204 protein-coding genes, 11 tRNA genes and 3 pseudogenes (3 of these 218 running past the window's edge) are annotated in these 230,686 nt (G+C 66.7%); 83 read left to right on the forward strand and 135 right to left on the reverse strand.

The features are described from left to right. On the reverse strand, positions 1-5 hold the start of the coding sequence (locus WI26_RS08900; RefSeq protein ID WP_069225771.1) for an anti-sigma factor family protein. 895 nt of this gene lie to the left of the window's left edge; only the first 5 of its 900 coding nucleotides appear in the window; it begins with the start codon at positions 3-5; its stop codon lies beyond the left edge, outside the window. Then, a protein-coding gene (locus tag WI26_RS08905; RefSeq protein WP_069225772.1) for an RNA polymerase sigma factor crosses the window boundary here: on the reverse strand, positions 1-642 show its 5' portion. The gene continues 6 nt to the left of window position 1, outside the view; the window shows 642 of its 648 coding nt (coding positions 1-642); the start codon lies at positions 640-642; the stop codon falls past the left edge of the window. The genes WI26_RS08900 and WI26_RS08905 overlap by 11 nt, the downstream gene beginning before the upstream one ends. A gap of 162 nt (positions 643-804) precedes the next feature. Continuing rightward, positions 805-1,716: a LysR family transcriptional regulator gene (locus WI26_RS08910; protein WP_059449916.1), complete on the reverse strand. Its 912-nt coding sequence runs from the start codon at positions 1,714-1,716 to the stop codon at positions 805-807. 171 nt (positions 1,717-1,887) lie between these two features. Here WI26_RS08910 and gcl point away from each other — a divergent pair, with 171 nt between their 5' ends. From gcl to lysM, 4 genes are all read left to right on the forward strand, one after another. Then, positions 1,888-3,663, forward strand: coding sequence for a glyoxylate carboligase (gene gcl, locus WI26_RS08915; RefSeq protein ID WP_059511179.1), 1,776 nt, complete (start codon positions 1,888-1,890; stop codon positions 3,661-3,663). Positions 3,664-3,707: 44 nt separating this feature from the next. Then, positions 3,708-4,517 carry a hydroxypyruvate isomerase gene (gene hyi / locus WI26_RS08920; protein WP_011657073.1) on the forward strand — a complete coding sequence of 270 codons (810 nt, stop codon included), beginning with the start codon at positions 3,708-3,710 and terminating at the stop codon, positions 4,515-4,517. Positions 4,518-4,557: 40 nt separating this feature from the next. After that, positions 4,558-5,451 carry a 2-hydroxy-3-oxopropionate reductase gene (locus WI26_RS08925; protein WP_059464358.1) on the forward strand — a complete coding sequence of 298 codons (894 nt, stop codon included), beginning with the start codon at positions 4,558-4,560 and terminating at the stop codon, positions 5,449-5,451. Positions 5,452-5,909: 458 nt separating this feature from the next. Continuing rightward, positions 5,910-6,380: a peptidoglycan-binding protein LysM gene (gene lysM / locus WI26_RS08930; protein ID WP_021162125.1), complete on the forward strand. Its 471-nt coding sequence runs from the start codon at positions 5,910-5,912 to the stop codon at positions 6,378-6,380. An 82-nt stretch (positions 6,381-6,462) separates the two neighbouring features. Here the strand turns inward: lysM and WI26_RS08935 are convergent, their stop codons facing one another. After that, the gene (locus WI26_RS08935; RefSeq protein ID WP_069225773.1) at positions 6,463-7,485 is read right to left on the reverse strand and encodes an asparaginase; all 1,023 of its coding nucleotides are present in this window, start codon (positions 7,483-7,485) and stop codon (positions 6,463-6,465) included. A gap of 270 nt (positions 7,486-7,755) precedes the next feature. On the opposite strand from WI26_RS08935, the gene WI26_RS08940 reads away from it, so the two are divergent. The 3 genes from WI26_RS08940 (at position 7,756) to WI26_RS08950 (ending at position 9,651) form a co-directional block, all read left to right on the forward strand. Continuing rightward, positions 7,756-8,046 carry a PsiF family protein gene (locus WI26_RS08940; RefSeq protein ID WP_044843641.1) on the forward strand — a complete coding sequence of 97 codons (291 nt, stop codon included), beginning with the start codon at positions 7,756-7,758 and terminating at the stop codon, positions 8,044-8,046. Between the two features lie 319 nt (positions 8,047-8,365). Beyond that, positions 8,366-8,827, forward strand: coding sequence for a hypothetical protein (locus WI26_RS08945; protein WP_059464355.1), 462 nt, complete (start codon positions 8,366-8,368; stop codon positions 8,825-8,827). Positions 8,828-9,063: 236 nt separating this feature from the next. Continuing rightward, on the forward strand, positions 9,064-9,651 hold the full coding sequence (locus WI26_RS08950) for a YSC84-related protein (protein ID WP_069225774.1): 588 nt from the start codon (positions 9,064-9,066) through the stop codon (positions 9,649-9,651). 97 nt (positions 9,652-9,748) lie between these two features. On the opposite strand, the gene WI26_RS08955 is transcribed toward WI26_RS08950, so the two are convergent. The 9 genes from WI26_RS08955 to mltG form a co-directional block, all read right to left on the reverse strand. After that, positions 9,749-10,813, reverse strand: a complete 1,065-nt coding sequence (locus WI26_RS08955; protein ID WP_059464354.1) for a glycosyltransferase family 4 protein — start codon at positions 10,811-10,813, stop codon at positions 9,749-9,751. Positions 10,814-11,098: 285 nt separating this feature from the next. After that, complete coding sequence (locus WI26_RS08960; protein WP_069225775.1) at positions 11,099-12,274, reverse strand: AAA family ATPase; 1,176 nt, start codon at positions 12,272-12,274, stop codon at positions 11,099-11,101. A 33-nt stretch (positions 12,275-12,307) separates the two neighbouring features. After that, the gene (locus WI26_RS08965; RefSeq protein ID WP_059464352.1) at positions 12,308-13,480 is read right to left on the reverse strand and encodes a mechanosensitive ion channel family protein; all 1,173 of its coding nucleotides are present in this window, start codon (positions 13,478-13,480) and stop codon (positions 12,308-12,310) included. Positions 13,481-13,576: 96 nt separating this feature from the next. Next, positions 13,577-13,933: a Rap1a/Tai family immunity protein gene (locus tag WI26_RS08970; protein ID WP_011885036.1), complete on the reverse strand. Its 357-nt coding sequence runs from the start codon at positions 13,931-13,933 to the stop codon at positions 13,577-13,579. A gap of 119 nt (positions 13,934-14,052) precedes the next feature. Beyond that, entirely contained in the window at positions 14,053-14,763 is a 711-nt protein-coding gene (locus WI26_RS08975) for an ankyrin repeat domain-containing protein (protein ID WP_069225776.1), read from the reverse strand. Between the two features lie 43 nt (positions 14,764-14,806). Next, positions 14,807-15,586, reverse strand: a complete 780-nt coding sequence (locus tag WI26_RS08980; protein WP_059538079.1) for a TatD family hydrolase — start codon at positions 15,584-15,586, stop codon at positions 14,807-14,809. A 79-nt stretch (positions 15,587-15,665) separates the two neighbouring features. Then, a complete protein-coding gene (locus tag WI26_RS08985; RefSeq protein ID WP_059538077.1) occupies positions 15,666-16,694 on the reverse strand; it encodes a DNA polymerase III subunit delta' in 1,029 nt (342 codons plus the stop codon). 18 nt (positions 16,695-16,712) lie between these two features. Then, positions 16,713-17,333 (reverse strand): dTMP kinase, encoded by a 621-nt coding sequence (gene tmk / locus WI26_RS08990; RefSeq protein WP_059449930.1) that lies wholly within the window; start codon positions 17,331-17,333, stop codon positions 16,713-16,715. Further along, positions 17,333-18,352 (reverse strand): endolytic transglycosylase MltG, encoded by a 1,020-nt coding sequence (gene mltG, locus WI26_RS08995; RefSeq protein ID WP_069225777.1) that lies wholly within the window; start codon positions 18,350-18,352, stop codon positions 17,333-17,335. Before mltG ends, tmk begins: the two co-directional genes overlap by 1 nt. A 77-nt stretch (positions 18,353-18,429) precedes the next feature. Between mltG and WI26_RS09000 the strand changes: the two genes are divergently transcribed. Further along, positions 18,430-19,464, forward strand: coding sequence for a YgfZ/GcvT domain-containing protein (locus WI26_RS09000; RefSeq protein WP_059538073.1), 1,035 nt, complete (start codon positions 18,430-18,432; stop codon positions 19,462-19,464). Positions 19,465-19,540: 76 nt separating this feature from the next. Then, positions 19,541-20,386: an NRDE family protein gene (locus WI26_RS09005; protein WP_060189960.1), complete on the forward strand. Its 846-nt coding sequence runs from the start codon at positions 19,541-19,543 to the stop codon at positions 20,384-20,386. Between the two features lie 16 nt (positions 20,387-20,402). On the opposite strand, the gene WI26_RS09010 is transcribed toward WI26_RS09005, so the two are convergent. The 5 genes from WI26_RS09010 to WI26_RS09030 all read right to left on the reverse strand — a co-directional run bounded on the left by WI26_RS09010 (position 20,403) and on the right by WI26_RS09030 (position 23,796). Beyond that, complete coding sequence (locus WI26_RS09010; RefSeq protein ID WP_059464345.1) at positions 20,403-20,843, reverse strand: GNAT family N-acetyltransferase; 441 nt, start codon at positions 20,841-20,843, stop codon at positions 20,403-20,405. 34 nt (positions 20,844-20,877) lie between these two features. After that, positions 20,878-21,837 carry an alpha/beta hydrolase gene (locus tag WI26_RS09015; RefSeq protein ID WP_060189958.1) on the reverse strand — a complete coding sequence of 320 codons (960 nt, stop codon included), beginning with the start codon at positions 21,835-21,837 and terminating at the stop codon, positions 20,878-20,880. A 61-nt stretch (positions 21,838-21,898) separates the two neighbouring features. After that, positions 21,899-22,897: an NADP-dependent oxidoreductase gene (locus WI26_RS09020; protein WP_069225778.1), complete on the reverse strand. Its 999-nt coding sequence runs from the start codon at positions 22,895-22,897 to the stop codon at positions 21,899-21,901. 108 nt (positions 22,898-23,005) lie between these two features. Continuing rightward, entirely contained in the window at positions 23,006-23,485 is a 480-nt protein-coding gene (locus WI26_RS09025; protein ID WP_006753420.1) for a PaaI family thioesterase, read from the reverse strand. After that, positions 23,482-23,796 carry a Dabb family protein gene (locus tag WI26_RS09030; RefSeq protein ID WP_059464341.1) on the reverse strand — a complete coding sequence of 105 codons (315 nt, stop codon included), beginning with the start codon at positions 23,794-23,796 and terminating at the stop codon, positions 23,482-23,484. Before WI26_RS09030 ends, WI26_RS09025 begins: the two co-directional genes overlap by 4 nt. 101 nt (positions 23,797-23,897) lie before the next feature. On the opposite strand from WI26_RS09030, the gene WI26_RS32950 reads away from it, so the two are divergent. Further along, the gene (locus tag WI26_RS32950; protein ID WP_069225779.1) at positions 23,898-24,377 is read left to right on the forward strand and encodes an Arm DNA-binding domain-containing protein; all 480 of its coding nucleotides are present in this window, start codon (positions 23,898-23,900) and stop codon (positions 24,375-24,377) included. Between the two features lie 32 nt (positions 24,378-24,409). Here the strand turns inward: WI26_RS32950 and WI26_RS32955 are convergent. Together WI26_RS32955 and WI26_RS09040 are read right to left on the reverse strand one after the other, a co-directional pair. Further along, positions 24,410-24,646 (reverse strand): annotated as a pseudogene (locus tag WI26_RS32955) (beta-ketoacyl-ACP synthase II); the annotation flags it as partial. Positions 24,647-24,704: 58 nt separating this feature from the next. Beyond that, positions 24,705-25,841: a sensor histidine kinase gene (locus WI26_RS09040; protein WP_069226389.1), complete on the reverse strand. Its 1,137-nt coding sequence runs from the start codon at positions 25,839-25,841 to the stop codon at positions 24,705-24,707. Positions 25,842-26,586: 745 nt separating this feature from the next. Between WI26_RS09040 and WI26_RS09045 the strand changes: the two genes are divergently transcribed. Further along, positions 26,587-28,728: a hypothetical protein gene (locus tag WI26_RS09045; RefSeq protein WP_069226390.1), complete on the forward strand. Its 2,142-nt coding sequence runs from the start codon at positions 26,587-26,589 to the stop codon at positions 28,726-28,728. A 143-nt stretch (positions 28,729-28,871) separates the two neighbouring features. On the opposite strand, the gene WI26_RS09050 is transcribed toward WI26_RS09045, so the two are convergent. The 5 genes from WI26_RS09050 to WI26_RS09070 form a co-directional block, all read right to left on the reverse strand. Next, positions 28,872-30,272 carry a GGDEF domain-containing protein gene (locus tag WI26_RS09050; protein WP_059595165.1) on the reverse strand — a complete coding sequence of 467 codons (1,401 nt, stop codon included), beginning with the start codon at positions 30,270-30,272 and terminating at the stop codon, positions 28,872-28,874. Between the two features lie 296 nt (positions 30,273-30,568). Next, positions 30,569-31,747 (reverse strand): acetyl-CoA C-acyltransferase, encoded by a 1,179-nt coding sequence (locus tag WI26_RS09055; RefSeq protein WP_069225780.1) that lies wholly within the window; start codon positions 31,745-31,747, stop codon positions 30,569-30,571. Between the two features lie 49 nt (positions 31,748-31,796). After that, a complete protein-coding gene (gene pncA, locus WI26_RS09060; RefSeq protein ID WP_069225781.1) occupies positions 31,797-32,429 on the reverse strand; it encodes a bifunctional nicotinamidase/pyrazinamidase in 633 nt (210 codons plus the stop codon). 43 nt (positions 32,430-32,472) lie between these two features. Next, entirely contained in the window at positions 32,473-34,557 is a 2,085-nt protein-coding gene (locus tag WI26_RS09065; RefSeq protein ID WP_069225782.1) for a 3-hydroxyacyl-CoA dehydrogenase NAD-binding domain-containing protein, read from the reverse strand. 182 nt (positions 34,558-34,739) lie between these two features. Next, complete coding sequence (locus WI26_RS09070; RefSeq protein WP_069225783.1) at positions 34,740-36,383, reverse strand: 3-(methylthio)propionyl-CoA ligase; 1,644 nt, start codon at positions 36,381-36,383, stop codon at positions 34,740-34,742. A gap of 164 nt (positions 36,384-36,547) precedes the next feature. Here WI26_RS09070 and WI26_RS09075 point away from each other — a divergent pair, with 164 nt between their 5' ends. From WI26_RS09075 to WI26_RS09095, 5 genes are all read left to right on the forward strand, one after another. Then, complete coding sequence (locus WI26_RS09075; RefSeq protein WP_069225784.1) at positions 36,548-38,116, forward strand: protein adenylyltransferase SelO; 1,569 nt, start codon at positions 36,548-36,550, stop codon at positions 38,114-38,116. 38 nt (positions 38,117-38,154) lie between these two features. Then, positions 38,155-38,586, forward strand: a complete 432-nt coding sequence (gene msrB, locus WI26_RS09080) for a peptide-methionine (R)-S-oxide reductase MsrB (protein WP_059464334.1) — start codon at positions 38,155-38,157, stop codon at positions 38,584-38,586. A gap of 124 nt (positions 38,587-38,710) precedes the next feature. Then, complete coding sequence (locus WI26_RS09085) at positions 38,711-39,241, forward strand: septation protein A (protein ID WP_059464333.1); 531 nt, start codon at positions 38,711-38,713, stop codon at positions 39,239-39,241. A gap of 1 nt (position 39,242) precedes the next feature. Beyond that, a complete protein-coding gene (locus WI26_RS09090) occupies positions 39,243-39,551 on the forward strand; it encodes a BolA family protein (RefSeq protein WP_059464332.1) in 309 nt (102 codons plus the stop codon). A gap of 18 nt (positions 39,552-39,569) precedes the next feature. Further along, positions 39,570-40,352 (forward strand): peptidylprolyl isomerase, encoded by a 783-nt coding sequence (locus tag WI26_RS09095; RefSeq protein WP_059464331.1) that lies wholly within the window; start codon positions 39,570-39,572, stop codon positions 40,350-40,352. Between the two features lie 164 nt (positions 40,353-40,516). On the opposite strand, the gene WI26_RS09100 is transcribed toward WI26_RS09095, so the two are convergent. Both WI26_RS09100 and purL read right to left on the reverse strand, forming a co-directional pair. After that, on the reverse strand, positions 40,517-41,059 hold the full coding sequence (locus WI26_RS09100) for a GNAT family N-acetyltransferase (RefSeq protein ID WP_069226391.1): 543 nt from the start codon (positions 41,057-41,059) through the stop codon (positions 40,517-40,519). Then, positions 41,059-45,123 carry a phosphoribosylformylglycinamidine synthase gene (gene purL / locus WI26_RS09105; RefSeq protein WP_069225785.1) on the reverse strand — a complete coding sequence of 1,355 codons (4,065 nt, stop codon included), beginning with the start codon at positions 45,121-45,123 and terminating at the stop codon, positions 41,059-41,061. The genes WI26_RS09100 and purL overlap by 1 nt, the downstream gene beginning before the upstream one ends. Before the next feature lie 330 nt (positions 45,124-45,453). Here purL and WI26_RS09110 point away from each other — a divergent pair, with 330 nt between their 5' ends. The 3 genes from WI26_RS09110 to pgi all read left to right on the forward strand — a co-directional run bounded on the left by WI26_RS09110 (position 45,454) and on the right by pgi (position 50,084). Further along, positions 45,454-46,755, forward strand: coding sequence for an FAD-dependent oxidoreductase (locus tag WI26_RS09110; RefSeq protein ID WP_069225786.1), 1,302 nt, complete (start codon positions 45,454-45,456; stop codon positions 46,753-46,755). A 51-nt stretch (positions 46,756-46,806) separates the two neighbouring features. Beyond that, positions 46,807-48,351, forward strand: coding sequence for an NAD(P)H-hydrate dehydratase (locus WI26_RS09115; protein ID WP_069225787.1), 1,545 nt, complete (start codon positions 46,807-46,809; stop codon positions 48,349-48,351). A 110-nt stretch (positions 48,352-48,461) separates the two neighbouring features. Next, positions 48,462-50,084, forward strand: a complete 1,623-nt coding sequence (gene pgi, locus WI26_RS09120; RefSeq protein ID WP_069225788.1) for a glucose-6-phosphate isomerase — start codon at positions 48,462-48,464, stop codon at positions 50,082-50,084. A gap of 75 nt (positions 50,085-50,159) precedes the next feature. Here pgi and WI26_RS09125 read toward each other — a convergent pair whose 3' ends face one another. After that, a complete protein-coding gene (locus WI26_RS09125) occupies positions 50,160-50,861 on the reverse strand; it encodes an ABC transporter ATP-binding protein (protein WP_059464326.1) in 702 nt (233 codons plus the stop codon). On the opposite strand from WI26_RS09125, the gene WI26_RS09130 reads away from it, so the two are divergent. After that, the gene (locus tag WI26_RS09130) at positions 50,860-51,534 is read left to right on the forward strand and encodes an arylesterase (protein WP_059511116.1); all 675 of its coding nucleotides are present in this window, start codon (positions 50,860-50,862) and stop codon (positions 51,532-51,534) included. The two genes, WI26_RS09125 and WI26_RS09130, sit on opposite strands and share 2 nt — an antisense overlap. A gap of 113 nt (positions 51,535-51,647) precedes the next feature. Here WI26_RS09130 and WI26_RS09135 read toward each other — a convergent pair whose 3' ends face one another. The 7 genes from WI26_RS09135 to tig form a co-directional block, all read right to left on the reverse strand. After that, positions 51,648-53,582 (reverse strand): SurA N-terminal domain-containing protein, encoded by a 1,935-nt coding sequence (locus tag WI26_RS09135; RefSeq protein ID WP_069225789.1) that lies wholly within the window; start codon positions 53,580-53,582, stop codon positions 51,648-51,650. Between the two features lie 137 nt (positions 53,583-53,719). Continuing rightward, a tRNA-Asp gene (locus WI26_RS09140) sits at positions 53,720-53,796 on the reverse strand. Between the two features lie 23 nt (positions 53,797-53,819). Next, a tRNA-Val gene (locus WI26_RS09145) sits at positions 53,820-53,895 on the reverse strand. Between the two features lie 204 nt (positions 53,896-54,099). Further along, on the reverse strand, positions 54,100-56,523 hold the full coding sequence (gene lon / locus WI26_RS09150; protein ID WP_044843675.1) for an endopeptidase La: 2,424 nt from the start codon (positions 56,521-56,523) through the stop codon (positions 54,100-54,102). A 197-nt stretch (positions 56,524-56,720) separates the two neighbouring features. Then, positions 56,721-57,992: an ATP-dependent Clp protease ATP-binding subunit ClpX gene (gene clpX, locus WI26_RS09155; RefSeq protein WP_006489345.1), complete on the reverse strand. Its 1,272-nt coding sequence runs from the start codon at positions 57,990-57,992 to the stop codon at positions 56,721-56,723. Between the two features lie 164 nt (positions 57,993-58,156). Further along, positions 58,157-58,810, reverse strand: coding sequence for an ATP-dependent Clp endopeptidase proteolytic subunit ClpP (gene clpP, locus WI26_RS09160; protein ID WP_006496351.1), 654 nt, complete (start codon positions 58,808-58,810; stop codon positions 58,157-58,159). A 140-nt stretch (positions 58,811-58,950) separates the two neighbouring features. Further along, positions 58,951-60,297 carry a trigger factor gene (gene tig, locus WI26_RS09165; RefSeq protein ID WP_069225790.1) on the reverse strand — a complete coding sequence of 449 codons (1,347 nt, stop codon included), beginning with the start codon at positions 60,295-60,297 and terminating at the stop codon, positions 58,951-58,953. Between the two features lie 387 nt (positions 60,298-60,684). Between tig and WI26_RS09170 the strand changes: the two genes are divergently transcribed. Next, positions 60,685-61,830, forward strand: a complete 1,146-nt coding sequence (locus tag WI26_RS09170; RefSeq protein ID WP_069225791.1) for a glycerate kinase — start codon at positions 60,685-60,687, stop codon at positions 61,828-61,830. Positions 61,831-61,892: 62 nt separating this feature from the next. Continuing rightward, positions 61,893-62,342: a MarR family winged helix-turn-helix transcriptional regulator gene (locus WI26_RS09175; protein WP_059464321.1), complete on the forward strand. Its 450-nt coding sequence runs from the start codon at positions 61,893-61,895 to the stop codon at positions 62,340-62,342. Positions 62,343-62,601: 259 nt separating this feature from the next. On the opposite strand, the gene WI26_RS09180 is transcribed toward WI26_RS09175, so the two are convergent. Then, a complete protein-coding gene (locus WI26_RS09180; RefSeq protein ID WP_069225792.1) occupies positions 62,602-63,600 on the reverse strand; it encodes a 2-dehydropantoate 2-reductase in 999 nt (332 codons plus the stop codon). Between the two features lie 101 nt (positions 63,601-63,701). Then, entirely contained in the window at positions 63,702-64,847 is a 1,146-nt protein-coding gene (locus tag WI26_RS09185) for a helix-turn-helix transcriptional regulator (RefSeq protein ID WP_069225793.1), read from the reverse strand. A 302-nt stretch (positions 64,848-65,149) separates the two neighbouring features. On the opposite strand from WI26_RS09185, the gene WI26_RS09190 reads away from it, so the two are divergent. The 4 genes from WI26_RS09190 to WI26_RS09205 all read left to right on the forward strand — a co-directional run bounded on the left by WI26_RS09190 (position 65,150) and on the right by WI26_RS09205 (position 68,885). Continuing rightward, positions 65,150-66,196, forward strand: coding sequence for a porin (locus tag WI26_RS09190; RefSeq protein WP_069225794.1), 1,047 nt, complete (start codon positions 65,150-65,152; stop codon positions 66,194-66,196). 23 nt (positions 66,197-66,219) lie between these two features. Continuing rightward, positions 66,220-67,437: an MFS transporter gene (locus WI26_RS09195; RefSeq protein ID WP_069225795.1), complete on the forward strand. Its 1,218-nt coding sequence runs from the start codon at positions 66,220-66,222 to the stop codon at positions 67,435-67,437. 15 nt (positions 67,438-67,452) lie between these two features. Then, positions 67,453-68,562 (forward strand): class II histone deacetylase, encoded by a 1,110-nt coding sequence (locus WI26_RS09200; protein WP_069225796.1) that lies wholly within the window; start codon positions 67,453-67,455, stop codon positions 68,560-68,562. Between the two features lie 92 nt (positions 68,563-68,654). After that, positions 68,655-68,885: a hypothetical protein gene (locus tag WI26_RS09205; RefSeq protein ID WP_059538032.1), complete on the forward strand. Its 231-nt coding sequence runs from the start codon at positions 68,655-68,657 to the stop codon at positions 68,883-68,885. 91 nt (positions 68,886-68,976) lie between these two features. Here the strand turns inward: WI26_RS09205 and WI26_RS09210 are convergent, their stop codons facing one another. Continuing rightward, entirely contained in the window at positions 68,977-69,270 is a 294-nt protein-coding gene (locus WI26_RS09210) for a hypothetical protein (RefSeq protein WP_059913844.1), read from the reverse strand. 197 nt (positions 69,271-69,467) lie between these two features. Continuing rightward, positions 69,468-69,554, reverse strand: a tRNA-Leu gene (locus WI26_RS09215). A gap of 235 nt (positions 69,555-69,789) precedes the next feature. Between WI26_RS09215 and hpnD the strand changes: the two genes are divergently transcribed. After that, positions 69,790-70,623, forward strand: a complete 834-nt coding sequence (gene hpnD / locus WI26_RS09220; RefSeq protein WP_059464313.1) for a presqualene diphosphate synthase HpnD — start codon at positions 69,790-69,792, stop codon at positions 70,621-70,623. Positions 70,624-70,640: 17 nt separating this feature from the next. Here the strand turns inward: hpnD and WI26_RS09225 are convergent, their stop codons facing one another. The 3 genes from WI26_RS09225 to WI26_RS09235 all read right to left on the reverse strand — a co-directional run bounded on the left by WI26_RS09225 (position 70,641) and on the right by WI26_RS09235 (position 73,833). Further along, on the reverse strand, positions 70,641-71,864 hold the full coding sequence (locus tag WI26_RS09225; RefSeq protein ID WP_069225797.1) for a DUF1501 domain-containing protein: 1,224 nt from the start codon (positions 71,862-71,864) through the stop codon (positions 70,641-70,643). Between the two features lie 67 nt (positions 71,865-71,931). Further along, a complete protein-coding gene (locus WI26_RS09230; RefSeq protein WP_069225798.1) occupies positions 71,932-73,434 on the reverse strand; it encodes a DUF1800 domain-containing protein in 1,503 nt (500 codons plus the stop codon). Positions 73,435-73,554: 120 nt separating this feature from the next. Further along, on the reverse strand, positions 73,555-73,833 hold the full coding sequence (locus WI26_RS09235; RefSeq protein ID WP_069225799.1) for a hypothetical protein: 279 nt from the start codon (positions 73,831-73,833) through the stop codon (positions 73,555-73,557). 258 nt (positions 73,834-74,091) lie between these two features. Here WI26_RS09235 and ompR point away from each other — a divergent pair, with 258 nt between their 5' ends. From ompR to WI26_RS09255, 4 genes are all read left to right on the forward strand, one after another. Then, positions 74,092-74,826, forward strand: a complete 735-nt coding sequence (ompR, locus tag WI26_RS09240; RefSeq protein WP_004192636.1) for a two-component system response regulator OmpR — start codon at positions 74,092-74,094, stop codon at positions 74,824-74,826. 40 nt (positions 74,827-74,866) lie between these two features. After that, complete coding sequence (locus WI26_RS09245) at positions 74,867-76,228, forward strand: ATP-binding protein (RefSeq protein WP_059464309.1); 1,362 nt, start codon at positions 74,867-74,869, stop codon at positions 76,226-76,228. Between the two features lie 188 nt (positions 76,229-76,416). Then, on the forward strand, positions 76,417-76,965 hold the full coding sequence (locus tag WI26_RS09250) for a peroxiredoxin (protein WP_009691824.1): 549 nt from the start codon (positions 76,417-76,419) through the stop codon (positions 76,963-76,965). A gap of 76 nt (positions 76,966-77,041) precedes the next feature. Further along, a complete protein-coding gene (locus tag WI26_RS09255) occupies positions 77,042-77,569 on the forward strand; it encodes a carboxymuconolactone decarboxylase family protein (RefSeq protein ID WP_044843722.1) in 528 nt (175 codons plus the stop codon). Between the two features lie 113 nt (positions 77,570-77,682). On the opposite strand, the gene ispF is transcribed toward WI26_RS09255, so the two are convergent. Continuing rightward, positions 77,683-78,174 carry a 2-C-methyl-D-erythritol 2,4-cyclodiphosphate synthase gene (gene ispF / locus WI26_RS09260; RefSeq protein WP_059464307.1) on the reverse strand — a complete coding sequence of 164 codons (492 nt, stop codon included), beginning with the start codon at positions 78,172-78,174 and terminating at the stop codon, positions 77,683-77,685. A 28-nt stretch (positions 78,175-78,202) separates the two neighbouring features. Then, positions 78,203-78,913 carry a 2-C-methyl-D-erythritol 4-phosphate cytidylyltransferase gene (gene ispD, locus WI26_RS09265; protein WP_059464306.1) on the reverse strand — a complete coding sequence of 237 codons (711 nt, stop codon included), beginning with the start codon at positions 78,911-78,913 and terminating at the stop codon, positions 78,203-78,205. Positions 78,914-79,021: 108 nt separating this feature from the next. Between ispD and mfd the strand changes: the two genes are divergently transcribed. The 4 genes from mfd (at position 79,022) to WI26_RS09285 (ending at position 85,492) form a co-directional block, all read left to right on the forward strand. Then, the gene (gene mfd / locus WI26_RS09270) at positions 79,022-82,492 is read left to right on the forward strand and encodes a transcription-repair coupling factor (RefSeq protein WP_059511105.1); all 3,471 of its coding nucleotides are present in this window, start codon (positions 79,022-79,024) and stop codon (positions 82,490-82,492) included. Positions 82,493-82,588: 96 nt separating this feature from the next. Then, a complete protein-coding gene (gene argE, locus WI26_RS09275) occupies positions 82,589-83,809 on the forward strand; it encodes an acetylornithine deacetylase (protein ID WP_069225800.1) in 1,221 nt (406 codons plus the stop codon). A gap of 59 nt (positions 83,810-83,868) precedes the next feature. Then, a complete protein-coding gene (locus WI26_RS09280; RefSeq protein ID WP_069225801.1) occupies positions 83,869-84,888 on the forward strand; it encodes a threonine/serine dehydratase in 1,020 nt (339 codons plus the stop codon). Positions 84,889-85,021: 133 nt separating this feature from the next. Continuing rightward, positions 85,022-85,492 (forward strand): DUF3574 domain-containing protein, encoded by a 471-nt coding sequence (locus WI26_RS09285; RefSeq protein WP_069225802.1) that lies wholly within the window; start codon positions 85,022-85,024, stop codon positions 85,490-85,492. A gap of 84 nt (positions 85,493-85,576) precedes the next feature. Here WI26_RS09285 and WI26_RS09290 read toward each other — a convergent pair whose 3' ends face one another. Beyond that, positions 85,577-88,099 carry a penicillin-binding protein 1A gene (locus tag WI26_RS09290; protein WP_059464301.1) on the reverse strand — a complete coding sequence of 841 codons (2,523 nt, stop codon included), beginning with the start codon at positions 88,097-88,099 and terminating at the stop codon, positions 85,577-85,579. Positions 88,100-88,536: 437 nt separating this feature from the next. Between WI26_RS09290 and WI26_RS09295 the strand changes: the two genes are divergently transcribed. The 4 genes from WI26_RS09295 to WI26_RS09310 all read left to right on the forward strand — a co-directional run bounded on the left by WI26_RS09295 (position 88,537) and on the right by WI26_RS09310 (position 91,948). Next, entirely contained in the window at positions 88,537-89,217 is a 681-nt protein-coding gene (locus tag WI26_RS09295; protein ID WP_044843730.1) for a PspA/IM30 family protein, read from the forward strand. Between the two features lie 78 nt (positions 89,218-89,295). Continuing rightward, a complete protein-coding gene (locus WI26_RS09300; protein WP_069225803.1) occupies positions 89,296-90,486 on the forward strand; it encodes a tetratricopeptide repeat protein in 1,191 nt (396 codons plus the stop codon). A 252-nt stretch (positions 90,487-90,738) separates the two neighbouring features. After that, positions 90,739-91,170, forward strand: coding sequence for a large conductance mechanosensitive channel protein MscL (gene mscL / locus WI26_RS09305; RefSeq protein ID WP_006752022.1), 432 nt, complete (start codon positions 90,739-90,741; stop codon positions 91,168-91,170). Between the two features lie 331 nt (positions 91,171-91,501). Next, positions 91,502-91,948: a hypothetical protein gene (locus WI26_RS09310; protein WP_027784713.1), complete on the forward strand. Its 447-nt coding sequence runs from the start codon at positions 91,502-91,504 to the stop codon at positions 91,946-91,948. A 77-nt stretch (positions 91,949-92,025) separates the two neighbouring features. Here the strand turns inward: WI26_RS09310 and WI26_RS09315 are convergent, their stop codons facing one another. Further along, a complete protein-coding gene (locus tag WI26_RS09315) occupies positions 92,026-92,919 on the reverse strand; it encodes an NAD(P)-dependent oxidoreductase (RefSeq protein ID WP_069225804.1) in 894 nt (297 codons plus the stop codon). Positions 92,920-93,055: 136 nt separating this feature from the next. On the opposite strand from WI26_RS09315, the gene WI26_RS09320 reads away from it, so the two are divergent. Continuing rightward, entirely contained in the window at positions 93,056-93,265 is a 210-nt protein-coding gene (locus WI26_RS09320; protein ID WP_006755984.1) for a dodecin, read from the forward strand. A 220-nt stretch (positions 93,266-93,485) separates the two neighbouring features. Next, positions 93,486-94,415, forward strand: a complete 930-nt coding sequence (locus WI26_RS09325; protein WP_006402708.1) for a LysR substrate-binding domain-containing protein — start codon at positions 93,486-93,488, stop codon at positions 94,413-94,415. Between the two features lie 127 nt (positions 94,416-94,542). On the opposite strand, the gene WI26_RS09330 is transcribed toward WI26_RS09325, so the two are convergent. Next, on the reverse strand, positions 94,543-95,955 hold the full coding sequence (locus WI26_RS09330) for an 8-oxoguanine deaminase (RefSeq protein ID WP_069225805.1): 1,413 nt from the start codon (positions 95,953-95,955) through the stop codon (positions 94,543-94,545). Positions 95,956-96,465: 510 nt separating this feature from the next. Here WI26_RS09330 and uraH point away from each other — a divergent pair. Both uraH and WI26_RS09340 read left to right on the forward strand, forming a co-directional pair. Next, positions 96,466-96,819, forward strand: a complete 354-nt coding sequence (gene uraH / locus WI26_RS09335) for a hydroxyisourate hydrolase (protein ID WP_059464296.1) — start codon at positions 96,466-96,468, stop codon at positions 96,817-96,819. A 53-nt stretch (positions 96,820-96,872) separates the two neighbouring features. After that, positions 96,873-98,066, forward strand: coding sequence for a urate hydroxylase PuuD (locus WI26_RS09340; protein ID WP_059464295.1), 1,194 nt, complete (start codon positions 96,873-96,875; stop codon positions 98,064-98,066). A gap of 97 nt (positions 98,067-98,163) precedes the next feature. Here the strand turns inward: WI26_RS09340 and WI26_RS09345 are convergent, their stop codons facing one another. From WI26_RS09345 to WI26_RS09400, 12 genes are all read right to left on the reverse strand, one after another. Then, positions 98,164-98,574, reverse strand: a complete 411-nt coding sequence (locus tag WI26_RS09345; RefSeq protein ID WP_069225806.1) for an ACT domain-containing protein — start codon at positions 98,572-98,574, stop codon at positions 98,164-98,166. Positions 98,575-98,749: 175 nt separating this feature from the next. Further along, positions 98,750-99,262, reverse strand: coding sequence for an ureidoglycolate lyase (locus WI26_RS09350; RefSeq protein ID WP_059511098.1), 513 nt, complete (start codon positions 99,260-99,262; stop codon positions 98,750-98,752). Continuing rightward, complete coding sequence (gene alc / locus WI26_RS09355; protein ID WP_059464292.1) at positions 99,259-100,272, reverse strand: allantoicase; 1,014 nt, start codon at positions 100,270-100,272, stop codon at positions 99,259-99,261. Before alc ends, WI26_RS09350 begins: the two co-directional genes overlap by 4 nt. Positions 100,273-100,333: 61 nt before the next feature. Then, complete coding sequence (uraD, locus tag WI26_RS09360; protein ID WP_059464291.1) at positions 100,334-100,855, reverse strand: 2-oxo-4-hydroxy-4-carboxy-5-ureidoimidazoline decarboxylase; 522 nt, start codon at positions 100,853-100,855, stop codon at positions 100,334-100,336. Then, on the reverse strand, positions 100,852-101,805 hold the full coding sequence (puuE, locus tag WI26_RS09365) for an allantoinase PuuE (RefSeq protein WP_059464290.1): 954 nt from the start codon (positions 101,803-101,805) through the stop codon (positions 100,852-100,854). The genes uraD and puuE overlap by 4 nt, the downstream gene beginning before the upstream one ends. 150 nt (positions 101,806-101,955) lie before the next feature. Next, positions 101,956-102,792, reverse strand: a complete 837-nt coding sequence (locus WI26_RS09370; protein WP_069225807.1) for an aspartate/glutamate racemase family protein — start codon at positions 102,790-102,792, stop codon at positions 101,956-101,958. Between the two features lie 10 nt (positions 102,793-102,802). Beyond that, positions 102,803-104,287: an NCS1 family nucleobase:cation symporter-1 gene (locus WI26_RS09375; protein ID WP_059464288.1), complete on the reverse strand. Its 1,485-nt coding sequence runs from the start codon at positions 104,285-104,287 to the stop codon at positions 102,803-102,805. Between the two features lie 149 nt (positions 104,288-104,436). Beyond that, on the reverse strand, positions 104,437-105,141 hold the full coding sequence (locus WI26_RS09380; protein WP_059511094.1) for a GntR family transcriptional regulator: 705 nt from the start codon (positions 105,139-105,141) through the stop codon (positions 104,437-104,439). Between the two features lie 308 nt (positions 105,142-105,449). Beyond that, positions 105,450-106,388 carry a muramoyltetrapeptide carboxypeptidase gene (gene ldcA, locus WI26_RS09385; RefSeq protein ID WP_069225808.1) on the reverse strand — a complete coding sequence of 313 codons (939 nt, stop codon included), beginning with the start codon at positions 106,386-106,388 and terminating at the stop codon, positions 105,450-105,452. A 103-nt stretch (positions 106,389-106,491) separates the two neighbouring features. Beyond that, positions 106,492-107,073: a tRNA adenosine(34) deaminase TadA gene (gene tadA, locus WI26_RS09390; RefSeq protein WP_069225809.1), complete on the reverse strand. Its 582-nt coding sequence runs from the start codon at positions 107,071-107,073 to the stop codon at positions 106,492-106,494. After that, positions 107,070-107,471 carry a DnaJ family domain-containing protein gene (locus WI26_RS09395; protein WP_060189914.1) on the reverse strand — a complete coding sequence of 134 codons (402 nt, stop codon included), beginning with the start codon at positions 107,469-107,471 and terminating at the stop codon, positions 107,070-107,072. Before WI26_RS09395 ends, tadA begins: the two co-directional genes overlap by 4 nt. A 271-nt stretch (positions 107,472-107,742) precedes the next feature. Beyond that, on the reverse strand, positions 107,743-108,954 hold the full coding sequence (locus tag WI26_RS09400; RefSeq protein ID WP_069225810.1) for an MFS transporter: 1,212 nt from the start codon (positions 108,952-108,954) through the stop codon (positions 107,743-107,745). Between the two features lie 301 nt (positions 108,955-109,255). Here WI26_RS09400 and WI26_RS09405 point away from each other — a divergent pair, with 301 nt between their 5' ends. From WI26_RS09405 to WI26_RS09430, 5 genes are all read left to right on the forward strand, one after another. Further along, positions 109,256-110,026 carry a GntR family transcriptional regulator gene (locus WI26_RS09405; protein ID WP_069225811.1) on the forward strand — a complete coding sequence of 257 codons (771 nt, stop codon included), beginning with the start codon at positions 109,256-109,258 and terminating at the stop codon, positions 110,024-110,026. Then, a complete protein-coding gene (locus WI26_RS09410) occupies positions 110,023-111,762 on the forward strand; it encodes a fumarate reductase/succinate dehydrogenase flavoprotein subunit (protein ID WP_069225812.1) in 1,740 nt (579 codons plus the stop codon). Before WI26_RS09405 ends, WI26_RS09410 begins: the two co-directional genes overlap by 4 nt. Before the next feature lie 17 nt (positions 111,763-111,779). Next, positions 111,780-112,025, forward strand: coding sequence for a 4Fe-4S dicluster domain-containing protein (locus WI26_RS09415; RefSeq protein WP_006755644.1), 246 nt, complete (start codon positions 111,780-111,782; stop codon positions 112,023-112,025). Between the two features lie 261 nt (positions 112,026-112,286). Beyond that, on the forward strand, positions 112,287-113,282 hold the full coding sequence (locus tag WI26_RS09425) for a HEAT repeat domain-containing protein (RefSeq protein WP_069225814.1): 996 nt from the start codon (positions 112,287-112,289) through the stop codon (positions 113,280-113,282). Continuing rightward, positions 113,279-113,620, forward strand: coding sequence for a gamma-butyrobetaine hydroxylase-like domain-containing protein (locus WI26_RS09430; RefSeq protein ID WP_069225815.1), 342 nt, complete (start codon positions 113,279-113,281; stop codon positions 113,618-113,620). Before WI26_RS09425 ends, WI26_RS09430 begins: the two co-directional genes overlap by 4 nt. Positions 113,621-113,880: 260 nt before the next feature. Here WI26_RS09430 and WI26_RS09435 read toward each other — a convergent pair whose 3' ends face one another. The 6 genes from WI26_RS09435 to WI26_RS09465 all read right to left on the reverse strand — a co-directional run bounded on the left by WI26_RS09435 (position 113,881) and on the right by WI26_RS09465 (position 120,310). Beyond that, positions 113,881-114,477 (reverse strand): 2'-5' RNA ligase family protein, encoded by a 597-nt coding sequence (locus WI26_RS09435; RefSeq protein WP_069225816.1) that lies wholly within the window; start codon positions 114,475-114,477, stop codon positions 113,881-113,883. 153 nt (positions 114,478-114,630) lie between these two features. Then, positions 114,631-116,250 carry a glutamine-hydrolyzing GMP synthase gene (gene guaA, locus WI26_RS09440; RefSeq protein WP_069225817.1) on the reverse strand — a complete coding sequence of 540 codons (1,620 nt, stop codon included), beginning with the start codon at positions 116,248-116,250 and terminating at the stop codon, positions 114,631-114,633. A 107-nt stretch (positions 116,251-116,357) separates the two neighbouring features. Further along, entirely contained in the window at positions 116,358-116,945 is a 588-nt protein-coding gene (locus WI26_RS09445; RefSeq protein WP_059464275.1) for a hypothetical protein, read from the reverse strand. A gap of 6 nt (positions 116,946-116,951) precedes the next feature. Further along, on the reverse strand, positions 116,952-118,412 hold the full coding sequence (gene guaB / locus WI26_RS09450) for an IMP dehydrogenase (protein WP_059464274.1): 1,461 nt from the start codon (positions 118,410-118,412) through the stop codon (positions 116,952-116,954). A gap of 277 nt (positions 118,413-118,689) precedes the next feature. Then, positions 118,690-119,517 carry a DUF2182 domain-containing protein gene (locus WI26_RS09460; RefSeq protein WP_069225818.1) on the reverse strand — a complete coding sequence of 276 codons (828 nt, stop codon included), beginning with the start codon at positions 119,515-119,517 and terminating at the stop codon, positions 118,690-118,692. Positions 119,518-119,545: 28 nt separating this feature from the next. Next, on the reverse strand, positions 119,546-120,310 hold the full coding sequence (locus tag WI26_RS09465; RefSeq protein ID WP_069225819.1) for a DUF899 domain-containing protein: 765 nt from the start codon (positions 120,308-120,310) through the stop codon (positions 119,546-119,548). Positions 120,311-120,423: 113 nt separating this feature from the next. Between WI26_RS09465 and WI26_RS09470 the strand changes: the two genes are divergently transcribed. The 3 genes from WI26_RS09470 (at position 120,424) to WI26_RS09480 (ending at position 123,286) form a co-directional block, all read left to right on the forward strand. Next, positions 120,424-121,401 (forward strand): DNA-binding protein, encoded by a 978-nt coding sequence (locus WI26_RS09470; RefSeq protein ID WP_069225820.1) that lies wholly within the window; start codon positions 120,424-120,426, stop codon positions 121,399-121,401. 30 nt (positions 121,402-121,431) lie between these two features. Further along, complete coding sequence (locus tag WI26_RS09475) at positions 121,432-122,115, forward strand: glutaminyl-peptide cyclotransferase (RefSeq protein WP_069225821.1); 684 nt, start codon at positions 121,432-121,434, stop codon at positions 122,113-122,115. Between the two features lie 181 nt (positions 122,116-122,296). Further along, positions 122,297-123,286: a DMT family transporter gene (locus tag WI26_RS09480; protein ID WP_069225822.1), complete on the forward strand. Its 990-nt coding sequence runs from the start codon at positions 122,297-122,299 to the stop codon at positions 123,284-123,286. Positions 123,287-123,350: 64 nt separating this feature from the next. Here the strand turns inward: WI26_RS09480 and WI26_RS09485 are convergent, their stop codons facing one another. Further along, complete coding sequence (locus WI26_RS09485) at positions 123,351-123,674, reverse strand: RnfH family protein (RefSeq protein ID WP_059450006.1); 324 nt, start codon at positions 123,672-123,674, stop codon at positions 123,351-123,353. Positions 123,675-123,678: 4 nt separating this feature from the next. Continuing rightward, complete coding sequence (locus WI26_RS09490) at positions 123,679-124,116, reverse strand: type II toxin-antitoxin system RatA family toxin (protein ID WP_059450007.1); 438 nt, start codon at positions 124,114-124,116, stop codon at positions 123,679-123,681. Positions 124,117-124,214: 98 nt separating this feature from the next. On the opposite strand from WI26_RS09490, the gene smpB reads away from it, so the two are divergent. Then, positions 124,215-124,661, forward strand: a complete 447-nt coding sequence (smpB, locus tag WI26_RS09495) for an SsrA-binding protein SmpB (protein ID WP_059464267.1) — start codon at positions 124,215-124,217, stop codon at positions 124,659-124,661. Between the two features lie 225 nt (positions 124,662-124,886). On the opposite strand, the gene WI26_RS09500 is transcribed toward smpB, so the two are convergent. The 3 genes from WI26_RS09500 to ppsA all read right to left on the reverse strand — a co-directional run bounded on the left by WI26_RS09500 (position 124,887) and on the right by ppsA (position 128,911). Next, complete coding sequence (locus WI26_RS09500) at positions 124,887-125,822, reverse strand: SPFH domain-containing protein (protein ID WP_059464266.1); 936 nt, start codon at positions 125,820-125,822, stop codon at positions 124,887-124,889. Between the two features lie 35 nt (positions 125,823-125,857). Then, entirely contained in the window at positions 125,858-126,292 is a 435-nt protein-coding gene (locus tag WI26_RS09505) for an NfeD family protein (protein WP_059464265.1), read from the reverse strand. A gap of 219 nt (positions 126,293-126,511) precedes the next feature. Then, positions 126,512-128,911 (reverse strand): phosphoenolpyruvate synthase, encoded by a 2,400-nt coding sequence (gene ppsA / locus WI26_RS09510; protein ID WP_069225823.1) that lies wholly within the window; start codon positions 128,909-128,911, stop codon positions 126,512-126,514. 377 nt (positions 128,912-129,288) lie between these two features. Between ppsA and ppsR the strand changes: the two genes are divergently transcribed. Next, positions 129,289-130,104, forward strand: coding sequence for a pyruvate, water dikinase regulatory protein (ppsR, locus tag WI26_RS09515; RefSeq protein ID WP_059450011.1), 816 nt, complete (start codon positions 129,289-129,291; stop codon positions 130,102-130,104). Between the two features lie 110 nt (positions 130,105-130,214). On the opposite strand, the gene WI26_RS09520 is transcribed toward ppsR, so the two are convergent. From WI26_RS09520 to rpsB, 16 genes are all read right to left on the reverse strand, one after another. After that, entirely contained in the window at positions 130,215-130,997 is a 783-nt protein-coding gene (locus WI26_RS09520) for a TrmH family RNA methyltransferase (protein ID WP_069225824.1), read from the reverse strand. Next, on the reverse strand, positions 130,994-131,638 hold the full coding sequence (gene rnhB / locus WI26_RS09525; protein ID WP_069225825.1) for a ribonuclease HII: 645 nt from the start codon (positions 131,636-131,638) through the stop codon (positions 130,994-130,996). The genes WI26_RS09520 and rnhB overlap by 4 nt, the downstream gene beginning before the upstream one ends. After that, positions 131,635-132,804, reverse strand: a complete 1,170-nt coding sequence (gene lpxB / locus WI26_RS09530; protein WP_069225826.1) for a lipid-A-disaccharide synthase — start codon at positions 132,802-132,804, stop codon at positions 131,635-131,637. Before lpxB ends, rnhB begins: the two co-directional genes overlap by 4 nt. A gap of 3 nt (positions 132,805-132,807) precedes the next feature. Beyond that, on the reverse strand, positions 132,808-133,596 hold the full coding sequence (gene lpxA / locus WI26_RS09535) for an acyl-ACP--UDP-N-acetylglucosamine O-acyltransferase (RefSeq protein ID WP_059464260.1): 789 nt from the start codon (positions 133,594-133,596) through the stop codon (positions 132,808-132,810). A gap of 67 nt (positions 133,597-133,663) precedes the next feature. Continuing rightward, complete coding sequence (gene fabZ, locus WI26_RS09540; RefSeq protein ID WP_006495559.1) at positions 133,664-134,131, reverse strand: 3-hydroxyacyl-ACP dehydratase FabZ; 468 nt, start codon at positions 134,129-134,131, stop codon at positions 133,664-133,666. Positions 134,132-134,257: 126 nt separating this feature from the next. Beyond that, positions 134,258-135,337: a UDP-3-O-(3-hydroxymyristoyl)glucosamine N-acyltransferase gene (gene lpxD / locus WI26_RS09545; RefSeq protein WP_069225827.1), complete on the reverse strand. Its 1,080-nt coding sequence runs from the start codon at positions 135,335-135,337 to the stop codon at positions 134,258-134,260. A gap of 16 nt (positions 135,338-135,353) precedes the next feature. Continuing rightward, complete coding sequence (locus WI26_RS09550; protein ID WP_040144479.1) at positions 135,354-135,851, reverse strand: OmpH family outer membrane protein; 498 nt, start codon at positions 135,849-135,851, stop codon at positions 135,354-135,356. 64 nt (positions 135,852-135,915) lie between these two features. Beyond that, positions 135,916-138,222 carry an outer membrane protein assembly factor BamA gene (gene bamA / locus WI26_RS09555; protein ID WP_044843770.1) on the reverse strand — a complete coding sequence of 769 codons (2,307 nt, stop codon included), beginning with the start codon at positions 138,220-138,222 and terminating at the stop codon, positions 135,916-135,918. A 64-nt stretch (positions 138,223-138,286) separates the two neighbouring features. After that, complete coding sequence (rseP, locus tag WI26_RS09560; RefSeq protein WP_059464258.1) at positions 138,287-139,675, reverse strand: RIP metalloprotease RseP; 1,389 nt, start codon at positions 139,673-139,675, stop codon at positions 138,287-138,289. An 11-nt stretch (positions 139,676-139,686) separates the two neighbouring features. Further along, the gene (locus WI26_RS09565; RefSeq protein WP_059450019.1) at positions 139,687-140,883 is read right to left on the reverse strand and encodes a 1-deoxy-D-xylulose-5-phosphate reductoisomerase; all 1,197 of its coding nucleotides are present in this window, start codon (positions 140,881-140,883) and stop codon (positions 139,687-139,689) included. Positions 140,884-140,898: 15 nt separating this feature from the next. Then, positions 140,899-141,720, reverse strand: coding sequence for a phosphatidate cytidylyltransferase (locus WI26_RS09570; RefSeq protein WP_059913828.1), 822 nt, complete (start codon positions 141,718-141,720; stop codon positions 140,899-140,901). Continuing rightward, complete coding sequence (gene uppS / locus WI26_RS09575; protein ID WP_006758563.1) at positions 141,714-142,496, reverse strand: polyprenyl diphosphate synthase; 783 nt, start codon at positions 142,494-142,496, stop codon at positions 141,714-141,716. The genes WI26_RS09570 and uppS overlap by 7 nt, the downstream gene beginning before the upstream one ends. A 49-nt stretch (positions 142,497-142,545) precedes the next feature. Further along, on the reverse strand, positions 142,546-143,106 hold the full coding sequence (gene frr, locus WI26_RS09580) for a ribosome recycling factor (RefSeq protein WP_006483822.1): 561 nt from the start codon (positions 143,104-143,106) through the stop codon (positions 142,546-142,548). A 102-nt stretch (positions 143,107-143,208) separates the two neighbouring features. Next, positions 143,209-143,922 carry a UMP kinase gene (pyrH, locus tag WI26_RS09585; RefSeq protein ID WP_011885142.1) on the reverse strand — a complete coding sequence of 238 codons (714 nt, stop codon included), beginning with the start codon at positions 143,920-143,922 and terminating at the stop codon, positions 143,209-143,211. A gap of 156 nt (positions 143,923-144,078) precedes the next feature. Beyond that, a complete protein-coding gene (gene tsf / locus WI26_RS09590) occupies positions 144,079-144,960 on the reverse strand; it encodes a translation elongation factor Ts (protein ID WP_059464426.1) in 882 nt (293 codons plus the stop codon). 162 nt (positions 144,961-145,122) lie between these two features. Beyond that, entirely contained in the window at positions 145,123-145,863 is a 741-nt protein-coding gene (gene rpsB, locus WI26_RS09595) for a 30S ribosomal protein S2 (RefSeq protein ID WP_006483818.1), read from the reverse strand. A gap of 390 nt (positions 145,864-146,253) precedes the next feature. Here rpsB and map point away from each other — a divergent pair, with 390 nt between their 5' ends. Genes map through WI26_RS31030 form a run of 3 tightly spaced genes read left to right on the forward strand, consistent with a single transcriptional unit; the run spans position 146,254 to position 151,555 of the window. Further along, positions 146,254-147,069, forward strand: a complete 816-nt coding sequence (gene map / locus WI26_RS09600) for a type I methionyl aminopeptidase (protein WP_012328760.1) — start codon at positions 146,254-146,256, stop codon at positions 147,067-147,069. A 57-nt stretch (positions 147,070-147,126) separates the two neighbouring features. Beyond that, positions 147,127-149,703 (forward strand): [protein-PII] uridylyltransferase, encoded by a 2,577-nt coding sequence (locus WI26_RS09605; protein ID WP_059537959.1) that lies wholly within the window; start codon positions 147,127-147,129, stop codon positions 149,701-149,703. 16 nt (positions 149,704-149,719) lie between these two features. Then, the gene (locus tag WI26_RS31030; RefSeq protein WP_081334251.1) at positions 149,720-151,555 is read left to right on the forward strand and encodes a pseudouridine synthase; all 1,836 of its coding nucleotides are present in this window, start codon (positions 149,720-149,722) and stop codon (positions 151,553-151,555) included. 96 nt (positions 151,556-151,651) lie between these two features. Here WI26_RS31030 and def read toward each other — a convergent pair whose 3' ends face one another. From def to WI26_RS09635, 5 genes are all read right to left on the reverse strand, one after another. Further along, positions 151,652-152,185 (reverse strand): peptide deformylase, encoded by a 534-nt coding sequence (gene def / locus WI26_RS09615; protein WP_069225828.1) that lies wholly within the window; start codon positions 152,183-152,185, stop codon positions 151,652-151,654. Next, on the reverse strand, positions 152,182-154,257 hold the full coding sequence (gene ligA / locus WI26_RS09620) for an NAD-dependent DNA ligase LigA (protein WP_069225829.1): 2,076 nt from the start codon (positions 154,255-154,257) through the stop codon (positions 152,182-152,184). Before ligA ends, def begins: the two co-directional genes overlap by 4 nt. A 170-nt stretch (positions 154,258-154,427) precedes the next feature. Then, positions 154,428-155,723 carry a cell division protein ZipA C-terminal FtsZ-binding domain-containing protein gene (locus tag WI26_RS09625; protein ID WP_069225830.1) on the reverse strand — a complete coding sequence of 432 codons (1,296 nt, stop codon included), beginning with the start codon at positions 155,721-155,723 and terminating at the stop codon, positions 154,428-154,430. Between the two features lie 85 nt (positions 155,724-155,808). Next, positions 155,809-159,435, reverse strand: a complete 3,627-nt coding sequence (gene smc / locus WI26_RS09630; RefSeq protein ID WP_420480782.1) for a chromosome segregation protein SMC — start codon at positions 159,433-159,435, stop codon at positions 155,809-155,811. A 25-nt stretch (positions 159,436-159,460) separates the two neighbouring features. Further along, entirely contained in the window at positions 159,461-160,402 is a 942-nt protein-coding gene (locus WI26_RS09635) for a DMT family transporter (RefSeq protein WP_069225832.1), read from the reverse strand. Positions 160,403-160,561: 159 nt separating this feature from the next. On the opposite strand from WI26_RS09635, the gene dapC reads away from it, so the two are divergent. The 6 genes from dapC to cls all read left to right on the forward strand — a co-directional run bounded on the left by dapC (position 160,562) and on the right by cls (position 166,735). Continuing rightward, positions 160,562-161,794 (forward strand): succinyldiaminopimelate transaminase, encoded by a 1,233-nt coding sequence (gene dapC / locus WI26_RS09640; RefSeq protein ID WP_069225833.1) that lies wholly within the window; start codon positions 160,562-160,564, stop codon positions 161,792-161,794. A 45-nt stretch (positions 161,795-161,839) separates the two neighbouring features. Next, complete coding sequence (dapD, locus tag WI26_RS09645; RefSeq protein WP_006478479.1) at positions 161,840-162,667, forward strand: 2,3,4,5-tetrahydropyridine-2,6-dicarboxylate N-succinyltransferase; 828 nt, start codon at positions 161,840-161,842, stop codon at positions 162,665-162,667. Continuing rightward, a complete protein-coding gene (locus WI26_RS09650; protein WP_059464248.1) occupies positions 162,667-163,035 on the forward strand; it encodes an ArsC family reductase in 369 nt (122 codons plus the stop codon). Before dapD ends, WI26_RS09650 begins: the two co-directional genes overlap by 1 nt. 88 nt (positions 163,036-163,123) lie before the next feature. After that, positions 163,124-164,263, forward strand: coding sequence for a succinyl-diaminopimelate desuccinylase (gene dapE, locus WI26_RS09655; RefSeq protein WP_069225834.1), 1,140 nt, complete (start codon positions 163,124-163,126; stop codon positions 164,261-164,263). A gap of 10 nt (positions 164,264-164,273) precedes the next feature. After that, on the forward strand, positions 164,274-165,182 hold the full coding sequence (prmB, locus tag WI26_RS09660; RefSeq protein ID WP_059464246.1) for a 50S ribosomal protein L3 N(5)-glutamine methyltransferase: 909 nt from the start codon (positions 164,274-164,276) through the stop codon (positions 165,180-165,182). Between the two features lie 113 nt (positions 165,183-165,295). Beyond that, on the forward strand, positions 165,296-166,735 hold the full coding sequence (cls, locus tag WI26_RS09665) for a cardiolipin synthase (RefSeq protein ID WP_069225835.1): 1,440 nt from the start codon (positions 165,296-165,298) through the stop codon (positions 166,733-166,735). A 120-nt stretch (positions 166,736-166,855) separates the two neighbouring features. Here cls and WI26_RS09670 read toward each other — a convergent pair whose 3' ends face one another. Beyond that, positions 166,856-167,335 (reverse strand): glutathione peroxidase, encoded by a 480-nt coding sequence (locus WI26_RS09670; protein WP_059595124.1) that lies wholly within the window; start codon positions 167,333-167,335, stop codon positions 166,856-166,858. Between the two features lie 136 nt (positions 167,336-167,471). On the opposite strand from WI26_RS09670, the gene WI26_RS09675 reads away from it, so the two are divergent. Next, a complete protein-coding gene (locus WI26_RS09675) occupies positions 167,472-169,403 on the forward strand; it encodes an ATP-binding cassette domain-containing protein (RefSeq protein WP_069225836.1) in 1,932 nt (643 codons plus the stop codon). 192 nt (positions 169,404-169,595) lie between these two features. Here the strand turns inward: WI26_RS09675 and WI26_RS09680 are convergent, their stop codons facing one another. The 3 genes from WI26_RS09680 to alr form a co-directional block, all read right to left on the reverse strand. Next, positions 169,596-169,862, reverse strand: coding sequence for a DUF2866 domain-containing protein (locus tag WI26_RS09680; protein ID WP_059464242.1), 267 nt, complete (start codon positions 169,860-169,862; stop codon positions 169,596-169,598). A 149-nt stretch (positions 169,863-170,011) separates the two neighbouring features. Then, positions 170,012-171,388, reverse strand: a complete 1,377-nt coding sequence (gene radA, locus WI26_RS09685; protein ID WP_059464241.1) for a DNA repair protein RadA — start codon at positions 171,386-171,388, stop codon at positions 170,012-170,014. An 11-nt stretch (positions 171,389-171,399) separates the two neighbouring features. After that, complete coding sequence (alr, locus tag WI26_RS09690) at positions 171,400-172,470, reverse strand: alanine racemase (protein ID WP_069225837.1); 1,071 nt, start codon at positions 172,468-172,470, stop codon at positions 171,400-171,402. Positions 172,471-172,688: 218 nt separating this feature from the next. Between alr and lplT the strand changes: the two genes are divergently transcribed. Continuing rightward, positions 172,689-173,996 (forward strand): lysophospholipid transporter LplT, encoded by a 1,308-nt coding sequence (gene lplT, locus WI26_RS09695; protein ID WP_059464239.1) that lies wholly within the window; start codon positions 172,689-172,691, stop codon positions 173,994-173,996. A 58-nt stretch (positions 173,997-174,054) separates the two neighbouring features. Beyond that, a complete protein-coding gene (thiD, locus tag WI26_RS09700; protein ID WP_059464238.1) occupies positions 174,055-174,864 on the forward strand; it encodes a bifunctional hydroxymethylpyrimidine kinase/phosphomethylpyrimidine kinase in 810 nt (269 codons plus the stop codon). A gap of 18 nt (positions 174,865-174,882) precedes the next feature. Here the strand turns inward: thiD and WI26_RS09705 are convergent, their stop codons facing one another. Genes WI26_RS09705 through tsaB form a run of 4 tightly spaced genes read right to left on the reverse strand, consistent with a single transcriptional unit; the run spans position 174,883 to position 178,136 of the window. Then, positions 174,883-175,842 carry a DUF1853 family protein gene (locus tag WI26_RS09705; RefSeq protein WP_069225838.1) on the reverse strand — a complete coding sequence of 320 codons (960 nt, stop codon included), beginning with the start codon at positions 175,840-175,842 and terminating at the stop codon, positions 174,883-174,885. Further along, complete coding sequence (locus tag WI26_RS09710) at positions 175,839-176,885, reverse strand: uracil-DNA glycosylase (protein ID WP_069226393.1); 1,047 nt, start codon at positions 176,883-176,885, stop codon at positions 175,839-175,841. The genes WI26_RS09705 and WI26_RS09710 overlap by 4 nt, the downstream gene beginning before the upstream one ends. Continuing rightward, positions 176,872-177,372, reverse strand: coding sequence for a ribosomal protein S18-alanine N-acetyltransferase (rimI, locus tag WI26_RS09715; protein ID WP_059464236.1), 501 nt, complete (start codon positions 177,370-177,372; stop codon positions 176,872-176,874). Before rimI ends, WI26_RS09710 begins: the two co-directional genes overlap by 14 nt. After that, positions 177,369-178,136 (reverse strand): tRNA (adenosine(37)-N6)-threonylcarbamoyltransferase complex dimerization subunit type 1 TsaB, encoded by a 768-nt coding sequence (tsaB, locus tag WI26_RS09720; protein WP_069225839.1) that lies wholly within the window; start codon positions 178,134-178,136, stop codon positions 177,369-177,371. The genes rimI and tsaB overlap by 4 nt, the downstream gene beginning before the upstream one ends. A gap of 147 nt (positions 178,137-178,283) precedes the next feature. On the opposite strand from tsaB, the gene WI26_RS09725 reads away from it, so the two are divergent. From WI26_RS09725 to aceA, 3 genes are all read left to right on the forward strand, one after another. Beyond that, the gene (locus WI26_RS09725) at positions 178,284-178,553 is read left to right on the forward strand and encodes an acyl-CoA-binding protein (protein ID WP_059464234.1); all 270 of its coding nucleotides are present in this window, start codon (positions 178,284-178,286) and stop codon (positions 178,551-178,553) included. A gap of 358 nt (positions 178,554-178,911) precedes the next feature. Next, positions 178,912-180,450: a DEAD/DEAH box helicase gene (locus tag WI26_RS09730; protein WP_059464233.1), complete on the forward strand. Its 1,539-nt coding sequence runs from the start codon at positions 178,912-178,914 to the stop codon at positions 180,448-180,450. Between the two features lie 379 nt (positions 180,451-180,829). Further along, positions 180,830-182,137, forward strand: a complete 1,308-nt coding sequence (gene aceA, locus WI26_RS09735; protein WP_069225840.1) for an isocitrate lyase — start codon at positions 180,830-180,832, stop codon at positions 182,135-182,137. A gap of 220 nt (positions 182,138-182,357) precedes the next feature. Here aceA and WI26_RS09740 read toward each other — a convergent pair whose 3' ends face one another. Together WI26_RS09740 and WI26_RS09745 are read right to left on the reverse strand one after the other, a co-directional pair. Beyond that, the gene (locus WI26_RS09740) at positions 182,358-182,792 is read right to left on the reverse strand and encodes a universal stress protein (RefSeq protein ID WP_059464423.1); all 435 of its coding nucleotides are present in this window, start codon (positions 182,790-182,792) and stop codon (positions 182,358-182,360) included. 159 nt (positions 182,793-182,951) lie between these two features. Further along, the gene (locus WI26_RS09745; protein ID WP_059464231.1) at positions 182,952-183,857 is read right to left on the reverse strand and encodes a LysR family transcriptional regulator; all 906 of its coding nucleotides are present in this window, start codon (positions 183,855-183,857) and stop codon (positions 182,952-182,954) included. A 153-nt stretch (positions 183,858-184,010) separates the two neighbouring features. On the opposite strand from WI26_RS09745, the gene WI26_RS09750 reads away from it, so the two are divergent. Both WI26_RS09750 and aceB read left to right on the forward strand, forming a co-directional pair. Further along, positions 184,011-184,772, forward strand: coding sequence for a haloacid dehalogenase type II (locus WI26_RS09750; RefSeq protein WP_059510888.1), 762 nt, complete (start codon positions 184,011-184,013; stop codon positions 184,770-184,772). Positions 184,773-184,839: 67 nt separating this feature from the next. Beyond that, entirely contained in the window at positions 184,840-186,432 is a 1,593-nt protein-coding gene (aceB, locus tag WI26_RS09755; RefSeq protein WP_069226394.1) for a malate synthase A, read from the forward strand. Between the two features lie 110 nt (positions 186,433-186,542). Here aceB and WI26_RS09760 read toward each other — a convergent pair whose 3' ends face one another. Then, positions 186,543-186,956 carry a gamma-glutamylcyclotransferase family protein gene (locus WI26_RS09760; RefSeq protein ID WP_059464229.1) on the reverse strand — a complete coding sequence of 138 codons (414 nt, stop codon included), beginning with the start codon at positions 186,954-186,956 and terminating at the stop codon, positions 186,543-186,545. Between the two features lie 305 nt (positions 186,957-187,261). Between WI26_RS09760 and WI26_RS09765 the strand changes: the two genes are divergently transcribed. Then, the gene (locus WI26_RS09765; protein WP_069225841.1) at positions 187,262-188,140 is read left to right on the forward strand and encodes an AraC family transcriptional regulator; all 879 of its coding nucleotides are present in this window, start codon (positions 187,262-187,264) and stop codon (positions 188,138-188,140) included. 37 nt (positions 188,141-188,177) lie between these two features. On the opposite strand, the gene WI26_RS09770 is transcribed toward WI26_RS09765, so the two are convergent. The 9 genes from WI26_RS09770 to gltX all read right to left on the reverse strand — a co-directional run bounded on the left by WI26_RS09770 (position 188,178) and on the right by gltX (position 191,354). Beyond that, positions 188,178-188,642, reverse strand: coding sequence for a GNAT family N-acetyltransferase (locus WI26_RS09770; protein ID WP_059464227.1), 465 nt, complete (start codon positions 188,640-188,642; stop codon positions 188,178-188,180). 134 nt (positions 188,643-188,776) lie between these two features. Next, positions 188,777-188,853: transfer RNA gene (locus WI26_RS09775), tRNA-Asp, on the reverse strand. Between the two features lie 73 nt (positions 188,854-188,926). Next, positions 188,927-189,002, reverse strand: a tRNA-Glu gene (locus WI26_RS09780). Positions 189,003-189,067: 65 nt separating this feature from the next. Next, positions 189,068-189,144 (reverse strand) — tRNA-Asp (locus WI26_RS09785). A gap of 83 nt (positions 189,145-189,227) precedes the next feature. Further along, positions 189,228-189,303, reverse strand: a tRNA-Glu gene (locus WI26_RS09790). A 63-nt stretch (positions 189,304-189,366) separates the two neighbouring features. Beyond that, positions 189,367-189,443 (reverse strand) — tRNA-Asp (locus WI26_RS09795). A gap of 83 nt (positions 189,444-189,526) precedes the next feature. Further along, positions 189,527-189,602, reverse strand: a tRNA-Glu gene (locus WI26_RS09800). Between the two features lie 137 nt (positions 189,603-189,739). Next, positions 189,740-189,815 (reverse strand) — tRNA-Ala (locus WI26_RS09805). Between the two features lie 129 nt (positions 189,816-189,944). Continuing rightward, entirely contained in the window at positions 189,945-191,354 is a 1,410-nt protein-coding gene (gene gltX, locus WI26_RS09810) for a glutamate--tRNA ligase (protein ID WP_059537936.1), read from the reverse strand. A 281-nt stretch (positions 191,355-191,635) separates the two neighbouring features. Between gltX and WI26_RS09815 the strand changes: the two genes are divergently transcribed. After that, complete coding sequence (locus WI26_RS09815; RefSeq protein ID WP_069225842.1) at positions 191,636-192,562, forward strand: patatin-like phospholipase family protein; 927 nt, start codon at positions 191,636-191,638, stop codon at positions 192,560-192,562. Positions 192,563-192,704: 142 nt separating this feature from the next. Here WI26_RS09815 and WI26_RS09820 read toward each other — a convergent pair whose 3' ends face one another. The 6 genes from WI26_RS09820 to WI26_RS09845 all read right to left on the reverse strand — a co-directional run bounded on the left by WI26_RS09820 (position 192,705) and on the right by WI26_RS09845 (position 199,826). Beyond that, positions 192,705-193,379, reverse strand: coding sequence for a C40 family peptidase (locus WI26_RS09820; protein WP_069225843.1), 675 nt, complete (start codon positions 193,377-193,379; stop codon positions 192,705-192,707). A 128-nt stretch (positions 193,380-193,507) separates the two neighbouring features. After that, a complete protein-coding gene (locus WI26_RS09825) occupies positions 193,508-195,133 on the reverse strand; it encodes an ABC transporter ATP-binding protein (protein ID WP_069225844.1) in 1,626 nt (541 codons plus the stop codon). Continuing rightward, complete coding sequence (locus WI26_RS09830; protein ID WP_059464142.1) at positions 195,130-196,227, reverse strand: ABC transporter permease; 1,098 nt, start codon at positions 196,225-196,227, stop codon at positions 195,130-195,132. Before WI26_RS09830 ends, WI26_RS09825 begins: the two co-directional genes overlap by 4 nt. Positions 196,228-196,302: 75 nt before the next feature. After that, entirely contained in the window at positions 196,303-197,346 is a 1,044-nt protein-coding gene (locus tag WI26_RS09835) for a microcin C ABC transporter permease YejB (protein ID WP_069225845.1), read from the reverse strand. 52 nt (positions 197,347-197,398) lie between these two features. After that, complete coding sequence (locus tag WI26_RS09840; RefSeq protein WP_059537931.1) at positions 197,399-199,261, reverse strand: extracellular solute-binding protein; 1,863 nt, start codon at positions 199,259-199,261, stop codon at positions 197,399-197,401. A gap of 202 nt (positions 199,262-199,463) precedes the next feature. Further along, positions 199,464-199,826 carry a hypothetical protein gene (locus tag WI26_RS09845; RefSeq protein WP_059464222.1) on the reverse strand — a complete coding sequence of 121 codons (363 nt, stop codon included), beginning with the start codon at positions 199,824-199,826 and terminating at the stop codon, positions 199,464-199,466. Positions 199,827-200,138: 312 nt separating this feature from the next. On the opposite strand from WI26_RS09845, the pseudogene WI26_RS32965 reads away from it, so the two are divergent. Next, positions 200,139-200,381: pseudogene (locus WI26_RS32965) on the forward strand (efflux RND transporter permease subunit); the annotation flags it as partial. A gap of 74 nt (positions 200,382-200,455) precedes the next feature. Here the strand turns inward: WI26_RS32965 and WI26_RS09855 are convergent. Genes WI26_RS09855 through WI26_RS09865 form a run of 3 tightly spaced genes read right to left on the reverse strand, consistent with a single transcriptional unit; the run spans position 200,456 to position 203,218 of the window. Further along, positions 200,456-201,121, reverse strand: coding sequence for a response regulator transcription factor (locus tag WI26_RS09855; RefSeq protein ID WP_059510879.1), 666 nt, complete (start codon positions 201,119-201,121; stop codon positions 200,456-200,458). A gap of 19 nt (positions 201,122-201,140) precedes the next feature. Continuing rightward, complete coding sequence (locus WI26_RS09860) at positions 201,141-202,532, reverse strand: sensor histidine kinase (RefSeq protein ID WP_069225847.1); 1,392 nt, start codon at positions 202,530-202,532, stop codon at positions 201,141-201,143. An 11-nt stretch (positions 202,533-202,543) separates the two neighbouring features. After that, positions 202,544-203,218, reverse strand: a complete 675-nt coding sequence (locus WI26_RS09865; protein ID WP_069225848.1) for a response regulator transcription factor — start codon at positions 203,216-203,218, stop codon at positions 202,544-202,546. Positions 203,219-203,435: 217 nt separating this feature from the next. Here WI26_RS09865 and WI26_RS09870 point away from each other — a divergent pair, with 217 nt between their 5' ends. Continuing rightward, positions 203,436-203,738, forward strand: a complete 303-nt coding sequence (locus tag WI26_RS09870; protein ID WP_069225849.1) for a DUF4148 domain-containing protein — start codon at positions 203,436-203,438, stop codon at positions 203,736-203,738. Between the two features lie 106 nt (positions 203,739-203,844). Here WI26_RS09870 and cyoD read toward each other — a convergent pair whose 3' ends face one another. From cyoD to WI26_RS09915, 8 genes are all read right to left on the reverse strand, one after another. Continuing rightward, the gene (gene cyoD / locus WI26_RS09875) at positions 203,845-204,177 is read right to left on the reverse strand and encodes a cytochrome o ubiquinol oxidase subunit IV (protein WP_011352504.1); all 333 of its coding nucleotides are present in this window, start codon (positions 204,175-204,177) and stop codon (positions 203,845-203,847) included. Continuing rightward, positions 204,178-204,786 carry a cytochrome o ubiquinol oxidase subunit III gene (gene cyoC / locus WI26_RS09880; protein WP_069225850.1) on the reverse strand — a complete coding sequence of 203 codons (609 nt, stop codon included), beginning with the start codon at positions 204,784-204,786 and terminating at the stop codon, positions 204,178-204,180. It lies immediately after the preceding gene. Continuing rightward, a complete protein-coding gene (cyoB, locus tag WI26_RS09885) occupies positions 204,786-206,792 on the reverse strand; it encodes a cytochrome o ubiquinol oxidase subunit I (protein ID WP_059464151.1) in 2,007 nt (668 codons plus the stop codon). The genes cyoC and cyoB overlap by 1 nt, the downstream gene beginning before the upstream one ends. A 3-nt stretch (positions 206,793-206,795) precedes the next feature. Continuing rightward, positions 206,796-207,683, reverse strand: coding sequence for a ubiquinol oxidase subunit II (cyoA, locus tag WI26_RS09890; RefSeq protein WP_059464152.1), 888 nt, complete (start codon positions 207,681-207,683; stop codon positions 206,796-206,798). 280 nt (positions 207,684-207,963) lie between these two features. After that, positions 207,964-209,490, reverse strand: coding sequence for a complex I subunit 4 family protein (locus WI26_RS09900; RefSeq protein ID WP_059464153.1), 1,527 nt, complete (start codon positions 209,488-209,490; stop codon positions 207,964-207,966). A 448-nt stretch (positions 209,491-209,938) separates the two neighbouring features. Continuing rightward, complete coding sequence (locus WI26_RS09905) at positions 209,939-211,312, reverse strand: hypothetical protein (protein ID WP_069225851.1); 1,374 nt, start codon at positions 211,310-211,312, stop codon at positions 209,939-209,941. Positions 211,313-211,497: 185 nt separating this feature from the next. After that, positions 211,498-211,591, reverse strand: a tRNA-Ser gene (locus tag WI26_RS09910). A 110-nt stretch (positions 211,592-211,701) separates the two neighbouring features. Further along, complete coding sequence (locus tag WI26_RS09915) at positions 211,702-212,955, reverse strand: aspartate kinase (RefSeq protein WP_040144529.1); 1,254 nt, start codon at positions 212,953-212,955, stop codon at positions 211,702-211,704. Here WI26_RS09915 and WI26_RS33395 point away from each other — a divergent pair. Continuing rightward, positions 212,938-213,175 (forward strand): annotated as a pseudogene (locus tag WI26_RS33395) (hypothetical protein); the annotation flags it as partial. The gene WI26_RS09915 and the pseudogene WI26_RS33395 overlap by 18 nt on opposite strands. A gap of 122 nt (positions 213,176-213,297) precedes the next feature. Here WI26_RS33395 and tilS read toward each other — a convergent pair. The 4 genes from tilS to cysS form a co-directional block, all read right to left on the reverse strand. Beyond that, complete coding sequence (tilS, locus tag WI26_RS09920) at positions 213,298-214,719, reverse strand: tRNA lysidine(34) synthetase TilS (RefSeq protein WP_069225852.1); 1,422 nt, start codon at positions 214,717-214,719, stop codon at positions 213,298-213,300. 43 nt (positions 214,720-214,762) lie between these two features. Then, entirely contained in the window at positions 214,763-215,734 is a 972-nt protein-coding gene (locus tag WI26_RS09925; RefSeq protein WP_006478433.1) for an acetyl-CoA carboxylase carboxyltransferase subunit alpha, read from the reverse strand. Between the two features lie 99 nt (positions 215,735-215,833). Beyond that, positions 215,834-216,703, reverse strand: a complete 870-nt coding sequence (locus tag WI26_RS09930; protein WP_069225853.1) for a DNA-3-methyladenine glycosylase family protein — start codon at positions 216,701-216,703, stop codon at positions 215,834-215,836. Positions 216,704-216,746: 43 nt separating this feature from the next. Continuing rightward, positions 216,747-218,144 carry a cysteine--tRNA ligase gene (cysS, locus tag WI26_RS09935; RefSeq protein ID WP_059464157.1) on the reverse strand — a complete coding sequence of 466 codons (1,398 nt, stop codon included), beginning with the start codon at positions 218,142-218,144 and terminating at the stop codon, positions 216,747-216,749. A 234-nt stretch (positions 218,145-218,378) separates the two neighbouring features. Between cysS and WI26_RS09940 the strand changes: the two genes are divergently transcribed. From WI26_RS09940 to WI26_RS09955, 4 genes are all read left to right on the forward strand, one after another. Continuing rightward, positions 218,379-219,101: a tetratricopeptide repeat protein gene (locus tag WI26_RS09940; protein ID WP_059450415.1), complete on the forward strand. Its 723-nt coding sequence runs from the start codon at positions 218,379-218,381 to the stop codon at positions 219,099-219,101. 39 nt (positions 219,102-219,140) lie between these two features. After that, positions 219,141-219,716 (forward strand): peptidylprolyl isomerase, encoded by a 576-nt coding sequence (locus tag WI26_RS09945; protein ID WP_059450416.1) that lies wholly within the window; start codon positions 219,141-219,143, stop codon positions 219,714-219,716. An 88-nt stretch (positions 219,717-219,804) separates the two neighbouring features. Further along, positions 219,805-220,296, forward strand: a complete 492-nt coding sequence (locus WI26_RS09950; protein ID WP_059450417.1) for a peptidylprolyl isomerase — start codon at positions 219,805-219,807, stop codon at positions 220,294-220,296. A 27-nt stretch (positions 220,297-220,323) separates the two neighbouring features. Then, complete coding sequence (locus WI26_RS09955) at positions 220,324-221,124, forward strand: UDP-2,3-diacylglucosamine diphosphatase (RefSeq protein ID WP_069225854.1); 801 nt, start codon at positions 220,324-220,326, stop codon at positions 221,122-221,124. Positions 221,125-221,163: 39 nt separating this feature from the next. On the opposite strand, the gene cysE is transcribed toward WI26_RS09955, so the two are convergent. Both cysE and WI26_RS09965 read right to left on the reverse strand, forming a co-directional pair. Then, positions 221,164-221,937 (reverse strand): serine O-acetyltransferase, encoded by a 774-nt coding sequence (gene cysE, locus WI26_RS09960; RefSeq protein ID WP_059535780.1) that lies wholly within the window; start codon positions 221,935-221,937, stop codon positions 221,164-221,166. Positions 221,938-222,251: 314 nt separating this feature from the next. Further along, a complete protein-coding gene (locus WI26_RS09965; protein WP_069225855.1) occupies positions 222,252-223,073 on the reverse strand; it encodes an RNA methyltransferase in 822 nt (273 codons plus the stop codon). A 279-nt stretch (positions 223,074-223,352) separates the two neighbouring features. Here WI26_RS09965 and WI26_RS09970 point away from each other — a divergent pair, with 279 nt between their 5' ends. Both WI26_RS09970 and WI26_RS09975 read left to right on the forward strand, forming a co-directional pair. Further along, positions 223,353-224,156: an inositol monophosphatase family protein gene (locus WI26_RS09970; RefSeq protein WP_069225856.1), complete on the forward strand. Its 804-nt coding sequence runs from the start codon at positions 223,353-223,355 to the stop codon at positions 224,154-224,156. Between the two features lie 110 nt (positions 224,157-224,266). Further along, a complete protein-coding gene (locus WI26_RS09975; RefSeq protein WP_059593428.1) occupies positions 224,267-225,889 on the forward strand; it encodes an NAD(P)/FAD-dependent oxidoreductase in 1,623 nt (540 codons plus the stop codon). Between the two features lie 308 nt (positions 225,890-226,197). On the opposite strand, the gene WI26_RS09980 is transcribed toward WI26_RS09975, so the two are convergent. After that, entirely contained in the window at positions 226,198-227,088 is an 891-nt protein-coding gene (locus WI26_RS09980) for an amino acid ABC transporter substrate-binding protein (protein ID WP_069226395.1), read from the reverse strand. 455 nt (positions 227,089-227,543) lie between these two features. On the opposite strand from WI26_RS09980, the gene mutS reads away from it, so the two are divergent. Beyond that, positions 227,544-230,201, forward strand: a complete 2,658-nt coding sequence (mutS, locus tag WI26_RS09985) for a DNA mismatch repair protein MutS (RefSeq protein ID WP_069225857.1) — start codon at positions 227,544-227,546, stop codon at positions 230,199-230,201. After that, positions 230,182-230,686, forward strand: partial view of a hypothetical protein gene (locus tag WI26_RS09990; RefSeq protein ID WP_069225858.1) — the beginning only. 767 nt of this gene lie beyond the right edge of the window; 505 of the gene's 1,272 nt are visible here — the first part of the coding sequence; its start codon is at positions 230,182-230,184; its stop codon lies beyond the right edge, outside the window. The genes mutS and WI26_RS09990 overlap by 20 nt, the downstream gene beginning before the upstream one ends.

A 230,686-nucleotide genomic window follows, 5' to 3' on the forward strand; every position in this document is an offset into this window, starting at 1 on the left:
TCCATCGATCGCCTCCGATGCGGTTCCGCTTGCCGACGCACTTCCCGGCGCGGGTTTGGACGTCGACGCCGGCGCCGCCGTGTCGCCCAGCAGCGCGGCGAGCCTGCGCCGGCCGCGCGCAAGCCGCGACATCACGGTGCCGACGGGCACGTCGGCGATCGCCGCGATCTCGCGGTAACTCAAATCCTCCATCTCGCGCAGCACCAGCACCTCGCGATATTCGGGCGGCAGCTTCGCGAGCGCCGCGTTCACCAGCCGCACGTTCTCGCCGCGCAGCAGGCGCGCGAGCGGATCCTCGGTCGCCGGCTGCCAGTCGTCGGGCGCGTCCGTGTCGTCGAGCGTGTCGGGCAGCGCCACCTCGTGCGCGTGGGTGCGGCGGCGCCACTCGGTGTACCAGGTGTGGCGCACGATCGTCAGCAGCCACGGCCGCGCGTTGTCGCCGCGACACGAATCGACGAAGCGCAGCGCGCGCATGCACGCATCCTGGACGACGTCGTCGGCATCGCCCGCGTTGCCGCTCAGCCAGCGCGCGAGGTTGTACGCGGCGTCGAGATGCGGCAGCACGAGCGCGCGAAACCGCTCGCCGCGCGCGAGCGCGTCGTTCTCCGTCCGTTCGTCGACCGCCTGTCCGGCTTGCCCCACGTGGCCTCCCTGGTCCCGGCGGCCGAAGCCGCGCCCGTTCCGCGCCCGGTGCCCGGACAGACCGGCAGCGTGCGCACTCGATGACCTTACCGCCGCTGCGTCGAGTTTATTCCCGCAGGAAGCCGACGATGCGCAAAAAAATGCGGGAACCTGCCGCGTCCGTCACGGCGTGCTGCTCCAGTAACCGGGACGCGCATACGCTTCGCGCAGGTAGTCGATGAAGTAGCGCACGCGCGCGGGCACGTAGCGCTGCTGCGGATAGACCGCGAGGATGTCGTAGTCGGGCAGCGCATATTCGTCGAGCACCGTCTCGAGTTCGCCCGTTTCGAGCTGGGCGGCGATTTCCCAGGTCGAGCGCCAGCCGAGCCCGAGGCTTTCGGCAACCCAGCGGTGCAGCAGCTCGCCGTCGTTGCAGTCGAGATTGCCGGTCACCCGCATCGTCACGATCTTGCCGTGGCGCTGGAAATACCAGCCGCGATTCTGGCCGCCCTGCAGGTTGAAGGCGAGACAGTTGTGCTTGAGCAGGTCGTCGAGCGACTTCGGCCGGCCGTGGCGGCGGAAGTACTCGGGCGTGCCGCACACGACGCGCCGGTTCGACGCGAGCTTCACCGCGACGAAGTTCGGGTCGACCGAGCCGCCGATCCGGATCGACAGGTCGTAGCCTTCGCGCACGAGATCGACGACGCGATCGGTCAGATTGAACGACAGCTGCATTTCCGGCTTGTCGGCGAGGAAACCGGGCGCGTGCGGCGCCACGTGCTTGCGGCCGAACGCGGCCGGCGCCGACACGATCAGGTGCCCGCTGACCGCGCGGCGGCCGGCGGCCAGTTCGTTTTCGGCCTGATCCCATTCGGACAACAGCCCGCGGCAGCGCTCGAGGAACGCGGCGCCCTCCTCGCTGACCACCAGCCGCCGCGTCGAGCGGTACATCAGCTTCACGCCGAGGCGCTTCTCCAGCGCGTCGATGCGCCGCCCGAGCACCACCGGCGACACGCCCTCCTCGAGCGCGGCCGCCGCGAGGCTGCCCGCGTCCGCAACGCGCACGAACGTCTCGATCTGCTTGAAACGATCCATCTCCCGCCTCCGTCCCGGCTCCGACACCGGCGGGAAACCCCGTCCGGCCGTCATTCCATACTTTTAGTTTCGAAATAAGCGACTTCGGCTGATCTTATCAAACCTTTCCTGCATCCCTAAAGTGTTCCCAACAGACCGATTCGCAAGATCCGCACATTCAAGGAGACATTCATGGCCAAGATGAGAGCCGTCGACGCAGCCGTACTCGTGCTCGAGAAGGAAGGCATCCAGACCGCGTTCGGCGTGCCGGGCGCGGCAATCAACCCGTTCTATTCCGCGATGCGCAAGTCGGGCGGCATCAGCCACGTACTGGCCCGCCACGTCGAGGGCGCGTCGCACATGGCCGAAGGCTTCACGCGCGCCGCACCGGGCAACATCGGCGTGTGCATCGGCACGTCGGGCCCCGCCGGCACCGACATGATCACCGGCCTCTACTCCGCATCGGCCGACTCGATTCCGATCCTCGCGATCACGGGCCAGGCGCCGCGCGCACGTCTGTACAAGGAAGACTTCCAGGCCGTCGACATCGAGTCGATCGCCAAGCCCGTGACCAAGTGGGCCGTCACCGTGCGCGAGCCGGCGCTCGTGCCGCGCGTGTTCCAGCAGGCATTCCACCTGATGCGCTCGGGCCGCCCGGGCCCGGTGCTGGTCGACCTGCCGATCGACGTGCAGCTCGCCGAGATCGAATTCGACATCGACACGTACGAACCGCTGCCGGTCTACAAGCCCGCGGCGACCCGCGCGCAGATCGAGAAGGCGCTCGCGATGCTCAACGACGCGGACAAGCCGCTGATCGTGTCGGGCGGCGGCGTGCTCAACGCGGCGGCCGAAGACCTGCTCGTCCAGTTCGCCGAAACGATCGGCGTGCCCGTGATCCCGACGCTGATGTCGTGGGGCGCGATTGCCGACGACCACCCGCTGATGGCCGGCATGGTCGGCCTGCAGACGTCGCACCGCTACGGCAACGCGACGATGCTTGCGTCCGACTTCGTGCTCGGCATCGGCAACCGCTGGGCGAACCGCCACACGGGCAGCGTCGAGGTCTACACGAAGGGCCGCAAGTTCGTGCACGTCGACATCGAGCCGACCCAGATCGGCCGCGTGTTCGGCCCGGATCTCGGCATCGTGTCCGACGCGAAGGCCGCGCTCGAGCTGTTCGTCGCCGTCGCGCAGGAATGGAAGGCCGCGGGCAAGCTGAAGGATCGCAGCGCGTGGGTGTCCGAGTGCCAGGAACGCAAGCGCACGCTGCAGCGCAAGACCCACTTCGACAACGTGCCGGTCAAGCCGCAGCGCGTGTACGAAGAGATGAACAAGGTGTTCGGCCGCGACACGTGCTACGTCAGCACGATCGGCCTGTCGCAGATCGCCGCCGCGCAGTTCCTGCACGTGTTCAAGGCACGCAACTGGATCAACTGCGGCCAGGCCGGCCCGCTCGGCTGGACGATCCCCGCCGCGCTCGGCGTGCGCGCGGCCGACCCGCGCCGTCCGATCGTCGCGCTGTCCGGCGACTACGACTTCCAGTTCATGATCGAGGAGCTGGCCGCCGGCGCGCAATTCAAGCTGCCGTACGTGCACGTCGTCGTGAACAACTCGTACCTCGGGCTGATCCGCCAGGCGCAGCGCGCGTTCGACATGGACTACTGCGTGCAGCTCGCATTCGACAACGTCAACGCACCGGAGCTGAACGGCTACGGCGTCGACCACGTGGCGGTCGCCGAAGGCCTCGGTTGCAAGGCGCTGCGCGTATTCAAGCCCGAAGAGATCGAGCCGGCGCTGAAGCAGGCGCAGGCGCTCGCGGAAGAGTTCAGCGTGCCGGTCGTCGTCGAAGTGATCCTCGAGCGCGTGACGAACATCTCGATGGGCACCGAAATCGACGCGATCAACGAGTTCGAGGAACTCGCCGAGAAGGCCGAGCACGCGCCGACCGCGATCTCGATGCTCGACTGATCCGCACGACATCTTTTGACTGACCGACCGAAGAGGCTTAGCTCATGCCGAAGTTTGCTGCAAACCTGACCATGCTGTTCAACGAAGTGCCGTTCCTCGACCGCTTCAAGGCGGCCGCCGACGCGGGCTTCGACGCCGTCGAGTTCCTGTTCCCGTACCCGTACGCGAAAGAGGAACTCGCCGAGCGGCTCGAGACGCACCGCCTGCGCCTCGTGCTGCACAACCTGCCTGCCGGCAACTGGGACCAGGGCGAACGCGGCATCGCGTGCCTGCCCGATCGCGTCGGCGAGTTCCAGGAAGGGGTCGGCCGTGCGATCGAGTATGCGAAGGCGCTGAAGGTGCCGCAGCTGAACTGCCTCGTCGGCATCCCGTCGGCGAGCACGGCGCGCGACAAGACGTTCGTCACGATCGTCGACAACCTGCGCTTCGCCGCCGATGCGTTGAAGCGCGAAGGCATCCGTCTGCTGGTCGAGCCGTGCAACAGCTTCGACATCCCGGGCTTCGCGCTGAACCGCTCGTCCGAAGGGCTCGACGTGATTCGCGCGGTCGGCTCGGACAACCTGTTCCTGCAGTACGACATCTATCACATGCAGCGCATGGAAGGCGAACTGGCCGCGACGATCGAACGCAACCTCGCATCGATCGGCCACGTCCAGCTCGCGGACAATCCGGGCCGCAACGAGCCGGGTACGGGCGAGATCAACTACGCGTTCCTGTTCGCGCTGCTCGACCGGCTCGGCTACGCCGGCTACGTCGGCTGCGAATACAAGCCCCGCACCACCACGACGGAAGGGCTCGGCTGGCTGCAAAGCGTCGCCGGCTGCGCACCGGGCTCGGCGCGTCGCGCCGCCTGAGATCCGCCCTTCCCTTTCGCCCCCTATAGGAGACTTTCACATGGCAACCATCGGTTTCATCGGCCTCGGCATCATGGGCGCGCACATGGCGCGCAACCTGCTCAAGGGCGATCATCAGCTCGTCGTGAACGGTGCGTTCCCGATCCCCGACGACCTGCGCGCCAGCGCAAAGGTCGTCGCGAACTCGACCGAAGTCGCGCAGCACGCCGACATCATCATCTCGATGGTGCCGGACACGCCCGACGTGCGTAACGTGCTGTTCGCCGACGACGGCGTCGCGAAGGGCCTGACGGCCGGCAAGCTCGTGATCGACATGAGCTCGATCTCGCCGCTCGACACGCAGGAGTTCGCGAAGCAGATCAACGCGCTCGGCTGCGACTACCTCGACGCGCCGGTGTCCGGCGGCGAAGTCGGCGCCCGCGAAGCGACGCTGACGATCATGGTCGGCGGCCCGGAGAAGGCCTTCGAGCGCGCAAAGCCGCTGTTCGAGAAAATGGGCAAGAACATCACGCTCGTCGGCGAGAACGGCGCGGGCCAGACCTGCAAGGTCGCGAACCAGATCATCGTCGCGCTGAACATCGAAGCGGTCGGCGAAGCACTGCTGTTCGCCGCACGCTCGGGCGCCGATCCGGAGCGCGTGCGCCAGGCGCTGATGGGCGGCTTCGCCGCCTCGCGCATCCTCGAAGTGCACGGCGCGCGCATGACGAAGCGCACGTTCGATCCCGGCTTCCGTATCGAGCTGCACCAGAAGGACCTGAACCTCGCGCTGGACGGCGCACGCAAGCTCGGCCTCGCACTGCCGCACACGGCGAGCGCGCAGCAGCTGTTCAGCGTGTGCGCATCGCACGGCGGCAAGGCGTGGGATCACTCGGCGCTCGTGCGTGCGCTCGAAATCATGTCGAACTTCGAGATCGGCCAGACGCCGGCCGCGTAACGCCGACGCAACGACGCGCGTTTCGCTGCAACGGCGAACGCGCGACGCACACACGCGATCCGGCTGCGGCCGGTCGCATCGATGCGCGCCTGCGTGCGTGCATCGCGATGGGGCGCCCCGCCGTGCATTGCCGACATGCATGCGCGGCGGGGCGAAAAACGCCGCTCTGGGCTGAGAGCGGCGTGGTGGGGTCCGCAGCGGCACCCGGCGGCGCCGGGGAAGCCTTGGTCGGTCAGACGTCGTCGTCGGGTGTCCGCCTGTCGGATTTCGCGTATTACATTTCTTTACGTTCGGGCGTGCGATTTTTCATGCAATCGTCGCGATGAACGCCTACACTTTCGCCACGCCTTTCGAGAAATCCGCCGCGCTTGCGCTCACTGCCGTGAGCGCCCCCAGCGCGGTGTTTTTTTCGCCACTTCACGGCGCGTTTTCTTTTCAACCACCTAGGGAGTGCAGCGATGGGTCTTCTTTCGTTTATCAAAGAGGCGGGTGAAAAACTGCTGGGTCACGCCGATGCGCAGGCAGCGGAAGATCCGAATGCCGCGAACCAGACCGCGGCCGATGCGATCAAGAACTACATCAACACGCAAGGTCTCGATACGTCGAATCTGACCGTCGCGTTCGACGGCGCATCGCGCACCGTCACGCTGTCGGGCAGCGTCGCCGACCTCGACACGAAGGCGAAGGTCAAGGTCGCGGCCGGCAACGTGCAAGGCGTCGCGGGCGTCAATGACGACGATCTGCAGCCGGACGATCCGGAAGTTCAGTACCACGACGTGAAGCCGGGCGACACGCTGTCGGCGATCGCCAAGGAAGTGTATGGCGACGCGAACAAGTACCCGGCAATCTTCGAGGCGAACAAGCCGATGCTGTCGAGCCCGGACCGGATCTATCCGGGCCAGAAGCTCGTGATTCCGCCGCAGTCCTGAGCATTCGCGCAGGATTGACGCAAAAAGGCAGGCCGACTGGCCTGCCTTTTTTCATGCGCGCCGCCCGATCGACGGCGTGCGCTCACAGCGTATCGAATGCGCGTTGCAGCGCGCCGCGCCCTTGCACGCCGTTCGCGAGCGCGAGCATCAGCAGCACGCGTGCCTTGAACGGACTCAGCGACCCGGCGCTCACGAAACCGAGCGCGTCATCGTTCGCGGCGCCGTTGCGCATCACGTGCCCCGAGCCGACGCGCGACGCACGCACCACGGCAACACCCGCTTTCACCGCATCGGCGAGCGCCGCCTGCAGCGTCGCATGGATCGACCCGTTGCCGGTGCCCGCCACCACGAGGCCGCGCACGCCGGCCGCGACGAGCGCGTCGACGGCTGTGCGCGTCACGCCCGCATAGCTCGCGACGACTTCGACCGGCGGCCACGCGGCGGCAATCGCCAGGTGCGCATCGCGCGAGCGCGTCACGCGGCGCGCGAACTCGACGCGGCCGTCCTGCACCCAGCCGAGCGCACCCAGCTCCGGCGACTGGAATGCGTCGACCGCGTAGGTGCTCGTCTTCACGACGTCGCGCGCGCCGTGGATCCGGTTGTTGAACGCGACGAGTACGCCCTGCCCGCGCGCAGCCGGGTGAGCGGCAACCGTCACCGCGTTCAGCAGGTTCAGTGGACCGTCGGACGACAGCGCGGTGGCCGGCCGCATCGCGGCCGTCAGCACGACCGGCTTGTCGCCGGTCACGACCAGATGCAGCGCGTATGCGGTTTCCTCTAGCGTGTCGGTGCCGTGGGTGATCACGATGCCGTCGATCGCCGGATCGGCCATCAGCGCGTCGACGCGCGAGGCGAGCGTATTCCAGAGCGGCAGCGCGAGATCCTTGCTGTCGATGTTGGCGACCTGCTCGGCATCGATGCGTGCGACCGACGCGAGCGCCGGCACCGCGTCGAGCAGGAAATTGACGCCAAGCGCGCCGGCCTGATAGCCGGCCGTGCTGGCGGCGTCCGGCGCGGCGCCGGCGATCGTGCCGCCGGTGGCGAGTACGGCGATGCGCGGCAGTGCCGGCGCGGACGAGGGAGTTGCGGAGTTCGGAGTATTCATGGCCGCGATTGTAATGGCTCGCGGCCAGCATCCGGTAGGTCGCGCGCGCGACCGGCGCCGAATGCGTCGCCTCATGGTTTGTCCCGATCGCCGGCGCACGCATGCCGTCAACGGCCACGCCGCCCGCCGCGTTATAGGAATGCCGTTTTGGTGTTTTCACATTGATTTGCCATAATCGGAGCGCGCGGTGCGATGTGACCCTGTTCCCGTTGCACCGGGCTTCGTGACGGCGTCGATATAAAACGCAATTCACCCCATGGGAGTGTCGAAATGAAGATCCAATCGCTCGTAGCCGCAGTGCTTCTCGGCGGCATGCTGGCTTCCCCCGCTTTCGCGGCGAACAGCCAGCAGGACAAGATGAAGGCCTGCAACACCCAGGCAGCCGGCAAGACGGGCGACGAACGCAAGGCGTTCATGAAGGACTGCCTGTCGGCCAAGCCTGCAAAGAAGATGTCGCAGCAGGAAAAGATGAAGGCCTGCAACACCCAGGCCGCCGACAAGAAGGGCGACGACCGCAAGGCGTTCATGAAGAGTTGCCTGAGCAGCCAGCCGGCCGCCTGAGTTCCGGCGCTCCCGCGCGAATGCCGCGCACCGCTTCGGCGGGCGCGGCATTTTTATTTTCGTTGCGCGCGCATCGACGCGCGCGATGACGCCGGATGCATCGCCGCGCTGCCCGGCCAACGGCGCCGTTGCCGTTGCGAGATGCGCCACCGCCCTCCCGCCCCCGCTTCCCCCGTGCGCCGTACGAATGCCGCCACACGGTGCGGCAATTCGCCGCGATTTCTTCTATGATGGCTGCAACGCGGCCCATCCAAGTACAAGAAGCGCCATCGGGCCGCCCTCGAGACGGACGCGCACACCGCGTCAAACGGAGGCATGGATGGCATGGAGACAACACCGCTGGTTCCGCCGCTGGCTGATCGTGATCGTGTTCTGGGCCGTGCCCGTCGCGATCGTCGCCGTGCGCGAGATCCGCGAGGAAATGGCGTACAACAAGGCCGACCTGCAGCTCGCGCTGACCACCTGGCAGCTCACCGATGCGCAGCAGGCAGCAGGCGCCGCCGCGAAGTGCCACGGCGATCCTGATGCGGCGCGCGCGGCCGGCTGCCCGGCCGACGTGCTGGCCGCCAACGCGGCGCGCCAGCAGGCGGCCCGGGACGAATACGTGGTGCGCCGCAATACGCTCGCCGGTTATCTGTGGCATGCATTCGTCGGCTACTGGGTCGTGCCGGCCGCGTTCCTGTTCGCGTGCGGGGTCGTGATCGCGCTGATTCGCCGCGCGCTGCGGCGCCCCCCGATCAAGCCGCCCGCGCCGCCGGCACCGCCCGTCACGCCGCACTGACGCGCGGCGACCGCCCCGCTTTCCCGCTTCCCTTTCCTGCCGTCCGCCGGCCGGCCGCGCGACGTATCGCCGTACGCGCGCCGGTCCGTCCGTTGGCGCGCCGCGACACCCCAAAACGATTTGACGCTTTTTCACGCGCGAACGAAAAGGGGTTGTAATCCGCTGTGATATAACTGCCGACGTGATCCGCTCCGTGAGCGAGACTCACTCCGAACGTCATCCGATGGAGAAGAACGATGCAAAAACGGAACCTCGTGCTGAAAGCCGCCGCTGCGCTCATCGTCGGCAGCCTTGCGCTCACCGGTTGCACCACCACCCCCGACAAGCCCGACAATGCCGCGACCAACGCGTCGAAGCGTCAGGCGATCGATTCGAGCGTCGACGCAACGCTGTCGCGCATGTATTCCACGGTCAAGGGTTCGCGCGAACTCGTCGCGAAGTCACGCGGCGTGCTCGTGTTCCCGGACGTGATCCAGGCAGGCTTCATCGTCGGCGGTCAGACGGGCAACGGCGCGCTGCGCGTCGGCGGCAGCACGGTCGGCTACTACAACACGTCGTCGCTGTCGGTCGGCCTGCAGGCCGGCGCGCAGTCGAAGGCCGTCGTGTTCCTGTTCATGACGCAGGAAGCGCTCGACGAATTCCGCGGCTCGGACGGCTGGGCAGCCGGCGCCGGTGCATCGGTCGCGCTCGTGAAGATGGGCGCGAACGGCGCGGTCGACACGACCACGGCCACCGCGCCGGTCCAGGTCATCGTGCTGACCAACGCCGGCCTGATGGGCGACGTGTCGATCAACGGCACGAAGGTCACGAAGCTGAAGATCTGACGCCGAGGCGTCCTCGCTCGTGCGCACCGCGCGAGCGACGTGCAAACGGCGATGTCCTTGCGGGCATCGCCGTTTTTTTATCCGCGCGCGTTGCGCGTCAGGTCGTCGAATCGATCACCTTGAAGCGCGAGCGCTTCTGCGCGCGGATCAGCGACTGGTACACGTCGACGTACTGCTGCGCCATCCGCCGCGACGTGAAGCGCTCCTCGAAGCGCTGCCGCACCCGTGCGCGCGGCAGCAGGTGCAGCCGGTTCACGGCGGCCACCGCGCTGATCTCGTCCTCGACGATGAAGCCCGACACACCCTCGTCCAGCACCTCCGGCACCGCGCCGCGATTGAACGCGATCACCGGCGTGCCGCATGACATCGCCTCGATCATCACCAGCCCGAACGGCTCCGGCCAGTCGATCGGAAACAGCAGCGCATGCGCGCCCGACAGGAATTCGGCCTTCTGGTGGTCGGCGATCTCGCCGATGTATTCGACGTGCGGCAGGGCGAACAGCGGCTTGATCTCGCGTTCGAAGTATTCCTGGTCCGCCGCGTCGATCTTCGCTGCGATCCGGATCGGCAGCCCGCACTGGCGTGCAATGCGGATCGCCGTGTCGACCCGCTTCTCCGGCGAGATGCGACCGAGGAACGCGAGATAGCGCGGCTCGACGGACTGCGGCAGGTACAACGCATCGGGCAGCCCGTGGTACACGGTCGTCAGCCATTTCGCCTGCGGCAGCGGCTGGCGCTGCGAATTCGAGATCGAGATCACCGGCGCGGTGTTGAACGTGTCGAACACCGGTTGCTGCTCGGGCAGATCGAGACGGCCGTGCAATGTCGTCACGAATGGCGTGTCCTGCCGGTTGAAAACCGAAAAGGAGTAGTAATCCATGTGGAAATGGAGCACGTCGAAATCCTTCGCGCGGCGCGCGACCGTCTCCATCAGCAGCATGTGCGGAGCGACGCGATCGCGGATCGACGAGTCGAGCCGCAACGCGCGCGGCCACACCGGTTCGAGCCTGGCCCGGGTCGTCGAATCGCCGCTGGCGAACAGCGTCACGTCATGGCCGAGGTCGACGAGCGCCTCGGTGATGTAGGACACGACGCGCTCCGTGCCGCCGTACAGCTTCGGCGGCACGGATTCGGTCAGCGGGGCGATCTGGGCAATTCTCATGGTCCACGTCTCCTGTGTCCTCGGTCGACCGGCACGGCGGCTGGCGCACACCGCGCATGCGTGCGGCATGCGGCCGGCATCGCGCCGGCCGAATATCTCATTATTATTCGCGATCCCGATGCCCGGAGGCACCGGGCTTTCATTTTATGGGCGTTGTTACAGACAGGATACATTCGCCCGCGGGCCGCCCGTACCGCTTCGGGGCGGCCGCACCGGCGCGGCGGGTGTCCGACGTCGGGAATCCTACGGTCCACCGCTGGCGGGCCGCGCGCACCGTCCCGCCCGTCAGCGCGACGGCCATTTCCACGGCGGCAGGTCGCGCGTATCCGCGTCGACGAGCACGGTCGCGCCGAGTTGCTTGTCGAGCACCAGCGACTCGCAGCCGGCCTCGCGTTCGAGCGTCGCGATGAGCCGCGCCGCATGCGACACGACCAGCACCTGCGAACGTTGCGCGGCCTGCGCGATCAGGCGGCCGAGCGCCGGCAGCAGATCGGGGTGCAGGCTCGTTTCGGGTTCGTTCAGCACCATCAGCGCAGGCGGCCGCGGCGTCAGCAGCGCGGCCGCGAGCAGCAGGTAGCGCAGCGTGCCGTCCGACAGCTCGGCGGCCGACAACGGCCTCAGCAGCCCCGGCTGGCGCATCAGCACGTCGAAGCGGCCGCGGCCGCCCGGATTGTCGATATCGATCGATGCGCCGGGAAACGCGTCGTCGATCGCCGCATCGAGTGCGGCGGCATCTCCAATTTCGCGAATCGTCTGTAGCGCGGCGGCCAGATCGGCACCGTCGTCCGCGAGCACCGGCGTGTGAGTGCCGATGTGCGACTGCCGGGCCGGCGCCTGCGCATCGGTGCGGAAATGGTCGTAGAAACGCCACGACCGGATCCGCTCGCGTACCGCGATCATCTCCGGCGCGCCGACCGGATCGGCGAACTCGGTCATCATGCTGTCGAAGCTTGCGACCGGCTGCGGCACCGTGCGCCACTCACCCGACCCGGTGCGCGCGCGAATCTGCGCGCCCTGCCGGTCGACCAGCAGCGTCGACGGACGCAGCAGCGCGCCGCCCCAGATGCATTCGCGCTTCACGACGGGATCGAGCGCGAACTGCGAACGGCTCGGCACCGGCAGGCCGAGATCGATCGCATAACCGAAATCGTCGCCCGCGAAGCCAAGCTTGAGGCTCACGGGCCCGTTGCGCACCGTGCCGGTCACCGGGACATCGCCATTCAACATCGCGCGCGAAAAGCGCTCGGGCCCGGCCCACAGCGTCGACGGCAGCCCGCCTTCGCGTGCGAGCGACGGAATCACGCGCCCCTGCGCGGTGTCGGCGAGCAGCCGCAACGCGCGGTACACGCTCGACTTGCCGCTGCCGTTCGGCCCCGTGACGACGGTGAGCGCCGCGAGCGGCACGATCAGCTCGCGCAGCGAGCGGTAGTTGGCAATGGCGAGCGTGTTCAGCGCGGTCATGGAAGGGAAATGGCGGCGGGTACCGGCACGCGCTCAGCGGCCTTCGGTGGCCTTCGGATCGGCCGCGGTGTTGGCCGCCGTGCTGGCGGCTGGCGGCCGCGCATGCGGCCGTTCGGGACTCGGCTCGCCCAGCGCCGAATCGTGCGGATACAGTTCCATCCGGCTACGCGGCAGGCATTGCGGAAAGCGCGTCTGCAGATAGGCGATCAAGCCCTCGCGCACGCGGCAGCGCAGATCCCAGCACGCCGACGAGTCGGCCGCGCTGACGAGCGCGCGCAACTGCATCGTGCGCTCGGTCGCGTCGGTCACCTGCAGCACCTGCACGCGGCCGTCCCACTCGGGCGCCGCATGGACGAGCCGCGCGAGCTCCTCGCGCAGCGGCGCGAGCGGCGTGCGGTAATCGACGGACAGGTACACCGTGCCGATGATCTCCGAGCTGCTGCGCGTCCAGTTCGTGAACGGATTTTCGATGATCCACTGCAGCGGAACGACAAGCCGGCGCTGGTCCCACAGCCGCACCGACACGAACGAGCCGGTGATTTCCTCGATGCGGCCCCACTCGCCCTGGATCACGACGACGTCGTCGAGCCGGATCGGCTGGGTGAGCGCGATCTGCAGCCCGGCGATCAGGTTGCCGAGCACCGGCCGCGCGGCGATGCCGGCAACCAGCCCCGCGACGCCGGCCGATGCCAGCAGGCTCGCGCCGACCTGGCGCACGTTCGGGAACGTCATCAGCGCGGCGCCGGTGCCGATGATCACGATCAGCACCATGATGGTTCGCACGAGCACCTTGGCCTGCGTGTGCACGCGCCGTGCGTGGAGATTGTCGGCCGCGTCCATCGGATGGGCCTGGATGATCGCGTCGCCGACGCCGGCCGCGAGCCGCACCAGCAGCCAGGTCAGCGACACGATGGAGCCGACCGCGGCGGCGGTGCGCATCCCGCGCACGAACGACATGCCTTCGTCCGCCTGGATCCACAGGAACTCGAGCGCGAGCAGCGCGAGCGTGACGAGCGACGGTTTGTCGATGTAGCGCAGGATCACGCTCATCAGCGGATACGGCTGCGCGATGCGCTTGACAATGCGTGCGCCGACACGGTGCACGATCGCGACGACAAGCACGACGATGACCGACACGCCCAGCGTGCCGAGCCACGCATGCAACGGCGCATCGGCGATGCGCTGCAATTCCTCGATTGAAATCATCGGCGCCCGGGATGCTTCGGTTATGAGGCGCGGCGGCCTCGTCCTGGATGCGTCGGCGACGTCCGGGCAATGCGCGCGCCCGGACCCGGCGTCAGATCAGTTGCCCCCCCTGCAGGGGAACGCCTTGCCGAGACCGAGCGACACCGCGGTGCTCGCGTTGTAGTCGGCCAGCTTCGGGTTCTCCGCGATGTACTTGCGCACCGCGTCGGTCATCTGCTGCGCCCGGATGTCGGGCGGCAGGCAGAAATACTGCCCGACGCGCGGCCCCGTGGTGCCGCCGATCGCATCGATCGTGTTGTAGACGCCGTCGGCGGCGCCTTCGATGTAGGCCGCGCACGACGCCCGCGACTTGACGTCCGTCTTCGCGCACAGCCGGTCGAGATCCGCGCCCGTGAAAGCCGCCGCCGACAACGGCACGGCGAACGCCGCGGCACAAAACATAGCCCGCAACATGGTGTTCCTTATGTCAATGCGGCGCGAGGCCGCCCAATGCGCTGACCGGCGCGGCGGCCGCCCGCCCGCTGCCGGCCGGGTTGCGGCCGGCCGGGCGCTGCGCCACCGCGCCGAAACCGTCATTTTGCACTCTTTTGGGCATCTGCCGGCGCCGACGCGCCGATGCGCACCGTCCGCTTGCTCAGGATGTCGATCGCGTCCGGCGCCTTGTAGTGCTTCGCGAACTCGAGCGCGGTGATACCGAGCTGGTTCTTCACCTGCGGATCGGCACCCTGGTCGAGCAGCAGGTTGACCGTCGACGCGTGGTTGCCGCGCGCGGCCATCATCAGCGGCGTCGTGCCGTTCGGCGATGCGGTGTCGATATACGCGTCGTGGTCGAGCAGGATCTTGACGACCTCGTCCTGGCCGTTGGTCGCCGCGTAGTGCAGCGGCGCCCAGCCCTTCTTGCTGACTTCCGCGCCCTTGTCGATCAGCAGCTTGACGAGCCCGACGTCGCCGTTCAGCGACGCGAGCATCAGTGCGTTCTCGCCGGCCTTGTCTTCCTTCTCGAGATCGACGTTCGGCGTCGTCGCGATCGCGGCGGCCACCTTGTCGGACTTCTCGCGCGCGGCGATCACCAGGATCGGGTCGCCGTTCGGCGCGAGCGTGTTCGGATCGAGCTTGCCGCTCTTGAGCTGCTTGCCGATGTCGGCGATGTCGTCGAACTTGACCGCCTTGACGATCGCGTCGAGCGACTCGGCATGCGCGCCGGCGGCGGCCAGCAGGCCGCTCGCGACGAGCGCGGCGGCGACGAGTGCGCGCTTGGGCAGGTATGTGGTCGGCTTCGTCATTGTTGTGGGCTCCTTCCCTGGGTTGTCGGCTGGCCGCGCGTCGTTAGCGGGCGATCTTGAACAGCCGGAAAAAGTTCTGTGTCGTCGCATCGGCGAGCGCCTCGACGGCGATCCCGCGCTCGGATGCGATAAAGCGTCCGACATGGCTGACGTACGCAGGTTCATTCGGCTTGCCGCGATACGGCACCGGCGCGAGGTACGGCGAGTCGGTTTCGATCAGCAGCCGGTCGAGCGGCACGCGCCGCGCGACGTCCTGCACGTCGGTCGCGTTCTTGAACGTGACGATCCCCGACAGCGAGATATGGAAGTTCTGCGCGAGCGCCTGCTCGGCGACGGGCCACGGCTCGGTGAAGCAGTGCATCACGCCGCCCGGCACGTCCGCGCGCTCCTCGGCCATGATCCGCAGCGTGTCCTCCGACGACGAGCGCGTATGGATGATCAGCGGCTTCATCGTCGCGGTCGCCGCGCGGATGTGCGTGCGAAAGCGCTCGCGCTGCCATTCCATGTCGGCGATCGAGCGCCCTTCGAGGCGGTAGTAGTCGAGGCCCGTCTCGCCGATCGCGACGACCTTCGGGTGTGCGGCGAGCTCGATCAGCTCCGCGAGCGTCGGCTCCCGTGCGTCCTCGTGATCGGGGTGCACGCCAACCGACGCATACACGTTGTCGTGCGCCTGCGCGATCGCGAGCACGTCCGGCAGCGTCTCGAAGTCGACCGACACGCACAGCGCGTGCGTGACGTCGTGCTCGCGCATGTTCTCCAGCACGGCCGGCAGGCGGTCGGCGAGACCCTTGAAATTGATGTGGCAGTGAGAATCGACGAACATCGTGTTTCCTGAATACGGTGGGCGGGCGCTCATGCGCTCGCCGGCAATCGTTTCCTTACTCGAAGGAAGCAATACTCGTTCACGCGAACATTTCCCGATAACCGAGAAACAGTTCCTCGAATACGAGCCGGGCATTGAGCGGATGGTTCTCGACCGTCCGCTGGCGCGTCACGGCCTTCATGAAGCGTGCGAGTGCATTCGCATCGACCGCGTCCGCACACCGCGCGAGCGCGGCCGCCTGCATCGGGAAATAGCGCGGCGCGCCCGCCATCCGCTGCGCGAGCAGATCGTACAGCCAGCGCTGAAGCCAGCCGAGCACCAGCGGCACCGGCAGCTTCTGCAGCGTCTCGCCGCACGCGAACGGATCGCACGCGGCGCCGGCGGCGAGCTGGCCGAGCGTGAAATCGCGCAGCGGGCGGTTCTCGTCGCTCGCGAGCGCCAGCGCGGCGAGCGGCGCGCCGCCGGCTTCGGCGAGCAGCGCGCGCGCATCATCGACACCCTGCGCCGCGAGCCACGCCGCGGCGGCGTCGGGCGCCGGCACGGTCATCGGCCACTGCCGGCAGCGGCTGATGATGGTCGGCAGCAGCCGGTCGATACGCGCCGACACCAGCAGGAACACGACGCCGGACGGCGGCTCCTCCAGCGTCTTCAGCAGCGCGTTCGACGCGGCGACGTTCAGCGCCTCGGCCGGGTACAGCACGACGACGCGCGCGCCGCCGCGGTGCGAACCGACTCCGCAGAAGTCGAGCAACGCACGCACCTGCTCGATCTTGATTTCCTTGCTCGGCGTGCGCGTTTTCTTGCCGCCTTCGTCCGCGTCGGCCGGCTTCGCATCGTCGGCAGCGCCCGGTGCCTCGCCCGCGAGCGCCTCGGGCAGCACGATCCGGTAGTCCGGATGGTTGCCCTGCGCGAACCACGTGCAGGCCGCGCAGGTACCGCACGGCTCGCCGTTCGGCTGTGGCGCCTCGCACAGGAAGCCCTGCGCGAGATGCTGCGCGAACTGCAGCTTGCCGATCCCGGCCTGGCCGTGCAGCAGCAGCGCATGCGGCCACTGCGCGCGCAGTTGCTGCAGGCGAGTCCAGTCGTCGGTCTGCCACGGATAGATCATGTGGTGCGTTCCTTCGTGTTACAGCGTGGCGAGCACGCGTTCGAGCTGCTCGCGGATCTCGGGAATCGTCTGCGTCGCGTCGATGATCGCGAAGCGGTGCGGCGCCTCTTGCGCACGCCGCAGGTATTCGCCGCGGGTGCGCGAGAAGAATGCGTCCGACTCGCTTTCGAACTTGTCGGGCATGCGCGCGGCGCCGCGGCGCTCGCTCGCCACCTGCGGCGCGACGTCGAACAGGACCGTCAGGTCAGGCTGGAAACCGCCCTGCACCCAGCGCTCGAGCGTCTCGAGCTTGTCGCGCGGCAGCCCGCGGCCGCCGCCCTGGTACGCGAACGTGGCATCGGTGAAGCGATCTGACACGACCCAGTCGCCGCGCGCGAGCGCGGGCTCGATCACGAGCGCGAGGTGCTCGCGGCGCGCGGCGAACATCAGCAGCGCCTCGGTCTCGAGGTCCATCGGCTGGTTCAGCAGGATCTCGCGCAGCTTCTCGCCCAGTTGCGTGCCGCCCGGCTCGCGGGTGACGACGACCTGCCGACCGCTCGCGGCCAGCCTGGCCTGCAGGCGTTCGCAGAACCATTGCAGGTGGGTGGTCTTCCCCGCTCCGTCGATACCTTCGAACGTGATGAATTTACCGCTCGCCATTATTGACCTCGTATGTACTTGTCCACGGCCTTGTTGTGGTCGCCGAGCGTGTCCGAGAACACGCTCGTGCCGTCGCCCTTCGCGACGAAATAGAGCGCGCTCGTCTGGGCCGGATTGATTGCCGCCTGCAGCGCGGCGACGCCCGGCAGCGCGATCGGCGTCGGGGGCAGCCCGCGGCGCGTGTAGGTATTGTAAGGAGTGTCGGCCTGCAGGTCGCGCTTGCGCAAACGGCCGTCGTATGCGTCTCCCATGCCGTAGATTACGGACGGATCGGTCTGCAGCGGCATCCCGATGCGCAGCCGGTTCGCGAACACGGCGGCGACGAACGCGCGATCGGCCGCATGGCCCGTTTCCTTTTCGACGATCGACGCAATCGTCAGCGCTTCGTAAGGCGTCTTGTACGGCAGCCCCGGCACGCGCGCGGACCATGCTTCGTCGAGACGCGTCTGCATCAGATGGTACGCACGACGGTAGATGTTCAGATCGCTCGTACCCTTGTCGAACAGGTAAGTGTCGGGAAAGAACAGCCCTTCGCCGCTGCCGCGCTGAATCGCACTTTCCGGCGCACCGATCGCGCGCAACAGTTCGGCGTCGCTCATGCCGGCCGTCGCGTGCGCGAGATCGGGATTGCCGTCGAGTTCCGCGCGCATCCGCTTGAAGGTCCAGCCTTCGATCACAGTCGCGACGTACTCGTTCACGTCGCCCCGCGCGATCTTCTGCAGCACGTCGTACGGCGTGATGCCGGTCTTGAATTCGTAGTTGCCGGACTTGAGCCGGCTCGACAGCCCGAGCACGCGCGTCATCGCGACGAAGCCGAGCGGCTCGACCGGCACGCCGCCGCGCTTGAGCTGCAGCGCGACACTCTTCACGCTGCTGCGCGGCTTGATCGTGACGTCGAGCGACGCGGCGCCCAGCAACAGCGGCCGGGTCGCCCAGTAATACCCGCCGCCCGCGCCGGCAGCGGCCACAACGACGGCCAGCGCCACGACAGTCGCGGCGCATTTCTTCAGTAGGGACATGGAAACGAGACTCAGGTAAGACCCATATAATACTTGCTCGCCTTCGTCAAAGTCAGGGTTGACTGTTCCCTCATTCCATGAGCACACCGTTCGCTTCACCGGCTGCCCAGCCAGCATCCGTCTCGCTCCCCGTTTTCCCCCGCCCGCCCGCCGCCGATTTCGACGCGCCGGGCGCCTGCATGCCGCTTGCGCAGTTCGGCGTGATCGACGTGGCCGGCGACGACGCCGCGACGTTCCTGCACAGCCAGCTCACCAACGACATCGAGCATCTCGATGCCGCGAGCGCACGCCTGTCCGGCTATTGTTCGCCGAAGGGCCGCCTGCTCGCGTCGTTCCTCGCGTGGCGCGCCGGTCACGACGTGCGCCTGCTTGTCTCGAAGGATGTCCAGGCCGCCGTGCAGAAACGGCTGTCGATGTTCGTGCTGCGCGCGAAGGCGAAACTGACGGACGCGAGCGACGCGCTCGCGGTGGTCGGCTTCGCGGGCGACGTGCGCGACGCGCTGTCGGGCATCTTCGATGCACTGCCGGACGGCGTGCACGTGAAGGTCGACGGCCCGGCCGGGGCGCTGATCCGCGTGCCGGATGCGGCCGGCCGCAAGCGCTACCTGTGGATCGGGCCGCGCGCGGAAGTCGATGCGCGTCTCGCCACGCTCGCCGGCACGCTGCCGGTCGTATCGCCGGCCGTATGGGACTGGCTCGACGTGCGCGCGGGCGAGCCGCGCATCACGCAGCCGGCCGTCGAACAGTTCGTGCCGCAGATGGTCAACTTCGACGTGATCGGCGCCGTTAACTTCCGCAAGGGGTGCTACCCGGGCCAGGAAATCGTCGCGCGCAGCCAGTACCGCGGCACGATCAAGCGTCGCACCGCGCTCGCGCACGTCGCCGGCGAGACCGACACCGTGCATGCCGGCGTCGAGCTGTTCCACAGCGACGACCCGGGCCAGCCGTGCGGGATGATCGTCAACGCGGCGGCCGCGCCCGCGGGCGGCGTCGATGCGCTCGTCGAGATCAAGCTGGCCGCCCTCGACAACGGCACGGTGCACCTCGGTTCGGCCGACGGCCCGGCGCTCGCATTCGACGCGCTGCCGTACGCGTGGCCGACGGACGCGTAACGCACTGACAACCCGTTCGCACGCCGGCTCGCACATCGCGGCCGGCGCACGATGTTTCCTGCGAGAGATTCGCCCGATGTGTCTGATTGCCTTCGACTGGCAGCCTGATGCCGCCGCCGGTCCCGTCTTTACCCTGACCGCCAACCGCGACGAATTCTTTCGCCGTACGAGTGCACCGCTTTCATGGTGGGAGGATGTGCCCGGCGTGCTCGCCGGCCGCGATCTCGAAGCGGGCGGCACCTGGCTCGGCGTGTCGCGCGACGGGCGCTTCGCGGCGCTGACGAATTACCGCGCGCCGTTCGACATTCGCGCGGGCGCGCCGACCCGCGGCAAGCTCGTGTCCGATTTCCTCCGCAGCTCGTCCGTCGCGCCGCTCGACTACCTCGGCGAGCTGGCCGAGCACGCGGCCGTGTACAACGGCTTCAACCTGCTGGTCGGCGACTGGAAGCGGCGCGAGCTCGCGTGGTTCTGCAATCGCGCGGCCGACGGCGAAACCGGCGTCGCCGCGCCGGTCGCGGTCAGCGCCGGCGTGCATGCGCTGTCGAACGCGCGGCTCGATACGCCCTGGCCGAAAGTCGTGCGCAAGCGCGCGGAGCTCGGCACGCTGCTGACCGACAACCCCACCCCGTCGCTCGACGAGCTGATCGAGCTGATGCGCGATCCGCATGTCGCGGACGACGACGCGCTGCCGCACACCGGCATTCCGATCGAGCGCGAGCGGGCGCTGTCGGCCGCGTTCATCGAGACGCCCGAATACGGCACGCGCGGCACGACCGCGCTGCGCGTGACGATGAAGGAAGGCGTGCGGCTGACGGTCGACATCAAGGAACGCTGCGACGATGACGGCTCGCACCGCACCGTGCGGCCGGGCAGTTTCGAGCGCGCGTTCACGTTCGACATCGACGCGACTCAGCCGCGCTGAGCCCGCGGTGCGCGCCTTATGGCGCGCGCGCCATCTCGACGTGCGGCACGCCGACTTCGACGAACGGTTCGCCGATCGCCGCGAAGCCGTGCCGCATGTAGAACGACACCGCGGCATCCTGTGCGTAGAGCCGCACGATCGGCTCGCCGCGATGCCGCGCCGCGTCCAGAAGCGCATGCAGCACCGCCGATCCCGCGCCCTGCCCGCGCGCGTCGGCCAGCACCGCGACGCGGCCGATCGTGCCGGAGCGCAGCAGCCGTCCCGTCGCGACCGCGCGGCGCGCGCCGGTCGCCGCATCGACGCGGTACACAACCGCGTGCAGCGACAGCGGATCCTCGTCGTCGAGTTCCCATTCCGGCGGAATCCGCTGCTCGCGCACGAATACCGCATCGCGAATCCGTGCGGCATCGCCGCCCAGCACGGCCCAGTCACCCGTTTCCACCCAGCCGTCGGTCATCGCTTCCTCCGCGCGGCGCCGGGCGCCGCCGCCGTCAAACGTCGTCGAATGCGGCCTTGAGCGCCGCCACCGCATCGGCATGCGCGGCCCGCACCTCCGGCACGTAGCCACCCATCTTGAAGAACTCGTGGATCATCCCCGGATAGCAGACCAGCGTAACCGCATTGCCGGCCGCGCGCAGCTTGTCCGCGTACGCGGCGCCCTCATCGCTCAGCGGATCGTATTCGGCCGTCGCGATCCAGGCCGGGGCCACACCGGCGAACGACGGCGCGCCGCGCGTGCCGTCGAGCGGCGCGAAGCGCCAGTCGTCCCGGTCGGATGCATCGCGCACGTACTGCGTGAAGAACCATTGGATCGTGTCCTGCGTCAGCAGGTAGCCGTTCGCGAGCCGTGCGTGCGATTCGGTGTCCTGGTGGCCCGTCACGCCCGGATAGATCAGCAACTGCAGTGCAAGGTCGATGCCCGCGTCGCGCGCGAGCACCGCGCAGACGGTCGCGAGCGTGCCGCCCGCGCTGTCGCCGCCGACCGCGAGCCGTGCCGCATCGATGCCGAACCCGGCGGCCTCGCGATGCAGCCAGCGCAACGCGTCGTCGGCGTCGTTCACCGCGATCGGGAACCGGTGTTCGGGTGCGAGCCGGTAGTCGACCGACAGCACCGCGCACTGGGCGTCGCGCGCGAACATGCGGCACAGCGCGTCGTGCGTGTCGACGCTGCCGACCGTGAAGCCGCCGCCGTGGTAATAGACGAGCGCCGGCAGCGGTTCGGCGAGGCTCGGCGCAATCGGCAGATAGAGCCGCGCGCCGATCGTGCGGCCATCGCGCGTCGGCACGACGCAGGTCTCGACCGAATGCATCGGCGCGGGCGCGACGTCGAGGATGGGTGCGCTCTTCTCGTACGCGGCGCGCGCCTGCTGCGGCGTCTGATGGTGATAGGACGGGCGTTTCGCGCGCTCGACCATGTCGAGTATCTGGGCGATCTTCGGATTCAGCGGCATCGGTAAGGACGGCGCGTGCGGCGCCGTGAACGGACAAGCGTCACATGATGCCACGCGCGGATCAGACGAGCTGCACGAGCTGCTTGCCGAAATTGCGGCCTTTCAGGAGCCCGAGGAACGCTTCCGGCGCACGCTCGAGTCCGTATGCGATCGTCTCCCGGTAATGCAGCTGCTTCGTCGCAACGAGTTCGCCGAGCTCGGCCAGCGCGGGCGGCCATGCGTCGGGGTACTCGAACACGATGAAGCCCTGCACCGTCAGCCGCGCGCGCAGGACCAGGCCCGGATTCGCGAGCGGCACGGGCACGCCGTCGTAGCCAGCGATCATCCCGCACACGGCGATCCGGCCGAACGCGTTCATCCGCGTCATCGTCGTGTCGAGCACGGCGCCGCCAACGTTCTCGAAGCAGCCGTCGACACCGTCCGGCGTCGCAGCGGCCAGATCGTCGGCCAGCCTGCCGGCCTTGTAATCGATGCACGCGTCGAAGCCGAGCGTGTCGACCACGTAGCGGCACTTGTCGGGGCCGCCCGCGATACCGACCGCGCGACATCCGGCGCGTTTCGCGAGTTGGCCGACGACGCTGCCGACCGCGCCGCTCGCCGCACTGACGACGACCGTTTCGCCGGCCTTCGGCGCGATGATCCGGTTCAGCCCGACCCACGCCGTCACGCCCGGCATGCCGGCCACGCCGAGCCAGGCGGACAGCGGCACCCGCGATGTGTCGACCTTGCGGAGCGCGCCGCCGTTCGACGTTCCGTACTCCTGCCAGCCGAACTGACCGACCACGTGCTCGCCGACAGCGAAATCCGGGTGACGCGACTCGATCACCTCGCCCGCCGTGCCGCCGATCATCACTTCGTTCAACGGCTGCGGCGCCGCGTACGATTTCGCATCGTTCATGCGTCCGCGCATGTACGGATCGAGCGACAGGAAATGATTGCGGACCCGCAGCTCGCCGTCCGTGAGCGGCACGAGCGGCGTTTCGACGAGCCGGAAATTGTCGACGCTCGCAGCGCCTTGCGGGCGTGACACGAGCAGGATCTGGCGGTTGATCGTGTTCATGGCTGTCTCCTTGGCTTCTTTCACATCGTGACGCCGTCCCGTTGGGAATTCGTGCCGCAAAACAAAACGGCCCTGCCTGTGACCAGGCAGGGCCGCGCGTCCCGGCGCTTACGCGTCGCTCGGGCCGGGCTGGGCATCCGGCGCCGTACGCGTGCGTTGCCGCTTGATGTCGCGCCCCACCGCGAGACGCCGCATGTACTTGAACGTGCCGAGCGCCTTCGCGACGAAGTTGCCGTCGCTGTCGCGCACTTCGCCTTCGCAGTACGCCATCGTCGTAGAACGATGCATCACGCGTCCGTATGCGCGCAACTCGCCGCGCCCGGGCTGCATGAAATTCACCTTCATCTCGACCGTGACGACGCCGACGCCGTCGTCGGTCAGGCTGCGGGCGGCCATCGCGAGCGCAATGTCCGACAGCGTCATCGTCACACCGCCGTGCGCGATGCTCCAGGTGTTCATGTGCCGCTCGTCGAGCGGCAGCACGATCTCGCTCGCCCCATCCTTCGCGGACACGAGCCGCACGCCGAGCAAGTCGACGAACGGGCTTTCGATCGACGGGCCATCCGTCGGGGATGCCGCGTCGCTCATCGTGCGCTGTCGGACAGGTAGTCGACGCACTGGCGCGATTCCGCCACTGCCACGACGAATTTCTTCACCTCCTGGTGAACCGGATGCACCTGGTACGCATCGAGCGCGGCCCGGTCCGTGAAATCGGACACGAGCACGACGTCCGACGTGGCTTCGAGGCCCGGCGTCGCGATGCCGACGTCGAGTTGCAGGATGCCCGGCACGATGTCGCGGCAGCCTTCGAGCTTTTCCTTCAGCTTCAGCGCGTTCTGCGCGCGCGTACCGCCTTCCGCCGATTCCTTCAGCTTCCACATGACGATATGTCTGATCACTTCGTTCGCTCCTGTTCGTGTTGGTTCGGCGATTGGCGCAAACGCCTTGCCGGTTGTGCGTTCAACACCCTTCCACCGTTCGCTTGGGTTCGCCGGAAATCATGTCCAGCCGAGAAAAAAAGGGGTGGAAAAGGGGGTATTCATTTCGACAATCCAAAGACGATACCCCCTTTTTCACCGCGCCACTCACCGACATCAAGATCCGACAAGCGCAGGCAGGCAACAAGCCTACCAAACTTACCGACGGCAATGGACTGTATCTGTTGGCGAAGCCGTCCGGCTCCAAGTTCCGGCACTACAAGTACCGAATTGCCGGGAAGGAGAATCTCTGCGCGATCGGCGAATATCCAAAGATCAGCCTCCAAGCCGCACGTGCAGCGCGTGACGATGCCCGCGAGCTCGAAGGAGGGATTGCAGAATCAAAGTCCACGAAACACCAGGCTGGCATTGACACCCCAAAACCAAAACCATTCGAGATCGCGTATTCCGTCGATATCTTGCGGGGCGATCCGCCGACGATGTCGATGCCTTCCGCCGCCGAATCCGGCTGCGCCAAATTGAGCGTAGGAGGCGCGAGCTGATCGCGCAGTGCGAGCGCGGTGAAAATGGCTTCTACGCCGCCGGCTGCCCCAAGCAAATGGCCTGTCGACGACTTGGTGGCTGATACGGCGGGACCTCGACCTGTACCGAATATCGCCTTGATGGCCGCGAGTTCGCTGATGTCGCCTACGGGTGTGGATGTCGCGTGTGCGTTCAAGTGCCCGATCATTCCGGGTTCAAGATTCGCTTGCCGGATAGCCAGCTCCATCGCGCGCCGCCCGCCCGCGCCGTCATCGGGCGGAGACGTCATGTGGTGTGCGTCGGCGCTCGTGCCATAACCAAGTACTTCCGCGATCGGAGACGCGGGCTCAGGAACGCTCACTTCCCTCACCTCTTGGCAGGTGCACCGCGAATACCGTTTCAGTCTGATCGGAGCGCGCGTCAATTCGGCCGTGGTGTGCTTTAGTAATCTCGCTGGCGATGTATAAGCCGAGCCCCAATCCAACATCCTCATCGGTTCTTTCCGATTGGTCGACTCCACGCTGAAGCGGGTCGAAGATACGGTCGAGCACGAGCGGATCGATGGCAGCCCCGCCATTCCCCACCTCGATATGCACCTCTGTGTCGTCCGACGTTACCGCCACCCGCACCGGCGTATCGGGCGCACCGTACTTGACGGCGTTGCTCACCAGATTACTCAGGAGTTGCTGCAGCCGCTGATCATCCCAGTCGCCCCGTAGGTCGCCCCTCGTGTCAACCTTGATCTCACGATTCGGATGAACGGCTCGCAATTCATCGACCACATTCGTGAGGACATGAGCGAGATCCGTATTGCGAGGAACAATGCTGATGCCTAACCCGAGCTGGGTCCGATTGAAATCGCAGAGATCGTCGAGGAGACCTTGCATGCGGCCACCACTCCTGATCAGCCGGGCCGCGGCCTCCGATATTTCCTCGCCCGCGTTGAGCGCCGAAAGATACGAGGCCGTTACCTGAATGGTCTGCAGCGGCGTGCGCATGTCGTGACCCAGCATACCCAGCAACAAGTCGCGAGCCTGCTCGACCTGCGCGGTAAAAAAAGCAACTGATTCTGCGAGCGCCTGGTCGATCGCCTCATTGAAGCGAATCATGTCATCCAAGTGCGGTGCGCTCGGCTGGCACTCGTCGATCCACAAGCGCAGCACGCTGGCACGCAGAGCCCGATACTCGGCCGCCAACTGATTGATGTTGAAGCCTCGTCGGGCGCGCAGAACGGCATGCGTCTGCGCCGCCGTCTCGTTGGCGTTCGCCGGTTCGCGAGCGCGCCCAAGCGATTTGTCGTGTTGCTCTTCCCTTGTTTGCGGGGTACGTAGGTCTTTGGCCACGGCCTCCAGGATCTGGCGCGCGTGGTCGCGTAGCCCTCGCGAGTCCATGCTTTTCGCAGCCGGTAGCAGCGTGGCAGCGAACGCTTCCCACTGCACCAGGATCGGTTCCATGTTCCAAACGATGAAATCAGCTAGACGCATGTCGCCCCCCCCAAACGGAATGAACGGTGGATGCTTTTGTCTCTTCGCGACGATATCACGTGAATACCGGCGATCGAAGGCGATCACATCGAAAACCGACCGCAGTTCCGTCGTCAGGTAACGCCACCTCATGACAGCCCCCATAGGTCGTCCCGAAGCGGCAACGACATCCGTTTGCAGCCGAATGACAGGAACGCGTATTGCTCGGCCGTATCGCCCGGCTTCATGCTCTCGACAACTCAACTCCGATCCGGCATCAATCCGCGGATCGCCGGATTGAAGTGCCATCGCCAACCATTCGATCGATCGTTATCCGGATTCGTTATCGATATTTTCACAATCGCAGCTTTTACCGATTCACCGAGTAATAATTGCAATTTAAAAAGCAATTGAATATTAAAAAATCCGCAAACAGCATTGACTTTTACTTTCATCGAAATTTAGAATCCCATACAACATATTTCGTCTGAGCCTTCAGCACCTGCGAACGGCGCCGTTCGCAGGTACGACAACGTTCTCAACTGACTGCGCCCGCATCACACCGGGCGGCGCGTCCTTTTGCCTTCACTTTTCGGCATTCATCGTTCAATCGATTAAAAGCCGTTCAATTCGCCCCGGGCATCACACCACGATTAATTCCGGGCATTTTCAGAATGCCCGCGACGCAGCACAAAGCGAATCAAGCCGTCCGCTCACCCAGGCATTCCGATAAAAAAGCACATGCATCAGGAGGGTCGTCATGAACATGCACCGCTTCACGAAATCGCTGTGTCTCGGATTCGTCTGCGCCGGCCTGCTTTCAGCCTGCAACGACAATGACGTGCAGTCGGGCGGTACGCCGTCGAACAGCGCCGCCCTGTCGTTCCGTATGGACACCGGCGGGCAGATCAACGCGTTCTACCGGCAGGACAAGGTAGCCGCGCACCTGCTGGTGCGCTCGTCGACGAAACCGCGTCTGCTCGTGGTGTTTCCGGCCGGCAACAGCGGAACCGGGCTGTGGTTCGACGACACCGCCCAGCCGGTGAACTGGAGCCTCGGCACGCCGCCGTCCGCGCTGTCGGCGCCCGATACGCACGGTCGCCCGCTGTACGGCATCGGCGCTGACGTGTCGGTCGACACCGACACGCTGACGATCCGCCAGGGCCTGCTGGGTAACGTGCGCTTCCTGCGCGACTTCAACGGCGGCGCGACGATTCCGCCGGAAATCGTCACCGCCCCGTCGATCCTGGGCAGCACCGCGCAATGGCAGCGCGACCGGATCGATGGCGCGCCCGGCCAGATGCTGCGCATCACGCTGCGCGATGGCGGCAGCGTCACGACAGCCGCGGGCGGCAAGCTCGTGCTGCGCGCGGCAGCCGGCGCGCGTACGCTGAAACTGCACGTCGACGCGCTGTCGGGCGAGACGCCGTTGTCGCCGATCCTGCGCGCGGACCTGCTTGCGCCGTCCGTGAATCCCGACCCGGTCAGCCAGAACGTACTCGAATTCCTGAGCTTCCACGACAAGCTGCTGGCTGGCTCGTGGCAATACGACACCTACTTCGGCCGCGACACGCTGATCTCCGTGCGCATGCTGATGCCGGTGCTCGAGCCGGCGGCGATCGAGGCCGGCCTGACGTCGGTGCTGAGTCGCCTGTCGAACGACGGCAAGGTCGCGCACGAGGAAGGCATCGGCGAATTCGCGCTCGTCGACAACGCAAAGCACGGCCGGCCGAACGATGCAACGCCGACCTACGATTACAAGATGATCGACAGCGACTACCTGCTCGCGCCGATCGCGGCGGCCTGGCTGATCGACGACCCGCGCGGTCAGGCGCGCGCGGCCGCGTATCTCGCGCAACGCGGCGGCGACGGTCAGACGAACGGCAGCCGGCTCGTCGTCAACCTGCTGCACGTCGCGGCGACCGCGCAGCCATTCGCGCAGCAGCCGTCGGTCGCGAACCTGATCCACCTGCGACCCGGCGAGATCGTCGGCAACTGGCGCGACAGCACCGACGGGCTCGGCGGCGGCGTCTATCCGTACGACGTGAATGCGGTGCTCGTGCCGGCCGCGCTGCGCGCGGCGAATGCGTTTCTCGCGCACGGCCTGCTTGATCCTTACCTGGACGCCGGGCAACGTGCGACGCTCGCGAACACGGCGGCCGAGGCGGCTACCTGGGAGCAGCAGGCGCCACCGCTGTTCCAGGTGAGCGTGCCGGCCGCGCAGGCGGCGACCGACGTGTCGGCCTATGCGCCGTCCGCCGGTGTGCCGGCCGGCACCGCGCCGAACGCGCCGCTGACGTTCTACGCGCTGTCGCTCGACCAGCAAGGCACGCCGATCCCCGTGATGAATTCCGACGGCGGCTTCGCGCTGTTGTTCGGCACACCGCCGGACGACCAGCTCCAGCGGATCGTCACCGACGTCACGCGGCCGTTCCCGACCGGGCTCGTCACCGATGCCGGGATGCTGATCGCGAACCCCGCGTATGCGAATCAGGCGCTGTGGCCCAAGTTCACCAGTTCCGCCTATCACGGCACGGTGATCTGGTCGTGGCAGCAGGCGATGTGGGTCGCCGGGCTCGACCGCCAGCTCGCGCGCCAGGATCTATCCGACACGACGCGCACACTGCTGACGCAGGCACGGCAGACGATCTGGCAGGTGATCTCGAACGGACGCGACATGCGCACATCCGAAATGTGGACTTGGTCGTATGTGAACGGCCAGTACCAGACCGATGCATTCGGCACGCGCAGCGCAGATGCGACCGAGGCCAACGCGGCGCAGCTGTGGAGCACGACGTATCTCGCGATTCGCGATCCGCAACTGCGCACGGGCAAGTACTGGTGGCAGGCGTCGCAGCGGATGCAGGACGCGCAGCCGGAGCGTGCGTCGGCCATCGCGTCGCGATAGCCGACGCCAGTGAAACGAAAGCCCCGCACGCTCATGCTCGTGCGGGGCCTCATTCTGGGCACATGCGAGACGGACATACCTCGCGTCGCGCCATAGCGTGGCGGCCCCGCGCGCCGCGTCATCGAATCCGCGGCCGCCGCTCGTCAGTGCGCGACCACGCGATTGCGCCCGTCGCGCTTCGCCTGGTACAGCCGCTCGTCGACCGCCCGCAGCAACGCATCGACCGTGCTCCCGTCGACACCGTACTGCGCGACGCCGACGCTGACCGTCACCTGCACGCGTTTGAAATCCAGCCCGAACGGCGAACTCGCGATCGACGAACGCACGCGCTCGGCCGTCATGCGCGCGCCTTCGAGCGGCATCTCGGGCAACAGCGCCATGAACTCCTCGCCGCCGACCCGCGCGAGCGCTCCGGCCGGACGAATCGCCTCGAGACACTGGCGCACGACGCCGCGCAGCACCTCGTCGCCGATCTGGTGCCCGTACGCGTCGTTGATGTTCTTGAAGTTGTCGAGATCCAGCGCGAGCAGACAAAACGGCGTGCCGTCGCGCTCCGCGCGCACGATCTCGCGCTCGACCTGCGCGATGAACTGGCGGCGGTTCGACGCGCCCGTCATCGGATCAGTCGCAGCCATGTATTCGAGCTTCTGGTTCGTGCGGCGCAACTCCTGCAGTGCACTCTCGGTGCGCGCCATCGATTCCGACAGCCGGCTCATCAGGTCTTCCTGGCTGTAGATCGCCGAGAACGAGCGCGTCGTCTGCAGCGCCTGCACGACACCGTAGCTGAGCAGGAAGAAACCGCCCGCGAAGATCGCATGCGCGAGCCACCACATGTGATTCCAGGGCTTGCCGAGGATGAACGCGAGCGACGACAGCGCGAACGCCATGATCGACACGCCGTAGATCACCATCAACGGCGAACGGATGCGCCGCGCGAGCAGCACGCCGACGTTGAGCAGCGAAAACACCAGCGCGCCGCCTTCCATCGACAGTCGCGTGCCCAGCGCGCCCGCGACCGGCGAATACGCGATGTAGGCGACCGCCGCGTTGACGGCCACGAACAACACGATCCACGGCAGCCACGTTCGCGCGCGCGTACGCTTCTCGACCCGATCGGGCGGCTGCGAGTACGACAGCAGGCCCGTCAGCAGCAGGATCGACATCACGAGGCGCGATGCGGGCCCGTACAGCAGGAACAGCCAGATGTTGTGATGCGCCATGCCGGTGAAGAGACCGTGCAGCGCATAGATCATCGCGAAACCCAGAAAGCCAAGTGTCAGCCAGCGCAGCAGTGGCTCGCCGGACGATCGGTAGCACACCCACGTCACGTAGGTGACGAATGCACCTTCGAGGGTCGCGGCCGCGATCGCGATTTCATGGAAAGCGTGGCTCTCGAACACGACGTGCGGGTCGCTGAAGATCCACAGATAGGCAATCAGATAGGCTGGCAGCAATGCGAAACCGACCAGCAGGCATTTCGCATAGAGCTTCGCGGCCGCGGTGACGACACGCGGCGGTTCCCCGGCTGCATAGGTCGTGCTCAATTCGGTCCCCGTTCGGTCTGCTGCGTGGTTCGAACGTTCACGGTGCCGAATGCGCGCGATGCATCGACTGCGCCGGCTACCGGAAACGCATCACGTACGCCGGTGCGACGCACGCGTTGCCCCATCCCGCCGAAAGGCAAATGTCAGAGCAAGTATAGGTGCGGCAATTCGTTTGACAAGTAAGGGGAAACGGCAGCATCGAACCGGCGCCGTTTGCTTCCCGATCCTTTCGAATCACATGCGACGGCCGCAGCTTGCGTCAATGCAAGCGGCGGCCGTCGGCCGGCAAGCAAAAATCAGACGATTTCGAACAGCCCGGCGGCACCCTGCCCGCCGCCGATGCACATCGTGACGACCACGTACTTCACGCCGCGCCGCTTGCCTTCGATCAACGCATGGCCCGTCAGGCGCGCACCCGACACGCCATACGGGTGGCCGACCGCGATCGCGCCGCCGTTCACGTTCAGCCTGTCATCAGGAATCCCGAGCGTATCGCGGCAGTACAGCACCTGTACCGCGAACGCTTCGTTCAGCTCCCACAGGCCAATGTCGTCTACCTTCAGCCCCGCCTGCTTCAGCAGCTTCGGCACCGCGAACACCGGGCCGATGCCCATCTCGTCCGGCTCGCAGCCGGCGACCGCGAAACCGCGGAACACGCCGAGCGGCTGCAGCCCTTCGCGCTGGGCCACATCCGCGTTCATCACCACGCACGCCGACGCGCCGTCCGAGAACTGGCTCGCGTTGCCCGCGGTGATCACGCCGCCCGGCACGGCGGAACGGATCTTCGACACGCCGTCGAGCGTCGTGTCGGGCCGGATGCCTTCGTCTGCCGATACCGTCACCTCCTGCGTGAACAGCCGGCCCGTCGCCTTGTCGGCAATGCCCGCGCGAACGGTGATCGGCACGATCTCGTCGTCGAAGCGCCCTGCTTCCTGCGCGGCCGCGGCGCGCAGTTGCGACTGCACGCCGTACTCGTCCTGCCGCTCCTTCGCGATCCCGTAGCGCTTCGCGACGTTTTCCGCCGTCTGCAGCATGTTCCAGTAGATCTCGGGCTTGTGATCGACGAGCCAGCTCTCCTGGATCATGTGCCGGTTCATCTCGTTCTGCACGCACGAGATCGATTCGACCCCGCCCGCGACGTACACGTCGCCCTCGCCCGCGATGATCCGCTGCGCGGCGAGCGCAATGGTCTGCAGCCCTGATGAACAGAAACGGTTCACCGTCATCCCCGGCACGCTCACCGGCAACCCCGCGCGCAGCGCGATCTGCCGTGCGATGTTCGCGCCGGTCGCGCCTTCAGGGTTCGCGCAGCCCATCATCACGTCCTCGATGCGCGCGGGGTCGAGCTTCGCGCGTTCGAGCGCGGCCGCGACCACGTGGCCGCCGAGCGTCGCGCCGTGCGTCATGTTGAATGCGCCACGCCACGATTTCGCGAGCGGCGTGCGGGCGGTCGATACGATTACGGCTTCGGTCATGCGAGTCTCCTTCGGTCCTGCTTCATGTCCTGAATCGGATGGGAATGCGCTACGCCGTCGGGCGCGCGCCCGCGGACGTCACATGTGCGACGCCCGCAGCCTGCATCTGTTGCCATGCGTGCGCGAGCGACCCGTTCAGGTCGATCGCACGGCACGCATCGTTGATCACGGCGGCCTCGAAGCCGGCCGCGCGCGCATCGAGCGCGGACCACGCGACGCAATAGTCGGTCGCGAGCCCGCAACACCACACGCGCTTCGCGCCGAGCTCGCGCAGATAGCCGGCGAGCCCCGTGCGCGTCGTGCGATCGGCTTCGACGAACGCGGAATAGCTGTCGACCTGCGCGTCGCCGCCCTTGCGGATCACGAGCCTCGCATGCGGGACGTCGAGGTCGCGATGCAGCGCCGCGCCTTCGGTGTCCTGCACGCAATGCACGGGCCACAGCACCTGCTCGCCGTACGACAGCGCGAGCATCGAGAACGGCTCGCGCCCCGGGTGATTCGCCGCGAACGATACGTGCTCGCGCGGGTGCCAGTCCTGCGTCAGCACGACCTGGTCGAAGCGTCGCGCGAGCGCGTTGATCACCGGCACGACCGCGTCGCCGTCCGGCACCGCGAGTGCGCCGCCCGGCATGAAGTCGTACTGCACGTCGATCACGAGCAACACGTCGTCAGTGCGTTTCATTGTGTTTCTCCTTGCAAGCCGGGCCGCGCCGTCACGCACGGCGTCAGCCGTTGAACCCGCGTCCGGCCTTTGCCAGTTCCACGATCGACGATGCGAGCTGCCACGCGTCGCCGTTCGGCGCGGCCGCATAACGGCGAATCGCGCGCTCGACGTTGTAGAGGCCGACCATGTCCGCATACAGCATCGGGCCGCCGCGCCACAGCGGGAAGCCGTAGCCGGTCAGATAGACCATGTCGATGTCGGACGCCTTCGACGCGATCTTCTCCTCGAGGATCTTCGCGCCTTCGTTGACGAGCGCGAACACCAGCCGCTCGACGATCTCGTCATCGCCGATCTTGCGCCGCTCGACGCCGCGCTCCTTCGAATACGCGACGACCATCTCGTCGACGAGCGCCGACGGCTTCGCCTTGCGCTCGCCCGGCACGTAGTCGTACCAGCCGCCGCCCGTCTTCTGGCCGAAGCGTCCCTGTTCGCACAGACGGTCGGCGATCTTCGAGTAATGCAGATCGGGCTGCTCGACGTAGCGGCGCTTGCGGATCGCCCAGCCGATGTCGTTGCCGGCGAGGTCGCTCATCCGGAACGGGCCCATCGCGAAACCGAACTTCTCGATCGCGCGATCGACCTGCGCGGGCAGCGCGCCTTCCTCGAGCATGAAGAGTGCCTGACGGATGTATTGCTCGATCATCCGGTTGCCGATGAAGCCGTCGCACACACCCGACACGACCGCCGTCTTGCGGATCTTCTTGGCCACCGCCATCACCGTGGCGAGCACGTCCTTCGCGGTCTGCGCGCCGCGCACGACCTCGAGCAGCTTCATCACGTTGGCGGGGCTGAAGAAGTGCATGCCGACCACGTCCTGCGGCCGCTTCGTGAATGCGGCGATCTTGTCGATTTCGAGCGTCGACGTGTTCGATGCGAGGATCGCGCCGGCCTTCGCCACCGCATCGAGCCGGCCGAACACCTGCTCCTTCACGCCGAGTTCCTCGAACACGGCCTCGACGATCAGGTCCGCATCCTTCAGGTCGTCGTAGGACAGCGTCGGCGTGATCAGCGCCATACGCGCGTCGAGCTTCTGCTGCGTAAGCTTGCCCTTCTTCACCTGCGCGTCGTAGTTCTTGCGGATCGTGGCCAGCCCGCGGTCGAGCGCGTCCTGCTTCGTCTCGAGCAGCGTGACGGGCAGGCCCGCGTTGATGAAGTTCATCGCGATCCCGCCGCCCATCGTGCCCGCGCCGATCACGCCGACGCGGCGGATCTCGCGCACCGGCGTATCGGCCGGCACGTCGGGAATCTTGCTCGCCGCGCGCTCGCCGAAGAACGCGTGCCGCAGCGCGCGGCTTTCCGGCGTCATCATCAGCGCGACGAAACCGTCGCGCTCGGCGACGCTGCCCTTGTCGAAGCCGTTCAGCACGCCGGCCTCGATAGCGTCGATGCACTTGTGCGGCGCGGGGAAATTCGGCGCGGCGGCCCGCGCGGAATTGCGCGCGAACTGGATGAACCCCGCCGCGTTCTCATGCACGATCTTGCGATCCCGCACCCGCGGATGGGGCCCTTTCTGCACACCGACCTTGCGCGCGAACGCGACGGCCGCGTCGAGCAGGTCGCCGTCGGCCATCTCGTCGAACAGCCCGCTCGTCGCGAGCTGCGCCGACGGCACCGGCGCACCCGACACGATCATGTTCAGCGCGGTTTCGAGGCCCACCGCACGCGGCAGGCGTTGCGTGCCGCCCGCGCCCGGCAGCAGGCCGAGTTTCACTTCGGGCAGCGCGATCTGCGCGCCCGGCGCCGCGACGCGATAGTGCGCACCGAGCGCGAGCTCCAGGCCGCCGCCCATCACGACGCTGTGCAGCGCCGCGACGACCGGCTTCGCGCTCGCCTCCACCGCGCGGATCACGGTGTGCAGCGTCGGTTCCTGCAGGGCCTTCGGCGTATTGAATTCGGTGATGTCGGCGCCGCCCGAGAATGCGCGGCCCGCGCCGGTCAGCACGATCGCCGTGATCGACGGATCCTGCGCGGCGCGATCGAGCGCGTCCATGACGCCCTGGCGTGTCGACAGGCCGAGCCCATTGACGGGCGGATTGTTGAGCGTGATGACGGCCACGCCGTCGCGAGTCGAGTAATCCACTGCCATCTGCCTGCCTCCATGCATCGCGCGCCGGGGTGGCTGCGCTTCATTGTGCGCGGTCGAACGGCCGCATGTCCGAATCGAACGGAGGCAGCATACAACGAAAAAGCACGGTCGTTCAATTTGATTTTTTCCCGATCCGGGGCCGGATCGGGGAGACCGCGCGGCTGGCCGTCGCCAGCTGCAACTTACGCGTGGCCGACCGCCGTCGGCAACACGTAGTCGCGGAACGCCTCGCGCAACTTCAGCTTCTGCAGCTTGCCGGTCGCGGTGTGCGGCAGCGATTCGACGAACACGACGTCGTCGGGCACCCACCACTTCGCGACCTTGCCCTCGTAGAACGCGAGCAGCGCGTCGCGCGTCAGGTTGGCCCCCTCGCGCGGCACCACGACGAGCAGCGGACGCTCGGTCCATTTCGGGTGTGCGCAGGCAATGCAGGCGGCTTCGGCGACGCCCGGATGCGCGATCGCGACATTCTCGATGTCGATCGAGCTGATCCACTCGCCGCCGGACTTGATCACGTCCTTGCTGCGGTCGGTGATCTGCAGGAAGCCGTCGGGATCGATCGTCGCGACGTCGCCGGTCGGGAACCAGCCGTCCGACAGCGGGGACGTATCGCTCCTGAAGTAGCGGTCGATCACCCAGGGCCCGCGCACCTGCAGCTCGCCAAACGCGACGCCGTCCCAGGGCAATTCGTTGCCGTCGTCGCCGACGATCCGCATGTCGACACCGCAGATCACGCGCCCCTGCTTCTCCAGCAACCGGCGCTGCACGTCGAGCGGCCGCTGCGACTGCGCCCAGTTCAGCTTCGCGAGCGTGCCGAGCGGCGACAGTTCGGTCATCCCCCATGCGTGGATCACGCGCACGCCGTATTCGTCCTCGAACGTGCGCAGCATCGCGGGCGGGCACGCGGAGCCACCGATCACCGTGCGGTTCAGCGTCGAAAAACGCACGCCGGCCTCGCGCATGTAGTTCAGCAGCCCCAGCCAGACCGTCGGCACGCCCGCGGAGAACGTCACGCGTTCGGCCTCCATCAGTTCGTACAGCGACTTGCCGTCGAGGTCCTTGCCGGGCAGCACGAGCTTGCCTCCCGTGAGTGGCACCGCATACGGCAACCCCCACGCGTTCACATGAAACATCGGCACGACGGGCAGCACGGCGTCGAGCGCCGACAGGTTCATCGCGTCCGGCAGCGCGGCGCCGTATGCGTGCAGCACCGTCGAGCGATGCGAATACAGCACGCCCTTCGGGTTGCCGGTCGTGCCCGACGTGTAGCACAGGCCGCACGCCTGCAACTCGTCGAGGCGCGGCCAGTCGTAGCGGCCGTCCTCGGCCTCGACGAGCGTTTCGTAGCACAGGAACGGTGTCGCGCCGGACGGCAGATGCGCGGCGTCGGTCATCGCGATCCAGCCCTTCACGTGCGGACACTGCGGCGCGATCGCATCGACCAGCGGCGCGAAATTGATGTCGAAGCAGACGAAGCGGTCTTCCGCATGATTGACGATGTAGGCGATCTGCTCGGGAAAGAGGCGGGGGTTGATCGTATGGCACACGGCGCCCATCCCGCCGATCCCGTAGTACGCCTCCAGATGCCGGTAGCCGTTCCAGGCAAGCGTGCCGACGCGGTCGCCCGATTCGACGCCGAGACGCGCGAGCGCCTGCGCGAGCCGCTTCGCGCGCTGCTCGCAGTCGCGGTACGTGTAGCGATGCAGGTCGCCTTCCACGCGCCTCGACACGATCTCCGTGTCGCCCGCGTAACGCGCGGCATGCGCGATCAGCGACGACACCAGCAACGGCATGTCCATCATCTGGCCCAGCAACGGCTTACCCATCGTCTTGTTCTCCCGGAAGGACGCGAATCGGTGACCAGCCTCGAAGCGGTGCGCCAGCCTGCAGCCCGTCCACGGCCCGGACAGCGCTTGCGCAAGGCGCGCGGGCCGCCATGCGGGCGGCGCGGCGCCGCCTTACAATATCGGCTTACCCAGAGGCGCTCAACATGTCGTTTTCCCGAAGCGCAGCCGCTACGGCTGACACTCTTCCCGACCTCGCCGCGACGCTCGGCGCGCCCGCCGCCGACGCATTCGTCACGCTCGGCGACGCGTTTCATACGCGGCTGCCGGCCGCGCCGCTGCCCGCACCGTACGTCGTCGGCTTTTCCGACGAAGTCGCGCACCTGCTCGGTCTGCCGGTGTCGCTTGGCCAGCAGCCCGGATTCGCCGAGCTGTTCGCCGGCAACCCGACGCGCGACTGGCCCGCGAGCGCGATGCCGTATGCGTCGGTATATTCCGGTCACCAGTTCGGCGTGTGGGCGGGCCAGCTCGGCGACGGCCGCGCGCTGACGATCGGCGAACTCCCCGGCACCGACGGCCGGCGCTACGAACTGCAGATCAAGGGCGGCGGCCGCACGCCGTATTCGCGGATGGGCGACGGTCGCGCGGTGCTGCGTTCGTCGATCCGCGAATTCCTGTGTTCGGAAGCCATGCATCACCTTGGCATCCCGACCACCCGCGCGCTCACGGTGATCGGCTCCGATCAGCCCGTGGTGCGCGAGGAGATCGAGACGTCAGCCGTCGTCACGCGTGTTTCGGAGAGCTTCGTGCGCTTCGGCCATTTCGAGCATTTTTTCTCGAACGATCGCCCGGACCTGCTGCGCCAGCTCGCCGATCACGTGATCGACCGCTTCTATCCGGCGTGCCGCGCCGCCGACGATCCGTACCTCGCGCTGCTCGAAGCCGCGACGCTGCGCACCGCCGACCTCGTCGCGCAATGGCAGGCGGTCGGCTTCTGCCACGGCGTGATGAACACCGACAACATGTCGATCCTCGGCATGACGATCGACTACGGCCCGTTCGGCTTCGTCGACGCGTTCGACGCGAACCACATCTGCAACCACTCCGACACGAGCGGCCGCTACGCGTACCGGATGCAGCCGCGCATCGCGCACTGGAACTGTTACTGCCTCGCGCAGGCGCTCCTGCCGCTGATCGGGCTGCAGCACGGGATCGCCGACGACGATGCGCGCGCCGAGCGCGCGGTCGACGATGCGCAGGCCGTGCTCGCGAAGTTTCCCGAACGCTTCGGCCCCTCGCTCGAACGCGCGATGCGCGCGAAGCTCGGCCTTGAACTCGAGCGCGAGAACGACGCCGAGCTCGCGAACAAGCTGCTCGAAACGATGCACGCGAGCCACGCGGACTTCACGCTGACGTTCCGCCGTCTCGCGCAGCTGTCGAAACACGACGCGAGCCGCGACGCGCCGGTGCGCGACCTGTTCATCGATCGCGACGCCTTCGACGCGTGGGCGAACCGCTATCGCACGCGGCTGTCCGAGGAAACGCGCGACGACGCCGCCCGCGCGGCCGCGATGAATCGCGTGAATCCGAAATACGTGCTGCGCAACCATCTGGCAGAAGTCGCGATCCGGCGCGCGAAGGAAAAGGATTTTTCCGAAGTCGAGCGACTCGCGCAGGTGCTGCGCCGGCCGTTCGACGAACAGCCGGAACACGAAGCGTATGCGGCATTGCCGCCCGACTGGGCCGGGTCGCTCGAAGTGAGCTGCTCGTCGTGACCCGCACGACCCGACCGACCAATCAGGAGAACCTCCACATGTCACACGATTCCGACGACAAGACCTTTCCGTATCAGAAGGACGACGCCGAACTGCGCCGCCGGCTCACGCCGCTTCAATACGAAGTCACGCAGCATGCGGCGACCGAGCGCGCCTTCACCGGCGAATACACGGACACCGAGGACGCCGGCATCTACAAATGCGTCGTCTGCAGCACGCCGCTGTTCGAGTCCGGCGCCAAGTTCCATTCGGGCTGCGGCTGGCCCAGCTACTTCAAGCCGCTCAACGGCGAGGTGATCGACGAGAAGATCGACCGCTCGCACGGCATGGTGCGCGTCGAGGTGCGCTGCAACCATTGCGGCGCGCATCTCGGCCACGTGTTCGAGGACGGCCCGCGCGACAAGACCGGTTTGCGGTACTGCATCAATTCGGCTGCGTTAAACTTCGAGTCCCGACCCGAAAACGAATGAGCGGCGCCGGACGAATCGGTCGGACAGCCTTCGCGGCTGCCCCGATCCCGGACGGTGGCGCCTGGCGGGTCCCCACAACGGTGAAAGGCCGCGCGATGCGGCCTTTCACGCAGCTGCGAGCGCCATGAAATTCCTGTTCGATCTGTTTCCGATCATCCTGTTTTTCGCCGCCTTCAAGGTCTGGGGCATCTTCACCGCCACCGCCGTCGCGATCGCCGCGACATTGGCCCAGGTCGCGTGGGTCGCCTTCCGGCACCGGAAGGTCGACACGATGCTGTGGGTCAGCCTCGGCGTGATCGTCGTCTTCGGTGGCGCCACCCTCGTCCTGCATGACGAGAAATTCATTCAATGGAAACCGACTGTGCTGTACTGGCTGTTTGCGATCGGGCTGCTCGCCGCGCGCTATGCGTTCGGCAACAACCTGATCGAGAAGATGATGGGCAAGCAGCTCACGCTGCCGCACCCCGTGTGGGACAAGCTGAACGTCGCGTGGGCGCTGTTCTTCGCGGTGCTCGGCGTCGCGAACCTGTACGTGGTGCACAACTACACTGAATCGCAGTGGGTGAACTTCAAGCTGTTCGGCACGACGGGCGCGATGGTCGTGTTCATCATCCTGCAGAGCCTGTGGCTCACGAAGTACCTGAAGGACGAATGACATGACCGACGCTTTCCTCAACGCCTCGCCCGACGAACGCATCGCGCTGATCGAGGCGCGCCTCACCGCCTCGCTCGCACCGCTGTCGCTCGCGGTTCGCGACGACAGCGCGCAGCACGCGGGCCACGCCGGCGCGGCCGCCGGCGGCCATTACACGGTGACGATCGTGTCGGCCGCCTTCGCGGGCAAGCCGCGCGTCGCGCGGCACCGGCTGGTGTATGATGCGCTCGCTGATGCGATGCAGCGCGGCATTCATGCGCTCGCGATCGTGGCTTATACGCCCGAAGAATTCAACGAATCTTCAATCTAGTCTCAACAGGAATTCCCGATGATCCTGAAATCCCCCCGCCTGTGGGTCGCGGCAGCTGCATTCGCAGCGGCACCGGCATTTGCCCAGAACATCGCCGTCGTCAACGGCACGCCGATTCCTAAGTCGCGCGCCGATGCGATGGTCGCGCAGCTCGTCCAGCAGGGCCAGACCGACAGCCCGCAGCTGCAACAAGCCGTGCGCCAGGAACTCGTGAATCGCGAAATCCTGATGCAGGAAGCGATCCGCGAAGGCATCCCGAACCGCCCGGACGTGAAGGCGCAGGTCGCCGTCGCGCAGCAGACGGTCGTGCTGCGCTCGATGATCGAGAGCTTCCTGAAGAAGAACCAGCCGACCGACGCCGAAGTGAAGGCGCGCTACGACGATCTCGTGAAGGGTGCCGGCGGCAACCGCGAGTATCACCTGCACCACATCCTCGTCGACAACGAGCAGCAGGCGAAGGACCTGATCGCGAAGATCAAGGCCGGCGCGAAGTTCGAGGATCTGGCAAAGCAATACTCGAAGGATCCGGGTTCGGGCAAGAACGGCGGCGACCTCGACTGGTCCGATCCGAAGGCGTACGTGCCGGAATTCGCGGCGGCCGCGCAGAAGCTCCAGAAAGGCCAGATGACCGACACGCCGGTGAAGACGCAGTTCGGCTGGCACATCATCCGCGTCGACGACGTCCGCGATATCGCCCCGCCGCCGTTCGACCAGGTGAAGGCGCAGATCGCGCAGCAGCTCGTGCAGCAGAAGCTGCAGGCGTTCGAGGAAGGTCTGCGCCAGCAGGCGAAGATCCAGTAACGCCGGCGCTCGTCGCCTATGCAAAGGCCGCTCCCGGGAGCGGCTTTTTTTTGTCACGCATGCGTACGGTGGGCCGGCCCGACGCGGCGGCCGCGCAAGAAAAAAGCCGCTGCGGGGCGGCTTTTCAGGACTGCGGGATCGCGTACCGGCAGCGGGGCGAACCGCTATGCCGGATGGAACGCATCGTGGTAGCGGACCTCGCCCGACGGCCGCGGCGCGGCTTCGTCGAGCGGCAGCGCGAGGAAATACTCGGGCGGCGCATCCGTGAACACCAGATCGCCGGACTGCACGAAGCCGAAACGCGCGTAATACGCCGGATCGCCGAGCACGACGCAGCCGCGCGCACCGAGCCGGCGCAATGCGTCGAGCCCCGTGCGCACGAGCCCCGCGCCGATGCTCTGCCGTTGGCATTCGGGCAGCACCGCGAGCGGCGCGAGCCCGTACCACTGCTGGCTGCCGGCCGGCTCGCCGCCGATCGACACAGGCGAGAACGCGACATGACCGATCACGCGCTCGTCGCGCTCGGCGACGAGTGACACGCTGAGCATACCCTCCGCGCGCAGCGTATCGACGATCCGCCGTTCGAGCTGACCGTGCTGCGGCTCGCTCGCGAACGCGGCCACGATCACGCGACCGATCGCATCGACGTCGCTCGCGCGTTCGTCGCGCAGCGTGACGATCTCGACCGGTGCGTGCGGATCGAACATCAGCCGATCCAGCGGCGTGCGTTGCGGAACACGCGCATCCACGGGCTCGCTTCACCCCAGCCTTCCGGATGCCAGCTCATCGTCACCGTGCGGTGCACGCGCTCCATGTGCGGCATCAGCACCGTGAAGCGGCCGTCGGCCGTCGTGACCGACGTGATGCCGGCAGGCGACCCGTTCGGGTTGAACGGATAACGCTCGGTCGCTTCGCCGCGGTGATCGATGTAGCGCATTGCGACCGCGACGCGATCGATGTCGCCCTGCTGCGAGAAGTCCGCATAGCCTTCGCCGTGCGCGACCGCCACCGGAATCCGCGAGCCTTCCATCCCCGCGAAGAAGATCGACGGCGACTTCTCCACTTCGACGAACGAGAAGCGCGCCTCGAACTGCTCGGACTTGTTGCGCGTGAACTTCGGCCACGCTTGCGCACCCGGAATCATTGACGCGAGGCTCGACAGCATCTGGCAACCGTTGCAGATGCCGAGCGCGAACGTGTCGGGACGCGCGAAGAAGGCCGAGAACATGTCGGCGAGATTCGCATTGAAGCGGATCGTCTTCGCCCAGCCTTCGCCCGCACCCAGCACGTCGCCGTACGAGAAGCCGCCGCAGGCCACCGCGCCCGCGAAATCGGCGAGCGTCGCGCGGCCGGCCAGCAGGTCGCTCATGTGCACGTCGTGCGCGTCGAAGCCCGCGCGGTCGAACGCATATGCCGTTTCGAGATGCGAGTTCACGCCCTGCTCACGCAGGATCGCGACACGCGGGCGCGCGCCCGTCGCGATGAACGGGGCGGCGATGTCCTCGGCCGGATCGAAGGTGAGCACCGGCGAGATGCCAGGGTCGGCCGCGTCGAGCAGCGCGTCGTACTCGGCGTCCGCGCAAGCGGGGTTATCGCGCAGGCGTGCGATGCGCCAGCTCACTTCGCCCCACGCGCGATGAAGTTCCGCGCGCGGCGCGTCAAATACCTTCTTCGCGTCGCGGTACACCTCGATCACGTCGCGATCGTTGACCGTGCCGATCACGTGCGAGCATGCCGACAGGCCGAACTCGCGCAGCGCGCCGAGCACCGCGTCGCGATCGGCCGCACGCACCTGCACGACGGCGCCAAGTTCTTCCGAGAACAGCGCGCGCAGCGTGCGATCCTCGCGCCGGCCGCTCGTCTGCTTCGCCCAGTCCTTCGCGTCGCCGTAGTCCGATTCGTGATTCGGGTCGAGCGTCAGCATGTCGACGTTCAGCGACACGCCCGCGTGACCCGCGAACGCCATTTCGCACACCGCTGCCCACAGGCCGCCGTCCGAGCGGTCGTGGTACGCGAGCAGCTTGTCTTGCGCATTGAGCGACTGGATCGCGTTGAAGAAGCGCTTGAGGTCTTCAGGATCGTCGACGTCCGGCGTCGCGTCACCGACCTGCTGCGTAACCTGCGCGAAAATGCTGCCGCCCATCCGGTTCTTGCCGCGGCCGAGATCGATCGCGATCAGCACGCTGTCGCCCGCGTCGGCGATGCGGCGCAGTTGCGGCGTCAGGTGGCGGCGCACGTCCTCGACCGGTGCGAACGCGGAGATGATGAGCGACACCGGCGACACCACTTCCTTCGCGACGCCCTGCTCGTCCCACTTGGTCTTCATCGACAGCGAATCCTTGCCGACCGGGATGCCGATCCCGAGCGCCGGGCACAGCTCCATGCCGATCGCCTTGACCGTGTCGAACAGTGCGGCATCCTCGCCGGCCGTGCCGCACGCGGCCATCCAGTTCGCCGACAGCTTCAGCTTGTCGAGCGACGCGATCGGCGCGCTCGCGATGTTCGTGATCGCCTCGCCGACGGCCATGCGGCCCGATGCCGGCGCGTCGATCACCGCAAGCGGCGTGCGCTCGGCCATCGTCATCGCCTCACCCTTGAAGCCCGCGTAGTCGAGCGCAGTCACCGCGCAGTCGGCCACCGGCACCTGCCACGGGCCGACCATCTGGTCGCGCACCGACGTGCCGCCGACCGAACGGTCGCCGATCGTGATCAGGAACGACTTGCTGCCGACCGTCGGATGCTTCAGCACGTCGACCGCGACTTCCGACAGCGCGATGCCCGTCACGTCGACCGGCGCGCGCTCGGTCGTCACGCGCGTGACGTCGCGGTGCATGCGCGGCGGCTTGCCGAGCAGCACTTCCATCGGCATGTCGACGGGGAATTCCTCGATACCGGTGGCTTCGTCGTCGACGAGCTGCAGCTGGCGCTCATCGGTCGCGACGCCAACCACCGCGAACGGGCAGCGCTCGCGTGCGCAGATCGCCTCGAAGCGCGGCAGGTCGGCCGGCGCGATCGCCAGCACGTAGCGCTCCTGCGCCTCGTTCGACCAGATTTCGCGAGGCGACAGGCCCGATTCCTCGAGCGCGACCTTGCGCAGTTCGAAGCGCGCGCCCTTGCCCGCGCCGTCGACGATTTCGGGGAACGCGTTAGACAGGCCGCCCGCCCCGACGTCGTGGATGCTCAGGATCGGGTTTTCCGCGCCGAGCTGCCAGCAGCCGTTGATCACTTCCTGCGCGCGCCGCTCGATTTCCGGGTTGCCGCGCTGCACCGAGTCGAAATCGAGTTCGGCCGTGTTCGCGCCGGTCGCCATCGAGCTCGCCGCGCCGCCGCCCATGCCGATCCGCATGCCCGGGCCGCCGATCTGGATCAGCAGGGAACCGGCCGGCACGTCGTGCTTGTGCGTGTGTTGATCCGCGATGTTGCCGAGGCCGCCCGCGATCATGATCGGCTTGTGATAGCCGCGCACCTGGCCGCCCACGTTCTGCTCGTACACGCGGAAGTAGCCGCCGAGGTTCGGACGGCCGAATTCGTTGTTGAACGCGGCGCCGCCGAGCGGGCCGTCGATCATGATCTGCAGCGGCGACGCGATGCGGTCCGGGCGGCCGTACGGGCCGTGCGCATCGTTCGGGTTGCGCTCGCCGAGCGGCTGAGCCGCGTCGCGCGCGTTTTCCCACGCCTGGCGCGCGTCCGGCAGATCGAGGTTCGACACGGTGAAGCCCGTGAGGCCGGCCTTCGGACGCGCACCGCGGCCCGTCGCGCCTTCGTCGCGGATCTCGCCGCCCGCGCCGGTCGCCGCGCCCGGGAACGGCGAGATCGCCGTCGGGTGGTTGTGCGTCTCGACCTTCATCAGCGTATGGGTGAGCTCGGTGTGACGACCGTAGCGTTCGCCCGGCTCGCCGGCCGCGCCCGCGTTGCGCGGAAACCAGCGCTCGGCTTCGGCGCCCATCATGATCGACGAGTTGTCCGAATACGCGACGATCGTGCCTTGCGGGCTCAGCTTCTCGGTGTTGCGGATCATCGCGAACAGCGACATGTCCTGCGCTTCACCGTCGATGGTCCACTGCGCGTTGAAGATCTTGTGGCGGCAATGCTCGCTGTTCGCCTGCGCGAACATCATCAGCTCGACGTCGGTCGGGTTGCGTTCGAGTTTGCGGAATGCGTCGACCAGATAGTCAATTTCGTCGTCGGCGAGCGCGAGGCCCAGTTCGACGTTCGCGCGCTCGAGCGCGGCGCGGCCGACGCCCAACACGTCGACTGTCGCGAGCGGCTTGGCCGGCAGTTCGTCGAACAGGTGCTTCGCGTCGTCGCGCGCGGCAACCACGCTTTCGGTCATCCGGTCATGCAGCGCGGCCGCGACGGCTGCGCGCGCCTCGTCGGACAGCGCCTTCTTGCCGCCGAGCAGGCCCGACTTCAGCGTGACCGTGAATTCGACGCCACGCTCGATGCGGCGCACTTGCGTGAGGCCGCAGTGCTGCGCGATGTCGGTGGCCTTGCTCGCCCACGGCGAAACCGTGCCGAAGCGCGGCAGCACGACGAAGGTCTCGGCCGTGCCCTTCTCGGCCGCCGGCTCGAACGGCGCGCCGTAGTGCATCAGCGCGTCGATGCGTGCGCTGTCGTCGGCCGACAGCGGCTCGGACGCATTGACGAAGTGCAGGAACTGGCCGCGCACCGCGACGATGTTGGCGTCGATTTGCCTGAGCGTGTCGAGCAGACGGGTTTGACGGAAATCGGAGAGGGCCGAAGCGCCGGGAAAACACGAGAAGTGAGCCATGGGCTGGACTGACGTCGATGAGTCGCGCGAGGTGGCGACGTGGGGCGAAAGGAAGGCCGTAATTATAACCGGAAGTCAGTCGTCCCAGACCGGCTGATCGGCACCCGTCACGCACCGCGACGGTGCACCGGCATCCGCCGCGCACAGCCGCCTGTCTGGCCGCCCTGTGCGGCCGCGGCAGCCGGCGAGCGCACGATGGCCGAATCGGATGGGGTCGCGCGACGCCGGTTCGCGCGATTTTGGCGCTATCATTGCCGATTCACCGGGCCGGGAGCCCGTCAGCGAATCCTCACCGGGCGGCATGCATGCCACCCGTCATCGAAGCAATCCATGGATGTCATCGTCATCGGCGGCGGAATCAGCGGCGTCGCCACCGCCTACCAGCTGCGCGCGGCCGGCCATCGCGTGTGCGTGGTCGAACGCCACGCGACCGTCGCGCAGGGCGCGACCTACGGCGACGGCGGCACGCTGCTGCCGAGCCCGCTCGACGTCTGGTTCGGCCCGACCTTCATGCGCCAGCGCCAGCCGCGCGACACCGGCATCGTCTACAAGCCCGGCTTCAACGGCGGCGTACGCCGCTTCGTCAAGCAGCTCGCCGCGTTGCGCGAGCCCGACGCCTTCGCCGCGCAATATGCGCGGCTGCGCCCGCTGATCGACGCGTCGCGCGAGTCGCTCGCCGACATCGAGGCGCGCTTGCAGCTCGAATTCGAGCAGAAACCCGGGATCCTGCACGTCGTGCGCGACCCGCGCGACTGGGAAGCGCTGCAACCGGCACTCGACCTGCTGCGTACGCTCGACCAGCCGTACCGCGTGCTCACGGCCGACGAATGCGCGGCGCTGGAACCGTCGGTGCCGGCCGAGCCCGGCTTTGCCGGCGGCGTGCTGCTCGAGGGCGAGCGCACCGGGAACTGCCCGCTGTTCGCGAAACTGGTCAAGCAGACGCTCGACGAGCACGGCGTGCAGTTCCGCTTCAGCGCGGACGTCGCCGCGATCCGCGTCGACGCCGGCCGCGCCGCGATCGAGCTCACGCCCGCCGGCGGCAGGCACGCGGCGAAGGCGCACGAGGTCGACGTGATGTCGGCCGACGCGATCGTGGTCGCCGCGGGCGCCGGCAGCCTGCCGCTGCTGGAGCGGCTCGGCTGGCGAGTGCCGCTGCATCCGGTGCGCGCGCATACGCTGACCGCCCCCGTTGCGTACGAAGAACATGCGCCGCACCTGAGCGTCGTCGACTCGATCAAGCGCATCTCGATCACGCGCACCCACCAGCGGTTGCGCATCGGCGGCGGCGCCGTGCTGCAGAGCCTCGCAGACACCGCGAAACCGCTCCCCGAGCCGCTGTCCGAGGCCGCGCTGGCGCTGCTCGGCCAGGCCGTCCATGACTGGGTGCCGGGCGCCGCGAAGATTTCCGCCGCGCTGTCGTGGCAAGGCACGCAACTGCTGTCCCCGGACGGCCTGCCGGTCGTCGGTCCGACCCCGCATCCGCGCGTGTTCGTCAATTTCGGCCATGGCCCGGCCGGTTGGGGTCTCGCGTGCGGGTCTGCTAAAGTGGTGACCGACTGTCTGAGCGGCAACACGCAGCAGTGGCCCGCCGACACGCTCGCCGCGCTGAGCGCCGCGCGCTTCACGACCTGACCGCCACGGGCCCGTCCCGGGGCGGCTTCCTCCCGCCGCCATGACCCCGCGATGACGAATCCCCGCCCGCTTCCCGACTCCGCCCCGCTCGCGCTGCTGCGCGTCGCCGACCTGCGCGCGGCCGAGGCCGCCGCGATCGCCGAACTGCCGCCGCACACGCTGATGGGCCGCGCGGGCGCCGCCGCCGCGCGCTGGCTGTCCGAACGGGTGGCCGGCGACGACCGCCCGGTCTGGTTCGCGGTCGGCCCCGGCAACAACGGCGGCGACGCGCTGGTGGCCGCCGCACAGTTGCAACAGCTCGGCGTCGCGACGCAGGCCTGGATGCCGGTGCCGGTCAAGCCGGACGATGCGCAATGGGCGCTTGGCCTCGCGCGCGCGGCGGGCGTGCCGCTGTCGGCCGAACCGCCCGCCTCGCTCGGCGATTACGCGTGGGTCGTCGACGGGCTGTTCGGCATCGGCCTCACTCGCGCACTCGACGGACCGTTCGCCGCTCAGGCCGCACGCATCGCAGCCCATGCCCGAAGCGGCGGCCGCGTGCTCGCGCTCGACGTACCGAGCGGGCTCGACAGCGACACGGGCCGGATCGTCGGCGCGGGCGTCGCAGTCACCGCGACGCACACGCTCACGTTCATCGGCGCGAAGCCCGGCCTTTATACCGGCGACGGTCGCGACCTCGCCGGCGAGATCGACATCGCGTCGCTCGACGTCGCACCGCCCGCCGCGCCAGCCGTCGTGCTGAACGCGCCGGCACGGTTCGCGGCCGCGCTGCCCGCCCGCGCGTTCGCTTCGCACAAGGGCACGTTCGGCAGCCTGGCGGTGCTCGGCGGCGATACCGGCATGTGCGGCGCACCGATCCTCGCCGCGCGTGCCGCGCTGTTCGCGGGCGCCGGCAAGGTGCATGTCGGCTTTCTCGGTGCCGGCGCGCCGCCGTACGACCCGCCGTTTCCCGAACTGATGCTGCATCCTGCGGACAGCCTCGATCTCGATGCGATGTCCGCGATCGCGGCAGGCTGCGGCCTCGGCGCGCGCGAGGCCGCGGTTGCCCTCGTGCGCGACGTACTCGCGCACGACGCCGCGACGCTGCTCGACGCCGACGCGCTGAACCTCGTCGCGACGCACGCCGACCTCGCGGCCGCCGTTGCCGCGCGCGCCGCACGAGGCGACGCGTGCGTGCTGACGCCGCATCCGCTTGAGGCAGCGCGGCTGCTCGGCAGCGATACCGCGACGGTGCAGCACGACCGGCTGGCTGCGGCCCAGGCGCTTGCCTCGCGCTACGCAAGCATCGTCGTGCTGAAGGGTTCGGGCACGGTGATTGCGGCGCCCGACGGCCGCGTGACGATCAACCCGACCGGCAATGCAGCGCTCGCCACCGGCGGCACCGGCGACGTGCTCGGCGGCCTGATCGGCGCGTTGCTCGCGCAGCGCGTCGCACCGTACGAAGCCACGCTCGCGGGCGTATACCTGCACGGCCTCGCGGCCGACACGCTGACCGCGAACGGCACGGGTCCGGCCGGCCTCACCGCTGGCGAACTCGCACCGATGGTGCGCACGCTGATCAATCGCCTTTTTTACCCGGCGGCGCGCGCCGACATATAACGCCGCTATACTGGGTGCCCCGCCGCACGGCGGGCCCGCTCGTCCGCCGGCGTTCCGATCCGATGCGCCGGCGCGGCATTCCTCCCGATTCACGCTTCACTCGAACCGCCATGACGCTGAATTCGCTCCCCGCCTGGACTGCCCTTCAATCCCACTTCGAACAGATCCGCCACGCGCGGATGCGCGACTGGTTCGCGCCGGAAAACGACCGCGCGCCGACCCGCGCCGAACGCTTCACGGTCCCCGGCGGCGGCCTCGCGGCCGACTTCTCGAAGAACCGCATCAACGACGACACGCTGCGCCTGCTCGTGCAGCTCGCACGCGAAGCGGGTGTCGAGGCGCGCCGCGACGCGATGTTCGCCGGCGACATCGTCAACCCGACCGAAGGCCGCGCCGCGCTGCACACCGCATTGCGCGCGACCGACCCGCACGCGCCGTTCCATGCGCAGGTCAGCGCCGAGCGCGCGAAGATGGCGACCTTCGCGCGCGCCGTGCGCAGCGGCGCGTGGACCGGCTACACCGGCAAACGCATCCGCCATGTGATCAATATCGGCATCGGCGGCTCGGATCTCGGACCGAAGATGGTCACTCACGCGCTGCACCATGTCGCGACGCCCGACATTTCGACCCACTTCGTGTCGAACGTCGACGGCGCCGATCTCGCGCGCGTGCTCGAACAGGTCGACCCGGAGGAAACGCTCGCGATCATCGTGTCGAAGACCTTCACGACGCTCGAGACGATGACGAACGCCCGCTCGCTGCGCGACTGGTTCATCGCGCGCGGCTGCCCCGAGGACGCGCTCGCGAAGCACTTCGTCGGCGTGTCGGCGAACCCGGCCGAAGTCGTGAAGTTCGGCATCTCCGCCGACAACGTGTTCGAAATGTGGGACTGGGTCGGCGGCCGCTATTCGCTGTGGTCGGCGGTGGGCCTTTCGATCATGATCGCGATCGGGCCCGAGCAGTTCGACGAACTGCTCGCCGGCGCGAACGACATGGACCGCCATTTCCGCGAAGCGCCGCTCGACCGCAACCTGCCGGTGCTGCTGGGCCTGATCGGCATCTGGTACCGCAACTTCTTCGGCTCGCAGAGCTATCTCGTCGCACCGTATTCGGAAGCATTGCACTACCTGCCGTCGTACCTGCAACAGCTCGAGATGGAAAGCAACGGCAAGTCCGCACGCCTGGACGGCACGTTCGTCGACTACCCGACGTCGGCCGTCACGTGGGGCGAGCCGGGCACCAACGGCCAGCACGCGTTTTTCCAGATGCTGCACCAGGGCCCGACGATCGTGCCGATCGACTTCATCGCGGTGCTGACGCCCAAGCATCCGCTTGCGAGCCATCACCCGAAGCTGCTCGCGAACTGCTTCGCGCAGAGTGAAGCGCTGATGCTCGGCCGCACGCTCGACGAAGCGCGCAAGGTCGCCGGCCCCGGCAAGGAAGCACTCGCGCCGCACCTGACGTTCCCCGGCAATCGCCCGACGACGACGTTGCTGGTGGATGCGCTGACGCCGCGCACGCTCGGCGCGCTGATCGCACTCTACGAGCACAAGGTGCTGGTGCAGGCAACGGTGTGGGACATCAATCCGTTCGACCAGTGGGGCGTCGAGCTCGGCAAGATTCTCGGCAAGGTCGTCGAAGCCGACCTGTCGGCCGAATCGGTCGATCCCGCGAAGCACGATTCGTCGACGACCGCGCTGATCGAGCGCGCGCGTGCGGCACTCAAGCGCTGACGCGACAGCGTCGAGCACATGCCGGTCGCGCCGGGCAATGCGCCCGCTGCGGCCGGCAAGAAATTCGGCGTCGCGCTATGCTGCGTGCGGCGCGACGATGCGCCCGGCGTCGATGGTGACCGTCGTCGTGCAGCGCCGCGCGAGTTCGGCATCGTGCGTGACGAGCACGAGCGTCGCGCCGTGCGTGCGGTTCAGTTCGAACATCAGGTCGATGACGGCGTGGCCCGTGGCTGCATCGAGACTGCCGGTCGGTTCGTCGGCGAACAGGATCGCGGGATGCGTGACGAACGCGCGCGCGAGCGCGACGCGCTGCTGCTCACCGCCCGACAGCAGCTTCGGATAATGCGCGGTGCGCTCGCCGAGACCGACCTGCACGAGCAGCGCGCGCGCCCGATCGGCCGCGTCGCGCGCGTTGATGCCGCCCTGCAGTTCGAGCGGAAGCATCACGTTCTCGAGTGCCGTCAGGTGCGGCATCAACTGAAACGACTGGAACACGAACCCGACCGCGCCGTTGCGCAGCGCGGCGCGCTCGTCCTCGTCGAGCTGGTCGAGCGCGCGGCCGAGCAGGCGAACCGTCCCGCTCGTCGCGCTGTCCAACCCCGCAAGCAGGCCGAGCAGCGTCGATTTGCCCGACCCCGATGCGCCGACGATCGCGAGGCTGCTGCCAGGCCGCACCGCGAACGTGATGCCGTCGAGGATCGTCAGCTCGCCCGTTGCATCGGCGACCCGCTTGCACACGTCATGGACTTCGATGATCGGATCGGTAATCTTGAACATGGACACGACATTCCGCTGGAAAGGACGCGCGGCGCTCGCCGCGTTGCTGGCTACCCTGCTCGCAGCAAACGTGCCCGCACGCGCCGCGACGGCGGCGGCCCCGACATCGGGCCAGCCCGCGCTCGTCGTGCTCGGCGACAGCCTGTCGGCCGAATACGGGTTGCCGCGGGACACCGGCTGGGTTGCGCTGCTGCGGCAACGGCTTGCGACCGAGCGGATCGATTATAGCGTCGCGAACGCAAGCGTCAGCGGCGACACCACGAGCGGCGGCCGCGCGCGGCTGCCTGCGGTGCTGCGACGGCTCAAGCCGTCGATCGTCGTCGTCGAGCTCGGCTCGAACGATGCGCTGCGCGGCGTGCCGCTCGCAACGACCGAACAGAACCTGCGCGACATCATCGCCGATGCGCGGCAGGCGCGCGCGAAGGTCGTGCTGGTAGGCATGTACGTGCCACCCAACTACGGGCCCGACTACACGCAGAAATTCCACGCAGTCTATACGCGCCTGTCGAAGGAACTCGGCGTACCGCTCGTGCCGTTCCTGCTGGCCGGCATCGAGAACAAGCCGGAGATGTTCCAGTCGGATCAGATGCATCCCGCGCAGCAGGCACAGGGCATCCTGCTCGACAACGTCTGGCCGACGCTGAAGCCGCTGCTCGGCAAGCCGCACGGCTGATCTCGCGACGCATCTTCGTCACGCGAAAGCAAAAAGCCCCGCTTCGAGCGGGGCTTCTTGTTGCTGCACGCGAAACCGTGAACGGCGCTTCGCATGCTTGGCTTGGTCGTGGCTTAGTTGCCGCCGTCCTGCGACTGGCTCTGCGTGGTGCCGTACAGCTTCACCTTCGAGCGGTCGCGCAGCGCGGCGAGATACGCCTCGCCTTCGCTTTGCGCTTCGACCTGCGCCATCTGCTGCTGCGCGGCCGCAAGCTGTTGCGGATCGACGGCCGTACCCGGGATCACCGCATTTACGCGATAGATCGCATAGCCGTCCGCGCCGAGATCGACGCCGACGTATGCCGGCAGCGTCTTCGCATCGATCTTGTAGACGGCGCTCAGCGCCGCCGGCGTCAGCCCCTGCGACTGCGTGCGCGACACCTTCTGAGCGGCCGTGAAGCCATCCGCCGATTTCGACTTCTGCAGCTCGGCCAGCTTCGCCGCGCCGTCCTTCTTCGCGAGTTCCGCGGCCTGCTCGGCGATGACCTTCTGACGCACCGCATCCTTGATCGTGTCGAGTGCCGGCACGGCAGCCGGCTTGTAGTCGGTCACGCGCGCCGAGATCAGCGTGTTGTTGCCCACGTCGATGGCCTGCGTGTTGTTCCGGTTCTTCACCGAGTCGTTCGCGAACACGGCGGCGAGGAACTTCGGATTGTTCAGCGGGCTCGTCGGCGGCAGTTGCGGATTCGGCACCGGTGTGACGGTGGCCGTCTGGATCGTCAGCTTGTACTTGTCGGCGGCCGGCTGCAGCGTCTTCGCCTTTTCATAGACGGTCGACGTAAAACCTTCCGCGTTGTCCGAGAACGCCTTCGCCGCGTACTGCTGCTTCAGGTCGACTGCGATCTGGTCCTTCACGTCCGCGAACGGCTTGACCACCGACGGCTTCACTTCCGTTGCCTTCAGGATGTGGAAGCCGAGATCCGATTGAACGACACCGCTCACGTCGCCCTGCTTCAGCGCGAATGCGGCATCGTCGAACGCCTTGCCGCCCGCGGTCGAGCCGCGCGTGATGAAGCCCAGATCGCCGCCCTTCGCCGCCGACGGCGCGTCCTGCGAGTTCTTCTGCGCGATCTGCGCGAACTGGTCGGGATGCGCCTTCACGTCGGCCAGCAGTTGCTCGGCCTTCGCCTTCGCGGCCGCCTTGTCGGCGGCGCTCGCGTCGCTCGCCGCGGCGATGAAGATGTGGCTCACGCGCACCTGCGCTTCCGAGCGGAAGTGCGTCGGGTTGTCGTCGTAGAACTTCTTGATGTCGGCATCGGTCGGCTGCGCGCTCGCGGCAGCAGCCGCCGGCGAATAGACGAGATACTGGATCGTCGCGGTTTCCGGCGTCGCGAAGTTCTGCTTGTGCGCGTCGTAGTACGCGGCGAGCTGTGCGTCGGTCGGCTGCACTTTCGCCGCATAGTCGCTCGCCTTCAGCACGAGCGCCTGCACTTCACGCTGCTGCGCCGCCAGTTCCGACAGCCGTTGTGCCGGACCCTTCGGCGTGAATGCGCTTGCCACGATGCTCGCCGGAATCTGCTGCAACGCGAGGCTGTAGCGCACGCGTTCCTGGTACTGCTCGGGCGTCATCCCCTGGAACGACAACAATTGCGCATAGCGCTGGACGTCGATCGTACCGTCGGGTTTCTTCAGCGACGCGATCATCGGGTCGCTCATCAGCGCGTCGCGCACTGCGTTGTCGGATGCGGTCAAGTGCAGGCGCTGCGTCTCGTCGGCCAGCACACGTTGCTGGATCAGGCCATCGAGCACTTGCTTGCGATGTTCAGGCGTGTCGAACGCCTTGATGTCGAACTGCCCGCCGAGCGCCTGGCGCGCCTGGTCGATCTGCTGGCGGAACGCGCCGTCGAATTCGACCCGCGTGATCTTGTGCCCGTTGACCGCCGCGACGTTCGCGCTGTCGTCGAAGAAGCCGCGGAAACCTTGGATCCCCACGAAACCCAGCCCCGGCAATACGATCAGGAGCAGGAGCGCCATCATCAGGCGCTGGTGATTACGAAAGAAATCGAGCATGCGTGACGGGAAAATTGGACAAAACGTCCGATATTACAACATACGGGGTGGCACGGGAGAAAAGCAGGTGCGCAACGAACGGGCGCAACCGACGACGCGAATGAAAAAGCCCGCACGAGGCGGGCTTTTTCATTTTCTGGCGGAGCGGACGGGACTCGAACCCGCGACCCCCGGCGTGACAGGCCGGTATTCTAACCGACTGAACTACCGCTCCTTGGTCTGGCTGAATCAGGAAACTGGTGGGTGCTGAGGGGTTCGAACCCCCGACCTACGCCTTGTAAGGGCGCCGCTCTACCAGCTGAGCTAAGCACCCGTTTCCGATTCGTTCTGGCTGCGATCTGCGTTTCGGCATCAACAACCAGCGAGCCCGCAAGTTTAATTCATCCCCGATCATTTTGCCAAGCCCGCTGGCAAAAAATTTTAATGGCGGCTCAACACTCAATGCCGACGCACATAAAAAAACCCGCGGACGCGCCGCGGGTTTCGTGAACAACCGTCAGAGACGGCGTTCAGGTTTTCAGTGCTTCACGACTTCCGTCGAGCCGGCATCCTTCGCCGCTTCGCCGACCGGTGCCGCAGCCTTCGCCTCTTCTTCCGGCGGCAGCGGGGTCGGCGTACGTTCGAGCGCGAGCTCCAGCACCTTGTCGATCCAGCGGACCGGCACGATCTCGATCGCGTTCTTCACGTTGTCCGGAATGTCCGCGAGATCCTTCACGTTCTCTTCCGGAATCAGCACGAGCTTGATGCCGCCGCGATGCGCAGCCAGCAGCTTTTCCTTCAGCCCGCCGATCGGCAGCACTTCACCACGCAGCGTGATCTCGCCCGTCATCGCGACATCGGCACGCACGGGAATGCCCGTCAGCACCGACACCAGCGCGGTCGTCATCGCACCGCCGGCGGACGGACCGTCCTTCGGCGTCGCGCCTTCCGGCACGTGGATGTGGATGTCCTGCTTCTCGAACGCCTCGTCCTTGATACCCAGACGGCGCGAACGCGAGCGCACAACCGAACGCGCGGCCTCGACCGACTCCTTCATCACGTCGCCGAGCGAACCGGTGCGGATCACGTTGCCCTTACCCGGCATCACCGCGGCTTCGATCGTCAGCAGATCGCCGCCGACTTCCGTCCACGCGAGGCCCGTCACCTGACCGACCTGGTTTTCCTTCGCCGCGAGGCCGAAGTCGTACTTGCGCACGCCGAGGAACGTATCGAGGTTCTCGCCATCGACCTTGATCGCTCCCGATGCCTTCTTCAGCAGCAGCATCTTCACGACCTTGCGGCAGATCTTCGACACTTCCCGCTCGAGCGAGCGCACACCGGCTTCGCGCGTGTAGTAGCGGATGATGTCGCGGATCGCTTGCTCGGTGACCTCGATCTCGCCGTCCTTCAGGCCGTTGTTCTTCTTCTGCTTCGGCAGCAGATAGCGCTGCGCGATGCTGACCTTCTCGTCTTCCGTGTAACCCGACAGACGAATCACTTCCATCCGGTCGAGCAGCGGCGGCGGGATGTTCAGCGAGTTCGACGTCGCGACGAACATCACGTCCGACAGGTCGAAATCGACTTCGATGTAGTGGTCGGCGAACGTGTGGTTCTGTTCCGGATCGAGCACTTCGAGCAGCGCCGACGACGGATCGCCGCGGAAATCCATGCCCATCTTGTCGACTTCGTCGAGCAGGAAGAGCGGATTGCGCACGCCGACCTTCGCGAGGCTTTGCAGGATCTTGCCCGGCATCGAGCCGATGTACGTACGGCGGTGACCGCGGATCTCGGCTTCGTCACGCACGCCGCCGAGCGCCATCCGGACGAACTTGCGGTTCGTCGCACGAGCGATCGACTGACCGAGCGAGGTCTTGCCGACGCCCGGGGGCCCGACGAGGCACAGGATCGGCGCCTTCACCTTGTCCACGCGCTGCTGCACAGCGAGGTACTCGAGAATGCGTTCCTTCACCTTCTCGAGGCCGAAGTGATCCTCGTCGAGCACCTGCTCGGCGTTCGACAGATCATTGTTGACCTTGCTCTTCTTGCGCCACGGCAAGCCGATCAGCGTGTCGATGTAGTTGCGCACGACCGTCGCTTCGGCCGACATCGGCGACATCAGCTTCAGCTTCTTGAGCTCGGCATCGGCCTTCTTCTTCGCTTCCTTCGGCATGCGCGCGGCGTTGATGCGCTTCTCGAGCTCCTCGAGATCCGCACCCTCTTCGCCTTCGCCCAGTTCCTTCTGGATCGCCTTGACCTGTTCGTTCAGGTAGTACTCGCGCTGGCTCTTTTCCATCTGGCGCTTCACGCGCCCGCGGATGCGCTTTTCGACCTGCAGGATGTCGATCTCGGCTTCGAGCTGCGCGAGCAGGTGCTCGAGACGCTCGATGACCGGGAACATCTCGAGGATGTGCTGCTTCTGGTCGAGCTTGAGCGGCAGGCGCTCGGCGATCATGTCCGCGAGGCGACCGGCTTCATCGATGCCCGACAGCGACGTGAGAATCTCCGGCGGGATCTTCTTGTTCAGCTTCACGTACTGGTCGAACTGCGACACGATCGCGCGGCGCAGCGCTTCCGTTTCCGCGCTGTCGGCGTGATCGGGCTCGAGCGGCATGACTTCACAGGAGAACTGCGTCTCCTGCTCTTCGATCGACAACGCCTTCGCACGCTGCAGACCCTCGACGAGCACCTTCACGGTGCCGTCCGGCAGCTTCAGCATCTGCAGGATGTTGGCGATACAACCGACCTCGTACATGTCCTTTTCGGTCGGCTCGTCCTTGGCCGCAGTTTTCTGGGCGACGAGCATGATGTGCTTGCCGCCTTCCATCGCTGCTTCGAGGGCCTTGATCGATTTCGGCCGGCCGACGAAGAGCGGAATGACCATGTGCGGGAAAACGACGACATCCCGCAGCGGCAGCAGCGGGAGCGTGATGCGTTCCGGCGGGAGAAGTTGGGTGCCTGACATTTCATTTCCCCATGAGTGGAATCAATTGTTCGGTAATTGAGGCCGCCACAACGAATTGCAAGCCTTCAAGTGCGGGAAATATTCGGTAAGAAAGTAACCACCGCGTGTCGAGTCAGAGTTACCCACAAGATAAACGAAAAAAAGCCGCCCACGGACTCATGAACGGCCTTTTTCGCAGAACATCGTCGGCAAGCCGGTCAGTTCGAACCCGCCACTTTCGGCGTGTCCTCGTAGATCAGCAGAGGCTTGCCATCGCCATCGATGACGTTCTCGTCGATGATGACCTTGCTGACCCCTTTCATCGTCGGCAGCTCGTACATCACGTCGAGCAATGCCTGTTCGATGATCGAACGCAAACCGCGCGCGCCGGTCTTGCGGCGGATCGCCTTGCGGGCGACTGCCTGCAGCGCGCCCGGCCGGATTTCCAGCTCGACGCGCTCCATCGCGAACAGCTTGTGATACTGCTTGACGAGGGCATTCTTCGGCTCGACGAGGATCTTCATCAACGCGGCTTCATCGAGCTTGCCGAGCGTCGCGACCACCGGCAGACGGCCGATCAATTCGGGGATCAGACCGAATTTGATGAGGTCTTCCGGTTCGGTTTCGCGCAGCACTTCGCCCGCGTCGCGCTCCTGCTTGCTCTTGACCGTCGCGCCGAAGCCGATGCCCGTCTTTTCCGTGCGATCGGTAATCACCTTCTCGAGGCCGTCGAACGCACCGCCGCAGATGAACAGGATGTTGGTCGTGTCGACCTGGATGAAATCCTGGTTCGGGTGCTTGCGCCCGCCCTGCGGCGGCACCGACGCCATCGTGCCCTCGACGAGCTTCAGCAGCGCCTGCTGGACGCCCTCGCCCGACACGTCGCGCGTGATCGACGGGTTGTCCGACTTGCGGCTGATCTTGTCGATTTCATCGATGTAGACGATCCCGCGCTGGGCCTTGTCGACCTCGTAGTTGCAGTTCTGCAACAGCTTCTGGATGATGTTCTCGACGTCCTCGCCGACATAGCCGGCTTCGGTCAGCGTCGTCGCGTCGGCGATCACGAACGGCACGTTCAGCAACCGCGCGAGCGTCTGCGCAAGCAGCGTCTTGCCGGAGCCCGTCGGGCCGATCAGCAGGATGTTGCTCTTCGACAGCTCGACGTCGTCCTTCTTGTCGAGATGCTTCAGGCGCTTGTAGTGGTTGTACACGGCCACCGCGAGGATCTTCTTCGCGCGCTCCTGGCCGATCACGTACTGATCGAGGATGTCGCGAATTTCCTGCGGGCTCGGCAGATCCGACCGGGACAGGCTGGCCTCGACGCCGGCGGCAGCCGCCTCGTCGCGAATGATCTCGTTGCAGAGGTCGATGCACTCATCGCAGATGAATACCGACGGGCCCGCAATGAGTTTCTTCACCTCATGCTGGCTCTTCCCGCAAAACGAGCAATACAACAGCTTCTCGCTGTTCGAACCTTTTTTGTCCGCCATGAATGTAGAGCCTCCGGACAGGTAAATGACATGATACGCCGAATGCTCCGAACGCCGCGCCTAGGGCGCGACCGGAGCCGGCTGGATGCGCTTGCCGCAGATGCTCAGGGCACTCGGGACATTGCGACGGCGCCGCCCGAATCGGGGCGGCACCCCACTTAAGCTTACGGGCGCTTCAGCAGCACCTGATCGATCAGCCCGTACGCCTTCGCGTCCTCGCTCGACATGAAGTTATCACGGTCGGTGTCGCGCGCGATGCGCTCGACGTCCTGGCCCGTATGCTGCGCGAGCAGGTTGTTCAACCGTTCCTTCAGGTAAAGGATTTCGCGTGCCTGGATCTCGATGTCGGACGCCTGGCCGCGCGCGCCACCGAGCGGCTGGTGAATCATCACGCGCGAGTTCGGCAGCGCGAAACGCTTGCCCTTCGCGCCCGACGCGAGCAGGAACGCACCCATGCTGGCCGCGAGGCCCATGCAGAGGGTCGACACGTCCGGCTTGATGAACTGCATCGTGTCGTAGATCGCCATCCCGGCCGACACCGAGCCGCCCGGGCTGTTGATGTAGAGGCTGATGTCCTTGTCGGGATTCTCGCTCTCGAGAAACAGCAATTGCGCGACCACGAGGTTGGCGGTCTGGTCGTTCACTTCGCCGACCATGAACACCAGACGCTCCTTCAGGAGACGCGAATAGATATCGTACGAACGCTCGCCGCGGCCGCTCGTTTCGACGACGATCGGCACCAGCCCCAGCGCTTGCGCCTCGAAACCCTGCGGCGCGTTCGAAGCAAGCATGTCCAGCAATTCAGCGCGAGTGATCATTCAATGAACCTTGTTCGAATGGAAAATTGAACGGAGGGAAGCCGCCCGCTCAATCGCCATATTAATGGCAACCGTGCGCTTGACGTAAAAACGGCGTGCGGGCCGTCGCTCCGACAGCCGGCACGCCGCTAGAGCGACACTTACGCTTGCGCCGATGCGCTCGCGAGTGCCTCGAAGCTCACTTCCTTGTCCGTCACCTTTGCCTTGCCCAGCACGAAGTCGACGACGTTGCTTTCAACGACGAACGCTTCCATCTCGGCGAGGCGCTGCTGGTTCGAATAATACCAGCGGACCACTTCCTTCGGGTCTTCGTAGCTCTTCGCGAACTCGTCGACTTCCGCGCGGATCTGCTCCGGCTTCGCTTCGAGGCCGTTCGACTTCACGAGCTCGGCCAGCACGAGGCCCAGCTTCACGCGACGCTCTGCCTGCTCGGCGAACATCTCGGCCGGGATCGGTGCGTCCTTCGCGTTCGGCACGCCGCGCTGCGCCAGATCCTGGCGAGCCATTTCAACGAGGCGTTGCTGATCCTGCTCGATCAGCGCCTTCGGCACGTCGAGTTCGGAAATTTTCAACAGCGCGTCCATCACCTGGTTCTTGACGATGGCTTGCGTGCGGCGCTTCGCTTCGCGCTCGAGGTTTTCCTTGATTTCGGCGCGCATCTTCGTCAGGTCGCCGTCTTCGATGCCGAGCGACTTCGCGAATTCCGCGTCGATTTCCGGCATGTGCGGCCACTCGATCTTCTTCATCGTGACCGTGAATTGCGCCGTCTTGCCCGCCACGTCCTTGCCGTGGTAGTCGTCCGGGAACTTCAGGTCGAACGTACGCTGTTCGCCGACCTTCAGGCCCAGCGCAGCCGTTTCGAATTCCGGCAGCATGCGGCCTTCGCCGAGCACGAACGGGAAGTCTTCAGCCGTGCCGCCCTGGAATGCGACGTCGTCGATCTTGCCGACGAAATCGACCGTCACGCGGTCGCCGTTCTTCGCTGCGGTGTCCGCACCGCCGTCGCCGTGCTCGCCGGCTTCGCCGCGCGCGTGGAAGTGCACGCGCTGCTTGCGCAGGATTTCCAGCGTGCGGTCGATTTCGGCGTCGCCGATCGACGTCGTCGAGCGCTCGACTTCGGCCGTGGCCAGATCGCCGATCTTCACTTCCGGGTAAACCTCGAACGTCGCGTCGAACGCGTATGCATCCTCAGCCTGCTCCTGCTTCGGCTCGAAGCTCGGCTGACCGGCGACGCGCAGGTTCTCCGCGCGGCTGATCGTGAAGAATTCCTGGCCGATCTTGTCGCTCAGCACTTCCGCCTCGACCTGACCCGAGTACTGCTGGGCGACCATCTTGAGCGGCACCTTGCCCGGGCGGAAACCCGGCATGCGAACGTTCTTCGCGAGTTTCTGGATACGGGCGTCGATTTCCTTCTGCACGGTGTCCTTCGGCAGGGAAATCGTCACGCGGCGTTCAAGCTTGCCGAGGTTCTCAACAACGTTAGCCATGGCTTCAATCGTCCTAAAATTATTCGAGCGAATCGGGTTTTCCTTGCCGTGCCTGCCTGCAGCGTGAGGTGCATCGCATGCCCACGCCGCGCCGGAGCGCCACGCCATCCCTGCACGCGCCGGATGGCTAGCGCAAGCGGCTCGGAGCACGGCTTTGGCCGGAAGAATCGACTATTCTAGCAAACAATTTTCCTCGCACCGCCAGATCGGCACGACAACGACGCGGACCGACCATGCCGCGCGCGCGCCTGTACGGCGATGCGTGCGGATCGCCGCTATGCCGAACGGCATATCCCCCGCGACCCCGCCATCCTGTAAGCTCCGATTGAGGGTGCGCCGTAGTCGCGGCCGCCATTTTTCATACCAATCACGCCTTCCGGAGACACCATGCCGCAACACCCGTCCGCGCCTGTCGTCGTCATCGCGCCCGATTCGTTCAAAGGCTCGCTTTCCGCCGAGCAGGTGGCGGATGCGATCGCCACCGGCATCCGCCGTGCCCGTCCCGACGCGGTCGTGCGCTGCTGCCCGATGGCCGACGGCGGCGAAGGCACGCTCGATGCAATGCTGGCGGGCGGTGGCGCGCGGCGCGCGCTGCGGGTGGCCGGCGCGTCGCTCGCGGCACGCGATGCGGCGGTCGGCGTGATCGACGCGCGCACCGCGATCATCGAGACGGCCGAAATCGTCGGGATCACCGACCCGATCGGCATGAGTGTGCCGGTCGACGCGCGCAGCACGCGCGGCATGGGCGAGGCGATCCGTACGCTGCTCGACGAAGGCGTGCGCCGCTTTTTCGTCGCGCTGGGCGGCAGCAGCACCAACGACGCCGGCGCGGGGTTGCTCGCGGGCCTCGGCCTGCAGTGCTTCGACGCGGCCGGCCAGCCGATCGAACCCGTCCCGGCGCGGCTCGCCGATATCGCGCGGATCGACGCGTCAGGGCTCGATCCGCGCCTGAAGGAAGCGGAATTCATCGGCATGTCCGACGTCGACAACCCGCTGACGGGCGCGCACGGCGCGACCGCCGTTTTCGGTCCGCAAAAGGGCGTGACGCACGAGCAGGTTGCGACCCTCGATGCCGCGCTCGGTCGTTTCGCCGACCTGCTCGAGGCAGCACTCGACCGGCATGGCCGCGATCTGGCCGGCGCTGGCGCCGCAGGAGGCCTCGGATTCGCGCTGCACATGCTTGGCGCGCAGTTCGAAGCCGGCGCGGAAGTCGTCGCGCGCCAGATCGGGCTCGATGCCGCACTCGCAGGCGCCGACTGGCTGATCACCGGCGAAGGCCGCTCCGACGTGCAGACACTGCATGGCAAGGCACCGTTCATCGCCTGCCGTCATGCGCAAGCGGCGGGCGTGCCCGCGTCGCTGCTGTCGGGCGCCGTCGACCCGGCCGCGCTGCCACGCCTTTCCGAATACTTTTCCGGCTGCTTCTCGCCCGCGCCTGGCCCGATCACGCTCGACGCGGCGATCCGCGATGCGGCGAACCTGCTCGCGAACGAAGCCGAACAGTTGACACGGCTGAAGTACGGCGCACACTGACCGTTGACCCGAGCGCGCGATACAGGAACAATCGGGCCCGCCCTTTTTCTTCAGGATTCGACATGAAAGGCCGCCAAGCCGGGCTCGATCAGTTTCTGACCTACCGCCTCCATGCGCTCACGAAGCGATCCGACCGCGGGATCGCCGAGGTGTACCGGCACAAGCTGGACATCTCGCTTCCCGAAGCGCGCGTGATCGCCGCCGTCGGCGCCTTCGGTCCGTTTTCGATCATGGATCTCGCGCGCCATACCAACCTCGACAAGAGCCAGGCGAGCCGCGCGGCGGAAGCGCTCTTGCGCCAGGGGCTGCTCCAGCGCAGCGCGAGCGACGAAGACGGCCGGATCGTGCTGATCGCGCTGACCGGCGACGGCCGCGCGCTGCATCGCAAGATCATGCCGATCGTGCGCAAGTGGAATGACGGCCTGCTCGCGTGCCTGTCCGACAGCGAGCGCCAGACGTTCGAGCGACTGCTCGACAAGGTCGTCGCGAACGCGGTAGAACGCGACGACTGAGTCGCGCCCGCGCGGGTGCAATCGGTGCCGCGCCAGTGTCGCGACGGCGCGGCATGCGCCGGAATCGCCGCGGTGGCTCCGCACATGCCTCAAGCGCGACACACGGCCACGGCCTGCCGCTTTCTTCAGATGACGCGTGCAGGCGCGCGAGTTACGCCAGTGCACGGCCAGCGTGTCCGGCTTCCCAGCCGGCCCGCCCGGCTGCTCACCGCTTTTTCGCCCTTCTCCGCATGCCGGCCACCGCCGCGCGCCCCTTCCGCTACAGCCCGCTGTTCGCCGCACGCTGACGCAACAACCCCAGCACCGCGTCGCAATATGGCGTCGGCACGCCGAGCTTGCGTCCCAGTTCCGGAAACACGCCGAGGATCGGTCCGATTTCCAGTGCTCGCCCGGCCTCGAAATCCTGCAGCATCGACGTCCTGAACGCATCGAGCCTGCGCGTCACGGCGATCCGCTCCGGCCCGCTCATCCCCGTATCGAGACCAAGCTTCGCGCCGATCGCGGCCGCCTCTTCCATCATCCGCAACGCGAGGCCCTGCGTGAACGGATCGTCAAGCAGTTGGTCGGCGGTCGAACCCGTCAGCGCGCTCAACGGATTCATGTTCATGTTGCCCCACAGCTTTGCCCAAATCTCCGTGCGGATCGCCGGCGTCGACTCGACGTCGAAGCCACCCGCGCCGAGTGCCGCCGCGAATCGCGCGGTCGCCGCATCGAGCCGCGAATTCGGCGAGCCGATGATCAGGCGGTTGCCGCGGCCGCGGCGCACGATACCCGGCGCATCGGTGCTCGACGACAGGTGCACCACGCAGCCGATCGCCTGCGCGGGTGGCAGTGCAGCCGACACCACCCCGGCCGGATCGACCGCATCAAGCGGCACGCCGTCTAGCGAGCCCGCGAGCCCATGCGTGAACCACCACGGCAGCCCGTTCATCGCGGCGACGATCACCGTGCCGGGACCGACCAGCGGTGCGATGCGCGCGGCCAACGCCGGCAATGCCTGCGCTTTCAACGCGATCACCACGTAGTCCTGCACGCCGAGCGCGGCCGCGTCGTCGCTCGCGCGCACCGGAACCGAAGACTCGGCGCCCGCCTCGTCGATCACGCGCACGCCGTGCGCGCTCAGCGCATCGAGCGTCGCGCCGCGCGCGAATGCGCTCACAATCATGCCGGCCCGCGACAGCGCGGCCGCGAGCAACCCGCCGATCGCGCCGACGCCGACCACCGCCGCGCGCACCGACCCTGAATTCGTATCGTTCATGATGGAAATCCGTGTACCGGAAGCTGACGAGCATAACGCTCAATGGTTGCGGATACAACCATTCGTGCAAGCACCTGCGTGCCTGAGTTCGCACGAGCAATTCAGCGCGGCGCAGTGCCCGACGCCACGGTTTCGTCGTCGACCGTGCCGCCCGTCGCGCCGAGCACGCCGGCGATCTGGCTCTTGTCGTGCATGCCGAGCTTGCGGTATGCGCAGCGCAGATAGTGACGCACGGTCGTCGGCGAAATCGCCATCTGCTGCGCAACCTCCTTGTGCGAACGGCCGGCACCGTAATAGCGGATCGCCGCCAACTCGCGCGGGCTCAGCCGGTCGAGCAGCGACCGCGGCCGCGCCTCGATCTGGAATAGTCCCGCGACGGGCACGCACTGGATGCGCAGCGCGTCGCCGATATACGGCTGGCCCGACTGGCGCCGCACATGCGCGACCAGCGGCTCCGGCACGCGCGTGCCGGTCCACGTCGGCCATTCAGTCCGCAGCACGTCGTCGAAGCCGTGATCCGCGTGGTGCAGCACGCCGAAGTTGTCGCACAGCGCGCGGGCCGCCGGCGCCGTCGCATCGGCACGCTCGCGCGTGAGCTGTGCCGCACGGTTGATTGTCAGCGCGGCCGCCAGATGCGGAACCACTTCCTCGAAGCGACTCGCGTCGTCGTCGCCGAACGGACGATTCAGGCCCTGGCGGTAGATCGACATGAACGTTGTCAGCCCGAAGCGGCGATCGAGCGTACACACGCACATCAGTTGCGCCAGCCCGTACTTCACGCACCAGTCGCGAAACCGCGCGTCGAACCCCGGTTCGACGACCGACAGGCGCACCGCGCGGCCATGCGCGCCGAGCAGCGTGCGTTGCGCGAGCGGATCGCAGTCGCGCACGCGTTTCCAGTCGCTGAAGAACGCGTGCGGAAGACGGTACAGGAAACTGTTGTGCATCACGGGGCCGGTCGGCACGTGCGTCGCGACGCCGGTCCACGCGGCATCGAACGGGATGAGCCCCTGCAGCAGCGAAAAGAAGCGGCACTCGAATTCGCCGATACCCGACTGCGCGGCGACCGCGTACAGGTCGAGCAGCATCAGGCCGAGTTCGCGTCGCGCCGCGTCGCCGCGCGTCACGCCATCGAAATCGGCGCGGCGGGACGGCAGCGGCGGCCATGCGGATTCGTCGAGCACGATCGCGGCCGGCACGTCGCGCAGCGCATCGAGATCCTGTTCGATATCCGTCGTGATCCTCACCTTCCGCTCCCCTGCCCGATCGGGCCGCTGATGCGCGCAACGCAGACCGGCCGATTATAGCGACCGCCTTTTTTGGCGGGCTCCGCCGCCGGAACACGCGGCAACCCCATCCATTTGAACGGTGCGCTGCCCGTTGCTGCCGTGCAGCACGCCGCGCCAGGGCGCCGCGGCATATCCATGCCGCGCACCGCGGGTTTTCCATACCGTTCATCTGCACGACTGTTCAGCGGTTTTCCTGCTGCCGACACTGCGTCGCGACAACACCAACGACAAACGATGTACGACGGTATGGAGAACCCCACGTGATGACACCCCGCTTCATCCGCACAGCCACGGCCGCCGCGACGCTTGCCGCGTGCAGCGCCGCCGCGTATGCGCAGTCGGCCCTCACGCTCTACGGCGCGCTCGACGCCGGCGTGCAGTACCTGTCGCACGCCGACGGGCACCGCTCGGCCGTGCAGTTGCAGAACTACGGCATCCTGCCTTCGCAGGTCGGAATCAAGGGCCACGAGGATCTCGGCGGCGGCTGGCGCGCGCTGTTCAAGCTCGAACAGGGTCTCAACATCAACGACGGCACGGCGACCGTCCCGGGCTACGCGTTCTTCCGTGGCGCGTACGTCGGCATCGCGGGGCCCGTCGGAACGGTGACACTCGGCCGGCAGTTCAGCGTGCTGTTCGACAAGACGCTGTTTTACGACCCGCTGTGGTACGCGTCGTACAGCGGCCAGGGCGTACTCGTGCCGATGAACGCGAACTTCATCGACCATTCGATCAAGTACCAGTCTCCGACGTTCGCCGGCTTCGACGTCGAGGCCCTCGCCGCGACCGCCGGAGTCGCGGGCAATACGCGCGCCGGGCGCGTACTCGAACTCGGCGGACAGTACACGAGCAACGGGCTGTCGGTCAGCACGGTGCTGCATCAGGCGCACGGCGATGCGTCGGCCGCGGACGACGCATCCGCGCGCCGCCGCGAACTCGGCGCGCTCGCCGCGCGTTACGCGTTCGCGGTGCTGCCGCTCACCGTCTACGCGGGCATCGAACGCCTGAGCGGCGACCTCGATGCGGCGCGCACGATCGTCTGGGGCGGCGCGCGATATCTGACCTCGGGTGGAATCGGGCTGAACGCGGGCGTCTATCACACCGATTCTCATACGCCGGCGATCGGCCACCCGACACTGTTCATCGCGAGCACCACCTACGCGCTGTCGAAACGCACCGTCGCCTACGTGAACCTCGGTTATGCGCGCAACAGCGGCCAGAGTTCACAGACGGTCTACGAATACGACCCGACACCGCTCGCCGGCGCATCGCAGTGCGGCGCGATGGTCGGCATGTATCACCTGTTCTGATTCCCTTCCAGCGAGATCCCGCTATGAAAACCCTTTGTTCCGATGCCGCGCTGCCGTCCGACGGCTGCGCGTCGCCTTTCGCGCGCTCGACGCTCGTCGCACTCGTCGTATTCGCGGCCATCACGCCGCTGCTGCTGCTCGTCGCGCCGGCCGTCGCCGGTCAACTCGCGACGCAGCTCGGGCTGTCCGCGTCGCAGATCGGCACCTACTTCTTCGTCGAACTCGGCGCGTTCAGCCTCGCAACCGTGCCGTCGTACCTGTGGCTCGGCCGCATCGACGCGCGCCGCGTCGCTGCATGCGCAATCGCGCTGTTCGGCGCGGGCAATCTGCTGACCGCGTTCTGGATGCCCGGCTTCGTCACGCTGCTCGCGCTGCGAGCCGTCACCGCGCTCGGCGGCGGCTCGCTGATGGTGCTCTGCATGACCAGCGCGGCGACGAGCGAAAACAGCGATCGCGTGTATGGGCTGTGGGTCGTCGGCCAGTTGATCGCCGGCGCAATTGGCCTGTTCGTGCTGCCGCATGTATTCGTCGCGTTCGGGCTGCGCGCGCTGTACGTCGCGCTGGCCGTGCTCGCGCTGCTTGCCGCACCGCTGTCGCGCGGCTTTCCGGCGACGCTCGGGATACCGAACGTATCGACAACGGCCGCGCGCGGCGCGGCGACGCGTGCATCCCGGCGCTTCGTCGCGCTCGCGATCGGCGCGGTGCTGACCTTCTATCTTGCGATCGGCAGCGTGTGGACGTTCGCGAGCCGCGCGGCGACGGAGGCCGGACTCGATCCGCAGTCGACCGGCAACGTGCTCGCGATCGCGAGCGTGATGGGGATCGCCGGTGCGGCGCTCGCATCGTGCGCGGGCGGCCGGCTTGCTCGGCGCGCGATGCTGGCCGCCGGATACGCGTTGCTTGCGGCGTCGCTCGTCGCACTCGCCGCGCTACCGCATGCGAGCGGCTACAGCGCCGCGATCTTCGCGTTCAAGTTCGCGTGGACGTTCGTACTGCCGTTCATTCTCGCGACCGTCGCGCAGATCGATACGTCCGGGCGCCTCGTCGCGACGCTCAATTTCGTGATCGGTGCAGGCCTTGCGGCAGGCCCGCTCCTTGCCGGGCTGTTGCTGGATGCCGGCGGCACGATGCACGTGCTGTTCGCGGTCGCAGCAGCCGTCGCGATCGCGTCGTTCGCCGCGCTGCGCCATATCGATCGGCGCGCGCGGATTTCCATGACTTCCGTTTCTTCCCAACCGTGACAGGTCAGCCTATCCATGAATCGCACTGCCTTCTTCACCGACGAACGCACCTTCTGGCACACCGGCGGCACGCACGCGCTGTTCTTCCCGGTCGGCGGCTGGGTCCAGCCGCCGTCGAGCGCCGGCTACGCCGAATCGCCCGATTCGAAGCGCCGCTTCCTGTCGCTCGTGCAGGCGTCGGGCCTGGCCAACCACCTCGACATGCGCGGCGCGGCGCCAGCCACTGCCGACGATCTGCTGCGCATTCATCCGGCGAGCTATCTCGACGCGTTCCGCGCGCTCAGCAATGCGGACGGCGGCGACCTCGGCGATCTCGCGCCGTTCGGCAAGGGGAGCTACGAGATCGCCGCACTGTCAGCGGGTCTCGCGATCGCGGCGGTCGACACCGTCGTCGCCGAGCGCGCGGCCAACGCGTTCTCGCTGTCGCGACCGCCCGGCCATCACTGCCTGCGCGATCGCCCGATGGGTTTCTGCCTGCTCGCGAACATCCCGATCGCGATCGAGGCCGCACGCGCGAAGCATGGCATCGACCGCGTCGCCGTGATCGACTGGGACGTGCATCACGGCAACGGCACGCAGTCGATCTACTACGACGATCCGGACACGCTGACGATCTCGCTGCACCAGGACCGATGCTTTCCGCCCGGCTATAGCGGCACGGGCGATCGCGGCGAAGGCGCGGGCGTCGGCGCGAACCTGAACGTGCCGCTGCTCGCGGGCAGCGGCGACGACGCGTATCGCCATGCGTTCGAGCGGATCGTGTTGCCGGCGCTGGAGCGGTTCCGGCCGGAACTGATCGTCGTCGCGAGCGGCCTCGACGCGAGCGCGGTCGATCCGCTCGCGCGCATGCAATTGCATACGGGCAGTTACCGGTACATGACGCGCGCGATGAAGGACGCCGCGCAGCACCACTGCGGCGGGCGGCTCGTGATCGTCCACGAGGGCGGCTATTCGGAGGCGTACGTGCCGTTCTGCGGACTCGCGATCATCGAAGAGCTGGCCGGCATCCGCACCGATGTCGCCGATCCGATGCTCGATCTCGCGATCGCGCAGCAGCCGGGCGAGCGGTTCGTCACGTTCCAGCGCGAGCTGCTCGACGAACTGGCCGTGTCGTTCGGCTTGTAACGCGCGCTCACCAACGATACGGGGCCGGCCCTTGCGCGATCGGTGCGGATGGGGTTACCTGTGCCTTTACACCTGCCCGGCCCCCTCTTTCGATGAAATCGTCTTCGCGCGACCCCGACACCAACAACAAAACGCGCCGCCAGCCCTCCAGGCTCGCACTGAATATCGCGGCCGTGCTGGTCGGCCTCATCACGTTCGCGATCGGAGCGGCGTGGTTGATCTATAGCTGGATCGTCGATCGCGAAGCGCAGTATTTCGCGATTCCGCTGGTGTTCTCGGTGCCGGTGATCGTGGCGGTCGCGGTGCGGAGTTTCTGGGACTAGGCACGCTCGCAACGACAAAGCGCCGCGGTCAGTGGATGCGCGGCGCTTTTTGTTCCATGCATAGCAACATTCGTGGTCGGCCCCCGGCCGCTCACAGGCCGGCGTGCCTGCATGGGTTGGGAACCGAACCCTGATATCCGCCAACGAAACCCAACGCGGAGCCGAGGAGTGCCGTGCCGACCGATTTCAGGACGGTTTCGCCCGACATCGGCGCGCCGCTGGCGATCAGCCGACCCGAATAGGCCGAGCACTCCGGCGACGACACATCGAGCTGCACGGGCCTGGCGCTCCGCGCGACGTTGTCGGCGGCCGTGGTGGCGAATGCGGGCGCGGCCAGCGCGAACGTCAGCACGGCAATTGATGTATGCACGATGTTTTTCTTCATGTATGGCCCTCGGCACGATGCGTTGCGCGCAAGCATTGTAATGAGGAATTGCATTCCATACGCGATCTGAACTGCGCCAAAGCTCGACGGCCCGGTGTATGAGCGGGCGAAAAACGGGCGGCAACAAAAAAGCGCTGCGGTCGACCGACCGGCAGCGCTTTTCAGGAATGGCCCTTGGGGCGGCACATTCGACTTCGTGGTGCGTGAGGCCGGACTCGAACCGGCACACCCTTGCGGGCGTCAGGACCTAAACCTGGTGCGTCTACCAATTTCGCCACTCACGCGCATGTCTGTCGCCTGACTGCGCGGCACGCAAGATGCGTTCTCCACGCGCCCGGGCGTCATGCCGGCCCGAAAACCGGCACGCCCGATCAGGCGAGCGCGAGATTCTACCCGATCTCCGCAGCATTGTCTCGCCTCACCGGCGCCCATTGAAGAGCGGTGCTAGAATGCCGCGCTCGACGTGCCGGCCACGCGCCGGCGCGCGTCCCCAAATCCGCCTCCGCCACGATCCCACCCGTGAACTTCGACGATTACTGTCAGCAAAAGGCCGCCCCCGCGGGCTCCAGCGTCTACTACGCGCTGCGCCAGGCACCGCTCGCCGCCGCACCGCGCCTGACGGCGTTGTTCGCGCTGCGCCGCGAACTCGAGGAAACCGTCAAGGAAACCAGCGATCCGACCGTCGGACATACGAAGCTCGCGTGGTGGCACAAGGAACTCGCGGCGCTCGCCGCCGGCGAACCGTCGCACCCGGTCACGAAGGCGCTCGCGCAACATCACCCTGCGATCGGCGCAGAGTCCGACGCGCTGCGCACGCTCGTCAACGGTTACGGGATGGATCTCGAACAGGCGCGTTACCTCGATTTCGCGAACCTGCAGCGCTACATCGCGCAGGTCGGCGGCACCTTCGCGTCGCTGGTCGCACGCGCGAGCGCCGCGAACCTGGCCGACCCGCAACCGTGGGCCGCGAATGCCGGCCACGCGCTGATGCTCGCGCAATTCGTGCAGGAACTCGGCAACGACGCGCGCCATGGCCGCATCTATCTGCCGATCGACGAACTTCAACGCTACAACGTGACCGCTGCCGACCTGCTGAACCGCCGCTACAGTCCAGCCTTCACCGAACTGCTGCAGTTTCAGACGAGCCGCGCGCGCGAAGCGCTCGCCGCTGCCGACACAGCGATCCCCGCATCCGAACGCCGCGCGCAACGCACGCTGCGTGCACAGATCGCACTGGCCGGCGCGCTGCTCGACGAAATCGAGCGCGACGGCTACCAGGTGCTGCACCAGCGCATCGCGCTGACGCCAATCCGCAAGCTGTGGATCGCGTGGCGCGCCGCGCGCCGCCGCTGACCGACGCCGTCACGACCTCACACCTTCAGCAGCGGCAGCGTGTCGAAGCGCTGCTGCAGCACATGCGTCGCATCGAGCCCCCACCACGGCCCGAGCACGGTCGCATACAGCTGGCGGAAATCGACCGCGACCGGCAGGTTGCCGTTGCCGTCGAGACGCCCTAGTGCCGGTGCCGCGCCGTACAGCCCGCCGGCCACGCGGCCGCCCATCACGAAATGCGGCGCAGCGGTACCGTGATCGGTACCGTTGCTCTGGTTCTCGCGCACGCGCCGCCCGAATTCCGCATACGTCATCACAAGCGTCTGGTTCCAGCGCCCGAGTTCGACCAGTGCGCCGCGCATCGCACTCATCCCTTCCGCAAACTGCCTGAGCAGCGCAGCCTGCTGCCCCGGCTGGTTCTGGTGCGTATCGAAGCCGTTGAGCGTGAGCCGCAACACCGCGACGCCGTCCTGCGCACCGGGCCTCGAGGCCTCGCATGCCGCGAGCACCTGCATCGCGGTCTTCACCGATGTCCCGAACGTACCGGCCGGAAAGGCCGTCCTGAACTCGCGCATCCCGCTGCGCGGGCGCAGCCGGTCGGCCGCCTTCACGATGTCGTTCTCGACGTCGATGATGTGCGCGAGCGCCGGGTTCCGTTCGCGCAGCGACGACGGTTCGGCCAACCGGGCCGCGCGGATGAACTGCGCGGGATTCACGAGCGCGATCGCGCGCGCGCCGTTCGCGAGCGGCCCCATCTCCGCGCTGCCGAGCACGACGCCGTCCGCCGCGAAGCCGGGCGGCACCGGCGCCTGCGCGAAGGTGCGCGTGAGCCAGCCTTCGTGCAGGTACTGGTCCGAGCGCGACGCGGTATCCCAGATTTCGATCGAGCGGAAATGCGACAGGTTCGGCTGCGGATAGCCAACGCCCTGCACGATCGCGACCTGCCGGTCGCGCCACAGCGGCATCAACGGCGCAAGCGACGGGTGCAGCCCCGTCTGCGCATTGAGCTGCAGCACCTGATCGCGCTTGATGCCGATGCTGCGGCGGAACTGGTAGTAGAGCGGATCCGCATACGGCACCACCGTGTTGAGGCCGTCGTTGCCGCCCTTCAGCTCGACGAGGATCAGCACGTTCGCATAGCCCGGCGCCGGGTGACGACCCGCCGCGGCCATCGATGTCGCTGCCTGCGCGGGCGGCTGCCACAACGACACGCCCGCCGCGGCCGCGGCGCCCGTGAGCGTCAAAAAATCACGTCGGTTCATCGTGCATCCTTTGGTTCGCCGCGCGGTATGGCTACCGCGGCAGCGCGCCTGATCGTCGTCGTTTCGGTCATTTCAGTTGATAGGCCGGATCCATCAGCAGCGCCTCGAGATACGCGCTGCCGGTCGAGTCCGTATCGATCGCCGCGACGGGCGACACCGGCAGCACCGCATGCTGCAGTTGAAGCTCGATCGACAAACCGGCAATCGCCTGCGGCCGCGCACGATACTGCGCGAGCCAGCGCTCGAGGTCGAATCGCAGGCCGCCGCGCGCGGGCCCGGCCGGCACGCCGCGCATGCCGGGAACCGACGCGGCGTCGGCAACCGGTATTGCTTGCGCGTGCGCATTCGGCAACGGCGGCGCCATCGCATGCGCGGGCGTCCGCATGCCGGCGGTCTCGGTCGCGCGAAACAACTGCTCGACGAACTGCTTGCGCGCAAGCAGCGTGGTGCTGTTGATCCACATCGCGCCACCCGGCCAGCCCTTCACGTTCGGCGGATAGAACAGGTTCTGTCCGAGCGTGCGCACGGTATTCGCGAGCATCTGCGGATCGCCGTACGCGACGTCGAACAGCCGCACCGACCCGACGACGAACTCGGCCGGCGACTTCACGAGCACGCCGCGATTGCGAGGATCCCAGAATTCGTCGGTCGACCAGAGCGCGGCAAGCGCCGCACGTATGTCGTAGCCGCTCGCGCGAAACCGTTCGGCGACGTCCTCGAGCGCGCCGGTGTCGGGCGTATCGGACACGAACTCGCGCCACAGTTTGCCGGCGATGAAGCGTGCGGTGTCGGGGCGCTTCAACAGGATGTCGAGAAAGCCGTCGCCGTCGAACGCCCCGGTCTCGCCGAGTATCGTCTTGTCGCCGGCGTCGTGCCATTCGGACCGCACCACAAAGCGCAGCGTGTCGGGATCGACGCTCCAGCCGGTCATCGCGCGCGCGGCCTCGGCCACGTCGCGCTGCGTGTAATGTCCTTCGCCGAGCGTGAACAGCTCCATCACCTCGCGCGCGAAGTTCTCGTTCGGACGGCCCTTGCGATTGCTCGCCCCGTCGAGATACTGAAGCATCGCCGGATCCTTCGCGACCGCATGCAGCAGCGTGCCGAAGTTGCCGAGCGCCTCGCGGCGAAACAGCGCATTCTGCGAGGCCATCGTCTGCGGATACGGAACCTTGTCCTGCCCGGAGGTGAAGTGCCCGTGCCAGAACAGCGTCATGCGCTCGGTAAGCGGCGACGGCGTCGCGATCATCTCGTTGACCCACGCCGCGCGCAACGCATCGTAGCGGCGATTGCGTTCGCGCTGTTCGTCGCGCCGCATGTCGGGCGTCAGCGCCTGTCGCTGTGCGCGGGTCGGCGGCGGTTCGGCCAGCCAGTCGGGCCAGGTCGTCACGGGGTCGCGGCGCACGTTGCCGAGCGTATCGGCCACGACTTGCGCGCGCGTCATCCCGACGATGCGGGCGACCTCGGCCGGTGCGGGAGAAAAGCCAGTGCGGCTCAGGAAGAACAATGCATCGTCGGCGTCGAGCGGCGCCTGCATCGCGGGCGATGCCGGGGAGGCAGCGTTTGCTTTCATCGTCGTGGACTCCCGGAACGCACCGGCGGTGCGGATGCCGGTACAACGGCAGCAGCCATCCGAAAGTTGACGGAAAAATTGCTACGGAATCTTTCCGTGCCGCGCGAATGCGTGCGCGGGTCAGCGCTTGTACAACTCGCGAACGGCGTCCTCGATGTGCTGGCGCAACAGGTGGCGTTCCTCGGGCGTCATGTGCCCGTCGCGGCGGCGCTGTTCGAGATCGGGAGGCACGGCGGAACGGACCGCCATGTCGGTGGCGCGGTCGGACTGCGGCGCTTTGCCGCGCTGCAGCTTGCGCGACGAGGCGCCCTGCTCGGGGCGCTGCGCATACGCGAAGTTCGACGCATATGGACCGGCAAGTGCGATCGTCAGCATCAGTGCAATCCGGGCAGATCGCATGACCGTCCTCGCTTCTTTGGTCGATTTGTTCCCTTCGTCACGCGGCAACCGGTTACCTCTGGTACTTGAAAAACCCTGCGGAATTCGGGCGTACAAAGATGAAAGATGGAGTGCAGGGGAGTATCTACCGAATTTCGGCTTCGAGTAAAGGAATCTCTATAGCCTGCCTTTACTCCGCGCGACACTACGGGTAAATTTTGTAACGGACTGTAACGCGCGAAAATTCGCGAGCGTGCGTGATTTCCCATTCGCGATAAGATGCCGCTCATGGAAACGAAAAACCCCTCCAAGATTCTCGTCGTCGACGACGACCCGCGCCTGCGCGATCTGCTGCGCCGCTATCTCGGCGAGCAGGGCTTCAACGTATACGTCGCCGAAAACGCCACCGCGATGAACAAGCTCTGGGTGCGCGAGCGCTTCGACCTGCTCGTGCTCGACCTGATGCTGCCGGGCGAGGACGGCCTGTCGATCTGCCGTCGCCTGCGCGGCAGCAACGACCGCACGCCGATCATCATGCTCACCGCGAAGGGCGAGGACGTCGATCGCATCGTCGGCCTCGAGATGGGCGCCGACGACTACCTGCCGAAGCCGTTCAATCCGCGCGAGCTCGTCGCGCGCATTCACGCGGTGCTGCGCCGCCAGGCGCCGGCCGAACTGCCGGGCGCGCCGTCGGAAACCACCGAGGTGTTCGAGTTCGGCGAGTTCTCGCTGAACCTCGCGACGCGCACGCTGACGAAGTCGGGCCAGGAAATTCCGCTGACGACCGGCGAATTCTCGGTGCTGAAGGTGTTCGCGCGCCATCCGCGCCAGCCGCTGTCGCGCGAAAAGCTGATGGAGCTCGCGCGCGGCCGTGAATACGAAGTGTTCGACCGCAGCCTCGACGTGCAGATCTCGCGCCTGCGCAAGCTGATCGAGCCGGATCCGGGCAGCCCGCGTTTCATCCAGACCGTCTGGGGCCTCGGCTACGTGTTCATCCCGGACGGCGCTGCCTGATCTTTTTCCTTTCCGGTTTCGCCCGCCCACGGCCCGCCCCATGCGTATCGACCGGCGCCTCCTGCAGCTTGCGTTCGGCGGGCTGTTCTGGCGCACCTTCCTGCTGATCGCGCTGCTGATCTCCGTCAGTCTCGCCGCGTGGTTCCAGAGCTTTCGCGTGATCGAGCGCGAGCCGCGCGCGCAGCGCGTCGCGCTCCAGCTCGTCGCGATCGTGAAGCTCACGCGCACCGCCCTGCTCTATTCCGATCCCGATTTGCGGCGCGCGCTGCTGCAGGATCTCGAGAGCAATGAGGGCGTGCGCGTGTACCCGCGCGAAAAAACCGACAAGTTCAAGCTGCAGCCCGACGAATCGCTGAACCGCCTGATCGAACACGACATCCGCAGCCGCCTCGGCGACGATACCGTGATCGCGCAGTCGGTCAACGACATCCCGGGCGTGTGGATCAGCTTCAAGATCGACGACGACGACTACTGGGTCGCGCTCGATCGCGACCAGCTCGACAGCGTCACCGGCCTGCAATGGGCCGGCTGGGGCCTGTTCGCGCTTGCGCTGTCGCTATTCGGTTCCGCGTTCATCACGAGCCTCGTGAACCGGCCGTTCTCGCGGCTCGCGCTCGCCGCGCGCCAGGTCGGTTCGGGCCAGGCGCCCGACCCGCTGCCCGAGCGCGGGATGGGCGTCGCAGCCGACACCAACCGCAGCTTCAACCAGATGGTGCGCGACCTCGAGCAGCTCGAGGCCGATCGCGCGCTGATGCTCGCCGGCATCTCGCACGACCTGCGCACGCCGCTCGCGCGGCTGCGGCTCGAAACCGAGATGAGCCCGTCCGACCAGGCGACCAAGGACGCGATGGTCGACGACATCGAGCAGATGGACCGCATCATCGCGGCCTTCATCGATTACGCGCGCCCGACGCAGCGCAAGCCGGAGCCGGTCGACCTGTCGTCGATCGCACACGAAGTCGCCGCACGCGTGGCCGGCGAGGACGGTGTCGAGATCCGCACGCGGCTTGCGCCGACCGCCGTGATCGAAGCAGATGAAACCGACATGCGCCGCGTGATCGGCAACCTCGTCGAGAACGCGCGCAAGTACGGCCAGAGCCGCGACGACGGCGTGTCGCGCATCACGCTCGAGACGCGCGTGACGCACGCGCGCGTCGAGTTGTCGGTCAGCGACGAGGGCCCCGGCATTCCCGAAGATCAGCTGCCGCTCGTGATGCGGCCGTTCTATCGCGTCGACACGGCGCGCACCAAGGCGGACGGCACAGGGCTCGGCATGGCGATCGTGCTGCGCCTAGTCGGCCGCTATCGCGGCGCGCTGCGCCTGCGCAACCGCAGCCCCGAAGCGGGCCTCGAAGTCACCCTCGAATTCCCCGGCGCCGGCAAGGCGCGTGCGACGGCGTGACGCGTTCGCGCACGCTTCTTGCGCGCCACACTATCGGCGCGGTTGAAAAAACTATGAGATTCGTTAGCCAAAAACTATTGAAGCGCATTGTTAATAGTGTTATAGTCTTCCCCATGCTGTCACATCAACGTTGCAGCACCGAGGTAGCTTGACTCAGTCTTCTTCCCAACTCACACAGGAGTATCCGCATGAAAACCGTGGGCGATAAACTCGAAGCATTCACCGTCGTAGCCGCGAAGCCGGGCTTCAACAATCACGAGGAAAACGGCCAGTCGGCGTTCGAGACCGTCACCGAAGCGTCGTTCCCGGGCAAGTGGAAGATCATCTACTTCTATCCGAAGGATTTCACGTTCGTGTGCCCGACGGAAATCGTCGAGTTCGCGAAGCTCGCGAAGCAATTCGAAGAGCGCGACGCCGTCCTGCTCGGCGGCAGCTCGGACAACGAATTCGTGAAGCTCGCATGGCGCCGTGAGCACAAGGATCTCGACAAGCTGAACCACTACTCGTTCGGCGACGTGAAGGGCGAGCTGATCGACCAGCTCGGCGTGCGCGACAAGGAAGCCGGCGTGGCGCTGCGCGCGACGTTCATCGTCGATCCGGACAACACGATCCAGCACGTTTCGGTGAACAACCTGAACGTCGGCCGTAGCCCGGAAGAAGTCCTGCGCATTCTGGACGGCCTGCAAACGGACGAACTGTGCCCGTGCAACCGTGCAGTCGGCGGCGCAACGCTGTAAGCGCATCGATGCACGAAGCCCGCGGCGCACGTCCTGCCTGCGGGCTTTTTTAACGGCCAACCCATAGGAGATATCAATGGAATTCATCGATTCGATTAAGGCACGCATCCCCGACTACGCGAAGGACATTCGCCTGAACCTCGACGGCACGATTTCGCGCTCGTCGCTCGAAGGCACCGATGCAGTCGGCGTCGCGCTGGCGGCGGCGGTCGCGGCGAAGAGCACCGTGCTCGTGAAGACGATCCGCGAAGCCGGCGTGCTGTCGCCCGAAGAGACGAACGCCGTGCTGACGGCAGCCGCGCTGATGGGGATGAACAATACCTGGTATCCGTATGTCGAGATGGCCGACGACGCCGACCTGAAGACCCAGCGTGCCGAACTGCGGATGGGCGCGTATGCGTCGCACGGCGGCGTCGACAAGCGCAGGTTCGAAATGTATGCGCTTGCCGCATCGATCGTCGGCAAGTGCCACTTCTGCGTGAAGTCGCACTATGCGCTGCTGAAGAACGAGCAGGGCATGACGACGACGCAGTTGCGCGACGTCGGCCGCATCGCGTCGGTGATCAACGCCGCCGCGCAAGTGATCGCCGCCGAAGGCGAATAAGCCGTCGCGCACGCGGCAGCGCGCCGCTCCCCGGCGCAAAACAAAAATGCCACGCAAGCGCGTGGCATTTTTTCATTCCGGCGGCGCAACCGGCGCGCCGCTTCGGATCGCCTTCAGCCGCTCACGCCCTGCTTCACCAGCAGCGCGGCGGCCTGCGCCTCGATGCCCTCGCCGCGACCGAGATAGCCGAGCTTCTCGTTGGTCTTCGCCTTCACGTTCACGCGCTCGAGCGGCAGCCCGAGATCGGCCGCGATGTTCGCACGCATTCCGTCGATGTGCGGCGCGAGCTTCGGCGCCTGCGCGATCACCGTGCTGTCGACGTTCTGGATCGTGAAGCCGGCCGCCCTCACGCGAGCAACGCACTCGCGCAACAGCACGCGGCTGTCCGCGCCCTTGAACGCCGCGTCGGTGTCGGAGAAATGGCGGCCGATGTCGCCCAGCGCCGCCGCACCGAACAGCGCGTCGGTGATCGCGTGCAGCAGCACGTCCGCGTCCGAGTGACCGAGCAGGCCGCGCTCGTACGGAATCGTCACGCCGCCGATGATGAGGGGGCGCCCCGGGACGAGCTGATGCACGTCGTAGCCTTGTCCGATTCTGAAATCCATGCGTATTCCGGTTGAGATGAGGTGAAAGTCAGGAAGCGTTCGCTGAGCGCGCGAGGATCGCTTCCGCGAGCGCGAAATCTTCCGGGTACGTGACCTTGAAGTTGCGCAGGCTGCCCTGCACGACGCGCGGCGTATGGCCGGCCCATTCGATCGCGCTGGCCTCGTCGGTCAGGTCGTGCCCTTCGCGCTGCGCGCGCAGGATCGCATCGCGCAGCATGCCGATGCGGAACATCTGCGGCGTCTGCGCCTGCCACAGTGCGTCGCGCGACTCGGTGCGCGCGATCGCGTCGCCGCCGGCCGGCACGCGCTTGAGCGTATCGGCCACCGGCAGCGCGACGATCCCGCCGACCGGGTCGTCCTTCAGCGTCGCGACCAGCGTGCGGATCAGCTCCGGCGTGATGCCCGGGCGGGCAGCGTCGTGCACCAGCACCCAGTCCTGGTCGGTCGCGCCGAATTCGGCCAGCTCGAGCAGCCCGTTGAGCACCGACGCCTGCCGCGAGCCGCCGCCGCAGCGGCGCACCGCGAAACGCAGGCCCGCGAAGCGGCGCGCGTCGAAATGCGTGTCGTCGGGCGCGAGGACGACGAGCGTCTGCGCGAATTCGCTGCATGCGTCGAACGCGGCGAGCGTGTAATGCAGGAGCGCGCGGCCGGCCAGCGTGCGGTATTGCTTCGGCACGGCCGAACCGGAACGGCTGCCCGTGCCGGCGCAGGGAATCAGGGCGAAAAGTCGGGGAGTCACGAAGGGGAAACGCCGGAAAGATGAAATCGAGAAGCGGATTTTATAATAGGTCTTTCGTCTCGACCGGCGCACCGCGATGCGCCCGTGCCCGCCACCCCTGCCGTCCCTATGCCAGACAACGCTTCTACCCCGTTCGCCTCGCCCGTCGCCCGCGTCAAACCGGGCCAGCGGTTCGCCTTCGACGGCGCGCATGGCTCCGCCGACGCGCTCGTCATCGCCCGCTATCTCGCCGACAACCGCGACGCGGTCCCGCTCCTCGCGGTGATCTGCGCGAACGCGGTCGACGCGCAGCGGCTGTCGCAGGAACTCCGCTACTTCTCGCCCGATGCGCGCGTGCGTCTGCTGCCGGACTGGGAAACGCTGCCGTACGACACGTTCTCGCCGCACCAGGATCTCGTCTCCGAGCGCCTCGCGACGCTGCACGACCTCGGCGAGGGGCGCTGCGACATCCTGCTGGTGCCCGCGACCACGGCGCTGTACCGGATGCCGCCCGCGTCGTTCATGGCCGCGTACACGTTCGCGTTCGCGCAGGGCGAGCGGCTCGACGAAGCGAAGCTGAAGGCACAGCTCACGCTGGCCGGCTACGAGCACGTGAGCCAGGTCGTGCGCCCCGGCGAATACTGCGTGCGCGGCTCGCTGATCGACCTGTACCCGATGGGCTCGCCGCTGCCCTACCGGATCGATCTGTTCGACGACCAGGTCGACTCGATCCGTGCATTCGATCCCGATACGCAGCGCAGCCTCTATCCGGTGCGCGACGTGCGCCTGCTGCCCGGGCGCGAGTTTCCGTTCGACGAAGCCGCGCGCACGGCCTTCCGCAGCCGCTGGCGCGAAACCTTCGAAGGCGACCCGAGCCGCGCGCCGATCTACAAGGACATCGGCAACGGCGTGCCGTCGGCCGGCATCGAGTATTACCTGCCCCTCTTCTTCGACGAGACGGCCACGCTGTTCCACTACCTGCCGCAGGATGCGCATCTGGTGTTCGCCGGCGACCTCGAAGCGTCGATCCGCCGCTTCACGGCCGATACGAAGCAGCGTCACGCGTTCCTCGCGCACGATCGCGAGCGGCCGATCCTCGAGCCGCAGCGCCTGTTCCTGTCCGACGAGGATTTCTTCGCATTCGCGAAGCCGTTCGCGCGCGTCGTGCTGCCCGCGCAGCCGGCCGGCGGCTGGGCGACCGGCCTGCCCGAGCTCACCGTCGATCGCCATGCCGACGATCCGCTCGCCGCGCTGCGCACGTTCGTCGAATCGTCCGGCAAGCGCGTGCTGCTGACGGTCGAATCGGCAGGCCGCCGCGAAACGATCCTGCAACTGCTCGCCGAGCATCACCTGCGCCCCGCGTCGAACGACCACTTCGCAGGCTGGCTCGAAAGCGACGCGTCCTTCGCGCTCGGCGTCGCGCCGCTCGCGAGCGGTTTCGCGGTGCCGGGCGAAGGCTATGCGATCGTCACCGAAACCGAGCTGTACGGTGCGCTCGGCCGCCGCGCCGGGCGCCGCCGCCAGGAACAGGCGAGCAACGTCGACGCGATGGTGCGCGACCTGTCGGAGCTGAAGGTCGGCGATCCTGTCGTGCACGCGCAGCACGGCATCGGCCGCTACATGGGCCTCGTGTCGATGGATCTCGGCGAAGGCGAGACCGAGTTCCTGCATCTCGAATACGCGGGCGACAGCAAGCTCTACGTGCCGGTCGCGCAACTGCACGTGATCTCGCGTTACAGCGGCGCCGATCCCGACAGCGCGCCGCTGCACGCGCTCGGCTCCGGCCAGTGGGAGCGCGCGAAGCGCAAGGCCGCGCAGCAGATCCGCGACACGGCCGCCGAGCTGCTGAACCTGTATGCGCGCCGCGCGGCCCGCGAAGGCCATGCGTTCGCGCTGGAACCGCGCGACTACGTGAAGTTCGCGGAAAGCTTCGGCTTCGAGGAGACACCCGACCAGGCCGCGGCGATCGCGGCCGTGATCGGCGACATGACCAGCGGCAAGCCGATGGACCGCCTCGTGTGCGGCGACGTCGGCTTCGGCAAGACCGAGGTCGCGCTGCGCGCCGCGTTCATCGCGGTGATGGGCGGCAAGCAGGTCGCGCTGCTGTCGCCGACCACGCTGCTCGCCGAGCAGCACACGCAGACCTTCGCCGACCGTTTCGCGGACTGGCCGGTGCGCATCGTCGAGCTGTCGCGCTTCAAGACCGCGAAGGAAGTGAACGCGGCGATCGCGCAGATCAACGAAGGCAGCGTCGACATCGTGATCGGCACCCACAAGCTGCTGTCGTCGGACGTGCAGTTCAAGCGTCTGGGCCTCGTGATCATCGACGAGGAGCACCGCTTCGGCGTGCGTCAGAAGGAAGCGCTGAAGGCGCTGCGCGCGGAAGTCGACGTGCTGACGCTGACCGCAACGCCGATCCCGCGCACGCTCGGCATGGCGCTCGAAGGGCTGCGCGACTTCTCGGTGATCGCCACCGCGCCGCAAAAGCGGCTCGCGATCAAGACCTTCGTGCGGCGCGAGGAAGAAAGCGTGATCCGCGAGGCGATGCTGCGCGAACTGAAGCGCGGCGGCCAGGTGTACTTCCTGCACAACGAGGTCGAGACGATCGAGAACCGCAAGGCGATGCTCGAGGAGCTCGTGCCCGAAGCGCGCATCGTGATCGCGCACGGCCAGATGCACGAGCGCGAACTCGAACGCGTGATGCGCGATTTCGTCGCGCAGCGCGCCAACGTGCTGCTGTGCACGACCATCATCGAGACCGGCATCGACGTGCCGAGCGCGAACACGATCATCATGCATCGCGCGGACAAGTTCGGTCTCGCGCAGCTGCACCAGTTGCGCGGCCGCGTCGGCCGTTCGCACCACCAGGCGTATGCCTACCTGCTGGTCCACGACCCGCAGTCGCTGACCAAGCAGGCGCAACGCCGGCTCGAGGCGATCCAGCAGATGGAGGAACTCGGTTCGGGCTTCTATCTCGCGATGCACGACCTCGAGATCCGCGGCACCGGCGAGGTGCTCGGCGACAAGCAGTCGGGCGAGATCCACGAGATCGGCTTCCAGCTTTACACCGACATGCTGAACGACGCGGTGAAGGCGCTGAAGAACGGCAAGGAGCCCGACCTCACCGCCCCGCTCGCCGCGACGACGGAAATCAACCTGCATGCGCCCGCGATCCTGCCGGCCGATTACTGCGCGGACGTGCAGGAGCGGCTGTCGCTGTACAAGCGTCTCGCGAACTGCGAGCACGGCGACGCGATCGACGGCATCCAGGAAGAGCTGATCGACCGCTTCGGCAAGCTGCCGCCGCAGGCGCACGCGCTCGTCGAGACGCACCGGCTGCGGCTGGCCGCCAAGCCGCTCGGCATCGTCAAGATCGACGCGAGCGAGGCCGCGATCGGGCTGCAGTTCGAGCCGAACCCGCCGATCGATCCGATGCGGATCATCGAGATGGTGCAGAAACACCGGCACATCAAGCTCGCGGGCCAGGACAAGCTGCGCATCGAGACGCGCTCGCCCGACCTCGCGATCCGCGTGTCGACGATCAAGGAGACGCTGCGCGCACTCGCGCCGCGCGCCGACGCGGCGAGCGCGGCACGTTGACGACACGGCCGCGATGCTGCACCGCATCGCGGCCGACGAAGGCGGGCGAACGCGTTTTTGAGTATGATTTTCCCATTCATCAGACGGAGTTTTGCCATGTCCACTCTCGATGCGCCGGCGCGGGCCGCCGCCCCCCAAGGCGACGCTTCGCTCGTCAGCCTGCCCTGGATCAAGCGTCTGGTGTCGATGGACACGACGAGCCGCGTGCCGAACCTCGGCCTGATCGAAACGGTGCGCGACGCACTTGCCGAAAAGGGCATCACGTCGACGCTCACGCACGATCCGCGCGAAGGCTGGGCGAACCTGTTCGCGACCGTGCCCGCGCACGACGGCTCGACCGACGGCGGCATCGTGCTGTCGGGGCACACCGACGTCGTGCCGGTCGACGGCCAGCAGTGGGACAGCAACCCGTTCGCGCCGGAGCTGCGTGACGGCCGCCTCTACGGCCGCGGCACGTGCGACATGAAGGGCTTCATCGGCGCGGCGCTCGCACTGCTGCCCGAAATGCAGGCGACGAAGCTCGCGAAGCCGATCCATTTCGCGCTGTCCTATGACGAGGAAATCGGCTGCGCGGGCGCGCCGCTGCTGATCGCCGATCTCGTCAAGCGCGGCGTGAAGCCGTCCGGCTGCATCGTCGGCGAGCCGACCAGCATGCGGCCGATCATCGCGCACAAGGGCATCAACGCGTACCGCTGCTGCGTGCGCGGCCATGCGGCACACTCGTCGCTGACGCCGAAAGGCCTGAACGCGATCGAATACGCGGCGCGCCTCATCTGCCACATCCGCGACATCGCCGATCGCTTCCGCGCCGAAGGCCCGTTCGACGAGCTGTACGACGTACCGTTCACCACCGCGCAAACGAGCACGATCCAGGGCGGCAACGCGATCAACACGGTGCCGGCCGAATGCCGCTTCGACTTCGAGTTCCGCAACCTGCCGACGCTCGATCCCGAGCAGATCTTCACGCGCATCGAAGCGTATGCGCAGGAAACGCTGCTGCCGCAGATGCGTCGCGAGCATCCGAACGCGGCGATCGAATTCTCGAAGATCGCCGCCGCTCCCGGGCTCGACGCGACCGAACAGGCCGCGATCACGCAGCTCGTGCGCGCGCTCACGGCCGACCAGGACAAGCGCAAGGTCGCCTACGGCACCGAGGCCGGCCTGTTCGAACGCGCGGGCATCCCGAGCATCGTCTGCGGGCCCGGCAACATCGAACAGGCGCACAAGCCGAACGAATATGTCGAACTCGCGCAGCTCGCCGCCTGCGAGCAGTTCCTGCGCAAGTTCATCCGCAGCATGTCGGTCGACGCACACTGACTGCTCCCGCCACGCCGGCCTGCGTGTGCGGGCTGGCCCACCCCGCCACACGCCACGTCATGTCGACTGAACAACAGGGCACCGCCCATACGACGATCGACGGCGAGCCGATTCCGACGCTCGACGAAATCGCCGCCCAGCATTTCGCATTGTCGCCGTGGGTCGCGCGCACGCCTGTGTTCGAGCGCGCCGACCTGCCGTCCCTCGAGGGCACGCACGTCAACTTCAAGTTCGAACTGCTGCAGGTAAGCGGAAGCTTCAAGGCGCGCGGCGCGTTCACGCACCTGCTGGCCCTCGACGAAGCGCGCAAGAACGCCGGCGTCACGTGCGTATCGGCCGGCAATCATGCGGCTGCCGTCGCGTACGCGGCGATGCGCGTCGGCAGCAGCGCGAAGGTCGTGATGTTCCATACCGCGAGCCCGGCGCGCATCGCGCAGTGCAAGCAGTACCGCGCGGAAGTCGTGCTCGCCGGCAGCGCGTCGCAGGCATTCGACCTCGTGCGGCGGGTCGAGGCCGAGGAAGGCCGCTTCTTCATCCATCCGTTCAACGGCTATCACACGATTCTCGGCACCGCGACGCTCGGCTACGAATGGGCGACGCAGACGCCCGATCTGGACGCCGTGATCGTGCCGATCGGCGGCGGCGGACTCGCGGCCGGCATGGCGACGGCGCTGCGGCTCGCGAACCCGCGCGTGCACGTGTATGGCGTCGAACCGGAAGGCGCGGATGCGATGTGCCGCAGCTTCGCGGCGAATCACACGATCAAGATGAGCGCGATGCAGACCATCGCCGATTCGCTGATGGCGCCGCACACCGAGGAATACAGCTACCAGCTGTGCCGGCGCCACGTCGACCGCATCGTCACGGTGTCCGACGACGCGCTGCGCGCGGCGATGCTGTTCCTGTTCTCGCACCTGAAGCTGTCCGTCGAGCCGGCGTGCGCGGCAGCGCTCGCGGCGCTGCTCGGCCCGCTGCGCGAAACACTGCAGGGCAAACGGGTCGGCGTGCTGCTGTCGGGTACGAACACCGACCCCGCGACGCTCGGCATGCATCTCGCGCACGCAAAACTGCAGCGCTGAAGCCATGCACGGCGCTCAGGGTTATCCCCAGTTTATGTTGACAGCCCTGTTGATAACCCGCCGGACATACACGCAAGTGATTGAGCGCGCAGCGTTTTACGCGCGCGAAGCACGCCGGACGCGAAATAGGCAGATGCCGCCTTCGAACGCACGTCCCGCGACGTGGAAGCGTCGCGCGCATCACGCGATCGGCGCTGCCGCCATCGCCCTGCTCGCCGGTTGCGCGGCACCGCCCTCGCCCGTCATCGACACACCCGCCGCCTGCGTGCAGCCGGACGCGCACCGGATGCTGCAGGCCGACCTGCTGTTCGGGCGCGATATCGCCGGACGCGGCCCCGTCACCGATGCGGAACGCGCGGCATTCCTCGCCGACGTCGTCACGCCGCGCTTTCCGGACGGCCTCACGTACTGGGACACGCACGGCCAATGGCGCGACCGCGCCACCGGCCGGATCATCCGCGAAGCGAGTTTCGTGGTCCGCATCGTCGCCGACGATACGGCCGACACGCACGCTCGGCTTGCCGAGATCCGGCAAGCGTACCGCGAGCACTTCCGGCAGGAGTCCGTCGGCATCACGCTCGTGCCGGCCTGCGCGTCGTTCTGATTCGCCCCGATCGGCCGCGGCGCGGAGACACAAAAAAACGGGCGCCCGAAGGCGCCCGTCACGTGCGAGACATCCGCGTATCGGTTACTTGTTCTCGAACATGTCCATGATCTGCTGCTTCTCCTGCTGCGTGACGGGCGGCGGCGCGAGCCCCTCCGAGCCGGCCGAGCCGAGCGCGTCGTTCGCGCTGATTGCGTTCGCGGCCGGGTTGATGTCCACGCTCGCGACGAAGCCGTTGCCCGGCGTGCGATCGGCGTAGTAAAGCTCGCCGTCGATCGAGGTCAGCCCGTCAGGCATCGGCATCTGCTGCTCGGGCACACCGTTCAGCGCGGTGCGCATGTAGTTCACCCAGATAGGCAGCGCGAGCTGCGCGCCGAATTCGCGGCTGCCGAGGCTCTTCGGCTGGTCGAAGCCCATCCACGCAACCGCGACGAGCGACTGCTGGTAGCCGGCGAACCAGCCGTCCTTCGCATCGTTCGTCGTACCCGTCTTGCCCTGCAGGTCGCTTCGGCCAAGCGCGTTGGTGCCCGCGCCCGTGCCGGCCGTCGCGACCGTGTGCAGCAGGCTGTTCATCACGTATGCGTTGCGGCCTTCGATCGTGCGCGGCGCGGTGCCGCCGGCGATCACGGGCTGCGACTTCTGCAGCGGCTGGCCGCGCGCGTCGTCGACTTCGGCGATCAGGTACGGATCGACCTTGTAGCCGCCGTTCGCGAACACCGCATAGCCGGTCGCGAGCTGCAGCGGCGTGACGAGGCCGGCGCCCAGCGCCATCGGCAGGTACGGCGGCGTTTTCGCCGGATCGAAGCCGAAGCGCTGCGTCACGTACTCCTGCGCGTACTGCGTGCCGATCGACGCGAGGATCCGGATCGACACGAGGTTCTTCGAACGCTGCAGGCCCGTGCGCATCGACATCGGGCCGTCGGGCTGATCGTCGTCCTTCGGCTCCCACGCGGTGCCGCCCGGCACGCTCGGCGGGAAGTACAGCGGCGCATCGTTGATGATCGTCGCCGGCCCGAGCCCCTTGTCGAGCGACGCCGAATAGATGAACGGCTTGAACGACGAACCCGGCTGGCGCCACGCCTGCGTCACGTGGTTGAACTTGCTCTTGTTGAAGTCGAAGCCGCCGACGAGCGAGCGGATCGCACCGTCCTGCGGCGCGATCGCGACGAGCGCGCCTTCGACCTGCGGCAGTTGCACGACCTGCCAGCCCGTCTTGCCGTCCTTCAGCACGCGCACGATCGAGCCCGGCTTGATCCGCAGCGTCGCGTTCGCGCGCGGGCTCAGCGCGGCCGACACGAAGCGCAGACCGGCCGGCCCGATCGTCGTGGTCGCGCCGCCGACGAACTGCACCTCGACCGCGTTCGGCGACGCGGCCAGCACCACCGCCGACTGCAGGTCGCCGTTGTCCGGGTGATCGGCGAGCGCATCGTCGATCGCCTCGTCGCGATCGTCGCCGGCCGCCGGCAGGTTGATCGAGCCTTCCGGCCCGCGATAGCCGTGGCGGCGCTCGTAATCGAGAATGCCGCGACGCACGGCCTGGTACGCCGCTTCCTGGTCGGCCGCGTTGATCGTCGTCGTCACGGTCAGCCCGCGCGTATAGGTTTCGTCCTTGTACTGCTGATACATCATCTGCCGCACCATCTCGGCGACGTATTCGCCGTGCACCGCGTACTGGTTGCCCGGCGTGCGCACGTGGATCTCTTCCTTCACCGCCTGGTCGTACTGCGGCTGAGTGATGTAGCCGATCTCGAGCATGCGCTTCAGGATGTACTCCTGACGCACCTTCGCGCGTTTCGGATTGACGACCGGGTTGTACGCGGACGGCGCCTTCGGCAGCCCCGCGAGCATCGCCGCTTCCGCGAGCGTGATGTCCTTCAGGTCCTTGCCGAAATACACGCGTGCGGCAGCCGCGAAACCATACGAGCGCTGTCCCAGGTAGATCTGGTTCATGTACAGCTCGAGGATCTGGTCCTTCGTCAGCGCCTTTTCGATCTTGTACGCGAGCAGCATCTCGTAGATCTTGCGCGTATATGTCTTCTCGCTCGACAGGAAGAAGTTGCGTGCGACCTGCATCGTGATCGTGCTTGCGCCCTGGCGTGCACCGCCGTGCATCAGGTCGGCGACGCCCGCGCGCAGAATGCCGAGGAAGTCCACGCCGCCGTGCTCGTAGAAGCGGTAGTCCTCGATCGCGAGCACCGCCTTCTTCATCACGTCGGGAATGTCCTGGAAGCGCACGAGGCTGCGGCGCTCCTCGCCGAACTCGCCGATCAGCACATGATCGGCGGTAAACACACGCAGCGGCACCTTCGGCTGGTAGTTGGTCAGCGCGTCGAGCGACGGCAGTTGCGGCGCCATCACGACGAGTGCGTAGCCGACGATCAGCGCACCGACGATCGCGAGCGTCGCGAACAGGCCGACGAACCACAGCGCGACGCGCGAGCCGAACGAACGGCGATCGCCGCCGCCCCCGCCTCCGCGCCGCTGCGCGCGCCGGTCGTCGCCGCGGTCATCGTCATCGGGGTAATAGGCCCCCGACGGCGAACGGCGCAGCGTGTAGTGAGGTTCGTTCCGGTCGGAGGGAGAAGACGGTCGTTTGATAATTGGCATGTCGGAATGGCGGGCGGCGTGGCGCCCTCGGACGCATGCGGAAAATGCAAGCGGATGAGTCAGAGTGGGTGCATCGTGGCAACTGTCACGTCGACAGACCCCGCCGCGCGGTGATCCGTTCCCGCGACGTGACAGCGCATTTTAATGAAATCGACCGATCGGCTTCGCGATTTTTTGTAAAAATTCCCGCACAAGCGTGAATTGCGGAACGTATTGGCGCCATGCTGCGCCTATCATGGACTCGCAACCCGATGCGTGCCACGGCGTTTCTTTCAGATGCGAAAGGTTGAAATCCGCACACGCATGGCGCTTGAACTCGCGCACTTAAGCCGTATTTAAGGGGCCGGCGGTGTAATATCCGCGAGCTCACGCGGGTCGGAACGGATTCGCGACGGGCATTGCCGCCCACGCGGCACCTTTTAACCACGGAGGATTTCATGTCGCTTTTCGACTCTGTTTCGCGCACGATCAAAGGCCTGCTGAACGATGCGGCCGACTCGGTACAGGATCCGTCGCGCGACGCACGGCAGATCGTGCGGGAGCTCGACGACAGCATCGGCCGTGCCGAGAATTCGCTGATCGAGATCGAGGCACAGGTCGCGACCCAGCGCAGCAAGCGCGATGCGGCCGACGACAAGGTGAAGAAGTACGAGGACGGCGCGAAGCGTGCGCTGCAGGCCGGCGACGAAGCGCTCGCACGCGAGGCGCTCGCCGCGCAGTCGAACGCGGAAGCCGAGCGCGATGCGCTCGCGGCCGAACTGACGACGCTCGAGCCGTCGGTCGACAAGCTGAAGGGGCAGATCGCCGACATGCGTCAGCGCCGCAACGACCTGAACGCACGCTCGAACATCCTGCAGGCGAAGCAGGAAATCGCGCAGGCGAAGGACGTCGCGGCCAGCGCGCTGGGCGGCATCGGCGGCAAGAACCTGTCCGAGGACTTCCAGAAGCTCGAGGACAAGGTCGCGCTGCAGAACGCGCGCTCGGACGCCCGCCTCAATTCGGCCGACACGTCGAGCGGCAAGGCGCTCGACGACAAGCTCGCCGCGCTGAACAAGGGCCCGTCGGTCGAGGACCGCCTCGCCGCGCTGAAGAAGCAGCTCGACACGCCCGCGCAGTAACGGCAACCGCGCCGCGGCCCGCGGGGCTCGCGGCGCGCACCGATCGTCAGGAGACGGGCGCTCGCGCTCGGTTCGACCATGAAGAAATCTCTCGCCGCTCTCGGCCTCTCGCTGATGCTGCTGTCGTCCGCCGCGTTTGCGGTCCCGTCGCTGCAGCAGGTCGAGCAATCGATCGCACAGCGCAACTGGCAGCAAGCCGACACGCAGCTGTCGCAAGTCATCGACGCCCACCCGAACAACGCGCATGCGCGCTATCTGTACGCGCAGGTGCTGGACCGCGAAGGCCGTGCGTCCGACGCGCTCACGCAACTGCAGAAGGCGAAGTCGCTCGACCCGCAGTTGCGCTTCACCGACGCATCGCGTTTCGCGCAGACGGAATCGCGCATTCGCGCGGACGCGGCGCGCACAAGCGGCAATGCCCCTTCGGCCACGCAGGCCGGTTCGCTGCAGTCGTCGCTCGCGCCTGCCGCACCGGTCGCGAAACACGGCCCGTCGACCGGCATGTGGATCGGCCTCGGCCTGATCATCGCGATCGTCGCGCTGGTGCTGCGCTGGACGTTGCGGCGCGCGCGCTCGGCCGGCGACAGCCGCGCCGACGACGAACGCCGCACGCAGTTGAAACGCGCGACCGACGTGCTGAACGACATCCGTCCGCTGAAACTCGACGCGAAGCTGTCGACGGCGCCGGGCGCCGCCGCGCTCACCGGCGAACTCGAAGGCATCGAGACCGATGCACGCACGCTCGTCGAGGCGCTGTCGAACGGCAAGAACCCGGTACCGCCGTATCGCATCGACGAACTCGAACAGCGGCATGCGAGCGTGAAGGCGCGCGTCGAAGGCCGCCCCGATCCGAGCGCGCAACCCGCGGCGCCCGCGAACGGCAGTGGCTCGGTGTACGCGCAAGAAGCCGATCGCGTGACCGGCATGCAAGGCCAGCCGTATCAGCAGCAACCGTACCCGCAACAACCCTATCCGCCGCAACCGTATCCGCAACAACAGCCGCCCGTCGTGGTCCAGCAAGGCGGCGGCTTCGGCGGCGGAATGGGTGGCCTGTTGACCGGCGTGTTGCTCGGCGAGGCGATGTCCGGCGGGCGCGAACGCGTGGTCGAGCGCGACGTGATCGTCGACGACCAGCGCCGGCGCCATGAAAATAACGATCCGGGCTTCGACCTCGGCCGCGGCGACGACTCGAACTGGAGCGACGGCAACGGCGGTGGCGGCGTCGATCTCGGCAGCAACGACGACGGCTGGACCGACGACAACACCTGAGCACAGCACACGCGGGCGCGGGCGCATCGCATCGCGCCACGCCCGCCCCGTCACACCGCACTCCCTTTCAATTCCGCTCTCGCCGCCCCGTCCGCGATTTGTTAATCATTTCAAGATGGGCTACCGGCAATGGGGCACGTTCGCTATCATGCGGCAATCGGCGTGCCTCCGATCCCCTCCGACTCGCCAGACGCTTCGCAGCCCTGCGCGTCGCGGCACGCCTCCCCTCGCCCAACCAGGAGAAAGCCGCTCATGAGCATAATCAAGGAATTCAAGGAGTTCGCCGTCAAAGGCAACGTGATGGATCTCGCCGTCGGCGTGATCATCGGTGGCGCATTCTCGAAGATCGTCGACTCGGTCGTGAAAGACCTCATCATGCCGGTCATCGGCGTGCTGACGGGCGGTCTGGATTTCTCGAACAAGTTCGTTCTGCTCGGCACCATCCCTCCGTCGTTCAAGGGTAATCCCGATTCATTCAAGGACCTGCAGGCCGCGGGCGTCGCCGCATTCGGCTACGGCTCGTTCATCACCGTGGCGATCAATTTCGTGATCCTCGCGTTCATCATCTTCCTGATGGTGAAATTCATCAACAAGCTGCGCAAACCGGAAGAAGCCGCGCCGGCCGCGACGCCGGAAGACATCGTGCTGCTGCGCGAGATCCGCGATTCGCTCAAGCAACGCTGAGCACCACGCCGCGCAGCATCCGCCGGGCCCGCCAAGTGCGGGCCTTTTTCATGGGCGCGCGCCGCGCGTGGCCTGTCGCACTTTTTTGTGACGCGCGAATGCACGCGCGGGAAAAGCAGGTCTATGATGGAGACTAAACGACAGTACGGGCGCCAAGACGCTGGCTGTGTCGATCATCGTGGCAAGCGGGTCGACGGGAGACATTGATCGTCGTACCGCACGAGTGCAGCATTTTCGTGTGCTATAAAGGATCGACATGCGGCGTACATAGCCGGGAGTGGGTCGCATGAAAGTGCCGCATTTCTTGCAATTGTTTTTGAGGCGAGTGTTTATGTCCTTCCCGAAAAAACGTCGACGTGCGCAACAGGACGGCCAGGAGTCGTTCCTCGCGGTATTGCGCCACTCGAAACCGTTCGCGCAGCTCGACACCAAGATTGCCCGCGCCCGTGCACAGGACGAGCCCGTCCTCTATGCGCATGTGCTGCCAGGCCTCGACGTGCTCCTGTGCAGCGTGCGCGGCGCACAGCCGCCCTATCCGGCCATCGCCGAACTGCGCAAGCGCTGTATCGAATCGATTGCCAACGCACTCGAACAGCCGCTCGACGGCCTCGAGAACGGCGGGTACTGGTACGAGGCGAACGGTTTCGGCTTCCTCGTGTTCGCAAGCCGCGCCCGGGCGCGCATCCTGCCCGAATTTGGTGCAGGCACGAAGGCGAGCCTGCGCGGCGGCCTCGGACGCCAGAACGCCGGCGACACGACACCGCGCTCCCTCGGCTGAACCGACACCGACACGATGGGCCGCCTCCGGGCGGCCCATCGGCCATTCAGGCTTCCCGCTTCACCGTCGCCGCGCGCTCACTGCGCCGCCGCGCGCCCGTTGCCGGGCCGGACGATGTCGATGAACGCGGCGAAATCGGCACCGGCGAGCCCCTGCGCGGCGCCCAGCCGAAGCACCTGCTGCACCGTGGCCGATACGGGCATCACCGCGCCCGTATCGCGCGCGGCGTCGGCGATCGCGTCGACGTCCTTCTGGAACGTACTCAGCGCGCCGATCGGCGGATGGCCGCCTGACGTCATGCGCGGCACGAACGTCTGCAGCAGCACCGAATCGGCCCACCCGCCGGCCAGCGCATCGGCGAGCCGCGCGGCGTCGATGCCGCTCGCCTGCGCAAGACCGACCGCTTCCGCGATCGCGGTTACCGTCGCGGTAACGATCGCCTGGTTGCAGAGTTTCGCGGTCTGGCCCGAGCCCGCGTCGCCCATGTGCGTGATGCGCGACGCGTAGGTGTCGATCAGCGGCCGCACCGCGTCGAGGTCGGCCGCGCCGCCGCCCGCCATCACGGCGAGCGTGCCGGCCTGCGCGCCGGGCACGCCGCCGGACACCGGCGCGTCGATCCAGCCGACGCCGAGCGTGGCTGCGCGCGCCGCGTAGTCGCGCGTCGCGGCAGGCGGAATGCTCGAATGATCGACGATGCGCTTCAGGCGGCGCGCATTCGCATCGCCGGCCAGGAGCCCGTGCTCGCCGAACGCGACGTCGCCCACCGCACGGCCGTCAAGCACGCACACGAAGACCGTGTCGACACGCTCGGCCAGTTCGCGCGGCGTGTCGACCACCTGTGCACCGTCCTTTTCGAGCGCCTCTGCCTTGCCGCGCGTCCGGTTCCATACGCCGACCCGATGGCCCGCCGCCAGCAAATGCCGAATCATCGGCGCGCCCATCAATCCCGGTCCGCAAAATCCGACTTCCACGATGTTCCTCGTCTCCAATTGGGGTTGCACTTGCCGCCCATCATACCTATCACTCAAAGAAGCCGGACACGCGCGGTGCCGCCTCGGGCCCGCTGCTTGCGCCGGCCGCACACACCGACATCCCAGGGAGCGCATCATGAGCGACCACGTCTACAAGCTGATCGAACTGACCGGCTCGTCGCGGCAGTCGTGCGACGACGCCATCCGCAACGCAATCTCGAAAGCCGGCAAGACGCTGCACAACCTGCACTGGTTCCAGGTCACCGAAACGCGCGGCCACATCGAAGGCGACCAGGTCATCCACTGGCAGGTCACGCTGAAAGTCGGCATGCGTATCGACGACTGACGCACGCGCGTCACGCGCGGTGCCCGGGTCACCGGATGCGTGCAATGCGCATCCACGCGGCGCCGCGCCCACCCGCATCCCGCCCCGATCGGCCCCTTCGCGAGGCCCGGCCGGCGGGTGCGTGCGGGTATCCATCTCTTGACGCTGATTTTCGTTCATATTAAAAACCATATACCCACATCACCCCTCGATCAGCCCAGCCATATAAACCGGAGAAATCATGAGTCAGCAACGCGAGGCGATCGACACGTACCTTTTGCGCGTCTTGCACACCTTGTTGATGGAGCGCAGCGTCACGCGCGCGGCCGTCAAACTGAACCAGTCGCAACCGGCGATCAGCGCCGCGCTGCGGCGCCTGCGCGACATCACCGGCGATCCGCTGCTCGTGCGCGGCAAGTCCGGCATGGTCCCGACCGAATACGGATTGCGCCTGCTCGAGCCGGTGCAGAACGCACTGCGCGAAATCGAGCGCATCAAGTTCCAGCAGCACAATTTCGACCCGGCCACGTCGATCCGCTGCTACCGGATCGGCTGCCCCGACTACCTGAACGTGCTGTTCGTGCCGACCGTCGTCGAACGCTTCCGCCAGGCGGCACCGAACGCGACGCTCGAGTTCCATTCGCTCGGCCCCGCATTCGACTACGAGCTCGCGCTGGAAGACGGCAAGCTCGATATCGTCGTCGGCAACTGGCCCGAGCCGCCCGAGCAACTGCACCTGTCGAACCTGTTCGTCGACGAAATCGTCTGCCTGATGAGCAACACGCATCCGTTCGCGAAGCGCGGCGGGCTCACGCTCGACCAGTACCTGAACGCGCCGCATCTCGCGCCCACGCCGTACTCCGTCGGCCAGCGCGGCGCGATCGACGTGCATCTCGCGCGCGAACGGCTCAAGCGTCATGTGGTCGTCACGCTGCCGTACTTCAACCTCGCGCCGTACGTGCTGGTGAAGTCCGACCTGATCTTCACGACGACGCGCCTGTTCGCAGATCACTACGCGAAGTTCCTGCCGCTGTCGGTCGTGCCGGCGCCGCTCGACTTTCCGCCGATGCAGTACTACCAGCTGTGGCATGAACGCTGCCACTACTCCGACGAAGTGCGCTGGCTGCGCGGCCTCGTCGCTGAAGCAACCCGCACGCTGATCGAGCCGTAAGCGCGCACGACGCGCGCGCCGGTCATGCCGTTGCGGTGCGGGCCGGTGCGATGCGCGGCGTGCGGCGGCCCCGTCCGCCGCCGCGCGCCCGATCGGCAGCGCGCGGCGCGACCTTCACATCGACGCGTCAGCGCGACGCCTCCACGAGTGCCTGCGCCAGCGCGTTGTGGCGCTCGATGACCGGCGGCAGGTCGAGCGTCGCGAGCCGCCCTTCCCGCACCACCACCTTCCCGTTCACCACCGTGTACGCCGTCTGGGACGGCGCGCAGAACACGAGCGCCGCGACCGGATCGTGCAGCGCGCCCGCGAACAGCGGCTGGCGCAGGTCGAATGCGGCGAAATCCGCGGCCATGCCGGGCTTCAGCGCGCCGATGTCGTCGCGGTTCAGCACCCTCGCGCCGCCCAGCGTCGCAATCTCCAGTGCCTCGCGCGCGGTCATCGCGTCAGGCCCGAAACCCACCCGCTGCAGCAGCAGCGCCTGCCGCACTTCCGCGACCATCTGCGCGCCGTCGTTCGACGCGGAACCGTCGACGCCGAGCCCGACCGGCACACCCGCGAGACGCATCTTCTTCACGGGCGCGATGCCGGACGCGAGCCGCATGTTCGAACACGGACAGTGCGCGACGCCGGTGCCGGTGCGCGCGAACAGGCCGATGCCCGCATCGTCGAGCTGAACGCAGTGCGCGTGCCATACGTCGTGACCGACCCAGCCGAGATCCTCCGCGTATTCGGCAGGCGTCATCCCGAATTTCTCGCGGCTGTACGCGATGTCGTTGACGTTCTCGGCCAGGTGCGTATGCAGCGACACGCCGTAGTCGCGCGCCAGCACGGCCGCGTCGCGCATCAAGCCGCGGCTCACCGAGAACGGCGAGCACGGCGCGACGACCACCCGCAGCATCGCGTAGCGGCCTTCGTCGTGATAGGTCTCGATCAGGCGCTGCGCATCGCGCAGGATGTCGGGCTCGCGCTCGACGACGGAATCGGGCGGCAGCCCGCCGTCGCGCTGGCCGACGCTCATCGCGCCGCGGCTCGCGTGAAAGCGCATGCCGATTCGGTGCGCGGCGCCGATGCTGTCGTCGAGCCGGCTACCGTTCGGATAGATGTACAGATGGTCGCTCGACGTCGTGCAGCCCGACTGCAGCAGTTCGGCCATCGCGGTCAGCGTCGACACCTCGATCATCTCGGGCGTCAGGTGCGCCCAGATCCGGTACAGGTTCGTGAGCCAGCCGAACAGCTCGGCGTTCTGCGCGGCCGGCACCGCGCGCGTGAGGCTCTGGTACATGTGGTGATGCGTGTTCACGAGCCCCGGGATCACGAGGTGGCCGCGCAGGTCGAGCACTTCGTCCGCGGTATCGGGCAACTCGGCGCTCGGGCCGACCGCGACGATCCGGTTGTCTTCGATATAGAGTCCCGCATCGCGTAATTCGCGGCGCGTGTCGTCCATGGTCACGAGCACGTCGGCGTGCTTGACCAGCAGGGTTTTCGGGCGGGATGAGGATGGATGCGGCGCGCGTGCGCCGGCGTGCTGCTCGAGGTTCATGCGTTCTCCGCGTCGTCTGCCCCCGGGAGCCGCTCCCGGAGACCGTCACAAGGCCGTTCGAACGCTGATTCGCGGCACGCCCCGGTGCCTGCGTCCGTTCGAACGCGCTGGCCCGGTTACCCGGCGTGAATGCCGTCTTCGGGGTACGCGCGGACCCAGGCCCGACGCGCACGGCCGGAGCATCGCCCAAGTACGCGCAACGCACAATGCGCGATCCGGAATACCGCGCTTCACGGTTTCGATATGGTACGCCGCACGCGAGCCTGGCTAGCGCCGGAATCGCGGGCCGCCGGCCGCTCCCGGCGAGACGTCGACAGCGGTTCATGCGCGGCGCATTATCTTTGATATCGCGCCCGTATTTGCGCGGGGAACCTTTTTACAATGCCTGCACGGCGCTCGCTTCAATCTCGCCGACGGGTATGTAGCCACGTGACGTGGAGCCTCGATCCGCCGCACAGTCAATGGATCGAGTCGCCGCCGAACCTCGCATTCACACAAGGACAATTGCGAATGGGAAAGCTCACTACCCACGTACTCGATACGGCACACGGTCGCCCCGGCGCTGCCATCAAGGTGGACCTCTACGCGCTGGACGGCGAATCGCGCCGCGCGATCAAGACCGTGCTGACCAATAGCGACGGCCGCTGCGACGAACCGCTGCTCGAAGGTGCCGCACTCTCCGCCGGCGAATACGAACTCGTGTTCCATGCCGGCGACTACTTCGCGTCGCTCGGCGTGAAGGTGCCCGAACCCCGCTTCGTCGACCGCGTCGTGCTGCGCTTCGGCATTGCCGACACCGCATCGCACTACCACGTGCCGCTGCTCGTGTCGCCGTGGTCGTACAGCACCTATCGCGGCAGCTGACACACGCATCGGCGCCCGCATCAAAGACAACGATCTGAGTCTGGAGGAGTTTCATGGAAGGCTTCATCACCGACTGGCTGAACCTCGCGCTGCGATGGCTGCACGTCATCGTCGCCATCGCGTGGATCGGCGAGTCCTTCTATTTCGTCGCGCTGGACAACAGCCTCAAACCGCCGACCGACGCGAACCAGCGCAAGCGCGGCGTGTTCGGCGAACTGTGGCACGTCCACGGCGGCGGTTTCTACAACATGCAGAAGTACACGGTCGCTCCGCCGGAAATGCCGGATGACCTGCACTGGTCGAAATGGCCGTCCTACACGACGTGGCTGTCGGGCTTCTCGCTGTTCTTCGTGCTGTACTTGCTCGCACCGAACACGTATCTGATCGACAAGAGCGTGCTCGACATGGGCCCGGTGGTCGCCGTCGCATCCGCTCTCGGCTTCCTCGCGGCCGGCTGGATCGTCTACGACTCGCTGTGCCGCATCCTCGGCACCAACGATCGCGTGCTGGGCATCTGCGTCGGCATCTACGTCGTCATCGCCGCGTACCTCGCGTGCCACATCTTCTCCGGCCGCGCGGCATACCTGATCGTCGGCGCGATGCTCGCGACGATCATGTCGGCGAACGTGTTCTTCGTGATCATCCCGGGCCAGCGCAAGATGGTCGACAAGATGCTGAAGGGCGAGGAACCGAACCCGATCTACGGCAAGCGCGGCAAGCAGCGTTCGGTGCACAACACGTATTTCACGCTGCCGGTCGTGTTCGCGATGCTGTCGAACCATTATGCGATGACGTACACGAACAAGTTCAACTGGGTCGTGCTCGTGTTGATCATGCTGGCCGGCGCGCTGATCCGTCAGTTCTTCGTGATGCGTCACCGCGGCAAGCAGCTGTGGTACCTGCCGATCGGCGGCGTCGCACTGCTGTCGGGCGCACTGGTGTGGACGATGCCGAAGCCGGTCGCACCGGAAGCGCAAGCGGCGAACGCACCGAAGATCGTGGTCAACGACATCATGCCGATCCTGCAGCAGCGCTGCGTCGAGTGTCACTCGGCAAAGCCGACGCTGATGGGCAGCGCACCCGCCGGCGTGATGTTCGACACGCCGGACGAAGTGTCGAAGAACGCGCAGCGCATCTACGAACAGGCCGTGCGCCTGAAGGCGATGCCGATCGGCAACGTCACGCACATGACCGACGACGAGCGCGTGAAGCTCGCCGCCTGGTTCGAGGGTGGCGCGGTCAAGTAAGCCGCCGTGCGCCGGCGCCCGGATGCCGGCGCAATCCTCTCCGTTCGCGGGCCCGGAAACGGGCCCGTTTTTTTGCCCGTCCGGAACGCGTCCCCTGCTAGCTGCGCATCGCGTCGCGCTGCAGCGCGACGAGCACTTCGAGCGCGTGCGGGCCGTCGTCGAACGGCACGAAGATGTGATCGTGATACGCAGCAGCCATCACGTTGCAGCTGATACCCGCCGCGCCGAGGGCACTTGCGAATGCGGCCGTCAGGCCGACCGCCGCGAGGTCCGAATGAACGGTCAGCGTGATCCAGGCAGCGCGGAACAGCACGGGCCAGCCGCGACGTGCGGCCGTCGCCTCGTCGACCACGACCGTCATGCCTTCCGTTTCGCGGAACGTCGCAATCACTTCGGATAACGATATGTCGGCGTCGGCCGGCAGTGCAACGAAAGCGAACACATCGCGATGCAGTTCGGGCTGCATCGTGCGCAACAGGATCGCGAGGTCATTTTCAGGTTGGCTCATCGTGGTACGGCCGGGGAACCGGGCGTCATGCGGGGGCGATGCGGGCACGATAGCACGCGATCGACGTCTTCGACGTAGCGGTAACAGAATGCGCCAGTGCGTGCGCGGCAGACATAAAAAAACCCGCGCAGGTCGCGCGGGTTTCTTCGATGGAACGGTGCTGCCGAAATGCTGCTCAGGCCGTCACGGCATCCAGCGCATCCTCGGTGAGCCACAGCGATTCCGGCAGGTCCTGCTCATTCAGATTCAATCCGTCGCCGCCACGATCGACGACGATGAAATCGCTGACGCCGCCGAGCGCGATCAGCGGGTGATGCCACACGCCCTTCGCATAGTTCACGCCTTGCCACCCGCTCGTCACGAACGCGCGGATCTTCGACGGATCGAGATCGCCCGCCGGCGCGACGACGACCAGATACGGCTGGTCGTTCAGCGGCACGAACGCCTGGCTGCCGAGCGGATGGCGCTCGAGCATCTTCACCTCGAACGGCAGCGTGCGCGGCTGGCCGCGGAACAGATTCACGAGCGTGCGGCCGCCTTCGTCATTCACGTCGACTTTCGCGAGATCGTGAAAGCGGATCGTCGTGCCGAGGTTGATCGGAATCTGCTTCGCGCCGTCCGTTTCGATCACGTCGCCGAACGGCGCGAACGCGTCCTTGGTCAGCGGTTCGATTGCAAGCGTCTTCATTTGTCGAGCGTCCCCCACAGACGCAGGCGCGACACGCCGCCGTCCGGAATGATGTTCAGGCGCACGTGGGTCACCGGGCCCAGCGATGCAATCTCGTGTTCGAAGTAATGCTGCTTGTCCATCTGCAGCTTCTGTTCACCGAGCAGCGTCGGCCAGAACATCGACTGCGTGATCAGCGAGCTGTCGGTACCGCCCGACACATACGCGGCCTGGATCGAGCAGCGGTCCGGGTAATTGCCCTTGAAAAACGCGGTATCGACTTCGATCTTGCGGATGACGCCCGGCTGCGCGAGCGCAATGATCGCCCAGTCGTTGCCTGGTTCGCGGCGGCGGCGGGTTTCCCAGCCATCGCCCATGTTCACGCCGCGGCCCGGCAGCAGCAGGTTCGACGCGACGCCGAAATGCTGGTTGTTCGCGGCCACCACGTAGCCGCCGTTTTCCATCGCCGCGAGGTCGAACTGCTCGGTCGCGCTCGCGCCGGCCCAGTCCAGCTGCGGCTGGCCATACACGCGCAAGCGCGCGATGCCGCCGTCCGGGTAGATGTTCACGCGCAGGTGCGTGAACGCACGCGCGTCGCTCGCTTCGACGTAGTGATGGCTGTTGCCCTGCAGCGTCGTCGACGGCACGATCTCGACCCATTCGGTCGCATGCGTCGGCGCGCCGTCGGCCACGTACGCGGCCTCGACCGACGCGGCCGGCGGGAAGTTGCCGGTGAAGTGGCTGGTGTCGATGTCGAAGCCCTTGATCACGCCCGGCCGCGCGAGCTTGACGATGCACCAGTCGTAGCCCGTCGTGCGCTTGCGGCGCGTCTCCCAGCCGTCCATCCACTTGCCGTGGTCGTCGTACTTGCCGGGGATGAACACCGCCGGCTCGGGGTTCAGCATCCGGTCCTTCGGCGCGAAGAAATCGTCGCTGGCCTCGAGCGCCTGCGCACCGAGGCGAGGGTCGGCGAGATTCACGTAGCGCCGCGTGAAGTCGGGGGCGTCGGGATCGAGAAGCGGAACAGCCATGATGTTTCCTTGTTTCAATGATGCGATCGGCCGCCGCGACGCAGCAGGCCGTCGTGAGGTGTCAGGCGTCGATCAGGTCGTCGAGGCGAAAGCGAGCGATCCGGTAGATCTGGTCGAGGCTCGCGCGCAGCTCCTCGGTGCGCGAATGATTCACGCGCGACTCGAAGTTCGCGATGATGCCGTGCCGGTCGTAGCCGCGCACCGCGAGGATGAACGGGAAGCCAAACTTCTCGCGATACGTGCGGTTCAGTGTCAGCAGCTTGTCGAACTCTTCCTGCGTGCACTGGTCGAGACCCGCGCCGCTCTGCTCGCGCGTCGACTCGGCCGTCAGCTCGCCGCGCACGGCAGCCTTCCCGGCCAGTTCCGGGTGAGCGTTGATCAGTGCGAGCTGGCGCACTTCGCCGCTCGTCTCCACCGCGTGCGACATCGTCTCGTGCAGCGCGTCGATGCTCGCGAACGGTCGTCTGCCCGCAGCGGCCTCGGCCACCCACGGCGAATGTTCGAAGATCCCCGACAGCGCCGCGACGAATGCGCTCGGCGCCATCGTGTTCAGTTGCTCCAACGTGTAACGCATCGCCTTCATGCTTTCCCTTCGTTTCGATGATTGGGCTGATACGGATGATGTTCACGCCAATGACGCGCGATATCGACACGGCGCGTCACCCATACGCGATCGTGCTTCTCGATGTGATCGAGGAAACGCTGCAGCCCGCGGAAACGTCCCGGCCGGCCCAGCAGTCGGCAGTGCATGCCGATCGACAGCATCTTCGGCGCTTCGTCGCCCTCCGCGTACAGCACGTCGAACGCGTCGCGCAGGTAGTCGAAGAAGTGCTCGCCGGTGTTGAAGCCCTGCGGCGTCGCGAAGCGCATGTCGTTCGTATCGAGCGTGTACGGGACGATCAGCTGCGGCGACGTGCCGCCGCCGGACACCTCGACGTCCATCCAGAACGGCAGGTCGTCACCGTAGTTGTCGGAGTCGTACAGGAAGCCGCCGTATTCCGCGACCAGACGGTGCGTATTCGGGCTGTCGCGGCCGGTATACCAGCCGAGCGGACGCTCGCCCGTCACGCGTTCGATCGCTTCCATCCCGAGGCGCATGTGCTCGGCCTCGAGCTCGGGCGTCATGCTCTGGTAGTGGATCCAGCGCCAGCCGTGGCACGCGATCTCGTGGCCGAGCTCGACGAATGCGCGCGCGAGCTCCGGATGACGCTCGATCGCCATGCCCACGCCGAACACCGTCAGCGGCAGCCCGCGCTTCTCGAATTCGCGCAGGATGCGCCACACGCCGGCACGCGAACCGTATTCGTAGATCGATTCCATGCTCATGTGGCGGTCCGGATAGGCGGCCGCGCCGACGATCTCGGACAGGAACTGCTCGGAGCCCGGATCGCCGTGCAGTACGCAGTTCTCGCCGCCCTCCTCGTAGTTCAGCACGAATTGCACGGCGACGCGGGCACGCCCGGGCCAGTTCGCCTGCACGGGATGGCGGCCGTAGCCGATCAGGTCGCGAGGATAATTGGGATCGAGTGACATGGGTTCGAGGTGCGGCGAAAGCTTGCTGAAGTAATGGGTTCGCATCGACCCGCGCGGTTGCCCGAGGCCGGCCGCACGGGCCGATGCGATGACGGCCCAGTGTAGCGAAAACGTTCATACGCGCCCATACAGCGGCGCAGATAGTGCATGTCAGACGGCGTGTATGTGCGATTGCGGCAAATTCGGGACCGGTTCCTCGTCGGCGCTCCCGCTTCGCGCGGCGCCGACGGCCGGCACGGTCGTGGACGCGTCCTCCGGCGGGCTGAAACGCGCGAATTCGCCGTCGTAGCGCTTCGGCAGCGGCCGCGCATAGTCGCCGCGCTTCGCGGTCGCGAGGCGCAGCGCGACGAGCGCCTCGGCCCACTTGACGGCCGCCGTGACGCCTTCCACCACCGGCGCGCCGATCTGCTGCTCGATCTCGTGCGCGAATTCGGCCATCCCGGCGCAGCCGAGCACGATCGCGTCGGCGCCGTCCTCGTCGAGCGCGCGCCGGCATTCGTCGACGATGATCAGTCGCGCGGCCGATCCTGGGCGGTCGAGCTCGAGCACAGCGACGTCGGTCGCCCGCACGTTGCGGCAGAACCGCTTCATCCCGTAGCGCTCGGCGAGATGCCACGCCATCCCGCAGGTGCGCGCGAGGGTCGTGACGACCGAGAAGCCCGGCGCGAGCACGCTCGCCGCATGCATTGCCGCCTCGGCGATCCCGATCACCGGCCCGCGCGCGAGTTCGCGCGCCGCATAAAGGCCCGGGTCGCCGAAACATGCGATCACGTACGCGTCGCAGCCGTCGCGCTCGCCCTGCGCGATCTCGGCCAGAAGCCCGGGCGTCGCGAGCGCCTCGTCGTAATAGCCTTCGATCGACGGCGGCCCCATCGGCGGGCTCACCGCGACGATCTCGGTGCCCGCCGCCGCGACTTCGCGCGCGCAGCGGCCCATCGCATCGGTCATCCGCTGCGTCGTGTTCGGATTGATCAGCTTGATCTTCATCGCGCGCTCCTTATGCCTTCGTGTTCACGAGCAGCCGGTAGAACACGAAGCCGAGCCCCGCGCCGATGAACCACGAGAAGTTCGCGGCGGCCTGCCAGCCCGGCACCATCACGCAGATGACGGCAATCACCGCGGCCGGCAGCAGCGCGGCGAGCGCGCGGCGGTTCACGCCGCCCGTGTACCAGTAGGTGCCGCGCTCGGACATCGTGTACAGGTCGTCGCGCACGAGGCGGCCGCGCTTGACGAGGTAGAAGTCGGCGATCAGCACGCCGTACAGCGGGCCGATGAACGCGCCGAGCACGTCGAGCGTGTAGTGGATCACGGCCGGGTTGTTGAACAGGTTCCACGGCGTGATGAAGATCGACGCGACTGCCGCGAGCATGCCGCCCGCGCGCCAGCTGATCAGCCGCGGCGCGACATTCGAGAAGTCGAACGCGGGCGATACGAAGTTCGCGACGATGTTGATGCCGATCGTCGCGATCGTGAACGTCAGCGCGCCGAGGATCACGGCGGTCGGATGATCGATGCGGCCGACCGTCTCGACGGGATCGGTGATGAGCTCGCCGAACACCGGAAGCGTCGCGGCGGTGGTGATCACCGTGACGAGCGAGAACGCGAGGAAGTTGACCGGCAGCCCCCAGAAGTTGCCGCGCTTCACGTCGCCGAACGAGCGGCAGTAGCGCGAGAAGTCGCCGAAATTGAGCATCGGCCCGGAGAAGTACGACACGACCAGCGACACGGCCGTGATCATTACCGGAATCACCTCCGCGCCGTGATACTTGACGCCGCCGAGGTTGATGCCGATGTTGCGCCAGCCCGCACGCCACACCATGTAGCCGGCCAGGATGAACATCACGACGTAGACGGCCGGGCCCGCGAAGTCGATGAATTTCTTGATCGTCTCCATCCCGTTCCAGAACACGAGCGCCTGCAGCACCCACAGCAGCATGAAGCCGGCCCAACCGACCGCCGACAGCCCGAGAAAGCCGTAGTGGTGAACATCCGCGTACGGCAGCCATTGCGGAAAGAACTTCAGCACGACGATCACGAGCGCGCTGGACGCGAGATAGGTCTGGATGCCATACCACGCGATCGCGATCAGCCCGCGGATCACGGCCGGCACGTTCGCGCCGAGCACGCCGAACGTCGCGCGGCACGCAACCGGATACGGCACGCCGATCTGCTGGCTCGGCCGCGCGATCAGGTTGCACAGCCGGTTCACGATCGTGATGCCGACGATCAGCGCGATCAGCACCTGCCAGCTCGTCAGCCCGAGTGCGAACAGGCTGCCCGCGAACACGTAGCCGCCGACGCTGTGCACGTCCGACATCCAGAATGCGAAGATGTTGTAGGCGCCCCACGTCTGATTCTTAAGGGGTGCCAAATCTTCGTTGTACAAACGTTGACTGTAACCGTCCGGCAACGCGGGGCCGCCGCCCTCGCCGCCTTCTCCCGCCGGATACGCGCTGTCGTGCGCCACACTGAACTGAGCCATGACTTCTCCTTGACGCGGCCATAGAGCCGCTCCACCGTCATCGATATCGCTCCGGATCATCGCCCGGAGTCGGACTGGCGACCGGCGGCGCGAACCGCCGGCCTGCATTGCTCTTGTCGTGTGGCGCGCGGCCGGATTCGCGTCGCCGCTCAGGCGCCGCCGAACACTTCGCGCAAATCGACCTGCCCTTGCGCGGGCCGGTCCAGCATCTTCAGTTCGACATGCTGCAGGTGGTGCGCCATCAGCGTCACCGCCCGCTTCGAATCGCCCGCTTCCAGCGCGGCCAGGATCTCGTCATGGTCGTCGCACGAGCACGGGCTGCGTCCGTGCGATTCATACAGCGCCGACATCAACGTCGAGCGGGCAACGAGCCCGTCGAGGCACTCGCAGAGCGTCGCGTTTCCCGTCAGCGCCGCGAGCGCCGTGTGGAATTCGCCCGACAGGCGGATCCACGCCGCGAAGTCGTGCCGCTCGAACGCCTTGCGTTCCTTGTCGATCAGCGTGGCAACGCCCTTCAGCCGCTTCGCGCCCGGCCCCGTCGCGAGCCGCTCGACGACGGCCAGCTCGATGATCCGTCGCATCTCGAATACCTCGTGCACGTCCTGCAGCGTCGGACTCGCGACGAACGCGCCGCGGTTCGGCTCGAGATCGACCAGCTTGTCGGCCGCGAGCTGCGAGAGCGCCTGCCGGATCGTCCCGCGCTTCACGCCGAACACGTCGCAGAGCTGCGCCTCCGTCAGCTTCGCGCCGGGCGCGAGCCGATGCTCGAGGATCGCCGTGCGGATCCGCTCGGCGATCGCTTCGGGACCGGCAGCGCCGGACGGATGGGTATCGAAGTCGTTCATGTTCTGCATCGCGTGATGATCCTCATCCTAGGACGGACATAAAGATTGTCAACAATTCTTTTCGCGGAATGCGCACAATCCGCGTGCGACTCCCTGCGCAAGCGCGGTGCACGGCGCCCGAAATCCAGGCATGACAAGCCTCTCCGGCTTGTCCATGGCGGCTCACGGTGTATACCCTTCCGGTCATTTTGTTGACAAAACTGGTGCACGCCACGATACCAAATCGAGTGATGCCAACGAAAATTATTGACCGTTAGTTGCACACTTACTTAAAGAAAAAGGCGGGAAAACCCGCCTTCCGATCGTACCTGCACGGGTCAGCCGAGATGCGGATAGTCCGACAGCGTGAGCCGGAAACCGTGCGCATTCGCGACGAGCTGCGCCTGCGCGCCGAACGGCAGTGTCAGCAGGTCGGGCACGTGACCGAACTGCAGCCCCGTGATGACCGGAATGCCGACCACCGAGCGCACCTGGTCGATCATCGCCTGCATGTCGTAGCCGTTGTCGTACTCGAACGGCCGCGCGCCCGTGAACTGGCCGAGCACGAGCGCCTGCTGGCGCGCGATCACGCCCGACAGGTGCAACTGGTAGATCATCCGTTCGATCCGGAACGGCTGCTCGTTGACGTCCTCGACGAACAGGATGCCGCCCTCGATGTCGGGCATGTACGGCGTGCCGACGAGCGACGTGAGGATCGCCAGGTTGCCGCCCCACAGCGTGCCCGTCACGTTCACGGTCTGCACCTGCGGCGCCTCGGCGATGATCGTCGTGCTCGGCTGCGACAGCGTCCGCCAGAAGTGCTGCATCGTGAAGTCGCTCGGCGTTTCCGCGCCGAAGTCGGCCGACAGCATCGGCCCGCCGAAAGTCTTGATGCGCGCCTTCGCGTACAGCGCGAGCTGGATCGCGGTGAAGTCGCTGTGGCCGACGAGCGCGATCGGCTGGTCGCGCAGGCGTCGCTCGAGCCCGCGATAGTCGAGCCCGTGCAGGATGCGCGCGGCGCCGTAGCCGCCGCGTACCGCGAGTGCGATGTCCGGCAGCGCGCGCTCCGGATCCGCGAGGCGGTTCAGATCGCCGGCGCGCTCGCCGTCGGTGCCGCCGAATCGCTGGAAGCGGCGCTGTGTCGCCTCGATGTTGTCGATGCGATGTTGCGCGCCGCTCAGGCGTTCGAGCGCGCGGTTGATCGCGTCGGGGTCGTGCGGATAGCCGGACGGCGCCAGCAGGCGGATGGTGTAGGACGCAGCGGGCTGGATGGACATGGCGAAAGTTTCGGGATCGTCAAACCTGCTTAGAGGGTCCGAACCGTCTCCGGTTCACGGAACGGTGCCGCCCGCCCCGCTTTGGCGACGGTCGCGGCGGAGATTACGGTGCGCCGGATTCGGTGTCGCGGGCGAGTCGCGCTTCACGCAGCGCGCGACGGCGCTCCGCGAAGAACGACTTCAGCGCGGCGCCGCACTCGTCGGCGAGCACGCCGCCCGTCACGTCGGTATGGTGGTTGAGCTGCGGATTCGCGAACGCGTCGATCACGCTGCCGCACGCGCCCGTTTTCGGATCGGCGGCGCCGTAGACGACTCGCGCGATGCGCGCATGCATGATCGCGCCCGCGCACATCAGGCACGGCTCGAGCGTCACGTACAGCTCGCAGCCGGGCATCCGGTAATTCTGCAGATGCTGCGCGGCCATGCGCAGCGCGGCCATTTCCGCGTGGGCCGACGGGTCGTGCCCGCCGATCGGATGGTTGAAGCCGCGCGCAATCACTTCGTCGCCGCGCACGAGCACCGCGCCGACCGGCACTTCGCCGGCCGCGCGCGCCTCTTCGGCCGCGGCCTGCGCGAGCCGCATGAAATGCAGGTCGCGGGCGGACACGGGCGCGGCTTCGGGAACGGGAGAATCGCAATCAGCAGCCGATTCGGCTGCCGCGTCGTGCAGCGCGTCGGCGCTCACATCGGCCCCGCTTCGGCGGGCGCGTCGTCGAGCGCGCGCTCGCACAGACGTTCCGCAATGCGTCGGCAATAATCGCGCGGCATCACCATCGGGCCGCCGCGCAGCGATTCGAGCGCCATGTCGAGGGCGAGCATCTTCGCCTGCAGCCGACAGCGCGCGGCACGATCACTGACCGCCTGCAGTTCGTCCTGCAGGTTGCGCAGCGCGCGCAGTTGCTCGACGGCCGGCGGCACGAAGCCCGCATTCTTCAGGATACGGTTGGCCACCCGCACCTCCTCGGGTACGAGCAGGTCGTCATCCAGCGCCTGCGGCGCGCCGGTACCCGGCAAATCGTCGAACTCGCCCCGCGCGGCAGCAGCGGCAATGCGTTGTTCGACCAGTGCATCAAGCAATCTCATCAGTCAATCGGAACAAATGCGGCAGCCGAATTCTAGCAGGGTGACGTGCGTATGACAGGCCCTTCGAAGGTATGCTCGATATTGTATTTTTAGGGGCCGAATCGACGCGCATGCGCGCCGATCAGCACGACTTGCCGCTGTGCTGCGCCGCAGCAGGCTCCGCGCGGTTTTGGCGTCGTTCGCGCGGATGACGTCCGGCCCTGCTTTTATTTTCGTCCGCGTGGACCGGCGTTCGCCGTCCCGCCGAAATCGCCGCTTCACGACCGCCGGCTCATGCGGCGACCGCTTGCGACCGAGCCTTCGGAAACGGCCGGAATATCATCGCGACGAGAAACGCGCCTATGCCGATCGCGAACGATCCAAGGTACAGCCAGCCGTAACTGCCCAGCGCGTCGACGATCAAGCCGCCCGCGACCGGCCCGGCCGCCATCCCGAGACTGCCGGCCATCGCGCAGCCGCCGATCACGGTGCCCATCATCCGCAGCGGGAAGTTTTCGCGCGCGAGCACCGCATAGAGCGGCATCACGCCCGCATAGATGAAGCCGAACAGCGTCGCGACCGCGTAGAACCCGTCGAGCGTGCGCACGAAGTAGTAGCCGAGCGCACCGAGCGCCTGCGCGAGCAGCCCCGCCACCAGCATGCGCTTCGCGCCAAGGCGGTCGCCCAGCAGCCCGAACGCGATGCGGCCGCCCATGCCGGCGAGCCCTTCGACGCTGTAGATCGACACCGCGACGATCAACGGAATCCCGCACGTCACCGCATAGCTGACCGTATGGAAGATCGGCCCGGAATGCGTCGCGCAGCAGAAGAAGTTGGTCAACAGCAGCACGATGAACTGCGGCGAACGCAGCGCGCCGCCGACCGACAGCGGCGCGGGCCCGCCGGCCGGCGCCGGCTCGGCGTGCGGCCCGTCGAGCGCGGGAGCGCGGCGCACGAGCAGCGATGCCGGAATCATGACGGCGGCCGCGAGCGCGGCGATCAACAGCATCGACGTGCGCCAGCCGTGACTCGACACGAGCCACGCCGCGAGCGGTGACATCGTCATCGGCGCCATGCCCATGCCGGCCGACACCAGCGACACCGCGAGGCTGCGGTGCGTGTCGAACCAGCCCGTCACGCAGGCCATCATCGGCGCGAACACCGCGGCCGTCGCACTGCCGACGGCCAGTCCGAAAATCAGCTGGAACGTGAGCAGCGACGGCGCGCGGCTCGCAAGCGCCAGGCTCGCCGACAGCAGAATGGCGCCTATCACGACCACCGCGCGCGTGCCGATCCGGTCCGACAGGCTGCCCCAGCCGATGCTCGCGAAGGCCATCGCGATGAAGCCGAGCGTCATCGCGGCGGAAGTGCCGGTCATCGACCAGCCGGTGTCGCGTACGATGGCCCGCAGGAACACCGGCAGCGAAAACATCGCGCCGATCGCGATGCAGCCCATCAGGCCGCCCGCGGCGACGATCACCCAGCGATAGCGGGAATCTGGCATCTGGCACCTCCTTTCTCTCTGTCGGTCAGGCATTGATGAGCGAGCCGGCTGCGAACGCCGTCGCAAATCCGGTCGGTACCGATACGACGGACGACATACGGGGAAATCGACATGCGCGGCACATGCGAGCGCGAATGTCCGATTGTCGGCCAATTCGGGCGGCTGACAAGGGGGCAGATCCGGACGCCCTTCGGCCCGCCCCTGCTTTCCCGGAATCGGAAAGTTGAAATCAGAAATAGTTGGTTCGGGCATCCGAGCGCGCTCACTACACTCGAGTCCTCTTGTCATGACAAGTTGACCAATGACCCCACTCAACGTCGTGCCGCTGTCGGCGACCCCGCTCTATGTGCAGATCAAGGACACACTGCGCGCACGCATCCTCGACGGTACATATGCGCCGCACAGCCGGATGCCGTCCGAGCACGAACTCTGCGCGATGTTCGACGTGAGCCGCATCACGGTGCGCCAGGCGCTCGGCGACCTGCAAAAGGAAGGCCTGTTGTTCAGGCTGCACGGCAAGGGCACGTTCGTGTCGAAGCCGAAGGCGTTCCAGAACGTGACATCGCTGCAGGGCTTCGCCGAGGCGATGTCGTCGATGGGCTACGAGATCGTCAACCAGTTGCGCAGCTTTCGCATCGTGAAGGCCGACCGCCATCTCGCGACGAAGCTGAACGTGCAGGAAGGCGCGCCGCTCGTCGAGATCCATCGCGTGCGGCTGCTGAACCGCGAGCCGGTGTCGCTCGAGCAGACGTGGGTGCCCGAGGCGCTCGGCAAGCGGCTCGCGGGCGCCGATCTCGTCACCCGTGACATCTTCCTGATTCTCGAAAACGACTGCGGCGTGCCGCTCGGCCACGCCGACATGTCGATCGACGCGATCCTTGCCGACGATGAAATCGTCGACGCGCTGCGCGTCGAGGAGAGCAGCCCCGTGCTGCGGATCGAGCGCCTGACGCACGACGCGTCCGGTGCGCCAATCGACTACGAACACCTGTACTTCCGCGGCGACGCCTTCCAGTACCGGCTGCGCATCGATCGGCAGAAGATGCACCAACCATTGAGGAATCCACAATGAACACCCATGTACTCGAATACGACATCGTCGTGGTCGGCGGCGGCACGGCCGGGCCGATGGCGGCGATCAAGGCGAAGGAGCGCGATCCGTCGCTGCGCGTGCTGCTGCTGGAGAAGGCCAACGTGAAACGCAGCGGCGCGATCTCGATGGGCATGGACGGCCTGAACAACGCGGTGATTCCCGGCCACGCGACGCCCGAGCAGTACACGCGCGAGATCACGATCGCCAACGACGGGATCGTCGATCAGGAAGCCGTGTACGCGTATGCGGCACACAGCTTCGCGACGATCGAGCAGCTCGACCGCTGGGGCGTGAAGTTCGAAAAGGACGGCACCGGCGACTACGCGGTGAAGAAGGTTCACCACATGGGTTCGTACGTGCTGCCGATGCCGGAAGGACACGACATCAAGAAGGTGCTGTACCGGCAGTTGAAACGCGCGCGCATCGCGATCACGAACCGGATCGTCGCCACGCGCGTGCTGACCGACGCACACGGCCGCGCGAGCGGCGTGCTCGGCTTCGACTGCCGCACGGCCGATTTTCACGTGATCCGCGCGAAGGCCGTGATCCTGTGCTGCGGCGCGGCCGGCCGTCTCGGGCTGCCGGCGTCCGGCTACCTGATGGGCACGTACGAGAACCCGACCAATGCCGGCGACGGGTATGCGATGGCGTACCACGCGGGCGCCGCGCTCGCCAACCTCGAATGCTTCCAGATCAATCCGCTGATCAAGGACTACAACGGCCCGGCCTGCGCGTACGTGACGGGCCCGCTCGGCGGCTTCACCGCGAACGGCAAGGGCGAGCGCTTCATCGAGTGCGACTACTGGAGCGGCCAGATGATGTGGGAGTTCCATCAGGAACTGCAAAGCGGCAACGGCCCGGTGTTCCTGAAGCTCGACCATCTCGCGGAAGAAACGATCCAGACGATCGAGCAGATTCTGCACACGAACGAGCGGCCGAGCCGCGGCCGCTTCCATGCGGGCCGAGGCACCGACTATCGGCACCAGATGGTCGAGATGCACATCTCCGAGATCGGCTTGTGCAGCGGCCACAGTGCGTCCGGCGTGTACGTGAATGCCCGTGCGGAAACGACGGTGCCGGGGCTCTACGCAGCCGGCGACATGGCGGCCGTCCCGCACAACTACATGCTCGGCGCGTTTACCTACGGCTGGTTCGCCGGGCAGAACGCAGCCGACTACGTGGCCGGCCGCGATCACGCGCCTGTGGACGACGAACAGGTCGCGGCCGAACGCACCCGCGTGCTCGCGCCGCTCACGCGCGAACGCGGTCTCGCGCCGGCGCAGGTCGAATACAAGCTGCGTCGCATGGTGAACGATTACCTGCAACCGCCGAAGGTCACGCGCAAGATGGAAATCGGCCTCCGGCGTTTTGACGGAATCATTGAGGATATCGAAGAACTTAAGGCGAACAACCCGCACGAGCTAATGCGAGCGGCGGAGGTGTGCGCGATTCGCGACTGCGCCGAAATGGCCGCGCGTGCGTCGCTGTTCCGTACCGAGAGCCGCTGGGGGCTGTATCACCACCGCGTCGATTTTCCGCATCGCAACGACGCCGAATGGTTCTGCCATACCTGGCTGCGCAAAGATGCCGACGGCACGATGCGCAGCGAGAAACGACCGGTCGAGCCTTACGTCGTGCCGCTCGCCGACGACGAACGCAGCGCCTACGCGCACCTGCGCATCCGCGAACCGGCCGCCGTCGCGGCCACCCTCTGACTCCGAGGAGCCTTACCGTGCCCCATACCCCGCACGACATCTTCCTGCGCAGCAGCGCGCCCGTGACGATCGACGAGGATCGGTGCATTGCCGACAAGGGCTGCACCGTCTGCGTCGACGTGTGCCCGCTCGACCTGCTCGCGATCGACGTGACCAAAGGCAAGGCCTACATGCAGTTCGATGAATGCTGGTACTGCATGCCGTGCGAACGCGACTGCCCGACCGGCGCGGTCAAGGTCGACATCCCGTACCTGTTGCGCTGAACGGCGTGTCGCTTCCCGATTTCCGGACTCACGACACATGAAGCGCGCGGCGACGAATGCTCCGCCGGTTTGCCGCGTCGTTCGCGCCGGCAGCAGCCTGCCTCGCGCGCGCGTCGCCGGCATTCGCGTGTCGCTCGCGCGGCCGCGTACCGACGACGGCATCGCCGGGCCCGCGTTCGTCGACATCGAGTGCCGCTGCGTCGCGCGCCTGCGCGATGCGCGCCTGATCGCACGTCACCTTTCTGCTGCGAGTTTTTGCCCATGACCGCTTCTTCCCCTGCCTTCCCACGGCCCGGCGCGCACGATCCCGGCCACGCTTCGCTCATTGCGCGTGCGGCCGCATCTGATGCATCGGTGCGCCGCATTGCGCTGCTCGAGCTCGACGATCTCGAGGATCCCGGTCTCGTGCCGATCTTCGTCACGGCACTGCGCGCCGATCCGTCCGCCGATGTGCGCCGCGAAGCCGCACGCGTGCTGGCCGCGTGGGAACAGCCCGACGTCGTCGATGCGCTGTGCCACGCACTGCTCGACGCCGACGACGATGTGCGTGCCACCGCTGCGCAAAGTCTGTCCGAATTGAAGGATGTCACGTCCGGCGCCGTGCTGTGCCGCTGGGCCGAACGCGCCGAGCCATTCGTGTGCGGCGCAGCGCTGCGCGGCTTGCGCGAATTGCGCGACCCTCAGGCATTCGCACCGGCGCTGCGCGCGCTCGACGCGCCGACGCCGGCCGTGCGCGCCGAGGCCGTCGCCGTACTCGGCTGGCTGAAGGACGTGCGCGCGCTGGCGCCGCTCGCACGCGTCGCGACGAACGATACTCACGCGAACGTACGACGCCTCGCGGCAGGTGCGATCGGATTCGCGGCGCCAAACGAAGCGGCCGTCGTAACCGCGTTGCTCACGGCATTGCGCGACGCCGAATGGCAGGTGCGCGAGGAAGCGGCCGCGACGCTCGGCAAGCTGCGCGTCGCGACCGCACGCACACCGCTCGTCGCCGCACTCGAAGACGACTACTGGCAGGTGCGCTTGCGCGCGGTGCGTGCGCTCGGGCAGTTGCGCGACGCCGCCGCAGCCCCGGCCGTCGCCGCACTGCTGTCGCATGCGATCGGCAACCTTCGGAAGGAAGCGGCGCTCGCGCTCGGCGAATTGCGCGACCCCGCGACGCTGCCCGCGCTGCATGATGCGCTGAACGATCGCGATCCCGAAGTACGCAAGGCCGTGCGGATCGCCGTTGCGCAGATCGGAGCAGACGCTCGATGATTGCGCCGACCGAAATCCTCCTCGACCATGCGGCGCAGGCATTGACGCTGCGCTGGCCGGACGGCGACATGCAACGAATCGGCTATGTGCGATTGCGCAGCGATCGCCCGTGCGCCGCGTGCCGGAAGATCCGGATCGATGGCGGCCGGGTCGCCGCGCTGCCGGGCGTGAAGCTGGACGGCGTGGAAGCTGCCGGTTACGGCATCCGCCTGCTGTTCGGCGATGGTCACGCACGCGGGATCTACCCGTGGCCGTATCTGGCGCAACTCGGGTGCGACGACGCCGATGCCCGCGCCGCGTCGCACGACGTGCCGGCATCCCGCCAGCCCGCAAACTGACCGGCGACGCCTGACCGCTGCGCGCCCTGCCCGCCGTGCTCGGCGTCGTGCTGCGCGGCCACGACGTGTGGCTCGTGCGCCGCGCGAATCCGACCGACGCCAACTACCGGGATTTCCTGGCGGCGAGATCGAACCGGGCAAGACTAACGTGTATGCATCGGACATCGCGCCATCGCGTCGCTCAGGTGGCTGAAGAACCTGTCGCCCCTGTTGCACCGATCACGGAAGACCGGCGCGGAAATCGGGGGCGGGTGCGAAGATCAAGCGGCGGGACTGCGCGCCGTCAGTGGCCAGTGCCCGATTACGTCGTAGTGCGTCCTGCCGAGCCAACTGTGGATCAACACGAAGTCGAACACGGTCCAGGAGATCGGTTCGATCGTGTACCGACCGAGCCGGCGTTCACCGTACAGCAACGTCACATGGGGCGTGAAACGAGTGCTCGAAACACGCAAACCTGCTTCTCCGAGGGCGACGCGCAGCCGTTGTTGAAATGCGATCAACGCGTGCAGTCCTGCGCTGCCCGTGAGTACCAGCGGGCAATGGCCCGGTCGGCCGTTGAAGCTGACGACCTCATCGAAGGTCACGCGAAGCGGCGGCGCATCGATACGGCCGGCCGCGGCGCACGCGCGTGCGAGGGTGGCGCCTGGCACGTAAGCAAAGTCGCCCAGCGGATACAGCGTGACATGCAGCCGTTCCGCACGCAGCACCGCGCTTTTCGGTGGCTTCCCGCCATGCAGTTGCCGGGCGATTCCGGCAAGGCGCGTGGCCGTTTCCGCGTCCGGCATCGTCGCGAAGAAAAAGCGGTGCTCGGCAGTCGGCGGACGCGAGTCGAAGCCGGGGAGTGTCAGCTGAATCACGGCAAAATGGTGAAGGCGCCGAGGGACGAGCGTCCATTATCATTAATCTGACAAATCTTCGCAGGACACAAAAAACGCCCGGCAGGTTTCCCTGCCGGGCGTTCGCATCATCCGATGTGTCGATCGGCTAGCGAGGGATGCCTCGCCGCCTCATCATTCCCACTCGATCGTCGCCGGCGGCTTGCCCGAGATGTCGTACACCACGCGGTTGATCCCGCGCACCTCGTTGATGATCCGGTTCGACGCACGGCCGAGCAGCGCGTACGGCAGGTGCGCCCAGTGCGCGGTCATGAAGTCGGTCGTCTGCACAGCGCGCAGCGACGTCACGTAGTCGTACGTGCGGCCGTCGCCCATCACGCCGACCGACTTCACCGGCAGGAACACCGCGAACGCCTGGCTCGTCAGGTCGTACCAGGTCTTGCCGACGTCGGCGTCGCCGCACAGGCCCGCTGCCGCGTCCTGCGCGGTGGCGGTCGTGCCGCGCAGTTCCTCGATGAAGATCGCATCCGCGCGACGCAGCAAGTCCGCGTATTCGCGCTTCACTTCGCCGAGAATCCGCACGCCGAGGCCCGGGCCCGGGAACGGATGACGGTACACCATCTCCGGCGGCAGGCCGAGCGCGACGCCCAGTTCGCGCACTTCGTCCTTGAACAGGTCGCGCAGCGGCTCGAGCAGCTTCAGACCGAGCGTTTCCGGCAGGCCACCGACGTTGTGGTGGCTCTTGATCGTCGTCGCCTTCTTCGTCTTCGTGCCGCCCGACTCGACCACGTCCGGATAGATCGTGCCCTGTGCGAGCCACTTCGCCTTCGACAACTTCTTCGCCTCGGCCTGGAACACCTCGACGAACTCGCGGCCGATGATCTTGCGCTTCTGCTCCGGATCGGTCACGCCGGCCAGATGGCCGAGGAACTGCTCGGACGCATCGACGTGAACGACCTTCGCATGCAGGCGGCCCTCGAACATGTCGAGCACCATCTTGCCTTCGTTCAGGCGCAGCAGGCCGTGATCGACGAACACGCAGGTGAGCTGGTCGCCGATCGCGCGATGGATCAGCGCGGCCGCGACGCTCGAATCGACACCGCCCGACAGGCCGAGAATCACTTCCTCGTCACCCACCTGCTCGCGGATCTTCGCGACGGCTTCCTCGATGTGGTTCTTCATGATCCAGTCGGGCTTCGCGCCGGCGATCTGCAGCACGAAGCGTTCGATGATCTGGCGGCCCTTCAGCGTGTGCGTGACTTCCGGGTGGAACTGCACCGCGTAGTAGCCGCGCGCCTCGTCGGCCATGCCGGCGATCGGGCAGCTCGGCGTCGACGCCATCAGCGCGAAGCCCGGCGGCAGCTCGGCGACCTTGTCGCCGTGGCTCATCCAGACCTTCAGCATCCCGTAGCCTTCGGCCGTCTGGAAATCCTCGATGCCGTCGAGCAGGCGCGTATGGCCATGCGCGCGCATTTCCGCATAGCCGAATTCGCGATGGTCGCTCCACTCGACCTTGCCGCCGAGCTGCACGGCCATCGTCTGCATGCCGTAGCAGATGCCGAGCACGGGCACACCGAGATCCCACACGGCCTGCGGCGCGCGCAGCTGGTGGTCTTCGTACGTGCTCGCATGGCTGCCCGACAGGATCACAGCCTTCGGCGCGAACTCGCGGACGAATTCATCGGACACGTCGTTCGGATGGATTTCGCAGTAGACGTGCGCTTCACGCACGCGGCGCGCGATCAGTTGGGTGACTTGCGAACCGAAGTCGAGAATCAGGATTTTGTCGTGCATGGCTGCGGACAGGATGAAGAGAATAAGAAAAGCAGCGCATGAAGCGCTGCGTCAATAGCATGGACAACGGCGTCTGGCGGCAGGCGACTCGCGCGACGCACCGCCGGTCAATCCTGCGACGGCGGGCGGGCGTCGAACGCGACGCTGCCTGACAATCGGTCGGATGCGGCCGGCGTGGCTGCCGGCGGCGCCGCCGGACGGCTGACGACCGGTTCGACCCGCTGCTGCGCGGCGGAGGCCGGCGCCGGTGCGGCCGGACGCTGCGCGTCCCGGGCCTCGAGCGCCTGCGCCTTCTCGCGCCGCCGCACCGCCGACGCGAGGCGTACGCCGCCGACACCGAGCACGATCAGCGCGACACCGGCCATCGCCGACAGCACGCGGCCGGCAGCCGCGAGCGCGGGACCGTTGCCGGTGCCGAACGACCACACCACCGCCAATGCGCCGATCAGCCAGTTCACATGACCGACCGCACGCGCGACGGGCGCCGTGAGATCGCCGTTGACCGCTGCATGAAACGCGAGCCACGCGAGGCCGAGCAGCGCGATGCCGAACGCCTGACCGAGCATCGCCGGCTGGATGTTCGCCAGCTGCAGCGCGTTGAACAGCGCCTGCCAGGGCGTTAGCACGAACAGCACGCCGAACGCCAGCAGCAGCACCGCATCGACGATCAGCACGGCTCGCAGCAACGGTTTCATCGACGATCAGTCCACGTGGTAGTTCGGTGCTTCCTTCGTGATCTGCACGTCGTGCACGTGCGACTCGCGCATGCCCGCCGCGGTGATCTGGACGAATTCGGCCTTGTCGTGCAGCTCGTCGATCGTGCGGCAGCCGCAGTAGCCCATGCTCGCGCGCACGCCGCCGACCAGCTGGAACAGGATCGCGTTGACCGAACCCTTGTACGCGACGCGGCCTTCGATGCCTTCCGGCACGAGCTTGTCGATATTCGCCGAGTTGTCCTGGAAGTAGCGGTCTGCCGCGCCGTCCTTCATCGCGCCGACCGAACCCATGCCGCGGTACGACTTGTACTGGCGACCCTGATACAGGAACACGTCGCCCGGCGCCTCTTCGGTGCCCGCGAACATGCTGCCCATCATCACCGCGTTCGCGCCGGCCGCGAGGGCCTTCGACACGTCGCCCGAGAAGCGCACGCCGCCGTCGGCGATGCACGGCACGCCGGTACCCTTCAGCGCTTCCGCGACGTTCGCGATCGCGCTGATCTGCGGCACGCCGACGCCCGCAACGATCCGCGTCGTGCAGATCGAGCCCGGGCCGATGCCGACCTTGACCGCGTCCGCGCCGTATTCGACGAGCGCCTTCGCGGCGGCAGCCGTCGCGATGTTGCCGCCGATCACCTCGACGTGCGGGAAGTTCTGCTTGACCCAGCGCACGCGCTCGAGCACGCCCTTGCTATGGCCGTGCGCGGTATCGACGACGATCACGTCGACACCGGCCTGCACCAGCAGCTCGACGCGCTCTTCGTTGTCCGGGCCGACGCCGACCGCCGCGCCTGCGCGCAGCTTGCCGTGTTCGTCCTTGCACGCATCCGGGTGTTCGGTCTGCTTGGTGATGTCCTTGACGGTCATCAGGCCGCGCAGTTCGAACGCGTCGTTGACCACCAGCACGCGCTCGAGGCGGTGGCTGTGCATCAGCGCCTTCGCTTCGGCGAGCGGCGTGCCTTCCTTGACCGTGACGAGGCGCTCGCGCGGCGTCATGATCGACTTGACCGGTTCGTCGAGGCGCGATTCGAAACGCAGGTCGCGGTTCGTGACGATGCCGACGAGTTGCGGGCCTTCCACGACCGGGAAGCCCGAGATGCCATGCTGACGCGACAGCGCGATCACGTCGCGCACCTTCATCTGCGGCGGGACCGTGATCGGGTCGCGCACGACGCCCGATTCGAAACGCTTGACCTTCGCGACCTCGCGAGCCTGCTCGGCCGGCGTGAGGTTCTTGTGGACGATACCCACACCGCCCTGCTGCGCCATTGCGATCGCGAGGCGACCTTCGGTGACCGTGTCCATCGCGGCGGACACGAGCGGCATGTTCAGGGAGATGTTGCGGGTCAGCTTGGTCTTCAGGCTGGTGTCGCGCGGGAGAACGTCGGAGAAGGCGGGAACGAGGAGCACATCATCGAAAGTGAGTGCTTTTTGGATCAGACGCATGGCAAATCCTATGGGCGCAAAAGCGAATTATACGCGAAGCGCTGCGAATTTTCACAACACGAACAACAGGTTAGGCGTTTTCAAGCGTTCGGGGGCCGAATCGTTCGGATCGCCGTTCGGTTCGTTTTCGATCGCCTTTCGTTTCACCCCCGCATCGATCCATTCGCGCAGCCGGCCGGAATCGGGCCGATCGCACGTCGTGGCCGCACGATGCCGGGCCTGCCGGCGAGACACCGATCAGCCCCCGCTCGAAACGTCCGGCCGGCCACGAACGCCGCTAGACCAGCCTCGCCGCGGCGCACGCGATTATCGCCGCGCCGGCGCCGATCACAAGGCCGCCGACGATCCGCGCGACGCGTTCGCCGCCCGGCGCCAGCCGCTCGGCGGCGACCGCCACGGTCACCGCGGCCATCACGCGCAGATCCATCATGCCGGCTACCAGCGCAGCGGCCATCAGGTTCCCGCAGCAAGCGCCGCAACGTAGCGCGGTTCGCACGCCGTACCACCACGCAACCGCGGCCGCTGCTCCCGCCCGCCGCGCGCTTGCGTCGTCCGGTGCATGCCGGCAACAGGCGAGCCGGCGCGCCTTCCAACCCGACAACTGCAGCACGCCCGCGCCGAGCACGACCGCGCCGGCCGCGAACGGCATCGCGGCGGCGAGCGCGGGCAGCCGCGCGGCCGCCGCCGCCAATGCTGTGCCACCAGGAAACAGCATCGCGCCGAGCGCCATCCACACGGAGAAGTACCCGGCGCCCATGACCGCGACCCACCATGCCGCACGCGCCTCGCCCACCGGGCCAAGGCTCTGCCGGTATCGCCAGAGCACCGGCGCCAGCACCGGCAGCATCATCGCCACCGTCATCGCGCCCCACATGCCTGCGAACGCGGCGAACGCGCGCCCTGCCCGCCATCCGCACGGTCTGAGCCATCCGGCCGACAGCGTCCAGTCGCCCGCCATCGGCATGCCGCCCATCGCGTTCATCGATGCGTGCTGCGCGAGCGTCGCCCAGATGGCGGCGCCCAATACCGTGACGAGCACGGCGCCGAATGCACGCCGGCCACCGCCCGCAGTGCCGGCCGCAGCCGGTTTCGTCGCCGCGCTCATCGTCCGCCCCCCGCTGGCCGGCCCGCGCTCAACCGAGCGCGTATTCGTCATGGCGGCGCCACCACACGCCCCTCTCGTTGCGCCCGAGCGGCGCTCGATCGAGCCACTGGTACATCCCCCACAGCCCGTCGAGCCCGCGTGCGTATGTCGAATACGTGTGATAGACGACGCCGTCCTCTCGCACGAACGCGCTCATCCCCGGCCGGTCGCGCGCGTACGTGGCGGCGTCGGTGCCGCAGGTCGCCGCGAACTGGGCGACGGCCGCCGGCGGCGGGTCCATGTCCATCGCGTGACCGGCCCGCGCATAGTTGTATTCGACGTCGCCTGTGCGTTGCTGCGTTTCGGTGAACGACACGTTGAAGTCGAAATTGAACTCGCCGCCGTCCGATGACGCCCACGGAAAATGCCAGCCCATCCGCCGCCGGTACGCGAGCAGCTTTGCGAGCGGCGCGCGCGACACCGCCGCGAGCGTCACGTCGTGGTTCGCGAGATGGATCGCAAAGCCGTCGAAACCGTCGGCGAGCGCCGAGCACGACGGGCAGCCGGCCTTGTAGTCGGGGCCGAACATGAAGTGATAGACGAGCAGTTGCGAGCGGCCGCCGAACAGGTCGTCGAGTGTCGCCGGACCGTCCTCGGTGTCGAACCGGTAAGCCTTGTCGACGCGCACCCATGGCAGTGCCTGGCGACGCCGCGCGAGTTCGTCGCTCTGCCGCGTCAACGTCTTTTCCGCATCGAGCAGCGCGCGGCGCGCAGTCAACCATTCGGCGCGCGTTCCGGTGAGATGGTTCGTCATTGCGGGTTCCTCCTTTCGATGGATATCCGGGCACGGCGCAACTGCCGTGTGCGTGGTGCTAGATTAGGGCCGGGCATCGGACCGGAGGGAGTGACAACTGTGTCGGGATTCGGATGGATTCGCTGATCACGGCCGCCGCGCGCGCGCTCGCGGCAGGCGATCCGCTCGGTGCGCTGAACCGCGTTGCACTGCGCGACGACGCGCCGGCGCTCGCGTTGCGCGGAATCGCGATGGCCCAACTCGGCGATTTCGAGCGCGCGCGGGCGCTCGTGCGCGGCGCGGCACGCGCGTTCGGCGCGAAGGAAGCCGTCGCGCGGGCGCGCTGCGTCGTCGCGGAAGCCGAAATCGCGCTGGCGTCTCGCGACCTCGGCTGGCCATCGTGCGCCCTCGAAGCCGCCTGCGCGACGCTCGACGCGCACGGCGATCGCGCGAACGCCGCGCACGCGCGCTATCTCGGCGTGCGCCGACTGCTGCTGATCGGACACGTCGACGATGCGGAGCGGCAGCTCGCGAACCTCGATCCCGCACCGCTGCCGGCCGCATCGCGCGCGGCCCACGAACTGATCGCGGCCGGCATCGCGATGCGCCGCATCCGCCCGCGCTTCGCGCGCGCGGCACTGGCCCGTGCCCGCGCGGCCGCACAGGACGCCGGCATTGCCGCGCTGACGGCCGAAGTCGAGACGGCCGCACGCATGCTCGATACGCCGGCCGCGCGACTCATCGCGCGCGGGGCGTCGCGGCTCGTGCTGCTCGACGAGGTCGAGGCGCTGCTGGAATCGAACGCGCTGGTCGTCGATGCATGTCGCCACGCTGTACGCGATGCACGCACGACCGTGTCGCTCGCGCGTCCGGTCGACGAACGCCACGCGGCCGTGCTGGCGCTGCTCGCGGACGGCGAGGCGTGGTCGAGTTCCGCGCTCGCGCTCGCGCTCGGCGCGAGCCAGCGCACCGTGCAGCGCGCGCTCGACGCGCTCGCCGAAGCGGACAAGGTTCGCGCGCTCGGGCGCGGTCGCGCGCGCCGCTGGATGACGCCGCCGCTGCCCGGATTCGCGACGACCTTGTTACTCCCCGCACCGCTGCCGGGCGATTAGGATGGGCACACCAACGACGAGGTGACAGACATGAGACGCTCCACCGCAGACATCCTCCGCGAATACGGCCCGTTTCCGGGCGTCGACGGCGTGCACGGCGTCACGTTCGACGGGCAGCGCATCTGGTTCGCGTCCGGCGACAAGCTGAACGCGCTCGACCCGGAACGCGGCACGACCGTGCGCGCACTCGACGTCGCCGCGCACGCGGGCACCGCGTTCGACGGGCGTCACTTGTTCCAGATCGTCGAGGACCGCATCGAGAAGATCGATCCCGATTCGGGCCGCGTGCTCGCGACGATTCCGGCGCCCGGCGGCGGCGCTGATTCGGGGCTCGCGTGGGCCGAAGGCACGCTGTGGGTCGGCCAGTATCGCGAGCGCAAGATTCATCAGGTGGATCCGCAATCGGGCGCCGTGCTGCGCACGATCGCATCGAACCGCTTCGTCACCGGCGTGACATGGGTCGATGGCGAGCTATGGCACGGCACCTGGGAAGCAGACGAGAGCGAGCTGCGGCGGATCGATCCGCGCACCGGGCAAGTGCTCGAACAGGTCGACATGCCGACGGGTATCGGCGTATCGGGGCTGGAATCCGACGGTCGCGACCTCTTCTACTGCGGCGGCGGCAACAGCGGCAAGCTGCGCGCGGTGCGCCGCCCTGCGCGAGCACCCGCGGACGGCGACAATGCTTCGGCATCCGAGCAGGCCGAGCGCTGATCCCCGATCATCGACGGGCCGCCCGGCCCGCCGCAATTCCCGGCAAACACCCGAATGGATCGCGACGGCTCCCCCCGCCGATCCCGGACCGCGCCCGCTCCCGAGTGCAGGAATGAACAAGACGCTGTCGCGCCGCCGTCGTTAAGATGCGCGCTCGTCAGTCATTTGTTCGGAGCAGTCGATGCAGCGCGGTGTGGTGTATGGCGTCCTCGCGGGCGCGTTGTGGGGGATGGTCTTTCTCGTGCCACGGCTGATGACCGACTTCTCGCCGCTGCTGCTGAGCGCGGGCCGCTACGCGATGTACGGCCTCGTGTCGCTGGCGGCGGCACTGCCGGCCGTCCGTTCGCTGCTCGCGCGGTTGACCCGCGAGGATCTCGTCGCGCTCGCGAAGCTCGCGCTGATCGGCAACGTCGCGTACTACATGCTGCTGTCCGGCGCCGTGCACCTGATTGGCATCGCGCCCAGCTCGCTGATCGTCGGCGTGTTGCCCGTGACCGTCACGCTCGCCGGCCTCGGCGACCGGGGCGCGATGCCGCTGCGCCGCCTCGCCGCCCCGCTCGCGCTGGTGATCGCCGGCATCGTCTGCATCAACGTCGACCTCTTCACATCGGAAGCCGCGCACGCGACAACGCTCGGCCAGAAGCTCGCCGGCATCGCGTGCGCGACCGGCGCGCTCGCGAGCTGGACCTGGTACGCGGTCGCGAACACGCGCTACCTGCAGCGTCACCACCATTTCGGCGGCAACGAGTGGTCGGTGCTGTGGGGTGTCGTGACGGGCCTGATCGGCGGCCTGTGCTGGCTCGCGATCCTCGCGCTGCCGGCCGGCACGGTCCAGGCGGCGGTTCCGGCATCGCGCTGGCAACTGTTCTGGCTGCTGAACCTCGTGCTCGCGATCGGCGCGTCGTGGCTCGGCAACGGACTGTGGAATGCGGCATCGAAACGGCTGCCGCTCACGCTGTCCGGCCAGCTGATCGTGTTCGAAACGGTGTTCGCGATGCTCTACGCATTCGTCTACGACCAGCGGATGCCGCGCGTGCTCGAGATCGCGGCGCTCGCGCTGCTGCTGGCGGGCGTCTACGGGTCGGTGCGCCGGCACGGCGACACGCACGCGGGCAGCGACACGCCCGGCCGCACGACCGCGAACGCGAACGCGAACATCACGGCCCACTGAGCGCGTGCGAGCCTGGTCTGACGAATCGGGACAAAAGCAGAGGAAGCGATACTGGCGCGCCGCGTCAGCGCGCGTCCTTGTGCATCCACTTGCGGCCCTCGATGGAGCCCTCGCGGCGGGTCTTGTCGACGCGCCGCTGGCGCGCGAGCTTCGGATCGACGATCAACGGGCGGTAGATCTCGACACGGTCATGATCGGCGAGCGGCGCGTCGAGCGGCGCGAGCTTGCCGAACACGCCGGTTTTTGCGTGCGCGAGGTCGATTTCCGGGTGCAGCGCGAGCACGCCGCTCGCGTCGATCGCCGCGCGCACCGTCGCGCCTTCGGGCAGCGACACCGGAATCAGCGTCTGGCGATCCGGCAGCGCGTAACAGACTTCGATCGACAGCATCGCGTCACCCCTTCCCGTAGCGCTGATCGGCGCGCTTGACGAACGAATCGACGAACGTGTTCGCGATATGGCTGAACACGGGCCCGATGATCTTCTCGAGCAGGATGCTCGAGAACTCGTAGTGCAACGCAAACTCGATCTTGCATGCGTCGGAGCGCAGCGGGATGAAGCGCCACGAACCGGTGAACTTCTTGAACGGGCCGTCGGCAAACTCCATGTCGATCCGCGTCGGGCGCTGCTGCGTGTTGCGCGTCGCGAAATGCTGCTTGATGCCCTTGAAGTTGATGTCGATGCGCGCTTCCATCCCGCTGTCGTCCTGACGGCGAATCTCGACGCCGCCGCACCAGGGCAGGAAATTGGGGTAATCGGCCACGTCGGTGACGAGGTCGAACATCTGTTCCGCCGAATGGCGGATCAATACGGTTTTCTGGACATCTGCCATAAATCGCGCGGCATCGCTCAAGGTAAGAACGCAAGCCGGGCGATTCCCGCCCCGCTTTGCTAAAATCGTGATTTTAAACGAGTTGGCTCGATCCTTTCATGAGCATCATCGACAACAGGAAAGCGCACTTCGATTATCACATCGAGGAACGCTACGAGGCGGGGCTCGTGCTGGAGGGCTGGGAAGTCAAGGCGCTGCGCGCCGGACGCGGCCAGATCAAGGAAGGCTACGTCGTGGTCAAGAACGCCGAGATCTTCCTGATCGGCACCCACATCAGCCCGCTGCCCGAAGCCTCGACACACATCAAGCCCGATCCGGTCCGCACGCGCAAGCTGCTGCTGCACCGCGACGAAATCAAGAAACTGATCGGCAAGGTCGAGCAGCGCGGCTACACGCTCGTGCCGTTGAACTTCCACTACAAGGGCGGTCGCGTGAAATGCGACATCGCGCTCGCGAAGGGCAAGAAGCTGCACGACAAGCGCGAAACCGAGAAGAAGCGCGACTGGGAGCGCGAAAAGGCCCGCATCATGCGCGCCGGCGCCTGACGCGCGACGCCCCCGCATCGCAAACGACACGGCCCGCTCGAAGCGGGCCGTGTCGCGTTGTGAGCCGTGATGCGTTCATGCGCCGATCGAGCAGCCGCCCACGGTCCCTGATGAAACCCTGCGCCGCCCTCGTCATCCGAGCAGGATCGCGACTCCATGGCGTGACGATTCGCCACATGCCGGCCGCACGCAACGGCCGGACGGCTCACTGAGCGTCGCGCGCACTCAGCCCTTCCCGCCTGCGGCCGGCGCCGCGTTCTTGACGATCGAGAGCGCCGACGCGATCGCGGTGCCGAGATCCGACAGGTTCGACGGCACGATCAGCGTATTGCCCTGTTTCGCGAGGTTCGAGAACGCGCCGACGTACTGCTCGGCAACCTTAAGGTTCACGGCATCCATCCCGCCCTGCGACTGGATCGCGTTCGCGATCTTCTGGATGGCCTGCGCGTTCGCCTCGGCCACCGCGAGAATCGCTGCCGCCTCGCCCTGCGCCTGATTGATCGCGGCCTGCCGCTCGCCTTCGGACTTCTGGATCGCCGCTTCGCGCGCGCCCGACGCGAGGTTGATCTGCTCCTGCTTGCGGCCCTCGGAAGCGGCGATCAGCGCGCGCTTTTCCCGCTCGGCGGTGATCTGCGCCTGCATCGCGTGCAGGATCTCCTTCGGCGGAGTCAGGTCCTTGATCTCGTAACGCAGCACTTTCACGCCCCAGTTCGCGGCGGCCTGGTCGAGCGCCGACACGATGTTGTGGTTGATGAAGTCGCGTTCCTCGAAGGTCTTGTCGAGTTCGAGCTTGCCGACGACCGACCGCAGCGTCGTCTGCGCGAGCTGCGTGATCGCGAGCACGAAGTTGCTCGATCCGTACGAGGCCTTCATCGGATCGGTCACCTGGAAGTACAGCACGCCGTCGACCTGCAACTGCGTGTTGTCGCGCGTGATGCAGATCTGGCTCGGCACGTCGAGCGGAATTTCCTTCAGCACGTGCCGGTAGGCGATCCGGTCGACGAACGGCAGCACGATATTGAGACCGGGCGACAGCGTCGCATGATAGCGCCCGAAGCGTTCGAGCACCCACGCATGCTGCTGCGGCACGATCTTCACCGTCTTCGACACGATCACGATGGCGATGACGAGCAGGACGACCCAGATGATCAGCGAATCCATGAATTGTTCCTCCTTGTTGTTGTATCAGCGGACGATCAGCCCGCGGGTTTCGCTACGACCACGAGACAGTTGCCGCGCACGGCGCGCACTTGGTACACGCGCGCATCGTCGCGCTCGCCGTGCGCGAGTTCGACGTCCCAGTCGGCGCCGCGATATTGCACGCGCGCGCGGCCGTCATGCCACGCGTCGACCGTGACGGTCGAGCCGATATCGAGATTGACGTCGGGATTCGTCGACGTGTCGCGCTTCTGCTTGCGCCCGAGCCCCGACCGACGCAGCACGATCATCGCGATGATCGCGACCGCGGCGGCCACGCCGAACTGCACGTGCGGCGCGAAACCGGCCAGTTGCAGCACTCCGCCCGCGAGAAAGCCGAGCGCGATCATCAGCAGATAGAACGTGCCGGTCAGCAATTCGGCGACGACCAGCACGCCGACTCCGACCCACCAGAACAGATGCCCCGACATCATTGTGGTCTCCAGAAAAACGCTCCCGTACGCACACTATATTCTTCGCTGCCGCGGGCGGATGCGACCGGCACGTCCCGATCGTCCGAGCGCCGCGCCGTTACGTACCCACAAACAAAAACACCCCGGTGCTTACCGGGGTGTTTATAACACGAACCTTGCATTCTGCCTTCAACGCAGGCGCGGCGGACCGCGCTTGCGCCGAACGGACATTACCGACCGTTACTTCCGGTTGGCGAGCGCCTGCCACGTATCGATGATCGTGTCCGGGTTCAGCGAGATCGAGACGATGCCTTCGTCGGTCAGCCATTGCGCGAAGTCCGGGTGATCGGACGGGCCTTGACCACAGATACCGACGTACTTGCCCATCTTGCGGCAGGTATCGATCGCACGCTTGAGCAGGAACTTGACGGCCGGGTCGCGTTCGTCGAAGTCGACCGCCAGCAGCTCCATGCCGGAGTCGCGGTCGAGGCCGAGCGTGAGCTGCGTGAGGTCGTTCGAACCGATCGAGAAACCGTCGAAGTGCTCGAGGAACTCTTCGGCGAGGATCGCGTTGGTCGGGACTTCACACATCATCACGAGACGCAGGCCGTTCTCGCCGCGCTTCAGGCCGAACTTCTCGAGCAGGCCGACAACGCGCTCCGCCTGCTTCACGGTCCGCACGAACGGCACCATGATCTCGACGTTGGTCAGGCCCATCTCGTCGCGAACGCGCTTCAGTGCACGGCACTCCATCTCGAACGCCTGTGCGAAGTCTTCGGCGATGTAGCGCGACGCGCCGCGGAAGCCCAGCATCGGGTTTTCCTCGTCCGGCTCGTAGCGCGAACCGCCGATCAGCTTCTTGTACTCGTTCGACTTGAAGTCGGACAGACGCACGATCACGGGCTTCGGATAGAACGCGGCTGCGATCGTCGCGACACCTTCCGTCAGCTTGTCGACGTAGAACTGGCGCGGCGACGCGTGACCGCGTGCGACGCTCTCGACCGCCTTTTTCAGGTCCTGGTCGATGTTCGGGTACTCGAGGATCGCCTTCGGATGCACGCCGATGTTGTTGTTGATGATGAACTCGAGACGCGCGAGACCAACACCACCGTTCGGCAGTTGCGAGAAGTCGAACGCGAGTTGCGGGTTGCCGACGTTCATCATGATCTTGACCGGGATTTCCGGCAGCTCGCCACGCTGCACTTCCGTGACTTCCGTCTCGAGCAGCCCGTCGTAGATCTTGCCTTCGTCGCCTTCCGCGCACGACACCGTGACGAGCGCGCCGTCCTTCAGCACGTCGGTCGCGTCGCCGCAGCCAACGACTGCCGGCACGCCGAGCTCACGCGCGATGATCGCCGCGTGGCAGGTCCGGCCGCCACGATTCGTGACGATTGCCGCCGCGCGCTTCATCACCGGCTCCCAGTTCGGGTCGGTCATGTCCGCCACCAGCACGTCGCCCGGCTGCACGCGTTCCATTTCCGACGGATCCTGGATCACGCGCACGGGGCCCGCACCGATCTTCTGGCCGATCGCACGGCCGGTCGCCAGCACCTGCGACTGACCCTTCAGCTTGAAGCGCTGCTCCGCCTTGCCGCTCGCCTGGCTCTTCACCGTTTCCGGACGCGCCTGCAGGATGAAGATCTTGCCGTCGCGACCGTCCTTGCCCCACTCGATGTCCATCGGACGCTGGTAGTGCTTCTCGATGATGACCGCGTACTTCGCCAGCTCGATCACGTCTTCGTCGGTGATCGAGTAGCGGTTGCGCTGCTCGTGCGGCACGTCGACCGTCTTCACGCGGCCCGGCTCGCCCGGCTGCGTGAATTCCATCTTGATCAGCTTCGAGCCGATCGAGCGGCGGATGATCGGGTACTTGTCCTGCGCGAGCGTCGTCTTGAACACATAGAACTCGTCCGGGTTCACGGCGCCCTGCACGACGGTTTCGCCCAGGCCGTAGCTCGACGTGATGAACACGGCGTCCTTGAAGCCCGATTCGGTGTCGATCGTGAACATCACGCCCGCCGCACCGACGTCCGAGCGGACCATGCGCTGCACGCCGGCCGACAGCGCGACTTCGGCGTGCGTGAAGCCCTTGTGCACGCGGTACGAGATCGCGCGGTCGTTGTACAGCGACGCGAACACGTGCTTCATGCGATCGAGCACGTCGTCGATGCCGACGACGTTCAGGTACGACTCCTGCTGACCGGCGAACGATGCGTCGGGCAGGTCTTCCGCGGTGGCGGACGAACGCACGGCGAACGACAACTCGCCCGGCGAGCCGTTCTTCAGGATCTCGAACTGTGCGCGGATTTCCTGCTCGAGGCGTGCCTGCAGCGGCGCGTCGACGATCCACTTGCGGATTTCGGCACCGGCTTCGGCGAGCGCCTTCACGTCGTCGATGTCGAGCGACTCGAGACGCTTGGCGATGCGATCGGTCAGATCGTTGTGCTTGAGGAAATCACGGAAGGCGAGCGCGGTCGTGGCGAAACCGGTGGGTACGCGAACGCCTGCCTCGGAAAGCTGGCTGATCATCTCGCCGAGCGACGCATTCTTGCCGCCCACGATCTCCACATCGGTCATCCGCAACTGCTCGAACGGGATTACATACGCCTGGTCCTTTGCGACGTTTGCTGCGTTAGTCATACAAGCCCCTAAGTGTGAAAAAAATGCTCGATTGCGCAAGTGGGCTCGGACGCGGGCGCTTGCAAAAAGGCGCGGCGCGTCTTGCGCAACCTGTTGGAGAAACAATCGCAGTGGCGGAAAATCTTCCGACCCGATTTGTAAAAATCCCGGCAGAAGGGCGATATATTCAGACGAATCGCCGAACTTGCCGGGAGTTTTCAATCGATCACGGCAAGCCCGCGGTGCCGTTCGCACCGTGCCCCCGCAATTGCTTATCCAACAGGTTGCCGCTATTCTACCGTGCCGGATGCCGGATGTGGCGCGACCTTGTCACTGCGTCTGGAGGCAGACCTCCAGCCGCCCCGCGCAACCGCCCTTCACGTTCGACGCCCAGATTCATGCTGCCTACCGTTTTCATCGTCTCCGACGGCACCGGGATTACTGCCGAAACCTTCGCGCACTCGATCCTCTCGCAGTTCGACCAGAAATTCCGCCTCGTGCGCTTGCCGTTCGTCGACTCGCTCGACAAGGCCTTTGCGACAGTCGAGAAGATCAACGAAGCCGCGGTGCACGACGGCCGCCGCGCGATCGTATTCACGACGCTCGTCGACAGCGAGTCGAACGACATCGTCAAGCGCTCGAACGCGCTCGTACTCGATATGTTCCAGCGCTTCGTCGAGCCGCTCGAGCAGGAACTGGAGCTGAAGTCGAGCCACGCGATGGGCCGCGGCCACCAGAACGCCGATACCGAGGAATACAAGACGCGGATCGAGGCGATCAACTTCTCGCTCGCGCACGACGACGGCCAGTCGAACCGCAACCTGTCGGAAGCCGACGTGATCCTGGTCGGCGTGTCGCGCAGCGGCAAGACGCCGACGAGCCTGTACCTCGCGATGCAGTACGGCGTGAAGGCCGCCAACTACCCGCTGATTCCGGAAGACTTCGAGCGCGGCAAACTGCCGTCGGCGCTGTCGCCGCATCGCGACAAGCTGTTCGGGCTGTCGATCGACCCGCAGCGCCTGTCGGAGATCCGCAACGAGCGCCGCCCGGGCAGCAAGTACGCGGCGCCAGAGAACTGCCGCTACGAGATCAACGAGGCCGAGGCGATGATGCGTCGCGAAGGGATCAAGTGGCTGTCGTCGACGCACAAGTCGATCGAGGAGATCGCCACGACGATCCTGCAGGAAATCCGTCTCGACCGGCAGTCGTACTGACGATTTGCCCGCCAGGCCATCGCCGGAAGCAAAAAGGCCGCGTCGAACGCGGCCTTTTTTCATGGTGCGGGATGCGACGCGCGGACAACGCCGTGCGTCGAGTCGTCATGTCATGCGCGCCGCTGCTGCCGCACCTGCTCGAACAGGCACACCGCCGCCGCTGCCGCGACGTTCAGCGACTCCATGCCCCCCGGCTGCGGGATCGTCACGCGATGCGTGGCCGCGTCGCGCCAGAACGCCGACACACCGGCGCCCTCGTTGCCGAACACCCATGCGACGGGTCCGGACAGGTCGCAGTCGTAGACGAGCTGCGCGCCGTGTGAATCGGTCAGCGCGACGGGCACGTCGAGGCGCGCGACCAGCGCGTCCGGCTCGACGTCTTCGTGGATCGACAGCAGGAAATGCGCGCCCATTGCCGAACGCAGCACCTTCGACGACCACGCATAGGCGGTGCCCGGCGCGCAGAACACGTGCCGCGCGCCCGCGGCCGCCGCGCTGCGCAGGATCGAGCCGACGTTGCCGGCGTCCTGCACGCCGTCGAGCACGACCGACGTGTGCGTGACGCGCTCCGGCAGCGGATGCACGGGCCGCTCGACGAGCAACAGGAAACCAACCCCGCTGACCACGTTCGACAGTTGCCCGAACAGCGCGTCGGGCAACGTGACGACCCGCTGCGCGTCGACGCGCGCGATGATCGCCTGCGCTTCGTCGTGCGCGAGCGCGCCTTCGGTCGCGACGCACAGTTCGGGCGCAGCGCCCGTGTCGAGATACGCGCTTGCGAGGTGGAAACCCTCGAGCAGCGCCTGCCCGCCGCGGCGCTGCTGGGACGTCGAACCCGCGAGCGCCTTCAGGCGCTTGTACAGCGGGTTGTCGCGAGAAGTAATGCTTTTCATCGAATCAGGTCAAGTGCCGCGCGCACCGGCGCGAACGAGCGCCGATGGGCTTCGCACGGGCCGTGCTCGCGCAGCGCGGCAAGGTGTTTCTCGGTGCCGTAGCCGGCATGCACGTTGAAGCCATATACCGGGAAGCGTTCGTGCAGCTCGACGAGCATGCGGTCGCGCGCGACCTTCGCGAGGATCGACGCGGCCGAGATGCTCGGCACGAGCGCGTCGCCGCTGACGATTGCCTCGGCACGCACCTTCAGCGTCGGGCAGCGATTGCCGTCGATCTGTGCGAGCGTCGGCAGCACCGACAGGCCTTCGACGGCCCGCTTCATCGCGAGCATCGTCGCGTGCAGGATATTGAGCGTATCGATCTCGTCGACGCTGGCCGATGCGACGCAATACGCGCGCGAGCGCGCAACGATCAGGTCGTACAGCGCGTCGCGCTTTTTCGCGGACAACGCCTTCGAATCGTCAAGCCCGTCGATCGGCTGCGCGGGATCGAGGATCACCGCGGCGGCGACCACCGGCCCGGCGAGCGGGCCGCGGCCCGCTTCGTCGACGCCGCAGACGATCTCGTCGGGCCGGCTGAAGTCGAAGCCGCCCTGCACGTCGGTCGACGCGCGGCGGCGTGGTGCACGAGCGGCCGTCATGCGCGCCCCTGGCGTTGGTCCAGGACCCGCACGACCGCTTCGGCCGCCTTCGCGGCTGTGTTCTGCCGCAGCGAGAGATGCATTTCGGTAAACACTTCGGTCAGCGTGCGGCGGTTCGCGTCGTCGCGCAGCTGCGTGAGCGTCGCATCGGCGAGCGCCTCGGGCGTCGCGAAATGCTGCAGCAGCTCGGGCACGACGAAGCGCCCCGCCAGGATGTTCGGCAAGCCGACGTACGGCAGATAGCCCTGCCGGCGCATGATTTGCCCGGTCAGCCAGGGCACCTTGTACGAGATCACCATCGGCTTCTTGAGCAGCGCGGCTTCAAGCGTGACGGTGCCGCTCTTCACGAGGATCGCGTCAGCAGCGGTCATCGCGACCTGCGAGCGGCCGTCGGTGATCGTCAGCGCGAGCTGTGGATGCGCGTCGACGAGCGGCTGCAGCAGTTCGCGCAGCGCAGGCGTCGCCGCCGGCATCACGAACCGCACGCCGGGCTCGCGCTGCTGCATCAGCGCCATCGCTGCGAAGAACGTCGGGCCGATCAGCCCGATCTCCGAGCGCCGGCTGCCCGGCAGCACCGCGATCACGGGGCCGTCAACAGGCAGGCCCAGCGCGATGCGCGCGCCGTGCGTGTCGGGCTCGAGCGGAATCTCGTCGGCCAGCGGATGGCCGACATACGTCGACGCGACACCCGCCTTGTCGAGGATCGCCGGTTCGAACGGGAACAGGCACAGCATGTGGTCGACGGACTTCGCGATCTTCTTGATCCGTCCGCCGCGCCACGCCCAGATCGACGGGCACACGAAGTGGATCGACGGGATGCCCGCGTCGCGCGCGGCCTGCTCCACGTTGAAGTTGAAGTCGGGTGCATCGACGCCGATGAATGCGTCGGGCCGCTCCGCGAGCAGCTGCCGCTTCAACTCGCCGCGAATCCGCAGGATCTCGGGAATCTGGCCCAGCGCCTCGACGTAGCCGCGTACCGTCAGCTTGTCCATCTGCCAGTGCGAGTCGAAGCCGTGCGCGAGCATCCGCTGCCCGCCGATCCCGTAGTAGCGTGTCGACGCGGGCAGCCGCTCTTGAAGCCCGCCGAGCAACGACGCCGCGAGCAGATCGCCCGACGGCTCGCCGGCCACCATCGCGAGCCGGAGCTGATTGGTCGGGAGCGACATCGCTTAGCGGATGATGCCGCGTTGGGACGCGTCGATGAACGCGACGAGCGCGGTAACCGCCGCATCGCCTTCGCCGCCCGCGGCCGCCAGCTCGCGCAACTGCACCTTCGCTTCCTCGAGCGACAGGCCGTTCTTGTACAGCAGACGGTACGCGCTGCGCAGCGCCGAGATCGCGTCGGGCGAGAAACCGCGCCGGCGCAGCCCTTCGACGTTGATGCCGTGCGGCTCGGCCTTGTTGCCGGCCGCGATCACGAACGGCGGCACGTCCTGCACGAGCGCCGATGCGCCGCCCAGCATCGAATGCGCACCGATGCGCACGAACTGGTGCACGCCCGACATCCCGCCGACGATCGCCCAGTCGCCGATCTCCACGTGACCGGCCATCTGCGCATTGCTCGACAGAATCACGTTGTTGCCGACGCGGCAGTCATGACCGATGTGCACATAGGCCATGATCCAGTTGTCGTCGCCGAGCGTCGTCACGCCGGCGTCCTGCACGGTGCCGGTGTGGATCGTCGTGAATTCGCGGATCGTATTGCGGTTGCCGATCACGAGCTTCGTCGGCTCGTCCTTGTACTTCATGTCCTGCGGACGGCCGCCGACCGACGCGTAATGGCCGATGCGGTTGTCCTCGCCGAGCGTCGTGTGACCTTCGATCACGCTGTGCGAGCCGATCGTCGTACGCGCGCCGATCGTGACGTGCGGCCCGACGATCGCGTACGGCCCGATCTCGACGGACTCGTCGATCTGCGCGCCCGGTTCGACGATCGCGGTAGGATGAATCCTGGTCATGCGCCGTTGCCTCTCGATGTGATGTGTCGCGTTGCTCGCGTTACGTTACCCATGCGTGCCGCGTCGCTCAGGGCGCCGCGTCGGCCGTCTTGACCGTGCACATCAATTCGGCTTCCGCCGCCACCTTGCCGTCCACTTCCGCCACCGCCTTGAACTTCCAGATGCCGCGGATGTAGCGTTCGAACGTCACGTTCAGAATCAGCTGGTCGCCCGGTTCGACCACGCGCTTGAAGCGCGCGCCGTCGATGCCGACGAAGTAGTACAGCGTGTTTTCCGGATCCTTCGGCTGCTCTTCCGCGAACGTCAACAGTGCGGCCGCCTGAGCGAGCGCCTCGAGGATCAGCACACCCGGCATCACCGGCCGCTTCGGGAAGTGCCCCTGGAAGAACGGCTCGTTGATCGACACGTTCTTCAGCGCTTTGATTCCCTTGTGCGGCTCGAGTTCGAGCACGCGATCGACGAGCAGAATCGGATAGCGATGCGGCAGCAGCGTGAGGATCTTGTGGATGTCGAGATTGATTTTTTCAGTGCTCATGATGGTTCGTCTCACGCAGAAGCTGCGCGGTGGTAATGCAAAGGCTGAAGCGGGCCGCCGCGCGGCCCAGTCTGGCAAACCGGGCCGGATGCGCTGGCCGTGCCCGGTTCGTGGTCTCGCATGGTGTCAGGCGTCCGTGCCGCCCTGGGCGGCCAGCGCGGTTTCGAGCGCCTTGATGCGGTCGCGCAGCTTGTCGAGGTTGCGCACGAGCGCAGCGCTCTTGTTCCATTCGCCGTGGTCGACGGCCGGGAATGCGCTCGTGTAGATGCCGGCCTTCGGCAGCGACTTCGACACACCCGAATTCGCGGTGATGATGACATAGTCGCCAAGCGTCACGTGGCCGGCGATCCCGGCCGCGCCGCCGATCATGCAGTGGCGGCCAATCGTCGTGCTGCCCGCGATGCCCGCCTTGCCGGCGATCACCGTGTAGGCCCCGATCCGGCAGTTGTGGGCGATTTGCACCTGGTTATCGATCTTCACGCATTCCTCGATGACGGTGTCCGCCATCGCGCCGCGGTCGATCGTCGTGTTCGCGCCGATCTCGACGTCCGGGCCGATCGATACGCCGCCGACCTGCGGGATCTTGACCCAGCTGCCGGTGCGCGCATCGCCGTCGCCGACAAAATCCGGCGCGAAGCCGAAACCGTCGGAGCCGATCACCGCGCCCGCATGGATGATCGCGCGCGGGCCGATCTTGCAGCCGTGATACACCGATGCGTTCGGATAGATGTGCGAGCCCGCGCCGATCGTCGTGCCGCGTCCGACGAACACGTTCGCGTCGAGCTGCACGCCGTCCTCGATCACCGCGCCGGCCTCGACCGTCACGTGCGGGCCGATCACGGCGCTCGCGGCGACCTGCGCGGCCCGGTCAATCGTCGCGCTCGGATGCACACCGGCCGCGCGCGGCGGCGTGGCGAGATCGATGAACATCTGCGCGACGCGCGCAAAGTACGCGTACGGATTCGGCGTCACAATAAAGTTGCGGCCGTCAGCGGCCGCGCCGAGCTTTTCGAGATCCTTCGGCGCGATCAACACCGCGCCGGCGCGGGTCGTCTCGACCTGCGACAGGTACTTTGGATTCGCGAGAAACGCGAGTTGCTGAGGGCCTGCCTGGTCGAGCGGCGCGAGGCCGCCCACCTTGCACTGGGCGTCGCCGGCGATCTCGCCGCCGAACCGCTTTACGAGTGCCTCAAGCGTCGATGCCATTCGTCGTCTGCTCCGTTCAGTTCGTCGAGCCGGACGCGAGCGCCTTGAGCACCTTGTCGGTGATGTCGATGCGCGGACTGACGTACACGGCTTCCTGCACGATCAGGTCGTAATTCTGCTGCTCGGCGATCTGCTTGATGACCTTGTTCGCGCGCTCCAGCACCGCCGCGAGTTCCTCGTTGCGGCGCTGGTTCAGGTCTTCGCGAAACTCGCGCTGCTTGCGCTGGAAATCGGTATCGAGCTGCGCGAGATCGCGCTGCTTCTGCGCGCGATCGGCCGCCGACAGCGACGCACCGTTCTTGTCCAGCGAGTCGGACATCGACTTCAGACGCGCCGCGAGGTCCTGCAGATCCTTGTCGCGCTTCGCGAACTCGGCTTCGAGCTTCGTCTGCGCCGCCTTGGCGGGCGCCGACTCGCGCAGGATCCGATCCGAATTGACCGCCGCGATGCGGGCGACGTCCTGAGCATGTGCCGTCGCCGCGCCCAAGGCCAGCGCAACGGTCAGCGCACACATCACTCGTTTCGAAAACTTACCGGTTAGCAAAATTACCCTCTCGTTGCTGTTGTCATGCGTTCGATCAGAACGCCGTCCCGATCTGGAACTGGAATTTCTGGTACTGGTCGCCTTCATGCTTTTGCAGCGGGAAGCCGAGGCTCAGCTTCAGCGGGCCGATCGGCGAGATCCATGCGAGACCCACGCCGTAGCCGTAACGCAGGCCGTTCGCGCCGGTACTCGTGCCGCCCGGCGCGTTGCCCCACACGTTGCCGCCATCGAGGAACGTGAACACGCGCAGCGTGCGGTCGTAGCCGGTGCCCGGCAGCGGGAACGTCAGCTCGATGTTGCCGACCACCATCTTCGAACCGCCGATCGGGTCGTTCGTCTTCGTGTCGCGCGGGCCCAGCGAGCTCGGCTCGTAGCCACGCACCGAGCCGATACCGCCCGCGTAGTAGTTCTTGAAGATCGGGTACGGGTTGCCGATGCCGTTGCCGTAGCCGCCTTGCAGGTTCAGGCCCAGGATGAAGCCGCGTGAGAACGAATAGTAGTACTGCGCCTGCAGGTCGGCCTTGTAGTACTGGATCTTGCCGACCGGCACGCCGTATTCGACGTTCGCCTGCGTGAAGTAGCCGCGGCTCGGGATCAGCGCGCTGTCACGCGCGTCGCGCGACCACGCGACCGTCAGCGGCACGGTGTTCGATACACGGCCGAACTCGTTCACGTAATCCTGGTAGCTTTGCGGCGTGTTCGAGTCGACGTCGAGACGGTTCTGCTCGAAGCCCGCGCCGAAGTAGACGGTGTCGACTTCCGAGAACGGAATGCCGAACTTCAGGTTGCCGCCCGCGCTGATGATCCGGAAGCTCGAGCTCGTCGAATAGTAGAGCGGCTGGTACGTCCGGTAGTAGACGTCCGTGATCCGCTTGATGCCGTCGACCGTGAAGTACGGGTCGACCTGTGTGACGGTCAGTGTGCGGTAGCTCTTCGCGGTGTTGACGTTCACCGACAGGCTCGTGCCCGAGCCGAACACGTTGTCCTGCGAAACACCGGCCGACAGCACCACCTTGTCGGTCGACGAGAAGCCCGCGCCCAGCGTGATCGCGCCGGTCGGCTTTTCATCGACCTTCACGTTCACGTCGACCTGGTCATTCGTGCCTTCGACGGGCACCGTCGTCACGTCGACGTTGGTGAAGTAGCCGAGACGGTTCACGCGGTCCTTCGACAGCGCGAGGCGGTTCGAATCGAACCACGAGCTTTCGAGCTGGCGCATTTCGCGGCGCACGACCTCGTCGCGCGTACGCGTGTTGCCGACCACGTTGATGCGGCGCACGTACACGCGGCGGCTCGGATCGACGACGAGATTCAGGTTCACCTTGTGGTTCGCCTGGTCGATGTCCGGCTGCGCATTGACGGTCGCGAACGCGTAGCCGTATTCACCGAGCTTGTCGACGATCGACTTCGTCGTCTGCTGAAGCTTTTCGGCCGAGAAGCGATCGCCCGGCTTGATCTTGATCAGCTTGTTCAGTTCGGCTTCGCGATCGAGCAGGTTGCCCGACAGCTTGATGCCCGACACCGTGTACGGCTCGCCTTCGTGCAGCGTGACCGTCAGGTACATGTCCTTCTTGTCGGGGGAGATCGACACCTGGGTCGACTCGATGTTGAACTCGAGGTAGCCGCGGTTCAGGTAATACGAGCGCACGGCCTCGAGGTCGCCCGTCAGCTTTTCCTTCGAGTACAGGTCGTTCTTCGTGTACCAGGAGAACCAGTTCGGCGTCGACAGCTGCATCTCGTCGCGCAGCGTGCTGGTGCTGAACGCCTTGTTGCCGATGAAGTTGATCTGGCGGATCTTCGCGCTCGGGCCTTCGGCGACCGCGAACAGGATCGACACGCGGTTCGCGTCGACCGGCGTGATCGTCGTCTTGACCTCGGCCGCATAGAAACCGCGCGTCAGGTACTGACGCTTGAGCTCCTGCTCCGCCTTGTCGACGAGCGCCTTGTCGTAGTAGCGGCCGTCGGCCAGACCCACCGCGCGAAGCGCCTTCGTCAGGTTGTCCTTGTCGAATTCCTTCGTGCCGGTGAAGTCGATCGACGCGATGGCCGGACGCTCCTGCACCTGCACGATCACGACATTGCCCTGGGTGGCAATGCGCACGTCGTTGAAGAAACCCGTGGCATACAGCGCGCGGATTGCTTCGGATGCCTTGTCGTCGGTGAAGGTATCGCCCTGCTTGATCGGCAGGTAGGCGAACACCGAACCCGCTTCGACGCGCTGCAACCCCTCGATCTTGATGTCTTGCACCACGAACGGTGCCGCTGCATGCGCCGCGAGGCCGTGCGCGGCGAGCGCGGCCGCTGCAACTGTCTTAGGTACAAAGCGATGAGGTTTGAACAACGTGCATCCCCAATATTTAGCTGCATCAAATCAGGCGGCGGCCGACTGGCCGCCGCCTGACGCTTCAGAAATGGATTAACCGAGCCAGGTCGTTGAACAGCGCGATCGCCGACAACGCGACGATGCAGATCAACCCGGCTCTTTGCAGAATCAGCTGCCAACGCTCCGAGACGGCTTTCCCGGTCGCGGCTTCAACCAGATAATATAACAGATGCCCCCCGTCCAAAACGGGAATCGGCAGCAAGTTCAGCACCCCGAGGCTAATGCTGACAAGGGCGAGGAACGACAGGAAGGCCGACGGACCGAGCCGCGCGCTCTTGCCCGCGTAGTCGGCAATCGTCACCGGGCCGGACAGATTCTTCAGCGACGCATCGCCCGTGATCATCCGCCCGAACATCTTCAGCGAATAAACCGCGATGTCCCATGTGCGATGCGCGCCGAGCCGCAGACTCTCGATCGGCCCATAGCGCACGTCGACCGACGGCGTGTGCATCGACAGCGCCGCGCCGATGCGGCCGACCTGCTGCCCTGTTTCATCGTCGCGCTGCGCCTGCGGCACGATCGACACCGTCCGCGAAACGCCACCCCGCTCGACCTGCAGTTCGACCGCCTGACCTGCATGGTGCTTCACCGCATCGATGAAGCGCGATGCGCCGCCGATCGGATTGCCGTCGAGCGCCAGCAGCTTGTCGCCGGCTTTCAGGCCCGCCTGCTCTGCCGCGCTGCCGGGCTGCACCGACGCCACCGACAGCGTGCCGCCGCCGGTCTCGAAGCCCAGGTGCATCATGAAATCATCGTCGAGCTGGCTTTCGGGGACATTGCGCAGGTCGACGCGGAAATCGAACGTCGACGCACCGCCGTCGCGCGCGCCGAGCACGACCTCGCGATGATCGAACGCGGCGGACAGCAGCTTCCAGCGCAGGTCCGACCACGAGCGCACCGGCACGGCCTCGCCGCCTTGCGTGTCGCCTTCGCGCACGTCGCGTATCGATACGATCGTTTCGTTGCCGTCGAACCCCGCGCGAGCCGCCACCGTGCCGGCGGCCGGCGGTGCGAGCACCGCGGCCGGCTCGGTCACGCCGGTTGCGAATACAGCGGAAAACAGGACGATTGCCAACAGGAAGTTCGCGATCGGGCCGGCGGCGACGATCGCGATGCGCTTGAACACCGATTGCCGGTTGAATGCCTGATCGAGTTCCTCGGGCTTGATGGCCGGCCCGGGCTCACGCTCGTCGAGCATCTTCACGTAGCCGCCGAGCGGCAACGCGGAGAGCGTCCACTCGGTGCCCGTCTTGCGGCTGACCCACCGCGCGACGGGCTGACCGAAGCCGATCGAGAAACGCAGCACCTTCACGCCGCACCAGCGCGCGACGCGATAATGTCCGTACTCATGCACGACGACCAGCACCCCGATCGCCACCGCAAACGCGATCAGTTCGACCAGCACGTTCATGAGCACCTCATTCAGACAGCGCGCTCCACGCGTGGCGCAGGCGCTTTCGCAATGATCTCGGCGGCGAGGCGGCGCGCCTCGGCGTCCGCCGCAAGGACGTCGTCGAGCCCGTTCGGGTTACGGTTCGGCAGTGCGTTGAGCACCGCATCGACTGTCGCCGCGATCGCCATGAAGCCGATCCGGCGCTCGAGAAACGCTTCGACCGCGATTTCGTTCGCCGCGTTCAACGCCGCGCTCGCGATACCGCCCTCCTCGAGCGCCTTCAGCGCGAGCGCGAGGCACGGGAAGCGCGTGTAGTCGGGCTTCTCGAACGACAGCTGCGCGATCTGCGCGAGGTCGAGCTGGTCGACACCGGCGTCGACGCGCTCCGGGAACGCCAGCGCGTGCGCGATCGGCGTGCGCATGTCGGGGTTGCCGAGCTGCGCGAGCACCGAGCCGTCGCGGTACGACACGAGCGAATGGATCACGCTCTGCGGGTGGATCAGCACGTCGATCCGGTCGCCCGGCAGGCCGAAGATCCAGTGCGCCTCGATCACTTCGAGGCCCTTGTTCATCATGGTCGCGGAGTCGACGGAAATCTTGCGCCCCATCACCCAGTTCGGGTGCTTGCACGCTTCGTCCGGCGTCACGTCGACGAGCGTGGCCGGCTCGCGCGTGCGGAACGGGCCGCCCGATGCGGTCAGGATGATCTTCGAGATCCCGCCGTGCTCGTTCTCGTCGCGCGGCATGCACTGGAAGATCGCGTTGTGTTCGCTGTCGACCGGCAGCAGGATCGCGCCATGGTCGCGCACGGCGTCCATGAAGATCGCGCCCGACATCACGAGCGATTCCTTGTTCGCAAGCAGGATGCGCTTGCCGGCGCGCGCGGCCGCAAGGCTCGGCGCGAGGCCGGCCGCGCCGACGATCGCGGCGACGACCGTATCGCAGCCGTCGCTCTTCGACACGTCGACGAGCGCCTGCGGCCCGTACAGCACCGTGGTCTTGCTGCCCGCCGCACGCAGTTTCGCCTCGACGTGCGCCGCGGTGTTCGCATCGCCGACCACCGCGATTTCGGGTGCGAAGCGCAGGCACTGCTCGACGAGCTTGTCGCCGTTGCGATGCGCGGTCAACGCATAGACCGAGAAACGCTCGGGATGGCGGGCGACCACGTCGAGCGTGCTGTCTCCGATCGAGCCCGTGGAACCGAGCAGTGTCAGACGTTTTTGCATAGCAGAAATAGTGGTTTAACCAAGCAGCAGCATTGCGAGCGGCAGCACCGGCAGCAGCGCGTCGACGCGGTCGAGCACGCCGCCGTGACCGGGCAACAGGCCGCTCGAATCCTTCACGCCCGCCTGACGCTTGAGCAGCGACTCGAACAGGTCGCCGATCACGCTGTAGACGACCAGCAGCGTCAGCGCGGCCCACGCCCCGGGCATTCCGTAGCGCGCGGCGAATGCGGAAAACAGGGTCGGTTCGAACCAGTGCGCGGCCATCGCGACACCCGCGACGACCATCACGGCGAGCCAGCCGCCGACCGCACCTTCCCAGCTCTTGCCGGGACTGATCGTGACGGCCAGTTTACGCTTTCCGAAAGCCTTGCCCGCGAAGTATGCGCCGATATCGGCCAGCCAGACGACCAGAAGCAGCGACAACACGAACGAAACGCCCTGCGCACGCGCTGCGACGACCGCGTGCCAGCAGGCCGCGAACACCACGAGCCCGGCCGCGAGCAGGAACGGCCGCCACACGCCGCCCGCGAGCTCCGGCTTGCGCCGCAGCGAGAACGGGCCGACCAGCAGCCAGAACACGCCGGCCGCCATGAAAAGGGGCCGGGACGAAGCGGCTTCGACGCCGAGCGGCGCGGTCGCCGCGAGCGCCAGTGCCGCGACGATCGCGTAGACGATCGAACCGGTCGCGCCGAGCTTGAGCAGGCGCGCCCACTCCCACGCGGCGAACACGAGCACGACGCCGATCAGCGCGCCGAACGCTGCGAGCGGCGCGAACAGCGTCACCGGCAGCAACACTGCCAGCATCACGACCGCCGTGATCACACGGGTCTTCAGCATGAAAGGGAATCGGCGTTCTGCGATTGCGGTTCGAGCTGCGCGCTGGTGCGCCCGAAACGACGCTCGCGCTCGGTATACGACGCGATCGCGTCGGCCAGCGCCGCGCCGTCGAAATCGGGCCAGTATTTGTCGGTGAAATAGAATTCGGCGTATGCGAGCTGCCACAGCAGGAAATTGCTGACGCGCTGCTCGCCGCCGGTGCGGATGAAGAGATCGGGCTCCGGCGCATAGGCCATCGCCAGATGCGGCGCGAATGCGTCTTCGGTCACATCGACCTCGCGCCCCTCGCGCACGGCCTGCTCGACGAGTTTCTTCGTCGCCTGCAGGATGTCCCAGCGGCCGCCGTAGTTCGCGGCGATCGTCAGGGTGAGACGGGTGTTGCGCGCCGTCTTGGTTTCGGCGCGCCGGATCAGTTCGCGGATGCGCGGCTCGAAGCGCTCGAGATCGCCCACCACCCGCAGGCGGATCCCGTTCGCATGCAGCTTGCCGATCTCGCGCTCGAGCGCGGTGATGAACAGGCGCATCAGGAACGACACTTCGTCGTTCGGCCGGCGCCAGTTTTCCGAACTGAACGCAAACAGCGTCAGGTATTCGACGCCGGCGCGCGCGCAGCCTTCGACCACCGCCCGCACGGCGTCCACGCCGCGGGTGTGCCCCGCGACGCGCGGCAAGCGGCGTTCGGTCGCCCAACGGCCGTTGCCGTCCATGATGATCGCGATATGACGCGGCACGGCGCCGACGTCAGGCACGCGAACAGTAGAGCTGGTATAGGTCATGGCCGTTGAGACAGTAATGCGGGAAGAAGGCGGCGCGCGAGAACGGTCGTCAGACCGTCATGATCTCGGCTTCCTTGGTCTGCACGAGCTTGTCGACTTCGGCGACGTGCTTGTCGGTCAGCTTTTGCACGTCGTCGCTCGCACGGCGCTCGTCGTCTTCCGAGATTTCCTTGTCCTTCACGAGCTTCTTGAGCGCTTCGTTCGCATCGCGGCGCAGGTTGCGGATCGCGACCTTGGCCGTTTCGCCTTCGCTCTTGACCACCTTGGTCAGCTCGCGGCGGCGCTCTTCCGTCAGCGCGGGCATCGGCACGCGGATCAGGTCGCCGGCGGTTGCCGGGTTCAGGCCGAGGTCGGCTTCGCGAATGGCCTTCTCGACCTTCGCGACCATGTTCTTTTCCCACGGCTGCACGCCGATCGTGCGTGCATCGACGAGCGTCAGGTTCGCAACCTGCGAGATCGGCACCATCGAACCGTAGTAGTCGACCTGCACGTGATCGAGCAGACCGGTATGCGCACGGCCCGTACGGATCTTCGCCAGATCGTTCTTGAACGCTTCGATCGAGCGTTGCATCTTCTGCTCTACGCCCTTCTTGACATCAGCGACACTCATTTCAACCTCCAAACCTTCCAACCTTCAAAGAACGCGGGTCCCGCCCGGCGCGCCACGCGCCGCGGCCGACGACCCACGCCGCTTGCCCGCATCCGCGGGAGTTTACACGTGGACGAGCGTACCTTCGTCCTCGCCCAGCACGATACGCTTGAGCGCGCCCGGCTTGTTGATCGAAAACACGCGAATCGGCAGCTTCTGGTCGCGGCACAGCGCGAAGGCCGTCGCGTCCATCACCTGCAGATTGCGGCTGATCGCCTCGTCGAAGCTGATCGTCGTGTAGCGCGTGGCCGACGGATCCTTCTTCGGATCGGCAGAATATACGCCATCGACCTTGGTCGCCTTCAGTACGACCTCGGCGCCCACTTCCGAACCACGCAGCGCGGCGGCCGTGTCCGTCGTGAAGAACGGGTTGCCCGTGCCGGCCGCGAAGATCACGACCTTGCCTTCCTCGAGCTGGCGGATCGCGCGAGGCCGGATGTACGGCTCGACGACCTGGTCCATGCGCAGCGCCGACTGTACGCGCGCGACGATGCCGGCGTGGCGCATCGCGTCCTGCAGCGCCAGCGCGTTCATCATCGTCGCCAGCATCCCCATGTAGTCGGCCGTCGCGCGGTCCATGCCGGCCGCGCCACCCGCGACACCGCGGAAAATGTTACCGCCGCCGATCACGACGGCGAGTTGCGTACCGAGACCCACGACTTCGGCGATATCCGCCACCATCCGTTCGATCGTCGCGCGATTGATGCCGAAGGCATCGTCGCCCATCAGCGCTTCGCCGGAGAGTTTGAGGAGGACGCGTTTATAGGCATTGGACATAGGGGCTTCCGAGCGACGAGAGGATGACAACCACGAACTGTAGGGGCGAAATACTGATTCGGGCAAGCGCCGACGACCGGACCGGGTTTCCCGGCCGGCCGGCGGCGGCGCCGGCCGCGGCGGAGCGGACGCCCGCCGCGGATACTGCCTGACTGCTTACTGCTGCTTTGCTGCTGCGACTTGCGCGGCCACTTCGGCGGCGAAGTCGTCCTGGCGCTTCTCGATGCCTTCGCCGACGACGAACAGCGCGAACTTCTGCACTGCCGCGTTCGCGGCCTTCAGCATCTGCTCGATCGTCTGCTTGTCGTTCTTCACGAACGTCTGGTTCAGCAGCGACACTTCCTTCAGGTACTTCTGGACACTGCCGTCGACCATCTTCGCGACGATTTCAGCCGGCTTGCCCGATTCGGCAGCCTTCTGCTCGGCGACGCGGCGTTCCGTTTCGATCAGTTCCGCCGGCACGTCGGCCGACGACAGCGCGACCGGCTTCATCGCGGCGATGTGCATCGCGACGTCCTTGCCGACCTGCTCGTCAGCACCCGTGTACTCGACGATCACGCCGATACGCGCGCCGTGCAGGTACGTTGCGATCTTGTTCGCGGTTTCGAAACGGACGAAACGGCGGATCGACACGTTCTCGCCGATCTTGCCGATCAGCGCGAGGCGCACTGCGTCGACGGTCGAGCCTTCGAGCGGCAGTGCCGACAGCGCGGCCACGTCGGCCGGGTTCTGCGTCGCAACGAGTTCCGCAACCGTCTTCGAGAATGCGAGGAAGTCGTCGTTCTTCGCGACGAAGTCGGTTTCGCAGTTCAGTTCGACCAGCGCGCCTGCGTTGCCGCCGACGAACGATGCAACGACGCCTTCGGCCGTCACGCGCGATGCCGCCTTGCTCGCCTTGTTGCCGAGCTTCACGCGCAGCAGCTCTTCAGCCTTGGCCAGGTCGCCGTCGGCTTCCGTCAGCGCCTTCTTGCACTCCATCATCGGTGCGTCGGTCTTTGCGCGCAGTTCTGCCACCATGCTTGCGGTAATTGCCGCCATCATTCGCTCCTTGAGTCTGTATTCACAACGCCGCCCGCTTGGACGCGAACGGCCGAAAATCGTTTCCGGACCCGCGCCGATTTCGCGCGATCAGGTCCGGCGCACAAGCTTAAAAAAAGGGGGCCTGTTGAGAGCCCCCTTTTTGCGCCGGCTCGGGGCCAGTTACGCGTTTTCCTCGACGTACTCGTCGTCGCCACGCGCTGCCTGGACCACTTCGTTGACCGCGTTCGCACGGCCTTCCAGGATCGCGTCGGCCACGCCTTCGGCGTACAGCGCGACTGCCTTGCTCGAGTCGTCGTTACCCGGGATCACGTAATCCACACCTTCCGGCGAGTGGTTCGTATCGACCACGGCGATGACCGGCACGCCCAGCTTGTTCGCTTCGGTCACGGCGATCTTGTGGTAGCCGACGTCGACGACGAAGATTGCGTCCGGAATGCCGCCCATGTCCTTCACGCCGCCGATCGACTTCTGCAGCTTGGCGATTTCGCGCTCGAACAGCAGCGCTTCCTTCTTGCTCATCTTCTCGAGCTCGCCCGCCTCGACTGCCGCTTCCATGTCCTTCAGGCGCTTGATCGAAACCTTCAGCGTCTTGAAGTTCGTCATCATGCCGCCGAGCCAGCGTGCGTTGACGTACGGCATGCCCGCGCGCTGCGCTTCCTGGGCGATCGTGTCACGCGACTGACGCTTCGTGCCGACGAACAGGATCGTGCCGCGGTTCGCTGCCAGCTGACGCACGTACTTCTGTGCGTCCGTGAACATCGGCAGCGTCTTTTCGAGGTTGATGATGTGAATCTTGTTGCGGTGACCGAAAATGAACGGAGCCATCTTCGGGTTCCAGAAACGGGTCTGGTGACCGAAGTGGACACCCGCTTCCAGCATTTGGCGCATCGTGACTGCCATGTAAATTCTCCACGAGGGTTGGGTCTTAAGCCGGCCGCCGTACCGCCGCGCGAACGCGCCCCGAAGGACCCTCGTTCCGCGCGGCCGGCACCCTTGGTTGCGCCGGCTTGCGATTCGGCACGTGCGAAAATGCCCGTGCCGCAAGCCTTTCATCGCCATGCAGCCATGCCCCGCCCGATGACGGGGCATGTGCGGCATTTGGATGTCGACTTAGCCAGAGAGTATAGCACGCCGATTTGTCGGCTCTCAAGTCGCCCAATACTTTCGCTTGCCGCGCGGCAGCCGGCCGGACAATCCGCGAAAACCCGCATCGGCATCGCCCGCAGGGGCTGCGAGGCCTGCCATAAGGTGCGATAATCCGTCAATTCACCGCATTCCAGGCATACCTCGATGGCTATTACGCTCAAAAACGAACACGACATCGCCGAGATGCGCGTCGCCTGCCGTCTCGCGAGCGAAGTGCTCGACTTCATCACGCCGCACGTCGTCGCGGGCGTCACGACCGCCGAACTCGACCGGCTCTGTCACGAATTCATGCTCAACGAGCAGGGCACGATCCCCGCGCCGCTCAATTATCAGCCGCCCGGCTACCCGCCGTACCCGAAGGCCACCTGCATCTCGGTCAACGACGTGATCTGCCACGGCATTCCGGGCGAGAAGGTGATCAAGAACGGCGACGCGCTGAATATCGACATCACCGTGATCAAGAACGGCTACTTCGGCGACACCAGCCGGATGTTCATCGTCGGCGAGGGCTCGATCCTCGCGAAGCGCCTCGTGCAGACCACCTACGAGTGCATGTGGCTCGGCATCGACCAGGTCAAGCCCGGCGCCCACCTCGGCGACATCGGCTACGCGATCCAGAAGCATGCGGAAGCCCAGGGCTACAGCGTCGTGCGCGAATACTGCGGCCACGGCATCGGCACGGTGTTCCACGAGGATCCGCAGGTCGTCCACTACGGCCGTCCGGGCACCGGCATCGAGCTGAAGGCCGGGATGATCTTCACGATCGAGCCGATGATCAACGCCGGCAAGCGCGACATCCGCACGATGCCAGACCAGTGGACGGTCAAGACGCGCGACCGCAGCCTGTCCGCGCAGTGGGAGCACACGGTGCTCGTCACCGAGACGGGCTACGAGGTGCTGACCGTGTCCGCCGGCACACCGGCGCGCCCGGTGTTCGCGCAACCGGCCGCCGCGGTCTGAGCGCCACGCCTGCCCGCCCCGCCCGCCCCCGACCTAGCTGACCCGAACGGCCCGCCCATGAGCGCTCACGCCGCCCCCTCGCCCGAAGCGCTGTCGCGACGCGCCGAATTCAAGGCCGCCAAGGCCGACATGCTCGAGCGCTTTCGCAGCGCGGCGAATGTCGCGTCGCTGATGCACGCGCTGTCGAAACTCACCGACGATGTGCTCAAGCGCGTGTGGGACGACTGCGGGCTGCCCGCGACGCTCGCGCTGGTCGCCGTCGGCGGCTACGGGCGCGGCGAGCTCGCGCCCCACTCCGACGTCGACATCCTCGTGCTGCTGCCCGACGCGCACGACCCGGCGCTCGACGCGCGCATCGAGCGCTTCATCGGGATGGCGTGGGATCTCGGCCTCGAGATCGGCAGCAGCGTGCGCACGGTGGCGCAGTGCATCGAGGAAGCATCGCAGGACGTCACCGTGCAGACCTCGCTACTCGAGGCGCGCCGCATCGTGGGCAGCACCGCGCTGTTCGAGCGCTTCACCGTCCGGTATCACGAGGCGCTCGACGCGCGCGCGTTCTTTACCGCGAAGGTGCTCGAAATGCGCCAGCGCCACGCGAAGTTCCAGGACACGCCGTACAGCCTCGAGCCGAACGTGAAGGAAAGCCCGGGCGGGTTGCGCGACCTGCAGACGATCCTGTGGATCGCGCGCGCGGCCGGCTTCGGCAGCAGCTGGCGCGAACTGGACACGCGCGGCCTCATCACCGATCGCGAGGCGCGCGAGCTGCGCCGCAACGAAGGGTTCCTGAAGACGTTGCGCGCCCGGCTGCACGTAATTGCCGGCCGCCGCCAGGACGTGCTCGTGTTCGACCTGCAGACGCAGGCCGCCGAGAGCTTCGGCTACCAGCCGACGCAGGCCAAGCGCGCCAGCGAGCAGCTGATGCGCCGTTACTACTGGGCCGCGAAAGCGGTCACGCAACTGGCGACGATCCTGATCCAGAACATCGAGGCGCAGCTGTTTCCCGCGACGAGCGGTATCACGCGCGTGCTGTCGCCCGATCGCTTCGTCGAAAAGCAGGGCATGCTCGAGATCGTCGACGACGGCGTGTTCGAACGCCATCCCGACGCGATCCTCGAAGCGTTCCTGCTGTACGAGACGACCCGCGGCGTGAAGGGCCTGTCCGCCCGCACGCTGCGCGCGCTGTACAACTCGCGCGAAATCATGAATAACACGTGGCGGCGCGATCCGCAGAACCGCCGCACGTTCATGCAGATCCTGCAACAGCCCGAAGGCATCACGCATGCGTTCCGGCTGATGAACCAGACGAGCGTGCTCGGCCGCTACCTGCTGAATTTCCGCCGCATCGTCGGCCAGATGCAGCACGACCTGTACCACGTATACACGGTCGACCAGCACATCCTGATGGTGTTGCGCAACATCCGCCGCTTCGCGGTGGCCGAGCATGCGCACGAGTACCCGTTCTGCAGCCAGCTGATCGGCAATTTCGAGCGCCCGTGGGTGCTGTATGTCGCGGCGCTGTTCCACGACATCGCGAAGGGCCGCGGCGGCGACCACTCGACGCTCGGGATGGCCGACGCGCGGCGCTTCTGCCGCGAGCACGGAATCGCCGGCGACGACGCGGCGCTGATCGTGTGGCTCGTCCAGCATCACCTGACCATGAGCCAGGTCGCGCAGAAGCAGGACACGAGCGACCCCGAGGTCATCAAGCGCTTCGCCGAAGTCGTCGGCAACGAGCGCTACCTCACCGCGCTCTACCTGCTGACCGTCGCCGATATCCGCGGCACGAGCCCGAAGGTGTGGAACACGTGGAAGGGCAAGCTTCTCGAAGACCTCTACCGGATCACGCTGGCGGTGCTCGGCGGCGCGAATCCAGACGCGCATTCGGAACTGAAGTCGCGGCAGGAGCAGGCGCTCGCGCTGCTGCGCCTCGAAACCGTGCCCGACGACGCGCACCGCGCACTCTGGGATCAGCTCGACATCGGCTTTTTCCTGCGCCACGACGCGGCCGACATCGCATGGCAAACGCGCGTGCTGTACCGGCACGTGAACGCCGAAACCGCGATCGTCCGCGCACGGCCGTCGCCGATCGGCGACGCGCTGCAGGTGCTCGTGTACGTGAAGGACCGCCCCGACCTGTTCGCGGGCATCTGTGCGTACTTCGACCGCAACGGGCTGTCGGTGCTCGATGCACGCGTCAGCACGACGCGGCACGGCTACGCGCTCGACAACTTCATCGTCACGCAGACCGAACACGACGTGCGCTACCGCGACATCGCGAATCTGGTCGAACAGCAACTCGCGACGCGCCTTGCCGAAGCCGCCTCGCTGCCGGAACCGTCGAAGGGCCGCCTGTCGAGGCTGTCCCGGACGTTTCCGATCACGCCGCGCGTCGACCTCCGGGCCGACGAGCGCGGCCAGTACTACATCCTGTCCGTGTCCGCCAACGACCGGCCGGGCCTTCTCTATTCGATCGCGCGCGTCCTGGCCGAGCATCGGGTCGGCGTCCACGCGGCGCGGATCAATACGCTCGGCGAACGCGTCGAGGACATCTTCCTGCTCGACGGTGCCGGCCTGTCCGACAACCGCCTGCAGATCCAGCTCGAAACCGAATTGCTGCGCGCGATCGCAGTCTGAATGAATCCCAGCGTTTATGCGCACCAAATTGACCGTCAAGAATCCGCGGCCGGCGTCGCCGACCCGCGCACCCGTCCGCTCCGGCAGCCTCGTCGCCCGCAAGGCGGTGCGCCCGGCCGCGCCGTCCGCAGCCGACAAGCCACCGCGCCCGAAGAAGGCCGCCGCACCGGCCGCCGCCGGCGAACGCGCGTTCAAGCCGCGCGGCGCGCAGGGCGCGGGGGCGGATCGTGCTCCGGCGAAGCGAGCGCCGCGTGACGGCGGCGCCGAGCGCGGCTATCGCAGCGATGCGAAGCCTGGCGGCCGCGCCGAACGCGGCGACGCCCGTCCGTATCGCAGCGCCGACGGCAAGCCCGATGCGCGGCCGCGCCGTGCGGATGCCGAAGGCGGTGCACGTGCGCCCTATCGCGACAAGGCAGCCGGCACAGGCGAAAAGCGCAGCTTCGGCGAACGTCGCACGCAGTCCGATCGTCCCGCACGCCGCGGCGACGACGATGCACGCCCGCGCCGCGCAGGCGCCGAAGGCGCGGCACGCGCACCGTATCGCGACAAGGCAGCCGGCGCAGGCGAAAAGCGCAGCTTCGGCGAGCGCCGTACGTCGTCCGACCGCCCAGCGCGGCGCAACGACGACGATGCTCGCCCGCGCCGCGCGGGCGCCGAAGGCGCGGCACGCGCACCGTATCGCGACAAGGCAGCCGGCGCAGGCGAAAAGCGCAGCTTCGGCGAACGCCGTACGTCGTCCGATCGCCCGGCACGCCGCAGCGACGACGATGCACGTCCGCGCCGCGCAAGCGCCGAAGGCGCGGCACGCGCACCGTATCGCGACAAGGCAGCCGGCGCAGGCGAAAAGCGCAGCTTCGGCGAACGCCGTACGTCGTCCGATCGCCCGGCACGCCGCAGCGACGACGATGCACGTCCGCGCCGCGCAAGCGCCGAAGGCGCGGCACGCGCACCGTATCGCGACAAGGCAGCCGGCTATGGCGAGAAGCGCGGCTTCGGCGAGCGCAACAGCACCGATCGCCGCTCGACCGGCGCCGCGCTAAAGACCGCCCAACCGGTCAAGCGCCGCGCCGCCGACGTCGACCACGGCGACGAAACGGGCCTGATGCGCCTGTCGAAGCGCATGTCCGAACTGGGCCTGTGCTCGCGCCGCGAAGCGGACGAATGGATCGAAAAGGGCTGGGTGCTCGTCGACGGCGAACGCATCGACACGCTCGGCACCAAGGTCCGCCCGGACCAGAAGATCGAGATCGACGAGCGCGCGAGCGCCGCGCAGGCCGCACAGGTGACGATCCTGCTGCACAAGCCGGTCGGCTATGTGTCGGGTCAGGCGGAAGACGGCTACGAGCCGGCGTCGGTGCTGATCACGCGCGCGAACCAGTGGAGCGGCGATCGCTCGCAAGTGCGCTTCTCGCCGCAGCATCTGCACGCGCTCGCGCCCGCCGGGCGGCTCGACATCGATTCGACCGGCCTGCTCGTGCTGACGCAGAACGGCCGGATCGCGAAGCAGCTGATCGGCGAGCAGTCGGATATCGACAAGGAATACCTGGTGCGCGTGCGCTTCGGCGAACGGCTGATCGACATCGACCAGCACTTCCCCGCGGAATCGCTCGCGAAGCTGCGTCACGGCCTCGAGCTCGACGGCATCCCGCTGAAACCCGCGATGGTGAGCTGGCAGAACGGCGAACAGCTGCGTTTCGTGCTGCGCGAAGGCAAGAAGCGCCAGATCCGCCGCATGTGCGAACTGGTCGGCCTCGAAGTAATCGGCCTGAAACGCGTGCGGATGGGCCGCGTGATGCTCGGTGCGCTGCCGCAAGGGCAATGGCGCTACCTGTCGGCCGACGAGTCGTTCTGATGGCGGGCACGCGCTTGCGTGCCGCGCAATGCAAAAAAGCCCGCGCAAGCGGGCTTTTTCGTTTCGGTACGGCGGCGGCGCGCGGCCGCGCGAACGTCAGTCGTCGTCGGCCGGATCAAGGCCTGGAAACAACACCTCGGTGAAGCCGAAGCGCGTGAAGTCGGTGATCCGCATCGGATACAGCTTGCCGATCAGGTGATCGTATTCGTGCTGCACGACTCGCGCGTGGAAGCCTTCGGCAACACGGTCGAGCTTCGTGCCGAACTGGTCGAAGCCGCTATAGCGCGCCTTCGCATAGCGGCTGACGACGCCGCGCATGCCCGGCACCGACAGGCAGCCTTCCCAGCCCTCCTCCATGTCCGGCGGCATGTACTCGAGCTTCGGATTGATCAGCACGGTCTCGGGCACGGGCGGTGCGTCCGGATAACGGTTGTTGCTGCCGAAGCCGAAGATGATGATCTGCAGCCCGACGCCGATCTGCGGCGCGGCAAGACCCGCACCGTTCGCGTGATGCATCGTCTCGAACATGTCCGCGACGATCTCGTGCAGCTCGGGGGTATCGAACCGCTCGACCGGCTTGGCGACTTCGAGCAGGCGCGGATCGCCCATCTTCAGGATCTCGCGAATCATGGCGTGTTGCCCTCCAGGAGTTGGTGCAGTCCGTCTTCGTCCAGCACGGGGATGCCGAGTTCCTCGGCCTTCGCGAGCTTGCTGCCGGCGTCAGAGCCCGCGACCACGTAATCCGTCTTCTTCGATACCGAACCCGCGACTTTCGCGCCCGCGGCTTCGAGCATTTCCTTCGCCGCGTCGCGCGTGAGCGTCGGCAGCGTGCCCGTCAGCACGACGGTCTTCCCGGCGAGCACGCCCTGCGGCGCCTTCGGCGCGGGCGGGCCTTCGGGCCACGTGACCTTGCCGGGCGCACGCAGCTGCTCGATCACCGTGCGGTTGTGCTCTTCCGCGAAGAACTGATGAAGCGACTCGGCCACGATCGGTCCGACGTCGTTCACTTCGAGCAGTTCCTCGATCGACGCGTCCATGATCGGGTCCAGCGATCCGAAATGCTTCGCGAGATCCTTCGCGGTCGATTCGCCGACATGGCGGATCCCGAGCCCGTAGATGAAGCGCGCGAGCGTCGTGTGCTTCGCCTTTTCGAGCGAGTCGAGCAGATTCTGTGCGGACTTCTCGGCGAACCGGTCGAGTTCCGCGAGCGTCGCGAAACCGAGATTGAACAGGTCGGCCGGCGTGCGCACGAGGTTCAGTTCGACGAGCTGATCGATGATCTTCTCGCCGAGCCCGTCGATGTCGAGCGCGCGGCGCTGCGCGAAGTGCCACAGCGCCTGCTTGCGCTGGGCCGGGCAGAACAGGCCGCCCGTGCAGCGCGCGATCGCTTCGTCGGGCAGGCGCTCGATCTTCGAGCCGCACACCGGGCACTCGGTCGGCATCACGAACTCGGCCGCATCGGCCGGCCGGCGGTCGAGCACCGCGCCGACGACTTCGGGGATCACGTCGCCCGCGCGCCGCACGATCACGGTATCGCCGATCCGGATGTCCTTGCGGCGCACTTCATCCTCGTTGTGCAGCGTCGCGTTGGTTACCGTGGCACCGCCGACGAACACCGGCTCGAGACGTGCGACCGGCGTGATCGCGCCCGTGCGGCCGACCTGCACGTCGATCGCGACGAGCTTCGTCAGCGCTTCCTGCGCGGGGAACTTGTGCGCGAGCGCGAAGCGCGGCGCGCGCGACACGAAGCCGAGGCGGTCCTGCTCGTCGCGCCGGTTGACCTTGTAGACGACGCCGTCGATGTCGTACGGCAGCGATTCGCGCTTCTCACCGATCTTGCGGAAGAAACCGAGCAGGCCGTCGGCGCCGTACACGACCGCGCGCTCTCGGTTCACCGGCAGGCCGAGCGACTCGTACCAGTCGAGCAGCGCGCTGTGCGTATCCGGCATCGGCATCCCGTCAAGCACGCCGATCCCGTACGTGAAGAACGACAACGGACGCTGCGCGGTGATCTTCGGGTCGAGCTGACGCAGGCTGCCGGCCGCCGCGTTGCGCGGATTCGCGAATTCGCGCTGCTCGGCCGCACGCTGGCGTTCGTTCAGGCGTGCGAAATCGCGCTTGAACATCAGCACCTCGCCGCGCACGTCGAGCAGGGCCGGCACGTGCCGCCCCTTCAGCTTCAGCGGGATCGAGCGGATCGTGCGGACGTTCTCCGTCACGTCCTCGCCGGTCGTGCCGTCGCCGCGCGTCGATGCCTGCACGAACACGCCGCGCTCGTAGCGCAGCGAGATCGCGAGGCCGTCGAACTTCAGCTCGCATGCGTATTCGACGGGGTCCGTCACCGAGCCGGCGAGATCGGTCGTCTTGTCGAGCGCATCGGCGACGCGCTTGTCGAACGCGACGATGTCCTCGTCGGCGAAGCCATTGTTCAGCGACAGCATCGGCGCGTCATGGACGACCGGCGTGAAACCGCTCGCCACTTCGCCGCCGACGCGCTGCGTCGGTGAATCGGGCGTCACGAGTTCGGGATGATCGGCTTCGAGCTGCTGCAGCTCGCCAAAGAGCCGGTCGTATTCGGCGTCGGGCAGATCCGGCTGGTCGAGCACGTAATAGGCGTAGTTCGCCCGCTCGAGTTGATCGCGCAGCCACGCGGCACGCGCGTCGGGCTGGCTGGCTGGCGGTTCGGCTTGGGTTCGGGCCATGCTGGCGGCAATTCGTTCTGAAAAATCGGATGGTCGATTATCTCAGTTTGACGCCGCGGCGGGGGACGCACGATGCGTGCCGCGCAGGGCCCGCTGCAGTGCGCACATATGGTGTGTGCACTGCAGCGAGATCGGGCGACGGCGCCGCAGGCCATCGCCCGTGGAACGCGTTACTGGCTGAAGAGGCGGCGCGTGACCGGCGAACCGGCCGGGATACCCGCTTCCTCGAGCTTCGCGTACAGCTTCATCAGTTGCTGGTCGATCGCCACCAGCGTCGATTCCGGCAGCGGCCGGCGCGAATCGTCGACGACCCGTGCACCGATCCGCTCGGACAGCGACTTCGCGTAATCGCACATCAGCCGGAACGGCAGGATGTCCTCTTCCGCAACCGGCACGTCGAGCACCAGCGTGATCATGTTGCCGCCCTTGTAGGTCAGATCGTCGCGCAGGAAGTTCGTGTCGCCGAACTGCAGCATGAACACGGGATTCTGCTTCGCGTCGAGCTTCACGAAGCGCGTGCCGTCGCGCGACAGCAGCAAGCCATCCTGCGATGCGACGGCCTGCACGTAGTTCGCCGACCACGGCGCGCCGTCCGACATCACGTTGATCGACAGCTGCGCATCGCATTGCGCGGCAAAGCCGTCGAGTTCGCGCGCCATCGCGACCGTTTCCATCATGTCCGGGAATTCCGGCGCGCCGTCGATCGCGTCCGCAAACTGCTGCACGCCCGTCACGAATTCGGAGAATTCGAGTTCGTTCAGCGCGCCGCTACGGTTGGCCAGCTGGGCGGCCGCGCGCAGTTCTTCATAGCGCACGCCGTTCTGCAGCAACTCCCACTGGCCGCCTTCCGGCTTGCCCTCGATATGCACGGGCTTGCTGCCCGCGCGGCGCAGTCGTTGCGCGACCGGCAGGATCTTGTCGCCCGGCAGCGGCGCGCCGAGGCGAATCGGCACGATACAGTCGATCCGGCGGTCGACGATCGCGGGCGGCGCCGACGAAATCGTCGTCGCGGCCGGCATCACGGGTTCGGCCGGTTCGTTCGATGCATCGGCGGCAGGTGCTTCCTGTGCGGCGGCGACCGCACCATCGTCGACAGCCTGCTCGGCCGGCTCGGTCGATGCCGACGGCGCGTCGCCGCCGGTGGCTTCGGCTTGCAGGTCGGCCGGCGTGTCGGCCGGTGCCACACCGCCGAAGGTCGGCTCGACGCGCGCGGCTTCGGCCGCTGCGCTCGCGACCGCAGCGGCCGATGCCGGCGCCGCGGGTTCGCGGCGCACGGGCTGGCGCACCGGCTCGATGAACGGCAGCTCTTCGTCGCGCTCGGGGCGATTCATCGCCTCGGCCGTTTCTTCCGGCATCGGGCGCGGCATCCTGCGCCGCACCTTCGCGCCCTGCCATGCGTTGTAGACCACGACGCCGCCCACCACGACGGCGCCCGCGCCGATCAATCCGAGTGTCAACTCGTCCATGCACGCTCCATCAGCAATTCTTGTACGTCGGACCTGCGAACGGGCGCCCATGCGCCACGCGAACGCAGTCCGGTTTCGTCAAACGTCAATTCTGGGCAAAACCAGCGGCGGTTTCCATGTCCACCGCGACGATCCGCGACACGCCCTGCTCCTGCATCGTTACGCCGATCAGCTGCTGCGCCATCTCCATCGCGATCTTGTTGTGCGAGATGAAGAGGAACTGCGTCTTGTCGGACATCGCGCGCACGAGATTCGCGAAACGCTCGGTGTTCGCGTCGTCGAGCGGCGCGTCGACCTCGTCGAGCAGACAGAACGGCGCCGGGTTCAGCTGGAACATCGCGAACACCAGCGCGGTGGCGGTCAGCGCCTTTTCGCCGCCCGACAGCAGGTGGATGGTCGCGTTCTTCTTGCCCGGCGGCTGCGCCATCACCTGCACGCCCGCATCGAGGATCTCGTCGCCCGTCATGATCAGCTTTGCCTGGCCGCCGCCGAACAGGCGCGGGAACAGGTCGCTGAAGTGACGGTTGACCTCGTCGAAGGTGCCCTGCAGCAGCGTGCGGGTTTCCTGGTCGATCTTGTGGATCGCATCCTCGAGCGTCGTGATCGCGTCGGTCAGGTCGGCCGACTGCGCATCGAGGAACACCTTGCGCTCGCTCGCGGCCTTCAGCTCGTCGAGCGCGGCCATGTTGACCGGGCCCAGTGCGTTGATCGCGTTGTTCAGGCGCGTGACCTCGCCCTGCAGGTACGACGGCTTCAGGTCCGGCGTGAGCTTTTCGCGCAGCGCTTGCTCGTCGACCTCGGCCGCCGTGAGCTGCTCGGCGAACTGCTCGACGGCCAGACGCGCGGCCTGCTCCTTCAACTGCAGCTCGGTGATGCGGTCGCGCAGCGGCTGCAGCGAACGCTCGGCGACGAGACGCTGCTCGTCCGATGCGCGCAGCTTCGCGGTCAGGTCGTCGAGTTCGATCCGCGCGGCCTGTAGCGCTTCTTCCTTCACCGCGCGAATTTCGAGCGCGTCCTGCAGGCCCGTGTGCGCGGTCTGCTCGTTGATCGTTTCGAGTTCGGCGCGCGCGTCTTCCAGCGACGCGGCGACGCGCTCGCTCTGCTCGTGCGCGACCTGGATGCTGCGCTTGAGCTCGTCGATCCGCGTGACCGCGTTGCGCGCGGCGAAGCGTGCGTCGTTCGCGCCGCGCTCGAGGTCGCGTGCTTCCTGGCGCGCCTGCGTCAGCGATTCGTCGAGCGCCTCGAATGCGAGCTGGTTGTCCTCGAAACGCGCCTGCAGCTCCGCGAGCTCGCCGTCGAAACGCTCGAAGTTCGCTTCCGATTCCGCGCGCAGCGCGCGCTGCTCGTCGATCTGCGCGCCGATTTCCTCCAGCTCCTCGCGAATCTGCGTGCTGCGCTGCGTGTAGCGCTCATGCGCCTGCGCGAGCTTGAGCACGTCCATCTGCAGTGCGTGCACGCGCTGCGTCGCGCGTTCGGCCTGCGCGCGCACGTCGCCGAGCGCCTGCGCGGCCTGCGTGTGCGCCGCCTCCGCGCGCACGGCGGCGGTGCGCGCCTCGTCGGCGAGCAGCGCCTGCGCGCGCACCTGGCGCGTCAGATTCTCGATTTCCTGCTGACGGGCCAGCATCCCCGCCTGCTCCGAGTCGGCCGCGTACAGCTGCACGCCGACACGCGTGACGATGTGGCCGGCCTTGACGACGAACGCGCCGCCGGCCGGCAGTTGCGCGCGTGTCGCGAGCGCCTGCGCGACGTCGTCGGCGACGTACACGTTGCCGAGCCAGTCGTTCAGCACCGCACGGATGCCCGCATCGTCGATGCGCACGAGCGACAGCACCGGGCGCAGCCCGGCCGCGGCCGCCGGCGGCTCGCCGGCTGCAGGCGGCGCGTAGAACGCGAGCTTCGCGGGCGGCGCGTCGGTCGCGAATGCCTTCACCCAGTCGAGATTCGACACTTCGAGCGCCGCGAGGCGCTCGCGCAGCACGGCCTCGAGCGCGGCTTCCCAGCCAGCCTCGACGTGCAACTTCTTCCACAGACGCGGCAGCGCGCCGAGCTCGTGCTTGTCGAGCCACGGCTGGATCTTGCCTTCGGTCTGCACGTTCTCCTGCAGTTGCCTGAGCGCGGCGAGCCGCGCCTCGAGCTGGTGGATCTGCGCGCTTTCGGCCTGCACGCGCTCCTGCGCGGCACGGCGCTCGCCGTCGAGGCGCGGCAGCGCTTCCTGCGCATCGGCAAGGCGTGCCTGGGCTTCGGCGAGGATCTCTTCCTGCTCGGCGAGCTGCATGCGCAACTCCTCGAGCTGCGCTTCGTCCGGTGCGTCGAGCCCGCCCGCCTCGGACTTCAGGCGTTCATGGCGCTGCTGAAGCTGCTGGAGCTGCTGGTCGGCATTGCGCTGGTGCGCGGCCTCCAGCTTCAGCGACTGTTCGGTCTGCGCGATCCGCGCGCGTTCGTCGTTGAGCTGCGCCTGCGCATCGCGCCATTTCGCCTCGAGCGCCGGCAGTGCGTCGTGCTTCGCGGCCGCGTTGTCCTCGGCGAGCGCGGCCTTCTCGTCGGCCATCGCCCGCGCCTCTTCGGCTTCCTCGAGCTCGTCCTGCGCCTTCTCGGCCTGCGCGCGCCATTGCTCGCGCTGCGCGTTCAGCGCGGCGATCTGCGCCTGCACGCGGTTGCGCGATTCGACGATGAACTTGATCTCGGCCTCGAGGCGGCTCACTTCGGCGTTCGCCTCGTAGAGCGCGCCCTGCGCGCCCTGCATCGCGTCGCTCGCCGAATAGTGCGCGACCCGTAGCGTCTCGAGCTGCGACTCGACCTCGCGCAACTTCGCCGTCTGCGCCTCCAGGTCGATCTGCGCCTGCTCGATCGCGCGCTGCTGCTTCTGCTGCTCGCCCGCGGCCTCGTTCTTGCGCAGCAGCCACAACAGGCGCTGCTTCTCCTCGCCGTCGGCGACGAGTTCCTTGTATTTGGTCGCGACGACGGCCTGCGCCTCCAGCTTCTCGAGATTCGCACCGAGCTCGCGGACGATGTCCTCGACGCGCGTCAGGTTCTCGCGCGTGTCGTGCAGGCGGTTCTCGGTCTCGCGGCGGCGTTCCTTGTACTTCGACACACCCGCGGCTTCCTCGAGGAACACGCGCAGCTCTTCCGGCTTCGCCTCGATGATCCGCGCGATCATGCCCTGGCCGATGATCGCGTACGCGCGGGGCCCGAGGCCCGTGCCGAGGAAGATGTCCTGGATGTCGCGGCGGCGCGCCGGCAGGTTGTTGATGTAGTAGCTCGACGTGCCGTCGCGCGTCAGCACGCGCTTCACGGCGATCTCGCCGTACTGGCCCCACTGCCCGGCCGCGCGGCCGTCGGAGTTGTCGAAGATCAGTTCGACGCTGGCCCGGCTGCCGGGCTTGCGGGCGGTCGAGCCGTTGAAGATGACGTCCTGCATCGACTCGCCGCGCAGCTCGGACGCGCGCGACTCGCCGAGCACCCAGCGCACGGCATCGATGATGTTGGACTTGCCGCACCCGTTCGGGCCCACCACGCCGACAAGCTGGCCCGGAACCTGGAAATGCGTGGGATCGACGAAGGACTTGAAGCCAGCGAGTTTGATCGAGCTCAGACGCACGGCGGTATCGGATGTGAAGAAGGTGTGAAACGGACGGGGCGGCGACGCGCGGGGCCGGACGGCCCGTGCACGCGATGCGCCCCGGAATTCAAAAGCGGGGCCGCGCGCATCCAGCGTTGGGCCCCGCAAACGGCTTCCATCATACCATCGCGCGCGCGCCGTCCCGCCCGTCGCCGGGTTTGCCCGATGCCGGCGCGGCGCGATGGACGCGGCTCGACAGCAGCGTCGCCAGCACGATGCACGCGCCGCCCGCCCACTCGCGCGCGCTCGGCAGTTCGTTCGCGAACACCCACGCGGACAGCGCGGTGATCACGATCTCGAACAGCATGATGATCGACGCGCGGTTCGCCGGCACGCGCGCAAGGCCATATTGCACGAGCAGATTGTTCGCCGCCATCGTCACGCCGATTGCGGCGACGATCATCGCGGCGATGCCGAGCTGGCCGCCCGCCGGTGCGGCCGGCAGCCCCTCGAACAGCGATGCGATCGCGCCGAACGCCGCCGCGCCGCCGAACAGCGTCGCGGTGCGCATCTCGGCGCGCATCTCCGGCAGCTCGCGGCTCGCCTTGATCACGAGCACGTTGCTCATCGCGAAACTCAGGCCGGCCGCGAGCCCGGCCCATTCTGCCGCGTTGGCCGGCAGCGGCATGCCGAGGTTCGGCGACCACAGCATCAGCATCGCACCGCCGATCGACAGCGCCGCGAGCCCCGCGCCGGCCCAGGTCAGCCGCTCGCGCAGCAGGAAATGCGCGTAGATCGCGGTCCATGCGGGCGTCAGATAGAACAGCAGCATCACGCGCAGCACTTCGCCGTGGATCGTCCCCCACACGAAGCCGAGGTTCGTCACGCCCGCCGTGATCGCGATGCCCGGCAGCACCCAGTGCCAGCGCAGCGTGTCGATCGTGCGGTGCCGCACGATCACCACGAACAGGAAAGCGACCGCGCTCGTCAGCGCGCTCGCCAGCGTGCCGGTGAGCCCGAGCGACGCGAGAATCCGCAGCGGATACCAGATCAGGCCCCATACCGACGCGCCGATCAGGATGGCCAGCGTCGGCAGGCTGCCGCGTACCGCGTTATTCATTTGGTTCGATACCCTTTATTCGACCGCCCCGGCCGCCGTTCCGGCGGGCCGTGACCGCATTGCGTCACGCTATAATCGTCCGCTGCGACCCGCGCGCCATTGGCGTCCGCTCGCAGCCGTGCGGCACCCGCGCCGCCCCTTTCGCTCCAACCGGCCGCGATGGCCGCTTCGCCCGTGAACCCTCGACTCGACTCGCTCCAGCCCTATCCCTTCGAAAAGCTGCGCGCCCTGTTCAAGGACGTGACGCCCTCCGCCGGCCTGAAACCGATCAGCTTCGGCATCGGCGAGCCCAAGCACCCGACCCCGGCGCTGATCCGCGATGCCGTGGTGGCTTCGCTCGACGGCCTCGCGTCGTACCCGGCCACGGCCGGCTCGGACGCGCTGCGCACGTCGATCGCACACTGGCTGGAACGCCGCTATGGGCTGCCGGCGATCGACCCGGCCACCGAGGTGTTGCCCGTGTCGGGGTCGCGCGAGGCGCTGTTCTCGCTCGCGCAGACGGTGATCGATGCACGCCCGAGCGCGGACGGCAAGAAGGCGATCGTACTCTGTCCGAATCCGTTCTATCAAATTTACGAAGGCGCGGCGCTTCTGGCCGGTGCCGAACCCTATTTTGCGAACAGCGACCCGGCGCGCAACTTCGCGTGCGACTACGCGGCCGTGCCCGATGAAGTCTGGGCGCGCACCCAACTGCTGTACGTGTGCTCGCCGGGCAACCCGACGGGTGCCGTGCTGACGCTCGACGACTGGCGCGAGCTGTTCGTGCTGTCCGACCGCCACGGTTTCGTGATCGCGTCCGACGAGTGTTATTCCGAGATCTATTTCGACGAAGCGGCACCGCCGCTCGGCGGCCTCGAGGCCGCGCACCGCCTCGGCCGCGGCTGCGAGCGGCTCGTGATGCTGTCGAGCCTGTCGAAACGCTCGAACGTGCCGGGCATGCGCTCGGGCTTCGTCGCCGGCGACGCCGCGCTGCTGAAGAAATTCCTGCTGTACCGCACGTACCACGGCGCCGCGCTGTCGCCGGTCTGGCAGCAAGCGAGCATCGCCGCGTGGAACGACGAAGCACACGTGCGCGAGAATCGCGCGCAGTACCTGCAGAAGTTCAGCACGGTCACGCCAATGCTGGCCGACGTGATCGACGTGAAGCTGCCCGATGCCGCGTTCTACCTGTGGGCCAATGTCGCGCGCACCGGCCTGTCGGACACCGAGTTCGCCCGCCGCCTGTACGCCGACTATAATGTGACGGTTCTGCCCGGCTCGTATCTGGCGCGCGATGCGCACGGCACGAATCCGGGCCGCGATTTCATCCGGATCGCGCTCGTCGCGGGCACCCCCGAATGCGTCGAGGGCGCGCAACGCATCGTCGATTTCTGCCGGGCTCTCGCGCGGTAAGTCGTCCATCCCGATCAATTCCATTCATCTCCTGCGAAAACGAACATGTCGCAACAACTTCAGCAAATCATCGATACCGCCTGGGAAAACCGCGCCGAGCTGTCGCCGAAGGCCGCGCCCGCCGACGTCCGCGAAGCCGTCGCTCACGCGATCGAGCAACTCGACAAGGGTGCGCTGCGCGTCGCCGAGAAGATCGACGGCAACTGGACCGTGCACCAGTGGCTGAAGAAGGCCGTGCTGCTGTCGTTCCGCCTGGAGGACAACGCACCGATGCCGGCCGGCGGCTACTCGCAGTTCTACGACAAGGTGCCGTCGAAGTTCGCGAACTACACGGCCGAAGACTTCGCCGCGGGCGGCTTCCGCGTCGTGCCGCCGGCCATCGCGCGCCGCGGCTCGTTCATCGCGAAGAACGTCGTGTTGATGCCGTCGTACACCAACATCGGCGCGTACGTCGACGAAGGCACGATGGTCGACACCTGGGCGACCGTCGGCTCGTGCGCGCAGATCGGCAAGAACGTGCACCTGTCGGGCGGCGTCGGCATCGGCGGCGTGCTCGAGCCGCTGCAGGCGAACCCCGTCATCATCGAAGACAACTGCTTCATCGGCGCGCGCTCGGAAGTCGTCGAAGGCGTGATCGTCGAGGAGAACTCCGTGATCTCGATGGGCGTGTACCTCGGCCAGAGCACGAAGATCTACGATCGCGAAACGGGTGAAGTCAGCTACGGCCGCATCCCGGCCGGCTCGGTCGTCGTCGCCGGCAACCTGCCGTCGAAGGACGGCTCGCACAGCCTGTATTGCGCGGTGATCGTGAAGAAGGTCGACGCGAAGACCCGCGCGAAGGTCGGCCTGAACGAGCTGCTGCGAGGCGACTGATGGCCAAGCCGCGCACCGTGGTCGTCTACGGCATCCCGAACTGCGACACCGTGAAGAAGGCCCGCGTGTGGCTCGACGATCACGGCGTCGAGTTCGAGTTCCACGACTTCAAGAAGCTCGGCGTCAGCGCGCCGCTCGTCGAGGACTGGCTGAAGGACGTGTCGCTCGACGCGCTCGTGAACAAGCGCGGCACGACGTGGCGCGGCCTGGACGACGCCATGAAGGCGGCCGCGGAAACGAAGTCCGGCGCGGTCGCACTGATGATCCACAAGCCGTCGGTCATCAAGCGCCCCGTGCTCGTCGTCAATGGCCGGGTGAAATCGCTCGGCTTCGTCGCCGATCAATACGCGGCGCTGTTTACCGCCTAGGGCGGCCCGCGCTGCGCCTGCGCTGCGCATGACGTCCCATCGCTGCCGGCCACCGCGCCGGCATTTTTTATCGAAAGTGGTCCGAACCATGTCCGCCACCTTAGCCCTTACCGAACAGCTGATCGCCCGCGCGTCCGTCACGCCCGACGATCGGCATTGCCAGCAGATCATGACCGAGCGCCTCGCCGCGCTCGGCTTCGAATGCGAGACTATCGCGTCGCACGGCGTAACCAACCTGTGGGCCGTCAAGCGCGGCACCGAAGGCCGCGACGGCAAGCTGCTCGCGTTCGCGGGCCACACCGACGTCGTGCCGACCGGCCCGCTCGAGCAGTGGACCTCTCCGCCGTTCGTTCCCGCGCATCGCGACGGCAAGTTGTACGGCCGCGGCGCGGCCGACATGAAGACGTCGCTCGCTGCGTTCGTCGTCGCCTCCGAGGAATTCGTCGCGGCGCACCCCGGCCACCGCGGTGCGATCGCGTTCCTGATCACGAGCGACGAGGAAGGCCCGGCCACCGACGGTACCGTGAAGGTCGTCGATCTGCTCGAAGCGCGCGGCGAGCGTCTCGATTACTGCATCGTTGGCGAGCCGACGTCGACCAACGAACTCGGCGACGTCGTGAAGAACGGCCGCCGCGGCTCGATGTCGGGCGAACTGATCGTCAAGGGCGTGCAGGGCCACATCGCGTATCCGCACCTCGCGAAGAACCCGATCCACCTGCTCGCGCCGGCGCTCGCCGAACTCGCCGCCGAACAGTGGGATGAAGGCAACGAATACTTCCCGCCGACCACCTGGCAGGTGTCCAACCTGCACGCAGGCACCGGCGCGACCAACGTGATCCCCGGCCACGCGGACCTGATGTTCAACTTCCGCTTTTCGACGGCGAGCACCGTCGAGGGCTTGCAGGCACGCGTGCACGCGATCCTCGACAAGCATGGCCTCGAATACACGCTGAAGTGGTCGGTGAGCGGCCTGCCGTTCCTCACGCCGCGCGGCGACCTGTCGAACGCGCTCGAGAACGCGATCCGCGCCGAGACGGGCCTCACGACGGAACTGTCGACGACGGGCGGCACGTCCGACGGGCGCTTCATCGCGCGCATCTGCCCGCAGGTGATCGAATTCGGTCCGCCGAACGGCAGCATCCACAAGATCGACGAACACATCGACGTGCGCTTCGTCGACCCGCTGAAGAACGTGTACCGCCGCGTGCTTGAACAACTGATCGCCTGACGGAGCCTGCATGACGACACCTTTTGCAACTGTTCGCGACCTGCTGCGCTATGCGGTCACGCGCTTCTCGAAGGCGAAGCTCGCGTTCGGGCACGGCTCGGACAACGCGTACGACGAAGCCGCCTACCTCGTGCTGCACACGCTCGACCTGCCGCTCGACACGCTCGAGCCGTTCCTCGACGCTCGCCTGCTGCCCGACGAGATCGCGGCCGTGCTCGCGGTGATCGAACGACGCGCGACCGATCGCGTGCCGGCCGCATATCTCACACATGAAGCGTGGATGCACGGCCATCGCTTCTACGTCGACGAGCGCGTGATCGTGCCGCGCTCGTTCATCGGCGAACTGCTCGACGACGGGCTGCAGCCGTATGTCGCCGATCCCGAGCAGGTCGGCGCGGTGCTCGAACTGTGCACCGGATCCGGCTGCCTCGCGATTCTCGCGGCCAGCGCGTTCCCGAATGCCGAAATCGACGCGGTCGACCTGTCCGAGAAGGCACTCGAAGTTGCCGGCATCAACGTGCATGACTACGGCCTCGACGATCGCATCGCACTGCATCACGGCGACCTCTACGCACCGCTGCCCGCGTTCCGCGCCGAGCCCGACACGCGCTACGACGTGATCCTGACGAACCCGCCGTACGTGAACGCAACGTCGATGGCGGCCCTCCCGCCCGAATACCGGCACGAGCCGGAGATGGCGCTCGCGGGCGGCGACGACGGGATGGACATCGTCCGACGCATCATCGCCGAAGCGCACAAGTGGCTGCACGACGACGGCGTGCTTGTCGTCGAGATCGGCAACGAGCGCGAGCACGTCGAAGCTGCGTTCGGCGGCCTCGAGCTCACATGGCTGCCCACCAGCGCGGGCGACGACGCCGTGTTCCTGATCCAGGCGTCGGACCTGCCGCGCAAGGCCTGACGGCACGCCCTGACCGAACCGTGCGGTACGGCACACCGCTGTCCCGCACGGTTGGGTAAGATGCGCGTAAGCGGCCGTTGCGCCGTACGACTTCAGGAGTCCGTCACGCGCCCATGACCCTCGACTGGCTACATCTCGGCACCCTGATCCTGGCCATCCACGTGCTCGGGATCATCGCGGCGTGTCACGCGATCATGAACACGCGCACGTCGCAAGGCGCGATCGCGTGGGCCGTGTCGCTCGCCGCGATGCCGTACCTGACGCTCGTTCCCTATCTGTTCCTCGGCCGCAGCAAGTTCTCCGGCTACGTCGACGCGCGGCGCCACGAGATGGAAGCGCTGCGCACGCACACGCCGCGCGCGCCGTGGCCCGATGCGGACGCAACCGACGGGCCGGCTGCCGACGCGATCGGCCGGGCCGCCGTGCTCGCGCTCACTCGGCTGGGTGGAATGCCGTTCGTCGGTGGCAATGCGGTGCGCACGCTCGTGAACGGCGATGCGACCTTCTCGGCAATCCTGTCGGCGATCGACGCCGCGCGCGATTACGTGGTCGTGCAGTTCTTCATCGTGCGCGACGACGCGCTGGGCCAGATGCTGCGCGACGCGCTGCTCGCCCGCGCGGCGGCCGGCGTGCGCTGCTACCTCCTGTACGACAGCATCGGCAGCTTCGACCTGCCGCGCAGCTACGTCGACACGCTGCGTCGCGGCGGCGTCGAGGTCCATCCGTTCGCGACCCACCGCAAGTTCGTCAACCGCTTCCAGCTCAACTTCCGCAACCATCGCAAGATCGTCGTCGTCGACGGCAATCGCGCGTTCGTCGGCGGCCTCAACGTCGGCGTCGAATATCTCGGTGCTAACCGGCGCCTGTCGCCGTGGCGCGACACCCATATCGAGATCCGCGGCCCGGTGGTGGCCAGCATTCAGTACGTGTTCGCCGAAGACTGGCACTGGGCCACGCAGACGCTGCCGCCACTCGCGGCGGCTCCGGAAGCGTTGCCCGACGATGCGATGCATTGCCTCGCCGTGCCGATGGGGCCTGCCGACAAACAGGAAACCGGCTCGCTGTTCTTCGTCGAGGCGATCAACGCGGCGCGCGAACGAGTCTGGATCACGACGCCGTATCTCGTGCCCGACGAAGCGGTGATCGCCGCGCTGAAGCTCGCGGTGATGCGTGGCGTCGACGTGCGCATCCTGATCCCGAGCCGGCGCGACCACTACGTCGTATTCGAGGCGTCGAAGCTTTATGCGCGCGATCTAGTCGACGCGGGCGTCAAGGTGTTCCGCTACCGGCCCGGCTTCCTGCATCAGAAGGTCGTGCTGATCGACCGCGTCGCCGCCGCGATCGGCAGCGCGAATCTCGACAACCGCTCGTTCCGGCTCAACTTCGAAATCATGGTGCTGACCGTCGATCGCACGTTTGCCGACGAGGTCGAGGCCATGCTCGACGCCGATTTCGCGCAGGCCTATGAAGTCGATGCGAACGAGTATCGGCACTCGCCCGCGTGGCGGCGCATTGCGATGCACGTCGCGCGCCTGTTCGCGCCGATCCTGTAGCAGCCGCGCGAGCGCCGGACGTGCGCCGCCCGGATGACGGCACACGCATCCACGGCGTTCGGCTCGGCGCCGCGACCGCTGCCCGCGCGGCCCGGACAGCCCGTCCGCCGCTTCAAGGCACTACAACAGCTTGTCGATATCCGCGGCGATTTCCTCAGGCTTCGTCGACGGCGCGTAGCGCTTGACGATCCGCCCGTCACGGTCGATCAGGAATTTCGTGAAATTCCACTTGATCGCCTTGAGGCCGAGAATGCCGGGCGCCTCGTCGGTCAGATAGCGGTACAACGGATGCGCGTGTTCGCCCTTCACATCGATCTTCGCGAACATCGGGAACGTGACGCCGTAGTTGCGCTCGCAGAACGTGCCGATCTGCGTGGCGTCGCCCGGCTCCTGCTTGCCGAACTGGTTGCACGGAAAGCCGAGCACGAAGAAACCGCGCGCCGCGTACTGGTCGTACAGCTTCTGCAGGCCCGCATACTGCGGCGTGAAACCGCACTCGCTCGCGGTATTGACGATCAGCAGCACCTTGCCGCGGTACGCATCGAGCGACGCCGGCTGACCGGCGAGCGTCTCGGCGCTGAACGAATACAGGGTGGACATCGGGCACTCCTTTTACGAAACCGGATCGACGTGGAGTCTAGGCCAAATCGCGCCGTTGCGGCACCTGCCGAACGGCCGATATCCGGGGCGACGCGCGCGCAGTCTAGAATAGCGGTTTTGGTCAGTCATTCCTGCCGTGATCCGTTTCAATCAGTTCAGCCTTGCGCGCGGCACCAAGCCGCTGTTCGAGTCAGCCTCGTTCGTGCTCAATCCCGGCGAGAAGGCCGGCCTGATCGGCGCGAACGGCGCCGGCAAATCGACGCTGTTCTCGGTCCTGCGCGGCGAGCTGCATTCCGACGCCGGCGATTTCGCAATGCCGCCGTCGTGGCGGATCGCCCACGTGTCGCAGGAAACGCCTGCCGTCGACCGTTCGGCGCTCGACTACACGCTCGACGGCGACACCGCGCTGCGCGAGATCGAAGCGCGCATCGCGGCCGCCTCGGCCGCGCATGACGGCGCCGCCGAGGCCGACGCGCATGCGGCCTTCGCCGACGCCGATGGCTATACCGCACCCGCGCGCGCCGAAGCGCTGCTGCTCGGCCTCGGCTTCACGCTCGCGCAGACGCGCGAATCGGTCGCCAGCTTCTCCGGCGGCTGGCGCATGCGGCTGAACCTCGCGCAGGCGCTGATGTGCCGCTCCGACCTGCTGCTGCTCGACGAACCGACCAACCACCTCGACCTCGACGCGATCGTCTGGCTCGAGGACTGGCTGCACCGCTACGCCGGCACGCTCGTCGTGATCTCGCACGACCGCGAATTCCTCGACTCGATCTGCAACGTCACGCTGCATCTGGAAAATCGCCAGGTGAAGCGCTACGGCGGCAATTACTCGCAGTTCGAAGTGCTGCGGGCGCAACAACTGGCGCTGCAGCAAAGCGCATACGAAAAGCAGCAGAAGACGATCGAGCACCTGCAGAGCTTCGTCGACCGCTTCAAGGCCAAGGCGACCAAGGCCAAGCAGGCGCAAAGCCGGATGAAGGCGCTCGAGAAGATGGAGCTGATCGCGCCCGCGCACATCGCATCGCCGTTCACCTTCGAGTTCCGCACGCCTGACGCCGCGCCGAATCCGATGATGGTGATGGAGGATGTCCGCTGCGGGTACCACGCCGACGACGGCGGCGAGATTCCCATCGTCGAACGCGTGACGCTGTCGATCCAGAACGGCCAGCGCATCGGCCTGCTGGGCGCGAACGGCCAGGGCAAGTCGACGCTGATCAAGACGCTGGCCGGCACGCTCGCGCCGCTGTCGGGCCAGGTGCGCGATGGCAAGGGGCTGACGATCGGCTATTTCGCGCAGCACCAGCTCGAAACGCTGCGCGAGGACGATTCGCCGCTCGCGCATCTTGCACGGCTCGCTCCCGATACGCGAGAGCAGGAACTGCGCGATTTCCTCGGCGGCTTCAATTTCTCGGGCGACATGGCGACGAGCCCGGTCGGCCCGTTCTCGGGCGGCGAAAAAGCGCGGCTCGCACTCGCGCTGATCATCTGGCAGAAGCCGAACCTGCTGCTGCTCGACGAGCCGACCAACCACCTCGACCTCGAAACGCGTCACGCGCTGACGATGGCGCTCGCGCAGTTCGAAGGCACGCTGATCCTCGTCTCGCACGATCGCCACCTGCTGCGCGCGACCACCGACCAGTTCATGCTCGTCGCGAAGCATTGTCTGCAGCCGTTCGACGGCGATCTCGACGACTACCGCGATTGGCTGCTGCAGCATGCGGCAGAGCAGCGCGCGGCCGCGAAGGCCGACAGCGCGGCGGCAGCGGGCGCCGATCCGGGGGTCAATCGCAAGGATCAGAAACGTCAGGCGGCCGAGGAGCGCCAGCGGTTGTCGCAGTTGAAGAAACCGCTGCAGAACCGCATCACGAAACTCGAAAGGGAAATGGAAACGCTGCACGCGGAGAAGGCGCGCCTCGACGCGTTCGTCGCCGATCCAGCGAGCTACGAGGCCGCGCGCAAGACGGAACTGACCGACGCGATCCGCAAGCTCGGCGAGGTCAATACCCGGCTCGAAACGGTCGAAGCGGACTGGCTCGCGGTGCAGGAAGAGCTCGAGCAGATCGGCTGAAGGCGGCCCGGGCGCCGTCGGCCGATCGCTTCAACAGCCACGCGCGGCGTCCCCGAGTTGCATGAATGCCCGACGCACCCGCCCCGCTGCGCCCGGCCCGGAAACGACAAGGCCGGGCACACAGGCCCGGCCTCTTCGTCATTGTCGTATTCGCGGTTCTTGCATCGGCTGTCCGTCGGCGCCGCCGCCCGCTCAACGCCGTGGCAACGTATCGCGCGGCATCTGCTCGTCGTCGCCCATCAAGTGGCGCCGCCCTTCGGTCGGCCGGCGGATCGCCGCGACGACCTCCGCCTCCGTCACGTCCTCCGACACGACCCGGCGGGCCAAGCGCCCTTCGTCGTCGATCCACTCGACGATCCGACATCCACCGCCCCACGGCTGAACGATCGGCTCCGACACGCGGCAGCCGCGCAAGTTGTAGCTGCGTGCGCCCGGCGTTTCCCCATACTGTTTGAACATAGGTTCCCTTCGCATTGCGCGGTTCGACGATCCGGCAAAGGATAGGGAAATGCGATGTCCGGCGGGTTACATCAGCCTACATATTCTTTACAGCGAATTACGTGACGGATCGCGTCCGGCCGGCATGCATGCGTGCCGGCCACGCACGATCATTCGAGATCGCGTACGCGGTCGATCGCCTGCTCGATCCGCTCGACGGCCATCACGTTCAGCCCTTCGATCGGCTGTTTCGGTGCGTTCGCCTTCGGGATCAGCGCCGCGGTGAAACCAAGCTTCGCCGCCTCGCGCAGCCGTTCCTGGCCACGCGGGGACGGCCGGATCTCGCCCGCCAGCCCCACTTCGCCGAACACGATCAGGCCCTTCGGCAGCGCCTTGTTGCGCATCGACGAATGAATCGCGAGCAGCACCGCGAGGTCGGCGGCCGGCTCGGTGATCTTCACGCCACCCACCGCGTTGAGGAACACGTCCTGATCGAAACACGCGATGCCCGCGTGCCGATGCAGCACCGCGAGCAGCATCGCGAGCCGGTTCTGTTCGAGGCCAACCGCGAGCCGGCGCGGGTTCGGCACGTGGGCCGTATCGACGAGCGCCTGGATTTCGACGAGCAGCGGGCGCGTGCCTTCCTGCGTGACGAGCACGCAGGAACCCGGCACGACCTGCTCGTGCTGCGACAGGAACAGCGCGGACGGGTTCGCGACACCGCGCAGCCCGCGCTCGGTCATCGCGAACACGCCGAGTTCGTTGACCGCGCCGAAGCGGTTCTTGAACGCGCGCACGAGCCGGAACGACGAATGGGTGTCGCCTTCGAAGTACAGCACCGTGTCGACGATGTGCTCGAGCACGCGCGGGCCGGCGAGGTTGCCCTCCTTCGTCACGTGCCCGACCATGATGATCGCCGTGCCGGACTGCTTCGCGATGCGCGTGAGCTGCGCCGCGCACTCGCGCACCTGGGCGACCGAACCGGGCGCCGACGTCAGTGCTTCGGAATAGACGGTCTGGATCGAGTCGATGACGGCGACGTCCGGCCGTTCAGCGTCGATCGCGGCCTGGATCTTCTCGAGCTGGATCTCCGCGAGCAGCTTCAACTCGGCCGCCGGCGCGCCGCCGTCGAGCAGCGCGAGCCGTTGCGCGCGCAACGCGATCTGCGCGGCCGATTCCTCGCCGCTGATATAGAGTGCGCGACGCTCGCTGGCGATGTCCGCGAGCGACTGCAGCAACAGCGTCGACTTGCCGATGCCCGGATCGCCGCCGATCAGCACGACGCCGCCCGGCACCAGCCCGCCGCCCAGCACACGGTCGAATTCGCCGATGCCGGTGGAGAAGCGCGGCACGTCGGCCGCCTCGATGTCGACGAGCCGCTGCACGGGCGCGCGCTTCGCGAGCGACTGGAAGCGATGGGCGGTAGGCGACTCGGCGACCGATTCGACGAGCGTGTTCCAGGCCTGGCACGACGGGCATTGCCCCTGCCACTTCGGGGTTTGTCCGCCGCACTCGCTGCAGACGTAGACGGTTTTCTGTTTGGCCACGCGTGCTGCCCTTATTCCGCGCGCACCGGTACGCGGCCGGCAACCGCGCACATCAGTTCATAGCCGATCGTCCAGCAATGGCGCGCGACGTCGTCGATCGGCAGCGCGTTGCCCCACAGCTCGACCCGCGCGCCGACGCCGGCCTGCGGGCACGGCGTCAGGTCGACGGTAATCATGTCCATCGACACGCGGCCGACGATCCGCGTGCGGATTCCGTCGACGATCACCGGCGTGCCTTCGGGCGCGACGCGCGGATAGCCGTCCGCATAGCCGCACGCGACGACGCCAATGCGCATCGGCGCTTGCGCGGAGAACGTCGAGCCGTAGCCGATCGCCTGCCCCTTCGCGATCGTCTGCACGGCGATCAGCTCGGACGCGAGCGTCATCGCGGGCTTCAGGCCGGTGTCGGCGATGTCGGCCGACAGCCCCGACGGCGATGCGCCGTACAGCACGATCCCGGGCCGCACCCAGTCGAAATGCGTATCCGGATGCCACAGGACGGCCGCCGAATTCGCGAGACTGCGCGCACCGGCGATGTTTTCCGCACCGCGCTCGAACGTCGCCAGCTGCTCGGCCACGCCGCGCTCGTTGTCGGCATCCGAAAAATGGGTCATCAACGTGATCTGGCCGATGCCGGGGCACGCACGGGCGCGCTCCCACGCGGCGCGGTATTTCTCCGGCACGTAGCCGAGCCGGTTCATCCCGCTGTTCATCTTGAGCTGCACGTTGACGGGCTTGGACAACCGCGCCGTCTCCAGCATCCGCATCTGCTCGTCGTTGTGGACGGTGGTCGTCAGGCTGTAGCGGTCGATCACGTCGATGTCGGTCGAGCGGAAGAACCCTTCGAGCAGCAGGATCGGGCCGGCCCAGCCGAGCTCGCGCAGCTTCACGGCCTCGTCGAGGTCGAGCAGGCCGAAGCCGTCGGTGCCGCGCAGGCCGGGAAACACGCGCGCGAGACCGTGGCCGTATGCGTTGGCCTTGACGACCGCCCAGACCTTGGACGGGCCGGCAAATCGGCGGACGACGGAGAGATTGTTCGCGAGAGCGGCGGTATGGATGGTGGCGGAGATCGGGCGCGGCATGGGAAATTTACGTAAAGACGCTTGCGAATCATCAGCTTACCGCGCCTTTTGAGCACCGAAGCCGACAATTTGCGGAACGATCGGGGAATCTTGCTAGTCCGAATTGCCGTATTTTCGTGTTATAAAGCCGTGCGCACAACCCATTTCGAACGGAATAAGCCGATCGCATACCAGGCGGCCTACGCGGCCCTGCCGCAGCGACGAAAGCATCGCATCAGATGAAAAAAGGTTTTTACACCATCATGGCCGCGCAGTTTTTCTCGTCGCTGGCCGACAATGCGCTTCTCATCGCCGCCATCGCCCTGCTGAAAGACCTCCACGCCCCCAACTGGATGACACCGCTGCTCAAGCTGTTCTTCGTGTTGTCCTACGTGGTGCTGGCGGCGTATGTCGGTGCGTTCGCCGACTCGCGCCCGAAGGGTCGCGTGATGTTCATCACCAACTCGATCAAGGTGATCGGCTGCCTGATCATGCTGTTCGGCGCCCATCCGCTGATCGCGTACGGGATCGTCGGATTCGGCGCCGCGGCCTACTCGCCTGCGAAATACGGCATTCTGACCGAGCTGCTGCCGGCCGACAGGCTCGTCGCCGCGAACGGCTGGATCGAAGGCACGACCGTCAGCTCGATCATCCTCGGCACCGTGCTCGGCGGCGCACTGATCAGCCCGCACATCGCGTCGCACGTGATCTCGCACACCCCGGCCTGGATTGCCACGCCTGCCGAAGCGGCGATGGTGATCATCATGGCGATCTACGTGGTCGCCGCCATCTTCAACCTGCGGATCCCCGATACGGGCGCGCGCTACCCGAAGCAGGAGCGCGGCCCGGTCAAGCTCCTCACCGACTTCGCCGACTGCTTCATGGTGCTCTGGCGCGACAAGCTCGGCCAGATCTCGCTCGCGGTCACGACGCTGTTCTGGGGTGCGGGCGCGACGCTGCAATTCATCGTGCTGAAGTGGGCCGAAGTCTCGCTGAACATGTCGCTGTCCGAAGGCGCGATCCTGCAGGCCGTGGTCGCGGTCGGTGTCGCGGGCGGCGCGATCGCCGCCGCCGCGCGGATCCCACTGAAGAAGTCACTCACCGTGCTGCCCGTCGGCATCGTCATGGGCATCGCGGTCATGCTGATGGCGTTCTACACGCGCGACCTGCTCCCGTCGCACTGGGCCGTGCACTTCGGCCACCTGCGCCTGCCGGCGTACCTGATCGTCGCGTACCTCTTCCTGATCTGCGTCGGCGCGCTGTCCGGCTACTTCGTGGTTCCGATGAACGCACTGCTGCAGCATCGCGGCCACGTGTTGCTGTCGGCCGGCCACTCGATCGCGGTGCAGAATTTCAACGAGAACCTGTCGGTGCTCGTGATGCTGTGCCTGTATGCGGTGCTGGTCTGGCTCGACGTGCCGGTCGGCGTCGTGATCGTGCTGTTCGGCACGTTCGTCTGCCTGACGATGTGGCTGGTGATGCGCCGCCATCAGGCGAACCAGCGTCAGTTCGACTCGGTCGCGCTGATCGGCGAATCGCGGCACTGACGCTACACTTCCCGTTTTCGTCCGTCGGCGTCGGTCTTCGAACCGGCGCCTTGCCATCATGACGCACCCGATACCCAACGTCCTGACGATCGCCGGCTCCGACTCGGGCGGTGGCGCGGGCATCCAGGCCGACCTCAAGACGTTCTCCGCGCTTGGTGCGTACGGCGCGAGCGTGATCACCGCGCTGACCGCGCAGAACACGCGCGGCGTAACCGGCGTGCACGCGCCGGACGCCGCGTTCGTGACCGCGCAGCTCGATGCGGTTTTCGACGACATCCGTATCGACGCGGTCAAGATCGGCATGCTCGCGAACGCGGCGATCGTGCACGCGGTGGCCGACGCGTTGCGGCGCCATGCGCCGCGCTTCGTCGTGCTCGACACGGTGATGATCTCAAAGAGCTCGCACGCGCTGCTCGCGCCCGATGCCGTCGACGCGTTGCGCGACGCGCTGCTGCCTCTTGCGACCGTCGTCACGCCGAACCTGCCCGAAGCGGCCGCCCTGCTCGGCGATACGCCCGCGACGACCGAAGACGAGATGGTTCGGCAAGGTCGGGCGCTGTTGAAGACCGGTGCGCACGCCGTGCTGATGAAGGGCGGCCACCTGCCCGACGCGGCCGCGAGCCCCGACTGGCTCGTCGATGCAGCGCACACGGTGCGGTTCGACGGCGCGCGCGTGCCGGTCAGCAACACGCACGGCACCGGCTGCACGCTGTCGTCGGCGATTGCCGCGCTGCTGCCGCAGCAGCCCGATCTCGCGTGCGCGGTACGCGAAGCGAAGGCCTATCTGAGCGGCGCGATCGCCGCGAGCGGCCAGCTCGACGTCGGCCACGGCGTCGGGCCCGTCCATCACTTCCATCGCTGGTGGTAAGCGCCGGCTGACGCGGCGTCAGTGGTCCTGCGCGGCAAACGCGCGCGCACGCGCCGGCCAGTCGTCCGGGACGATGAAGCCGCGCGCCGTCTCCCGCCATACGCGATCGCCGCCCTGTCGATACACGGCGATCAACGCAGGCGCCTGGCGCGCCGTCAATACGGACGGCAGCTCGAGCGACCGCGCCAGCGGTTCCGGCGCGGCGTCGGCCTCCACCCGCCGTGGCGCGAGCCACGCCAGCCGTGGCAGCACGTTCCACGCCGCGCCGTCGGGCTGCGCGGCCGCCCAGGCCGGCCACTGCGCATGCGTGAGCCAGAACCCTCGAGGATGATCGGCCGCGATTTCCGCGGCCACCGGCGCCAGCGGCACACCGTGCGGATAGAACAGCCAGCCCTTGATGAACATCTGCGCATCGGACGGCGCGCCGTACCCGAGCAACGCGAACCCGTGGCGATCGCTCAGCCGCAATTGATGCTCGAGCAACCGGCTGCGCTTGCGGTCGAGACGGTCGACAAGATTCGGGCCGACGAAATCCGCGAGCGATGCGTCGCCGTCCACCGGCGCGCATAGATAGCACTTCACCGCGAGCTCCCAGTGCAGGCGCTGCCCGCCCGGCGCATCGACGAGGAAATCGACTTCACCGAGCGTCTTGCCGTTGCTGCGCAGCGGCAGGTTGGCGGCGACGAGCCGCAGCGACGGCCCGTGCGTGAGGAAATACTCGAGCAGGCATTCGGCATAGCGGCCGAGTCGCACGGGCCGCAGCCCGTCGAGCGCGCGGTGCAGCGGCTGCGGCGCGGCGTCGAGCGCGACGAGCCACGCTTCGACGGCCACCCGCTCGATCGCGTCGGACCACGGATGCGCGAGCGGCGCGCCGGGGGCCGCGGTGAGCAGGCTCGGGCTCGCGAGGAGCCAGCCCAGATCGCGAACCGCGGCATCGTGCAGCGTATCGACGAACGCGAACGCCGCGCCGCGCGTCATTGTCCGGCCGGCCCGTTCGCGTCGGCACCCTCCGCCCGCTGGAACGTATCGCGCGCCAGGCACAGATCGGCCCACGCCTTCGACTTGTCCTGCAGGCTGCGCAGCAGGTACGCAGGGTGATAGGTGACGATGACCGGCACGCCTTCGTACGTGTGCACGCGGCCGCGCAGCGACGCAATGCTCGCGTCCGTCTTCAGCAGCGTCTGCGCGGCGAAGCGGCCGAGCGCGACGATCAGCCTCGGCTTCACGAGCGCGACCTGGCGCTGGAGGTAAGGCTCGCAGCGCGCGACCTCGTCCGGTTCCGGATTGCGGTTGCCCGGCGGGCGGCACTTGATCACGTTCGCGATGTAGACGTTGTCGCCGCGCTTGAGCGCGAGCGACTGCAGCATGTTGTCGAGCAGCTTGCCGGCCTGGCCGACGAACGGCTCGCCCTGCTTGTCCTCGTTCTCGCCCGGCGCTTCGCCGATCAGCATCCAGTCCGCTTCGCGATCGCCGACACCGAATACGGTATTGGTGCGCTTCTCGCACAGGCGGCAGCTCGTACAGCCGGCGACGCGTGCGGCCAGCGCATCCCAGTCGAGCATCGCCACCGGGGTTGCGGCGGGACGCGATTCGGCCGTCGGCAGCGGATCGCCGGGCGGCGCCGCGTCGAACCAGGCGAAATCGTCTTCGGTGACGGGCGGGATGTCGTCTGCGGCCGTGGCCGGCGCAGGCGTGGTGGACGCGCGGTCGCCATCGCTCGCGACACGCGTGGCCGATGCGACTTCACCCGCCGGTGCCGCATCGTGCTCGGCTGCACCGGCCGACGGCTTGTCGTCATGCAAGAAAGCGCGCGTCGCAGGCGGCTGCGTGTCGCGACGCTGCTCCGCGACCGGCTCGGGCGTTGCCGCGGCGGTTGCGGTCGCAACGACAGGGACGTCGCCCTCCGCGCCGGAGGCCGCCGCCGGGGCCGCGCCCGCTTCGTCACCTTGCGCACGCTGCCCGCGCCGCACCCACATTTGCGCGAGCCCCATTTCCTCGAGCGCTGCTTCAGCCAACGCCATGCGCGTCCCCTTCATCCTTGTTCAGCGTCAGACGCATCACGATCGCGTCCTCCCGGCTGCGATGCCGCGCCGGATAGTAGTTCTTGCGCCGGCCGATCGTCACGAAGCCGAAGCGCTCGTACAGATGGATCGCGCGCGGATTCGACGGCCGCACCTCGAGCAGCACGCCGTCCAGCCGTTCGGCGCGCGAGATCCGCACCGCTTCGCGCAGCAGTGCGAGGCCCGCGCCCGACTGCTGGGCGGCCGGAGCGACGCACAGGTTCAGCAGGTGCATCTCGTCGATCACCGGCATCAGCACGCAATAGCCGACGAGCGCGCCCGTCACGTGCCGCAGGCACACGCCGAAATAGCCGTTGCGCAGCGAATCCTCGAAATTGCCGCGGCTCCACGGGAATTCGTACGCGACCTGCTCGATCGCGACGACTTCGTCGAGATCGGTATCCGTCATCGGCGCCAGATAGCGATCGCTCAACAATACGCCTGTCATCCTTTCGCTCCGCCCGTCTGCGCGGCGCGGGCCGCGATGCGCTCCGCGGTGGTTTGCGCGACCTTGTCGCGCACGTACTCCGGTGCAGCCTGGTCGGCCGGCACCGTACGGCCGGCGCGGAATGCCCGCAGCGCGGCATGCGCGACCGCCAGCGCATGCGGCAGCGCGTCGCCGTCGATCACGGCCGCGGCGGCCGCGGCCGGAAGCTGCGTGCCGAATGCGGCCGCCGCGTTGCCCGCGAGCGTGAACGGCGCGTCGGGCACGCCGACGGCACCCGGCGCATCGAGCGACGCAGGATGCAGTGTGCGCCAGTCGCCCGCGTGGTCGTCCCACGCGAAATCGGCCCAGTACGCTTCGTCCATCCGCGCATCAAGCGCGGCCAGCACGCGCGTCGTGCCAGGTGCGCGCAGCCGCGCATGCTCGGCGCACGCGAGCAGCGTGCTGACCGGCACGACCGGCAGCCCGCGCCCGAACGCGAGACCCTGGGTAATACCGGTCGCGGTGCGCAGCCCGGTGAACGAGCCGGGGCCCGCGCCGAACGCGATCGCGTCGCAGTCGGCGAACGTGAGGCCCGATTCGGCGAAGAGTTCCTGGATGGCCGGCAGCACGCGCGTGCTCGACACGGCGCCCGTCAGCTCGTGGCGGACCCAGGTTTGCGGGGTGGAAACGGCGTCATCGGCCGGAGCCGAGCGCAGCAGCGCGACCGAGCAGTATTCGGTCGACGTATCGATGGCGAGGAGCACTGTTTGCGTCATGGCCGACATTGTAATGCGGCGCCCCGCTCCCACGGGCGATCGGGCTCGATCGCGATGCGCGCGCCGCGCGGCCGGCGGTTTGGAAGGATCGCTCGACCCCGCGCGGCGCGGCGCTTGTTAAGATCGCCCGACCTGAAACCCTTACGGAGACACACGATGAGCGAACTCACCGCCCAATTCGACCAGGCCCAGGTCGACGTCAAGCAACTGACCGAGCGACCGGGCAACCTGACGCTGCTGCGCCTGTACGCGCTCTTCAAGCAGGCGACAGACGGCGACGCGCACGGCGACAAGCCCGGCTTCACCGACATCGTCGGCAAGTACAAGTACGACGCGTGGGAAGCGCTGAAAGGCACGTCGCAGGACGCGGCGAAGCAGCAATACATCGAGCTCGTCGAATCGCTGAAGAACGGCACGGCATCCTGACCTGCGCCGCCCGACGCAATTGGCAATCAAATCAGTGGCGCAGCGCAGCAAAATTCCTTATAATGCCGCCTGCGTCACCTCCGCGCTCGGCTCGCAAGCCGTTCCGGCCCGACGCCTCGTAGCGTTAAGCTCCAATCCGGTTTAGAACCTGTCCCCTCCTGCTTCGACCCTCGCGGTCGTCACTTATCAGGCTGGCGGCCCCGCTCCAGAAGCGCGCCGCACCCAAAACAGCTTCTAATGCCTCATCCGCCGAATGGTCGGCGGATTGCACCCGTTTCCCGATTTGCTCGCTGAATCCGACGACTTGGGTATGCGCGATTGGCGCCGACGTTTCACCCACTGTGTTTCAAGGATTGTTATGACTTCGAGCAACAACACCAGCCCGCTCAACGCGATCGCCGACCAGGCGCTCGGTCTCGACGCCGCCGCACCGGCCGTGGTCGAACCGGCGTCGGACGAGCCGACTTTCGCGTCGCTCGGGCTGTCGCCGGAGATCGTCTCCGCGCTGCAGGCCGCCGGCTACGCCAAGCCGACGCCGGTCCAGCAGCGCGCGATCCCGGCCGGCATCGCCGGTCGGGATCTGCTGGTTTCGAGCCCGACCGGTTCGGGCAAGACGGCCGCATTCATGCTGCCCGCGATCGAACGTTTCGCGCAGCTTCAAAAGGCGCAGGCGCAGCAACCGCGCGCGCCGCGCGAACCGAACCAGGGCGACCGCCGTGCGCGCCGCCCGCAACCCGTCGCCCGCCCGGGTCTGCTCGTGCTGACGCCGACCCGCGAACTCGCGATGCAGGTCACCACGGCCGCGTCGACCTACGGCAAGCACCTGAAGCGCCTGCGCACCGTCAGCATCCTCGGCGGCGTCGCCTACGGCCAGCAATTGATGCTGCTCGCGAAGAACCCCGAGATCCTGGTCGCCACGCCGGGCCGTCTGCTCGACCACCTCGAGCGCGGCCGCATCGACCTGTCCGAGCTGAAGATGCTCGTCCTCGACGAAGCCGACCGCATGCTGGACATGGGTTTCATCGAAGACATCGAGACGATCGTCGCCGCGACGCCCGAGTCGCGCCAGACGATGCTGTTCTCGGCCACGCTCGACGGCAAGATCGGTTCGCTGACCAGCCGCCTGCTGAAGGATCCGGAGCGCATCGAGATCACGGCGAAGATCGAGTCGCGCGCGAACATCGCGCAGACCGTGCACTACGTCGACGACCGCGATCACAAGGATCGCCTGCTCGATCACCTGCTGCGCGACGACGCGCTCGACCAGGCGATCATCTTCACGGCGACCAAGATCGACGCCGACCAGCTCGCCGGGCGTCTTGCCGACGCCGGCTTCCAGTCGGCCGCACTGCACGGCGACCTGCCGCAGGGCGCGCGCAACCGCACCATCCGTGCGCTGCGCGAGCGCCGCGTGCGCGTGCTGGTCGCGACCGACGTCGCGGCCCGCGGCATCGACATCCCGGGCATCACGCACGTGTTCAACTACGACCTGCCGAAGTTCGCGGAAGACTACGTGCACCGTATCGGCCGTACGGGCCGTGCCGGCCGTTCGGGCACCGCGGTGAGCCTCGTGCATCACGCCGAACAGGGCGCGCTCAAGCGCATCGAACGCTTCGTGCGCTCGCCGCTGCCGGTCAACGTGATCGAAGGCTTCGAGCCGCGCAAGGCTCCCCCGCGCAACGATCGCGGCATGGGCGGCCGCGGCCGTCCGGGCGGCGGCAACGGCGGTCGCCGTTTCGGCGGCAAGCCGGGCGGCGGTCATGGCGGCAACGGCCGCAGCTACGGCGGCGGCAACGGCGGCGGCTGGAGCGGCAAGCCGGGCGGCAGCCGTGACGGCGGCCCGCGTCGCGATGGCCAGCGCAGCAGCGGCCCGCGTCGCAGCAATTCGGCGTCGTAAGCACGCCCGGGCGGCCTGTGCCGCCCCGCTCATCCGGCAGACCGGCGCACCCGCGCCGGTTTTTTTTCGTCCCGCACCAAATTTCACGATATGGAAAATTTTTTTGCGTCGTAAAAAATCATGCTGCGCGGCACAACTTCGCAATTGCGAGATAGGAAAAACCATTTCTTATTGCGAAATACAAATCGCATGTCATTGATTAATAAAAATAAAAAAGTTTTGCCCTTCCTGAGATAACCTCTGTTTCGCTCCCGTGGGTTTGCCTAGACTCTTATACAAGACCTCCCGAAACGGCACGCACCCTGCCCCCGTTTCGAGAACAGCATCCGCACCGTTCGATTCGACCGATCTGGCAACACACCGCATCAAGGAGCTCATCATGTCGCGACAGCAACAGGCACAGGAACTGCAGAAGCAATGGGAAACCGATCCGCGCTGGAAGGGCATCAAGCGCAGCTATACGGCCGAGGACGTCGTTCGCCTGCGCGGCTCGATCGCCGTCGCGCACACGCTGGCCAAGCGCGGCGCGGAAAAATTGTGGAACCTCATCAATGAAGAGCCGTTCGTCAACGCACTCGGCGCACTGACCGGCAACCAGGCGATGCAGCAGGTGAAGGCCGGCCTGAAGGCGATCTACTTGTCCGGCTGGCAGGTGGCCGGCGATGCGAACGTCGCGGGCGAAATGTACCCGGACCAGTCGCTGTACCCGGCGAATTCGGTGCCGCTCGTCGTCAAGCGCATCAACAACACGCTGACACGCGCCGACCAGATCCAGTGGTCCGAAGGCAAGAACCCGGGAGACGAAGGCTACGTCGACTTCTTCGCGCCGATCGTTGCGGATGCGGAAGCCGGCTTCGGCGGCGTGCTGAACGCGTTCGAACTGATGAAGGCGATGATCGAGGCAGGTGCATCGGGCGTCCACTTCGAGGACCAACTCGCGTCGGTGAAGAAGTGCGGCCACATGGGCGGCAAGGTGCTCGTGCCGACGCGCGAAGCGGTCGCGAAGCTCTCGGCGGCGCGTCTCGCAGCCGACGTGATGGGCACGCCGACGGTGCTCGTCGCGCGCACCGACGCGGAAGCCGCGGACCTGATCACATCCGACATCGACGACAACGACAAACCGTTCCTGACGGGCGAGCGCACGGTCGAAGGCTTCTTCCGCACGAAGCCGGGCATCGGGCAGGCGATCTCGCGCGGCCTCGCGTATGCGCCGTACGCCGATCTCGTCTGGTGCGAAACGGGCAAGCCGGATCTCGAGTACGCGAAGAAATTCGCGGAAGCGATCCACAAGCAGTTCCCGGGCAAGATGCTGGCGTACAACTGCTCGCCGTCGTTCAACTGGAAGAAAAACCTCGACGACGCGACGATCGCGAAGTTCCAGAAGGAACTCGGCGCGATGGGCTACAAATTCCAGTTCATCACGCTGGCCGGCTTCCACGCGCTGAACTACTCGATGTTCAATCTCGCGCACGGCTATGCGCGCACGCAGATGAGCGCGTTCGTCGAACTGCAGCAGGCCGAGTTCGCCGCGGCGGACAAGGGCTTCACGGCGGTCAAGCATCAGCGCGAAGTCGGCACCGGCTACTTCGACGCGGTCACGCAGACGGTCGAGCGCGAAGCGTCGACGACCGCGCTGCACGGCTCGACCGAAGACGAACAGTTCTTCGACGGCAAGAAGGTCGCATAACGCGCGAAAGCGTCACGCCGATGCCCGCCCGTCACGCGACGGCGCGGCATCGGCCGCACGGAACAACAATCAGGGAGGAGACGGCAGGCGCGCGGTGACACGTGCGACCCGCCGCGCGGCCTGAGGCCGCCAGCAACGATGCGCGCCGGCTTCGTCCGGCGCGCCTTTTTTCAGCGGCGCTGCCGTGTCGCCGCCCGCGCGGCCATACACGGCGCCGCGTCTATCGATAGACGATCACCGGAATTTTCGTATGGGTCAGCACGCGCTGCGTTTCGCTGCCGATCAGCAGACTGCCGAGCCCGCGGCGTCCGTGCGACGCCATGAAGATCACGTCGCAACCGCCGCGTTCGGCCGCCTCGATGATGCCGAGGTACGGAGACGGATGCACGCTGGTCCAGGTGTCGCAGGCGACGCCGGCCGCCTTCGCGGCCGCCTGCACGTCGTCCAGGTGCGCGCGCGCCTCGCGCTCGCTGCGCGCCCGGAAATCGGCGGGCGGCTCGATGATCACTTCGGAGAACGGCGAGTACGGATACTGCGGCAGGCACGCATAGGCCGTGACCTGCGCGCCGACCGCGCGCGCCAGGTCGATCGCGCCGTCGATCGCCTTCTGCGACAGCTCGGAACCGTCGGTTGGAACGAGGATGTGCCGGAACATCGCGCCCTCCTGCGTCAGTTGCACCGCGTGCGCCGCGAACCCATGCGGGCCGGCCTCGGCGCGTCGCGCATGCCAGTTTCGATTGTAGTGCGCGAAACCGGGCGACCGGCGCCGGCAGCGGGTTCGCCCTCATATCGGAAACGCGCGGACGGGCGCGCCCTACTCGCCCCAATACCCCGGCCGCTCGTACGTATGTTTCAGGTAATCGAGAAACAGGCGCACGCGCAGCGGCAAGTGGCGACGCTGCGGAAATACAGCGTGGATGCCGATCGGTGGCGCCGCGAACGCATCGAGCACGCTCACGAGGCGCCCGGCCGCGATGTCGTCGCCGACCTCCCACCACGAGCGCCATGCCAGCCCATGTCCGGCGAGACACCACTCGTGCAGCACCGCGCCGTCCGAGCATTCCATCGTGCCGTTCACGCGGATCGACACGACCTTGTCGTCCTCCTGGAACGCCCAGCCGCGCTGCTGGTTCGCGTTCGCGGCAAGCGCAAGGCAGTTGTGACGCGCGAGTTCGGCGAGCGTGGCCGGCGTGCCGCGCCGCGCGAGATACGCGGGGGACGCGACGCACACGCGCCGGTTCTCGCCGAGCTTCAGCGACACCAGCGACGAATCGGGCAACTCGCCGAGCCGCACCGCGCAATCGAACCCTTCGTTGACGAGATCGACCATCCGGTCGGACAGGTCGAGCGTGACCGACACGTCCGGATGCGCGCCGCTGAATTCGGGCACCAGCGGTGCGACGTGGCGTCGGCCGAAACCGGCCGGCGCGGAAATGCGCAAGTGGCCGCTCGCCTTCACGCCACCGGCGGACACGCTCGCCTCGGCGTTCTGCATGTCGTTGATGATCCGCTGGCAATCCTCGAGGAACGCCGAACCCTCGAAGGTCAGCGTGAGCTTGCGCGTCGTGCGCACCAGCAGCTTGACGCCGAGCCGCTCCTCGAGCGCGTCGAGACGGCGGCCGATGATCGCCGGCGCGACGCCCTCCGCGTGCGCGGCGGCCGACAGGCTGCCCTTTGCCGCGACCGCGGCGAACGTTTCGATCTGTTTGAACCGGTCCATGACTCGCCAGCGTGGCGCTCCCGCCCTTCGGATAGCTTGAGCGGTCAAGATTATGTATATGAAAGTAAAAGATCAAGTGATGATTAGCATCTTTTTTGGTACCTGTTATCACGAATAGAATCGACCCGACCTCTGAAACTGGAGCGCAAGGCTATGTCGGCCACAACGACACTCTCCTCTCCCGACGCAATCCTCTTCGACGCATTCGGCACGTTGTTCGACGTGCATGCGGTCGTGGCTGCGGCAGAGCAGATGTTCCCCGGCCAAGGGGAACGGTTGTCGCAGCTGTGGCGACGCAAGCAAATCGAATACTCGCAGCTGCGCACGCTCGCCGATCCGTCCGGCGCCCGCTATCGCCCGTTCCGCGACATCACGCTCGACGCGCTGCGGTTCGCCGCGCGCCAGCTCGGAGTCGCGCTGAACAGCGCGGCCGAGAAGCGGCTGATGGACGAATACGCGTGCCTGTCCACCTATCCCGACACGGTGCCCGCACTGCGCAAGCTGCGCGCGCTCGAACCGCGCCCGCCGCTCGCGATTCTGTCGAACGGCAACCCGGAGATGCTCGACATCGCGATCAAGAGCGCCGGCATGACCGGCCTGTTCGATCGCGTGCTGTCGGCCGATGCGGTGCGCGCATACAAGCCGAGCCCGGCCGTGTACGCACTGGGCACCGCCGCGTTCGGCGCGAACCCGCGCGACATCGTGTTCGTGTCGTCGAACGCCTGGGACGTCGCGGGCGCCGCGTGGTTCGGCTACACGACCTTCTGGCTCAACCGCACGGGCGCGCCCGCCGAGGAGCTCGGCGTGCCGCCCGACGGCACCGGCAGCGGCATGGCCGACCTGCTCGCATTCCTCGCCACCCCGGCTCCGTCCGGCAGACCCGCGAACCGCGCGCGCCCCGGCCCGGGCGCATGACGTTCGCGGCGCTGCCGCCTTCCCCCTTCACCGAAACCGCAACTGACCGACCAAGGAGATGAGACTCATGAGCACCCCGATCACGCTGCCGCAGGGCATGGCGATCACCGGCGAAATCAAGCCGGGTTACGAAGCGATCCTGACACCTGAAGCGCTCGCGCTCGTCGCGGCGCTGCACCGCGCGTTCGAGCCGCGCCGCCAGGCGCTGCTGCAGGCCCGCGTCGAGCGCACCAAGCGCCTCGACGTCGGCGAACGCCCCGATTTCCTGGCCGATACGAAGGCGATCCGCGAAGGCGACTGGAAGGTCGCGCCGCTGCCGGCCGACCTGCAATGCCGCCGTGTCGAGATCACCGGCCCCGTCGAGCGCAAGATGATCATCAACGCGCTGAACTCGGGCGCCGATTCGTACATGACGGACTTCGAGGACTCGAACGCGCCGAGCTGGACGAACCAGATCGACGGCCAGATCAACCTCAAGGACGCCGTGCGCCGCACGATCTCGCTCGAGCAGAACGGCAAGTCGTACCGGCTGAACGACAAGGTCGCGACGCTGATCGTGCGTCCGCGCGGCTGGCACCTCGACGAGAAGCACGTGACGGTCGACGGCCAGCGCGTGTCCGGCGGCATCTTCGATTTCGCGCTGTTCCTGTTCCACAACGCGAAGGAACTGATCGCACGCGGCTCCGGCCCGTACTTCTACCTGCCGAAGATGGAAAGCCATCTCGAGGCGCGCCTGTGGAACGACATCTTCGTCGCTGCACAGGAGGCAGTCGGCGTGCCGCGCGGCACGATCCGCGCGACGGTGCTGATCGAGACGATCCTCGCGGCGTTCGAGATGGACGAGATCCTGTACGAACTGCGCGAGCACAGCTCCGGCCTGAACGCCGGCCGCTGGGACTACATCTTCTCGGCGATCAAGAAGTTCAAGAACGACCGCGACTTCTGCCTGGCCGACCGCTCGAAGATCACGATGACGGTGCCGTTCATGCGGGCGTACGCGCTGCTGCTGCTGAAGACCTGTCACAAGCGCAATGCGCCGGCGATCGGCGGGATGAGCGCACTGATTCCGATCAAGAACGATCCGGAAGCGAACGAGAAGGCGATGGGCGGCGTGCGTTCGGACAAGCAGCGCGATGCGACCGACGGATACGACGGCGGCTGGGTTGCGCACCCGGGCCTCGTGCCGATCGCGATGGAAGAATTCGTCAAGGTGCTCGGCGACAAGCCGAACCAGATCGCGAAGCAGCGCGACGACGTCCAGATCGAAGGCCGGAATCTGCTCGACTTCCAGCCCGAAGCGCCGATCACCGAAGCCGGCCTGCGCAACAACATCAACGTGGGCATCCATTATCTCGGCGCCTGGCTCGACGGCAACGGCTGCGTGCCGATCCACAACCTGATGGAAGACGCGGCGACCGCCGAGATCTCCCGCTCGCAGGTGTGGCAGTGGATCCGCTCGCCGAAGGGCGTGCTCGACGACGGCCGCAAGGTCACCGCCGAGCTTGTTCGCGAGTTCGCGAAGGCGGAGCTCGAGAACGTGAAGCGCTCGGTCGGTGGCAACACGCAGCCGTACGAGCGCGCCGCGGCGATCTTCGAACAGATGTCGACGTCGGAAGGCTTCACCGAATTCCTGACGCTGCCGCTGTACGAGGAAATCTGACGCGGACGGGCTCGCCCGAAACTGCCGCCGCTCGCACGACACGGCGGCATGAAAAAAGCGCCCCGCGGGGCGCTTTTTCGTTTGCCATGCAGCCGTTCGCCGCGCGGCGCTCAGGCGGCTTCCCGTTCGCGCCGGTGCTGAACCCAGTCGCCCGACGCAATGCGCGGACGGTCGGCTACCGCATGCGCGGCCACCGGGTAGTAGACGCACGCATAGGTACGGCCGCCGAGTTCGACGGTCACCGGCTCCTGCCGGAAGAGCGTGTCGACGCCCGGATAGATGCGCTCGATCTCGTCGAGCACGGGCACCAGTTGCTCGTCGATCTCGTAGACGTCGCCCCATACGAGCGACTGGCCGGCCGGCGCGGCGACCATGCCCGGATACGTGCCGAAATCGTATAGTTCGCCCGGCAGCGCGGCCGCACCGAGCAGCGTCGGCGCGGCGACACCGTGCCGCGCGGCCGCATGGCCGATGTCGTTGGCTTCTCCCGCTCTCAACGTGCCGTAGACGAATACGTAGCGCATTGTGGTTCTCCTCTTCTTTCAGGTGTTGCCGTGCCGGGCCTCGCGGCCGCGCCGCGGGCGCCGGCGTTGTCGGGGCGCCGCTCGCGCGAGGACGCGCCCGCCTTGATAGACCGCGTCGGCGGCCCGATGGTTCTGTTCGGCACGACGCGGCGCGCTCGCCCGAACCCGGCTTGCGCCGGCCCGAACGCGTGCGGTCGCATACAAAGTTCATTTGAACGGTGCATTATCGGCCGAAAAACCGCCGCATGCGCCTGCGCGGCGCCTTCTAAAATAACGGCATCGCCGCCGCGCCGACCGAATCGTCCATGAATCCGCCTGTCCAAGCCGACGCATCGAATCCCTACGACGTCATCGACATCCCGCCCGAGTTCGCGCCAACCCGCGTTCATCCGATGCGCGTCCGGGCGCGGCAGGTCGGTGCCGGCCGCCGGATCCCGCTGCACACGCACGCGTGGGCGCAACTTGCGTATGCGTCGCGCGGCGTGCTGCGCGTCGCGACGACCGGGACAACCTGGATGGTGCCGCCTTCGCGGGCGATCTGGGTGCCGCCGCACGTCACGCACGAGGTCGTGATCGTCGAGGAAGCGTACTTGCGCACGCTGTATATCGATGAGTCGGTCGTGCCGGACGGGCTCGACGCATGCCGGGTCGTCGAGGTGACTGGCTTGCTGCGCGAACTGATCGTCGCACTCGACGCGCGCGACCTGAGCGGCGAGCGCGAACGGCTGCTGGGCGGGCTCGTGCTCGACGAACTGAGCCGCGCCGAACCACTGCCGCTCGCGGTGCCGATGCCCGACGAAAAACGGCTGCGCATGCTGTGCGAGTCGGTGCTCGCTCAGCCCGCCCACGCGGAATCGCTCGAACACTGGGCGAGCGAGGTCGGCGCGAGCACGCGCACGATTTCGCGGCTGTTCAAGCAGGAACTGGGCGTGAGTTTTTCGCAGTGGCGCCAGCAGGCGCTGCTCGCGCGCGCGATTCCGTTGTTGAACCAGGGACGTCCGCTATCGCACATCGCACGCGAACTCGGCTATCAGAGCCAGAGCGCGTTTTCGGCGATGTTCCGGCGCGCGTTCGGCGAAAGCCCGCGCGCGTTCATGCTGCGCGGCTACGAGCATCGCGGCGCGGAAGACAGCATCGGCACCGACGAGATCCCCGACAACGATGCGATTGGCACGGCCTGCTGATCGCCGCCGTGTTGTGTTTGGCCTTGCCGTTACACGGTCAGACCGCGCGCACCATGTGGCGGATCGAGCCGAGTTGCGCCAGCCTTGGCCCGGTGACGCGGTACCCCATGCGCTGATAGAGCCGTGCGGCCGGATTGTCGACGAACACGCGCAACTGCAGTTCGCGCAGCCCCCGCGCGCGCGCCCAGCGGTGCGACATGTCGAGCATGTAGGTGCCAGCACCCTGCCCGCGATGACCGGCTGCGATCTGCACGTCGCGGATGTGCAGCGAGTCGCCCTCCTCGGTCACGCGCAGCACGCCGATCCGTTCGCCGTCGGCTTCCAGGATGAAGTTTTCGGATTCGCGCCAGCTCGCATAGAACAGGTCGCTGCGCCAGACGAGCCCATGGCGCTTGTAATAGCCGCCCATGTTGCCGTGCGTGAGCGCCTCGGCAAACGGAAAATCGCCGGGCTCCGCTGGCCGGAGCTGATAAAGCAATCGCAGGTCGGTCGGATCGAGCATCGCGCGGGGGGTCAAGTACGCATCCCGCCACGATAGCGCAGTCGCGGGCCGATGCAATCGCGAATTTCTCGTAGCGCCCCGCGGATCTTCGATGCAAATGAAAAAGCCCGCACGAGGCGGGCTTTTTCATTTTCTGGCGGAGCGGACGGGACTCGAACCCGCGACCCCCGGCGTGACAGGCCGGTATTCTAACCGACTGAACTACCGCTCCAGTCTTGCTTCTTGCCTGGCAGGCGTCGGTTACTTCCTGCCGGCGCATCGTTTGTTCGAACGACGCCGAAATCTGGCGTCCCCTAGGGGATTCGAACCCCTGTACTCACCGTGAAAGGGTGATGTCCTAGGCCTCTAGACGAAGGGGACAACGTACTGCTTACATCTTTAATGCAAAAGCCCGTTCAAAACGTTCATTTGAACGGGCTTCGTTCTGGCGGAGCGGACGGGGCTCGAACCCGCGACCCCCGGCGTGACAGGCCGGTATTCTAACCAACTGAACTACCGCTCCAGCTTTCTGCACCGTTACCTGCAGGACGTCGGTTACGTTCCTGCAAGCCTCGCAACATTTCTACTACGAAACGCCGCTGAATCTGGCGTCCCCTAGGGGATTCGAACCCCTGTACTCACCGTGAAAGGGTGATGTCCTAGGCCTCTAGACGAAGGGGACAACGTACTGCTTACATCTTTAATGCAAAAGCCCGCTCAAAAACGTCTTGAACGGGCTTCGTTCTGGCGGAGCGGACGGGACTCGAACCCGCGACCCCCGGCGTGACAGGCCGGTATTCTAACCGACTGAACTACCGCTCCAACTTTCTGCACCGTTACCTGCAGGACGTCGGTTACGTTCCTGCAAGCCTCGCAACATTTCTACTACGAAACGCCGCTGAATCTGGCGTCCCCTAGGGGATTCGAACCCCTGTACTCACCGTGAAAGGGTGATGTCCTAGGCCTCTAGACGAAGGGGACATGATCTTTTCAGATCTGTCTGACTTTCGCTATTCACTCATCGTCAACAGCGAAGGCCGAAATTCTAACTGCTTTAAATCATTTTGTGAAGCATTTATTACTACCACTGCTTCGCAAATCAATCCATTCTGCTCTGATGGTGGAGGTAAGCGGGATCGAACCGCTGACCTCTTGCATGCCATGCAAGCGCTCTCCCAGCTGAGCTATACCCCCTTGCAGAACAGAAGTGAGATTATATGGACCGAATTTGAACTTGTAAATACCCTTTTTGCGATTCGAGCGAATTTTTTTGCGAAGCCACCGTGACGTCGCCTACGAGCGGCTTCGCCCTCGCCGTCAACCTCAGGCCAGCGCACCCTCGATACGCGACACCACGACGTCGCGCCCGAACAGCACGAGCACCGCATCGATCGACGGCGTATGCGTCGTGCCCGCCACCAGCAGGCGCACCGGCATCGCGAGCTGCGGCATCTTCAGCTTGTGCGCACCGAGCGTTGCCTTCAACGCGGCGGACACCGCCTCCTTCGTCCAGTCGGCTGCTTTCAGCGCGGCGACGAGGTCGGCCAGCGCCGGACGCACCGCGTCGGTTACGTGCTGTGCGAGCGCGTCGGCGTCCGGCGCCGGCACGCGGTAGAACATCGCGGCGCCTTCGGCGATCTCCTTGACCGTCGTCGCGCGATCCTTCATCAGGCCCACCACCGCATCGAGCGCGGGACCCGTCGCGATCGCTGCGTCGTCGATGCCGAGCGCGTCGAGGAACGGTTTCGCCAGCGCGGCGAGGCGCGCGTTATCCGCTTCCTTGATGTAATGGGCGTTCAGCCAGCTCAGCTTGCTGTGGTCGTATTGCGCGGGTGACTTGCCGAGATGCTCGAGGTCGAACCATTCGACGAACTGCTCACGCGAGAAGATTTCCGCGTCGCCGTGCGACCAGCCGAGACGCGCAAGGTAGTTGACGACGGCCTCCGGCAGGAAGCCGGCGTCGCGATACGCCATCACACTCATCGCACCATGCCGCTTGCTCATCTTCTCGCCCTGCTCGTTCAGCACGGTCGGCAGGTGCGCATAGACGGGCGGCTCGCCGCCGAGCGCGCGCAGGATGTTGATCTGGCGCGGCGTGTTGTTCACGTGGTCGTCGCCACGGATCACGTGCGTGATGTTCATGTCCATGTCGTCCACGACCACGCAGAAGTTGTAGATCGGCGTGCCGTCCGGACGCGCGATCACGAGGTCGTCGAGTTCCTCGTTCGAGATCTCGACACGCCCCTTCACCGCGTCGTCCCACACAACCGTACCGGTCAGCGGGTTGCGGAACCGCAGCACGGGCTTCACACCGGCCGGCGGCTCGGGCAGCACCTTGCCCGGCTCCGGACGCCACGTGCCGTCGTAGCGCGGCTTGAGGCCGGCCTCGCGCTGGCGTTCGCGCAGCGCGTCGAGCTCCTCGGCCGACATGTAGCACGGGTACGCGAGGCCCTTCTCCAGCATCTGCGCGAGCACCTCGCGATAGCGGTCCATCCGCTGCATCTGGTAGATCGGGCCTTCGTCGAAATCCAGGCCGAGCCATTGCATCCCCTCGAGGATCGCATCGACGGCTTCCTGCGACGAGCGTTCGACGTCGGTATCCTCGATACGCAGCACGAACGTGCCTTTCATCTTGCGCGCGAACGCCCACGGATAGAGCGCGGAGCGGATGTTGCCGAGGTGGATGAAGCCGGTGGGACTCGGCGCGAAGCGGGTACGGACAGGACGGGTCATAAACGGTAACTCGAACGCCTGGGGCGCATGAATGATTCGACGCGGGATCGACGGCGACAGCCCGGACAGCAATGGGGCCGGCCGCGCCCGGAACGGGAAAGAAGCCGGAATTATACTCGCGCCGGTCTTCGCGCCAAGCGCGCCGCTTGCTTTATGATGTGCGCGCCGCGGCCGCCAGCCGGCGCCGCGCCGGCCGCGCGGTTTGTACCGCACGGGCCGCTCGGAACCTATCGCCGCCGCGGGCCGCCCGGCCCGCCGCCAAGCCGCCGGAGAACCATTCGATGTCGTCCCCTCGCCTGTCGCGCCGTCACTTCACGATCGCATGCGCATCCGCCAGCCTCGCCGCCTGCACGTCGTTCGGCGACAAGTCCCGCCCCGGCAACGCCGCGAATCCCGCGCAGTCGCGCGAAAAGCCCGTGAAGATCGGCATCGCGCTCGGCGGCGGCGCCGCCCGAGGCTTCTCGCACATCGGCGTGCTGAAGGCGCTGGAAGCGCGCGGCATCCCGATCGAGATCGTCGCCGGCACGAGCGCGGGCTCGGTGGTCGGGGCACTGTACGCGTCGGGGATGAGCGGGCTGCAGATCAACAAGATCGCGCTCGACATGGACCAGGCGGCGATCAGCGACTGGGCGCTGCCGTTCCGCTCGCGCGGGCTGCTGCAGGGCGTCGCGCTGCAGAACTTCCTGAACAAGACCCTCAACAACCGGCCGATCGAAAAGATGGCCAAGCCGCTCGGTGTCGTCGCAACCGACCTGCAGAACGGCCAGCCGATCCTGTTCCAGCAGGGCAATACGGGGCTTGCCGTGCGCGCGTCGTGCAGCGTGCCGTCGGTGTTCGAGCCCGTGAAGATCGGCAACCGCGAATACGTCGACGGCGGCCTCGTGAGCCCGGTGCCCGCGTCGTTCGCGCGCAAGATGGGCGCGAACTTCGTGATCGCGGTCGACATCTCGTCGCGACCGGACGGCGCGGCGACCAACAACCCGATCGAGATGCTGCTGCAGACTTTCACGATCATGGGTCAGACGATCAAGACCTACGAGCTCGACAAATACGCGGACGTCGTGATCCGCCCGAATCTCGCGGCAATGGGCGGCAGCGACTTCAACCAGCGCAATGCGGCCATCCTCGCAGGCGAGGAAGCGGTCGCGCGCATCATGCCCGAGCTGCAGCGCAAGCTTGCGGCAGCGCGCGGGGCAGCAGCGGCATAAGCGGACGCATCGCGGAGGGCGGCGCGTAACAGGCCGCCAGCGACGGCGGCGCCCAACTCACCGCTTTCGCGACCCAAAAGCAAAAAACCCTGCCGCCTTTCGGTGACAGGGTTTTTTTGATCCGGCCGATTGCCGGCGAGCGTCAGTTGCTGCCGTTCGCCGCGTCGTCGCCGATCGTCGCGCGCACGCGCTGGCGCAGATCGTCAGCCTTCATCGGGAACGCCGACTCGATCCGGCGCGCACCGGTGAAACGCTTTTCCCAGTAGCCGCTGTCGAGATCGTCGACGCGAACCGTGCTGCCCGTCGACGGCGAATGCACGAACTTGTTGTCGCCGATGTAGATGCCGACGTGCGAGAACGTACGGCGCATCGTGTTGAAGAACACGAGGTCGCCCGGCTTCAGGTTGCTCATGCTGACCTTCTCGCCGACGCGGCTCATCTCTTCCGCGCGACGCGGCAGCGACATGCCGAGCGTGTCCTGGAACACGTAGCGCACGAAGCCGCTGCAGTCGAGGCCGGAATCCGGCGAGTTGCCGCCCCAGCGGTAGCGCACGCCGATCATGTTCAGCGCGCCGACGACCACATCGCCCGCCTTGCCGGCCATGCCGGCGAGGAACGACTTCGCACCGCCGCTCGACGGCTGCGCGCTGGCCTGCTGCACGGAGGAATTCGATCCGATCTGAGTCGAATTCGTGACATTCTGGTTAAAACTGCTGACTTCGTCGGCGAACGCGCCGGGAGCTGCCGCGAACAGGGCGCCGATAAACAGCCCGGCGAGGGTGTGCGCGCATGCCTGGGTCAGGGATCGATGCTGCATTGGTCGATGGAATGTGCTTAAAAATCAGCTGATTGGCGGAAAATTTCGGTCGATACTAGCCAGCGCGTAATCGTTTGTCAAAACAAATTAAAAAATACAATCGAGATAGTCAGACCATTGGACGCCTATCACGCTTTCCAGACCGCTTTCAACAGCTTTTGTGTGTAAGGATGTGACGGATTCGTGAAGATATCGGCCACGTCTCCCGACTCGACGATCGCCCCGCCCTGCATCACCGCGACCCGATGCGCCATCGCGCCGATTACCTCAAGGTCGTGGCTGATGAATACATAGCCAAGGTTGTATTTCTGTTGCAAATTCGCGAGCAGTTTCAGCACCTGCTGCTGGATCGACACGTCGAGCGCGGAAGTCGGTTCGTCGAGGATAAGGATGCGCGGCTCCAGCACGAGCGCCCGCGCGATCGCGATCCGCTGGCGCTGTCCGCCCGAGAACTCATGCGGATAGCGATGCAGCACCGTGCGGTCGAGGCCGACTTCGCGCAGCACGGCCAGCGACTTCGCGCGGCGCGCGTCCGGCGTCAGCTCCGGGCGATGCAGTTCGAGCCCCTCGCCGACGATCCGCTCGATCGTGTGACGCGGCGACAGCGAGCTGAATGGGTCCTGAAAGACGACCTGCATGTTCGAGCGCAGCGCGGTCTGTTCGCGGCCGCGGTAGGTCGACAGCGCCCGCCCCTGGAATTCGATCTCGCCGTGCGCCGTCCTTTGCAGCCCGAGCAGCGCCATCGCGAGCGTCGACTTCCCGGAGCCGGATTCGCCGACGATCCCGAGCGTCTCGCCCTGCCGCACCGACACGGACACGTCCGCGACCGCCGTCACGGGCGTCGTGCGGAACCAGCCCGCGAAGCCCGGCCGCTTGCGCGCGAACTGCACGCTGACGTGACGCGCATCGAGCACGACGGGCGCGATCGGCAGCACCGGCGCGACCGTGCGCTGCGGCCGGCTGTTCAGCAGCCGCCGGGTATACGGATGCTCCGGCTCCGCGAAGATCCGCCCGACCGGCCCGCTTTCGACCAGCTTGCCGCGCTCCATCACCGCGACCCGCTCGGCGAAGTGCCGCACGAGATTCAGGTCATGCGTGATCAGCAGGATCGCCATCCCGCGCTTTTCCGCCTCATCGCGCTGCAGCTCGAGCAGCAGGTCGACGATCTGCGCGCGGATCGTCACGTCGAGCGCGGTGGTCGGCTCGTCCGCGAGCAAGAGGCGCGGCCGGCATGCGAGCGCCATCGCGATCATCGCGCGCTGCCGCTGGCCGCCCGACAACTGGTGCGGGTAACTGTCGACGCGCTTCTCCGGCTCGGCGATGCCGGTGCGCGCGAGCAGCGCGATCGCGCGCTTGCGCGCCTCGCCCGCCGTCACGCCGTCGTGCAGCACGATCGTCTCGCCGATCTGCGCGCCGATCGTGTACAGCGGGTTGAGCGCCGTCATCGGCTCCTGGAAGATCATCGCGATGTCCGAGCCGCGCAGCCCGCGCATCTCGCGCTCGCTCTTGCCGGCGAGGTCGTGCCCGGCGAAGCGGATCGTGCCGCTCACGTCGGCGTCTCGCAGCAGCCGCAGGATCGACAGCGCGGTCACGCTCTTGCCCGAACCCGACTCGCCGACGAGCGCGACGCGCTCGCCGCGGCCGATCGCGAGCGTCACGTCGTCGACGGCCACCGTGTCGCCGAAGCGCACGTGCAGATGCTCGAGCGACAGCAGCGGTTCGCCTGGCGGCGGAGATGCGCAAGTCGTGCTCATCGCTGCCCTCCCGCCGCACGCACGGAATCGGCGATCCGCGTGTCGAGCGCGTTGCGCAGCGCGTCGCCCATGAAGGTCAGCAGCAGCAGCGTCGCGACCAGCACGCCGAAAGTCGACAGCGAGATCCACCACGCGTCGAGATTGCCCTTGCCCTGCGCGAGCAGCTCGCCGAGGCTCGGCGTCGGCGGCGGCACACCGAGCCCGAGGAAGTCGAGACTCGTGAGCGCGAGGATCGCACCGCTCATCCGGAACGGCAGGAACGTGATCACCGGAGTCATGCTGTTCGGCAGCACGTGGCGCCAGATGATCTGCCAGTTCGTGAGCCCCATCGCGCGGGCCGCGCGCACGTAGTCCTGCGTGCGGTTGCGCAGGAACTCGGCGCGCACGTAGTCGGCCAGGCCGATCCAGCCGAACAGCGACAGCAGCACGATCAACAGCAGAAAGCTGGGCTCGAAGATCGACGCGAAGATGATCAGCAGGTACAGCTCAGGCAGCGAACTCCAGATCTCGATCAGCCGCTGCCCGACGATGTCGATGCGCCCGCCGAAGAAGCCCTGCACCGCGCCCGCCGCGATCCCGAGCAGCGTGCCGATCGCGGTCAGGATCAGACCGAACTCGACGGACACGCGGAACCCGTACACGAGCCGTGCGAGCAGGTCGCGCCCCTGCGCGTCGGTGCCGAGCCAGTTCGCGCGCGACGGCGGCGCCGGGTTCGGCACGGTCGAGAAGTAATTCAGCGTGTCGTAGTAGTAGCGGTTCGGCGGATAGACGACGAAGTTGCCTGGCGCCTCGAGCCGCTTGCGCACGTACGGATCGAGATAGTCGGCCGGCGTCGGGAAGTCGCCGCCGAAGGTGGTTTCCGGATACGCATGGAACATCGGGAAATAGGTCTGGCCGTCGTAGCGCACGACGAGCGGCTTGTCGTTCGACCATAGCGGCGCCGCGAGGCTCGCGGCGAATGCGACGACGAAGATCACGAAGCTCCAGTAGCCGAGGCGCTGCTGGCGAAAGCGCTGCCAGACCCGGCGCGCGGGCGACGGCGACACGCGCGCGCGCGCCGCGTCGATGCGGGACGACACGACGGCCCGGTTCATCGCGCACCTCGCCCGGCGAGCGCGGACAGGCGGACGGGCGCGCCGGCAAGCGGCGTGCTGGCGGACGGTTTCATGTCAGCGCTCCAGATTGTCGAATTGAATGCGCGGGTCGACCCATACGTAGCAGAGGTCGGAAATCAGCTTGGTCGCGAGCCCGATCAGCGTGAACAGGTACAGCGTGCCGAGCACGACCGGATAGTCGCGCCGCACGACCGACTCGTACGACAGCAGCCCGAGGCCGTCGAGCGAGAACAGCGTCTCGATCAGCAGGCTACCCGTGAAGAATGCGCCGATGAACGCGGCCGGAAACCCGACGATCAGCGGCAGCATCGCGTTGCGGAACACGTGCTTCCACAGCACTGTGCGTTCGGCGAGGCCTTTCGCACGCGCGGTCAGCACGTATTGCTTGCGGATCTCGTCGAGGAACGCGTTCTTCGTCAGCATCGTGACGACCGCGAAACTGCCGACGACCGAGGCGGTAATCGGCAGCGCGATGTGCCACAGATAGTCGAGCACCTTGCCGGCGAGCGACAGCTGCGCGAAGTTGTCCGACGTAAGCCCGCGCAGCGGGAACAACTGCCAGAACGAGCCGCCGCCGAACAGCACGAGCAGCAGCACGCCGAGCACGAAGCCCGGAATCGCATAGCCGATCAGCACGACGAGGCTCGTCGCGACGTCGAACGGCGAGCCGTTGCGCACGGCCTTCGCGATGCCGAGCGGCACGGAGATCAGATAGGTGACGAAAAACGTCCACAGCCCGATGCTGATCGACACCGGCAGCTTCTGCACGATCAGCGACCACACGCTCTGATGGCGAAAGTAGCTGTCGCCGAGGTCGAAGCGCGCGAAGCGCTTCAGCATCAGCCAGTAACGTTCGAGCGGCGGCTTGTCGAAGCCGTACAGCGCCTTGAGCTGCGCGAGCTGCTGCGCGTCGACACCCGTATGCGCACGCATCCCGAACGGCGTCGCGCCCTGCTCGGTTGCGCCCTTGCGCAGTTCCTGCACGGCCTGTTCGACCGGGCCGCCCGGCACGAACTGGATCACCGCGAACGTGAGCGTGAGCACGCCGACGAGCGTCGGGATCATCAGCAGCAGGCGTTTGAGGATGTAGCTCCACATAGGGCGTCGACTCGCGATCGATAGGCTGGGTTGAACGAAGGGCCGGCAGGCTTCAGTGATCGGGCTTGGCCCACCACGTCGACACGACCCAGCCCTCGGCCGAATAGTACAGCGGCAGCGTCTGCGGATAGCCGAGCGTGCGCTTGTACGCGATCCGGTGCGTCGTGCTGTACCACTGCGGAACCGCGTAATACCCGTGCATCAGCACGCGATCGAGCGCGTGCGTCGCGTCGAGCAGGTCGTCGCGCGTCTGCGCGGTGCCGAGCGCATGCAGCAGCGTGTCGACGGCCGGCGACTTCAGGCCGATGATGTTGTCGGAGCCCGGTTCGTCGGCGAATTTGCTGGCGTAGCGGGAGAACTGCTCGGCGCCCGGCACCTGCACGCCCGGCAGGCGGACCGTCGTCATGTCGTAGTCGAACGCGTCGAGCCGCTTCTGCAGCAGCGCGTAATCGGCCGTGCGAAAGCGTGCGTCGATGCCGAGCTTCGCGAGATTGCGCTGATAGGCGGTCACGACGCCTTCCATCGCCGCGCCCGAATCGTCGAGGATCTCGAACGTGAACGGCTCGCCCTGCGCGTTGCGCAATGCGCCGTCGCGGTAGGTCCAGCCGGCCTGCGCGAGCAGCGCGCGCGCCTTCAGCAGATTCGCGCGCAGCGAGCCCGGCGGGTTCGTGTTCGGCTGCGTGACCATCGGCCCGAACACGGCCGGGTCGAGTTGCGCGCGCAACGGCTCCAGCAGTTTCAGCTCGCCCGGGCCCGGCGTGCCGGTCGCCTGCAGGTCGGTATCGGCGAAATAGCTGTCGAGACGCGTATACGCGCTATAGAACAGCTGGCGGTTCAGCCATTCGAAGTCGAACGCGAGATCGAGCGCCTGACGCACGCGCACGTCGCGAAACTGCGGCCGGCGCAGGTTCATGAAGAAACCCTGCATGCCCGCGCCGTTGTGCTGGCGGAATTCGCGCTTGACGAGCTCGCCGCTGTCGAAGCGCTTGCCGACGTCGCGCCGCGTCCAGTTGCGCGCGATGTATTCGACCAGCACATCGTACTCGCCGGCCTTGAATGCCTCGAGTCGCGCGACGCCGTCGCCGTATAGCTTGTAGACGATCCGCTCGAAGTTGTCGGTGCCGATGCGCACCGGCAGATCGGCGCCCCAGTACGCAGGATTGCGCCGATACGTGATGGTGCGGCCATTGTCGTAGCGCTCGATCAGGTACGGGCCGCTGCCGATCGGCTGCTCGAACGCGAGCTGGTCGAAGGGAATCCGCGACCCGTCCGCGCGCAGCCCCCACTTGCGCGAGAACACCGGCACGCCGCCGGCAATCAACGGCAGCTCGCGGTTCGCGCTGCGGAATTCGAAACGCACGGTCGCGGGATCGACCACCACGGCCTTCGCGATTTCAGCGAAATACGCGCCGAACTGTGGTGCGGCGAGCTTGCTCTTCAGCGTGTCGAACGAAAACCTGACGTCCTCGGCCGTGACCGGGTCGCCGTTCGAAAAGCGCGCGCGCGGGTTCAGGTGGAACGTGACCGAGCGGCGGTCCGGCGCGACCGCTATGTCGTCGGCGAGCAGCCCGTACGCGGATGCCGGCTCGTCCATGCTGCCGGTCGCAAGGCTCTCGAACAGCAAGTCGATGCCCGGCGCGGGGTTGCCGCGCATCGTGAACGGATTGAACTTGTCGAACGACGTCAGCCGGTTCGGGTTCGCGAGCACGAGCGTGCCGCCCTTCGGCGCGTCCGGGTTCACGTAGTCGAAGTGCTTGAAGCCCGGCGGATATTTCGGCTCGCCGTACTGCGCGATCGCATGGGCCGCATGCGCGGCCGTCGCGGCGAGTATCGCCTGTATTGCCCATGCTGCCGCCGTGCGGCCGGCGGCCCGTACTGCACGCGCGGTGGCGGCCCGGGGCGAACCCTTCGTCATAGAGGCCCTGTCGGTCGATTGAGGAATGGAACGTGGGTCGATTCTACCCATTCAATTCGACGTCGAGCGAGCCCGAGCACACGTCGTGCGTGGCGCCAGCGCATCGCAACCGCCGCGCGCGGCCCGCGCGGGCAAAAGAAAACCGCCACGCGGGCGGTCTTCATTTCATGCGCGCACGCGCCAGGCGTGCGCCACATGTCGATCAACGCCAGCCGTTGTGGCGGCCGTTATCCCAATGACCGTGATCGCGATCGCCACCCCAGCCGCGGCCATGATGGCGATACCACTCGTCGCGGCCCCAGTAGCGGCGGCCGTCCCAGTAACGGTCGCCGTGCCAGCCGATCACGATCGCCGGTGCCGGCGCGTAGACGGGCGCCGGTGCATACACGGGCGCCGGCTGGTAGACGACCGGCGGAGGCGGCGGTGCATACACGGGCGCGGGCGCGACGTAGACCGGAGCCGGAACGCCGACGTTGATCCCGACATTGACTCCCGCCATTGCTGCGCCCGACACGAGCAAGGCCGTCATACCGGTCAAGAGCGAGGCAACACGCAAAGTCTTCATGGATTCCTCTTCGAGTTGTTTCATGTGTGATTCGACTATAGCGACAAGCGCCGTCGTCGCATATTTCAAGTTTGTAAGAACTGATGCGCAGCATCGCAGCGCGAAGCACCCGCTAACGTCTTGTAACATTTGGTGCCCGGCCCGCCTGGCTGCGCCGGTCGCGGGCCCGCTCCGCCCTTCCTCAGACATCTTTCATCCTCGCCCGCGGTCGTCAAGCGGCACCGCGCACACTCCGCGAGCCGATGCGGGCTCGCGCCACGCTTCGGGTCCTCGCCGACAGGCCGGCGCCCCGCGCCGGCGGACACCTCGCCGCTGCTGGAACTCGTCGGACTCGCGCTCGCGCGCCCCTATACGTTCATCGTCCATGCGCTGCTGATCCTGATCGCCGAGCCGCTCGCGACCGTGCGCACGCCGACTGACATTTTCCCCGACGTCCGGATTCCGGTCATCAGCGTCGTCTGGAACAATGCGGGCCTGCAACCGGCCGACATGGCCGGGCGCATCGTCACGTACCACGAGCGCCCGCTCGGCACGGCGGTCAACGACGTCGCACATCGAGTTGCAGTCGCGCGGCACCCGGCATACGGGCACCCGGCGGCGATGCCCGAATCCGGGTGGGCGTCGCACCGTCACCCGCCCGCATCGAATCTGAACCCGAAGCGCGCAACCGTCTCGATGCGTGCGGAAAACGCGTGCACGGCGAGCTTGCGTCTCAGCCGCACGATCAGTGCGTTGACGGTTTCGGGTTCGATATCCGCCTCGTCCCATGCGTAACGCAGCACGGCATCGCGCCCGACCGGCCGCCCCGCCTCGCGCAGCAGGCATTCGACGACGCGGAATTCCCGCGCGCTCAGCGCCAGCCGCCGGCCCCGCTCCTCCAGCGCGCGCGTGGCCGCGTCAAGCCTCACCGGCTCGCGTCGCGCGACGATGCCCGAGCGGCGCCACAACGCACGCAAGCGTTCGTGCAGTTCAACGAATGAACAAGGTCGAACAAGACATACGTCGCATCCGGCGTGCAGCAGCCGCGCGCGTCGTTCGGGCGTCGCACCGGCGACAAGCACGGCGATGGCCGCACCGCCGGCCGATGCGGCAAGCCGCGGCAATATCTCGAGCGGCACCCCGGCGGCAGTCGCATCGGGTTCGACCAGCACGATTGCGTCGAAGCGGTCCTGCGTCGCCGCGAAGCAGCCGTCGCGCCATCCGTCGACACGCTCGACGCCGTGCATGCTTTCGCGAAACGCCTTGTCGAGTCGCGCCGCTTCCGGCGTCGCGGGAGAAATCAGCAGGATGCGCATCGACCGTGCTCCGGTGCGTTCATCCGAGCGAGCGCGGCCAGCATTCGACCGTGATCGCCGTGCCGGCCGGTTGCGAATCGCCGATCCGCAAAGCAAAGCCGTGTACGCGCACCACCGCCGACACGATGCTCAATCCGAGCCCCGAACCGTGCACGTGACGCGTGCGCTCGCCGCGATAGAAACGCTCGAGCACCGCGTCGCGCTCGTCGGGTGCGATGCCGGGCCCGGTGTCGTCGAACCGCACGAGCGGGCCATTCGGCGTCATGTGGAGCGCAACGCGCACGCGGCCGCCGGGCGGCGTGAACTTGATCGCGTTGTCCGCGAGATTGCTGAACGCCTCGAACAGCAACGCGCGGTCGCCATGAATGCCATCGACGGGCATCGCATCGAGTTCGAACGCTACGCCGCCTACGTCGGCCAGCGGCTCGTACAAATCGAATACGTCGCGCAGCAGCGCCGCGACGTCCACCGCGGCGAAACCGCCGCGCCGGCTCAGCGTCCCGATCTCGGAGATGCGCAGCATCGCGCGAAAGCGCTCGAGCAGCCGGTCGGTTTCATCGCGCGCCGATGCCAGCAGTTGCGCCGACGCCGGATCGTGCGCGCAATGCGGCTGCTCGGCGAGCCGCGCCAGCATCGTATGCACGCGCGCGAGCGGCGTGCGCAGATCGTGTGCGATGCCGTCGCAGGTATGACGCACCTCGCCCATCAGCCGCTCGACTTCGTCGAGCATGTGATTCACGAGATGCGCAAGCAGGTCGAGTTCGTCGTAGCGCCCCACCGGAAGCCGTTTGCCGAGATCGCCCTCGGCGATCTGTCGCGTGACGCGCCGGATCGCCGCGACGCGACGCATCTGCCGCACGCCCAGCATGCTGCCGCCCGCGATGCCCGCGATCAGGATCAGCACCCCGCCGATCACGAGCCCGCGGATCGCGACCTCGCGAATCTGGATGAAATGGGACAGGTCGCGCGCGACCACCAGCGTCATCCCGTTGTCACGGTGCACAACCATCGCGCGCGTGACCAGCGCGGGCTGGCCGTCGAGCCGCACGAGCGTGCGGTCCAGCGTGCGTCCCTGCCGGTCGGCGCGCAGCACCGGCAGCGTCGCGATGTCACCTGCCACGCGGCGCCCGGCCGCGTCGAACAGGCCGTAGAAACTCGTATGCAAGCGTTCATGCTCGAGCCGCTGGTGGATCGCGAGCGGCAGCTCCGCATCGGGAATCGAATCGAAATAGATCAGTTGCCATGCGAGCACTTCGTCGGTGTCGCGCGTCATCGTATGCGTCGCGGCGACGTTGACCACGCCCGCGAGCAACAGCAGCGAAACCGAGAAAATCGCCGCATACGCGCACAGCCAGCGAAACGTCGTCGTATGCCAGCGGCGCGTGAAGTTCGCCGCACGGGTCGCATCCATCCGTGCCCCCGTCATCCGAGCATGTAGCCCGAGCCGCGCACGGTCTGGATCATCGGTGCGACGCCAGGCGGATCGATCTTCTTGCGCAGCCGTCCCATGTGGACATCGATCAGGTTGGTGCCCGGATCGAAGTGATAACCCCACACGGCTTCGAACAGCATCGTGCGCGTGATGGTTTGCCCCGCATTGCGCATCATGAATTCGAGCACGCGAAACTCGGTGGGCAGCAAAGCAATCTCGTCGGCGCCGCGGCGTGCGCGACGTGAAATGAGATCGAGCTCGAGCGCGCCGACCGTCAGCAGCGTTTGCTGTGGCACGCCCGACGCTTGCCGGCGGCGCAACAGCACCTCGATGCGTGCACTCAGCTCGCCCGAATCGAACGGCTTGGTCAGGTAGTCGTCGCCGCCCGCGCGCAGCCCGCGGATGCGCTCGTCGACGTCGCCGAGCGCGCTGAGCATCAACACCGGCGTATCGATGCCGACCGTGCGTATCGCGGTCAGGATCGCGAGGCCGTCCGCGCCCGGCAGCATCCGGTCGAGCGTGATCGCATCGTAGGACGCGCTCATCGCGCGCATCATCCCTTCCCGGCCGTTGTCGATCCAGTCGACTTCGAACCCGCGCGCGGTCAATTCGCCAACGATCTCGTTCGCGGTCACCGCATCGTCTTCGACCGTCAGTACTCGCATGCATGTCCTCGCAATGGATGTCACGACGCGCGCATCCGATGCGCGCGCAACTATCGTAGACGCCTCGATCGCCATCCGGCGGAAGATGAAAATAGCTTCATCCGGCATCGGGCGAGCGCGGGTGAAACATGTTTCATCCGTGCGTCGCCCACATGGCCCCGCACGCCGCGTACGCTGACGTCATGCGGCATCGGGCCGCGAACTCGGGAGCCATTGGATGAAACTGTCGACTACCGTCGCCTGCATGCTGCTCGCATGCGCCAGCACCGCCGCGTTCGCGGCGCCGCACCTGACGCCGCAGGAATGCAGCGCCTACCCGTTCGTTCACACGCGGCACGAAGTCACGCATGCGGATCTCGTGCGCGAGCTGGCCGAACTCGAGCAGGTCGGCTACGAACCCGCACACAGCGGTCCTTACTATCCCGATGATCTCGACGCTGCAAAGCGCCGGCTCGCGGCGGAGTACCGCACGGACTGCATCCATGCGCTGACGGCGGACGCGGGCACGAGCACGCGCTGAAGAGCCGCGCGCACGGCGCGGCAGAAGTGAAAAAAAAGGCGGCACTCGCGTGCCGCCTTTGTTGCGTGAACGCGCATGGATATCGTCCGCTGCGCCGCGATGCCGGTCAGCGCGACATCATGTTCATGCTGACGTTGTGCATCACCCACAGCGTGCCGACGATCAGGATCGCCGCGGTGAGCACGGTGTAGCTGAACGCCATCACGTTCCAGCGCTGGCCGGACGAACCGTTCATGTGCAGGAAGTACACGAGGTGCACGACGATCTGCACGAACGCGAGTACGGCCAGCGCGATCAGCGATGCGTGCGGCGACAGCACGCCGCCCATCACGAGGCCGAACGACGCCGCCGTGAGCAGCACCGACAGGATGAAGCCGGCAACATAGCCGCCGACGCTGCCGTGCCCTTCTTCGAGTTGAGACGAATGCGAATGAGCCATTTAGATCACGCTCGCGAGATAGACAAAGGAAAACACGCAGATCCACACGATGTCGAGGAAGTGCCAGAAGAGGCTGAGGCACGTCAGGCGCCGCAGGTCGCGATCGGTCAGATCGCCGCCGCGCGATACGATCTGCCCGGCGAGCACGAGCATCCAAATCAGGCCGGCCGTCACGTGCAGTCCGTGCGTGCCGACCAGCGTGAAGAACGCCGACAGGAACGCGCTGCGCTGCGGGCCCGCGCCTTCCGCGATCAGGTGCGAGAACTCGCGCAATTCCATCGCGAGGAACGCCGCGCCCAGCACGAACGTCACCGCGAGCCACGCGAGCAGCGCACCGCGCCGTTGCTTGTACGCGGCCAGCATCGCGAAACCGTAGGTGATGCTCGACAGCAGCAGCGCGGCGGTTTCGACCGCGACGCCCGGAATGTCGAACAGGTCCTTCGCGGTCGGACCGCCCGCGTACTGGTTGCCGAGCACCGCGAACGTCGCGAACAGCGCCGCGAAGATCACGCAGTCGGTCATCAGGTACAGCCAGAAGCCGAACACCGAGTGCGACGGCGGATGGTCATCGTGCTCGAGCAAGGTTGCGCTAAAGGTTTTCTGCAACATCAGTTGGCCTCCAGTTCCACGTCGTCGACGCGCGCGGCCACGCGCGCCGCCGGTTGCTTCTCTTCGATCCTGCGCACCTTCGACGCCGGGATGTAGTAGCCGTCGTTGTCACGCGAGCTGTAGACCACGAGCGTCGCAATGATGCCGACCAGGCCGCCGATCGCCATCCACCAGATGTGCCACACGAGCGCGAAACCCAGCACCAGGCTGAAGATCGCGACCACCAGGCCCGCACACGTGTTCGACGGCATGTGGATGTCGCGGATCGTCGCCGGGTTCGGCCGGCCGTCGCCACGCGCCTTCATGTCGGCGTACGCGTCGAGCGTGCGCACTTGCGGGATCACCGCGAAGTTGTACTCGGCCGGCGGCGACGAGGTCGCCCATTCCAGCGTGCGACCGCCCCACGGATCGCCCGTGGTATCGCGGTATGCCGGCAGGTTGCGGTTGCGGATGCTGACGACCAGTTGCAGCAGTTGGCACGCGATGCCGATCGCGATCAGCACGGCGCCGAACGCGGCCACCAGCAGCCACGGATGCCATGCCGGGTTGTCGTAGTGATTCAGTCGCCGCGTCATGCCCATGAAGCCGAGCACGTAGAGCGGCACGAACGCGACGTAGAAGCCGACCTGCCAGAACCAGAACGCGGCCTTGCCGAGCTTCTCGTTCAGTTTGAAGCCGAACGCCTTCGGGAACCAGTAGTTGAAGCCCGCGAGGTACCCGAACAGCACGCCGCCGATGATCACATTGTGGAAGTGCGCGATCAGGAACAGGCTGTTGTGCAGCACGAAGTCCGCGCCCGGGATCGCCATCATCACACCGGTCATGCCACCGAGCGTGAACGTGACCATGAAGCCGATCGTCCACAGCACGGGCGTCGTGAATTCGATCCGGCCGCGGTACATCGTGAACAGCCAGTTGAACACCTTCACGCCGGTGGGAATCGCGATGATCATCGTCATGATCCCGAAGAACGCGTTCACGTTCGCACCGGAGCCCATCGTGAAGAAGTGATGCAGCCACACGAGGAACGACAACACCATGATCGCGCAGCTTGCATACACCATTGTCTTGTAGCCGAACAGCGGCTTCTTCGAGAACGTCGCGATGACTTCCGAGAAGATGCCGAACGCCGGCAGGATCAGGATGTAAACCTCGGGATGGCCCCACGCCCAGATCAGGTTCAGGTACAACATCGCGTTGCCGCCGGCTTCGTTCGTGAAGAAGTGCATGCCGAGGTAACGGTCGAGGCCGAGCAGCGCGAGCGTTGCGGTCAGGATCGGGAACGACGCCATGATCAGCACGTTCGTGCAGAGCGCCGTCCACGTGAACACCGGCATCTTCATCAGCGTCATGCCGGGCGCGCGCATCTTGATGATCGTCACGAAGAAGTTCACGCCGGTCAGCAGCGTGCCGACACCCGAGATCTGCAGCGCCCACAGGTAGTAATCGACCCCTACCCCCGGACTGAACTGCAGCTCCGACAGCGGCGGATACGCGAGCCAGCCCGTCTGCGCGAACTCGCCGATGACGAGCGACACGTTGATCAGGATCGCGCTGACTGCCGTCATCCAGAAGGACAGCGAGTTGATGAACGGAAACGCGACGTCGCGTGCGCCGATCTGAAGCGGCACGACGAGGTTCATCAGGCCGACCATGAACACCATCGCCATGAAGAAGATCATGATCACGCCGTGCGCGGTGAAGATCTGGTCATAGTGGTGCGGCGGCAGGTAGCCGGGCGCGTTGTACGCGAGCGCGAGCTGCATGCGCATCATGATTGCGTCGGCGAAGCCGCGCAGCAGCATGATCAGCGCGACGATGATGTACATCACGCCGAGTTTCTTGTGGTCGACCGTCGTCAGCCATTCCGTCCACAGCCACTTCCAGCGGCCGGTGATCGTCAGCGCGGCGAGGATGCCCAGCACGACCAGCCCCATGAAGGCACCTGCCCCCATGATGATGGGCTGATCGAACGGGATCGCCGATAGTGTGAGTTTGCCGAACATGCGTTACCCCTTCGTGCCGCAGGCGGCGTCCTTCAGGTCGAGGACGTGGCCATCGTTGTATTTCGCGATGATGTTGTGGAAGAGCCGCGGATCGACCGACGAGAAGTAGCGCACGGGCGCCTTCTCGCTCGGCTGCGCGACGGTGCCGTACACGGTCGCGTCGAGCCGGTCGGGCGAAGCCTTCACCTTCTGCACCCACGCGTCGAACTGCTCGCGCGGCTCGGCGAGCGTGCGGAATTTCATGTCGGAGAAACCGCGGCCGCTGAAGTTGGCGGAGGTGCCCGCGTAGTCGCCGGCTTCGTCGGCGATCAGGTGCAGGCGCGTCTGCATGCCGGCCATCGCGTACACCTGGCCGCCGAGTTGCGGAATGAAGAACGAGTTCATCACCGAATCCGACGTGATGCGGAAGTTCACCGGCGTGCCGACCGGAATCGCGAGCTGGTTCACCGACGCGATGCCGAGCTCCGGATAGATGAACAGCCACTTCCAGTCGAGCGCGACGACCTCGACGTCGATCGGCTTCACCGACGACTCGAGCGGCTTGTACGGATCGAGCTCGTGCGTGGTTTTCCACGTGAGCACGCCGAGAAACAGGATGATCAGCGTCGGCACCGTCCAGATCACGACCTCGATCGCGGTCGAGTGCGACCAGTTCGGCGCGTAGGCGGCGTTGCGGTTCGACGCGCGGTAGCGCCACGCGAACCACAGCGTGAGCAGGATCACCGGCACGACGACGACCAGCATCGCCCACGTCGACGTTGCGATCAGCGCCTTTTCAGCGGCGCCGACGCTTCCTTTCGGATTTAGTACATCTAAATTACAGCCTGACAGGCTCAGCGCCGCGCCGATCGATATCAGCGCCGTCCAGCCTCTTGAAGCTTTTCTTTTCATCACACAGCCCGAGGGTCATTGAATCCGTTGCGTATGCCCGATGCGCATTCGATCCACGAAAGTGGCCGAATCATACGTCGCGCGGGTGCGACGAAAAACCGGCGGATGCGGCAAATCATCATTGCAAAATCTGCTGTGAGACAGATTGTCGCGGGGCAATTTCACGCAGCCGGAGGGCGAGCGCGAGCCGGCGCGGACGCCGCCCGCGCCGGCCCGGATGGATCTGCGCACAACCCTCGCGTCGTCGTGCGACGCTAGCGTTGTGCGCGACGTCACGCGATCAGCCGTGCGTCGCCGCCACGTACGCCTGCGCGGGCGCGCCGTCGTCCCCGGCCGGCAGCTTCGAATGGCTGGCGTCGTCGATCAGCCGCGCGACGGTCGGGTCGATCGCGTCGGTGAACGGCTTCGGATCGACGCCGACCATCAGCACGACCAGCGCGAGCGATGCGAACATCACGATTTCGCGGCGGCTGAGGTCGGCGAGCTTCGCGATGCGCGCGCTCGCGACCTTGCCGAACACGACGCGCTTGACCATCCACAACGTGTACGACGCGCTGAGAATCAGCGTGAGCGCCGCGATTGCGCCGATCCAGAAGTTGACGCGAATCGCGCCCATGATGACCATGAACTCGCCGACGAAGCCCGACGTGCCCGGCAGGCCGATGTTGGCCATCGCGAACAGCAGCGCGAACGTCGCGAAGCGCGGCATCACGCCCGCCACGCCGCCGTACGCGGCGATCTCGCGCTGCTTCGTGCGATCGACGAGCACGCTCACGCAAAGCAGCATCGCGCCCGCAACGAAGCCGTACGACACGAGCTGAACAATCGCGCCTTCGACGCCGATCCGGTTGAACAGGAACAGCCCGAGCGTGACGATCCCCATGTGCGCGACCGTCGAATAGGCAAGCAGCTTGCCGAGATCGGTCTGCGCGAGCGCGATCAGGCTCGCGTAGACGATCGCGAACAACGACAGCGCGATCACGGCCGGCGCGAAGAAGTGGCTCGCGTCCGGCGTGATCGGCAGCGCGAAGCGCAGGAAGCCGTAGCCGCCGAGCTTGAGCATCGCGAGCATCAGCGCCGCGCCGGTCGGGCCGTCCGTGTAGACGTCGCGCAGCCACGTATGCACCGGCCACATCGGCACCTTGACCGCGAACGCGGCGAAGAAGCCGAGGAACACCAGCAACTGCGGCGCGAAGCCGAGCTGCAGCGTGCGCCATGCATTCATGTCGAACGTATGAGACTTCGCGTACAGGTACAGCATCGCCATCAAGAGCAGCAGCGAACCCGCGAACGAGATGAAGAAGAACTTCACCGCCGCGTAGACGCGCCGCTCCCTGCCCCACGTGCCGATCAGCAGGTACAGCGGAATCAGCGTCGCCTCGAAGAAGATGAAGAACAGCAGCGCGTCCTGTGCGACGAACACGCCGACCATCAGCCCCGACAGGATCAGGAACGACGCGTAGTACTGCGCGACGCGCACCGTCACCGACTCCCACGATGCGATCACGACGACGAGCGTCGTGAAGGCGGTCAGCACGACGAGCCACAGCGACGCGCCGTCGATCCCGACGCGCCAGCCGGCGTTGAAGGCCGCCAGCCAGTTGCGCGTCTCGGAAAACTGCATCGCGGCCGAGTGGGAATCGAAACCGGTGACGAGCGGCACGACGGCGGCCAGCCCAGCGAGTGCGCCGACGAGCGCGATCAGTCTCGTGCGATGCGGATGATGGTCGGAACCCGCGCGCAGCAGGCACGCACCGAACAGAATCGGAACCCAGATCGCCAGGCTCAGGAAGGGGAAATCATGCATGTCAACAGGCCTTGAGAAGGTCGCGCACTGCATTCGGAACAGGCGTGACGAAAGGAACGAAATCAAATCGACAGATAGATTTCGTGAATCGCCAATGTTGGCAAAATGTAAAGCGGAATCAGCGCGAAGGTTGACGCCACTCAAGCGCAATCGGGTTAACCAGCATAAGGCGATTGATTATTTTTTGCATCGCAGCAAAGCTCCCTTCCACGATGCCTGGATAGCCTACTGATTTTTATGAGTAATTTTTTGTATTGCGACGAGGCGTCGATCGCGTGAGTCGGTGCGAAGCCGCATTTTTGTCTGAAGACCGGCTCTTCGGAGTGCAAGCGGCGAATACGGGGAAGGATGAATGAGATCGATTCAATCCTTACATCGATGCTTTCGTTTTTATTCAGACGATCGACGATCGCCGCGCGCCGAACCAGCGGAGTCGCGGCGCATTCCGTCAGCGGTGATGGCTCAGCCTGTCCCACACGCGCATTGTCACCGCTCGATAGTGATTGTGTTGCGCGGGAAAATGGACGAAACGGCTGTCGCGCGTCGCATAGACCGGCGACGACGCGAGCGACGTCGCATCGACGATGTAGCGCGCGTCGATCATGCCTGCTTCCAGCAGTTCGACGTAGATCGCTTGCTGGTCGCCGCCGCTCGCGTAGACCGACGACCGATCGTCGAAGCTCTCGATGCGCGCGCATATGCGCTCGACGAGTTCGCGCATCGGCGCAACGTTGCGCACGCCGATCATGCACGAGTTGATCGCCCAGGCCGTGTGATCGGTGCCGATCACGAAATCGCGGCCGTCGATCACGCTGTCGACCGTCTGCCGCTGATCGATCGCGAGGATGTCCGCATCGACCCAGAACACGAACGCGTGATCCGGCAGATGTTCGCGAATCAGGTGCAGCTTCGCCCAGTTCGCATCGACGCCGGCTGGTACGAACGCGGGAGGTTCGCGATACGCGTGGTACGCATAGCCGTGTCGCGTGCAATAGCGAACGAAGTTCTCTTCGTGAACATCGCCGTAACCCGCGATGTGCGACGTGTGCAGGCTGACGAACGCGATATCCGCATACGGGTTCAGGTGCCGTGCCGGCGCGCGCGTTCGCTGCTGCGCGGCACGCCAATCGTCCATCGCGCGCGAATGGTCGCCCCGCTGAACGCGCGCCGCATCGTCGACGAGCGCGAGCACGTAGCGAAAGTCATAGTCGGGCGTCGGCGCCCATACGCCCTCGATCTGTTGCCATTCGGGCGCGTGGTGCGCCACGAGCGGATGCGCGCCGACGACATCGTCGATCGCGAGCCCGTCGCCCCACACCGTCTGGGCCGACGCGAAATAGCCGGTCGCGAGCGGCTGATCGAACGGCAGCGGCGGGAAGTGCTCGGCAAGCAGCGTCGCCTCGCATGCATGTTGCCGCTCGGGCAGGTGCATCGCCCACTTGCCCAGCTCGACCACCAGCTTGCGCAGGCATTCGCGCACGTCGGACACGTTACGAAAGATCATGCCGCTCGCGGCGGGCAACGGCGACTTCGACGTCTGCGTCGTGACGATTGCGTCATACCCGTCCGCGACATCCGGCAGCGCATGCTGGCCGAACACCACCGAGAACGGATCGAGCACGAGCAGCAACGCGCCCTGCTCCATCGCGACGAGCTGCGCGATGATCGCGTGGTACTTGTGCAGCACCTGCTGGCGCTCGCCGTATACATGCGTGCCGTCAACGATCGCGTGCCGGTAGCCGCGGCCCCGCGCGTAACGTTCGTGATTCTCGACGAGCCCGTCGACGGGTCGATGCGAAAGGATGGTCAGTACGGAATGCATGCGTGCCGGAACCCCGGATTGAGCCGCGCGAGGCGATACGCCTATTTAGCGCATGAGCGCCGCTCAAGTCGAGCATTGATTGGCTGTCCGGACGAAGCGTGACGCCGGGCGACGCGCGCGAAAACGCAGCGGAAAAAGAAAAAGCCCCGCAAGTCCGAGAACTTGCGGGGCTTTGTCACCGCTTTTGGCGGAGACGGAGGGATTCGAACCCTCGATCCAGGTTTTGGCCCAGATGCTCCCTTAGCAGGGGAGTGCCTTCGACCTCTCGGCCACGTCTCCCAAACTTTCGCTCGCACCAGGGAGGCAGTGCGACGAGAACGAGATAATATAGGGTTTCGAACCGTGCGTCAATTTCCGTGATGCATTTTCTTCAATGCATCACAAAAAATTCACGCTGCCTGGTCGAGTTCGAATGCCTTGTGCAGCGCGCGGACGGCCAGCTCCATGTATTTCTCGTCGATCAGCACCGAAATCTTGATTTCGGACGTCGAGATCATCTGGATGTTGATGCCCTCTTCCGACAGCGTGCGGAACATCTTGCTCGCGACGCCCACGTGCGAACGCATGCCGACGCCGACGACCGACACCTTCGACACCTTCGGGTCGCCCTGCACGCGCTCGGCGCTCACATGGCCCTGCACCTGGTTGGTGAGGATGTCCATTGCCTTCTGGTAGTCGCCGCGACCGACCGTGAACGTGAAATCCGTCTTCCCTTCGACGCTCTGGTTCTGGATGATCATGTCGACGTCGACGTTCGCGTCGGCGACCGGGCCGAGGATCTGATACGCGATGCCCGGCTTGTCGGGCACACCCATCACCGCAATGCGTGCTTCGTCGCGCTGGAACGCGATGCCGGAAATGACTGCCTTTTCCATGGTCTCGTCTTCTTCAAAAGTAATCAGGGTGCCCGAGCGCATTTCTTCGTCGAGCGCAATCAGCGGATCGGTCAGGCTCGACAACACACGCGTCTTCACCTGGTATTTGCCGGCGAATTCGACCGAGCGGATCTGCAGGACCTTCGAGCCGAGGCTGGCCATTTCCAGCATTTCCTCGAACGTCACGCGATCGAGGCGTCGCGCCTCTTCGACCACGCGCGGGTCGGTCGTGTAGACGCCGTCGACGTCCGTGTAGATCAGGCACTCTTCCGCGTCCAGCGCGGCCGCGACCGCCACTGCCGACGTGTCCGAGCCGCCGCGGCCCAGCGTCGTGATGTGGCCATCCGGATCGACGCCCTGGAAACCGGTGATGATCACGACCTTGCCGGCGTTCAGATCGGCTTTCACGCGCTCGTCGTCGATCGAGTGGATACGCGCCTTCGTGAACGCGCTGTCGGTCTTGATCGGCACTTGCCAGCCGGCATAGCTCACGGCCTCGACGCCGATTTCCTGCAGCGCGATCGACAGCAGGCCGACGCTGACCTGCTCGCCGGTCGACGCGATCATGTCGAGCTCACGCGGGCTCGGCTGGCTCGAAATCTCTTTTGCGAGACCGAGCAGACGGTTGGTTTCGCCGGACATCGCCGACGGCACGACCACCATCTGGTGCCCGGCCTGATGCCATTTTGCGACGCGTTTCGCGACGTTCTTGATGCGCTCGACCGAGCCCATCGAAGTGCCGCCGTATTTGTGTACGATGAGTGCCATTGTCGTTCTGAACTGAAGGAGAAGCCGCACGGGCGCGCTGGGCAGGCCGCGTTGCCGTTCGGTCACGCGGCTTGTGGCTGTGGACGGACGACGAGGGGAACGGCTGGGACGCAACACGCAAGCGTGACGGATTTTGCCCGGAAGGCCGATCAGGCCGCGCAAACCGGGTACGTCACGCGGAAAACCTGCACAAATCGCTCAAAAATCGAGCCGAGCAAACGACCGAGCGTACCCGATAGAGGCCCGCTTGACAAGCCGCTCGCCGGTTCGGCAAGCGTTCCGGCGCTGTTTACCAAATGGTGAAAACCGGCGCGCGATCGTGCGGCCGGAAGCGTGCCGCCGCTAGGCGATCAGCAGGTCGGGACGCCATTCGATCCGGCGCCACCCGCCGTCGCCGGACAGCCCGTCGCCGGAAAGCCCGTCGCCATGATTCACGCCGAGCCGCGGCACGTAGACGAGCCGGTCCCCCGCGTACAGCAGCGGCACGTCGCGCTGCCAGGCCGGCACGCCGCGCTCCTGGAACAGGTTCTTCAGTGTGCGGCCCGGACCACCGGGCGACGTACGCAGCCGCTCGCCGCCCGAGCGCGCGCGCGCGGCGAGCACCGCGCTTCGCAACAGGGCCTCCGGCACCGCGCCGTCGCTGCCGGCTTCGACGGGCGCGAACACGAACGTGCCGCGCCATGCCGGTACGTGCCAGACTTCCTGGCCGCCCCATGCAAGCGAGGATTCGGGATGTGGCGTTCCGGTGCCATCGTCGGCCGGCTCGGCGCTGTCGCCCGCCTCCCAGTACACGGTGTCGCGATAGAGCCGCAGACACTGCCCCGCGTGATCGACCCGCAGCGCATGCGCGTCGTGCGCGGCGCGCAGTTGCCGCATCATGTTCGCGAGCCGACCGGACGATGCGCTAGGCAGGCCCAGCCGACGCATCCAGAAACGCAGCAGGTTCGCGCCGCGCGTGTCGTCGAACGCCACCAGCGCATCGCGCGACAGCGCGCGGCCGTCGTCGCGGGCGGCGCCGGCGAAATCCAGTTCGGCGAGATCGTCGAGCAGCCGTTGCGCGGCGGCCGCATGCTGGGCCGCTCGGCCCAGCGCATCGCGAAAACCCGGGAAATGCACGGCGAGCGCCGGCAGCACGTCGAGACGCAGCGCATTGCGCGCGTAGCGCGTGTCGCCGTTCGATTCGTCTTCGATCCAAGTCAGCTCGCGCTGCGCCGCATAGCGCTCAAGTTGCGCGCGCAACAATCGCAGCAGCGGGCGCACGCGTTCGACGCTCGCGCCGTCAGGGCGATAACGCGGCGCCATCGCAGCCAGGCCCGCGATCCCCGCGCCGCGCAGCAACTGCAGCAGCACGGTCTCCGCCTGGTCGTCCGCATGCTGCGCGACCCAGAGCGCGGCCACGCCATGACGTTCGCACATCGCATCGAGCGCCGCATAGCGGCGCTCGCGTGCGGTCGCCTCGACGCCGAGGCCGCTGTCGCGCGGCACGTCGACACGCTCCGATTCGAACGCGACGCCGAGTCGCCCGGCCGCCTCCTGCGCATGCGCGACCCATGCATCGGCATTCGAGCTCAGGCCGTGATGCACGTGCAGCGCGACGCAGCGCGCGGGGCCCGCCTCGCGCATGGCCGCGTCGAGCAGCACGGTCGAGTCGAGCCCGCCGCTGTACGCGATCGCGATGCGCGCATCGGCCGGCAGATCGGCAAGCGCAACGCCGACCGCGTCGAGAACGGCGCGGTCGGCGGAGAATTCGGTCGAGGGGATCACGAGACAGACGCGCGCCGGACGGCGCGCGATTTGAACACGCCGGTCATGCGCCGGGCGTGGTTTCCTTGAACTTGCCGTAGGCCATCAGGCGCTCGAAGCGGCGCTCGCGCAGCGCATCGATGCTCATGCCCTGGAACTGACGCAGCGAATCGGCGAGCGCACGGCGCAGCAGCGCGGCCATGCCCTTCGGATCGCGGTGCGCGCCGCCGAGCGGCTCGTTGATGATCTTGTCGATCAGGCCGAGCGCCTTCAGGCGATGCGCGGTCAGGCCCAGCGCTTCGGCTGCCTCGGGCGCCTTCGCGGCGCTCTTCCACAGAATCGACGCACAACCTTCCGGCGAGATCACCGAGTAGGTCGAGAACTGCAGCATCATCACGGTGTCGGCCACGGCGATCGCGAGCGCGCCGCCCGAGCCGCCCTCGCCGATCACGGTCGTGATGATCGGCGTCTTCAGCTCGGCCATCACGTACAGGTTGCGGCCGATCGCCTCCGATTGGCCGCGCTCTTCCGCGCCGATGCCCGGGTACGCGCCCGGCGTGTCGACAAACGTGAAGATCGGCAGCCCGAACTTCTCGGCGAGACGCATCAGGCGTTCGGCCTTGCGATAGCCTTCCGGACGCGGCATCCCGAAGTTGCGCGCTGCGCGTTCCTTCGTGTCGCGCCCCTTCTGATGGCCGATCACCATGCACGGATGGCCGCCGAAGCGCGCGAGACCGCCGACGATCGAAAGATCGTCCGCGAATGCGCGGTCGCCATGCAGCTCGTGAAAATCGGTAAACAGTTCCGCAACGTAGTCGAGCGTGTACGGACGCTGCGGATGCCGCGCGATCTGCGAGACCTGCCACGGCGACAGGTTCGCGTAGAGGTCCTTCGTCAGTTGCTGGCTCTTCTTCGACAGCCGCTCGATTTCTTCCGAAATATCGACAGCCGAGTCGTCCTGCACGAATCGCAGCTCTTCGATCTTGGCCTCGAGTTCGGCGATCGGCTGTTCGAAATCCAGAAACGTGGTCTTCATGTGTTCGAATCCTTGGGTCTTGCGGCAGCGCGTATTCTACCCGCGCGGGCGACGTGCAAAACCGGCTCTCAACTATTGATGTTTAAAACCCGATAGCCATCAATCGGCGTCGGCGTCCGGCGTGTCGAGGCTGCGCCACATGTACCAGGTCGCGACGGTACGCCACGGCTCCCAGTTGGCGGCCACTTCGCGCGCCTCGCTGCGCGTGACGGGCTCCCCGCTGAAGTAATTGACGCTGATCGCACGGATCAGGCCGGGATCGTCCAGCGGCAGCACGTCCGGCCGCGACAGGTTGAAGATCAGGAACATCTCGGCCGTCCAGCGACTGATGCCGCGGATCTGCGTGAGTTCGGCGATCACATCCTCGTCGTCCATCGACGTCCATTTGTCGACGTGCAGCGCGCCGGACACGAAGTGTTGCGCGAGATCGAGAATATATTCCGTCTTGCGCTTCGACAGTCCGCACGCAATCAGCTTGTCCGCCCCGAGCCGGATGACCGGCTGCGGTGCGAGTTTCGGACACGCATCCTCGATGCGCGCCCACAGCGCCTGCGCGGACGGCACCGAAATCTGCTGGCCGACGACCGAGCGTGCGAGCGTGACGAACGGGTCGCCGCGCTTCACGAGATGTGCGGGGCCGAACTTCGGGATCAGCTTCTTCAGGATGCGGTCGCGCTTGACGAGATCGGCGCACGCCTTGTCCCAATATGCGGGGCGCACGGCGCCATCGGCGGCGTCGACTGTCGCGTCGGCTGCACGCGCCTTGCGGGCCGCGTCGGCGGCCGCCATCGCGACCTCCGGCTGCGTCGCGTCCGCGCCCTTCCCGCGCGCGGGCTTCGCATGACCGTTGAGCGCGCCGTTCGGCACGGCGCGCGTCGCGTCCGCCTTCGCCGCCGGCGCACGCTTGCCTGCCGGACGCGCGGCGAGCGGGGTCGCGCGCCTGACCGGCGCTTTTCTGGCCGTTGCCATCTTGCCTCCTACCCGACGGATCGGTCAGTGGAACGCACCGCGCTCATACGCGACGCCATTCGGTCGATCCGCCCGGTTTGTCTTCAAGAGCGATACCGGCGTCGAGCAGTTCCGCCCTAATCCGGTCCGCTTCGGCATAGTCCTTCGCTTGCTTCGCCGCGACACGCGCGGCGATCTTCGCTTCGATTTCGTCGGCCGCGAGCCCGCCTGCCTGCGCGGCACCGGCGCCCTGCTGCAGGAATGCGCGCGGTTCGCGGCCAAGCAGGCCCAGCAGGCCCGCCAGCTGTTTCAGTTGCCGCGCGAGCGCTGCATCGCGCGTGCGGTTGACTTCGCCCGCCAGCTCGAACAGCGTCGCCACCGCGACCGGCGTGTTGATGTCGTCGTTCATCGCGGCCGCGAAACGCCGCGCATGCGGCTCGTTCCAGTCGAGCGCGAGCGCGTCGGGCTCGACATCCTTCAGCGCCGTATACAGACGCGTGAGCGACGCGCGCGCATCGTCAAGATGCACGTCGCTGTAGTTGAGCGGCGACCGGTAGTGCGTGCGCACGATGAAAAAGCGCATGACCTCGGCGTCGTAGCGCTCGAGCACTTCGCGGATCGTGAAGAAGTTGCCGAGCGATTTCGACATCTTCTCGTTGTCGACCTGCACGAAGCCGTTGTGCATCCAGTAATTGACGAACGTCTGGCCGGTCGCGCCTTCGCTCTGCGCGATCTCGTTCTCGTGGTGCGGGAATTGCAGGTCCTGGCCACCGCCATGGATGTCGAAATGCTCGCCCAGCAGCGTGCAGCCCATCGCGGAGCACTCGATGTGCCAGCCCGGCCGGCCCATCCCGTACTTCGATGCCCACGACGCGCCTTCCGGATCGTCCGCCTTCGCGCGCTTCCACAGCACGAAATCGAGCGGGTCTTCCTTCGCATCGTTCGCGGCGACGCGCTCGCCCGCGCGCAGGTCGTCGAGCGACTTGCCCGACAGCTTCCCGTAGTTCGCGAACTTGCGCACCGAGTAATTGACGTCGCCGTCGGTTGCCTGGTACGCGTAGCCGTTCGTCTCCAGTTGCTCGATCATCCCGAGCATCTGCGGAATGAACTGTGTCGCGCGCGGCTCGATGTCCGGCCGCTGGATGCCGAGCGCCGCTTCATCCTCGTGCATCGCGCCGATGAACCGGTCGGTCAGCGACTTGATCGTCTCGCCGTTCTCGACCGCACGGCGGATGATCTTGTCGTCGATGTCGGTGATGTTGCGCACGTACGTGACCCGATAGCCGATCGCACGCAGCCAGCGCTGGACGAGGTCGAACACGACCAGCATGCGCGCGTGGCCCACGTGACAATAGTCGTAAACGGTGATCCCGCATACGTACATCCGCACTTCGCCTGACTGGCGCGGCACGAAAACTTGCTTGTCACGCGCGAGCGTGTTGTAGATGCGCAGTGATTCCATAGAGATGAACCGTGAGCCGAAGGAAACCGCCCTGGCGAAGCTCGCCCAGCATGCGAAACGGACGGACCACCTGCCGCGGCACGCCGCCGCGCGTCCTCGATATCACATGGGGCGGTCAGGCTGCAAGCACAGCGGTGACGGCCACGAGAGGCAAAGAAAGACTGTCTGCGGCTCGCCGGAACGCGCAGACGTTTTGTTAGAATGGCTCGGAGTATAACATTCCGATTTACGCCTATGAAACCTCATCGCGGCCGCGCGCCGAGCGCTGCGACCCTCGTTGCGACCGCCGTCATGGGCGTCGCTCTGACGCTTTTCGCGGCCCCCGCGGCATACGCGCAAAAGGCCCCGGCCACCGCCGACGGCACGCCCGAAATCGACGCGTCGATCGCCGGCAAGCAGTGGAAACAGGCGCTCGCGCAACTCGACGCGCGCATCGCGGCGAATCCGCACGACGTGCAGGCGCAGTTCAAGCGCGGCACCGTGCTCGCCCGCCTGAACCGCGACGACGACGCCATCCAGCAGTTCGTCGCGATCACGCAGGCCTACCCCGAACTGCCCGAACCGTACAACAACCTCGCTGCGCTCTACGCGAAGCACGGCCGCTACGACGAAGCGCGCAGCGCGCTCGTCACCGCGACGCAATCGAACCCGAGCTACTCGCTCGCGTACGAGAACCTCGGCGATCTTTATCTGCGTCTCGCGGCCGAGTCGTACAAGCGCGCGCAATCGCTCGGCCGCACGAGCGGCGCAACCGCGCAGCGCCTCGCCGACCTGCAGAAGATCGTGTCGCCGCCGAAGGCGGCTGCAAACGCACGCGCCGTCACGCCGGCCACGCGCGCGTACACCGATCGCGCCGCCGCTAACGTGAGCACCACCACGCTGCCGATGTCGCCGACGTTCCAGTTCAACGGTCCGTCCGGTGCGCTGACAGCGCCGTACGTCGCGCCGTCGCAGTAAGCGGCGCAACCTTCCTTCCCTCCCAATCTGAGGATCGCAATGAAACGTCTGTTGCTGGCGCTTGGCGGCGCCGCCCTTCTCGCGACCGCGCCCGCGTTCGCGCAATCGGCCACCGCGCACCCCGTCGTGCAGCTGAAGACCTCGCAAGGCGACATCCGCGTCGAGCTCTATCCGGAGAAGGCCCCGAAGACGGTCGCCAACTTCCTCGATTACGTGAAGGCCGGCCAGTACAACGGCACGATCTTCCATCGCGTGATCAAGGGCTTCATGATCCAGGGCGGCGGCTACAAGACCAACTTCGAGGAGAAGCCGACCCGCGCGCCGATCCCGCTGGAAAGCCGCAATGGTCTGAAGAACCTGACGGGCACGATCGCGATGGCGCGTACCAGCGATCCAAATTCGGCCACCGCGCAGTTCTTCATCAACACGGTGGACAACAGCGGCCTCGACTACCCGAACCCGGACGGCAACGGCTATGCGGTGTTCGGCAAGGTCGTGTCGGGCCTCGACGTCGTGAAGAAGATCGAAGGCGTGGCGACGACCTCGCGCGGCCCGATGCAGGACGTGCCGGCCCAGCCGGTCGTGATCGAATCGGCCAGCATCGTCTCGAAATAAGCACCTGCCGGCATGTCCGGCGACACACGCGGCCGCGTCGCACGACCGGCCGCGTGCCATTTAAACCGCCTTACCGAAGGAATTCATCATGGTTGAACTGCACACGAACCACGGCGTCATCAAGCTCGAGCTGGACGCCGCCAAGGCGCCGAAGACGGTCGAGAACTTCCTCAACTACGTGAAGAAGGGCCACTATGACGGCACGGTGTTCCACCGCGTGATCAACGGCTTCATGATTCAAGGCGGCGGCTTCGAGCCGGGCCTGAAGCAGAAGCCGACCGACGCGCCGATCGACAACGAAGCGAACAACGGCCTGAAGAACGACACGTACACGATCGCGATGGCGCGCACGAACGACCCGCACTCGGCGACCGCCCAGTTCTTCATCAACGTGAACGACAACGACTTCCTGAACCACTCGTCGCCGACGCCGCAGGGCTGGGGTTACGCCGTGTTCGGCAAGGTCGTCGAAGGCCAGGACGTGGTCGACAAGATCAAGGGTGTCAAGACGGGCAACGCGGGCTTCCACCAGGACGTCCCGACCGACGACGTCGTGATCGAAAAGGCCGTGGTGGTCTGACGCATAGTCCGTTACGGAGGCACTTCGATGTTGCAGGAGAGTCCGCCGCGAAGCGTCTCCGCGGGCGTGCCGGGCGAGCGCGAATACGCGCAAGCCGCACGCCCGTTCCTGTTTCTCTCCGATCTGCACTTGAGCGAGGCAATTCCGAAGACGGTCGCCGCGTTCGAGCATTTCGTGAAATATACGGCCGACAGCGCCGACTCGGTGTTCATCCTCGGCGACCTGTTCGAATACTGGATCGGCGACGACGTGCTCGACCACGATCCGTTCGCGGCGCGCATGGCCGCGCTGATGCATACGTTCTCGGAACGCGGGATCGCGCTCTACGTGATGCACGGCAATCGCGATTTCCTGCTCGGCCGGCGCTTCATGAAGGCGGCCGGTGCAATGCTGCTGCCCGACCCGGCGTTGATCACGTCGTTCGGCCAGCGCATCGTGCTCGCGCACGGCGACGCGCAATGCACGGCCGATCGCGGCTACCAGATGTTTCGGCGGTTCGCCCGCAACGGCATCGCGCAGGCGTTGTTTCTCGCGTGGCCGTTCCGCTGGCGCCGCACGCTCGCGCAACGGATGCGCTCGAACAGCGAAGCGGGCCGCATGCGCCCCGCCACGGCGATCTACGATGTCACGCGTGAAGGCGTCGCCGCGCTGTTCCGGAAGAGCCGTGCGAGCGTAATCATTCACGGCCACACGCATCGCCCCGCGCGCCACGTCGAACCGGGCGGGATTCGCTGGGTACTGCCCGACTGGGATCTCGACCATGGCGTGCCGCGCGGCGGCTATCTGCGCGTCGACGCCGAAGGCATCCACGCGATGCCGCTCGACTGACACGATCGGCGCTGCCGGCAGCCGCCGGCATGCGCCGCGTTACGACTGGCGCTCGAGCGCCTTGCCTTCCAGCACCGCCGACAGCCTGCGCAGGTCGAGACGCGCCGCGTCCGCGCCCTGCAGCGTTTCCAGATGCGTGCCGAGTTGCTCGAGCGCCGCGACGATCTCGTCCACGCGCCGGCTTTCCTTCGCCGCGTGGTCGATCAGGCCATGAATCGCGAGCGACATCGGGTCGTCCGCGTTCGGCGTGATCCCGTACGCGCAGAACGCGGCACGCTCGGGCTGCGGCTTCGATTGCGCCGGCATCACGATGCGCGCCGGGTTGCCCACCGCTGTGCCACCTGCCGGCACCGGCTTCACGACGACCGCGTTCGAACCGATCTTCGCGCCCGCCCCGACCGTGAAACCGCCGAGCACCTTCGCGCCCGCGCCGACGATCACGCCGGCCTCGAGCGTCGGATGGCGCTTCGCGCCGCGCGTGAGGGACGTGCCGCCGAGCGTTACGCCCTGATAGATCGTGCAGTCGTCGCCGACGATCGCGGTTTCGCCGATCACGACACCCATCCCGTGATCGATGAACACGCGCCGCCCGATCGTCGCGCCCGGGTGAATCTCGATACCCGTCAGGAAACGCCCGGCCTGCGACGCGAAGCGTGCGAGCCAGTAGCGTTTCGCGCGCCAGCACGCGTGCGCGAAACGATGCAGCACGAGCGCGTGCAGCCCCGGATAACAGGTCAGCACTTCCCAGGCACTGCGAGCGGCGGGGTCCCGCTCGCGAATCGTCGCAACGTCTTCGCGCAGTCTAGTGAACATGATCTGGTCTGGGCTCGAGAAAAGGCCGGCGCGCCCCGCCGGCAATGGCCGGCCGTTATCGCACCGGGTAATTTGCTTATGAGTTCCGGCGATTGTAGGGCCACTGGCGCGCGGCCGCACGGCGCCGCGCGTTCACCCCGCCGGCGGCACGGGTATTCGTGCGCAACGTCCGTCGCGGCGGATCGGCGAGGGCATCCGGTGGACCGGCGCGAACCGGCCCACCGATATCGAGCTGCCGATGCAATGCGGCGTTCGCGGGCGGGAAAGCCGCCGCCCAGCGCGCAAGCTGCCGGCAGCCGGCGTGCCGAACCTGCTTACGCGTCGCCGTCGGGCGCGCCGGACTTCAGCAGGATGTGCTTCGCGATGCCGCGCAGGATGTTGACTTCCTCGCGCTCGAGACCGGTGCGTGCGAACAGGCGCCGCAGCCGCGGCATCAGCTTCTTCGGGTTGCGCGGATCGAGAAAATCGAGTGCGATCAGCGCGTTCTCGAGATGCACGTACATCCGCTCGATCTCGTCGCTCTGCGCGAGCATGCCGGTTTCGGCCTGCGCCTGCTGCGACGGCTCTCCCTGCTCCAGGAGTGCGACGCGCAGTTCATACGCGAGCACCTGCACGGCCTGCGCAAGGTTCAGCGAACTGTAGGCCGGATTCGCCGGGATGTGCGCGAGCGCGCTGCACTGTTCGACGTGCTCGTTCGCGAGGCCCGTGCGTTCGTTGCCGAACACGAGCGCGATGTCGCCGGTGCCGACCTGCGTGCGCGCCTGCTCGGCGGCCGCGCGCGGCGCGAGGCGCGGCGGCCCGTATTCGCGCGCGCGGGCAGTCAGCGCGATCGACCAGTGAACGCCGGACAGCGCGTCGCCGAGGGTGGGCACGACATGCGCGGACGCGAGGACGTCATCCGCGCCGCTCGCCATCGCGATCGCCTCGGGGTCGCTCTGCACGTGCGGCACGCGCGGCGCGACCAGCACGAGTCTGGAGAAACCCATTGTCTTCAGCGCGCGAGCGGCCGCCCCGACATTGCCGGGATGGCTCGGCTCGACGAGCACGAAACGGGTGGACGTGAAGCCGCCGGACGGCGGCGGGGACGAGGCCGCGCCCGATTCCAACGGCGCGGCGGGGTTCTGCGGGGTTTCCACTACATACGACTCGGTTCATCAGAATGGCAGTATGGTATCGCCATCGCCCCGGCAAACCCACTCGTCCGGACGGCCAGTGGGGTTTCCCCGCATTCCGGTCACCTGAAACTCTCGAAAATCGGGTAAAATCATGCGTTTACGTGTCGCATTCCGTGCGGCGCGGGTCGTACCCTGCTCTTTGTCAATTCGCGTCTCATTTCGCCCGGCACGTTTGCGCCGTTCCGGGCGGTGTGTTCCACTTCGTGGCGGCCCGTGCCGCCGGCTACAGGATCCAGGCTCATGCATCCCATGCTCAACATCGCTGTCAAGGCTGCGCGCCGCGCCGGACAGATCATCAACCGTGCGTCCCTCGACCTCGACCTGATCGAGATCCGCAAGAAGCAGCAGAACGACTTCGTCACCGAAGTGGACAAGGCCGCCGAAGAGGCGATCATCGAGACGCTGAAGACCGCCTACCCTGACCACGCGATCCTCGCGGAGGAATCGGGCGAATCCGAGAACGAATCCGAATTCAAGTGGATCATCGATCCGCTCGACGGCACGACCAACTTCATCCACGGCTTCCCGTACTACTGCGTGTCGATCGCGCTCGAGCACAAGGGCATCGTCACGCAGGCCGTCGTCTACGATCCGAACAAGAACGATCTGTTTACGGCCACCCGCGGCCGCGGCGCGTACCTGAACGACCGTCGCATCCGCGTCGGCCGCCGCGACCGCCTGGCGGACGCGCTGGTCGGCACCGGCTTCCCGTTCCGGGAGAAGGACGGCCTCGACGCATATGCACGCCTGTTCACCGAAATGACGCAGGCCTGCACGGGGCTGCGCCGTCCGGGCGCGGCCGCGCTCGATCTCGCGAACGTCGCGGCCGGCCGCCTCGACGCGTTCTTCGAGCAAGGCATCAACGTGTGGGACATGGCGGCGGGCAGCCTGCTGATCACCGAAGCCGGCGGCCTCGTGGGCAACTACACGGGCGACGCCGACTTCCTGCATCGTCACGAGATCGTCGCGGCGAACCCGAAGATCTACGCGCAGATGATCCCGATCCTGAACCGCTACAGCCGCATGCATCCGGCAGCGGAGTAAATCCGGGCCGCGCCCGCGCGGCGCGGCTGGCGCAGCACCTTGCCGCCAGCCCGTTGCCTCCACCCGTTTCAACACCGCCGCGACTTCGTGGCGACCGTATCCGAATACTCATGTTACGGCTCAGCGAACTCAAACTCCCGCTCGATCACCCCGAGAGTGCTCTCGAAGCCGCGATCCGTGCGCGCCTCGCGGAGCTCGGCGTGCCCGCAGACGGGCTTCTCCGTTACACGGTGTTCCGCCGTGCGCACGATGCGCGCAAGCGCGCCGACATCAAGCTCACGTATATCGTCGACGTTGAAGTCAAGGACGAAGCGGCCGTGCTTCCGCGACTCGCCGTCACGCCGCATTGCGGCGTGACGCCCGACATGACGTACCACTTCGTCACGAAGGCGCCCGAGCACGCCAACTTTCTGCGCCCGGTCGTCATCGGCATGGGTCCGTGCGGCCTCTTCGCCGGGCTGATCCTCGCGCAAATGGGCTTTCGGCCGATCATCCTCGAACGCGGCAAGGCCGTTCGCGAGCGCACCAAGGACACCTTCGGCCTGTGGCGCAAGAGCGTGCTCAATCCCGAGTCGAACGTGCAGTTCGGCGAGGGCGGCGCGGGGACGTTCTCCGATGGCAAGCTGTATAGCCAGATCAAGGATCCCCACCACTACGGCCGCAAGGTGCTCGACGAATTCGTCAAGGCCGGCGCGCCGGAAGACATCCTGTACCTGAGCCGGCCGCACATCGGCACGTTCCGCCTCGTCAGCATGGTGGAAAAGATGCGCGCGACCATCCACGAACTCGGCGGCGAAGTGCGGTTCGAAACGCGGGTCGAGGACATCGAAATCGACCAGGGCAAGGTGCGTTCGCTGAAGCTGTCGAACGGCGAAACGCTGCGCTGCGACCACGTCGTGCTGGCCGTGGGCCACAGCGCGCGCGACACGTTCCAGATGCTGCACGATCGCGGCGTGTATGTCGAAGCGAAGCCGTTCTCGCTGGGTTTTCGGATCGAACATCCGCAGGGAGTGATCGATCGCAGCCGCTTCGGCAAGTTCGCAGGCCACAAGCAACTCGGCGCGGCCGACTACAAGGTGGTTCACCACTGCAGCAACGGACGCGCGGTCTACAGCTTCTGCATGTGCCCCGGCGGCACGGTGGTCGCGGCGACTTCCGAGCCGGGCCGCGTGGTCACCAACGGGATGAGCCAGTATTCGCGCGCCGAGCGCAATGCGAATGCGGGGATCGTCGTCGGCATCACGCCGGAAGACTATCCCGGCGGTCCGCTGGCAGGCATCGCGTTCCAGCGCAAATGGGAGGAACGCGCGTTCGAACTGGGCGGCGGCGATTACAGCGCGCCTGGCCAGCTGGTCGGCGATTTCATCGCGGGCCGGCCGTCGACGTCGCTCGGCTCCGTGGTGCCCTCGTACAAGCCGGGCGTGCGCCCGACCGATCTCAGCACCGCGCTGCCCGACTACGTGATCGAAGCCATTCGTGAAGCGCTGCCGCAGATCGACAAGAAGATCGCCGGCTTCGCGATGCACGATGCGGTGCTCACCGGCGTGGAGACGCGCACGTCGTCACCGATCCGCATCCGGCGCAAGGACGATTACCAAAGCGTGAACGTCGAAGGGCTGTATCCGGCCGGCGAAGGCGCCGGGTATGCGGGCGGCATCTATTCGGCAGCGATCGACGGTATCGAAGTCGCGCAGGCGGTCGCGCTCGACCTGATGTCTCGGCACGCGTCCTGATATTGCCGGACAGGCCCGGCGCACGAACATCCGTGCGCCGGGTGAAGCCGGCATTTTCAATGTTTGCCCGGGGCGGACGTGAATCGTCGCATTGAGCCGACGATCTCCGATCGGAGAGCCGCTTCGCAAGAGCATTTGCACGGGTCACCGGCATGACACCGCGTTGATGGCGCGTGGACAACGTTTGACGATCGCTCGCGCGATCGGCGCCCGGCTTTCGCAGGCGGGTATCTCATTGTTGTCCGGCATGATCCGACAAGTCCTGGCGCACAACGCCACGCCAAGACCGGTGCCGAACCAATGGATCATCACTGCGCAGGCCGATCGCTGCGCGTGACCAGATTTCCCTTTAGCGCCGCGCTCATCGGCATGTCGAGATTCGCGCCGCGTGGCGGAATCGGTGATTCAAACCACTTTGCGTACAGGCGAGTGAATTCGCCACTTTTCATAAGTCGAGCGAGCGTGCCATCGACGAGCCGCTTGAACGCCGAATCGTCTTTGCGCACCATACATGCGTACGGCTCCACTTGCAGCGCGTCTCCGGTCACGACCCACGTACTCGGGTCGTCCGCGTTGGCCCTGAGCCCGTAAAGCAGAACATCATCGAGGGCGAGCGCCGCCGCTTTGTCGTCAGCGACAATTTTCAGCGCGTCGGCGTAGTCCTTTGTCAGCACGATTTCGGTATCGATGTGCTGCGTTTCGAGTTGGCGTCGCAGCGTTTTTTCATTCGTACTCCCGCCGACCGTCACGACGGCCTTGTGCGCGAGGTCGGCATAGTCGACAATGCGCGACGCCCGTTTTGCCATCAGCCGCGTACCGGCATAAAAGTAATTGATCGAGAACGCGACGTCCTTGCCTCGCGCCGACGTGTTTGTCGTCGACCCGCACTCCAGATCGTAGGTGCCGTTGACAAGCAGCGGAATTCGATTTTGACCGGTAACCGGCACGTAGGCGACCTTCAGATCCGGTCTGCGAAGTGCGTTGCGAACGTCGTCTACGATTGCTTCCGTTATGTCCATTGAAAAGCCGACGGCTTTATGCGGCGTCAGCAGATAGCTGAACGGCACGGCGGCTTCCCTGTACGAAACTACGATTTGATTCGACCGGGAGATTTTGTCTAACGTCTGCGCATTGGCAGCCATCGACGCGGCATACGCTGCGAATAATGCGGCGAGCATGACAACGGATGAGGATCTCATGATGCCTCTTTCACGACGTTTACGCTGCAGAAGCTCGATTTGCCGAGCCGTCTCCGTCGGTAGCGGACCGCACGTCGTATCGTTTGCCATGCGCCCATCAATTCCGACGTGAATTTACTTTAAGCGGAGCCGATCACTCCAGCTTGATTCAGGTCAACGGCGCAGCCGTCTCGGAACGAGTGTGGGGGCCGCGTTTCAGCTCCACGCAGCAAACCGTGTTGAGATGCGGCACCGACATGCCGCCCGCCTCGGCCGATCCCCAAGCGTCATGTCGGCAAGACAAGCACCGCCGCTGCCCCCTGAGACCACCCGACGCCCAGGCCGCTGGAGCCTGAAGTGCCGCGCGATACAGAGTCGTATCGCGCGATCTACTGGCCTATCGGCCAACTTCGACCGGAATCGTCGAAGCCACTGGTAAACTCGGGCAACCCAAGCAACAACTTCAAGCCGGATCTATGACCACGCTGTCGCCCGAGGCCTTTGCAGGCCACACTCCAATGATGCAGCAGTACCTGCGCATCAAGGCCGATCACCCCGACACGCTCGTCTTCTACCGGATGGGCGACTTCTACGAGCTGTTCTTCGAGGATGCGGAGAAAGCGGCGCGCCTGCTCGACCTGACCCTCACTCAACGCGGCGCATCGGCCGGCACGCCGATCAAGATGGCAGGCGTCCCGCACCACGCGGTCGAACAGTATCTGGCGAAACTCGTGAAGATGGGTGAATCGGTCGCGATCTGCGAGCAGATCGGCGACCCCGCTACGTCGAAGGGCCCCGTCGAGCGCAAGGTCGTGCGCGTCGTCACGCCCGGCACGCTGACCGATGCGGCGCTGCTGTCCGACAAGAACGACGTCTACCTGCTCGCGATGTACACGGGCCACAACAAGCGCGGCGTCGCGGTCAATATCGGCCTCGCATGGCTGAACCTCGCAAGCGGCGCGCTACGGCTCGCCGAAATCGAACCCGACCAGCTAGGCGCCGCGCTCGAACGCATTCGGCCGGCCGAGATCCTCACGGCGGACGGCGCAACCGACGCCGTGCCCGCTGGCGCCGGTGCGATCAAGCGCGTGCCGGCATGGCATTTCGATATTGCGTCGGGCACCCAGCGTCTGTGCGACCAGCTCGACGTCGCGGGCCTCGACGGCTTCGGCGCGCATTCGCTGACGAGCGCATGCGGGGCTGCCGGCGCACTTCTGCTGTACGCGGCCGCCACCCAGGGGCAGCAGTTGCGTCACGTGCGCAGCCTGAAGGTCGAGAACGAAACCGAATACATCGGGCTCGATCCGGCGACGCGCCGCAACCTCGAACTGACCGAAACGCTGCGCGGCACCGAATCGCCGACGCTGTACTCCCTGCTCGACACCTGCTGCACGACGATGGGCAGCCGCCTGCTGCGTCATTGGCTGCATCACCCGCCGCGCGCGTCCGTCGCCGCACAGTCGCGCCAGCAGGCGATCGGCGCACTGCTCGAGGCGCCCGCGAACGCGAGCCTCGACGCACTGCGCAGCGCGCTGCGTCAGATCGCCGACGTCGAACGAATCACCGGACGTCTCGCGCTGCTGTCCGCGCGACCGCGCGACCTGTCGAGCCTGCGCGACACGTTCGCCGCGCTGCCCGCGCTGCGCGAACGCATCAGCGCGATCGTCGCGAACGCGGATGCGCTCACCCGCGTCGACGCGGCGCTCGCGCCGCCCGCCGAGTGTCTCGACCTGCTGACGAGCGCGATCGCCCCCGAACCTGCCGCGATGGTGCGCGACGGCGGCGTGATTGCGCGCGGCTACGATGCCGAACTCGACGAACTGCGCGACATCTCCGAGAACTGCGGGCAATTTCTGATCGATCTCGAGGCGCGCGAGCGTGCCCGCACCGGCATCGCGAACCTGCGTGTCGAATACAACAAGGTGCACGGCTTCTACATCGAGGTCACACGCGGCCAGACCGACAAGGTACCCGACGACTATCGCCGTCGCCAGACGCTGAAGAATGCCGAGCGCTACATCACGCCCGAACTGAAGACCTTCGAGGACAAGGCGCTGTCCGCACAGGAACGCGCGCTGGCCCGCGAGCGCGCGCTGTACGACGGCGTGCTGCAGGCACTGCTGCCGTTCATTCCGGAGTGTCAGCGAGTCGCGTCGGCGCTCGCGGAGCTCGACGTGCTCGCCGCGTTCGCCGAGCGCGCCCGCACGCTCGACTGGGTCGCGCCTGCCTTCACCGACGAGATCGGCATCGAGATCGAACAGGGACGCCACCCTGTCGTCGAAGCGCAGGTCGAGCAGTTCATCGCGAACGACTGCCGGTTCGGCGCGGAGCGCAAACTGCTGCTGATCACCGGTCCGAACATGGGCGGTAAGTCGACCTTCATGCGACAGACAGCACTGATCGCGCTGATGGCGTACGTCGGCAGCTACGTGCCGGCGAAGTCGGCCTGCTTCGGCCCGATCGACCGGATCTTCACGCGGATCGGCGCGGCAGATGACCTCGCCGGCGGCCGATCGACCTTCATGGTCGAGATGACCGAAGCGGCTGCGATCCTGAACGACGCGACACCGCAGAGCCTCGTGCTGATGGACGAAATCGGTCGCGGCACGTCGACGTTCGACGGCCTCGCGCTCGCATGGGCCATCGCGCGTCATCTGCTGGCGCAGAACGGCTGCTACACGCTGTTCGCGACGCATTACTTCGAGCTGACGCAACTGCCCGCCGAATTCCCGCAAGCGGCCAACGTCCATCTGTCGGCCGTCGAGCACGGCCACGGCATCGTGTTCCTGCACGCAGTCAACGACGGCCCGGCGAACCAGAGCTACGGATTGCAGGTTGCGCAGCTCGCGGGCGTGCCCGCGCCGGTGATCCGCGCCGCGCGCAAGCATCTCGCGTATCTCGAACAGCAGTCTGCCACGCAGCATACGCCGCAGCTCGATCTGTTCAGCGCGCCGTCCGCCGCGATCGACGAACTCGAATGCGCGGACGCGCCGGCGCCGTCCGACATCCCGCATCCCGCACTTGAAAGGCTGCGCGACATCGATCCCGACGACCTCAAGCCGCGCGACGCGCTCGACCTGCTGTACGAACTGCGCACACTCGTTCGCTCGCACGATGCCGACGGGCACGCATAAACGCCGCCTGTCGGGCTGGCCGGCTCGTGCCGCAACCTCGCTGGCCGCGGTGGTGTTCGCGTTGGCGCAAGCCGGCGCGCTGGCCGCGCCGCCCAAACGTGCTGCCGCCCCGTACTCGTTCGCGGTCGTGTCAGGCGTCATCGACGCGCCGGCCGACGAGCCGGCCGCGCAGCGGCTGTTCGAATCGATCGCGCGCGAGCGCAATCTGGCCTTCGTCGTCTACGCAGGCGACATCAAGGGCGCGAAGGAAGCATGCCGCGACTCGCTGTATACGCAACGCGGCGCGATCCTGGACGCGTCGCGCGTGCCGCTCGTGTTCATTCCCGGCCACGACGATTGGGTAACGTGCAATACGGCGGCCGGCGGCAGCTACGACCCGGTCGAACGCCTGGACTTCCTGCGTCAGACGCTGCTGGCCGACGCGGCGCTGCCCGATTCCGGCGCGCTGCAGATCACGCGCGAAAGCGAAGTCGCCCGGTTCCGGC

Origin of the sequence: Burkholderia diffusa (genome assembly GCF_001718315.1) — a bacterium.
Classification (GTDB): domain Bacteria; phylum Pseudomonadota; class Gammaproteobacteria; order Burkholderiales; family Burkholderiaceae; genus Burkholderia; species Burkholderia diffusa_B.

Coding starts and splice junctions, on each gene's coding strand:
- WI26_RS08910 (WP_059449916.1), bottom strand. CDS start 1,716: ATGGATCGTTTCAAGCAGATCGAGACGTTCGTGCGCGTTGCGGACGCG.
- gcl (WP_059511179.1), top strand. CDS start 1,888: ATGGCCAAGATGAGAGCCGTCGACGCAGCCGTACTCGTGCTCGAGAAG.
- hyi (WP_011657073.1), top strand. CDS start 3,708: ATGCCGAAGTTTGCTGCAAACCTGACCATGCTGTTCAACGAAGTGCCG.
- WI26_RS08925 (WP_059464358.1), top strand. CDS start 4,558: ATGGCAACCATCGGTTTCATCGGCCTCGGCATCATGGGCGCGCACATG.
- lysM (WP_021162125.1), top strand. CDS start 5,910: ATGGGTCTTCTTTCGTTTATCAAAGAGGCGGGTGAAAAACTGCTGGGT.
- WI26_RS08935 (WP_069225773.1), bottom strand. CDS start 7,485: ATGAATACTCCGAACTCCGCAACTCCCTCGTCCGCGCCGGCACTGCCG.
- WI26_RS08940 (WP_044843641.1), top strand. CDS start 7,756: ATGAAGATCCAATCGCTCGTAGCCGCAGTGCTTCTCGGCGGCATGCTG.
- WI26_RS08945 (WP_059464355.1), top strand. CDS start 8,366: ATGGCATGGAGACAACACCGCTGGTTCCGCCGCTGGCTGATCGTGATC.
- WI26_RS08950 (WP_069225774.1), top strand. CDS start 9,064: ATGCAAAAACGGAACCTCGTGCTGAAAGCCGCCGCTGCGCTCATCGTC.
- WI26_RS08955 (WP_059464354.1), bottom strand. CDS start 10,813: ATGAGAATTGCCCAGATCGCCCCGCTGACCGAATCCGTGCCGCCGAAG.
- WI26_RS08960 (WP_069225775.1), bottom strand. CDS start 12,274: ATGACCGCGCTGAACACGCTCGCCATTGCCAACTACCGCTCGCTGCGC.
- WI26_RS08965 (WP_059464352.1), bottom strand. CDS start 13,480: ATGATTTCAATCGAGGAATTGCAGCGCATCGCCGATGCGCCGTTGCAT.
- WI26_RS08970 (WP_011885036.1), bottom strand. CDS start 13,933: ATGTTGCGGGCTATGTTTTGTGCCGCGGCGTTCGCCGTGCCGTTGTCG.
- WI26_RS08975 (WP_069225776.1), bottom strand. CDS start 14,763: ATGACGAAGCCGACCACATACCTGCCCAAGCGCGCACTCGTCGCCGCC.
- WI26_RS08980 (WP_059538079.1), bottom strand. CDS start 15,586: ATGTTCGTCGATTCTCACTGCCACATCAATTTCAAGGGTCTCGCCGAC.
- WI26_RS08985 (WP_059538077.1), bottom strand. CDS start 16,694: ATGATCTATCCGTGGCAGACCGACGACTGGACTCGCCTGCAGCAACTG.
- tmk (WP_059449930.1), bottom strand. CDS start 17,333: ATGGCGAGCGGTAAATTCATCACGTTCGAAGGTATCGACGGAGCGGGG.
- mltG (WP_069225777.1), bottom strand. CDS start 18,352: ATGTCCCTACTGAAGAAATGCGCCGCGACTGTCGTGGCGCTGGCCGTC.
- WI26_RS09000 (WP_059538073.1), top strand. CDS start 18,430: ATGAGCACACCGTTCGCTTCACCGGCTGCCCAGCCAGCATCCGTCTCG.
- WI26_RS09005 (WP_060189960.1), top strand. CDS start 19,541: ATGTGTCTGATTGCCTTCGACTGGCAGCCTGATGCCGCCGCCGGTCCC.
- WI26_RS09010 (WP_059464345.1), bottom strand. CDS start 20,843: ATGACCGACGGCTGGGTGGAAACGGGTGACTGGGCCGTGCTGGGCGGC.
- WI26_RS09015 (WP_060189958.1), bottom strand. CDS start 21,837: ATGCCGCTGAATCCGAAGATCGCCCAGATACTCGACATGGTCGAGCGC.
- WI26_RS09020 (WP_069225778.1), bottom strand. CDS start 22,897: ATGAACACGATCAACCGCCAGATCCTGCTCGTGTCACGCCCGCAAGGC.
- WI26_RS09025 (WP_006753420.1), bottom strand. CDS start 23,485: ATGAGCGACGCGGCATCCCCGACGGATGGCCCGTCGATCGAAAGCCCG.
- WI26_RS32950 (WP_069225779.1), top strand. CDS start 23,898: ATGTCCAGCCGAGAAAAAAAGGGGTGGAAAAGGGGGTATTCATTTCGA.
- WI26_RS09040 (WP_069226389.1), bottom strand. CDS start 25,841: ATGCGTCTAGCTGATTTCATCGTTTGGAACATGGAACCGATCCTGGTG.
- WI26_RS09045 (WP_069226390.1), top strand. CDS start 26,587: ATGCACCGCTTCACGAAATCGCTGTGTCTCGGATTCGTCTGCGCCGGC.
- WI26_RS09055 (WP_069225780.1), bottom strand. CDS start 31,747: ATGACCGAAGCCGTAATCGTATCGACCGCCCGCACGCCGCTCGCGAAA.
- pncA (WP_069225781.1), bottom strand. CDS start 32,429: ATGAAACGCACTGACGACGTGTTGCTCGTGATCGACGTGCAGTACGAC.
- WI26_RS09065 (WP_069225782.1), bottom strand. CDS start 34,557: ATGGCAGTGGATTACTCGACTCGCGACGGCGTGGCCGTCATCACGCTC.
- WI26_RS09070 (WP_069225783.1), bottom strand. CDS start 36,383: ATGGGTAAGCCGTTGCTGGGCCAGATGATGGACATGCCGTTGCTGGTG.
- WI26_RS09075 (WP_069225784.1), top strand. CDS start 36,548: ATGTCGTTTTCCCGAAGCGCAGCCGCTACGGCTGACACTCTTCCCGAC.
- msrB (WP_059464334.1), top strand. CDS start 38,155: ATGTCACACGATTCCGACGACAAGACCTTTCCGTATCAGAAGGACGAC.
- WI26_RS09085 (WP_059464333.1), top strand. CDS start 38,711: ATGAAATTCCTGTTCGATCTGTTTCCGATCATCCTGTTTTTCGCCGCC.
- WI26_RS09090 (WP_059464332.1), top strand. CDS start 39,243: ATGACCGACGCTTTCCTCAACGCCTCGCCCGACGAACGCATCGCGCTG.
- WI26_RS09095 (WP_059464331.1), top strand. CDS start 39,570: ATGATCCTGAAATCCCCCCGCCTGTGGGTCGCGGCAGCTGCATTCGCA.
- WI26_RS09100 (WP_069226391.1), bottom strand. CDS start 41,059: ATGTTCGATCCGCACGCACCGGTCGAGATCGTCACGCTGCGCGACGAA.
- purL (WP_069225785.1), bottom strand. CDS start 45,123: ATGGCTCACTTCTCGTGTTTTCCCGGCGCTTCGGCCCTCTCCGATTTC.
- WI26_RS09110 (WP_069225786.1), top strand. CDS start 45,454: ATGGATGTCATCGTCATCGGCGGCGGAATCAGCGGCGTCGCCACCGCC.
- WI26_RS09115 (WP_069225787.1), top strand. CDS start 46,807: ATGACGAATCCCCGCCCGCTTCCCGACTCCGCCCCGCTCGCGCTGCTG.
- pgi (WP_069225788.1), top strand. CDS start 48,462: ATGACGCTGAATTCGCTCCCCGCCTGGACTGCCCTTCAATCCCACTTC.
- WI26_RS09130 (WP_059511116.1), top strand. CDS start 50,860: ATGGACACGACATTCCGCTGGAAAGGACGCGCGGCGCTCGCCGCGTTG.
- WI26_RS09125 (WP_059464326.1), bottom strand. CDS start 50,861: ATGTTCAAGATTACCGATCCGATCATCGAAGTCCATGACGTGTGCAAG.
- WI26_RS09135 (WP_069225789.1), bottom strand. CDS start 53,582: ATGCTCGATTTCTTTCGTAATCACCAGCGCCTGATGATGGCGCTCCTG.
- lon (WP_044843675.1), bottom strand. CDS start 56,523: ATGTCAGGCACCCAACTTCTCCCGCCGGAACGCATCACGCTCCCGCTG.
- clpX (WP_006489345.1), bottom strand. CDS start 57,992: ATGGCGGACAAAAAAGGTTCGAACAGCGAGAAGCTGTTGTATTGCTCG.
- clpP (WP_006496351.1), bottom strand. CDS start 58,810: ATGATCACTCGCGCTGAATTGCTGGACATGCTTGCTTCGAACGCGCCG.
- tig (WP_069225790.1), bottom strand. CDS start 60,297: ATGGCTAACGTTGTTGAGAACCTCGGCAAGCTTGAACGCCGCGTGACG.
- WI26_RS09170 (WP_069225791.1), top strand. CDS start 60,685: ATGCCGCAACACCCGTCCGCGCCTGTCGTCGTCATCGCGCCCGATTCG.
- WI26_RS09175 (WP_059464321.1), top strand. CDS start 61,893: ATGAAAGGCCGCCAAGCCGGGCTCGATCAGTTTCTGACCTACCGCCTC.
- WI26_RS09180 (WP_069225792.1), bottom strand. CDS start 63,600: ATGAACGATACGAATTCAGGGTCGGTGCGCGCGGCGGTGGTCGGCGTC.
- WI26_RS09195 (WP_069225795.1), top strand. CDS start 66,220: ATGAAAACCCTTTGTTCCGATGCCGCGCTGCCGTCCGACGGCTGCGCG.
- WI26_RS09200 (WP_069225796.1), top strand. CDS start 67,453: ATGAATCGCACTGCCTTCTTCACCGACGAACGCACCTTCTGGCACACC.
- WI26_RS09205 (WP_059538032.1), top strand. CDS start 68,655: ATGAAATCGTCTTCGCGCGACCCCGACACCAACAACAAAACGCGCCGC.
- WI26_RS09210 (WP_059913844.1), bottom strand. CDS start 69,270: ATGAAGAAAAACATCGTGCATACATCAATTGCCGTGCTGACGTTCGCG.
- WI26_RS09225 (WP_069225797.1), bottom strand. CDS start 71,864: ATGAACCGACGTGATTTTTTGACGCTCACGGGCGCCGCGGCCGCGGCG.
- WI26_RS09230 (WP_069225798.1), bottom strand. CDS start 73,434: ATGAAAGCAAACGCTGCCTCCCCGGCATCGCCCGCGATGCAGGCGCCG.
- WI26_RS09235 (WP_069225799.1), bottom strand. CDS start 73,833: ATGCGATCTGCCCGGATTGCACTGATGCTGACGATCGCACTTGCCGGT.
- ompR (WP_004192636.1), top strand. CDS start 74,092: ATGCCGCTCATGGAAACGAAAAACCCCTCCAAGATTCTCGTCGTCGAC.
- WI26_RS09245 (WP_059464309.1), top strand. CDS start 74,867: ATGCGTATCGACCGGCGCCTCCTGCAGCTTGCGTTCGGCGGGCTGTTC.
- WI26_RS09250 (WP_009691824.1), top strand. CDS start 76,417: ATGAAAACCGTGGGCGATAAACTCGAAGCATTCACCGTCGTAGCCGCG.
- WI26_RS09255 (WP_044843722.1), top strand. CDS start 77,042: ATGGAATTCATCGATTCGATTAAGGCACGCATCCCCGACTACGCGAAG.
- ispF (WP_059464307.1), bottom strand. CDS start 78,174: ATGGATTTCAGAATCGGACAAGGCTACGACGTGCATCAGCTCGTCCCG.
- mfd (WP_059511105.1), top strand. CDS start 79,022: ATGCCAGACAACGCTTCTACCCCGTTCGCCTCGCCCGTCGCCCGCGTC.
- argE (WP_069225800.1), top strand. CDS start 82,589: ATGTCCACTCTCGATGCGCCGGCGCGGGCCGCCGCCCCCCAAGGCGAC.
- WI26_RS09280 (WP_069225801.1), top strand. CDS start 83,869: ATGTCGACTGAACAACAGGGCACCGCCCATACGACGATCGACGGCGAG.
- WI26_RS09285 (WP_069225802.1), top strand. CDS start 85,022: ATGCCGCCTTCGAACGCACGTCCCGCGACGTGGAAGCGTCGCGCGCAT.
- WI26_RS09290 (WP_059464301.1), bottom strand. CDS start 88,099: ATGCCAATTATCAAACGACCGTCTTCTCCCTCCGACCGGAACGAACCT.
- WI26_RS09295 (WP_044843730.1), top strand. CDS start 88,537: ATGTCGCTTTTCGACTCTGTTTCGCGCACGATCAAAGGCCTGCTGAAC.
- WI26_RS09300 (WP_069225803.1), top strand. CDS start 89,296: ATGAAGAAATCTCTCGCCGCTCTCGGCCTCTCGCTGATGCTGCTGTCG.
- mscL (WP_006752022.1), top strand. CDS start 90,739: ATGAGCATAATCAAGGAATTCAAGGAGTTCGCCGTCAAAGGCAACGTG.
- WI26_RS09310 (WP_027784713.1), top strand. CDS start 91,502: ATGTCCTTCCCGAAAAAACGTCGACGTGCGCAACAGGACGGCCAGGAG.
- WI26_RS09320 (WP_006755984.1), top strand. CDS start 93,056: ATGAGCGACCACGTCTACAAGCTGATCGAACTGACCGGCTCGTCGCGG.
- WI26_RS09325 (WP_006402708.1), top strand. CDS start 93,486: ATGAGTCAGCAACGCGAGGCGATCGACACGTACCTTTTGCGCGTCTTG.
- WI26_RS09330 (WP_069225805.1), bottom strand. CDS start 95,955: ATGAACCTCGAGCAGCACGCCGGCGCACGCGCGCCGCATCCATCCTCA.
- uraH (WP_059464296.1), top strand. CDS start 96,466: ATGGGAAAGCTCACTACCCACGTACTCGATACGGCACACGGTCGCCCC.
- WI26_RS09340 (WP_059464295.1), top strand. CDS start 96,873: ATGGAAGGCTTCATCACCGACTGGCTGAACCTCGCGCTGCGATGGCTG.
- WI26_RS09345 (WP_069225806.1), bottom strand. CDS start 98,574: ATGAGCCAACCTGAAAATGACCTCGCGATCCTGTTGCGCACGATGCAG.
- WI26_RS09350 (WP_059511098.1), bottom strand. CDS start 99,262: ATGAAGACGCTTGCAATCGAACCGCTGACCAAGGACGCGTTCGCGCCG.
- alc (WP_059464292.1), bottom strand. CDS start 100,272: ATGGCTGTTCCGCTTCTCGATCCCGACGCCCCCGACTTCACGCGGCGC.
- uraD (WP_059464291.1), bottom strand. CDS start 100,855: ATGAAGGCGATGCGTTACACGTTGGAGCAACTGAACACGATGGCGCCG.
- puuE (WP_059464290.1), bottom strand. CDS start 101,805: ATGTCACTCGATCCCAATTATCCTCGCGACCTGATCGGCTACGGCCGC.
- WI26_RS09370 (WP_069225807.1), bottom strand. CDS start 102,792: ATGAAGATCAAGCTGATCAATCCGAACACGACGCAGCGGATGACCGAT.
- WI26_RS09375 (WP_059464288.1), bottom strand. CDS start 104,287: ATGGCTCAGTTCAGTGTGGCGCACGACAGCGCGTATCCGGCGGGAGAA.
- WI26_RS09380 (WP_059511094.1), bottom strand. CDS start 105,141: ATGCAGAACATGAACGACTTCGATACCCATCCGTCCGGCGCTGCCGGT.
- ldcA (WP_069225808.1), bottom strand. CDS start 106,388: ATGTCCATCCAGCCCGCTGCGTCCTACACCATCCGCCTGCTGGCGCCG.
- WI26_RS09395 (WP_060189914.1), bottom strand. CDS start 107,471: ATGAGATTGCTTGATGCACTGGTCGAACAACGCATTGCCGCTGCTGCC.
- WI26_RS09400 (WP_069225810.1), bottom strand. CDS start 108,954: ATGCCAGATTCCCGCTATCGCTGGGTGATCGTCGCCGCGGGCGGCCTG.
- WI26_RS09405 (WP_069225811.1), top strand. CDS start 109,256: ATGACCCCACTCAACGTCGTGCCGCTGTCGGCGACCCCGCTCTATGTG.
- WI26_RS09410 (WP_069225812.1), top strand. CDS start 110,023: ATGAACACCCATGTACTCGAATACGACATCGTCGTGGTCGGCGGCGGC.
- WI26_RS09425 (WP_069225814.1), top strand. CDS start 112,287: ATGACCGCTTCTTCCCCTGCCTTCCCACGGCCCGGCGCGCACGATCCC.
- WI26_RS09430 (WP_069225815.1), top strand. CDS start 113,279: ATGATTGCGCCGACCGAAATCCTCCTCGACCATGCGGCGCAGGCATTG.
- guaA (WP_069225817.1), bottom strand. CDS start 116,250: ATGCACGACAAAATCCTGATTCTCGACTTCGGTTCGCAAGTCACCCAA.
- WI26_RS09445 (WP_059464275.1), bottom strand. CDS start 116,945: ATGAAACCGTTGCTGCGAGCCGTGCTGATCGTCGATGCGGTGCTGCTG.
- guaB (WP_059464274.1), bottom strand. CDS start 118,412: ATGCGTCTGATCCAAAAAGCACTCACTTTCGATGATGTGCTCCTCGTT.
- WI26_RS09460 (WP_069225818.1), bottom strand. CDS start 119,517: ATGAGCGCGGCGACGAAACCGGCTGCGGCCGGCACTGCGGGCGGTGGC.
- WI26_RS09465 (WP_069225819.1), bottom strand. CDS start 120,310: ATGACGAACCATCTCACCGGAACGCGCGCCGAATGGTTGACTGCGCGC.
- WI26_RS09470 (WP_069225820.1), top strand. CDS start 120,424: ATGGATTCGCTGATCACGGCCGCCGCGCGCGCGCTCGCGGCAGGCGAT.
- WI26_RS09475 (WP_069225821.1), top strand. CDS start 121,432: ATGAGACGCTCCACCGCAGACATCCTCCGCGAATACGGCCCGTTTCCG.
- WI26_RS09480 (WP_069225822.1), top strand. CDS start 122,297: ATGCAGCGCGGTGTGGTGTATGGCGTCCTCGCGGGCGCGTTGTGGGGG.
- WI26_RS09485 (WP_059450006.1), bottom strand. CDS start 123,674: ATGCTGTCGATCGAAGTCTGTTACGCGCTGCCGGATCGCCAGACGCTG.
- WI26_RS09490 (WP_059450007.1), bottom strand. CDS start 124,116: ATGGCAGATGTCCAGAAAACCGTATTGATCCGCCATTCGGCGGAACAG.
- smpB (WP_059464267.1), top strand. CDS start 124,215: ATGAGCATCATCGACAACAGGAAAGCGCACTTCGATTATCACATCGAG.
- WI26_RS09500 (WP_059464266.1), bottom strand. CDS start 125,822: ATGGATTCGCTGATCATCTGGGTCGTCCTGCTCGTCATCGCCATCGTG.
- WI26_RS09505 (WP_059464265.1), bottom strand. CDS start 126,292: ATGATGTCGGGGCATCTGTTCTGGTGGGTCGGAGTCGGCGTGCTGGTC.
- ppsA (WP_069225823.1), bottom strand. CDS start 128,911: ATGACTAACGCAGCAAACGTCGCAAAGGACCAGGCGTATGTAATCCCG.
- ppsR (WP_059450011.1), top strand. CDS start 129,289: ATGCTGCCTACCGTTTTCATCGTCTCCGACGGCACCGGGATTACTGCC.
- WI26_RS09520 (WP_069225824.1), bottom strand. CDS start 130,997: ATGAAAAGCATTACTTCTCGCGACAACCCGCTGTACAAGCGCCTGAAG.
- rnhB (WP_069225825.1), bottom strand. CDS start 131,638: ATGACGGCCGCTCGTGCACCACGCCGCCGCGCGTCGACCGACGTGCAG.
- lpxB (WP_069225826.1), bottom strand. CDS start 132,804: ATGTCGCTCCCGACCAATCAGCTCCGGCTCGCGATGGTGGCCGGCGAG.
- lpxA (WP_059464260.1), bottom strand. CDS start 133,596: ATGACCAGGATTCATCCTACCGCGATCGTCGAACCGGGCGCGCAGATC.
- fabZ (WP_006495559.1), bottom strand. CDS start 134,131: ATGAGCACTGAAAAAATCAATCTCGACATCCACAAGATCCTCACGCTG.
- lpxD (WP_069225827.1), bottom strand. CDS start 135,337: ATGGCATCGACGCTTGAGGCACTCGTAAAGCGGTTCGGCGGCGAGATC.
- WI26_RS09550 (WP_040144479.1), bottom strand. CDS start 135,851: ATGTGTGCGCTGACCGTTGCGCTGGCCTTGGGCGCGGCGACGGCACAT.
- rseP (WP_059464258.1), bottom strand. CDS start 139,675: ATGAACGTGCTGGTCGAACTGATCGCGTTTGCGGTGGCGATCGGGGTG.
- WI26_RS09565 (WP_059450019.1), bottom strand. CDS start 140,883: ATGCAAAAACGTCTGACACTGCTCGGTTCCACGGGCTCGATCGGAGAC.
- WI26_RS09570 (WP_059913828.1), bottom strand. CDS start 141,720: ATGCTGAAGACCCGTGTGATCACGGCGGTCGTGATGCTGGCAGTGTTG.
- uppS (WP_006758563.1), bottom strand. CDS start 142,496: ATGACCTATACCAGCTCTACTGTTCGCGTGCCTGACGTCGGCGCCGTG.
- frr (WP_006483822.1), bottom strand. CDS start 143,106: ATGAGTGTCGCTGATGTCAAGAAGGGCGTAGAGCAGAAGATGCAACGC.
- pyrH (WP_011885142.1), bottom strand. CDS start 143,922: ATGTCCAATGCCTATAAACGCGTCCTCCTCAAACTCTCCGGCGAAGCG.
- tsf (WP_059464426.1), bottom strand. CDS start 144,960: ATGGCGGCAATTACCGCAAGCATGGTGGCAGAACTGCGCGCAAAGACC.
- rpsB (WP_006483818.1), bottom strand. CDS start 145,863: ATGGCAGTCACGATGCGCCAAATGCTGGAAGCGGGTGTCCACTTCGGT.
- map (WP_012328760.1), top strand. CDS start 146,254: ATGGCTATTACGCTCAAAAACGAACACGACATCGCCGAGATGCGCGTC.
- WI26_RS09605 (WP_059537959.1), top strand. CDS start 147,127: ATGAGCGCTCACGCCGCCCCCTCGCCCGAAGCGCTGTCGCGACGCGCC.
- WI26_RS31030 (WP_081334251.1), top strand. CDS start 149,720: ATGCGCACCAAATTGACCGTCAAGAATCCGCGGCCGGCGTCGCCGACC.
- def (WP_069225828.1), bottom strand. CDS start 152,185: ATGATTCGCGAGATCCTGAAGATGGGCGATCCGCGCCTGCTCGAAGTC.
- ligA (WP_069225829.1), bottom strand. CDS start 154,257: ATGGCCCGAACCCAAGCCGAACCGCCAGCCAGCCAGCCCGACGCGCGT.
- WI26_RS09625 (WP_069225830.1), bottom strand. CDS start 155,723: ATGGACGAGTTGACACTCGGATTGATCGGCGCGGGCGCCGTCGTGGTG.
- WI26_RS09635 (WP_069225832.1), bottom strand. CDS start 160,402: ATGAATAACGCGGTACGCGGCAGCCTGCCGACGCTGGCCATCCTGATC.
- dapC (WP_069225833.1), top strand. CDS start 160,562: ATGGCCGCTTCGCCCGTGAACCCTCGACTCGACTCGCTCCAGCCCTAT.
- dapD (WP_006478479.1), top strand. CDS start 161,840: ATGTCGCAACAACTTCAGCAAATCATCGATACCGCCTGGGAAAACCGC.
- WI26_RS09650 (WP_059464248.1), top strand. CDS start 162,667: ATGGCCAAGCCGCGCACCGTGGTCGTCTACGGCATCCCGAACTGCGAC.
- dapE (WP_069225834.1), top strand. CDS start 163,124: ATGTCCGCCACCTTAGCCCTTACCGAACAGCTGATCGCCCGCGCGTCC.
- prmB (WP_059464246.1), top strand. CDS start 164,274: ATGACGACACCTTTTGCAACTGTTCGCGACCTGCTGCGCTATGCGGTC.
- cls (WP_069225835.1), top strand. CDS start 165,296: ATGACCCTCGACTGGCTACATCTCGGCACCCTGATCCTGGCCATCCAC.
- WI26_RS09670 (WP_059595124.1), bottom strand. CDS start 167,335: ATGTCCACCCTGTATTCGTTCAGCGCCGAGACGCTCGCCGGTCAGCCG.
- WI26_RS09680 (WP_059464242.1), bottom strand. CDS start 169,862: ATGTTCAAACAGTATGGGGAAACGCCGGGCGCACGCAGCTACAACTTG.
- alr (WP_069225837.1), bottom strand. CDS start 172,470: ATGCCGCGCCCGATCTCCGCCACCATCCATACCGCCGCTCTCGCGAAC.
- lplT (WP_059464239.1), top strand. CDS start 172,689: ATGAAAAAAGGTTTTTACACCATCATGGCCGCGCAGTTTTTCTCGTCG.
- thiD (WP_059464238.1), top strand. CDS start 174,055: ATGACGCACCCGATACCCAACGTCCTGACGATCGCCGGCTCCGACTCG.
- WI26_RS09705 (WP_069225838.1), bottom strand. CDS start 175,842: ATGACGCGCGGCGCGGCGTTCGCGTTCGTCGATACGCTGCACGATGCC.
- WI26_RS09710 (WP_069226393.1), bottom strand. CDS start 176,885: ATGGCGTTGGCTGAAGCAGCGCTCGAGGAAATGGGGCTCGCGCAAATG.
- rimI (WP_059464236.1), bottom strand. CDS start 177,372: ATGACAGGCGTATTGTTGAGCGATCGCTATCTGGCGCCGATGACGGAT.
- tsaB (WP_069225839.1), bottom strand. CDS start 178,136: ATGTCGGCCATGACGCAAACAGTGCTCCTCGCCATCGATACGTCGACC.
- WI26_RS09725 (WP_059464234.1), top strand. CDS start 178,284: ATGAGCGAACTCACCGCCCAATTCGACCAGGCCCAGGTCGACGTCAAG.
- WI26_RS09730 (WP_059464233.1), top strand. CDS start 178,912: ATGACTTCGAGCAACAACACCAGCCCGCTCAACGCGATCGCCGACCAG.
- aceA (WP_069225840.1), top strand. CDS start 180,830: ATGTCGCGACAGCAACAGGCACAGGAACTGCAGAAGCAATGGGAAACC.
- WI26_RS09740 (WP_059464423.1), bottom strand. CDS start 182,792: ATGTTCCGGCACATCCTCGTTCCAACCGACGGTTCCGAGCTGTCGCAG.
- WI26_RS09745 (WP_059464231.1), bottom strand. CDS start 183,857: ATGGACCGGTTCAAACAGATCGAAACGTTCGCCGCGGTCGCGGCAAAG.
- WI26_RS09750 (WP_059510888.1), top strand. CDS start 184,011: ATGTCGGCCACAACGACACTCTCCTCTCCCGACGCAATCCTCTTCGAC.
- aceB (WP_069226394.1), top strand. CDS start 184,840: ATGAGCACCCCGATCACGCTGCCGCAGGGCATGGCGATCACCGGCGAA.
- WI26_RS09760 (WP_059464229.1), bottom strand. CDS start 186,956: ATGCGCTACGTATTCGTCTACGGCACGTTGAGAGCGGGAGAAGCCAAC.
- WI26_RS09765 (WP_069225841.1), top strand. CDS start 187,262: ATGAATCCGCCTGTCCAAGCCGACGCATCGAATCCCTACGACGTCATC.
- WI26_RS09770 (WP_059464227.1), bottom strand. CDS start 188,642: ATGCTCGATCCGACCGACCTGCGATTGCTTTATCAGCTCCGGCCAGCG.
- gltX (WP_059537936.1), bottom strand. CDS start 191,354: ATGACCCGTCCTGTCCGTACCCGCTTCGCGCCGAGTCCCACCGGCTTC.
- WI26_RS09815 (WP_069225842.1), top strand. CDS start 191,636: ATGTCGTCCCCTCGCCTGTCGCGCCGTCACTTCACGATCGCATGCGCA.
- WI26_RS09820 (WP_069225843.1), bottom strand. CDS start 193,379: ATGCAGCATCGATCCCTGACCCAGGCATGCGCGCACACCCTCGCCGGG.
- WI26_RS09825 (WP_069225844.1), bottom strand. CDS start 195,133: ATGAGCACGACTTGCGCATCTCCGCCGCCAGGCGAACCGCTGCTGTCG.
- WI26_RS09830 (WP_059464142.1), bottom strand. CDS start 196,227: ATGAACCGGGCCGTCGTGTCGTCCCGCATCGACGCGGCGCGCGCGCGC.
- WI26_RS09835 (WP_069225845.1), bottom strand. CDS start 197,346: ATGTGGAGCTACATCCTCAAACGCCTGCTGCTGATGATCCCGACGCTC.
- WI26_RS09840 (WP_059537931.1), bottom strand. CDS start 199,261: ATGACGAAGGGTTCGCCCCGGGCCGCCACCGCGCGTGCAGTACGGGCC.
- WI26_RS09845 (WP_059464222.1), bottom strand. CDS start 199,826: ATGAAGACTTTGCGTGTTGCCTCGCTCTTGACCGGTATGACGGCCTTG.
- WI26_RS09855 (WP_059510879.1), bottom strand. CDS start 201,121: ATGCGCATCCTGCTGATTTCTCCCGCGACGCCGGAAGCGGCGCGACTC.
- WI26_RS09860 (WP_069225847.1), bottom strand. CDS start 202,532: ATGGATGCGACCCGTGCGGCGAACTTCACGCGCCGCTGGCATACGACG.
- WI26_RS09865 (WP_069225848.1), bottom strand. CDS start 203,218: ATGCGAGTACTGACGGTCGAAGACGATGCGGTGACCGCGAACGAGATC.
- WI26_RS09870 (WP_069225849.1), top strand. CDS start 203,436: ATGAAACTGTCGACTACCGTCGCCTGCATGCTGCTCGCATGCGCCAGC.
- cyoD (WP_011352504.1), bottom strand. CDS start 204,177: ATGGCTCATTCGCATTCGTCTCAACTCGAAGAAGGGCACGGCAGCGTC.
- cyoC (WP_069225850.1), bottom strand. CDS start 204,786: ATGTTGCAGAAAACCTTTAGCGCAACCTTGCTCGAGCACGATGACCAT.
- cyoB (WP_059464151.1), bottom strand. CDS start 206,792: ATGTTCGGCAAACTCACACTATCGGCGATCCCGTTCGATCAGCCCATC.
- cyoA (WP_059464152.1), bottom strand. CDS start 207,683: ATGAAAAGAAAAGCTTCAAGAGGCTGGACGGCGCTGATATCGATCGGC.
- WI26_RS09900 (WP_059464153.1), bottom strand. CDS start 209,490: ATGCATGATTTCCCCTTCCTGAGCCTGGCGATCTGGGTTCCGATTCTG.
- WI26_RS09905 (WP_069225851.1), bottom strand. CDS start 211,312: ATGCATTCCGTACTGACCATCCTTTCGCATCGACCCGTCGACGGGCTC.
- WI26_RS09915 (WP_040144529.1), bottom strand. CDS start 212,955: ATGGCACTCATCGTACACAAATACGGCGGCACTTCGATGGGCTCGGTC.
- WI26_RS09925 (WP_006478433.1), bottom strand. CDS start 215,734: ATGAAGACCACGTTTCTGGATTTCGAACAGCCGATCGCCGAACTCGAG.
- WI26_RS09930 (WP_069225853.1), bottom strand. CDS start 216,703: ATGGCAACGGCCAGAAAAGCGCCGGTCAGGCGCGCGACCCCGCTCGCC.
- cysS (WP_059464157.1), bottom strand. CDS start 218,144: ATGGAATCACTGCGCATCTACAACACGCTCGCGCGTGACAAGCAAGTT.
- WI26_RS09940 (WP_059450415.1), top strand. CDS start 218,379: ATGAAACCTCATCGCGGCCGCGCGCCGAGCGCTGCGACCCTCGTTGCG.
- WI26_RS09945 (WP_059450416.1), top strand. CDS start 219,141: ATGAAACGTCTGTTGCTGGCGCTTGGCGGCGCCGCCCTTCTCGCGACC.
- WI26_RS09950 (WP_059450417.1), top strand. CDS start 219,805: ATGGTTGAACTGCACACGAACCACGGCGTCATCAAGCTCGAGCTGGAC.
- WI26_RS09955 (WP_069225854.1), top strand. CDS start 220,324: ATGTTGCAGGAGAGTCCGCCGCGAAGCGTCTCCGCGGGCGTGCCGGGC.
- cysE (WP_059535780.1), bottom strand. CDS start 221,937: ATGTTCACTAGACTGCGCGAAGACGTTGCGACGATTCGCGAGCGGGAC.
- WI26_RS09970 (WP_069225856.1), top strand. CDS start 223,353: ATGCATCCCATGCTCAACATCGCTGTCAAGGCTGCGCGCCGCGCCGGA.
- WI26_RS09975 (WP_059593428.1), top strand. CDS start 224,267: ATGTTACGGCTCAGCGAACTCAAACTCCCGCTCGATCACCCCGAGAGT.
- WI26_RS09980 (WP_069226395.1), bottom strand. CDS start 227,088: ATGAGATCCTCATCCGTTGTCATGCTCGCCGCATTATTCGCAGCGTAT.
- mutS (WP_069225857.1), top strand. CDS start 227,544: ATGACCACGCTGTCGCCCGAGGCCTTTGCAGGCCACACTCCAATGATG.